The sequence below is a fragment of the Streptomyces sp. NBC_01171 genome (assembly GCF_045039805.1).
In the GTDB taxonomy this organism is placed as follows: domain Bacteria; phylum Actinomycetota; class Actinomycetes; order Streptomycetales; family Streptomycetaceae; genus Streptomyces.
In genome coordinates this window covers 740,247-962,003 of sequence record NZ_CP108609.1, presented here as the reverse complement: position 1 = coordinate 962,003, position 221,757 = coordinate 740,247, and the positions used below count along the sequence as shown (strand labels likewise).

General features: G+C 71.5%; 221 protein-coding genes, 2 tRNA genes and 4 pseudogenes (2 of these 227 running past the window's edge). 124 read left to right on the top strand and 103 right to left on the bottom strand.

Annotated elements, in window-relative coordinates; genetic code table 11:
* Window positions 1-1,536: the 5' portion of a cytochrome c oxidase subunit I gene (gene ctaD / locus OG448_RS04520; RefSeq protein ID WP_405551633.1), read on the bottom strand. It extends 159 nt beyond the left edge of the window; 1,536 of the gene's 1,695 nt are visible here — the first part of the coding sequence; it begins with the start codon at window positions 1,534-1,536; the stop codon falls past the left edge of the window.
* 288 nt (window positions 1,537-1,824) lie between these two features.
* Here ctaD and OG448_RS04515 point away from each other — a divergent pair, with 288 nt between their 5' ends.
* Window positions 1,825-3,456, top strand: a complete 1,632-nt coding sequence (locus OG448_RS04515) for an alkaline phosphatase D family protein (protein WP_405551632.1) — start codon at window positions 1,825-1,827, stop codon at window positions 3,454-3,456.
* On the opposite strand, the gene OG448_RS04510 is transcribed toward OG448_RS04515, so the two are convergent.
* The 8 genes from OG448_RS04510 to OG448_RS04475 form a co-directional block, all read right to left on the bottom strand.
* Complete coding sequence (locus OG448_RS04510; RefSeq protein ID WP_405551631.1) at window positions 3,451-3,774, bottom strand: CU044_2847 family protein; 324 nt, start codon at window positions 3,772-3,774, stop codon at window positions 3,451-3,453. The genes OG448_RS04515 and OG448_RS04510 overlap by 6 nt on opposite strands.
* A 28-nt stretch (window positions 3,775-3,802) precedes the next feature.
* Window positions 3,803-5,017, bottom strand: coding sequence for an ABC transporter substrate-binding protein (locus tag OG448_RS04505; RefSeq protein WP_405551630.1), 1,215 nt, complete (start codon window positions 5,015-5,017; stop codon window positions 3,803-3,805).
* Window positions 5,014-5,841 (bottom strand): hypothetical protein, encoded by an 828-nt coding sequence (locus OG448_RS04500; protein ID WP_405551629.1) that lies wholly within the window; start codon window positions 5,839-5,841, stop codon window positions 5,014-5,016. Before OG448_RS04500 ends, OG448_RS04505 begins: the two co-directional genes overlap by 4 nt.
* 17 nt (window positions 5,842-5,858) lie before the next feature.
* Entirely contained in the window at window positions 5,859-7,259 is a 1,401-nt protein-coding gene (locus tag OG448_RS04495) for a VWA domain-containing protein (RefSeq protein ID WP_405551628.1), read from the bottom strand.
* Window positions 7,260-7,365: 106 nt separating this feature from the next.
* Entirely contained in the window at window positions 7,366-9,480 is a 2,115-nt protein-coding gene (locus OG448_RS04490) for a tetratricopeptide repeat protein (RefSeq protein WP_405551627.1), read from the bottom strand.
* Between the two features lie 3 nt (window positions 9,481-9,483).
* Entirely contained in the window at window positions 9,484-11,184 is a 1,701-nt protein-coding gene (locus OG448_RS04485; RefSeq protein ID WP_405551626.1) for a trypsin-like peptidase domain-containing protein, read from the bottom strand.
* A 61-nt stretch (window positions 11,185-11,245) separates the two neighbouring features.
* Entirely contained in the window at window positions 11,246-11,509 is a 264-nt protein-coding gene (locus OG448_RS04480; protein WP_405551625.1) for a DUF3253 domain-containing protein, read from the bottom strand.
* 18 nt (window positions 11,510-11,527) lie between these two features.
* Window positions 11,528-12,391: a LysR family transcriptional regulator gene (locus OG448_RS04475; protein ID WP_405551624.1), complete on the bottom strand. Its 864-nt coding sequence runs from the start codon at window positions 12,389-12,391 to the stop codon at window positions 11,528-11,530.
* Between the two features lie 93 nt (window positions 12,392-12,484).
* Between OG448_RS04475 and OG448_RS04470 the strand changes: the two genes are divergently transcribed.
* The gene (locus OG448_RS04470; protein ID WP_405551623.1) at window positions 12,485-13,222 is read left to right on the top strand and encodes an SDR family oxidoreductase; all 738 of its coding nucleotides are present in this window, start codon (window positions 12,485-12,487) and stop codon (window positions 13,220-13,222) included.
* Window positions 13,223-13,228: 6 nt separating this feature from the next.
* Here the strand turns inward: OG448_RS04470 and OG448_RS04465 are convergent, their stop codons facing one another.
* Together OG448_RS04465 and OG448_RS04460 are read right to left on the bottom strand one after the other, a co-directional pair.
* Entirely contained in the window at window positions 13,229-13,993 is a 765-nt protein-coding gene (locus tag OG448_RS04465) for an SDR family NAD(P)-dependent oxidoreductase (RefSeq protein ID WP_405551622.1), read from the bottom strand.
* Window positions 13,994-14,100: 107 nt separating this feature from the next.
* Window positions 14,101-14,685, bottom strand: a complete 585-nt coding sequence (locus tag OG448_RS04460; protein ID WP_405551621.1) for a TetR/AcrR family transcriptional regulator — start codon at window positions 14,683-14,685, stop codon at window positions 14,101-14,103.
* A gap of 165 nt (window positions 14,686-14,850) precedes the next feature.
* Here OG448_RS04460 and OG448_RS04455 point away from each other — a divergent pair, with 165 nt between their 5' ends.
* From OG448_RS04455 to OG448_RS04435, 5 genes are all read left to right on the top strand, one after another.
* Entirely contained in the window at window positions 14,851-15,210 is a 360-nt protein-coding gene (locus OG448_RS04455; RefSeq protein WP_405551620.1) for a DMT family transporter, read from the top strand.
* Window positions 15,207-15,530, top strand: coding sequence for a DMT family transporter (locus tag OG448_RS04450; protein ID WP_405551619.1), 324 nt, complete (start codon window positions 15,207-15,209; stop codon window positions 15,528-15,530). The genes OG448_RS04455 and OG448_RS04450 overlap by 4 nt, the downstream gene beginning before the upstream one ends.
* Window positions 15,531-15,870: 340 nt before the next feature.
* The gene (locus OG448_RS04445; protein WP_405551618.1) at window positions 15,871-16,272 is read left to right on the top strand and encodes a hypothetical protein; all 402 of its coding nucleotides are present in this window, start codon (window positions 15,871-15,873) and stop codon (window positions 16,270-16,272) included.
* Window positions 16,273-16,324: 52 nt separating this feature from the next.
* Window positions 16,325-16,615 carry a DUF3040 domain-containing protein gene (locus tag OG448_RS04440; RefSeq protein WP_405558680.1) on the top strand — a complete coding sequence of 97 codons (291 nt, stop codon included), beginning with the start codon at window positions 16,325-16,327 and terminating at the stop codon, window positions 16,613-16,615.
* Between the two features lie 174 nt (window positions 16,616-16,789).
* Window positions 16,790-17,977 (top strand): PP2C family protein-serine/threonine phosphatase, encoded by a 1,188-nt coding sequence (locus tag OG448_RS04435; protein WP_405551617.1) that lies wholly within the window; start codon window positions 16,790-16,792, stop codon window positions 17,975-17,977.
* Window positions 17,978-17,987: 10 nt separating this feature from the next.
* Here the strand turns inward: OG448_RS04435 and OG448_RS04430 are convergent, their stop codons facing one another.
* On the bottom strand, window positions 17,988-18,593 hold the full coding sequence (locus OG448_RS04430; RefSeq protein ID WP_405551616.1) for a flavodoxin family protein: 606 nt from the start codon (window positions 18,591-18,593) through the stop codon (window positions 17,988-17,990).
* Between the two features lie 76 nt (window positions 18,594-18,669).
* Entirely contained in the window at window positions 18,670-19,551 is an 882-nt protein-coding gene (locus OG448_RS04425; protein ID WP_405551615.1) for a helix-turn-helix transcriptional regulator, read from the bottom strand.
* 134 nt (window positions 19,552-19,685) lie between these two features.
* Between OG448_RS04425 and OG448_RS04420 the strand changes: the two genes are divergently transcribed.
* The 5 genes from OG448_RS04420 to OG448_RS04400 all read left to right on the top strand — a co-directional run bounded on the left by OG448_RS04420 (window position 19,686) and on the right by OG448_RS04400 (window position 22,708).
* Window positions 19,686-20,702 carry a zinc-dependent alcohol dehydrogenase family protein gene (locus OG448_RS04420; RefSeq protein ID WP_405551614.1) on the top strand — a complete coding sequence of 339 codons (1,017 nt, stop codon included), beginning with the start codon at window positions 19,686-19,688 and terminating at the stop codon, window positions 20,700-20,702.
* Between the two features lie 19 nt (window positions 20,703-20,721).
* Complete coding sequence (locus OG448_RS04415) at window positions 20,722-21,408, top strand: SDR family NAD(P)-dependent oxidoreductase (RefSeq protein ID WP_405551613.1); 687 nt, start codon at window positions 20,722-20,724, stop codon at window positions 21,406-21,408.
* 8 nt (window positions 21,409-21,416) lie between these two features.
* Window positions 21,417-21,827 carry a cupin domain-containing protein gene (locus OG448_RS04410; RefSeq protein WP_405551612.1) on the top strand — a complete coding sequence of 137 codons (411 nt, stop codon included), beginning with the start codon at window positions 21,417-21,419 and terminating at the stop codon, window positions 21,825-21,827.
* Window positions 21,828-22,076: 249 nt separating this feature from the next.
* A complete protein-coding gene (locus OG448_RS04405; RefSeq protein ID WP_405551611.1) occupies window positions 22,077-22,397 on the top strand; it encodes a hypothetical protein in 321 nt (106 codons plus the stop codon).
* Between the two features lie 23 nt (window positions 22,398-22,420).
* Window positions 22,421-22,708, top strand: coding sequence for a hypothetical protein (locus tag OG448_RS04400; protein WP_389006004.1), 288 nt, complete (start codon window positions 22,421-22,423; stop codon window positions 22,706-22,708).
* Between the two features lie 30 nt (window positions 22,709-22,738).
* Here the strand turns inward: OG448_RS04400 and OG448_RS04395 are convergent, their stop codons facing one another.
* Together OG448_RS04395 and OG448_RS04390 are read right to left on the bottom strand one after the other, a co-directional pair.
* Window positions 22,739-23,500: an IclR family transcriptional regulator gene (locus OG448_RS04395; RefSeq protein ID WP_405551610.1), complete on the bottom strand. Its 762-nt coding sequence runs from the start codon at window positions 23,498-23,500 to the stop codon at window positions 22,739-22,741.
* Between the two features lie 102 nt (window positions 23,501-23,602).
* The gene (locus OG448_RS04390) at window positions 23,603-24,931 is read right to left on the bottom strand and encodes an MFS transporter (protein WP_405551609.1); all 1,329 of its coding nucleotides are present in this window, start codon (window positions 24,929-24,931) and stop codon (window positions 23,603-23,605) included.
* Window positions 24,932-25,005: 74 nt separating this feature from the next.
* Between OG448_RS04390 and OG448_RS04385 the strand changes: the two genes are divergently transcribed.
* The gene (locus OG448_RS04385; RefSeq protein WP_405551608.1) at window positions 25,006-25,956 is read left to right on the top strand and encodes a 2-hydroxyacid dehydrogenase; all 951 of its coding nucleotides are present in this window, start codon (window positions 25,006-25,008) and stop codon (window positions 25,954-25,956) included.
* A 38-nt stretch (window positions 25,957-25,994) separates the two neighbouring features.
* Here OG448_RS04385 and OG448_RS04380 read toward each other — a convergent pair whose 3' ends face one another.
* Together OG448_RS04380 and OG448_RS04375 are read right to left on the bottom strand one after the other, a co-directional pair.
* Entirely contained in the window at window positions 25,995-26,819 is an 825-nt protein-coding gene (locus OG448_RS04380) for a DUF1684 domain-containing protein (protein WP_391293491.1), read from the bottom strand.
* A gap of 35 nt (window positions 26,820-26,854) precedes the next feature.
* Entirely contained in the window at window positions 26,855-27,778 is a 924-nt protein-coding gene (locus OG448_RS04375) for an LLM class F420-dependent oxidoreductase (RefSeq protein ID WP_405551607.1), read from the bottom strand.
* A gap of 136 nt (window positions 27,779-27,914) precedes the next feature.
* Between OG448_RS04375 and OG448_RS04370 the strand changes: the two genes are divergently transcribed.
* Both OG448_RS04370 and OG448_RS04365 read left to right on the top strand, forming a co-directional pair.
* Window positions 27,915-28,388, top strand: coding sequence for a hypothetical protein (locus tag OG448_RS04370; protein WP_405551606.1), 474 nt, complete (start codon window positions 27,915-27,917; stop codon window positions 28,386-28,388).
* 127 nt (window positions 28,389-28,515) lie between these two features.
* A complete protein-coding gene (locus OG448_RS04365; RefSeq protein WP_405551605.1) occupies window positions 28,516-28,782 on the top strand; it encodes a hypothetical protein in 267 nt (88 codons plus the stop codon).
* Window positions 28,783-29,029: 247 nt separating this feature from the next.
* On the opposite strand, the gene OG448_RS04360 is transcribed toward OG448_RS04365, so the two are convergent.
* Complete coding sequence (locus OG448_RS04360) at window positions 29,030-30,097, bottom strand: zinc-dependent alcohol dehydrogenase family protein (RefSeq protein WP_405551604.1); 1,068 nt, start codon at window positions 30,095-30,097, stop codon at window positions 29,030-29,032.
* On the opposite strand from OG448_RS04360, the gene OG448_RS04355 reads away from it, so the two are divergent.
* Window positions 30,096-30,224, top strand: a complete 129-nt coding sequence (locus OG448_RS04355) for a hypothetical protein (RefSeq protein ID WP_405551603.1) — start codon at window positions 30,096-30,098, stop codon at window positions 30,222-30,224. The genes OG448_RS04360 and OG448_RS04355 overlap by 2 nt on opposite strands.
* A 122-nt stretch (window positions 30,225-30,346) precedes the next feature.
* Here OG448_RS04355 and OG448_RS04350 read toward each other — a convergent pair whose 3' ends face one another.
* Together OG448_RS04350 and OG448_RS04345 are read right to left on the bottom strand one after the other, a co-directional pair.
* On the bottom strand, window positions 30,347-31,201 hold the full coding sequence (locus OG448_RS04350) for a universal stress protein (protein ID WP_405551602.1): 855 nt from the start codon (window positions 31,199-31,201) through the stop codon (window positions 30,347-30,349).
* A gap of 17 nt (window positions 31,202-31,218) precedes the next feature.
* Window positions 31,219-32,145: a universal stress protein gene (locus OG448_RS04345; RefSeq protein ID WP_405551601.1), complete on the bottom strand. Its 927-nt coding sequence runs from the start codon at window positions 32,143-32,145 to the stop codon at window positions 31,219-31,221.
* A 231-nt stretch (window positions 32,146-32,376) separates the two neighbouring features.
* Here OG448_RS04345 and OG448_RS04340 point away from each other — a divergent pair.
* Window positions 32,377-32,582 (top strand): annotated as a pseudogene (locus OG448_RS04340) (DNA-binding response regulator); the annotation flags it as partial.
* A 42-nt stretch (window positions 32,583-32,624) separates the two neighbouring features.
* On the opposite strand, the gene OG448_RS04335 reads toward OG448_RS04340, so the two are convergent.
* The gene (locus tag OG448_RS04335) at window positions 32,625-33,152 is read right to left on the bottom strand and encodes an NUDIX hydrolase family protein (RefSeq protein WP_405558678.1); all 528 of its coding nucleotides are present in this window, start codon (window positions 33,150-33,152) and stop codon (window positions 32,625-32,627) included.
* 401 nt (window positions 33,153-33,553) lie between these two features.
* Between OG448_RS04335 and OG448_RS04330 the strand changes: the two genes are divergently transcribed.
* Complete coding sequence (locus tag OG448_RS04330; protein WP_405551600.1) at window positions 33,554-34,414, top strand: Cof-type HAD-IIB family hydrolase; 861 nt, start codon at window positions 33,554-33,556, stop codon at window positions 34,412-34,414.
* On the opposite strand, the gene OG448_RS04325 is transcribed toward OG448_RS04330, so the two are convergent.
* Window positions 34,411-35,217 (bottom strand): alpha/beta hydrolase, encoded by an 807-nt coding sequence (locus OG448_RS04325; RefSeq protein ID WP_405551599.1) that lies wholly within the window; start codon window positions 35,215-35,217, stop codon window positions 34,411-34,413. The two genes, OG448_RS04330 and OG448_RS04325, sit on opposite strands and share 4 nt — an antisense overlap.
* Before the next feature lie 174 nt (window positions 35,218-35,391).
* On the opposite strand from OG448_RS04325, the gene OG448_RS04320 reads away from it, so the two are divergent.
* The 4 genes from OG448_RS04320 (at window position 35,392) to OG448_RS04305 (ending at window position 39,768) form a co-directional block, all read left to right on the top strand.
* The gene (locus OG448_RS04320) at window positions 35,392-36,579 is read left to right on the top strand and encodes a thiolase family protein (protein WP_405551598.1); all 1,188 of its coding nucleotides are present in this window, start codon (window positions 35,392-35,394) and stop codon (window positions 36,577-36,579) included.
* A 74-nt stretch (window positions 36,580-36,653) separates the two neighbouring features.
* On the top strand, window positions 36,654-38,165 hold the full coding sequence (locus OG448_RS04315; protein ID WP_405551597.1) for a long-chain-fatty-acid--CoA ligase: 1,512 nt from the start codon (window positions 36,654-36,656) through the stop codon (window positions 38,163-38,165).
* A 46-nt stretch (window positions 38,166-38,211) separates the two neighbouring features.
* Window positions 38,212-38,973 (top strand): sulfite exporter TauE/SafE family protein, encoded by a 762-nt coding sequence (locus tag OG448_RS04310; RefSeq protein WP_405551596.1) that lies wholly within the window; start codon window positions 38,212-38,214, stop codon window positions 38,971-38,973.
* Window positions 38,974-38,994: 21 nt separating this feature from the next.
* On the top strand, window positions 38,995-39,768 hold the full coding sequence (locus OG448_RS04305; protein ID WP_405551595.1) for a cobalt-precorrin-6A reductase: 774 nt from the start codon (window positions 38,995-38,997) through the stop codon (window positions 39,766-39,768).
* Here OG448_RS04305 and cobF read toward each other — a convergent pair.
* Window positions 39,725-40,498 carry a precorrin-6A synthase (deacetylating) gene (gene cobF / locus OG448_RS04300; protein ID WP_405551594.1) on the bottom strand — a complete coding sequence of 258 codons (774 nt, stop codon included), beginning with the start codon at window positions 40,496-40,498 and terminating at the stop codon, window positions 39,725-39,727. The two genes, OG448_RS04305 and cobF, sit on opposite strands and share 44 nt — an antisense overlap.
* Window positions 40,499-40,624: 126 nt before the next feature.
* On the opposite strand from cobF, the gene OG448_RS04295 reads away from it, so the two are divergent.
* Window positions 40,625-41,506, top strand: coding sequence for an SDR family oxidoreductase (locus tag OG448_RS04295; RefSeq protein ID WP_405551593.1), 882 nt, complete (start codon window positions 40,625-40,627; stop codon window positions 41,504-41,506).
* Here OG448_RS04295 and OG448_RS04290 read toward each other — a convergent pair.
* On the bottom strand, window positions 41,445-42,011 hold the full coding sequence (locus OG448_RS04290; RefSeq protein WP_405551592.1) for a DUF309 domain-containing protein: 567 nt from the start codon (window positions 42,009-42,011) through the stop codon (window positions 41,445-41,447). The two genes, OG448_RS04295 and OG448_RS04290, sit on opposite strands and share 62 nt — an antisense overlap.
* A 106-nt stretch (window positions 42,012-42,117) precedes the next feature.
* Here OG448_RS04290 and OG448_RS04285 point away from each other — a divergent pair.
* Window positions 42,118-42,191: transfer RNA gene (locus OG448_RS04285), tRNA-Pro, on the top strand.
* A gap of 305 nt (window positions 42,192-42,496) precedes the next feature.
* Here the strand turns inward: OG448_RS04285 and OG448_RS04280 are convergent.
* The 7 genes from OG448_RS04280 to OG448_RS04250 all read right to left on the bottom strand — a co-directional run bounded on the left by OG448_RS04280 (window position 42,497) and on the right by OG448_RS04250 (window position 52,238).
* Window positions 42,497-43,843 (bottom strand): NAD(P)/FAD-dependent oxidoreductase, encoded by a 1,347-nt coding sequence (locus OG448_RS04280; protein ID WP_405551591.1) that lies wholly within the window; start codon window positions 43,841-43,843, stop codon window positions 42,497-42,499.
* A gap of 44 nt (window positions 43,844-43,887) precedes the next feature.
* Complete coding sequence (locus OG448_RS04275) at window positions 43,888-45,435, bottom strand: long-chain-fatty-acid--CoA ligase (protein ID WP_405551590.1); 1,548 nt, start codon at window positions 45,433-45,435, stop codon at window positions 43,888-43,890.
* A gap of 118 nt (window positions 45,436-45,553) precedes the next feature.
* Window positions 45,554-47,017 (bottom strand): aldehyde dehydrogenase family protein, encoded by a 1,464-nt coding sequence (locus OG448_RS04270; RefSeq protein ID WP_405551589.1) that lies wholly within the window; start codon window positions 47,015-47,017, stop codon window positions 45,554-45,556.
* A 27-nt stretch (window positions 47,018-47,044) separates the two neighbouring features.
* Window positions 47,045-48,142: a Zn-dependent alcohol dehydrogenase gene (locus OG448_RS04265; protein WP_405551588.1), complete on the bottom strand. Its 1,098-nt coding sequence runs from the start codon at window positions 48,140-48,142 to the stop codon at window positions 47,045-47,047.
* Between the two features lie 54 nt (window positions 48,143-48,196).
* Entirely contained in the window at window positions 48,197-50,530 is a 2,334-nt protein-coding gene (locus OG448_RS04260; protein WP_405551587.1) for an AMP-binding protein, read from the bottom strand.
* 68 nt (window positions 50,531-50,598) lie between these two features.
* Window positions 50,599-51,315: a transporter gene (locus OG448_RS04255; protein WP_405551586.1), complete on the bottom strand. Its 717-nt coding sequence runs from the start codon at window positions 51,313-51,315 to the stop codon at window positions 50,599-50,601.
* Between the two features lie 23 nt (window positions 51,316-51,338).
* The gene (locus OG448_RS04250) at window positions 51,339-52,238 is read right to left on the bottom strand and encodes a phytanoyl-CoA dioxygenase family protein (RefSeq protein ID WP_405551585.1); all 900 of its coding nucleotides are present in this window, start codon (window positions 52,236-52,238) and stop codon (window positions 51,339-51,341) included.
* 200 nt (window positions 52,239-52,438) lie between these two features.
* Between OG448_RS04250 and OG448_RS04245 the strand changes: the two genes are divergently transcribed.
* A complete protein-coding gene (locus OG448_RS04245) occupies window positions 52,439-53,032 on the top strand; it encodes a TetR/AcrR family transcriptional regulator (protein ID WP_405551584.1) in 594 nt (197 codons plus the stop codon).
* An 82-nt stretch (window positions 53,033-53,114) separates the two neighbouring features.
* Here OG448_RS04245 and OG448_RS04240 read toward each other — a convergent pair whose 3' ends face one another.
* The 3 genes from OG448_RS04240 to OG448_RS04230 are packed head-to-tail and all read right to left on the bottom strand — an operon-like array spanning window position 53,115 to window position 55,913.
* Window positions 53,115-53,858, bottom strand: coding sequence for a gamma-glutamyl-gamma-aminobutyrate hydrolase family protein (locus OG448_RS04240; protein ID WP_405551583.1), 744 nt, complete (start codon window positions 53,856-53,858; stop codon window positions 53,115-53,117).
* A 26-nt stretch (window positions 53,859-53,884) separates the two neighbouring features.
* Entirely contained in the window at window positions 53,885-55,255 is a 1,371-nt protein-coding gene (locus OG448_RS04235) for a glutamine synthetase family protein (protein WP_405551582.1), read from the bottom strand.
* Window positions 55,248-55,913, bottom strand: a complete 666-nt coding sequence (locus OG448_RS04230; RefSeq protein WP_405551581.1) for a hypothetical protein — start codon at window positions 55,911-55,913, stop codon at window positions 55,248-55,250. The genes OG448_RS04235 and OG448_RS04230 overlap by 8 nt, the downstream gene beginning before the upstream one ends.
* A gap of 167 nt (window positions 55,914-56,080) precedes the next feature.
* Here OG448_RS04230 and OG448_RS04225 point away from each other — a divergent pair, with 167 nt between their 5' ends.
* From OG448_RS04225 to OG448_RS04160, 14 genes are all read left to right on the top strand, one after another.
* Window positions 56,081-57,043, top strand: coding sequence for an alpha/beta hydrolase (locus OG448_RS04225; protein ID WP_405551580.1), 963 nt, complete (start codon window positions 56,081-56,083; stop codon window positions 57,041-57,043).
* Window positions 57,044-57,241: 198 nt separating this feature from the next.
* Entirely contained in the window at window positions 57,242-58,906 is a 1,665-nt protein-coding gene (locus OG448_RS04220) for a flavin-containing monooxygenase (protein ID WP_405551579.1), read from the top strand.
* Entirely contained in the window at window positions 58,903-59,283 is a 381-nt protein-coding gene (locus OG448_RS04215) for a hotdog fold domain-containing protein (RefSeq protein WP_405551578.1), read from the top strand. Before OG448_RS04220 ends, OG448_RS04215 begins: the two co-directional genes overlap by 4 nt.
* A gap of 249 nt (window positions 59,284-59,532) precedes the next feature.
* Complete coding sequence (locus OG448_RS04210) at window positions 59,533-61,002, top strand: MFS transporter (protein ID WP_405551577.1); 1,470 nt, start codon at window positions 59,533-59,535, stop codon at window positions 61,000-61,002.
* A gap of 306 nt (window positions 61,003-61,308) precedes the next feature.
* Window positions 61,309-62,154 (top strand): RNA polymerase sigma factor SigF, encoded by an 846-nt coding sequence (locus OG448_RS04205; RefSeq protein WP_405551576.1) that lies wholly within the window; start codon window positions 61,309-61,311, stop codon window positions 62,152-62,154.
* A gap of 179 nt (window positions 62,155-62,333) precedes the next feature.
* On the top strand, window positions 62,334-63,137 hold the full coding sequence (locus OG448_RS04200; protein ID WP_405551575.1) for an alpha/beta fold hydrolase: 804 nt from the start codon (window positions 62,334-62,336) through the stop codon (window positions 63,135-63,137).
* A complete protein-coding gene (locus OG448_RS04195; protein ID WP_405551574.1) occupies window positions 63,134-64,408 on the top strand; it encodes a PP2C family protein-serine/threonine phosphatase in 1,275 nt (424 codons plus the stop codon). The genes OG448_RS04200 and OG448_RS04195 overlap by 4 nt, the downstream gene beginning before the upstream one ends.
* Window positions 64,405-64,743 carry an STAS domain-containing protein gene (locus OG448_RS04190; RefSeq protein ID WP_405551573.1) on the top strand — a complete coding sequence of 113 codons (339 nt, stop codon included), beginning with the start codon at window positions 64,405-64,407 and terminating at the stop codon, window positions 64,741-64,743. The genes OG448_RS04195 and OG448_RS04190 overlap by 4 nt, the downstream gene beginning before the upstream one ends.
* A gap of 192 nt (window positions 64,744-64,935) precedes the next feature.
* Window positions 64,936-65,778 carry a hypothetical protein gene (locus tag OG448_RS04185; RefSeq protein ID WP_405551572.1) on the top strand — a complete coding sequence of 281 codons (843 nt, stop codon included), beginning with the start codon at window positions 64,936-64,938 and terminating at the stop codon, window positions 65,776-65,778.
* A gap of 388 nt (window positions 65,779-66,166) precedes the next feature.
* Window positions 66,167-67,531: a glutamate decarboxylase gene (locus tag OG448_RS04180; protein ID WP_405551571.1), complete on the top strand. Its 1,365-nt coding sequence runs from the start codon at window positions 66,167-66,169 to the stop codon at window positions 67,529-67,531.
* A 202-nt stretch (window positions 67,532-67,733) separates the two neighbouring features.
* The gene (locus OG448_RS04175; protein ID WP_405551570.1) at window positions 67,734-68,216 is read left to right on the top strand and encodes a GNAT family N-acetyltransferase; all 483 of its coding nucleotides are present in this window, start codon (window positions 67,734-67,736) and stop codon (window positions 68,214-68,216) included.
* Between the two features lie 31 nt (window positions 68,217-68,247).
* Window positions 68,248-68,568, top strand: a complete 321-nt coding sequence (locus tag OG448_RS04170; RefSeq protein WP_405551569.1) for a hypothetical protein — start codon at window positions 68,248-68,250, stop codon at window positions 68,566-68,568.
* Window positions 68,569-68,658: 90 nt separating this feature from the next.
* The gene (locus tag OG448_RS04165; protein WP_405551568.1) at window positions 68,659-69,258 is read left to right on the top strand and encodes a dihydrofolate reductase family protein; all 600 of its coding nucleotides are present in this window, start codon (window positions 68,659-68,661) and stop codon (window positions 69,256-69,258) included.
* Window positions 69,259-69,344: 86 nt separating this feature from the next.
* Window positions 69,345-70,739 carry a serine hydrolase domain-containing protein gene (locus tag OG448_RS04160; protein ID WP_405551567.1) on the top strand — a complete coding sequence of 465 codons (1,395 nt, stop codon included), beginning with the start codon at window positions 69,345-69,347 and terminating at the stop codon, window positions 70,737-70,739.
* Between the two features lie 171 nt (window positions 70,740-70,910).
* Here OG448_RS04160 and OG448_RS04155 read toward each other — a convergent pair whose 3' ends face one another.
* Entirely contained in the window at window positions 70,911-71,588 is a 678-nt protein-coding gene (locus tag OG448_RS04155) for a GAP family protein (protein ID WP_405551566.1), read from the bottom strand.
* 370 nt (window positions 71,589-71,958) lie between these two features.
* On the opposite strand from OG448_RS04155, the gene OG448_RS04150 reads away from it, so the two are divergent.
* From OG448_RS04150 to OG448_RS04140, 3 genes are all read left to right on the top strand, one after another.
* Window positions 71,959-72,549 (top strand): hypothetical protein, encoded by a 591-nt coding sequence (locus OG448_RS04150; protein ID WP_405551565.1) that lies wholly within the window; start codon window positions 71,959-71,961, stop codon window positions 72,547-72,549.
* A 118-nt stretch (window positions 72,550-72,667) separates the two neighbouring features.
* The gene (locus tag OG448_RS04145) at window positions 72,668-74,020 is read left to right on the top strand and encodes a Dyp-type peroxidase (protein ID WP_405551564.1); all 1,353 of its coding nucleotides are present in this window, start codon (window positions 72,668-72,670) and stop codon (window positions 74,018-74,020) included.
* Between the two features lie 55 nt (window positions 74,021-74,075).
* On the top strand, window positions 74,076-75,200 hold the full coding sequence (locus OG448_RS04140) for a catalase family protein (protein WP_405551563.1): 1,125 nt from the start codon (window positions 74,076-74,078) through the stop codon (window positions 75,198-75,200).
* Between the two features lie 88 nt (window positions 75,201-75,288).
* On the opposite strand, the gene OG448_RS04135 is transcribed toward OG448_RS04140, so the two are convergent.
* Window positions 75,289-76,389: a PP2C family protein-serine/threonine phosphatase gene (locus OG448_RS04135; RefSeq protein WP_405551562.1), complete on the bottom strand. Its 1,101-nt coding sequence runs from the start codon at window positions 76,387-76,389 to the stop codon at window positions 75,289-75,291.
* Window positions 76,390-76,562: 173 nt separating this feature from the next.
* Here OG448_RS04135 and OG448_RS04130 point away from each other — a divergent pair, with 173 nt between their 5' ends.
* Window positions 76,563-76,724 (top strand): DUF2795 domain-containing protein, encoded by a 162-nt coding sequence (locus tag OG448_RS04130; RefSeq protein WP_405558676.1) that lies wholly within the window; start codon window positions 76,563-76,565, stop codon window positions 76,722-76,724.
* Window positions 76,725-76,740: 16 nt separating this feature from the next.
* The gene (locus tag OG448_RS04125; protein ID WP_405551561.1) at window positions 76,741-77,628 is read left to right on the top strand and encodes a polysaccharide pyruvyl transferase family protein; all 888 of its coding nucleotides are present in this window, start codon (window positions 76,741-76,743) and stop codon (window positions 77,626-77,628) included.
* Window positions 77,629-77,650: 22 nt separating this feature from the next.
* Here the strand turns inward: OG448_RS04125 and OG448_RS04120 are convergent, their stop codons facing one another.
* The 5 genes from OG448_RS04120 to OG448_RS04100 are packed head-to-tail and all read right to left on the bottom strand — an operon-like array spanning window position 77,651 to window position 83,462.
* Complete coding sequence (locus tag OG448_RS04120; protein WP_405551560.1) at window positions 77,651-78,319, bottom strand: Type 1 glutamine amidotransferase-like domain-containing protein; 669 nt, start codon at window positions 78,317-78,319, stop codon at window positions 77,651-77,653.
* 27 nt (window positions 78,320-78,346) lie between these two features.
* Window positions 78,347-80,254 carry a glycogen debranching N-terminal domain-containing protein gene (locus tag OG448_RS04115; RefSeq protein ID WP_405551559.1) on the bottom strand — a complete coding sequence of 636 codons (1,908 nt, stop codon included), beginning with the start codon at window positions 80,252-80,254 and terminating at the stop codon, window positions 78,347-78,349.
* Window positions 80,251-81,606 carry an MGH1-like glycoside hydrolase domain-containing protein gene (locus tag OG448_RS04110; RefSeq protein WP_405551558.1) on the bottom strand — a complete coding sequence of 452 codons (1,356 nt, stop codon included), beginning with the start codon at window positions 81,604-81,606 and terminating at the stop codon, window positions 80,251-80,253. The genes OG448_RS04115 and OG448_RS04110 overlap by 4 nt, the downstream gene beginning before the upstream one ends.
* Window positions 81,603-82,403: a sugar phosphate isomerase/epimerase family protein gene (locus OG448_RS04105; RefSeq protein WP_405551557.1), complete on the bottom strand. Its 801-nt coding sequence runs from the start codon at window positions 82,401-82,403 to the stop codon at window positions 81,603-81,605. Before OG448_RS04105 ends, OG448_RS04110 begins: the two co-directional genes overlap by 4 nt.
* Window positions 82,404-82,415: 12 nt before the next feature.
* Window positions 82,416-83,462, bottom strand: a complete 1,047-nt coding sequence (locus tag OG448_RS04100) for a zinc-binding alcohol dehydrogenase (protein WP_405551556.1) — start codon at window positions 83,460-83,462, stop codon at window positions 82,416-82,418.
* Between the two features lie 127 nt (window positions 83,463-83,589).
* Between OG448_RS04100 and OG448_RS04095 the strand changes: the two genes are divergently transcribed.
* The 5 genes from OG448_RS04095 (at window position 83,590) to OG448_RS04075 (ending at window position 89,234) form a co-directional block, all read left to right on the top strand.
* Complete coding sequence (locus tag OG448_RS04095; RefSeq protein ID WP_405551555.1) at window positions 83,590-84,993, top strand: ABC transporter substrate-binding protein; 1,404 nt, start codon at window positions 83,590-83,592, stop codon at window positions 84,991-84,993.
* A 23-nt stretch (window positions 84,994-85,016) separates the two neighbouring features.
* On the top strand, window positions 85,017-86,036 hold the full coding sequence (locus tag OG448_RS04090) for an ABC transporter permease subunit (RefSeq protein WP_391293585.1): 1,020 nt from the start codon (window positions 85,017-85,019) through the stop codon (window positions 86,034-86,036).
* A 14-nt stretch (window positions 86,037-86,050) separates the two neighbouring features.
* Window positions 86,051-86,917 carry a carbohydrate ABC transporter permease gene (locus OG448_RS04085; RefSeq protein WP_405558674.1) on the top strand — a complete coding sequence of 289 codons (867 nt, stop codon included), beginning with the start codon at window positions 86,051-86,053 and terminating at the stop codon, window positions 86,915-86,917.
* Between the two features lie 27 nt (window positions 86,918-86,944).
* Entirely contained in the window at window positions 86,945-88,144 is a 1,200-nt protein-coding gene (locus OG448_RS04080) for an ROK family protein (RefSeq protein WP_405558672.1), read from the top strand.
* Between the two features lie 202 nt (window positions 88,145-88,346).
* Complete coding sequence (locus tag OG448_RS04075) at window positions 88,347-89,234, top strand: Gfo/Idh/MocA family protein (RefSeq protein WP_405558670.1); 888 nt, start codon at window positions 88,347-88,349, stop codon at window positions 89,232-89,234.
* A gap of 14 nt (window positions 89,235-89,248) precedes the next feature.
* Here the strand turns inward: OG448_RS04075 and OG448_RS04070 are convergent, their stop codons facing one another.
* The 3 genes and pseudogenes from OG448_RS04070 to OG448_RS04060 form a co-directional block, all read right to left on the bottom strand.
* Complete coding sequence (locus tag OG448_RS04070; protein WP_405551554.1) at window positions 89,249-89,623, bottom strand: VOC family protein; 375 nt, start codon at window positions 89,621-89,623, stop codon at window positions 89,249-89,251.
* 55 nt (window positions 89,624-89,678) lie between these two features.
* Window positions 89,679-89,966 carry a DUF4190 domain-containing protein gene (locus OG448_RS04065; protein ID WP_405551553.1) on the bottom strand — a complete coding sequence of 96 codons (288 nt, stop codon included), beginning with the start codon at window positions 89,964-89,966 and terminating at the stop codon, window positions 89,679-89,681.
* 116 nt (window positions 89,967-90,082) lie between these two features.
* A pseudogene (locus OG448_RS04060) lies at window positions 90,083-90,262 on the bottom strand (EamA family transporter); the annotation flags it as partial.
* A 92-nt stretch (window positions 90,263-90,354) separates the two neighbouring features.
* On the opposite strand from OG448_RS04060, the gene OG448_RS04055 reads away from it, so the two are divergent.
* Together OG448_RS04055 and OG448_RS04050 are read left to right on the top strand one after the other, a co-directional pair.
* Window positions 90,355-91,224: an alpha/beta fold hydrolase gene (locus tag OG448_RS04055; RefSeq protein WP_405551552.1), complete on the top strand. Its 870-nt coding sequence runs from the start codon at window positions 90,355-90,357 to the stop codon at window positions 91,222-91,224.
* A gap of 136 nt (window positions 91,225-91,360) precedes the next feature.
* A complete protein-coding gene (locus OG448_RS04050) occupies window positions 91,361-93,067 on the top strand; it encodes a RecQ family ATP-dependent DNA helicase (protein ID WP_405558668.1) in 1,707 nt (568 codons plus the stop codon).
* A 128-nt stretch (window positions 93,068-93,195) separates the two neighbouring features.
* Here OG448_RS04050 and OG448_RS04045 read toward each other — a convergent pair whose 3' ends face one another.
* Window positions 93,196-93,756, bottom strand: a complete 561-nt coding sequence (locus OG448_RS04045) for a phosphatase PAP2 family protein (RefSeq protein ID WP_405551551.1) — start codon at window positions 93,754-93,756, stop codon at window positions 93,196-93,198.
* A complete protein-coding gene (locus OG448_RS04040; protein WP_405551550.1) occupies window positions 93,749-95,107 on the bottom strand; it encodes a diacylglycerol/lipid kinase family protein in 1,359 nt (452 codons plus the stop codon). The genes OG448_RS04045 and OG448_RS04040 overlap by 8 nt, the downstream gene beginning before the upstream one ends.
* A gap of 632 nt (window positions 95,108-95,739) precedes the next feature.
* Between OG448_RS04040 and OG448_RS04035 the strand changes: the two genes are divergently transcribed.
* The 16 genes and pseudogenes from OG448_RS04035 to OG448_RS03960 all read left to right on the top strand — a co-directional run bounded on the left by OG448_RS04035 (window position 95,740) and on the right by OG448_RS03960 (window position 111,078).
* Window positions 95,740-96,294, top strand: coding sequence for a DUF3291 domain-containing protein (locus OG448_RS04035; protein ID WP_405551549.1), 555 nt, complete (start codon window positions 95,740-95,742; stop codon window positions 96,292-96,294).
* Window positions 96,295-96,419: 125 nt separating this feature from the next.
* Entirely contained in the window at window positions 96,420-96,845 is a 426-nt protein-coding gene (locus OG448_RS04030) for a GntR family transcriptional regulator (protein ID WP_405551548.1), read from the top strand.
* Window positions 96,820-97,725, top strand: a complete 906-nt coding sequence (locus OG448_RS04025) for an ABC transporter ATP-binding protein (RefSeq protein ID WP_405551547.1) — start codon at window positions 96,820-96,822, stop codon at window positions 97,723-97,725. The genes OG448_RS04030 and OG448_RS04025 overlap by 26 nt, the downstream gene beginning before the upstream one ends.
* Window positions 97,722-98,627, top strand: a complete 906-nt coding sequence (locus tag OG448_RS04020) for a hypothetical protein (RefSeq protein WP_405551546.1) — start codon at window positions 97,722-97,724, stop codon at window positions 98,625-98,627. The genes OG448_RS04025 and OG448_RS04020 overlap by 4 nt, the downstream gene beginning before the upstream one ends.
* Window positions 98,628-98,728: 101 nt before the next feature.
* Window positions 98,729-100,807 carry a SpoIIE family protein phosphatase gene (locus OG448_RS04015; RefSeq protein ID WP_405551545.1) on the top strand — a complete coding sequence of 693 codons (2,079 nt, stop codon included), beginning with the start codon at window positions 98,729-98,731 and terminating at the stop codon, window positions 100,805-100,807.
* Between the two features lie 175 nt (window positions 100,808-100,982).
* A complete protein-coding gene (locus OG448_RS04010) occupies window positions 100,983-101,237 on the top strand; it encodes a DUF6332 family protein (RefSeq protein WP_405551544.1) in 255 nt (84 codons plus the stop codon).
* A gap of 165 nt (window positions 101,238-101,402) precedes the next feature.
* Window positions 101,403-101,762: a PRC-barrel domain containing protein gene (locus tag OG448_RS04005; RefSeq protein ID WP_391293611.1), complete on the top strand. Its 360-nt coding sequence runs from the start codon at window positions 101,403-101,405 to the stop codon at window positions 101,760-101,762.
* A 222-nt stretch (window positions 101,763-101,984) separates the two neighbouring features.
* Window positions 101,985-102,191: a twin-arginine translocase TatA/TatE family subunit gene (locus OG448_RS04000; RefSeq protein ID WP_405551543.1), complete on the top strand. Its 207-nt coding sequence runs from the start codon at window positions 101,985-101,987 to the stop codon at window positions 102,189-102,191.
* A gap of 216 nt (window positions 102,192-102,407) precedes the next feature.
* Window positions 102,408-102,725, top strand: coding sequence for a hypothetical protein (locus tag OG448_RS03995; protein ID WP_405551542.1), 318 nt, complete (start codon window positions 102,408-102,410; stop codon window positions 102,723-102,725).
* 165 nt (window positions 102,726-102,890) lie between these two features.
* The gene (locus OG448_RS03990; RefSeq protein WP_405551541.1) at window positions 102,891-104,678 is read left to right on the top strand and encodes an FAD-binding dehydrogenase; all 1,788 of its coding nucleotides are present in this window, start codon (window positions 102,891-102,893) and stop codon (window positions 104,676-104,678) included.
* Between the two features lie 267 nt (window positions 104,679-104,945).
* The gene (locus tag OG448_RS03985) at window positions 104,946-106,343 is read left to right on the top strand and encodes an amino acid permease (RefSeq protein ID WP_405551540.1); all 1,398 of its coding nucleotides are present in this window, start codon (window positions 104,946-104,948) and stop codon (window positions 106,341-106,343) included.
* A 123-nt stretch (window positions 106,344-106,466) separates the two neighbouring features.
* Complete coding sequence (locus tag OG448_RS03980; RefSeq protein ID WP_405551539.1) at window positions 106,467-107,354, top strand: alpha/beta hydrolase; 888 nt, start codon at window positions 106,467-106,469, stop codon at window positions 107,352-107,354.
* A gap of 147 nt (window positions 107,355-107,501) precedes the next feature.
* The gene (locus OG448_RS03975; protein WP_405551538.1) at window positions 107,502-108,521 is read left to right on the top strand and encodes a sugar ABC transporter substrate-binding protein; all 1,020 of its coding nucleotides are present in this window, start codon (window positions 107,502-107,504) and stop codon (window positions 108,519-108,521) included.
* A complete protein-coding gene (locus OG448_RS03970) occupies window positions 108,521-109,585 on the top strand; it encodes an ABC transporter permease (RefSeq protein WP_405551537.1) in 1,065 nt (354 codons plus the stop codon). Before OG448_RS03975 ends, OG448_RS03970 begins: the two co-directional genes overlap by 1 nt.
* Before the next feature lie 5 nt (window positions 109,586-109,590).
* Window positions 109,591-110,406, top strand: coding sequence for an ATP-binding cassette domain-containing protein (locus OG448_RS03965; protein ID WP_405551536.1), 816 nt, complete (start codon window positions 109,591-109,593; stop codon window positions 110,404-110,406).
* A gap of 95 nt (window positions 110,407-110,501) precedes the next feature.
* A pseudogene (locus tag OG448_RS03960) lies at window positions 110,502-111,078 on the top strand (AAA family ATPase).
* A gap of 4 nt (window positions 111,079-111,082) precedes the next feature.
* On the opposite strand, the gene OG448_RS03955 reads toward OG448_RS03960, so the two are convergent.
* Together OG448_RS03955 and OG448_RS03950 are read right to left on the bottom strand one after the other, a co-directional pair.
* Window positions 111,083-112,087, bottom strand: coding sequence for a Gfo/Idh/MocA family oxidoreductase (locus tag OG448_RS03955; protein WP_405551535.1), 1,005 nt, complete (start codon window positions 112,085-112,087; stop codon window positions 111,083-111,085).
* A gap of 43 nt (window positions 112,088-112,130) precedes the next feature.
* Window positions 112,131-113,291, bottom strand: coding sequence for a Gfo/Idh/MocA family protein (locus OG448_RS03950; RefSeq protein WP_405558666.1), 1,161 nt, complete (start codon window positions 113,289-113,291; stop codon window positions 112,131-112,133).
* 139 nt (window positions 113,292-113,430) lie between these two features.
* Between OG448_RS03950 and OG448_RS03945 the strand changes: the two genes are divergently transcribed.
* The 3 genes from OG448_RS03945 (at window position 113,431) to OG448_RS03935 (ending at window position 115,579) form a co-directional block, all read left to right on the top strand.
* Window positions 113,431-113,949: a hypothetical protein gene (locus OG448_RS03945; RefSeq protein WP_405551534.1), complete on the top strand. Its 519-nt coding sequence runs from the start codon at window positions 113,431-113,433 to the stop codon at window positions 113,947-113,949.
* Between the two features lie 77 nt (window positions 113,950-114,026).
* Window positions 114,027-114,100: transfer RNA gene (locus OG448_RS03940), tRNA-Pro, on the top strand.
* Between the two features lie 408 nt (window positions 114,101-114,508).
* On the top strand, window positions 114,509-115,579 hold the full coding sequence (locus tag OG448_RS03935; RefSeq protein ID WP_405551533.1) for an NADH:flavin oxidoreductase/NADH oxidase: 1,071 nt from the start codon (window positions 114,509-114,511) through the stop codon (window positions 115,577-115,579).
* A gap of 186 nt (window positions 115,580-115,765) precedes the next feature.
* On the opposite strand, the gene OG448_RS03930 is transcribed toward OG448_RS03935, so the two are convergent.
* Window positions 115,766-116,227, bottom strand: a complete 462-nt coding sequence (locus OG448_RS03930) for a GNAT family N-acetyltransferase (RefSeq protein WP_405551532.1) — start codon at window positions 116,225-116,227, stop codon at window positions 115,766-115,768.
* Window positions 116,228-116,282: 55 nt separating this feature from the next.
* Between OG448_RS03930 and OG448_RS03925 the strand changes: the two genes are divergently transcribed.
* Both OG448_RS03925 and OG448_RS03920 read left to right on the top strand, forming a co-directional pair.
* On the top strand, window positions 116,283-116,966 hold the full coding sequence (locus OG448_RS03925; RefSeq protein WP_405551531.1) for a HEAT repeat domain-containing protein: 684 nt from the start codon (window positions 116,283-116,285) through the stop codon (window positions 116,964-116,966).
* 11 nt (window positions 116,967-116,977) lie between these two features.
* Window positions 116,978-118,009 (top strand): HEAT repeat domain-containing protein, encoded by a 1,032-nt coding sequence (locus OG448_RS03920; protein ID WP_405551530.1) that lies wholly within the window; start codon window positions 116,978-116,980, stop codon window positions 118,007-118,009.
* Between the two features lie 21 nt (window positions 118,010-118,030).
* On the opposite strand, the gene OG448_RS03915 is transcribed toward OG448_RS03920, so the two are convergent.
* Window positions 118,031-118,954, bottom strand: coding sequence for a CDP-diacylglycerol diphosphatase (locus tag OG448_RS03915; protein ID WP_405551529.1), 924 nt, complete (start codon window positions 118,952-118,954; stop codon window positions 118,031-118,033).
* A gap of 124 nt (window positions 118,955-119,078) precedes the next feature.
* On the opposite strand from OG448_RS03915, the gene OG448_RS03910 reads away from it, so the two are divergent.
* Window positions 119,079-119,852, top strand: a complete 774-nt coding sequence (locus OG448_RS03910) for an AraC family transcriptional regulator (RefSeq protein WP_405551528.1) — start codon at window positions 119,079-119,081, stop codon at window positions 119,850-119,852.
* Between the two features lie 114 nt (window positions 119,853-119,966).
* Complete coding sequence (locus OG448_RS03905) at window positions 119,967-121,139, top strand: 4-hydroxybenzoate 3-monooxygenase (protein WP_405551527.1); 1,173 nt, start codon at window positions 119,967-119,969, stop codon at window positions 121,137-121,139.
* Here the strand turns inward: OG448_RS03905 and OG448_RS03900 are convergent.
* A complete protein-coding gene (locus OG448_RS03900) occupies window positions 121,136-122,596 on the bottom strand; it encodes an AMP-binding protein (protein ID WP_405551526.1) in 1,461 nt (486 codons plus the stop codon). The two genes, OG448_RS03905 and OG448_RS03900, sit on opposite strands and share 4 nt — an antisense overlap.
* Before the next feature lie 35 nt (window positions 122,597-122,631).
* On the bottom strand, window positions 122,632-124,017 hold the full coding sequence (locus OG448_RS03895; protein ID WP_405551525.1) for an MFS transporter: 1,386 nt from the start codon (window positions 124,015-124,017) through the stop codon (window positions 122,632-122,634).
* Between the two features lie 191 nt (window positions 124,018-124,208).
* On the opposite strand from OG448_RS03895, the gene OG448_RS03890 reads away from it, so the two are divergent.
* Complete coding sequence (locus tag OG448_RS03890; protein ID WP_405551524.1) at window positions 124,209-126,017, top strand: helix-turn-helix domain-containing protein; 1,809 nt, start codon at window positions 124,209-124,211, stop codon at window positions 126,015-126,017.
* Between the two features lies 1 nt (window position 126,018).
* Here the strand turns inward: OG448_RS03890 and OG448_RS03885 are convergent, their stop codons facing one another.
* Window positions 126,019-126,834, bottom strand: coding sequence for a hypothetical protein (locus OG448_RS03885; protein WP_405551523.1), 816 nt, complete (start codon window positions 126,832-126,834; stop codon window positions 126,019-126,021).
* Between the two features lie 197 nt (window positions 126,835-127,031).
* Here OG448_RS03885 and OG448_RS03880 point away from each other — a divergent pair, with 197 nt between their 5' ends.
* Window positions 127,032-128,279, top strand: coding sequence for an MFS transporter (locus OG448_RS03880; RefSeq protein ID WP_405551522.1), 1,248 nt, complete (start codon window positions 127,032-127,034; stop codon window positions 128,277-128,279).
* Between the two features lie 65 nt (window positions 128,280-128,344).
* On the opposite strand, the gene OG448_RS03875 is transcribed toward OG448_RS03880, so the two are convergent.
* The 10 genes from OG448_RS03875 to ltnD all read right to left on the bottom strand — a co-directional run bounded on the left by OG448_RS03875 (window position 128,345) and on the right by ltnD (window position 139,075).
* Entirely contained in the window at window positions 128,345-128,824 is a 480-nt protein-coding gene (locus OG448_RS03875) for a hypothetical protein (protein WP_405551521.1), read from the bottom strand.
* 407 nt (window positions 128,825-129,231) lie between these two features.
* Window positions 129,232-130,554, bottom strand: a complete 1,323-nt coding sequence (locus OG448_RS03870; protein ID WP_405551520.1) for an aldehyde dehydrogenase family protein — start codon at window positions 130,552-130,554, stop codon at window positions 129,232-129,234.
* Between the two features lie 147 nt (window positions 130,555-130,701).
* Window positions 130,702-132,132, bottom strand: a complete 1,431-nt coding sequence (locus OG448_RS03865) for a fascin domain-containing protein (protein ID WP_405551519.1) — start codon at window positions 132,130-132,132, stop codon at window positions 130,702-130,704.
* A 129-nt stretch (window positions 132,133-132,261) separates the two neighbouring features.
* Window positions 132,262-133,014, bottom strand: a complete 753-nt coding sequence (locus OG448_RS03860; protein ID WP_405551518.1) for a FadR/GntR family transcriptional regulator — start codon at window positions 133,012-133,014, stop codon at window positions 132,262-132,264.
* Window positions 133,015-133,024: 10 nt separating this feature from the next.
* A complete protein-coding gene (gene denD, locus OG448_RS03855) occupies window positions 133,025-134,071 on the bottom strand; it encodes a D-erythronate dehydrogenase (RefSeq protein ID WP_405551517.1) in 1,047 nt (348 codons plus the stop codon).
* Window positions 134,068-134,850, bottom strand: coding sequence for a 2-oxo-tetronate isomerase (otnI, locus tag OG448_RS03850; protein ID WP_405551516.1), 783 nt, complete (start codon window positions 134,848-134,850; stop codon window positions 134,068-134,070). The genes denD and otnI overlap by 4 nt, the downstream gene beginning before the upstream one ends.
* A 31-nt stretch (window positions 134,851-134,881) precedes the next feature.
* The gene (locus tag OG448_RS03845) at window positions 134,882-136,186 is read right to left on the bottom strand and encodes an MFS transporter (RefSeq protein WP_405551515.1); all 1,305 of its coding nucleotides are present in this window, start codon (window positions 136,184-136,186) and stop codon (window positions 134,882-134,884) included.
* Between the two features lie 45 nt (window positions 136,187-136,231).
* Window positions 136,232-136,894: an aldolase gene (locus tag OG448_RS03840; RefSeq protein ID WP_405551514.1), complete on the bottom strand. Its 663-nt coding sequence runs from the start codon at window positions 136,892-136,894 to the stop codon at window positions 136,232-136,234.
* Complete coding sequence (gene otnK / locus OG448_RS03835; protein WP_405551513.1) at window positions 136,891-138,168, bottom strand: 3-oxo-tetronate kinase; 1,278 nt, start codon at window positions 138,166-138,168, stop codon at window positions 136,891-136,893. Before otnK ends, OG448_RS03840 begins: the two co-directional genes overlap by 4 nt.
* A gap of 1 nt (window position 138,169) precedes the next feature.
* A complete protein-coding gene (gene ltnD / locus OG448_RS03830) occupies window positions 138,170-139,075 on the bottom strand; it encodes an L-threonate dehydrogenase (protein ID WP_405551512.1) in 906 nt (301 codons plus the stop codon).
* Between the two features lie 225 nt (window positions 139,076-139,300).
* Between ltnD and OG448_RS03825 the strand changes: the two genes are divergently transcribed.
* From OG448_RS03825 to OG448_RS03815, 3 genes are read left to right on the top strand one after another with little or no spacing between them, the layout of a single operon-like run.
* Window positions 139,301-140,509 (top strand): phospholipase D-like domain-containing protein, encoded by a 1,209-nt coding sequence (locus OG448_RS03825; RefSeq protein ID WP_405551511.1) that lies wholly within the window; start codon window positions 139,301-139,303, stop codon window positions 140,507-140,509.
* 50 nt (window positions 140,510-140,559) lie between these two features.
* Window positions 140,560-140,946 (top strand): STAS domain-containing protein, encoded by a 387-nt coding sequence (locus tag OG448_RS03820; protein ID WP_405551510.1) that lies wholly within the window; start codon window positions 140,560-140,562, stop codon window positions 140,944-140,946.
* Window positions 140,943-143,141 carry a SpoIIE family protein phosphatase gene (locus OG448_RS03815; RefSeq protein WP_405551509.1) on the top strand — a complete coding sequence of 733 codons (2,199 nt, stop codon included), beginning with the start codon at window positions 140,943-140,945 and terminating at the stop codon, window positions 143,139-143,141. The genes OG448_RS03820 and OG448_RS03815 overlap by 4 nt, the downstream gene beginning before the upstream one ends.
* A gap of 113 nt (window positions 143,142-143,254) precedes the next feature.
* On the opposite strand, the gene OG448_RS03810 is transcribed toward OG448_RS03815, so the two are convergent.
* The 4 genes from OG448_RS03810 to OG448_RS03795 all read right to left on the bottom strand — a co-directional run bounded on the left by OG448_RS03810 (window position 143,255) and on the right by OG448_RS03795 (window position 147,921).
* On the bottom strand, window positions 143,255-144,658 hold the full coding sequence (locus OG448_RS03810; RefSeq protein WP_405558664.1) for an MFS transporter: 1,404 nt from the start codon (window positions 144,656-144,658) through the stop codon (window positions 143,255-143,257).
* A gap of 32 nt (window positions 144,659-144,690) precedes the next feature.
* Window positions 144,691-145,146 carry a MarR family winged helix-turn-helix transcriptional regulator gene (locus tag OG448_RS03805; protein ID WP_405551508.1) on the bottom strand — a complete coding sequence of 152 codons (456 nt, stop codon included), beginning with the start codon at window positions 145,144-145,146 and terminating at the stop codon, window positions 144,691-144,693.
* A 98-nt stretch (window positions 145,147-145,244) separates the two neighbouring features.
* On the bottom strand, window positions 145,245-146,783 hold the full coding sequence (locus OG448_RS03800; RefSeq protein ID WP_405551507.1) for an AMP-binding protein: 1,539 nt from the start codon (window positions 146,781-146,783) through the stop codon (window positions 145,245-145,247).
* 508 nt (window positions 146,784-147,291) lie between these two features.
* The gene (locus tag OG448_RS03795; protein ID WP_405551506.1) at window positions 147,292-147,921 is read right to left on the bottom strand and encodes an HAD family hydrolase; all 630 of its coding nucleotides are present in this window, start codon (window positions 147,919-147,921) and stop codon (window positions 147,292-147,294) included.
* Window positions 147,922-148,019: 98 nt separating this feature from the next.
* Between OG448_RS03795 and OG448_RS03790 the strand changes: the two are divergent.
* Window positions 148,020-148,559, top strand: a pseudogene (locus OG448_RS03790) (YciI family protein); the annotation flags it as partial.
* Between the two features lie 472 nt (window positions 148,560-149,031).
* On the opposite strand, the gene OG448_RS03785 reads toward OG448_RS03790, so the two are convergent.
* Window positions 149,032-149,718: a response regulator gene (locus OG448_RS03785; RefSeq protein ID WP_405558662.1), complete on the bottom strand. Its 687-nt coding sequence runs from the start codon at window positions 149,716-149,718 to the stop codon at window positions 149,032-149,034.
* Window positions 149,715-150,932: a sensor histidine kinase gene (locus OG448_RS03780; RefSeq protein ID WP_405551505.1), complete on the bottom strand. Its 1,218-nt coding sequence runs from the start codon at window positions 150,930-150,932 to the stop codon at window positions 149,715-149,717. The genes OG448_RS03785 and OG448_RS03780 overlap by 4 nt, the downstream gene beginning before the upstream one ends.
* 177 nt (window positions 150,933-151,109) lie before the next feature.
* Here OG448_RS03780 and OG448_RS03775 point away from each other — a divergent pair, with 177 nt between their 5' ends.
* Window positions 151,110-151,541 carry a hypothetical protein gene (locus OG448_RS03775; RefSeq protein ID WP_405551504.1) on the top strand — a complete coding sequence of 144 codons (432 nt, stop codon included), beginning with the start codon at window positions 151,110-151,112 and terminating at the stop codon, window positions 151,539-151,541.
* Here OG448_RS03775 and OG448_RS03770 read toward each other — a convergent pair.
* A complete protein-coding gene (locus tag OG448_RS03770; RefSeq protein ID WP_405551503.1) occupies window positions 151,510-151,818 on the bottom strand; it encodes a hypothetical protein in 309 nt (102 codons plus the stop codon). The genes OG448_RS03775 and OG448_RS03770 overlap by 32 nt on opposite strands.
* A gap of 14 nt (window positions 151,819-151,832) precedes the next feature.
* Here OG448_RS03770 and OG448_RS03765 point away from each other — a divergent pair, with 14 nt between their 5' ends.
* Complete coding sequence (locus OG448_RS03765; RefSeq protein ID WP_405551502.1) at window positions 151,833-152,513, top strand: Clp protease N-terminal domain-containing protein; 681 nt, start codon at window positions 151,833-151,835, stop codon at window positions 152,511-152,513.
* Between the two features lie 3 nt (window positions 152,514-152,516).
* On the opposite strand, the gene OG448_RS03760 is transcribed toward OG448_RS03765, so the two are convergent.
* The gene (locus tag OG448_RS03760; RefSeq protein ID WP_405551501.1) at window positions 152,517-153,350 is read right to left on the bottom strand and encodes an alpha/beta fold hydrolase; all 834 of its coding nucleotides are present in this window, start codon (window positions 153,348-153,350) and stop codon (window positions 152,517-152,519) included.
* Window positions 153,351-153,460: 110 nt separating this feature from the next.
* Here OG448_RS03760 and OG448_RS03755 point away from each other — a divergent pair, with 110 nt between their 5' ends.
* Both OG448_RS03755 and OG448_RS03750 read left to right on the top strand, forming a co-directional pair.
* Window positions 153,461-153,583 (top strand): putative leader peptide, encoded by a 123-nt coding sequence (locus OG448_RS03755; RefSeq protein WP_267881274.1) that lies wholly within the window; start codon window positions 153,461-153,463, stop codon window positions 153,581-153,583.
* Window positions 153,584-153,694: 111 nt separating this feature from the next.
* On the top strand, window positions 153,695-154,564 hold the full coding sequence (locus tag OG448_RS03750) for a glutathione S-transferase C-terminal domain-containing protein (protein WP_405551500.1): 870 nt from the start codon (window positions 153,695-153,697) through the stop codon (window positions 154,562-154,564).
* Here OG448_RS03750 and OG448_RS03745 read toward each other — a convergent pair.
* The 5 genes from OG448_RS03745 to OG448_RS03725 form a co-directional block, all read right to left on the bottom strand.
* On the bottom strand, window positions 154,561-155,349 hold the full coding sequence (locus OG448_RS03745) for an N-formylglutamate amidohydrolase (protein WP_405551499.1): 789 nt from the start codon (window positions 155,347-155,349) through the stop codon (window positions 154,561-154,563). The genes OG448_RS03750 and OG448_RS03745 overlap by 4 nt on opposite strands.
* 15 nt (window positions 155,350-155,364) lie before the next feature.
* A complete protein-coding gene (locus OG448_RS03740; RefSeq protein ID WP_405558660.1) occupies window positions 155,365-156,513 on the bottom strand; it encodes a homoserine O-acetyltransferase in 1,149 nt (382 codons plus the stop codon).
* Entirely contained in the window at window positions 156,510-157,874 is a 1,365-nt protein-coding gene (locus tag OG448_RS03735) for a bifunctional o-acetylhomoserine/o-acetylserine sulfhydrylase (protein WP_405551498.1), read from the bottom strand. The genes OG448_RS03740 and OG448_RS03735 overlap by 4 nt, the downstream gene beginning before the upstream one ends.
* 219 nt (window positions 157,875-158,093) lie before the next feature.
* Window positions 158,094-160,313, bottom strand: coding sequence for an NADP-dependent isocitrate dehydrogenase (locus tag OG448_RS03730; protein ID WP_405551497.1), 2,220 nt, complete (start codon window positions 160,311-160,313; stop codon window positions 158,094-158,096).
* Window positions 160,314-160,402: 89 nt separating this feature from the next.
* A complete protein-coding gene (locus OG448_RS03725) occupies window positions 160,403-160,816 on the bottom strand; it encodes a DUF4186 domain-containing protein (protein WP_405551496.1) in 414 nt (137 codons plus the stop codon).
* A gap of 59 nt (window positions 160,817-160,875) precedes the next feature.
* On the opposite strand from OG448_RS03725, the gene OG448_RS03720 reads away from it, so the two are divergent.
* Entirely contained in the window at window positions 160,876-161,532 is a 657-nt protein-coding gene (locus OG448_RS03720) for an HD family hydrolase (RefSeq protein WP_405551495.1), read from the top strand.
* Window positions 161,533-161,572: 40 nt separating this feature from the next.
* On the opposite strand, the gene OG448_RS03715 is transcribed toward OG448_RS03720, so the two are convergent.
* Window positions 161,573-162,658, bottom strand: coding sequence for a mechanosensitive ion channel family protein (locus OG448_RS03715; protein WP_405551494.1), 1,086 nt, complete (start codon window positions 162,656-162,658; stop codon window positions 161,573-161,575).
* A gap of 261 nt (window positions 162,659-162,919) precedes the next feature.
* Between OG448_RS03715 and OG448_RS03710 the strand changes: the two genes are divergently transcribed.
* Complete coding sequence (locus tag OG448_RS03710; protein ID WP_405551493.1) at window positions 162,920-163,252, top strand: hypothetical protein; 333 nt, start codon at window positions 162,920-162,922, stop codon at window positions 163,250-163,252.
* 13 nt (window positions 163,253-163,265) lie between these two features.
* Complete coding sequence (locus OG448_RS03705) at window positions 163,266-163,607, top strand: hypothetical protein (RefSeq protein ID WP_405551492.1); 342 nt, start codon at window positions 163,266-163,268, stop codon at window positions 163,605-163,607.
* A gap of 40 nt (window positions 163,608-163,647) precedes the next feature.
* Here the strand turns inward: OG448_RS03705 and OG448_RS03700 are convergent, their stop codons facing one another.
* A complete protein-coding gene (locus tag OG448_RS03700; protein WP_405551491.1) occupies window positions 163,648-164,412 on the bottom strand; it encodes a crotonase/enoyl-CoA hydratase family protein in 765 nt (254 codons plus the stop codon).
* 104 nt (window positions 164,413-164,516) lie between these two features.
* Between OG448_RS03700 and OG448_RS03695 the strand changes: the two genes are divergently transcribed.
* From OG448_RS03695 to OG448_RS03675, 5 genes are all read left to right on the top strand, one after another.
* The gene (locus OG448_RS03695) at window positions 164,517-166,397 is read left to right on the top strand and encodes an ABC transporter ATP-binding protein (RefSeq protein ID WP_405558658.1); all 1,881 of its coding nucleotides are present in this window, start codon (window positions 164,517-164,519) and stop codon (window positions 166,395-166,397) included.
* 97 nt (window positions 166,398-166,494) lie between these two features.
* On the top strand, window positions 166,495-167,325 hold the full coding sequence (locus OG448_RS03690) for a LytR/AlgR family response regulator transcription factor (protein WP_405551490.1): 831 nt from the start codon (window positions 166,495-166,497) through the stop codon (window positions 167,323-167,325).
* A gap of 115 nt (window positions 167,326-167,440) precedes the next feature.
* Entirely contained in the window at window positions 167,441-167,773 is a 333-nt protein-coding gene (locus OG448_RS03685) for a hypothetical protein (RefSeq protein ID WP_405551489.1), read from the top strand.
* On the top strand, window positions 167,770-169,458 hold the full coding sequence (locus tag OG448_RS03680) for a cation acetate symporter (protein WP_405551488.1): 1,689 nt from the start codon (window positions 167,770-167,772) through the stop codon (window positions 169,456-169,458). Before OG448_RS03685 ends, OG448_RS03680 begins: the two co-directional genes overlap by 4 nt.
* A gap of 10 nt (window positions 169,459-169,468) precedes the next feature.
* Window positions 169,469-170,665, top strand: coding sequence for a sensor histidine kinase (locus tag OG448_RS03675; RefSeq protein WP_405551487.1), 1,197 nt, complete (start codon window positions 169,469-169,471; stop codon window positions 170,663-170,665).
* Between the two features lie 4 nt (window positions 170,666-170,669).
* Here the strand turns inward: OG448_RS03675 and OG448_RS03670 are convergent, their stop codons facing one another.
* Complete coding sequence (locus OG448_RS03670; protein ID WP_199809738.1) at window positions 170,670-170,843, bottom strand: hypothetical protein; 174 nt, start codon at window positions 170,841-170,843, stop codon at window positions 170,670-170,672.
* Window positions 170,844-171,028: 185 nt separating this feature from the next.
* Between OG448_RS03670 and OG448_RS03665 the strand changes: the two genes are divergently transcribed.
* Complete coding sequence (locus OG448_RS03665) at window positions 171,029-172,213, top strand: hypothetical protein (RefSeq protein WP_405551486.1); 1,185 nt, start codon at window positions 171,029-171,031, stop codon at window positions 172,211-172,213.
* On the opposite strand, the gene OG448_RS03660 is transcribed toward OG448_RS03665, so the two are convergent.
* Entirely contained in the window at window positions 172,203-173,120 is a 918-nt protein-coding gene (locus OG448_RS03660; RefSeq protein ID WP_405551485.1) for a LysR substrate-binding domain-containing protein, read from the bottom strand. The two genes, OG448_RS03665 and OG448_RS03660, sit on opposite strands and share 11 nt — an antisense overlap.
* A gap of 137 nt (window positions 173,121-173,257) precedes the next feature.
* Between OG448_RS03660 and OG448_RS03655 the strand changes: the two genes are divergently transcribed.
* The 3 genes from OG448_RS03655 to OG448_RS03645 all read left to right on the top strand — a co-directional run bounded on the left by OG448_RS03655 (window position 173,258) and on the right by OG448_RS03645 (window position 175,397).
* The gene (locus OG448_RS03655; protein WP_405551484.1) at window positions 173,258-174,268 is read left to right on the top strand and encodes an aldo/keto reductase; all 1,011 of its coding nucleotides are present in this window, start codon (window positions 173,258-173,260) and stop codon (window positions 174,266-174,268) included.
* A 20-nt stretch (window positions 174,269-174,288) separates the two neighbouring features.
* The gene (locus tag OG448_RS03650; RefSeq protein ID WP_405551483.1) at window positions 174,289-174,711 is read left to right on the top strand and encodes an SRPBCC family protein; all 423 of its coding nucleotides are present in this window, start codon (window positions 174,289-174,291) and stop codon (window positions 174,709-174,711) included.
* A gap of 71 nt (window positions 174,712-174,782) precedes the next feature.
* A complete protein-coding gene (locus OG448_RS03645) occupies window positions 174,783-175,397 on the top strand; it encodes a class I SAM-dependent methyltransferase (protein ID WP_405551482.1) in 615 nt (204 codons plus the stop codon).
* On the opposite strand, the gene OG448_RS03640 is transcribed toward OG448_RS03645, so the two are convergent.
* Window positions 175,384-176,385: an SDR family NAD(P)-dependent oxidoreductase gene (locus OG448_RS03640; protein ID WP_405551481.1), complete on the bottom strand. Its 1,002-nt coding sequence runs from the start codon at window positions 176,383-176,385 to the stop codon at window positions 175,384-175,386. The genes OG448_RS03645 and OG448_RS03640 overlap by 14 nt on opposite strands.
* A gap of 119 nt (window positions 176,386-176,504) precedes the next feature.
* Here OG448_RS03640 and OG448_RS03635 point away from each other — a divergent pair, with 119 nt between their 5' ends.
* Both OG448_RS03635 and OG448_RS03630 read left to right on the top strand, forming a co-directional pair.
* Window positions 176,505-177,023 (top strand): SRPBCC family protein, encoded by a 519-nt coding sequence (locus tag OG448_RS03635; protein ID WP_405551480.1) that lies wholly within the window; start codon window positions 176,505-176,507, stop codon window positions 177,021-177,023.
* A gap of 75 nt (window positions 177,024-177,098) precedes the next feature.
* Window positions 177,099-179,423 carry an FdhF/YdeP family oxidoreductase gene (locus OG448_RS03630; protein WP_405551479.1) on the top strand — a complete coding sequence of 775 codons (2,325 nt, stop codon included), beginning with the start codon at window positions 177,099-177,101 and terminating at the stop codon, window positions 179,421-179,423.
* A gap of 21 nt (window positions 179,424-179,444) precedes the next feature.
* Here the strand turns inward: OG448_RS03630 and OG448_RS03625 are convergent, their stop codons facing one another.
* The 8 genes from OG448_RS03625 to OG448_RS03590 are packed head-to-tail and all read right to left on the bottom strand — an operon-like array spanning window position 179,445 to window position 183,305.
* Window positions 179,445-179,855: a gas vesicle protein K gene (locus OG448_RS03625; RefSeq protein ID WP_405551478.1), complete on the bottom strand. Its 411-nt coding sequence runs from the start codon at window positions 179,853-179,855 to the stop codon at window positions 179,445-179,447.
* Entirely contained in the window at window positions 179,845-180,090 is a 246-nt protein-coding gene (locus OG448_RS03620; protein ID WP_030816349.1) for a gas vesicle protein, read from the bottom strand. The genes OG448_RS03625 and OG448_RS03620 overlap by 11 nt, the downstream gene beginning before the upstream one ends.
* Complete coding sequence (locus OG448_RS03615; protein ID WP_405551477.1) at window positions 180,087-180,893, bottom strand: GvpL/GvpF family gas vesicle protein; 807 nt, start codon at window positions 180,891-180,893, stop codon at window positions 180,087-180,089. The genes OG448_RS03620 and OG448_RS03615 overlap by 4 nt, the downstream gene beginning before the upstream one ends.
* Window positions 180,886-181,434 (bottom strand): gas vesicle protein, encoded by a 549-nt coding sequence (locus OG448_RS03610; protein ID WP_405551476.1) that lies wholly within the window; start codon window positions 181,432-181,434, stop codon window positions 180,886-180,888. Before OG448_RS03610 ends, OG448_RS03615 begins: the two co-directional genes overlap by 8 nt.
* A 34-nt stretch (window positions 181,435-181,468) precedes the next feature.
* Window positions 181,469-181,717: a gas vesicle protein GvpG gene (locus OG448_RS03605; protein WP_391293766.1), complete on the bottom strand. Its 249-nt coding sequence runs from the start codon at window positions 181,715-181,717 to the stop codon at window positions 181,469-181,471.
* A gap of 22 nt (window positions 181,718-181,739) precedes the next feature.
* Window positions 181,740-182,453, bottom strand: a complete 714-nt coding sequence (locus OG448_RS03600; RefSeq protein WP_405551475.1) for a GvpL/GvpF family gas vesicle protein — start codon at window positions 182,451-182,453, stop codon at window positions 181,740-181,742.
* A 3-nt stretch (window positions 182,454-182,456) separates the two neighbouring features.
* Window positions 182,457-182,930 (bottom strand): gas vesicle structural protein GvpA, encoded by a 474-nt coding sequence (locus tag OG448_RS03595; RefSeq protein WP_405551474.1) that lies wholly within the window; start codon window positions 182,928-182,930, stop codon window positions 182,457-182,459.
* 24 nt (window positions 182,931-182,954) lie between these two features.
* Entirely contained in the window at window positions 182,955-183,305 is a 351-nt protein-coding gene (locus OG448_RS03590) for a gas vesicle protein (protein WP_405551473.1), read from the bottom strand.
* A 268-nt stretch (window positions 183,306-183,573) separates the two neighbouring features.
* Here OG448_RS03590 and OG448_RS03585 point away from each other — a divergent pair, with 268 nt between their 5' ends.
* Window positions 183,574-184,488, top strand: coding sequence for a histone protein (locus tag OG448_RS03585; protein WP_405551472.1), 915 nt, complete (start codon window positions 183,574-183,576; stop codon window positions 184,486-184,488).
* 3 nt (window positions 184,489-184,491) lie between these two features.
* Entirely contained in the window at window positions 184,492-185,496 is a 1,005-nt protein-coding gene (locus tag OG448_RS03580; RefSeq protein WP_405551471.1) for an SRPBCC family protein, read from the top strand.
* 63 nt (window positions 185,497-185,559) lie between these two features.
* Here the strand turns inward: OG448_RS03580 and OG448_RS03575 are convergent, their stop codons facing one another.
* Both OG448_RS03575 and OG448_RS03570 read right to left on the bottom strand, forming a co-directional pair.
* Entirely contained in the window at window positions 185,560-186,753 is a 1,194-nt protein-coding gene (locus OG448_RS03575; RefSeq protein WP_405551470.1) for an epoxide hydrolase family protein, read from the bottom strand.
* Between the two features lie 54 nt (window positions 186,754-186,807).
* Window positions 186,808-187,002 carry a DUF6480 family protein gene (locus OG448_RS03570; RefSeq protein ID WP_405551469.1) on the bottom strand — a complete coding sequence of 65 codons (195 nt, stop codon included), beginning with the start codon at window positions 187,000-187,002 and terminating at the stop codon, window positions 186,808-186,810.
* Between the two features lie 116 nt (window positions 187,003-187,118).
* Here OG448_RS03570 and OG448_RS03565 point away from each other — a divergent pair, with 116 nt between their 5' ends.
* A complete protein-coding gene (locus OG448_RS03565; protein ID WP_405551468.1) occupies window positions 187,119-188,417 on the top strand; it encodes a PP2C family protein-serine/threonine phosphatase in 1,299 nt (432 codons plus the stop codon).
* Window positions 188,418-188,638: 221 nt separating this feature from the next.
* Window positions 188,639-189,562, top strand: coding sequence for a non-homologous end-joining DNA ligase (ligD, locus tag OG448_RS03560; RefSeq protein ID WP_405551467.1), 924 nt, complete (start codon window positions 188,639-188,641; stop codon window positions 189,560-189,562).
* Window positions 189,563-189,581: 19 nt separating this feature from the next.
* Here ligD and OG448_RS03555 read toward each other — a convergent pair whose 3' ends face one another.
* Window positions 189,582-191,102 carry an MFS transporter gene (locus tag OG448_RS03555; RefSeq protein WP_405551466.1) on the bottom strand — a complete coding sequence of 507 codons (1,521 nt, stop codon included), beginning with the start codon at window positions 191,100-191,102 and terminating at the stop codon, window positions 189,582-189,584.
* A gap of 195 nt (window positions 191,103-191,297) precedes the next feature.
* On the opposite strand from OG448_RS03555, the gene proP reads away from it, so the two are divergent.
* A complete protein-coding gene (proP, locus tag OG448_RS03550; protein ID WP_405551465.1) occupies window positions 191,298-192,794 on the top strand; it encodes a glycine betaine/L-proline transporter ProP in 1,497 nt (498 codons plus the stop codon).
* A 79-nt stretch (window positions 192,795-192,873) separates the two neighbouring features.
* On the opposite strand, the gene OG448_RS03545 is transcribed toward proP, so the two are convergent.
* From OG448_RS03545 to OG448_RS03535, 3 genes are read right to left on the bottom strand one after another with little or no spacing between them, the layout of a single operon-like run.
* The gene (locus OG448_RS03545; RefSeq protein WP_405551464.1) at window positions 192,874-193,680 is read right to left on the bottom strand and encodes an SAM-dependent methyltransferase; all 807 of its coding nucleotides are present in this window, start codon (window positions 193,678-193,680) and stop codon (window positions 192,874-192,876) included.
* Window positions 193,681-193,715: 35 nt separating this feature from the next.
* Window positions 193,716-193,973, bottom strand: coding sequence for a DUF397 domain-containing protein (locus tag OG448_RS03540; protein ID WP_391293792.1), 258 nt, complete (start codon window positions 193,971-193,973; stop codon window positions 193,716-193,718).
* On the bottom strand, window positions 193,970-194,848 hold the full coding sequence (locus OG448_RS03535; protein ID WP_405551463.1) for a helix-turn-helix domain-containing protein: 879 nt from the start codon (window positions 194,846-194,848) through the stop codon (window positions 193,970-193,972). Before OG448_RS03535 ends, OG448_RS03540 begins: the two co-directional genes overlap by 4 nt.
* A gap of 162 nt (window positions 194,849-195,010) precedes the next feature.
* Here OG448_RS03535 and OG448_RS03530 point away from each other — a divergent pair, with 162 nt between their 5' ends.
* On the top strand, window positions 195,011-195,451 hold the full coding sequence (locus OG448_RS03530) for an ATP-binding protein (protein ID WP_405551462.1): 441 nt from the start codon (window positions 195,011-195,013) through the stop codon (window positions 195,449-195,451).
* Window positions 195,452-195,457: 6 nt separating this feature from the next.
* On the opposite strand, the gene OG448_RS03525 is transcribed toward OG448_RS03530, so the two are convergent.
* Window positions 195,458-196,699, bottom strand: coding sequence for a PP2C family protein-serine/threonine phosphatase (locus OG448_RS03525; RefSeq protein ID WP_405551461.1), 1,242 nt, complete (start codon window positions 196,697-196,699; stop codon window positions 195,458-195,460).
* Between the two features lie 244 nt (window positions 196,700-196,943).
* Here OG448_RS03525 and OG448_RS03520 point away from each other — a divergent pair, with 244 nt between their 5' ends.
* The 8 genes from OG448_RS03520 to OG448_RS03485 all read left to right on the top strand — a co-directional run bounded on the left by OG448_RS03520 (window position 196,944) and on the right by OG448_RS03485 (window position 202,975).
* On the top strand, window positions 196,944-197,759 hold the full coding sequence (locus OG448_RS03520; protein WP_405551460.1) for an SAM-dependent methyltransferase: 816 nt from the start codon (window positions 196,944-196,946) through the stop codon (window positions 197,757-197,759).
* 91 nt (window positions 197,760-197,850) lie between these two features.
* Complete coding sequence (locus tag OG448_RS03515) at window positions 197,851-198,438, top strand: lytic transglycosylase domain-containing protein (protein WP_405551459.1); 588 nt, start codon at window positions 197,851-197,853, stop codon at window positions 198,436-198,438.
* Between the two features lie 155 nt (window positions 198,439-198,593).
* A complete protein-coding gene (locus OG448_RS03510) occupies window positions 198,594-198,977 on the top strand; it encodes a BatC protein (RefSeq protein ID WP_405551458.1) in 384 nt (127 codons plus the stop codon).
* Window positions 198,974-200,179 carry a cupin domain-containing protein gene (locus tag OG448_RS03505; RefSeq protein WP_405551457.1) on the top strand — a complete coding sequence of 402 codons (1,206 nt, stop codon included), beginning with the start codon at window positions 198,974-198,976 and terminating at the stop codon, window positions 200,177-200,179. Before OG448_RS03510 ends, OG448_RS03505 begins: the two co-directional genes overlap by 4 nt.
* A 7-nt stretch (window positions 200,180-200,186) precedes the next feature.
* Entirely contained in the window at window positions 200,187-201,083 is an 897-nt protein-coding gene (locus OG448_RS03500) for a sucrase ferredoxin (protein WP_405551456.1), read from the top strand.
* Window positions 201,084-201,147: 64 nt separating this feature from the next.
* Window positions 201,148-201,831, top strand: coding sequence for an SDR family oxidoreductase (locus OG448_RS03495; protein WP_405551455.1), 684 nt, complete (start codon window positions 201,148-201,150; stop codon window positions 201,829-201,831).
* A complete protein-coding gene (locus OG448_RS03490) occupies window positions 201,828-202,001 on the top strand; it encodes a hypothetical protein (protein WP_405551454.1) in 174 nt (57 codons plus the stop codon). Before OG448_RS03495 ends, OG448_RS03490 begins: the two co-directional genes overlap by 4 nt.
* 35 nt (window positions 202,002-202,036) lie before the next feature.
* The gene (locus tag OG448_RS03485) at window positions 202,037-202,975 is read left to right on the top strand and encodes an SDR family oxidoreductase (protein WP_405551453.1); all 939 of its coding nucleotides are present in this window, start codon (window positions 202,037-202,039) and stop codon (window positions 202,973-202,975) included.
* Here OG448_RS03485 and OG448_RS03480 read toward each other — a convergent pair.
* Together OG448_RS03480 and OG448_RS03475 are read right to left on the bottom strand one after the other, a co-directional pair.
* Complete coding sequence (locus OG448_RS03480) at window positions 202,966-203,967, bottom strand: helix-turn-helix transcriptional regulator (protein ID WP_405551452.1); 1,002 nt, start codon at window positions 203,965-203,967, stop codon at window positions 202,966-202,968. The two genes, OG448_RS03485 and OG448_RS03480, sit on opposite strands and share 10 nt — an antisense overlap.
* Window positions 203,968-204,027: 60 nt before the next feature.
* Window positions 204,028-205,389: a sugar porter family MFS transporter gene (locus OG448_RS03475; protein ID WP_405551451.1), complete on the bottom strand. Its 1,362-nt coding sequence runs from the start codon at window positions 205,387-205,389 to the stop codon at window positions 204,028-204,030.
* Between the two features lie 323 nt (window positions 205,390-205,712).
* Here OG448_RS03475 and OG448_RS03470 point away from each other — a divergent pair, with 323 nt between their 5' ends.
* A complete protein-coding gene (locus OG448_RS03470) occupies window positions 205,713-206,039 on the top strand; it encodes an STAS domain-containing protein (protein ID WP_405551450.1) in 327 nt (108 codons plus the stop codon).
* Here the strand turns inward: OG448_RS03470 and OG448_RS03465 are convergent.
* Window positions 206,023-207,372, bottom strand: a complete 1,350-nt coding sequence (locus tag OG448_RS03465) for an MFS transporter (protein ID WP_405551449.1) — start codon at window positions 207,370-207,372, stop codon at window positions 206,023-206,025. The genes OG448_RS03470 and OG448_RS03465 overlap by 17 nt on opposite strands.
* A 126-nt stretch (window positions 207,373-207,498) precedes the next feature.
* Here OG448_RS03465 and OG448_RS03460 point away from each other — a divergent pair, with 126 nt between their 5' ends.
* The 6 genes from OG448_RS03460 (at window position 207,499) to OG448_RS03435 (ending at window position 212,568) form a co-directional block, all read left to right on the top strand.
* Window positions 207,499-208,407, top strand: coding sequence for a sugar kinase (locus tag OG448_RS03460; RefSeq protein WP_405551448.1), 909 nt, complete (start codon window positions 207,499-207,501; stop codon window positions 208,405-208,407).
* Window positions 208,408-208,410: 3 nt separating this feature from the next.
* Window positions 208,411-209,157: an IclR family transcriptional regulator gene (locus OG448_RS03455; RefSeq protein ID WP_405551447.1), complete on the top strand. Its 747-nt coding sequence runs from the start codon at window positions 208,411-208,413 to the stop codon at window positions 209,155-209,157.
* Window positions 209,145-209,756: a bifunctional 4-hydroxy-2-oxoglutarate aldolase/2-dehydro-3-deoxy-phosphogluconate aldolase gene (locus OG448_RS03450; protein WP_405551446.1), complete on the top strand. Its 612-nt coding sequence runs from the start codon at window positions 209,145-209,147 to the stop codon at window positions 209,754-209,756. Before OG448_RS03455 ends, OG448_RS03450 begins: the two co-directional genes overlap by 13 nt.
* A gap of 33 nt (window positions 209,757-209,789) precedes the next feature.
* Window positions 209,790-210,941 carry a galactonate dehydratase gene (dgoD, locus tag OG448_RS03445; RefSeq protein WP_405551445.1) on the top strand — a complete coding sequence of 384 codons (1,152 nt, stop codon included), beginning with the start codon at window positions 209,790-209,792 and terminating at the stop codon, window positions 210,939-210,941.
* A gap of 80 nt (window positions 210,942-211,021) precedes the next feature.
* Entirely contained in the window at window positions 211,022-211,741 is a 720-nt protein-coding gene (locus tag OG448_RS03440) for a FadR/GntR family transcriptional regulator (RefSeq protein ID WP_405551444.1), read from the top strand.
* On the top strand, window positions 211,738-212,568 hold the full coding sequence (locus OG448_RS03435) for a sterol desaturase family protein (protein WP_405551443.1): 831 nt from the start codon (window positions 211,738-211,740) through the stop codon (window positions 212,566-212,568). Before OG448_RS03440 ends, OG448_RS03435 begins: the two co-directional genes overlap by 4 nt.
* 1 nt (window position 212,569) lies before the next feature.
* On the opposite strand, the gene OG448_RS03430 is transcribed toward OG448_RS03435, so the two are convergent.
* Together OG448_RS03430 and OG448_RS03425 are read right to left on the bottom strand one after the other, a co-directional pair.
* Window positions 212,570-213,760, bottom strand: coding sequence for an FAD-dependent monooxygenase (locus OG448_RS03430; protein ID WP_405551442.1), 1,191 nt, complete (start codon window positions 213,758-213,760; stop codon window positions 212,570-212,572).
* Window positions 213,761-213,941: 181 nt separating this feature from the next.
* Window positions 213,942-214,607 (bottom strand): DUF4232 domain-containing protein, encoded by a 666-nt coding sequence (locus OG448_RS03425; protein ID WP_405551441.1) that lies wholly within the window; start codon window positions 214,605-214,607, stop codon window positions 213,942-213,944.
* 303 nt (window positions 214,608-214,910) lie between these two features.
* Between OG448_RS03425 and panD the strand changes: the two genes are divergently transcribed.
* Together panD and OG448_RS03415 are read left to right on the top strand one after the other, a co-directional pair.
* Window positions 214,911-215,330, top strand: a complete 420-nt coding sequence (gene panD / locus OG448_RS03420) for an aspartate 1-decarboxylase (RefSeq protein WP_405551440.1) — start codon at window positions 214,911-214,913, stop codon at window positions 215,328-215,330.
* A gap of 31 nt (window positions 215,331-215,361) precedes the next feature.
* Entirely contained in the window at window positions 215,362-215,691 is a 330-nt protein-coding gene (locus tag OG448_RS03415) for a GNAT family N-acetyltransferase (protein ID WP_405551439.1), read from the top strand.
* A gap of 548 nt (window positions 215,692-216,239) precedes the next feature.
* Here OG448_RS03415 and gndA read toward each other — a convergent pair.
* Window positions 216,240-217,679 carry an NADP-dependent phosphogluconate dehydrogenase gene (gndA, locus tag OG448_RS03410; protein ID WP_405551438.1) on the bottom strand — a complete coding sequence of 480 codons (1,440 nt, stop codon included), beginning with the start codon at window positions 217,677-217,679 and terminating at the stop codon, window positions 216,240-216,242.
* Between the two features lie 284 nt (window positions 217,680-217,963).
* Here gndA and OG448_RS03405 point away from each other — a divergent pair, with 284 nt between their 5' ends.
* The gene (locus tag OG448_RS03405) at window positions 217,964-219,157 is read left to right on the top strand and encodes a transglycosylase family protein (RefSeq protein ID WP_405551437.1); all 1,194 of its coding nucleotides are present in this window, start codon (window positions 217,964-217,966) and stop codon (window positions 219,155-219,157) included.
* A gap of 3 nt (window positions 219,158-219,160) precedes the next feature.
* On the opposite strand, the gene OG448_RS03400 is transcribed toward OG448_RS03405, so the two are convergent.
* Entirely contained in the window at window positions 219,161-220,195 is a 1,035-nt protein-coding gene (locus OG448_RS03400) for a DMT family transporter (protein ID WP_405551436.1), read from the bottom strand.
* Window positions 220,196-220,409: 214 nt separating this feature from the next.
* Here OG448_RS03400 and OG448_RS03395 point away from each other — a divergent pair, with 214 nt between their 5' ends.
* On the top strand, window positions 220,410-221,147 hold the full coding sequence (locus OG448_RS03395) for a (2Fe-2S)-binding protein (RefSeq protein WP_405558655.1): 738 nt from the start codon (window positions 220,410-220,412) through the stop codon (window positions 221,145-221,147).
* 40 nt (window positions 221,148-221,187) lie between these two features.
* Window positions 221,188-221,757, top strand: partial view of a glycogen synthase gene (glgA, locus tag OG448_RS03390; protein ID WP_405551435.1) — the 5' portion only. It continues 582 nt past the right edge of the window; the window shows 570 of its 1,152 coding nt (coding positions 1-570); the start codon lies at window positions 221,188-221,190; the stop codon falls past the right edge of the window.

Genomic DNA, 221,757 nt, shown 5'->3' with positions numbered 1-221,757 from the left:
CGGGTCGTCCACCTCGACCGGCTTGCCGTACTTCGCCGTCTTCCAGACGTTGTAGAAGAACGGGAGCATCGACAGGCCGAGCAGGAACGAGAAGATCGAGGAGACGGTGTTCAGGGCCGTGAAGCCGTCGGCCGCCAGGTAGTCGGCGTAGCGGCGGGGCATGCCCTCGGCACCCAGCCAGTGCTGGACCAGGAAGGTGCCGTGGAAGCCGATGAACAGCGTCCAGAAGGTGATCTTGCCGAGGCGCTCGTCCAGCATCTTGCCGGTGAACTTCGGCCACCAGAAGTGGAAGCCGGCGAACATCGCGAAGACGACCGTACCGAAGACCACGTAGTGGAAGTGCGCGACCACGAAGTACGAGTCCGAGACGTGGAAGTCCAGCGGCGGCGAGGCCAGGATGACACCGGTCAGACCGCCGAAGAGGAACGTCACGAGGAAGCCGGTCGTCCAGAGCATCGGTGTCTCGAAGGACAGCGAGCCCTTCCACATCGTGCCGATCCAGTTGAAGAACTTCACACCGGTCGGGACCGCGATGAGGAATGTCATGAAGGAGAAGAACGGCAGCAGCACACCGCCGGTGACGTACATGTGGTGCGCCCACACCGTCACCGAGAGACCGGCGATGCCGATCGTGGCCGCGATGAGGCCCATGTAGCCGAAGATCGGCTTACGGGAGAACACCGGGATGATCTCGGTGACGATGCCGAAGAACGGCAGGGCGATGATGTACACCTCTGGATGGCCGAAGAACCAGAAGAGGTGTTGCCACAGCAGGGGTCCGCCGTTGGCCGCTTCGAAGATGTGGGCGCCGAACTTGCGGTCCGCCTCCAGCGCCAGCAGCGCCGCCGCCAGCACGGGGAAGGCGAAGAGGACCAGCACGCTCGTGAGCAGCACGTTCCACACGAAGATCGGCATGCGGAACATCGTCATGCCCGGAGCGCGCATGCAGACGATGGTGGTGATGAAGTTGACCGAGCCGAGGATCGTGCCGAAGCCGGAGAAGGCCAGGCCCATGATCCACAGGTCACCGCCGACACCGGGGGTGCGGACCGCGTCATTCAGCGGTGCGTAGGCGAACCAGCCGAAGTCGGCCGCGCCCTGCGGAGTGATGAAGCCGCTGACCGCGATGAGGGAGCCGAACAGGTACAGCCAGTAGGCCAGCATGTTCAGCCGGGGGAACGCCACGTCGGGCGCGCCGATCTGGAGCGGCATGATCCAGTTGGTGAACCCCGCGAACAGCGGGGTGGCGAACATCAGCAGCATCACGGTGCCGTGCATCGTGAACGCCTGGTTGTACTGCTCGTTGGAGATGATCTGGATTCCGGGGCGCGCCAGCTCCGCCCGAATGAGCAGCGCCATCACGCCGCCGAACAGGAAGAACCCGAACGACGTCGTCAGGTACAGCGTGCCGATGGTCTTGTGGTCGGTGGTCGTGAGCCACTTCACGACGACGTTGCCGGGCTGCCTGCGGTGGATGAGAAGCTCGTTCTCGCTGGAGTCCTCAGCCGCCGGCTCGGGCTGATTGATGATTGTCACAGGTCCCGCTTCTCCTGATGCTCGAGTTCCACCCGCGCCGTGGCGTCAGTGACGGCCATCCTTGCGGCTCGGGCCGCACCCCGGCTTCCTGAGCGGCCGACACGCCGCCGATCGGGGGGTTTTGACACCCGCATGGAGTAGTGGGCGCGCGGGGTGCTGCCGACAGCGGCGCACCGGGGCGCCGGCGATTCCGTCCGGCCGTCGAGGGGGGACTGTCCGCCGCCGTTCCCCGTTGACTACCGTACGGTCCGCCCCGCCCGCACCGGCCGGGGCGGGACGGAGGACATCTTGCCGAGCCTGACCCTGGGCCCCCTGCTGCGTTACGTCGACGGCTCGTCCGCGACCGTCTGGGTCGAGACGAGCGGTCCGTGCACCGCGGAGGTGCGCTGCTCCGACGGCGCCAAGGGCACCGCACGCACCTTCCAGATAGAGGGCCACCATTACGCCCTGATACCGGTGACCGGTCTCACGCCCGGCACCGAGGCGGAGTACGAGGTGCTGCTGGAGAGCGAGTCCGTGTGGCCGCTGCCCGACTCGCCCTTCCCGCCGTCCCGCATCCGCGTGCCCGGCGCCGAGGGCGCTCTGCGGGTCGCCTTCGGCTCCTGCCGCTGGGCCGCACCGCCCGCCGACGGCGGCCACGACCCGGCCGGTCCGGACGCCCTCGACACCCTCGCCACCCGGCTCGCCGCCGGCGGCGAACGCCCCGACGTCCTGCTGCTGCTCGGCGACCAGGTCTACGCCGACGAGACCTCCGAGGAGACCCAGAAGCGGATCGCCGCCCGCCGCGACCTGGACGAACCGCCCGGCTCCCAGGTGGCGGACTACGAGGAGTACAGCGGGCTGTACCGCGAGTCCTGGCTCGACCCGGAGGTGCGCTGGCTGCTGTCCACCGTGCCGAGCTGCATGATCTTCGACGACCACGACGTCATCGACGACTGGAACACCTCCGCCGCCTGGCTGGCAGACATGCGGGCCACTCCGTGGTGGCGCGAGCGGCTGCTGAGCGGCCTGATGTCCTACTGGGTCTACCAGCACATCGGCAACCTCGCCCCGGACGACCTGGCCGCCGACCCGCTGTACACCGCCGTCACCTCCGCCTCCGACGGCACCGACGCGCTGCGCGCCTTCGCCGCCGAGGCCGACGCCGACCCGGCGTCGACCCGCTGGAGCTACCGCCGCGACTTCGGCCGGGTGCGCGTGCTGATCGTGGACTCGCGGGCGGCGCGGGTGCTGGCCGAGGAAGAGCGGGCGATGCTCGACCCGGACGAGGAGCACTGGCTGCGGGAACAGGCGCTCGCGGACCGGGGGACTTTCGACCACCTGCTGATCGGGACCTCGCTGCCCTGGCTGATGCCCCACCTCGTGCACGATGCCGAGGCGTGGGACGCGGCCCTGTGCCGGGGCGAACGCGGCCCGCGCTGGGCCCGGTTCGGGGAGTGGCTGCGCCGGGCGGCCGACCTGGAGCACTGGGCGGCCTTCCCGGCGTCGTTCACCGCGCTGGCGGACCTGATCGCCGAGGCCGGCTCGGGCCCCGGGGCGCCGGCGACCATCAGCGTCCTGTCCGGCGACGTCCACCACGCCTACGTCGCCGAGCCCGTCTGGCGGACCGCGACGGTCGACTCCCGTGTCACGCAGCTCACCTGCTCGCCCGTGCACAACTCGGTACCCCGGTCGATGCGGTTCGGCTTCCGCTTCGGCTGGAGCCGGACGGCACGGGCACTGGGACGCCTGCTCGCCCGGCACGGACGCTGCGCCCGACTCCCCGTCGTCTGGCGGCACACGGGCGGTCCCTGGTTCGGCAACCAGCTCATGACCCTGAATCTGCGGGGCCGCTCGGCCCGGCTGCTGCTGGAACAGGCGCGGTCGGCCGATGGTGAGCGGGCACGCCTGGAGAAGGTGATGGAGCGTCAACTGTCATAGCTCGGGCTCGGTGCCGCTCCAGCGGAGGGTGACGTCGAGGTGCGCGCTGGTGCCCGCGCTCGTCAGGACCGCGCCGAGCTTGGCGTCCAGGGTCACGCCGAACGTGACCTCCACCTCGTCCGGCCGCTGCGCGGCGTCGCGGAACTGGCCGATCACCTCGGAGGCTGCGGCGGTGATCGGCCGCAGTGCCTCCCGGAGGGTCTCGCCCGCGCTCTCCAGCCGGGTTCCCAGGCCCACGGCCCCGGTTCCGGTACGGGTGGGCGGGGCGACGAGGACGCAGGTCCCGTCGTCGAGGGTGAACTGGATGGCGTCCGCCATGGGGTCTCCTGGAAGAACTGGCTGGGGATCAGCGGGGTTTGGGGGTGCTGCACAGCGGTGTGGGCGCGGACTTCCGCGAGGGGTAACCGAGTTGCCGTTGGACCTTGTCGAGCGCCGCCAGCAGGGGGCGCGGTTCCTTGCCGTTCGCGTAGTCCAGCACGGCCCGGTAGAAGGCGGCGGACACGTCGGGGTCCATCGCGTCGGCGGCGCTGAAGCAGAGCGCGAAGTCGGGGGAGCGGAGTATCCCGGCGATCCGGCCCTGGGTCGCGTTGTCGTACTCCGTCACCTTCCGGTTGGCGGAGACCGCGAAGCCGGGTTCGTTCACCCAGGTCCGCTGGGCCTCCGCGCTCGCCAGGTACGTGATGAACGCGTCGGCACCCTCGTTCCGGGTGAACTTGCCGACGAAGTCCGCCGAGACCTCCAGGGCGTTACGCGAGGACGGTACGTAGGTGTACTGGTCGTCGCTCACCTGGGCCGAGCTGAAAGGCATCGCGGAGAGGGAGCCGTGGCTCAGTGCACACCCCTTCGCGTCCTTGCTGTCGGCGGCCTGGCGGAAGTCGCGCGTGGTCGCGCCCTTGAGGCCGGCCCCCACCAGGTTCTCCCACGCGGTCCACGCGTCCCTGACCGGGCCCTCGGCCCACTCCGCGGTGCCCGAGGCCCAGTCGGTGTAGGTGTCGACGCCCGCGTCGGAGAGCACCAGGTCCGCGATCCAGTCGGCCCCCGGCCAGCCGGAGGTCGGACCGGACTCCAGCCCGAGACACCAGCGGTGGCGACCTGACCGCTCCGGTGAAGGCGCTTCGGTGGACCGGGCGTCGTACCAGATGAGGCTCTTGAGATCGGCCTTCACGGGGACCGCGTAGACGTCCCCGCCGTGCATGCCGAGCGCGCGGAAGGGCTGGACGTACGCACTCGTGTCGACGTCGAGTCTCCGGAGCGCCCCCTCTCCCCGGTACTTGGTGATCGCCCCCACGCTGGGCAGTACGGCCAGGTCGGGCTCGGCGTCGGCGCCCACCGCCGCGTCGAGCTGCTGGGTGAGGGCGCGGGTGACCTGGGGTTCGACGTCGATGCCGGGGTGTCCGTGCTCGAAGTCCTTGACCACCGCGTAGAACGCTCGGAACTCGGTGCCGGACCAGGGAACCATGATCGTCACCTTGCTCCGCTCCGGTCCGCCGCACGAGACGGACGCCAGGAGCAGCCCGAGGATCAGGGCGCAGCGCAGGAGGGGAGCCGTGGGCCGTCTCATGGGCGCGGGAATCTGTACTCGGCGAGCCGGGGACGGTAGGCCAGATAGCCGAGCGCACCGGCGGCGGCGAGCACGGGCAGCGCGATCGCCACGTTCGGCGGGTTGATCGTGCACATGGAGATGCTGATCGACGCGGTGGCCAGCGGGGCCAGGACGAGAGCCGGGCCGGGGTAGCGCCGGAAACGGTGGACGATCAGGCGGCCGGTGACGCCGGTCAGCAGCAGCATGACCGCCAAAGGGCCGAGGAACAGGAGCCGGAGGAGTCCGGGGTCCCGCCAGCCCGAGCTGCGCTGATGGTCGCGGGCCTCGGCCTCCAGCGCCTTCAGGTCCATGAGCGACTGCTTGAGGCCGCCCGTGAAGGGGACCGGGTCCTTGCCGTCGTACTCCGGCGCGTCGTCCAGGGCGTCGCGCGCTCGGTCCAGGCCCGGTCTGCCGTCCAGGACCGCCGTGTTGGCCGACTGCACGCAGGTGGTCAACTGGCCCTGTACGAACTGGATATGGCTCAGTCCCTGCTCCCCGGCCGCGTTCCCCTCCGTCGCCGAGGTGAGGTGGGAGCTGACGCGGGCGGTGGCGTTGGCGAAGTCACCGCTGGTGCCGATCAGGTCGATCGCGCCGGTCCGGGAGACGGCCTGCAGCGCGGTGTCGGCCGCCCCCGCCTGCTTGTACGCCGCACCGATGTGCCGGATGGCCGTCGTCGTGCGGTCGGCGGCGGCGATCTGCTCCTCGGCCCCGTTCGCCACCACCAGGTACAGCAGCGCCGTCACCGCCACCATGCCCAGCACGCCCGCCCGCAGCCACCGCAGCACCACGACCGTATGGGGCACACGCAGCCGCCGGCCGGTCACAACGCGTCCACCGGGCCCGCGTCCCCGAACGGGTGGCCGCACTCCTCGCAGAACTTGGCCGTGGGGGAGGTCGCCGTCGTGTGGCACCTGGGGCACACGCGGGGCAAACCGGTGTCCCGCAAAGGGAGTTCGTGCGATACGACCGGTCGGCTCACCGTCTTGGTGGAGTCGACGCCGATCCGGAGCATCTGCCCACGGGAGGCGTCCCGCCGCAGCCGCGGCCGGCCGTCGGGGCCGGTGGTCGCCACCGCACGCAGCAGCCGCAGGCGTGCCGTGTCCCCGAGCGATTCCGCGAGGCCGGTCGCCAGCCGCAGTTCGTGGTCCGCCCGGTCGAGGTCCCCGCGCAACTGGGCGTCCGCGCAGGCGCGCATGGCCATGCCGAGTTCGCGTTCGTTCTCGACGCGCGTCAGGTCGGGGGAGCGGGCGATGCCGAAGCCGGGGGTCGCACGGCGGCGTACGACCACGGCCGCGCTCTCGGAGCAGGGGCGGCGGGTTCCGTCGGGGAACTCGGCGTGCAGGGTGACACGGGCGGCGCGCACCAGCTCGTCGACGGTCAGAGCGTCGGGGTCGAAGCGGAGGGAGACCTGGTACTGGCGGGACTCCGCGGGCCAGGAACCCAGTGGGACATGAGTCTCACCGTCCTTGAGTTGACGTCCCGTCAGGTCTGCCTCGGCCGGCCGGGTCTGCCGCACGAACGCGAGCTGGAAGCGGCTGTTGAGGCGCAGGCCGAGGTACAGCCGGGGGACCACGATCCGTTGCGCCTCCCGCATCAGGCGGGTGAAGTCCTCGGTGAGGTCCGCGATGGTGACGACGGCCTCGGCGGTACCGTGCAACGCCTGCGTGATCCGGAGGAGTTCGGCGTGGTGCCAGTCGTCGCCCAGTCCCCGCGCATGGCAGATGAACCGGTCGGCGCACGATGCGAGGATCTCCCCGAGCTGTTCCGGCGTCTCGTGCTCGTCCTTGCCGTCCGTGTACAGCACAGCGTGGCGCACCGTGCCGGGGGACTCCACCGAGGCGAAGAGGTCGCGCGCACGGTGGAGCCACTGGCCGATCGCTGTTCCGCCCTCGGGGAGTTGGCCGACGACCCGGAGCTTGGCGTCCTCGCGGGACCGTGCGTCCACGACGGCCAGGCCGCCTGTCGGCGGGAAGATCACCTCGGCCTGGTGGTTGCCCGCCACGATCCCCAGCAGAGTGCCGTCGCGCAGGGTGTCGATGGCCGCGCACATCGCGCGCTTCGCCTCGTCCAGTTTGTGCCGGGACATCGACAACGAGCGGTCCATGATCAGGACTTGGGCGCTTCGCACCTGCGGGGCCGGACCGGCGGCGGAGTGTGCGGTGACGGTGATCAATGCGTCCGCGCGCCGCTCGTCGTAGGGCAGGTCCGAGGGCGAGTCCACTTCCAGGGCAAAGCTCAGCCCCAAGGGTGTCCTGTCCCCCACCGGCACCACCCGATCTGTCGCTGCGCTTCGTTGCGGAGCGTGCATCCGTCATCGACGGAACGTCTTACAAGCTTAACTGTCCGGGTGCGGCTCCGGAACGGGTGTGACCCGATCTGCCGCGCTTTCCCCACCATCCCCAACTCAGCCCCGGACGAAGCTTGTTCGCCAGGTCCACCAGCGCGACGTACTCACGTTCGGTGGGCGCGTGCGGGCCGAGGGCACGGACGGCGTCGGACAGCTTCAGCCGGTCGCGGGTGCGCAGGAACTCCGCGTACTGGATCTCGGCTCGGAGCGCGGCAGCCGCCGCGTCGGTCACGTCGAGGCCGGGCAGGGACGCCCTGGCCCGGTCCACGTCGTCCTCGGTGGGAGGCCGGAGGTCCGGGCGGACCATGACACGCAGGCGTACCGCCGCCACGCGCGCCTCGCGCTCGTAGCGGAACTCCTTGGCCAGCTTCTCGGCGACCTCGACCGCCTTGGCGCGCTCCCCGGCCAGCAGCAGTACGCGGGCCAGCCCGAAACCGGCCGCGCCGAGCGCGGGGGAGGTGTCGAAGACGGTGCCGTAGTGCGACCGGGCCGCGGTGCGGTCGCCGCGGAGTTCGGCGCACAGGCCGAGGGCGAGGCCCGGTATCAGCTCACCGGGCAGTGCCCTGCGTACCTCGGTGAACGCGACGGCGGCCCGCCGCGGGTGCCCGTCGGCCAGGGCGATCAGGCCGCAGTACCAGTCGGTGAGCCAGTGCCAGTCGGGCAGGGCCGCAGCCGCGAGCCGCTCCGCCGCCCCTTGGGCGTCCCGTCGGCGCAGGGCGAGCCGGCTCTCGGTGAGCGCTCCACCGGCACCGGCTCCGGGGTCGTCGGGGTCGGACAGGGGAGCCGGGAGGGCGGCCGCCACGTCGCCGGGGTCCGGTGAGCGGAACGGTGGGGCCATCTCCAGCAGCGCGTCCCGGTCCGCCCGCGCCTCGGCCCAGTGGGCGAGGGGGCGGGCCGTGCCCAGCCCGCCGTGCAGCGGCTCCGGTGCCGGGCCGAACAGGGCGGACAGCCGGGTCACTTGGCGGCAGGTGGGAGGGGCCGCCACCACCTGTCGTACGACACCGCTGAGCTGCTCCGCGAACTGCCGGGCCGAGCCGAACCGCCGCCATGGCTCGGGGTGCGTGGCGCGCTCCAGCAGCAGATGGAGCGAGTCGACGCCGGGAGCGGAGCGGTCGGTACCGTAGGAGCGGCAGACCTCGCGGAGGGTCATGCCGAGTCCGTACAGGTCGAAGCCGGGAGTGGGGCGCAGATGCTCCGGGTCGGACTCCGGGGGAGCGTATGCCCTGGTGAACGCCACCACCGGGCCGGTGTCCTTGGTCTGGCTGCGCACCGCGCCGAAGTCGATGAGCCGCACCCGGTCGAGCGCGCCCGCCGGGTTCTCCTCCCGGAAGCGGATGATGTTCAGCGGCTTGACGTCACAGTGCAGCAGGCCGCGGGCGTGCAGGTAGTCGAGCGCCTGGAGGACCCGGACACCGTGCGCGAGCAGGGTTTCGAGACGGTCGCCGGGGCGGGCCGCGAGCGGTTCGCCGGGTACGTACTCGAGGACCAGGTGCGGGCCCTCGTCCTCGTACCCCAGGATGCGGACGATGCTGTCGTGCCGCAGCTCGACCAGGATGTCCCGCTCGTGCAGGGCGGTCTTGGCCACCGACTTGTGCAGCGCCTTGAGGACGACATCGGTCGCCAGGTTGCGGTCGTGGGCGAGGTAGGCGGCGCCGTACGCCCCCGAGCCGAGGGTGCGCCGGACCTCGTAGCGGTCGGCGATGGTGAAACCACCCGGCTGGGTGAAGTCGAAGGCGGTGCCGCACTGCGGGCAGAAGCCGGTGGTACGCCCCGGCCGGCCGTCCTGGTCGCGGCCGACCGGCTGCCCGCACACCGGGTTGGGGCAGAAACGGTGCTGCTCGGCCACCGGCTCCGGGGCCGCGTCCGGGACCTCGAGGGCCTCCGGGGCCTGGACGGGGTCGACCAGGCCGAGGCCGTACCAGGGGTCCGGGCGTACCTGCGCAACACCGGCGCTCGTACCGGTCCGCGCGGGGGGCTCGGGCGCCGTGCCGTCCTGCGGCAGGGGCAGCCGGTCGCACCGGTCGCAGAAGCCCTGTTCGTCGATGGTGCCGCGCCCGCAGTCGGGGCGGTTGCACGGCGGACGGCTCGTCGTCACCCGTCACCTCTCCTCGAACCGGCGGTTCACCTCGTCGATGTAGCGCCGGACCAGCTCGCGGGCGGCCCCCAGGTCGACCGGCTCGGTCTGGAGGGCGCGGGCGGCCGGGGCGTGGCGTTCGGCGAGCGGGCGGTCCTCGTCGCCGAAGTACCGGGCGGCCCGGACGCGGTGCAGTTCCAGCGAGGTCGTGAGGTCCTCGTGGGCCGTGATCAGGCGGCGCAGGCCGTGCTCGAACCGGGTCAGGGCGGCGCGGGCGTCGGCGGCCCGGTCGTGGATCGCGCTGAGTTCGGGGTTGGGCTCGGTCGCGCGGGCCACGGCCAGCCGGACCCGTAGGCGGGGCGCGGCCAGGGGCGGCAGCCGGGGTGCGGCGAAGAACCGCACGCCCCACTCCAGTTGGAGTGCGGACGCGGCCTCCTCCTGTGCGGCGAGCTGTCCGACGGCCGCCTGGACCTCGGTGGCGCCCACACTCCGGGCGGCGTCCCCGCGCAGCGGTTCGGGGTCCAGGGAGACGTCGTAGGCCAGGCCGGGCGGGGGCGCGCCCTCGAAGCCCAGGACGAGACGGAGGCCGCGCGAGCGGGCGCGGGCGGCCAGTTGGCCCAGTAACTCCCGCATGAGGGCCTCGGGGTCCTGGGCCCGGTCGACGCCGCCCACCACCAGGCAGGCAGGCGGTCTGCGGCGCAGCAGTTGCCGCCGCACCTCGTGCGGGTCGCCACCGGGGAGCCCGAACCGGCGGGTGAGGTAGCCGGCGAAGTCGCCGACCGACCTGCCGCGTGCGTCGTAGGCCGCGTCGATGGTGCCGAGCCCGAGGACCGTGTCGCCGGGGGAACCGGTCAGCTCGGCGTCCGTGACCCCGACCCGGGCCGCCGGGTCGGCCGTGCGCACCAGCCGGACGAGCCAGGAGTCGCCCACGGCGGTCGTGCCGCCGGTGCCGACGACGGCGGTGCCGGACCAGCCACTGTCGAGCAGCCGGGTCAGCTCCTGGGTCAGCGCGAGCCGCAGCGGGTCGCCCAGCACGTCCGCGGGCAACTCGCCGCGTGAGGGCCCCAGTTCGTCGTTGCGGTCGCCGCCGGTGAACTCCTCGATCGCCGGCAGGTACCTGAGGATCGTCTCGGTCGGCAGCATCCAGGCCGCCTTCTCGTCGCCGTTGACGTAGTCGGCCACCACGATGCCGATCACATGGCCGCTGAACTCCCCGCCCACCGCCATCGCACCGGCGCCCGAGTACCCCGGCTCGATCCACGGGACGCCCTCGCGCATCCGGTTCAGCAGGCCCCACTCGCCCTGCCGGTGACCGGACCCCGCCAGCCGCGCGTCGGCGCCCATGCCGAACGGCGCGTGCTGCGGGAAGCCGTACACCTGGACCGTGCCGCCGGAGATGGGCGCCTTCCACAGCGTGGTCCGGATGCCGCACCCCGCCGGCTCGTCGAGTTCGAGCAGCGCCACGTCCCCGCGCTGCGTGCCGTGCTCGTGCACCCAGGTGCCCGGCGCCACGTACGCGGTACGGCTCCATTCCGGGCGGCACGCCACGCTGCTGATCCGCATGCGGGACGTGGTGCCTCCGGGTGCCGCCCCCGCGTACCGGACCACATGCGCGCAGGTCAGCACGTGCCGGTCGTCCAGCAGCACTCCGGCGCCACAGGGCGTGCCCTCCTCGTCGTCCACTCGCACACGCCACGGCCGGTCACTGTGGTGATGCAGCGCCATGCGCCAACGGTAGGGCAACCGGCGGCAGTTTGACCCCGGGCTGTCAGGACGAGGAGGCGCGCTACCGGCGTACGCGGCGGATACGGATGGGCCCGCGCGCCTCGGACTCCTCGACCGGCCGCCCTGCCTGGGTCACCTCGACCTCACCGGCCGCGACCAGCCGCCAGGCCGCCCGGCGCGCCGGCTCCATCAGGTCCCGCCAGCCGTCGCCGTCACCCTCGTAGGCCGCGCGGGCGGCGTCGGACGGGCAGATCGAAGAGGTGTCGGCACGGCGCTCCAGCAGGCTCATGATGACCTGCTCAAGCCGCTGATCCGGGTCCGCCACAGGACCAGTGTGGCACCGTCAGAGCCGGGTCGCCGTACGGATCAGACCGGCCAGGGCGACCGAGCGGCTGTGCGCGGGCCAGGCGATGTGGGTGACGACCGGGGGCGCGTCGGTCAGGGGCACGGCGGCGTGCTCGGACCACAGCCAGGCGCGGGCGGAGTCGGGGAAGACGGCCATGGTGCGCCCCAGCGCGATCAGTTGAGCCAACTGGGTCTGGTCGTGGATCTCGGGGCCGGGCCCCGGCGGGTACGTGCCGTCGCGGGGCCAGCGCGCGTGCGGCAGGTCGGGCACGTCGGTGATGTCGGCCAGGGTGAGGGTCTCGCGCGCGGCGAGCGGATGCCCGGCGGGCAGTACGGCGATCTGGCCCTCGCTCATCAGCTCCTCGTGGTCGAACCCGGCGAGGGAGTTGAACGGGGCGTGCATGAGGGCCACGTCGGCGCGGCCGTCGCGCAGCATCTCCCCCTGCTCGCACATGCCGCTGGGCAGCACCTCGATCTCGGCGGCGCCGGGCTCGGCCGCGTAGGCGCCGAGGAGCTTCTGGAGCAGGTCGTGGGAGGCGGCGGCCTTCACCGCCAGCACCAGGCGGTCGCGGGTGCCTCCCGCACCGCCGGCGTCGCCCGCGCGGCGGGTGCGGCGAGCGGCCGCGGTGGCCGCGTCGAGCGCCACGCGGCCCTCGTGCAGCAGCACCTCACCGGCGCCGGTCAGGGAGACGCCCCGGCGGTCGCGGGCCAGCAGGGAGACCCCGAGGCGCCGCTCCAACCGCTGGATCGCCCGTGACAGCGGCGGCTGGGCCATGCCGAGGCGCTCGGCGGCGCGGCCGAAGTGCAGCTCCTCCGCGACGGCCATGAAATACCGCAGCTCACGGGTCTCCAGTGCCTCCATGCCTCCAGCGTAGACCCGGTGATACCCGCCAGGTATCACAGCCCACCGCATCGGTGTTGGCACCACCCCCCGTCCGGGAGCGAGCATCGAAACATGAGCGAAGCGAAGACCGCGCTGGTGACCGGCGCGAACAAGGGAATCGGGTACGAGATCGCGGCCGGGCTCGGCGCCCTCGGCTTCCAGGTGGGCGTCGGAGCCCGCGACGAGGCGCGGCGCGAGGCGGCGGTCGAGAAGCTCCGGGCCGCCGGGGCGGACGCGTTCGGGGTGCCGCTGGACGTGACCGACGACCGGAGTGTGGCCGAGGCGGCGGCGCTGGTCGAGAAGCAGGCGGGAGGCCTGGACGTCCTGGTGAACAACGCGGGCGTCTCCGGTGACATGGGGCCGGACTGGGCGCAGGACCCGACCACGATCGACCTCGACGTGATCCGCACCGTCGTGGACACCAACGTCCTCGGCGTCATCCGGGTCACCAACGCGATGCTGCCCCTGCTGCGCCGCTCGGCCGCGCCGCGCATCGTCAACGTCTCCAGCTCCGTCGGCTCCCTGGCCCGGCAGGCGGACCCGGACATCGAGATCGGGCCGGTCATGGCGGCGTACGCCCCGTCGAAGACGTTCCTCAACGCCATGACCGTGCAGTACGCCCGGCAGCTCACCGGTACCGGCATCCTGATCAACGCCATGTGCCCCGGCCTGGTGGCCACCGACTTCAACGGCTACGCGGGCTCCCGCACCCCCGAGCAGGGCGCGGCCACGGCGATCCGGCTCGCCACCCTGCCCGACGGCGGGCCGTCCGGGGGGTTCTTCGAGGACGCGGGCGTCGTCCCCTGGTGAGCCGCGTCAGGCCGCCGCGCCCCCGTCCACGACCAGGTCGGTGCCGACCACGGAGGCGGCATCCGGCGAGGCCAGGTACAACACCGCCGCCGCGATCTCGGCGGTGGACGACACCCGTCCCAGCGGCGCCACGTCCTTCATCCGGACCGCCCGGTCGGCGTCGGTCTCGCCCGGCCGCAGCGACATGGCGGTGTCGGACGGGCCGGGGCTCACCGCGTTGATGCGCACCCCGTCCGCGATGTGGTCCAGCGCGGCCGCGCGGGTCAGTGCGGAGACGGCCGCCTTGCCGGCGATGTACGCGGCCAGGCCCTTCGCGCGGCGGTGCGCGCCGAGGTTGGAGGCGATGTTGACGATCGCGCCGCCGCCGGGCTGGGTGCGCATCTGGACGACCTCGGCCTGAAGGCTGAACAGGACCCCGGTGACATTGATGTCGAGCATGGTTTGCCAGTCCTCCTCCGGCAGGTCGGCCACGGGGCCGCCGCCCCGGAAGACGCCCGCGTTGTTGACCGCGACATCGAGGCTGCCGAACTGCTCGACGGTGCGGCTGACCAGCGCCCGGACGTCTTGAGCGCGGCTTACATCCGCGGTGATCGCGGCCGCCGTGCCACCCTTCTCCTCGATCAGGGCGACCGTTTCGTCCAGTGGTGCGGCGGTGCGCCCTGCCGCGACCACGGAGGCCCCTTCGGCGGCGAAGGCGAGAGCGACGGCCCGGCCGATGCCGGAACCCGCGCCGGTGACGAGGACGGTCCTGCCGGTGAAGCGTGCGGTCACGGTGACAACTCCCTTGCTGGACATGGGGAAAGCGGCCATGTCAGCCCCCCGCATTCTTGACTGTTCGTTCCATATTCGAGCACCATCACCCGCCCCCGAGCCCCCGCTCAAGCCAGCAGCCTCAGCGCCTGCTCGGCCGCGTCCACAACCCGCCCCGGATCGCTCGACGCCTTGCCGACCACCCGCAAGCCCTGCATCAGCACCAGCAGCATCCGGGCGAGGGCCTGCGGGTCGCGGTCCGGGGGCAGCTCGCCCTGTGCGCGGGCCCGTACCAGTGCCGAGTGCAGCAGGGTCTCCATGTGGTCCCAGCTCGCCCCGACCCGGCCGGCCGCGGCCGGGTCGTCGGCGCCCAGCTCGACCGCCGTGTTGGTGACGAAACACCCTTTGCCGCGCTGGGCTTCACTGCTCGCCTCGGCCGCGAAGCGCCGCACCACCGCCCGTACGACCGGCAGTGCGGGGCCCGGCTGGGACAGCTCGTGCAGGAGGGCCAGGTCGCGGTGCTCGGTGTAGCGGTCCAGCGCCTTCAGGTACAGGTCGTGCTTGTTGCCGAAGGTCGCGTAGATGCTGGCCCGGCCGATGCCGAGGTGCTCCACGAGGTCCGCCATCGAGGTCGCCTCGTAGCCGCGCCGCCAGAACAGTTCGAGGGCTGACCGGAGTGCCGCGTCCGGGTCGAATTCCTTGGTCCTGGCCACGGGGGGACCGTATCGATATCTGACCGAGCGGTCCAGTAAGTCGTCGGCCTTTCCGTGTGGTTGGTAAAGTCCAGCCATGATGCCGGGGGTCATCGGCCGAGTCGCCGACCAGTGGGAGAAGCTCTCGCCCGGACGGCTGGGACAGCCGTCGAAGGACCCCGCGTCATGAGGAAGTGGCTGCTGCTCACCGCGGCGATCCTGCTCGAAGTCACCGCCACCCTCTCCCTGCGCGGCGCCCTCGACCGTCCGGCGCTCTACGTCCTCGTGGTCGTCGGTTACGTCGGCTCCTTCACCGTTCTGGCCCTCGTGCTGCGCGCCGGGCTGGCCCTCGGTGTCGCCTACGGCATCTGGGGCGCCTCCGGTGTCGCCCTCACCGCGATCCTGGCCGCCCTCTTCTTCGGCGACCCGCTCACCGCGGTCATGGGCGTCGGCATCGCCCTGGTGATCGCGGGCGTGCTCTGCGTCGAACTCGGCGCGCAGTCCGCCCGTGCCCGCCAGGCCCGCGAGGAAGGGGCGCGCTCGTGATCTGGGCCTTCCTCACCGGGGCCATCCTCACCGAAGTCGCCGGCACGCTGTGCCTGGGCATGGCCTCCCGAGGCCACGGCAAGAGGTGGCTGGCCGGCACCGTGGCCGGATACCTGGCCGCCTTCACCTTCCTCACCCTGGCCCTGAGCGGCGGCATGGCCCTCGGGGTCGCGTACGGCATCTGGGCCGCCGCCGGTGTCGCCCTCACCGCGGTGGCCTCACGCGCCCTCTTCGGCGAACCCCTCACCAGGGTCATGGGCGCGGGCATCTGCCTCATCGCGGTCGGGGTCCTGTGCATCGAACTCGGCGCCGGGCACTGACCGGTGTCCCGGGCGGCCTGGCCGGCCTGACCGTCTTCGGATTCGGCCATTCCGTATCCGACCCCGCCCGCACCCCGCCTCGTACGACGCCTGCCCGCCCTGAGCCGGTGACGCTTCGCAGGCGTCGGTGAGGGATGCGGACGCACGGGTGGTCAGCAGGCTTGACGCGTGTCACAGGGGCCGGTGCGCCCGGCCGCGTCCCTTCGATCCGAACGAATGGCCGATTTGCTGCGCCGTGCGCCGGACGGGAGTGGTCGCGGGTCATCTCCGGGTACTCGCGCCGCATCCCAAGTCCCGTACATCGCAAGGGACTTGACGTCCTACGAGAGGGAGCCGAACGATGAACCGCAAGCTCTTCAGGACCGCGCTGCCGCTGATGGGCGCCGTCGCGCTCGCCGCCGTCCCGGCGGTGACCGCGCAGGCCGCGCCCGCGCAGGCGGAGCCCTGTGTCCAGAAGGTCGCGGTGGTGAACAACTCGGGGTTCGTGGTCTCCTGGGCCGCGAGCACCCGTACCGGGGAGCAGTCGCCGTCGACGGACGCCTACCCCGTGAACCAGACCCGGACCATCGACCTGACGACCACGTCGTTCCCGGAGGGCACCGACCTGCGCCCGGTCGTCGACGCCGTCGCCGGCACCACGAACTACGGCAACCGGTACGTCTCGTACTGCGACAACGGCCAGACGGCGACGTACTCCGTCACCGGGACCACGCTGGACTACTCGGTCACGCTGCTCGACTAGCGGGAGTGCACCACGAGGGGGCCGCGTCCGACGGGCGCGGCCCCTTCGCCGCATCCGGCGGCGCGCGGACGGCGAAAGCACAGGTGACGGCTCCCAGCAGGAGGGGCTCGCCAGGAAGGACGTCCGCCTGTCTCCGCACGAGAAGCGGGTACTGGCCGAGATGGAGCGGGCGCTCAGCCGTGACCTGGCGCTCGCCCGGCGGCTCCAGGAGATACGGGCCCCGCTCGCCACCCCGGCCGGGCGGCGCCCGCGCGCCCTCACCGTTGCGATGATCGCCTTCCTCGTCGTCTCGCTCACCCTGCTCGCCGTGGCCGTCGCCTACGCGCGCCCCCTCCTGCTCTGAGTCTTCGCGGCCACCTGGCCGCTGACGCCGGCCGGGCTGATCCGGCTGACACTGCGCTGGAGCCGGGGCATGCGGTCGACGCCCCCCGTGATCGAATAAGGGGCGTGACACGGACCACGCTCGTGTGCCGGTCCGGCCGACGGGAAGGAGAATGGTCGAACCAGGGAGGCTCACGTGACGCGCGACAGGATGGGACTGGCCGAGGTGCTGGCAGCGGCGGAGGCCGCGGCGCCGGTGGCCTCGCTCGACGTGGTCGCGCGCAACCTGCGTGACCGGTTCGGCGCGCAGTACGTGTCGTTCCTGTTCGTCGACGTCGTCGGGCGCCGCGTGGTGCGCGTCACCGAGGAGACGTCCACCCAGCAGGGCCGCCGGGCCGACCAGATCCCACTGGCCGGCAGCATCTACGACGAGGTCCTGCGCACCCAGAAACTGGTACAGGTGACGGACGCCGGTCAGGGACAGCGGGTCCTCGCCCCGGTCACCAACCGCGGCGACACCATCGGGGTGCTCGAGCTGTGGCTGCCCGACGTCACCGAGGACGTACTGGAGCAGGTCGAGGAGGCCGCGCACGCGCTGGCGTACATCGTGGTCACCGACCGCCGCTTCACCGACCTCTACCACTGGGGCCAGCGCACGACCCCGGTGAGTCTCGCCGCGGAGATCCAGCGCCAGCTCCTGCCCTCCGCGCCCTCCTGCGAAGCCGCCGAGTTCGCCCTCGCCGCCGCCCTGGTCACGGCCGACAGCAACGCCGGTGACACCTACGACTACAGCCTCGACCGCGACACCCTGCACCTGTCCATCACCGACGCGATGGGCCACGACGTCGACGCCGCCCTCATGGCCACCCTGCTGGTCAACGCCTCGCGCGGCGCCCGCAGAGCCGGGGCCGGCCTCGGGGAACAGGCCCACCGCATCCACCAGGCCCTGCTCGACCACGGCCGGCGCACCTTCGCCACCGGCCAACTGCTGCGCATCGCCCTCGACGGGAGCCGCGCCCAGATCGTCAACGCCGGGCACGTCTGGCCGCTGCGGCTGCGCGACGGCGTGGTCGAACAGATCCCCCTGCACGTCAACCTGCCCTTCGGCGTGACAGGACAGCACGACCCGCCCGAAGTGCAGGATCTCGACCTGCGGCCCGGCGACCGCCTGCTGCTCTGCACCGACGGCATGCAGGAGCGGCGGGCGGAGTCCGTCGACCTCCCCGGGCTCCTCGAGGCCACCGCCGCGGAGCACCCGCGCGAGGTCGTACGCATCCTGGTCGCCGCGGTCATCGCGGCCTGCGGCGACCGCATCGAGGACGACGCCACCGTGCTCTGCCTGGACTGGTACGGCCCCACCCCCGGCGCCGGCGCGGACCTCTGACCCTCCTCGGTCAGGAAGGGGGAGCGGGTAGGGGGTGCGCGGCGAGCGCCTGTGCCGTGTGGAACAGGTTGGACGCCATGGCCCGCCCGGTGGAGGCCGCCCAGTCGTGGCCGCGCTCCTCGTCCAGGTAGTTCGGGCCCGGGCCGGGGCCGAGGTGCCAGTAGGTCCACGCCTGGCCGGGGATCGTGTACCCGATGTCGCCCAGGGCGCCGTCGATCTCGCTGATCACGTGATGGGCGCCGTCCTCGTTGCCGGTCACCACCACACCGGCCACCCGGTTGTACGCGACCGGCCGTCCCTCGTCGTCCGTCTCGCTGATCATGGCGTCCATCCGCTCCAGCACCCGCTGCGCCACCGACGACGGCTTCCCGACCCAGGTCGGCGACGCGACGACGAGGATCTGGGCGGCGAGCAGCTTCTCGTGCACACCGGGCCACTCGTCCCCGTTCCCCATGTCGGTCTCGACGCCGGGCGCGATGTTCAGATCGACGGCCCGTACGACGTCCACCTCCACTCCGTGTCCCTTGAGTGCGGCGATCACGATCCCCGCGAGCGCCTCGGTGTTCGAGGGCTCGGGGGACGGCTTGAGGGTGCAGTTGACGACCAGAGCGCGCATGGGGGTGTGGGTTCCCCGATCGGGGGGTTCGAAAGGTGGTGGCCGGCGGTATTCGCCCGGACGGCCCGCGTGCGGGTCAGCCGGAGGCCGGGCGCGGCGCGGCTTCTTCCGTGGCCGACCACGAGGCCAGCAGCCGTAGCCCCTCCTCGGAGGCGGAGCCCGGTTCGGCCGTGTAGATGGTCAGGGTCAGGGCGGGGTCGGCGGTGAGCTGGAGGCCCTCGTAGGCCAGGGTGAGGGGGCCGACGGTGGGGTGGTGGAAGTGCTTGGTGCCGGTGCCGTGGTGGCGGACGTCGTGGGCGGCCCATCGGGAGCGGAACTCTGCGCTGCGGGTGGAGAGTTCCCCGACGAGGTCGTGCAGGTCCCTGTCGTACGGGTCGCGGCCGGCCTCGGTGCGGAGGATGGCGACGGCGATGTCGGCGAAGGCGTCCCAGTCCGGGTAGAAGCGCCGGGAGGCCGGGTCGAGGAAGTTGAAGCGGGCGAGGTTCGGCGGCTGGGGGCCGGTGAAGAGGTCGCTGTAGAAGGCGCGGGCCAACGAGTTCGCCGCGACCACGTCCATGCGGGCGTTGCGTACGAAGGCCGGGCCCGCCGTGATGGCGTCCAAGGTCCACTGGAGGCTGCGGTGCGGTGCGCCCTGGCCCCCGGCGCGCCGACGGCGTGGCCGGGTGAGGGCGTCGGAGCCGTCGGCGGCCTGGGCCAGGTGCAGCAGGTGGGCGCGCTCGGCGTCGTCGAGCTGGAGGGCGCGGGCGACGGACTCCAGGACGGCCGGTGAGACCCCGGCCAGGTTTCCGCGTTCCAGCTTGGCGTAGTACTCGACGCTGACGTCCGCCAGCGCCGCGACCTCGCTGCGGCGCAGGCCGGGCACGCGGCGCCGGGGCCCGGCGGGCAGCCCGGCCCGCTCGGGGGTGATCTTCGCTCGCCGCGAGGTCAGGAACTCGCGGACCTCTGCACGGTTGTCCACCCCTCGACGGTACGTCCCGCCCGCCGCAGGAGGGGTGTACTGCCGGTACACCCTTCGACGGTGCCTCGCTGCCCACGCGAAACAGCGGTTACCTGGATACCGAGACAACCGCACCAACCCGTAAGGAGCCCGTCATGCGCGGAGCAGTGATCCACGCCCCCGGCGATGTGCGCTTCGAGACGCTCGACGACCCGAAGATCCTCCAGCCGACCGACGCGATCATCCGTACGGTCGTGACCTGCGTCTGCGGGTCGGACCTGTGGCCGTACCGGGGTGTGGAGCCGATCGGGGACCCGCATCCCATGGGCCACGAGTACGTGGGTGTGGTGGAGGAGGTCGGCAGCGAGGTCACGTCCGTACGGCCGGGCCAGCTCGTCGTGGGGTCCTTCGCCACCTCGGACAACACCTGCGCGAACTGCCGCAACGGCTGGCAGTCCAACTGCCTTCACCGCGAGTTCATGAGCACCTGCCAGGCCGACCTGGTACGCATCCCCAACGCCGAGGGCACCCTCGTCGCCACCGGCGAGACGCCCGGCGACGAGTTCCTGCCCGGCCTGCTCGCCGTCTCCGACGTGATGGGCACCGGCTGGTACGCGGCCCTAGCGGCGGAGGTACGGCCCGGCTCCACCGCGGTCGTCGTCGGGGACGGCGCGGTCGGCCTGTGCGGGGTGATCGCGGCGAAGGAGCAGGGCGCGGAGCGGATCATCGCCATGAGCCGCCATGAGCCCCGGCAGAAGCTCGCCCTGGAGTTCGGGGCGACGGAGATCGTCACCGAGCGCGGGGAGGAGGGCGTCGCCCGGATCAAGGACCTCACCGACGGGATCGGCGCCGACTCGGTCCTGGAGTGCGTCGGTACGGCCGAGTCCATGCGGCAGGCGTTGCACTCGGCCCGGCCCGGCGGCAGCGTCGGCTTCGTCGGCGTCCCGCACGACGTCACGATCGACGCCCAGGAACTCTTCTTCTCCCACGTCGGCCTGCGCGGCGGCCCCGCTCCCGTCCGCCGCTACCTCCCCGAACTGATCGACCTCGTCCTCTCCGGCCGCATCGACCCGGGCAAGGTCTTCGACCTCACGCTCCCCCTGGACCAGGTCGCCGAGGGCTACAAGGCGATGGACGAGCGACGCGCGATCAAGACGCTGCTGAAGCCCTGACCCCTCTGGAGGACCCACCGTGACCACCTATGCCGTGGTCGGGGCCGGCCCCGGCCTGGGGCTCGCCGCCGCCCGCCGCTTCGGCGCCGCCGGACACGCCGTCGCCCTGATCGCCCGAGACGCGGACCACCTGGAGAGCCTGGTCGGGGAACTGGCCCGCGACGGCATCGAGGCCCACGGCTACCCCGCCGACGTACTCGACACCGATTCCCTCGGCACAGTCCTGACGGCGGCCGCCGAGGAGCTGGGGCCGATCGAGATCCTGCAGTACAGCCCGGTACCGCGCGCCGACTTCATGAAGCCGGTCCTCGACACCGACGCCCCCGACCTCGACGCCCCGCTGGCGTTCTCCGTGAAAGGACCGGTCACCTGCGTGCGGGCGGTCCTGCCGGGGATGCGGGCGCTGGGCCGGGGCACGCTGCTGTTCGTCAACGGCGGCACCGCGGTCCGCCCGCATCCCGAGCGGGCCGGAACCTCGATCGCCTTCGCCGCCGAGAGCGCCTACGCGCGCATGCTGCACGACACGCTCGCCGCGGAGAACATCCACGCGGCCCAGCTCGTCGTGCCGGGCGCGATCCACCCCGACGCCGAGCACAGCAGCCCCGAGGCCCTGGCCGAGCGCCTGCACACCCTCCACACCGAGCGCACCGGCTTCCGGCACTACGCCGAGCCGATGCCCGACCAGCCACCGGTACAACAGAGTTGAGAGACACGATGGAATTCGTCCAGCAACAGCCCACCAGCAAGGCCCCGGCCGACTGGTTCACCGGTGACGTGTGGTGGGACGTCATCGTCGCCGGCCAGGAACCCTCCCGCCTGCGCGCCAACCTGGTCCGCTTCGCCCCGGCCGCCCGCACCCACTGGCACTCCCACGCCGTCGGCCAGACCCTCCACGTCGTCTCGGGCGTGGCCCTGATCGGCACCCGCGACGGCACCGTCCTGGAGGCCCACCCGGGAGAGACGGTCACCTGCCCGCCGGGGGAGGAGCACTGGCACGGGGCGGCGCCTGAGCGGTTCATGGAGCACATCGCGATGTGGGAGGGGACGGGTGGGGGTGCGGCGGAGACCACCTGGGCGGAGGCGGTGAGTGAGGAGCAGTACGGCGGGGCGCGTACGCGAAGGTAGCTGTCGGGAACCAACCCCCTGCCTCACTCGGGCGATGCGGGCGGCGTCGCCCTCGATCGAAACCGCCCGCACCGCTGAACGGTCGGCATCGTCACCGGAGTCACGTCATCGAGCCGCCGCATGTGCCGCGAATCTGAGCCTCACTGACGTACCGGCCGGCCCCTCCCTGCGCCCTGTTGCGCGCATGTCAATTCGCGCTACGGTCTACCCGCGTCAACCCACACCTCCCCCACGAGGAGTCGATGCGTCGTGCCCCTGCTCAGACGAGCCCTCGCTCTCACCGCCCCCGCGCTGGCCACCGCCGCGCTGCTCCAGATCCCGGCCCCGGCCCACGCCGCCGTCGTCCCGGATCACGCCGTGATCATCTGCCAGAGCGCCAGCTTCTACGCCAACTACGACAGTTCCTCCGGGCCCACCGGCCTGGTCCGGACGCTGTACTACGGCGACAAGGTCGGCCACACCCGAGGAGCGCACCCCGTCTACAACGGCTGGGCCGCCACCTTCGACTTCGGCCCGAACGACTGGGGCTATGTGCGCGACGAATGCATCGGCGGCTACGGCTCATGGTGAGCCGGGACCTGGGAGGCAAGGGCATGTCCGCACCTCGTACCGTCCGCTTCGCGGCGCTCGCGGCCGCCGTCGGCGCCGTCCTGCTGCTGGGCTCCGGCCCCGCGCAGGCCGCCAACGGCACCGTCGGCACCCGCGAGACCGTCTGCGCGCAGGACCTCTTCGTGCGGACCGAGCCGCTGGGCGCCTGGATGGGCACGCTCAGCAAGGGACAGACGTTCCTGGTGGAGAGCAAGCAGTCCGGCTGGGCGTACGGCTTCGCTTATGGCGACATCAACCGCCGGGGCTGGGTCCAGGACGGCTGGTTCTGCTAGAGCCGACGGAGCCTGGGAAGAGCGCCCCGGTCAGGGCGACATCCGTGCCGCGACCTCCTCCGCGCACTCCCGCAACGCGGGCGCGTGTGCGCGGAGTTGGTCCGCGTCCGTCAGGATGACCGTCGCGGCGAGGGAGAGCGCCAGCGGCGGGGTGCCCTCCGGGCTGTCGGGCAGCGCCACCGCGATCGAGCGGACGCCGATCTCGTTCTCCTCGTCGACCTCCGCCCAGCCCCGCTCCCGTACCAGGGTCAACTCCTCCCGCAGCAGTCCGGGATCGGTGATCGTGCGGGGGGTCACCGCCGGGAGCGGGCCGGCCAGCAGGCGTTCGCGGTCCGCCTCCGGCAGCCAGGCGGCCAGCGCCTTGCCGAGGGAGGTGGCGTGCCAGGGGTTGCGGGTGCCCTCGGCGTTGCGCAGTTGGAGGTGCTGGGTGCCCTGCACCGAGAGGACGAGCAGTACCTCGCTGTCGTCAAGGATGCCCGCGATGACGGGCAGTCCGGTACGCGCGCCGAGTCTGCGCATCGGCGCGGCCGCCGCTGAGTAGCCCGCCGGGGAGCGCTGGAAGCCGCGGGACAGTTCCAGCACGCGGGAGCCCAGCGCGTACCGCCGGGCCTCCTCGTCGTAGGTGGCGAACCGTTCCTCGACCAGGCGGCCGAGGATGCGGTGGGCGCTGCTCACGGGCAACCGCGCGGCGCGGGCGGCGGCGCTCACGCCGAGGCCGGCGGGGTGCTCGGCCAGCACGGTGAGCAGCCGCAGCCCCCGGCCCAGCATGTCGTCGCCGGATGGTGTGGTCACCGTGCGCGCCTTTCGTCGTTCACTGCCGCTGTCGTGGCCGGGATGGGGATGGGGTGCGGCGGCCGTTCCGTACGCATGCCGGGGCGGCCGCCGCCTCGACGGTCACCGTACCGGGACCGGGCCGGCGCTCCTCGCGGGCTCGGGTGCCGCGAGGGTCAGCACGGCGGCGACCAGGGTGCACACCGCCATCAGGCCGAAGGCGCCCGCGTCGCCCAGCTCGGTGCCGCGCACCCAGCCGACCAGGTAGGTCCCGGCGAACGAGCCGAGCGCACCGAAGGAGTTGACCAGCGCGACGGCCGCGCCCGCGATCCCCGGCGGGGCGAGGGTGGTGACGAGCGCGAAGTACGGGCCGTACGGGGCGTACAGGCACACGCCGGCCACCACCAGCAGGGTGAGGGCGAGCGGGAAGTCGTCGCCGGCCGCGTACGAGCCGAGCAGGGCGAGACCGGCGCAGGCCAGCCAGGGCCACACGGCCACCCGCCGGCGCCCGCTGCGGTCGGAGAGGCGGGAGTTGACCAGCATGGCCACGGCCGCACAGGCGTACGGGATCGCGGTGAGCAGGCCGGTGGCGCCGATGCCCTCGCCGGAGCCCTGCTTGATGATGGCCGGGAGCCAGAAGACGAAGCCGTACATGCCGAAGGACCAGAAGAAATACTGCGCGGCCATGGTGAGCACGGCGGGGGAGCGCAGCACCCGGCCGTACCGCTCGCGCAGGGTGCCGGTCACCGGCGGTGCGGCCGCCTTCTCCGCCGCCAAGTCCGCCCTTAGCAGCGCGAGTTCGGGCTCGGGGAGATTACGGGCCTGCTCCGGGCGGTCCTTGATGAGCCAGAGGCAGCACACGCCCCACAGCACCGACGGCACGCCCTCGGCGACGAACATCACCCGCCAGTCCGAGACCGACACCAGCCAGCCGGAGACCGCCGACAGCCACATCACCGTGACCGGGTTGCCCAGGATGAGGAAGGTGTTGGCGCGCCCGCGCTCGCCGCGCGTGAACCAGCGGCCGAGCAGCATCACCATCGACGGCAGCACCGCGCCCTCCACCACCCCGAGCGCGAAGCGCACCGCGATGAGCTGGGCCGGGCTGCTGAGCAGGCCCTGGAGTACGGCGAGCAGTCCCCAGGCCACGGTCGACCAGGCCACCAGGCGGCGGGCGCTGCGCTGTTCGGCGTAGATCGTGCCGGGGATCTGGAAGAAGAAGTAGCCGAGGAAGAACGAGGCGGCGATCAGGGAGTCCGCCCCCGCCGACAGTCTCAGGTCCTCGGCCATGCCGCCGGCGGAGGCGATCGCGTAGTTGGACTTGTCGAGATAGGCGAGCGAGTAGGTGACGAACGCGACCGGCATCAGGTACCGGGCGCGGGAGGACCGCCAGAAGCCTGTCTGTGCGGGTGCCGACGCCGCGGTGTCGGTGGCGGGTGACGTCGCTGTCATCCCAGACCCCCTGTTTTCCGTGTGATGGAAAGTGTTTCACTGGACGGAAAGCACGGTACGAGACGGAGGGTCCGATGACCAGAGATCTGCACCACACCGCCACCGGCGTCCTGCTGCCCTGGCCCGGTCTGGACCGGCAGCACGGTCCCTGGCCCGAGGGTGTGGAGGTCCAGGTGTGGGACGGCGTCACCCCCGGCAGCGAACCCGCCGACGACGTACTCGCGCGCGTCGGCCTGTGGGTGATGCCCTATGCAGTGCCGGACGCCGTGCGCCTGCTGCCGAAGCTGACCGGCCTGCGCGCGGTGCAGTCACTCAGCGCCGGGGTCGAGAAGCTTCTCCCGCTCATGCCCGCCGGGGTCACCCTGCACAACGGGCGCGGTCTGCACGACGCCTCCACCGCCGAGCACGCCCTCGGGCTGATCCTCGCCGCCCAGCGGGACCTCCCGCAGTGGGTCGCCGACCAGGGCGCCGGGCGCTGGGAGCCGCACTTCACCCGCTCGCTCGCCGACGCCCGCGTCACGATCGTCGGCTACGGCTCCATCGGCGCGGCACTGGAGCGGAGGCTGCTCGCCTGCGAGGCGGACGTTGTCCGGGTGGCGCGGCGCGCCCGCCCCGAGGAGGGCGTCCACGCGGTGGCCGACCTGCCCGCACTGCTGCCGGAGACGGACATCGTGGTGCTCGTCCTGCCCGAGAACCCGCACACCGTCGGCATGTTCGGCGCCGAGGAGCTGGCCGCGCTGCCCGACGGCGCGCTGGTCGTCAACGTCGGCCGCGGCCGCACGCTGGACACCGACGCCCTGCTCGCCGAGACCCGGTCGGGCAGGCTGCGGGCGGCCCTGGACGTCACCGACCCCGAGCCGCTGCCCGCCGGCCACCCCCTGCGGCACGCCCCCGGCGTGCTCCTCACCCCACATGTCGCGGGCGGCTCGGCCGCGTTCCGCCCCCGCGCGGAACGCCTGATCGTCGAGCAGGTACGCCGGTTCGCCGCCGGGGAGCCGCTGCACCACCTCTTCCCGCGCGACTGAGATCAAGGGCCGTCCTGGCAAAGGCCCTTGACGCTTCGTCAGGCCCCGCCCCGCTCGCGCGGGATCTTCAGCCCCGCCTCGATCGCCACCGGCAGCCGGTTCTCCGCCGGGGGCAGCGGGCAGGTGGCGAGGTCGGTGTAGGCGCAGGGCAGGTTCGCCGCCCGGTTGAAGTCCAGCACCACCGTGCCGTCGGCGGCGGGCGGCGCCAGGGAGAGCACCCGGTTCGCGGCGTACGTGGTGCGGCCGGAGGTCTCGTCGGTGAACAGCACCATCAGCCCGCCGGGGCCCTTGCCGGGGAACGCGGTCAGGGCCAGCGGGCGGCCGTCCAGCTCGAACGTGATCCGGCCCGGCGCGTCGTACACGTGCTGGAGGTCCTCCACGGCCGCGCCCACGGTGGTCGGGCGGGGCTCGGGGAAGGGCTCGTAGCGGCCTGTCACCACCCAGCGCGGGTCCGGCGCGTAGGACGGCGTGCCGGCGAAGGCGGTGCGCAGCGGGGCGTCCGGGTGCCGGGGACGGACGATGTCGTGGCCGCCGCGCTTGGCCACCTCGATCACCGCGTCGCCCCACACCGCCTCGACGCCGCCGCGCTCGGGGAGCACGCCGAAGTGATGCTCGCCGCGCACCGGTTCACCGGCCACGGTGAGTTCCTCGCCCTCGTCCAGGGTCACGGTGACGCCCTCGGGGCCGGTGCGCCAGGTACCGGGGGCGTCGGGGAAGCGCTGCGGCTGCTCGTCCAGCCAGTTCAGGCTGGTCACCGCGAGGAAGCCGTGCGGGTCGGCGAGGTTCTCCTCGTGCGCGCGGTACCAGTCCAGCCAGGACTCGGTGAAGGCGTGGAGGTCCGTCGCGGGGGCGTGGGTGGTCATCGGTGCTCCTTCGTCGTCTGCCTGAGGGGGGCGGGTCATTCCGCCAGTTCGCCGAGGAGGGCGTAGGTGCGCAGCCGGGACGCGTCACCGGCGATCTCCGTGCCGGTCAGGACCACCTCCGTCGCCCCCGCGTCCCGGTAGCGGCGCACCTCGGCGGCGACCGTCTTCTCGTCGCCGATCACCGCCAGGTCGGCGGCCCGGCGGGCGCCGGAGAGTTCGAGGACCCTGGCGTAGGACGGGATCTGCTCGTAGAACGCGAGCTGCTCGGTGGCGGTCTCCCGTACGGCGTCCGCGTCGTCGGTGACCACGCCGGGGACCAGGGCCACGATCCGGGGCGCGGGCCGCCCGGCGGCCTCGGCCGCCGCGTTGACCGCCGGGACGATGTCCCGCTCCAGCGCGCGGGGCCCGGCGAGGTAGGGCAGGATGCCGTCGGCCAGTTCACCGCTGACCTTGAGCGCCTGCGGACCCATCGCGGCGACGAGCACGGGTACGCCGTCCTCGGCGCCCGGGACGCGCGCCGGGACCGGGGTGGCGGCGGTGAGCAGCTCGCCGTGGAAGTCGGCCTCGCCGTGCTCGGTGAGCTGGCGCAGCGCGGTGAGGAACTCGCGCAGCCGGGCGATGGGACGCTCGAAGGGCAGGCCGAAGCCGCCCTCGGTCAGCAGCTTGGTGCCCACGGCCAGACCCAGGTGGTACCGGCCGTGGGTGGCCGCCTGGGCGGTCTGGGCCTGGCTGGAGACGAGCAGGGGGTGGCGGCCGAAGACCGGGATCGCGGAGGTGCCGACCTGGAGACCGGGTACCTCGCGGCCGACGAGGGCGGCGAGCTGGGGCGAGTCCGCGCCGAAGGTCTGCCCGAACCAGGCGGACCGTACTCCCGCCGCGGCGGCCTCGCGGGCCTGGAGCACGGAGGCGTCGACCTGGTTCGCGGCGCCGGGCGTGTTGAGCGCTACTCCAACAGTCATGACAGGAAGAACGGCCACGGCCCGGGGCCGCATTCCGGTCCGTGTGTGACAGGTTCTTTGCGGGTGTGTGGAGGCCCGTCACCCGTACGGCGACCCGGCGCGGTTCGCGGTCGGGGTCCAGGGAACTCGGGGGCGCATGATTCACAGCATCCTGCGAGGCGGCGCGGCAGGCGCCGCCGGGACGACCGCCCTCAACGCCGTCACCTATGCCGACATGGCCCTGCGGGGCAGGTCCGCCAGTGACGTGCCCGCCGAGGCCGCCGACAGGCTCGCCGAGGCCGTGGGCCTCCATGTCGGCGGGACCGGGGAGCAGCGGGACAACCGGCTGTCCGCGCTCGGGGCGCTGAGCGGCATCGGCGTGGGCGTCGCCACCGGCGTGGTCGTCTCCCTGGCGCACCGCGCCGGTGCCCGGGTGCCGTGGTGGCTGGGGACCCTGGCGACCGGCGTCCTCGCCATGGCGGCCATGGACGCCTCCATGACGCGGCTCGGTGTCACCGACCCCCGGACGTGGTCCGTCACGGACTGGGTGTCGGACCTGGTGCCGCACCTGGTCTTCGGTGCCGTCACCTACGGCGGGGTGGCCGGTGCCGTCCCTCGCGCCGCGCCGTAGCCAGTCGTCGCGAACGGCCGTGCGGCAGGCATGACCCGCAACCTCTCCCCAGGGCCTGGCTGTTAGGTGAGGCAGAGGCCCAAGGTTTCGCGACCATGACGCGGCGGCCACCGCGCTCACGGGTGACATGAGAGACGACCGGGACGGCAGGGACGACACGAACGCGCGCGACAACCGCCGCCCGCCCCCGCGCGGGGAGGTCCACTGGCTGCCACCGCACCCGCCTCACGACGAGTGCCCCTGGTGCCGGCTGCTCCTCCAGCCGGCCGACCAGCCCCCCGAGCCCCCGCCCGAACGGGGCCGGCACCTCGCCGCCCGCCTCAGAACCGTGATGGTGGCCTTCTCCGCCCTGGTCACCCTCGTGGCCGCCGCGGTCACGACCTGGCGCACCTGACCCCGCCTCACCCCCCCTCGGGCAGCGGCACCGACCACACCAGCACCGCGCCACCGCCCTCCGCGACGCCCAACTCCAGGCGACCGCCGAGTTGTTCGGCGTCGACTCCACGTATCGGTCCCGCGTACGGCCCGGTACGCGGAACCGGAGGGAGAGGATCACCGGCCCGCCGCCGGGGGCCGATCGTCACCGGCGTCCGCCTCGGCGCCCCGGACGGCATCCTGCGGGACGACTGAGAGGCGCGCCCTCACGACATCGGGAGGGCCACCTCGTGCCGGTCCGCGCCCAGCACCACCTTCAACGCGCCGGTCTCGGCGGCGTGGGCGAACACCTCGTACGCCTCCGCCATGTGGTTCAGCGGGAAGGTGTGCGTGACCAGCTCCGCGGTCGGCAGCCGGCCCGCCGCGGCCATCCGCAGCAGGGTCGGGGTGGAGTACGTGTCCACCAGGCCCGTCGTGATGGTGACGTCCCTGATCCAGAGGTCCTCCAGGTGCAGCATCGCCGGGGAACCGTGGACGCCGACGTTGGCCACGTGCCCGCAGGGCCGCACCACCTGGGTGCACAGCTCGAAGCTCTCCGGCACGCCGACCGCCTCCACGGCCACGTCCGCGCCGAGCCCGCCCGTGAGGTCGTCCACCAGCATCCGCGGGTCCTCCCCGGCGAAGGCGACGACATCCGCACCCAGCCGCCGGGCCGCCTGCAGCCGGGTCCTGGCCAGGTCCACCACGATGATCCGCTCCGGGGCGTACAGCCGGGCCGTGACCACGGCCGCCAGCCCGATCGGACCCGCGCCCACGATCACCACCGTGTCACCCGCACGGACCTGGCCGTTGAGCACGCCCACCTCGTACGCGGTCGGGAAGATGTCCGCCAGCAGCACCGCGGCCTCGCTCGGCACGGCCGCCGGCAGCGGGTGCACGGAGAGGTCGGCGAACGGGACCCGGACGTACTCGGCCTGGGTGCCGTCCACGAGATGGCCGAGTATCCAGCCGCCCCCGCCGAGGCACTGGCCGTACCGGCCCTCCCGGCAGAAGCGGCACCGGCCGCACGACGCGATGCAGGAGACCAGCACCCGGTCGCCCGGCCGGACCGTGCGCACGTCGCTGCCCACGTCGACGATCTCGCCCACCGCCTCGTGGCCCAGCACCGTGCCGGGTGGCACCTCGGGCACGTCGCCCTTGAGGATGTGCAGGTCGGTCCCGCAGATGGACACCATGCCGACCTTCACTATCGCGTCGGTCGGCTCCTTGATGCCGGGGTCCGGGACGTTGTCCCAGGACGCCTGGCCCGGTCCGTGAAAGACGAAGCCCTTCATGACGCTCCTCACCTCGTCGGCCGGCCCGCTGCTGACCCCGCGCCTGCCGTCACGGCCCGGACCGGCCCCTGCTTCCAGCTTCGCCGCCCCGGCCCTCCCGCGCATGGGCCGCCCGGCCCACGCCTGACGGACCGGGCCGCACGGGTACCCAGATCGGGACTCCTGCGGCCGCTGCGGGCCACCGGTCTGCGCAGCGCCTTCGAGGTGCGGAGCGAGCCGGTGCTGTGCGGGGCGGTCTGCCGAGGGCGGCTACGCCGGTTCCGGGACCACCGCGACCGGGCAGGGGGCGCGGTGGAGCACGCCGTGGGCGACCCGGCCGAGCTGGAGGCCGAAGCCGCCGTGCCGGGGGTGGGCCCCGACCACGAGGAGGGTGGCGCCGCGCGCGGCCTCGACGAGGGCGTCCCGGGTGTGGCCCTCGGGGGTACGGACGAGCGTCGCCACCCCGTCCGGCACGTCCCGCAGGGCCTCGGCCACCACCTCCCGCGCGGCCTCCTCCGGGTCGCCCTCGCCCGCGTCGTGGCCGGTGAAGGGGCCCGAGGGCCGCCGCCAGGCGCGTACAGCCTCCAGCGGGAGCCCGCGCAGCTCGGCCTCCTCGGCGGCGAACCGGACGGCGGCCGCGTCCTGCGGCTTGTCGCCGACCGCCAGCACGATCCGCGGGGAACCGCCCCACTCGTCCTCGGGGCCGTCGCGCAGCACGAACACCGGGCAGTGCGCGTGCCCGGCGACCGTCAGGCTGACCGAGCCGAGCAGCGCCTCGGTGACCCCGCTGCGGCCCCGGCTGCCGAGGACCACCGCGCGGGCGGTACCGCTCTCCCGGACGAGCGCGTACTCCGGTTCGCCGGCCAGCACATCCGTGGTGACCTCCACGCCGGGCCGGCGCGACCGGGCCCGCGCCTCGGCGGTGCCGACCACGTCCCTGGCCATGACCTCCTCGACGGGACGGTTCAGCTCCTGGGCGATCAGCTCGCCCTCGTAGCGCTCCCAGAGCGAGGCGTACACCAGGCGCAGCGGCGCCCCGCGCAGGGCGGCCTCCTCGGCACCCCAGTCCACGGCGCGCAGGCTGGGCGCGGAACCGTCCACACCGACCACGATCGGCTCGTCCATGGGGATCTCCACTTCGGTCAGGCGTGCGGGACGACGGCGACGGGGGCGGGGGAGTGGTGCAGCACGGCGTGCGCGACATGCCCGATGCGGGCGCCCAGCCGGGCCTTGCGCACCCTGCGGCCGACCACGACGAGGCAGGCGTCGCGGGAGGCGTCCACCATGACCGACCCGGCGCTTCCCTCGACGGCCGCCTCGGCCACGTCGACGTCAGGGAACGACTCCCGCCAGGGCTCCAGCGCCCGGCCGAGCATGAACGCGTTGCGCGGCTCGAGCGCCTCTTGGAGGACCGGGGGCGCCTCCGCCTCGTAGGCGTAACCGGGGCTGTTGTACGAGGGCGGGGGCTGCGGCACCCAGGCGTACACCACCCGCAGCGGGGCGCCGCGCAGCGCGGCGGTGCCGAAGGCGAACTCCAGCAGGGCCGCGTTGGGCATGGTGATGTCCAGGCCCAGTACGACCGGCCGGAACGGGGTCGCGGCCGACGGGATGCCCGTGGGGTCGGCCCGGTGCTCGTCGGCGGCCTGTTCGCCGGCCCTGACCAGCACCACCGGACAGTCGGCGTGACCGGTGACCGCCAGGCCCACCGAGCCCACGATGAACCCGTGCAGCCCGCCCAGGCCGCGCGAGCCGAGCGCCAGCAGCTCGGACGTCCCGGCGGCCTCGCACAGCACGTCCACCGGGTCCCCGGTGCGCCGCCCGGTGATCACCTCCAGGCCGGGGTGGCGCAGCCGCAGCCCCTCCGCGCTGTCGTCCGGCGCCCGCTCGATCCAGTCCTGCTCGGCCTCGGCACCCAGCAGCGGGGCCTGCGCCAGCGGGTCGGGCAGCGGCTCCCACACCTGGACGAGCCGCAGGGGCAGCCCGCGCAGCACCGCCTCGCGCGCCGCCCACTCGACGGCGGCCCGGCTCTCGGCGGAGCCGTCCAGTCCCGCGGTCACGGTTCGGGGCATCGCCTGCACCTCCCTGGCTCTTCCGGTCCGGCTCTGCCGGGGGCCCGTACGGGGCCCACCCACCAGCCTGACCGCAACGGGCTCTCCGGGCCACGGCCACAGGTCCCTCCGGGGGACCGGGCGTCGCGCCGGGTGGGTCCGGTCGGCCCTGGTGTGGACCTCGTAGAGAGGCGATGATCGTGCCGATGGGCCGTCGTGGCGCCCCTCGGCCCAGGGGAACGAGAGACCGTCATGTCCGAGACACGCACCTTCACGGACCAGGACCCCGTCCGGGTCTTCCTACTGGACGACCACGAGGTCGTCCGCCGGGGCCTCGCCGACCTGCCGACGCCGAACCCGACATCGCCGTGGGCGGCGAGGCCGACACCGCCGCGCACGCCCGCGGGCCCGCGCTGCGCCCGTACGTCGCCGTGCCCGACGTACGCCCGGCCGGGGACCCTTCGGTCCCCGGCCGGACGAGCGCCAGAAGACGGGGAGCGCTAGAAGACGATGCCCACGTGGGCCAGCGCCTGCTTCAGCAGGGCGCCGTGGCCGCCCGGCATCTCGCCGTGCAGCGCCGCCGAGGCGGCTTCCTGCGGGGTGAACCAGACCAGGTCCAGGGCGTCCTGCCGGGGACGGCAGTCACCGGTCACCGGCACGATGTAGGCCAGCGACACCGCGTGCTGACGCGGGTCGTGGTACGGGGTGACACCGGCCGTGGGGAAGTACTCCGCGACCGTGAACGGCTGCGTGGAGGCGGGGACCCGGGGCAGCGCGACCGGGCCGAGGTCCTTCTCCAGGTGCCGCAGCAGCGCGTCGCGCACCCGCTCGTGGTGCAGGACGCGGCCGGAGACCAGGGTGCGGCTGACGGTGCCGTCCGGGCCGATGCGCAACAGCAGCCCGATACTGGTGACTTCACCGCTGTCGTCCACCCGCACGGGCACGGCCTCGACGTACAGGATCGGCAGCCGGGCCCTGGCCATCTCCAGCTCGTCCGTGGTCAGCCAGCCGGGCGTGGTCTCGGTCATGTCAGACATTGCTTGATCATACTTTCCGGGTGGGGACCCGCCGCGGGCGCGGGCGGGCTCGGACACAGGCGGCTCACGTGGGCCGGCGGGCTCACGGTCAGAACTCCATGGCGGCCGCCTTCCCCGCAATCCGCTCGTTGTGCGCCCCGGAGGTGTCCGGTCGCGCCGCCCCGGCCGTGGCGGACCCTTCGTCGCTCACCGTGCCGCCCTTCCGCCGTCCCTTGATCACGCCGTCCCGCGTCATTGTGCCGTCCGGTGATCCCGGTGTCCCGAAAATCGCGCACGGTACGCGAACGGGCACCGAACGGGCATCCCCGGACCGGCCGCCCCGCCCGGCGGAAAGCCCGTCCTTGGCCATGAGGAACACTGGGGGCGTCCCGCGAACCGACCGGAAGCAGCACATGTCAGCGACGCCCGCGCCCCTCCTCGACGTCTCCGGCGAGCCCTCCGGCCCCGCCGACATCCGCCTCGTGGTGACCGACATGGACGGCACCCTGCTGGACGACGACAAGCGGCCGCCCATCACCCTGCGGCCCCTGCTCGCCGAACTCCGGCGCCGGGGCGTGCTGTTCAGCCCCGCGAGCGGCCGCCAGTACGCGACGCTGGCCGAGGAGTTCGCCGACGTGGCCGAGGGCATGGTGTTCATCGCGGAGAACGGCACCTATGTGGTCCGCGACGGCGTCGAACTCAGCTCCGACCCGCTGGACCACGCGACCGCCGCCGAGCTGGCCCGCACCGTACGGGGGCTGGCCGCGCGGGGCGTGGACGCCGGCGCCGTGGTCTGCGGCAAGCGGGCGGCGTACGTGGAGCGGACCGACGAGGCGTTCCTCGCGGAGGTGCGCAAGTACTACGTGGAGCACCGCGTGGTCGAGGACGTGACCGCGGTGGACGACGAGATCATCAAGGTCGCGGTGTACGACTTCGGCTCCGCCGAACAAGGCGCCGCCCCCGCCCTCGCGCCGTTCGCCGACACCCACCAGGTCGTGGTGTCCGGCGAGCACTGGGTGGACGTGATGAACCGCACCGCCAACAAGGGCGCCGCCCTGCGCGGCCTCCAGCGCGAGCTGGGCATCACCCCGGCCCAGACCATGGTCTTCGGCGACTACCTCAACGACCTGGAGATGCTGGACGCCGCCGACTGGTCCTTCGCCATGGCCAACGCCCACCCGGACGTCATCAGCCGCGCCCGCCACCTGGCCCCGTCCAACAACGACCACGGGGTCCCCCGGACGGTCGCCCGGATTCTCGGCATAACGCTCTAGCCGAGCACCGAGTCCAGGAAGCCCGTCAGCTCCGCGAAGACCTTCGCGCGGTCGGTCTCGTGGAAGACCTCATGGCGGGCGCCGGGGAAAATACGCTCGGTGGCGCGGCCGGCGCCGAGGCGCTCCACGCCGGTACGGCTGCCCTCGATCGGGACCAGCCGGTCGTCGTCGCCGTGCAACCAGAGCAGGGGCAGGCCGCCCAGGTCGCCGCCCGCGGCCACGGCCGCCAGCCCTCGCTCGAAGGCCATAAGAGTCGGCCGTTTCATGGGGCCGTGCCACACCAGCGGGTCGGCGGCGTAGGCCGCGCCCACCGCCGGGTCGCGGGAGAGCGCGGCCGGGCTGACCGGCACGTCCGGGATCTCGTCCAGCGCGAGCAGCCGCCCCGGCAGGGCCCACGTACCGACCACCGGCCCCGACAGCACCAGCGCGCTCAGCTCGGACCCGTACCGCTGGGCGTAGCGGGCCGCGATGAGGCCGCCCATGGAGTGGCCCACCATGACCAGCGGCAGACCTGTGTGCTCGGCCCGGGCCAGGTCCGCCGCCGCGTGGAGGTCGGTCACCACGTCCTCGAAGTCCGCGATCACCGCCCGCTCGCCCGCCGACCTGCCGTGCCCGACGTGGTCGGGCGCGTACACCGCCGCCCCGTGCCCGGTGAGCACCCCGGCGACCTCGTCGTACCGGCCCGCGTGCTCGCCGTACCCGTGCACCAGCAGGGCGAGGTAGCGGGGCGCCGGGTGCGGCCAGGCGCGGACGTGCAGCGCGCCGTGGACGCCCTGGCGGGTGTGGGGGTGTACGTCGGTCATGGGGATCTCCTCCGGCGTGGTCGCGTGGGTCACTCCGGGGGGATCTTCCCAGGGGGCCGGTGCGCGGTCTATAGTCCGGTAGAGCCCAAAACTAGCAGTGCTAATTAAGTCGCTCCGTCCCGGCGGGGCGTAGGTTCACGCTGATCCACAACGTCGTCGGTCAGGAGTCCCGAGTTGCGTCCCGTCCATTACGCGGCCGCCCGCCGCACGCCCATCGGCAAGCTGCGCGGCGCCCTGTCCTCCGTGCGGCCCGACGACCTCGCGGCGGCCGTCGTCCGCGACCTGGTGAGCGGCGTGCCCGCCCTCGACCCGGCCCGGATCGACGACGTGTACTGGGGCGCCGCCAACCAGGCCGGCGAGGACAACCGCAACATCGCCCGCATGGCCGTGCTGCTCGCCGGGCTCCCCGACTCCGTGCCCGGCGCCACCGTCAACCGGCTCTGCGCCTCCGGCCTGGAGGCGGTCACCACCGCCGCCCGCACCATCGCGGCCGGTGAGGCGGACATCGTCATCGCGGGCGGCTCCGAGTCCATGAGCCGCGCCCCCTTCGTGCTGCCCCGGCCCGACGAGGCCCTCCCGCACCGCATGGAGACCTACGACACCCGCCTCGGCTGGCGCCTCACCAACCCGGCGATGAAGGACCTGCACGGCGTCCTGGCCATGGGCGAGACCGCCGAGGAGGTCGCCCAGCGGTACGGCATCTCCCGTGAACGGCAGGACGAGTTCGCCCTGCGCAGCCACCGACTCGCCGCCACCGCACGGAAGAACGGCCACTTCGACGCCGAACTCCTGCCCCTGGAGCGCCCGGACGGCATCACCGTCGACCGCGACGAATGCGTACGCGAGGACACCTCCCTGGAGAAACTCGCCCGCCTCAAGCCGGTGTTCCGCAAGGACGGCACGGTCACCGCGGGCAACGCCTCACCCATGAACGACGGCGCAGCCGGACTCCTCCTGGTCAGCGAGGACGCGCTCGAGGAACTCGGCCTCGAATCCCTCGGCCGGTACGTCGCCGGCGCCTCGGCGGGCGTCCACCCCGACGTGATGGGCATCGGACCGGTCCCCGCCACCCGCAAGGCGCTCGCCCGCGTCGGCTGGAGCGTGGAGGACCTCCAGGAGGCCGAGTTCAACGAGGCGTTCGCCGCCCAGGCCCTCGCCTCCGTCGACCAACTGGGCATCGACCCCGGCCTGGTGAACCCCACCGGGGGCGCCATCGCCCTCGGCCACCCCCTCGGCTGCTCCGGCGCCCGCATCCTCACCACCCTGCTGCACCGCATGCGCCGCACCGGCGCCGGACGCGGCCTCGCCACCATGTGCGTCGGGGTCGGGCAGGGCAGCGCGGTCCTGGTGGAGCGCCCCTGAACCACCCCGACGGACCTTCCTGGCAAGGGAGTTCCGCAGTACGAGTCGCACCGCAGGAAACGGAGCCGCACCTCATGGCAACCCTGTCCGTCGCCGCCATCCTGGCCGAGAACGCCCGCCGCCGCCCCGACCGGACGGCCCTCGTCGAGGGCGACCTGCGCCTCACCTTCGCCGAGGCCTGGCGCCGTTCCCTCGCCCAGGCCGGCGCGCTCGCCGCCCTCGGCGTACGGCCGGGTGACCGGGTCGCCCTGATGGCCCCCAACACCGCCGAGTTCCCGCTCGCCTACTACGCGGCCATGGCGGTGGGCGGCGTCGTCGTCCCCGTCCACCTGCTGCTCTCCGCGGCCGAGGTGGAGCACGTCCTCAAGGACAGCGGCGCCACCCTGCTGCTCGCCCACCCCGCCCAGGAGGCCACCGCCCGCGCGGCCGCCGAGCCCCTCGGCATCCGCGTGGTCGTCCTCGGCGAGGAGCTGGAGAAGCTCGCGGTCGACGCCGAGCCCCCGCGCTCGTACGTCACCCGGTCCGCCGACGATCCGGCCGTCGTCTTCTACACCAGCGGCACCACGGGCGTCCCGAAGGGCGCCGTGCTCAGTCACTTCAACATCGTGATGAACGCGACCGTCAACGCCTTCGACGCCAACGACATCCGCCCCGACGACATCGTCCTCGGCGCGCTCCCGCTCTTCCACGCCTTCGGGCAGACGGTCTCCCTCAACTCCACCTGGCGCGCGGGCGCGACGCTCGTCCTGATGCCCCGCTTCGACGCCGCCCGCGCCATCGAGATCATGGTCCAGGAGCGGGTCAACACCTTCCATGGTGTCCCCACCATGTTCGTCTCCCTCGCCGCCGTCGCGGCCGACGCCACCGCCCTGCCCGACCTGCGGCTGTGCATCTCCGGCGGCGCCTCGCTGCCGGTGGCCGTGCTGGAACGGTTCGAGTCGGCGTTCGGCGCCCGGATCTACGAGGGGTACGGCCTGTCGGAGACCTCCCCGGCCGCCACCGTCAACCAGCCCGTCTTCGGCACCCGTGCCGGCACCATCGGCCACCCCCTGTGGGGCGTGGACGCCGAGATCGCCCGGGCGGACGTCGAGGACCGCGTCGAACTCCTCCCGCCCGGCGAGCTGGGCGAGGTCGTCATCCGGGGCCACAACGTCTTCTCCGGCTACCTCGGCCGCCCGGAGGCCACCGCCGAGGCGCTGGTCGACGGCTGGTTCCGCACCGGCGACCTCGGCACCAAGGACGAGGACGGGTTCCTGCGGATCGTCGACCGCAAGAAGGACGTCATCATCCGCGGCGGCTACAACGTCTACCCCCGCGAGGTCGAGGAGGTCCTGGCCCGGCACCCGGAGATCGCCCAGGTCGCCGTCATCGGGCTCCCCGACGAACTGCACGGCGAGGAGATCTGCGCGGTCGTCGTCCCCGCACCGGGCAGCACGCCCGACTCCGCCGCCATCACCGAGTGGTCCAAGGAGCACCTCGGCAAGCACAAGTACCCCCGCCGCGTGGAGTTCACCGGGGAACTCCCGCTCGGCCCCAGCATGAAGGTGCTCAAGCGGGAACTGCGCGCCCAGTACACCGCCCGCTGAGCCACCGGCGCCCGGCTGGACGTGTGCACATAGCATCAGTCTCCGCATGAACACGATGACGCTCTGGCACATATCCGGCTGGGAGTTCGCCGCCCTGGCCCTCGCCGCCCTCCTGGTCGGCTTCTCCAAGACCGCGGTCAGCGGGGCCAACACGGTCAGCCTCGCCGTCTTCGCGGCAGTCCTGCCCGCCCGCGCCTCCACCGGCGTACTCCTCCCGCTCCTCATCGCGGGCGACACGTTCGCCGTCCTCACTTACCGTCGGCACGCCCACTGGCCCACCCTGTGGCGGCTGTTCCCGGCCGTCGCGGCCGGCGTGGTGGCGGGCACGCTCTTCCTCGCCCGGGCCGGTGACGGGATCGTACGGGTCTCCATCGGCGTGATCCTGCTGATGATGACCGGCATCACCCTGTGGCGACGGCGCCAGGAGGCGACGGAGGACGTCAGCACGCGGACCGGCCGCGCGACGGCGGGGGCGTACGGCGTGACGGGGGGCTTCACCACCATGGTCGCCAACGCGGGCGGACCGGTGATGTCGATGTACCTGCTCTCCGCCGGCTTCCGCAAAATGGGCTTCCTCGGCACCTCCGCCTTCTTCTTCCTCATCGTCAACGTCGCCAAGATCCCCTTCAGCGCCGCCCTCGGCCTGATCGACGGCAACTCGCTGCTGCTGGACGCGGCCCTGCTGGTCTTCGTCGTCCCCGGCGCGTTCCTCGGCCGATGGGCCGTCCACAAGATCAACCAGCGGCTCTTCGACCGCATCGTCATCGTGGCGACCGTCGTCGGGGCGCTCGAACTCCTGCTGACCTGACCGGATGCGTACGCTCACCCCATGCCCGCGCACGTCCTGATCCTCGGCGGCACCACCGAGTCCCGCCGCCTCGCCACCGCCCTCGCCACCCGCGCCGGCCTCCGGGTCACCACCTCGCTCGCGGGGCGCGTGAGCCGGCCGGGGGCGGTCGACGGCGAGGTCCGCCTCGGCGGGTTCGGGGGCGCGGCGGGGCTCGCCGACTGGCTGCGCGCCCACCGGGTGGCCGCGCTGGTGGACGCGACCCATCCCTTCGCGGAGCGGATCACGGCGAACGCGGCGGAGGCGGCACGGATGGCCGGAATCCCGCACGCTGTCCTGCGCCGCCCCGGCTGGGACCTGGATGACGGCTGGTATCCGGTGGCCTCTCTGGAGGAGGCGGCGCGAACCGTACCCCGTCTGGGACAACGGGTGTTCCTCAGCACGGGGCGGCTCGGGCTGGCCGCCTTCGCGGGCCTGACGGACACTCGGTTCGTGGTCCGCTCGGTGGAACCACCGGAGCCACCGCTGCCCCCGCAGTGCGAACTGGTCCTGGCGCGAGGCCCGTTCACCCTTGCCGACGAGTTGGACCTGCTCCGGACGCACCGCATCGACGTACTGGTGACGAAGGACAGCGGGGGAGCGGCGACGGCACCGAAACTGGCCGCCGCCCGCTCGCTCTCGTTGCCGGTGGTCGTCGTACGCCGTCCTGAACTCCCTTCCGGCATAAGAGCGTTGCCGGACGTGGACGGCGTGCTGGACTGGCTGGCCGGGGTCATTCCCCCCGAGGGTGCCTGCGCAGCAGATACGTGTCCATGATCCACCCCTTGCGCTCCCGCGCCTCCGCCCGCACCCGCTCGATCCGCGGACCGGCCTCCGCGAGGGGACCGGAGACCAGGATCTCGTCCGGGGTGCCGATGTACGCGCCCCAGTAGATGTCGATGTCGTCCCCGGCGTACTCCCGGAACGCCTGGTGGGCGTCGAGCATCACCACCACGTCGTCCACCCCCTCCGGGAAGCCCTCCGCGAGCCGCCGCCCGGTGGTGATCTGCACCGGCCGCGCCACCCGGTTCAGGCCGGTCCGGTGCCGGGCGACCAGCGCGGAGACACTGCTGATGCCGGGCACCACGTCGTACGTGAACTGCACCGCGCCCCCCGCCAGCACCTCCTCCAGGATGCCGAGCGTGCTGTCGTACAGCGAGGGGTCGCCCCACACCAGGAACGCGCCCGTGCCGTCCTCCGCGACCTCGTCCGCGATGAGCCGCTCGTAGATCCCCGCGCGGGCGGTCCGCCAGTCCTCGACGGCCGGCGAGTAGGCCGCACCGCCCGCCCTCCGGTCCCGCTCCGGGTCCCTGGCCGCCACCACCCGGTAGGACCCCTCGGGCAGATGCGCGTCCAGGATGTCCCGGCGCAGCCGCGTCAGATCACTCTTCACCTCGCCCTTGTCGAGCAGGAAGAACACGTCCGTGCCACGCAGCGCCTTGACCGCCTGCAACGTGAGCTGGTCGGGGTCGCCCGCGCCGATACCGATGACATGAATCTTTCGCACACGCCGAGTCTGCCCCACGGGCTGGAGGGGGCCGGATACGGGGGCGGCGCTTCCCGTCGCAAATGGGTACTCGGCCCCTCCGGTGAGCCCGGACGGGCCGGGACCCGCGGACGGAGGCAGCCCGCCATGTACGACAGCCCCCTCGCAGGCCGTACCGTCGTCGTGACCGGGGCCGCCCGCGGCCTGGGCGCGGCCCTGGCCCACGCCTTCGCCGAGCGCGGCGCGCGACTCGCCTTGCTCGGCCTGGAAGGGCCTCAACTGGAGGGGGTGGCCGCCTCGCTCCCGCCGCCGGTGATCGCCCTGGAGGTCGACATCACCGACTTCCACGCCCTGGAGCGCGCGGCGGTGGAGGTACGGGACCGGCTGGGCCGTCCGTCCGTCGTCGTCGCCAACGCGGGGATCGCCGAGGGCGGCCCCTTCGCCGGGTCCGTCCCCGAGTCGTGGCGGCGGGTGATCGACGTCAACCTGGTCGGCAGCGCCCTGACCGCGCGGGCCTTCCTCGCCGACCTGCTGGCCACGTCCGGCTACTTCCTGCAGGTGGCGTCGCTGGCCGCGTTCGGCGCCTCTCCGATGATGAGCGCCTACTGCGCGTCCAAGGCGGGCGTCGAGGCGTTCGCCCGCGCTCTCCAGGCCGAGGTCGCCCATGAGTCCATCGGCGTGGGCATCGCCTACATCAACTGGACCGACACCGACATGACCCGCGACGCCGACCACTACCCGGTACTCCGCGAACTCCGCGCCCACATGCCGGCCCCGGCCCGCAAGGTGTACCCGGCGGAGGTGGTGGCGGAACGCCTGGTCCGCGCGGTGGAACACCGGCGCACGTCGGTGTACGTACCCGCCTGGCTACGGCTCGCCCAGTGGGGGCGCGCGGTGCTGCCGCCGGTGGTACGGCATGTCTCCGGCAGGGCGCTGCCGCGCTTGCAGGAGGAGCGGTCGTTGCCCCCTACGGGGTTGCTGGGGGCGGGGGGAGTGGCGGACGAGACGTGGCGGGAGGGGCGGGTGTGAGGCGGGGTGACTCGGTGGCGGCGTCGATGGGAGCGGCGGTCCGCTCCAGCCGCCCGGCGAGGTCCACGGCCCAGGCGGCGAGGCCGGGGAGGTCGAGGTCGTAGGGGCGGGGCGGGCGCTGTTCCGCCGACCAAGCCGTCACCGCTGCCGCGCCCCGGCGGAGGAGGCGGGGGCCGCCCGTGGTGTTGCCGCGGGCGGAGTGGGTGAGGCCCACGGCGAGCTGGGCGAGGCCGCGCCACAGCTCGCGCTCGGCGTCGGGGCCGGACTTCCAGGCGTCCTCGAACACCTCGTGCGCGTGGAACGGCTTACCGGCGTCCAGCAGCGCCTGCGCCTCCGTGACCGTCTCGTCCGGGCTTCGCACGACCCCCTCGGGCTGCCGCTCGACCCCGTCGGCCCCGTACGGCAAGGGCCGCCCCAGCCCGTCCCGGGGCCGCGCGTTCCGCGCCCGCCCCTCGGTGTCCCGGTCGCGCCCGCCGATCTCTCCGCCTGCCTCCACGTCTGCCATGCGACCGATTCTCCCCCGCTCCGCCCGCAACTCGCTTCGGAGGAGTCCCGTACGTGGGGTAAAGTGCTGTTCGCGCGATCACGCGGGTCACCGCGAGTGAGCGCATCGGGACGTGGCGCAGCTTGGTAGCGCACTTGACTGGGGGTCAAGGGGTCGCAGGTTCAAATCCTGTCGTCCCGACTTTACGAAGTCGCAGCTGAGGGCCGGTTACGGAGAAATCCGCAACCGGCCCTCGGCCGTTCCTGGGGACCAGTTGGGGACCGGGAGCGTCCGCTCTGGACGGCATCTGACAGGACGCGGAGCCCGGGCACCTGCGTGTGGAAGGCGTGACGCAGCGCGGGGGACAGAGGAGGCGCACGAGACCGCCCCCACCTGCCGCCCACCGCCACAGTCCGTCGGCGATGGACGTGTACCGAGCCGACGGGCTCCGCACATCGGCCGATTCGGTCATGGCGCCGGGAGCCGCTCTTCGCCAACGGGCCTCGTCAGCCCACCGGAACCGCGCCGCGTCGAGCGTTCCGCCGGCTTCCGTTGATCAGGTCGTTGAACCGGTCGACGGCCCAGATCATCCGCAGCCCTGGAGCGCCCATCATCATGGGGCGCCCGAACTTGGGCTTCTTCACCCAGAGTGCCTTCAGGTCCTCGTGCTGTTCGCCGTCCACGATGTGGTCGGCGATGAGAGAACCGAGGTACGGCGCCTGGGCCAAGCCGTGGCCATTGCAGGCGACCGAGTAGAAGATGTCGTCGTCGATGTCGCCGGCGAGCGGAAGCCACGACGTCGTGATCCCGATCCATCCGCCCCAGGCTCGAGCGGCTGCGACGTCGGCCAGCGCGGGGAAGCGGGTTTCGAAGCCGCGTGCGAGGTCGGCGACGACCGCCTCGTCCGGCTTTCTCAGGGGAAGCGGGCAGCTCTTCCCCCGTTGGATCCGACGGACGCCGAACACGATCGTGTTGCGCGAGGTGAGCCGATAGTTCTCCATGAAGTTGTGCTGGGTGACCACCCCCGACCGGCTGGTCCAGCCGAGCGCGGCCAGGCGCGCGGGATCGATGGGCTCGGTCTCCACCTCGGTGACCCAGATGGGCACGGACAGTCGCTTCGGAGTGATCGCCAGCTCGCCGCCGAAGGCGTTCGTCGCGAGCACGAGCTTGTTCGCGCGCACCACGCCCCGGGGTGTCTCGACGGTGACGTGACCGCCGTCCCGCGTGACGTCGGTGACCCTCGTCCGTTCGAAGACCCGGGCACTCGACGAGAGGACGGCGCGGCGGATGCCCAGGCTGAACTTGCCGGGGTTCATCATCCCGCCGACGGACTCGCGAAAACCGCCGAGGAATCCGCGGGGGATGCCCAGCTCCGCACTCGTACCGAGTTCGACCTTCCCGCCGGCCTTCCGCAGGATCTTGGTCACGCGACGCACGCGGCCCATCTGCCCACGGGAAACCGCGGCGCAGACGTTGCCGGTGGCCTCGTAGTCGCAATCGATGTCCAGCTGTTCGATCAGGCGCTCCACGAAGTGCGCGGAGTTCTCGGCGAACCGGACGATGCCGGGGAACTTCCTGGGGTAGAGGATGTTCAGGAACTGGATGTCGCCGCCCGGGGCACCTGCCAGCTGGCCGGCATTGCGCGAGGCGGAGCCGTGGCCGCAGAACTCGGCCTCCAGCAGCACCACGTCCTGGCCACGCTCGGCCAGCCGCAGCGCCGTCGACATCCCGGCCAGGCCGCCGCCCACGACCGCCACCTCACAGGTGATGTCCTCCTCCAGGGCGGACTGGACGTTGCTGGGCGGGTCGACCCATCCACTGAAGGTGGTGTACTCGACGTTGTCCGTCTTCATCTCACGGTTCCTTGCTTCGCGTTGTACGTGGCAGCGGCTCGACTTCAGACCAGCCGGCGCTTGAGGATCTTTCCGCTGCCGGTCATCGGCAGGCTCGACACGATCTCGACGATGCGGGGGTACTTGTAGGAGGCCATCTGCTCCCTGCCCCAGGCGACGAGCTCGTCGGCGGTGAGGACGGCGTCCTTCTCGAGGATCACGAAAGCCTTGACCTCCTCGCCGTGACTGTCGTGCGGGACGCCGACGACCGCCGCGAGGCTCACCGCGGGATGGGTGTGGAGCACCTCCTCGATCTCGCGGGGGTAGACGTTGAAACCGCCGCGGATGATGAGGTCCTTGGCCCGGTCGACGATGTAGTAGAAGCCGTCCTCGTCGCGTCGTGCGAGGTCCCCGGTGCGGAACCATCCCTCACGGATAGCCTCGGCCGTCGCCTCCGGACGGTTGTAGTAGCCCTTCATGACGTTGTGGCCCCGGATCGCGATCTCGCCGACCTCCCCGGCCCCGGTGACCTCCGTCCAGTCCGGTCGGATCAGCTTCACCTCCACACCCCAGATCGGAACGCCGATCGAGCCCGGTCGGGTCTCGAGCCGGGGGTCGCTGAACGTGGCGACGGGCGACGTCTCGGACAGCCCGTACCCTTCGAGCACGGTGACGCCGAGGCGCTGCTCGACCCGGTTGATGATCTCGACCGGCAGGGCCGCCCCGCCGGAGACGCCGATCCGCAGGTTGTCGGCGATCCGACGGACGTCGACGTCGTCGGTGAGGGCGTTGAGCAGCCCCCACCACATGGTCGGAACGCCGGCGAAGAACGTGATGACCTCGCGGCTCATGAGCTCGACCACCTCACGGGCGGCGAAGCGCGGCACGAGGTGCAAGGTCGCCGCGACCGAGAACCCCGCGTGCATCTGCACCGTCGCGCCGAAGGTGTGGAACAGGGGAAGGCACACCACGTGGCTGTCGGTGGCCGGTTCGTTGCGGAACAACCGGTTGCCGGCCAGCACGTTCATCATCGTGTTCGCGTGGGAGAGTTCGGCGCCCTTGGCCTGTCCCGTCGTTCCCGACGTGTAGAGGACGACCGCGGTGTCGGTCGGCTCCCTGACCACCGACTCGAACACGGTGCTCATGCCGGCGAGTGCCTGACCGAGCGTCTCGGTACCGGCGATCGGGCTGGGAGCCTCCTGGTCGGCGGTGATGACGAAGAAGTGCTCGACCGTCCTGGCCTCGCGGTACCCGGCGTGGCCCTCCGCGGCCATGGCGAGCTCCGGAGTTCCCTCGAAGCAGAAGTACGCCGAGACATCCGCGTCGTCCAGGTGGTAGGCGATCTCGCGGCCCTTGAGCAGGACGTTGAGCGGGACCACGACCGCACCCGCCTTGAGCACGCCGTAGTAGACGATGGGGAAGGAGGGCAGGTTGGGGCAGCTGAGGGCGACCTTGTCACCGGGCCTGATGCCCCGGGACACCAGCAGGTTGGCGACCTGGTTCGCCGCCGCGTCGACCTGACGGTAGGTCAGCCGGGTCGGGCCGAGCACGAGTGCGTCCCGGTCCGGGAACGTGCGGGCGGAGTCTTCGAGGAGGATCGAGAGGTTCAGCAAGGTGGTTCTCCAGCGGCTCTGGGTTCGGTCATCGGGTGGTCTCGACGGCTGAGTCGAAGACGTCGGCCCTCAGCCGCTGCGTCCTTCACCCGTGTCCCGGACACGACAGCGGCGCGTTTCACAGCGGAAGGTCCGGCGAGTCGACTCCGACCACCCGGTCACCGCAGAACACGCGCACCGACTCGGCGGGGCCGTGACCGCCGATGCCGGACGGTCCCCAGAAGCTCTGCGCGGAATCGTCACCGAGGTCGGCGAGCTTGGCGCCGTTGACCCGCACCTCGCCGGACAGCACGCGCGAGCCGACCTCGATCGCCCGCTCCGTGTCGCCGCCGAACACGTAGGCGTCGAGTCCCGAGGGGTGGGCGTTCGCGATGCGCAGCGCCTCCTCGTCGGAATCGACGGCGTGCAGGGACACCACGGGACCGAACAGCTCCGCGGTGGCCTTCGCCGGGTCGGCCCCGGCGGCGACGGTCGGCGAGAGGAAGAACCCGTCGAGCCCGGGCAGCCGGGCAGGCCGGTGGACGCTCGCCCCCAGGGCGCGCAGTCCTTCGATCCGGCTCTCCAGCGTCGCGAAGTGCGGTGCGTTGGAGATGGGACCGAGCTCGGCGCTCTCGTCGAGCGAATGACCGATCACGACCTTGGATATGCGCTCGGTCAGCGCTTCGAGCAGCGGCCCCACCAGGCTCCTGTGGGCGAGGACCTTGCCCGGCCCCTCACACCACTGGCCGTTCAGTTTGGTCATGCCCTCGAAGATTCCGTCGGCGGCCACCTCGACGTCGGCGTCGTCCAGGACGAGCGCGGGGTTGTTGCCGCCGAGCTCCAGCTGAAGGACCTTGAAGTCCTCCGCGGCGGCCCGGGCGATCGCCCGGCCGGCGGCCGGACCACCGGTGAACGACAGAACCCTGACGCGCGGGTCACCGGTCAGTGCGGCACCCACGTCGCCCCGGCCGTGCACGAGCTGCAGCGTGCCGCTGGGCAGCCCGGCTTCGACGAAGCACTCGACGATGATCTGCGCGCTGCCCGGTGCGTGCTCCGACGGCTTCAGAATCACCGGACAGCCCGCCGCGACCGCGCTCACCACCTTCGCCGCGGGAATGAAGCTCGGGCCGTTCCACGGCGTGAGGATCGCGGCCGGCCCCCACGGGACCTTGTACAGGCGGACATCGCGGCCGCCCGCCGCCAGAGCTCGTACCCGGGGGATGTCCAGCAGGTCCGCCGCCGTCGCCCGAATCCTGGCGGGCAGGAACGCCGCCACCTTCCGGGTGGCGCCGATCGGCACACCGCTGGTCAGGGAATCCGTGCGGGCGATGTCCTCGACTCGGGTCTCGATGAGTGCGGCGACGCGTTCGAGCACGTCGGCACGCTCCTGGCGGGCCTCGTCGTCCCACCGGCCGACGTCGTACACGCGCTCGGCGTGCCGCAGCGCCCGCTCGACGTCTTCGGATCCGGTCGTGACCACGCGGTGCACCGGTTCCCGGGTGTTGGGGTCGACGTTCCATTCGCCCCGGACCGTCTCGCAGTCGCTCCAGGCGTCCGCGATGTAGTTCACCGGCTGGGGGATCGTCGTCTCGCCGCTCGACATGTGAGTCACCTCTGCGTCCGTTGTCGGTCAGGCCTGGAGGTCGACGACGACACGCGTCACGTCACCGCTGCGCATCGCCTTGAACCCCTCGTTGATCTCGCCGAACGGGATGACCTGCGTGACCATCTCGTCCAGCAGCAGCCGCCCCTGCTGGTAGAGGCGCGCGAGCTGGACGATGTCCTGGCGCACCTGACCCGATCCCATGTACGAGCCGATGAGGCGCTTCTCGCCGAAGAAGAAGTCCGACGCGGGCACCCTGAGCTCGGTGCCCTCCGGGGCGATGCCCACCAGGCACGCGGTGCCGGTCGCCCGCACCACCGAGAGCGCCGTGGCCGCGGTGCGCGCCGAGCCGACGGCCTCGAACGAGTAGTCGACCCCGTCGCCCAGCAACTTCCGGACCTCCGCGGCGACGTCCTCGACGCTCCCGTTCACGACGTGCGTCGCGCCGTAACCGCGCGCGGCCTCGAGTCGTGCCTCGTCCAGGTCGATCGCGACGACGGCCGAGGCCCCCGCCAGTCTGGCTCCCTGGACGATGGCCGACCCGACGCCGCCGCAGCCGATCACCGCCACCGTGCTTCCCGGACGCACCCGGGCGCCGCGGAAGACGGCGCCGACGCCGGTGATGACACAGCACGCCAGGAGACACCCCACGTGCAGCGGCACCGCGTCGTCCAGCTTCACCAGCGCGTTCTCCCGCATGAGGGTGTGCCGCGAGAACGCGCCGACGTCGCCGAGCCGCTCGACCGGCTTGCCGTCTGCCAGCCGGAAGGCGGGACGCGGGCGACGACGGACCTCCGCCACGCGCTGACACTGCGTCGACCGGCCGGCCTCACAGTTGACGCACCGGCCGCACGACGGCGTCAGCGCCCCCACCACGCGGTCGCCGACACGCAGCCCGGTCACCGCGGAGCCGGTCGCCTCGACCACACCGGCCACCTCGTGACCCACCACCATCGGCAGGTCGGTCGGCACCGTGCCGGTCATGTAGTGCAGGTCGCTGTGGCACAGGCCCACGTGCGAGACCGCGACGCGCACCTCGTCGGGCTCGGGATCGTCCACCTGGATCGCGGTCATCTCGAGCGGTTCGTTCACCGCGGTGAGCACCGCGGCCTCCGTGTCGATCACGTCTTCTCCTCTGTCGTTCCTTGCGGAAGGGGCCGTACCGGCCCCTGTCCGGAGCTACTTGCCGGCGCCCTTCGCGGTCCAGAAGCCTTCGACGCCCGCCCTGAACACCCCGCTCTCCCAGGCCTTCCGCGCGGCGGCGTCCTCACGGGCGAAGGCCTGCTCGATCTCGTCGAGCCGCGGCCGCAGGAGCGCGAGGTGGAGCGCCGTCGTGTTGTGCTCCGGCGTCCACTCGGCGACCAGGTCGACGGCACGGTCGACCAGTTCGCCGGGCGCGACGATCTCGTCCAGGAGACCGATCCGCAGGGCCTCCTCGGCCCCGATCCGCGGCGAGCCGAGGACCATGCGCATCGCGTGGCTCCGGACGATCCGGGCCAGCAGCAGGCTCGACGCGTTCGAGATCGTGATGCCCCGGCCGTTCTCCGGCTGGTAGTACTCCGCCGCCGGGCTACCGATCCGTGCGTCGCAGCAGAGGGTGATCTCCGAGGCTCCGCCCACCGCGAGACCGTTCACGGCCGCGATGACGGGGACCCGTGTCTCCACGATGGCGCGGGTGATGTCGTGGAAGGTCTCGAACGCCTCCCGCATCTCGTCGTACGAGGCGGGCGGCGCCTGAAGGTCCTCGCCGGCGGAGAACGCCCGGCCCTCACCGGTGAGCACGATTCCGCGCACGTTCTCGCCGGACCCGAACTTCCTGACGAGGTAAGCGAGTCGCCGACGCGTGGCGACGTCCATGGCGTTCAGCTTCTCCGGCCGGCGCAGGGTCAGCACCGCCACGCCCCGTACGACGTCGACGTCGAGGACGTCCGCGGACGATGCGGCGGGCGAGCCCGCCGAGCCGCGCCGGGCGCCCAGATCGAAGGTGACGCCGGGCTCGGCCGCGGCGCGGGCCTTGAGCGCCGGCTTGGACACGCGCTCGGACGGCGTCCGCGGGAAGCCGGCGACGAACTCCACGTAGCGCGGCACCTTGAAACGGGCGAGCTGTCGGCCGGCCCGGTCGACGAGCCGCGCGGCGGTCGTACGGTCCGCCCGCACCCCGGCGGCGAGTTGGACGAAGGCCTTGACCTCTTCACCGAAGGTCTCGTCGGGCTCGGCGACGACGGCGGCGGCCATGACCTCCTCGTCACGTTCGAGAGCGGCCTCGACCTCGGCGCTCGCGATGTTCTCGCCGCCGCGACGCACCATGTCCTTGATCCGGCCGACCAGATGAACGCCCCCCTCCGGCCGGCGGACGACGACGTCGCCGGTGTGCAGCCAGCCGTCCCGCAGCACGCGGGCGGTGTCCTCCGGACGGTTCCAGTAGCCGAGCATCATCGGCCTGCCCGAGACGATCAGCTCACCGGGCTCGCCGTCGGGCAGGTCGACTCCCTGCGGATCGACCACCCGGACCCGTTTCGTCGGCACCGGAAGCCCCAGGCTCCCGCTCCCCACGGAACTCGCGTCCTCGACGGAACCGAACAGGTCGACGCCGGTCTCGGTCATGCCGTAGATCTCCCGCCACGGCGCGCCCCAGCGTTCCTCCAGCCGCGCGTGGATCCCGACCGGGATGCCCGAACAGAGCACCAGGCGCAGCCGGTTGTCCAGGTCGTCGGGGTGCGGCGGTTGCTTGAAGAGCAGCGTCGGCATGGACCCGAGCACATAGAAGAAGGTGGCGCGGTGACGGCGGACGTCGGCGAAGAAGCCCGACGCGGAGAACCGGGGCAGCACGACCAGCGGGGCCCCGATCGTCAGGGCGAGCGCGGTGTTCCACTGCGGATCCATGTAGGAGAACGGCTGAGCGGTGAGCAGGACGTCGTCGGACCCGAGGCCGGTCACCGCGGCGCAGGTCCAGCCCAGCCGCACCCAGTAGTCGTGGGTGAGCATGCACGCCTTGGGGAAACCGGTGGTGCCCGAGGTGTACTGCAGGTTCGCCAGGGTCCCGGCGGTGGGGCGCACCGCCGGAGCGGTCGCCGGGAAGGACGCGGACCCGTCCGCGGCGACGTCGACGACGCGCAGGCCCGTCAGATCGGTCTCGGCGTCGGCGACTTCCTTCAGAAGACCCGCCCGCTCGTGATCGGTGAACACGACCCGGGCTCCCGAGTCCCGCAGGAGGAAGGCGAGGTCAGCCCGCTTGTACGAGGAGTTGACCGGTACCGCCACAGCGCCGGACTTCAGCGCGGCCAGCCACACGACCGGCCAGTGCACGATGTTCGGGAGCATGATCGCGACACGGTCGCCGGGCTGGACGCCGTCCACCTCGATCAGCCGATGTGCCAGCCTGGAGGTCCAGGCGTCGATCTCGGCAAAGGTCCAGGACGCGTCGCCGAAGCGCAGGAACTCCCGATCGGGTGATCGCCGAGCGCGCTCGGCCAGCAACCCGGTCAGCGTCGCGATGGACGGGTCCTCTCCCATCCGCTCGGGCCTGACGGCCGGCTGCGGACGGCGAGAGGCCGCGTCTCCCTCTCGCTGGGACGTTTCCTTCACGACCACGACTGCTCCCCGGCCCCGGCAGGGCTCTGCTCACGTCGGTTCGGCTTCGCGTCGGCCGACTCGTTGTGGCGGTGCAGGGCGCGGTAGGCGAAGTAGTACGTGAACATCTGGAATCCCCAGGTGCTCAGCGCGCCGATGTAGAAGAGGGTGTGTGCCGCGTCGTCGCCCGGAACGTGCACGAAGTCGTACGTCCAGGCGATGACGCATGCGGCGGCGGTCGCCAGGATCACGCCGAGGGCCGCTCCCTTCGCGCCGATCGCCCAGAGCCGCCTCGCGAAGTAGATCAGGAACAGGGTGGTCAGGACATTGACCACGATGAGGAAGATCGCGGCCCCCACGCCGAGCCGCTCACTGAAGAACAGCAGGAAGACTCCGACCACGGCGGCGAACGCGAACACCCCGACGTCCGTCCCCAGGGACGGCTTGTACCGATGCGTCACCTGCATCAGCCCCATGACGAGGATCAGCGTGATGCCGACCGACCGGGAGAACTGGTCGAAGAAGTACGCGACGGTGTACATGGGACTCTTCTCGTCGGCGCCCACGAGCGCGTAGACGAGGAAGTTCGACCCGGAGGTGGCGACGATGATCCATTCGAGCCCGAGAAGATAGTTCTTGAAGTTCCGAATGAATTTCCACCCGAAGGTGAACCCGACGACGATCATCCAGACGTCGGCGAGAAGGAAAAGCAGGTCTCTGAGTGCCATTTTCCTCGGTTCCTTGATCTTCGTCAGAGCGTGGTGGGCAGGCCGGCGTCGAGGGAGGTGTAGTCGTCGCGCTTGAGCAGGTCCATGGGGTCGGACATCTGGCCGGCGACCTCGGTCCAGCCGAGGTAGTGCTCCGACGACCAGTCGAGGGCTCGCTGGATCTCTTCCGGGAGCCTCCGGATCTGCTCCAGGCTGTACGCGAGGAAGTGGTTCTCCTCCGTGCGCAGGAAGGCGAGGTCCCAGCCCATCGAAAGCCCGAGACGATGGGTGTCCGTGGTCGTGTTCTCGCCGCCGCCGTGATAGGTCGATCCGATCCAGATGAGCGCGGAACCCGCCCTCATCTCGGTGGGGACCGCCTCCTCGCGCCGGGGCGCCCGGTGGTCGTCCCAGAGGTGCGACCCGGGAATCACCAGCGTCCCGCCGTTCTCGGCGGTGAAGTCGCTGACCGCGACCATGATCTGCACCCGGGCTTCGCGCCGGTGGTCCGCATGCCGCCACAACCAGACGGAATCGTCGCGGTGGAGCGGCTGCGCGCCCTGGCCGGGGCCGATCTTGATGGCCATCGTGGCCCCGATGTGCATTCCCGCGGGATGCGGCACCGCGTCCTCTCCGAAGAAGACGTCGATCGGCTTGTCGAGGATGAGCTCGGCGACTCGGTGGTACAGCGGGTTGAGTGCCACGGTGACCATGTGCTCGGTCTTCGCGAACAGGCCGCTCGCCCGGCGCGTGCGGTTGCCGGCGAACACCTCGTCGTACCCCGTCTCCACCGCGTCGAGCACGGGATCCAGGTCGGCCCTGAGGCCCTGGATCGTCGCCTCGTCGAACAGCCCTTCGACGATCACCCCGCCGTCTCGCAGGATGATCTCGACCGCCTCTTCGGGGGGCGTGTCGGCAGCGATGCGGGCGAGTGCTGGGTTCGGCATAGCCATTCCTCCAGTCGATGCCGGCGACAGCATCGGGTCTTCGCGAGGGGATGAGGGTCATGCTGCTTCATCTTGGTCATGCGATCAAGTCATCTGACCAAGTATTTCGGCCGGGGTTGTGAGGCCGGTCGATGTGGACAAACCGCCTGGTAGCCTGGGCGTCGACTTGATCAAACGTCCAACTTCGACAGGGGGCAGATGTGGCACGCGTGCCGGCGGCCGAGCGACGCAACGACCTGGTGAACGCCGCCATCCAAGTGATCGCGAGCCACGGCGTCGACGGTGCGACGACCCGCCGTATCGCCGAGCAGGCGAACGCCCCGCTGGCCACGCTGCACTACTGCTTCCAGACCAAGGAGCTGCTGTTCGCAGCCGTTTTCGAGAGGTTGGCGGAGCGGTACCGCGAGATTCTGATCGAGAACGATGTGCACGGAGACCTCGTCGCGACCGCGCGTGCGATCCTCCGCGGACTCCTGAACTGGTATCTCGAGTCCGATTCGGAATTCGCGTCCGCGAGCTTCGAGCTGATCAGCTGGGCACAGCGTCAGGAAGAACACCCGGCGGTGACCGTGTACAACGAGGCGTTCAACGTCGTGCGGTCGATCCTCGCGCGAGCCGCCGCCGGACAGGACGTCGCGCCCGAGACGATCGACCAGATCGGCTATGTCCTCGGTACCCTTTCGGATGGCTTCGTCGTGAACTGGCTGACCTATGCCGACCGGTCCCGAGCCGCCGGGCAGGCAGAGATCGTCGTCGACGTGTTCGATGCCTGGCTGGCCGCGAAGCTCGCCTGATCACGGACCTCGGACGGCCCCTGACCGGGCCCGAGCGGCGTCTGCCCGCCGGCGACGCGCTGACGCGCTCGGGTCGACCTCGTCACAGGCGCTTGACGGCTTCCTCGACGATCCACGTCATCGTCGGATCGTCGCTCTCCATCCATTCCGGGTGCCACTGGACTCCCAGAACCGGTGCGTCCGGAAGCTCCACCGCCTCGACCACACCGTCGGCCGTCCGGCCCGTGACGAGGAGCCCCGTGCCGCAGCGATCGACGGCCTGGTGGTGCCACGAGTTGGTGACGGCCCGCGCTCCGAACAATCCCGCCACGATCGAGCCGGCCTCGAAGGTCACGACGTGATCGTCCGTACCGTCGGTGAGCGCGGCCTCCTGCGACAGATGCCGCACCTCGCCGGGCGGAAGGTCGGCGACGAGCGTGCCGCCGAGCGCGACGTTGAGGACCTGCATGCCCCGGCACACGGCGAGCACCGGAATCCCCCGGTCGAGCGCGGCACGTACGAGCGCGAGCTCGTACCTGTCCCGCTCGATGTCGTGGACCATCGGGTCCGCACGCGGGTCCACGTCGCGGACCACGGAGGGATCCCCTCCCCAGCACGCAGGATGCAGGTCCTGCCCGCCGGTGACGACGACGCCGCCCAGCCAATGACAGACCGCCTCCGGGTCCGTCTCGTACGAGAGGTGCACGGGGAGGCCGCCGGCCCGCGCGATCCGGATCGCGTAGTCGGACATGTAGCTGTCGGTGCAGCGCTCGCCGTACCGGCGGTCCGCACCCCTGATGAGGTCGAGCCGGATCCGTCGGCCGGTGATGCCGATCAGCGGCCGCACCGCGGTCGGCGTGTCGTCCGTCGCGCTCACGGCAGTTCGAAGTATCGGGCGGACTCCCACGCGGAGAGTTCGGAGAACGGATCCCCGCCCGCGGTGTGGAACTGCATCCACTCCCACCGGCGCGATCCGACCCAGTAGTCCACGAACTCGGCACCGAGGAGGTCGCGAAGGATCGGGTCCGCCTCGAGCGCCGCGGCGGCCTTCGTGATGGTGTCCGGCAGCCGGGTGATCTCCCCGGGCGGCATGCACCACGCCATCTCGGCGACCGGCTCCGGCGGTTCGATCTTGCGCTCCAGGCCCGCGACCACACCGGCCAGCACGCCGGCCAGCGCGAGGTACAGGTTCGCGTCGGCGCCGGGGACCCGGTACTCCAGGCGGGAGTACGTGGGGTGCCCGCACACCGCCCGGATCGCGGTGGTCTTGTTGCTGATGCCCCAGGTGGCGGTGACCGGCGGCCCGCTGAGGTCCACCAGGCGCCGGTACGAGGTGATCTGCGGGAGCACGATCGAGGTGTTGCCCTCGATGGTCGCGAGCAGACCGCCGACGGCATGGCGCATCGCCTCCGACGGAGCCTCCTCCGCGTAGAACGCGTTGACGCCGTCGCGCTGGAGGGACAGGTTGATGTGCGAGGCCTGCCCGTAGCCCGCGGTGGGCTTGGCCATGAAGGTGACCGTGTGGCCGAGGTCGAACGCGACCTCGCGCATGATCTGGCGGGTCCGCGCCCAGGCGTCGCAAACCGTGATCGGGTCGCCGGGCGCCAGGTTGATCTCGATCTGGCCGGCGGCGTCCTCGTCGCTCCAGGCCTCCCACTCGATCCCGACCGCGTCGAGCCGGTCGGCGACGGCGTTCATGTAACCGGTCCAGTCCTTGGACTTCGCCAGGTGGTAGGCCGTACCCGCGCTTCCGCCGAGCGGGGTCAGATCGCGGTATCCGCGGGCGCGTGCCTCGTGGATGGACTCCTCGAAGACGGTCGCCTCGATCTCGACGGCGACGGTCGCGGTGAAGCCGAGCGAGGCGAGCCGGTCGATCATCTTCTTCGTCAGGTTGCGCGGACAGATCGGGACCGGCGTGCCGTCCTTCAGCCAGTAGTCGCCGATCACGGCGTCGAGGCCCGGCTTCCACTCGACCCGGGTCGAGATGTCGGGGCGGAAGTAGACGTCGTCCAGATGTCCGCGCCAGTCGGGATAGGCGAAGCCGAAGGCCGGTGCGTTGCCGAGGTCGAGGCCGAACAGGAGGTCGGCGAAGGCGAAACCCGAGTCCATGCCCGAGGCGAACTTCTTCGGCGCCAGGGTCTTGCCGAGGAACGAGCCCTCGTGGTTCGTCGCCTCGATCCGGACGGCCCGAGTCGTGGCGCCCGGGGCGTCAACTCCCGTGACGGGCTGGGCGAGTTCAGACATCGTAACGAACCTTCCGGGATGCGCCGACCATGACCGACAGCTGGGAGAGGGTGCCCTGGATCCCGAGCGCACCCGTGGAGAGAACGGCGAGGAGGTCGTCGGCTCCGGAGAACACGCCGGCGAGTGTCTCGGGGGCTCCGGCGATGAGGTAATGGGTCGTGCCGTCGCCGAGCACGACCTGCTCCAGGCCTTCGGGGCCTTCGGTGACCGCGATGAGCACGTCCGGAATCCCCGGTACGGACCGTGCGGCGGTCCAGAAGTGTTCGGCGGCCGTCTGCCAGTCCGGCACCGGCGGCGACAGCGCGAGCAGCGCGTCCGCGGCGAGCTCGGCGTCGCCCGACGGGGCGTCGGCGGGTGCGAACCGGGCGTTCAGGTCGACGACGATCGTGGCATCGGGTTCGACGAGGACTCCGCTCGAGACCTCGATGACGCCTCCGGCGAAGGCGATCGTCGCCGCCTGCGGCGTCTCGTGGGACCGGATCGCCACCGTGGCGGCCGGCTTCCGCAGCGCCTGGAGCGCATGGCCCGCGCGGGCGGAATCCCGCAGGGTGCGGCCGATCAGCCGGACGAGGGGAGTGGCATCGTCCTCGATCCTTACGTCGACATCTGTGGCCGTCGCTGCGCCGGACACCGCAGGGGCCGTCGTGGTTTCGGTCATCCTCCAGTCCTTTCGACTTCGGGAGATCACGCGCGCCGCGAATCGGCCGCTTCCGATCTCGGATGGATCGTGATCATCATGGTCAGTTGACTAGATCAGGTGACTAGGATGGTGGGGTACAGGTCGCGACCTGTCAATGACTTCGGGGAGGCCCCACAGTGAATGAAGTGAATCCCTCGCACTGGGACCGACTGGACGCCGATGCGCGGTACGCGGCGCAGGTCATCGCCGCAACCCTCAAGAAGCCCGTACGGGAACTGGGTGCGAAGACGGCACGGAAGCTCCTGGCGACCCCGCCGTCGGAGCAGCCGGTCACCCCTCTCGACCGGGTCGAACGCCTGACCCTGCCGGCCCGCTCCGGTGAGCTCCGCGCACGCCTCTACCACCCGGACGGCACGCCGCCGTCCGCCGGACCGCGCCCGGCGCTGGTCTATCTGCACGGTGGCGGCTTCGTCCTCGGCACCCTCGACGGAGTGGACGAGGTCTGTCGCGCGATCACCGCCCGATCCGGATGGGCGGTGTTCTCCCTGGAGTACCGACTCGCGCCGGAGAACCCCTATCCGGCCGCGCTCGACGACTGTCTCGACGCGTTCACCTGGTTGCGCCGATCGGCATCCGGGTTCGGTGTCGATCCGCACATGATCGCCGTCGGGGGAGATTCCGCCGGCGGCAATCTCGCAGCCGCGCTGTGTCTCAAGCTCCGGGATCTCGGGCTCGCCCGCCCCGTGTCCCAGGTGCTCGTCTACCCCGCCGTCGACGATGCGTTCGCCACCCCGTCCTGGACGGAGTTCGCTGACGCACCCCTGTTGACCAGTGCGGATGCTCGCTGGTTCTGGGAGCAGTACCTGGGCCCGGACCATGGGGGAGCGGCCGATCACTACGCGGCCCCGATGCGTGCCGAATCACTGCGGGATCTCCCTCCGGCGCTCGTTCTCACCGCCGAGGTCGACCCGCTTCGCGACGACGCCGAGGCGTATGCCGAGAGGCTGCGGCGTGACGGAGTGGAGGTCACCGTGACCCGCTGTGCCGGTGTCTTCCACGGCTTCTTCACCGAAGTGGGCGTGTTCGCCAGGACGGACGAGGCGATCTCGCAGGTGGTGCGCCACCTGCGAGGCGTCGCCGGCGCCTGAGCGGGCGCAGCCGGGGCGAACCGACTCGCGTTCGACTGTTGACGGCACCCGGACCCATGGCTAAATTCCGTTGGTCATACGACTAAGTCGTTTGACTGAGACGTGCGCTCCGATGCGCCGAGGGGCGAAAGGCCCCCGCCGAGGCGAAGCCCTGACGGCCAGATGTCATCCGCATTTCGACTACCCGAAGGCATACGCATGACTGGGACTGCTCTACCCCCCACACCCGTCGTCGACCTCCTCTGTGTCGGTGCGGGATTCTCAGGCCTCTACGCGGCCCACAAGGTCGTCGAGAAGGGCTGGACGTTCGCAGGATTCGAGCTCGCGCCCGATGTCGGCGGCACCTGGTTCTGGAACACGTACCCCGGCGCCCGGTGCGACGTCGAGAGCATCTACTACTCCTACTCGTTCAGTCAGGAGCTTCTGCAGGAGTGGACATGGAGCGAGCGCTTCGCTCCGCAGGCCGAGATCCTGAGCTACATCAACCACGTCGCGGACCGCTTCGACCTGCGCAGGCACTTCACCTTCAACACCAAGGTGACTTCCGCGACCTGGCTCCCGGACGAGCGGCTCTGGGAGGTGACCCTCGAATCCGGCGAGACCCGGCGGGGCCGTCACCTGCTCGCCGCCTCGGGCGGCCTCTCGACGCCCAAGGACTTCGACGTGCCGGGCCTGGAGAACTTCACCGGAACCACGGTCTCGACGAGCCGGTGGAACATTCCGCTGAGCGACCTGGCGGGCAAGCGCGTTGCCGTGATCGGCACCGGGTCGTCCGCGGTGCAGTGCATTCCGCTTATCGCCGAGGTCGCCGAGCACCTCACCGTGTTCCAGCGCACCCCCAACTACGTGTTCCCCGCCCGCAACGCCCCGCTGCCGGCGGACTACGTCGACGAGATCAAGAGCAACTACACGGCGATCCGTGAGGAGTGCCGCCACTCGCTCGGTGGCATCCCGGACCGCATCCCGGACGCCGCGGCGTTCGACGTCTCCGACGAGGAACGGCGTGAGCGCTACGAGCGGGCCTATGTGCGCAGCGGATTCAACGGCGTCGGCAGCGAGTTCTCCGATCTGCTGACCGATCCGAGGGCCAACGAGACCGCCGCGGAGTTCGTGCGGGAGAAGATCCGCCAGATCGTCCACGACCCGAAGACCGCCGCCGTCCTGGAACCGCGCTTCCACCCGCTCGGCGCCAAGCGCAGCTGCTTCGGCACCGACTACTACGAGACCTTCAACCGCCCCGATGTCTCGGTGGTCTCCCTGCGCGACGAGCCGATCGACACCATGACGAGCGGCAGCATCGTCACAAGGGGCGGCTCCTACGAGGTCGACGCCATCGTGCTGGCGATCGGGTTCGACGCCTTCACCGGCCCGCTGTTCGCGCTGAACGTCTCCGCCCCGAAGGCCGGCAGGCTGCAGGACGCGTGGAGCGACGGAGTCCGGACGTACCTGGGCGTCATGGCCGCCGGGTTCCCCAACTTCTTCATGATCGCCGGACCGCAGAGCCCCGCGCTCGCGAGCAACGTCGTGGTCACGATCGAGCAGGCCGTCGACTGGATCACCGAGCTGATCGGGCACGCCAAGGCCGTGGGGGCCGACGTCATCGAGCCGACGGCGGAAGCCCAGGAGGACTGGGTGAAGATCACCGAGAGCACGGTGAACCAGACGCTCTACGCGACCGCCGACTCCTGGTACCGGGGTTCGAACGTGGCCGGCAAGCCGACGACCTTCCTCGGTTACGTGGGCGGTGTCGGCAAGTACCGCCGAATGTGTACCGAGCTCGCCAAGCGCGGCTACCCGGGCATCGAGCTCGACGGCGAGACCGTCGGCCGCCGCCTCGGCCGCATCGACAGGGAGATCGCATGAAGGTCGTGCACCAGCGCTACGTCGCCCATTCCGAGGCGCACTACGCGGGGAACCTCGTCGACGGGGCCTTCGGGCTGAAGCTCTTCGGAGACGCCGGAACGCACCTGGCGATCAGCATCGACGGCCACGAGAGCCTGTTCGCCGGATACGCGTCGGTCGAGTTCCTCGCCCCGGTCCGCGGCGGCGACGTGGTCGAGGCCGAGGCGCGCCTGGCGTCGAAGGGGAGGCGCAGCCGGACCGTCGACTTCGAGCTGCGGATCATCTGCAGGTCCGTCGACGACAGCGGCCGGGCCGAGGTGCTGGCGGAACCCATCGTGGCCACTCGGGCGCGAGGGACGGCCGTCGTGCCGACCGACGCCGCGACGACGGCACCGTGACCGTCGGGGGTGGCGTCGGCCGGCGCCGGCGGTCCGAGACGCACCACGACACGTAGCCGGGCACGGCGGCGTGAAGCAGTTCACGGCGGTGGGCCCGAAGGCCTACCGCCGCACCGGTAGAGGCCGTCCGGGTACCGACGGGACCCAGTCCCGACCGGGCGGTTGTCAGATGCGTGCCGCCCGCCGATTCCGGCGGCAGGCCGTAGCGATGCATGGGTGGTCCCGCAAACAACCACTTCGGAGACTGACATGACGGAGATCAACGAATCGGTTGGCCTGGCAAGGGAGTTGACACCGCGCAGCGCGCCGCGGAGGGGGGCACTCATCGCAGTCGGCGCCCTGCTCGTCATCCTGACCAACGCGATCATGTTCATCCTGCCCCCGCTCCTGCCGATCGTCCAGACGCAGTACGGGCTCGCCACCGTGTCCGCCACCATGTGGATCTTCACTCTGCTCACGCTGGGGGGAGGTGCGGGCTACATCCTGCTTCCGCGACTCGCCGACGTGTCCGGCGATCGCAACGCGTCCGTGTTCGCCTCCGGGTGTCTTACCGTCGGAGCGCTCATCCCGGCCGTGGGCGACTCGTACCCGGCCCTGCTCATAGGGTCCACGGTCATGGGCTTCGGCAGTGCGGCCCAACTGCTGCCCCTGGGCTTCCTACGGCGGAACCTGGGGGAGGAGGGGATCGTCACGGCGGTCCGTGTTTTGGTCGTCGCATCGGGAATCGGAATTGTCGTGGGCATGATCGGCGGTGGGCTCATCGTCGAGACCCTGTCGCTGCGCACGTTCTTCTGCATCCTCGCCGCGGCGTGCGGGGCGACGACGATCGCTTCGTTCGCGGTCATCCCCCATTTCCCGCCGGCCGAGTCCGGCGCTCGCATCGGCCTGCTCGGCACGGTGTGGTTGATCACCTGGGTCGGGGCGGTGCTGCTGACTCTGACGCAGGGCCTGGTGTGGGGCGCCGCGGCCGTCATCCCGTTGATCGCCGGTGTCGTCGGTGGAGTCCTGTGGGTGCGTGTCGAGCGCAGGTCCTCGGCGGCGGTGTTCGACGTGGCGCTGCTGAAGTTGCCCCTCGTCACCGTGGCGTGCCTGTCGATGGCGGTGTTCGGTGCCGTGAACGCGGCCTTCCTGCTGCTGCTCAGCACGTACAGCCAGGTCGTTCCCTCCTCCCTCCCGCCCGGGGACGCGTACGGTCTCGGGCGCACCGCGCTGCAGACGGGCTGGCTCATGGTGCCCTTCGCGGTGATGTTCGTGGTGGGCGGCAAGGTGGTCGACCGCCTGGTCGCCAAGGGGCGCGGTGCTTCCGTGCTCGTGATGGGGGCGCTCCTCAGCGCCGTGGGACTCGCCTGGCTCGCGCTGGCCCACGACCGCCCGTGGCACTACCTCGTGGGCGCCGGTGTGATCGGCCTCGGGTGCAGCATGGGATACGCGGCCGGTTTCAGCATCGCCCAGATGGCGGTGCCCGAGGAAAAGGCCGGGATGGCCGCGGGTGCGGCCGGCACCGCCATGGCGATCGGCATCGCATTCGGATCAGCACTGATCACCGGCGTGCTGAGCGCCTCGGTCGTCTCCGTTCCCGGAACGGACGTCGAGGTCGCCGAGCAGAGCCTCTACGGCACGAGCTACTGGATCTCGACCGGCCTGGCCATGCTGATCGTGGTCGCCGTGCTCATCTCGCGAGCGCGCAACGGCCGGCGCGTGCCCGCCGCGGCCTCCTAGGCCGGCCGCGATTCCCGATGGAGGTGTCGGCGTGTCGACGGGCGATCCGTCGGCACCTCCACAAAGTCGGCGTCGAACGCCGGGAGTCGCGCAGCCGGCGCAGGCTTCGCGGAGGCCGGACGGCGGCGGCCGAGCGCTCTGACAGGGAGTCCCACCTGGCACACGTCGCAGAAACCGCCCCAAGGCGTCCAGTGGAACCGACTCGTACGGAACGGGGCATGGGTGCGGGATGAAGGGGTAGGGGACGCGTCGTCGGCCGTTTCGGCAGGCAGCAGCGGTTGGCTCGACTTTTGGGAGGGGAACAATATGGCGCTCATGAGCACCCCGGTGGTGGACACGCGGACGGCCCGGTTGCCGGAGGTCGCCGACCCTTCCCGGGTGGCGCCGAAGGACGCCCGCGAGCTGTCGCGGTTGTTCTTCGATCAGCTCGCGGTGCTGGAGGAGGGAACGCCGGAGTACAGCTACGCTCGTAACACGCTGATCGAGATGAACATGTCCTTGGTCCGGTACGCGGCCGGCCGGTTCCGCAGCCGGGGTGCCGAGGAGATGGAAGACATCGTCCAGGTCGGCATGATCGGCCTGATCAAGGCGATCGACCGGTTCGAGCTCGCCCGGGAGGTGGAGTTCACCTCCTTTGCCATCCCTTACATCGTGGGCGAGATCAAGCGGTTCTTCCGCGACACCACCTGGGCCGTGCACGTGCCGCGTCGGCTGCAGGAAGCCCGCGTCCAGCTCGCCCGCGCCACGGAGGAACTCCGCAGTCGTCTCGGCCGCACGCCGACGACCAGGGAACTGTCGGAGCTGATGAGCCTGCCCGAGGACGAGGTGCGGGAGGCCCGCCTGGCCGCCAACGGCTACAACTCCTCCTCCCTGGACGCCGCCCTCAGCGGCGGCGAGGACGGCGAGAGCGCCCTCCAGGACTTCATCGGCAGCGAAGACCAGGCGCTGGAACTCGTCGAGGACTTCCACGCCCTGGCCCCGCTGATCGCCGAGCTCGGCGAGCGGGACCGGCAGATCATCCACATGCGGTTCGTGGAGGAACTCACCCAGGCCCAGATCGGGGAACACCTCGGCGTCTCCCAGATGCACGTCTCCCGGCTCCTGTCGCGCACACTCGCCCGGCTGCGCGAAGGCATGCTCACCCAGCACTGAGCCCGGCGACCGCCGCCCCGGGAAGCCCGCCGCACACGCGGCGGGCTTCACCGCGCCCGGTCGGAGCCAGGCGGCAGAAGGTGCTTTCTGTCGAAAACCGGCATGTGAAGGCGTCGGACGGAACGTGGAGGAGCAGGGGCCTTTTCGGAAGAACGGGCGGGGCTTGAGAGACTCGAGGGATGGATATCGCTCACAGGAACAACGTCACCGTCACCGGTAACCCGCAGGGGCGGACGGTGATGCTGGCGCACGGGTTCGGCTGCGACCAGAACATGTGGCGGCTCACCTTGCCCGCCTTGACGGAGGACTACCGAGTGGTGCTCTTCGACTACGTCGGCTCCGGCCGCTCGGACGGGTCAGCGTTCTCCGAGGACCGTTATGCCTCCCTGGAGGGCTACGCCCAGGACGTGGTCGAGGTCTGCGAGGCGCTCGACCTGAGAGAGGCGGTGTTCGTAGGTCACTCCGTCAGCGCGATGATCGGCGTGCTGGCCGCCGCCATGGCTCCTGACCGGATCGGGGCACATGTGATGGTCGCTCCGTCCCCGCGGTACATCGATGACGACGGCTACCGCGGCGGGTTCAGCGCCGACGACATCGACGAGCTGCTGGCGTCACTGGAATCCAACTACCTGGGCTGGTCGGCTGCCATGGCACCGGTGATCATGGGGAACGCGGACCGCCCCGAACTCGGCGAGGAACTCAAGAACAGCTTCTGCGCCACCGACCCCGACATGGCTCACGTCTTCGCCCGCACCACCTTCCTCTCGGACTCGCGGAACGACCTCAAGAGCGTCACCGTGCCGACGCTGGTGCTGGAGTGCACGCAGGACGTGATCGCCCCTCGGGAGGTGGGCGCCTTCGTCCACCAGGCGATCCCCGGCTCGAGGCTGGTCACTCTCGATGCGACCGGGCACTGCCCGCACCTGTCCGCGCCCGAAGCCACCAACGCGGCCATACGGAGCTTCCTGGCGGACTTGCGATGATGTGCCGCATCGGGCACGAGGCCGACGGTGAGAAAACCTCCAGCGCGGCGTTCGCCGCACTGCTGGAGGACAGCGCCGAGGAACTGTACGACAACGCGCCATGCGGATATCTGTCCACACTTATGGACGGCACCATCGCGAAAATCAACGCCACGCTGCTGAACTGGCTCGGCCTGCAGCGCGAGGCGGTGGTCGGCCGGATGCGGTTCACCGACCTGCTGACCGTGGGCGGCAAGCTCTACCACGAGACGCACTTCGCACCGCTGCTGCGCATGCAGGGCGAGATCAACGGCATCGCCCTGGAGATCAAGCAGACCGGTGGTGGCCGGATACCGGCACTGGTCTCCTCCGTGATCAAGCGCGGCACTTCTGACGAGCCCCTGCTGATCCGCACCACCGTCTTCGACGCCCGGGACCGCCGCGCCTACGAGGAGGAACTCCTGCGCGGCCGCAGGGCGGCCGAAGAGGCACGCAAGCAGGCGGAGGCCGACCGAGCCCGGCTGCAGGACGCCCTCGCCGTACTCCAGCAGTCACTGCTGCCCGACATCCTGCCGCCGGTCCCCGGAGTAGAGGCGGCCGCCTACTACCACACCGCACATCCCGACCAGCTCGGCGGCGACTTCTACGACATCTTCCCCATCGACGGCAAACGGTTCGGGTTCTTTCTCGGCGATGTGTGCGGCAAGGGACCCCAGGCCGCCACAGTCACCTCACTGACCCGCTACACCCTGCGCGCCGCCGCCCTGTACGACCCCGACCCCGTCTCCGCGCTGACCACACTGAACAAGGTGCTCCACGAGCGTTACGCCAGCAGCGGGGATCCGCGCTACTGCACCGCCGTCTTCGGCATCCTCGAGCCCGACGCCGAGACCGGGCAGGTCGCGGTGCGTCTCGCCTCGGGCGGTCACCCTCCGGTCATCGTCGTACGTGCCGACGGTACGGCTGACTTCCTGCCCACCCCTGGCGGCCTCCTTGTCGGCATCCTGCCCTCCGCACGCTTCGTCACCGCCTCGACCGTCCTCACTGACGGTGACACCCTCCTGCTCTACACCGACGGCATCACCGAGGCCCGCACCGGCGAGGACCGCACCCGCCTGTTCGGGGACGAGGCGCTGCTCGCGTTTGCCGCCGGTCATGCCGGTAAGCCTCCGCCTACCCTGATCGCGGCACTGACCGGTCTGCTGCAGACCTTCGGAGACGGCCTCGACGACGACACCGCCCTGCTCGCCATAGGCGCGACGGCCGACCCACAGACGAGAAGCAGCGAATGAGCCCACTGAAGATCCTCGCCCGAGACGCTGCCGCCGGTCCCGTTCTGAAAATCTTCGGCGAACTCGACTACTTCAGCGCCGGCGAGCTGCGTGAACTGATCCCCACGATCACCCTCCAGCCGGGCCAGCGCCTCGTCCTGGACCTGAGGGGCATGGAATTCTGCGATTCCAGCGGTCTCAGCGCGCTGATAGCCGCTTACCACCATGCTCACGCCGCGCAGGCGGACATCGCACTCGCAGCCGTACCCGCCCACACTCTGCGCACCCTGCGCATCGTCGGCCTCGACCAGATCTTCCACGTCCACCCCGACAGCGAGACCGCCACCCGGACCTGACCCCAGGAGTTCCGACCGGTCGCCCCGTAGGGAGACCGCCACTCCGGACGATCTCCACTCGGCCGTCCGGCAGTAGTGGTGAGCCGCCGCCGGGGCCGGGTACCGTGTCGCACTCCCGCGGGCTGAAGTGACAGTTCGGCAGGACGGCGTTTCGGCCGCCTCCCGATCCTGTCCGACGTCTAGGCTCGCGCCGTGGGGCAGCCTGAGGAGCGCGCCGAGGGCGCGGGACCGTTCACCACCCGGCTCACCTGGCACCTTCCCGGCGGCGGCACCGCCGTGTGGGAGTCCCGGCTCGCGCGGCGGCGCGGAGTGCTTGCCGTCCGTCCCTCCGGGGCGGTGCCCCCTCGGCACACCCGTGCGGACACCGTTGCTCTCAGCCGGCTGCGCAGACTCAACGCCATCGCCGCGATCGCCTTCGTCATCGGCGGGGCCCTCTTCGCGGCCGGCGGGGCCGTCGCCCAGTTCGGCTCCGGTGACGCCACCGAGTCCGCCTCGATCTACTTCGCGGGCGGCCTGTTCTTCAACACCGGCGGGTACGTCTCGCTGCTCCAGGTGATCAACGCGCCCCGCCACGTCGGCGGCGGCGAAGGCCGGCTGGTCACTCGCCGCTGGCGGTGGTGGAGTTACGAGCCGATGCGGGTGGACTGGCTGAGCGCGTTCGCCCTCTTCGCGGGCACCCTCGTCTTCGCCGTCAACCTGCTGGACTCCTTCCTGCACGGCCTGAACGTCCGGCAGGTCAACCGGCTGATCTGGGCGCCCGACGTGATCGGCTGCGTCCTCTTCCTGGTCTCCGGCCATCTGGGCTTCGTCGAGATGTGCCACGGCCGGCCCTGCGCCCGCCCGCACGACCTCGGCTGGTGGATCGTCGTCGTCAACCAGCTCGGCTCCGTCCTGTTCATGGTCTCCGCGCTCGCCGCCTTCACCCGCCCCGCCACCGGCAGCCTGGCCAACGCCGACATCGCCAACTGGGGCACCCTCACCGGAGCCCTGTGCTTCTCCGTCGCTGGCCTCCTCCAACTCGGGGAACATCCATAGGCAGGCATAGCTTCTTCCGGGAGATTGGGTCCAGGCGAGGAAGGCGGCGGCCGTCAGGGCTGAGCTGCATTTTCACGATCTGCGGCATGACAGTCCCGGTCGCCATCACCGCTGGCCCTGCCCCCGGTGCCAGCGCCACCCGCCGGCCGATCAGCCCGTCCTCGGCCGGGCGTCAGTCCAGCGGACGCCTCCGCGACGGCTCACAACGGCCCGTGTCATTGGTTGCCGCGCGAAGTTCTTCCCCTGTTCCTTCACCCGAACGCGGGTTTCCGTGCGGCTGGCAGGCGTCGTCGATCACTCGGGAAGGTACGCCCGTTCGCGTGCATCCCGTGCCCCGTCCACAGGTCCTCGGAACGGCTCCCACTCCGGACGTGGTTGAGTCGCCGGTATGACCAAGAGTGACGCCCCGGCTCTTTTCGGCAACCGTTTCCTGACCGCGCCTGCTCCCTCGGAGAACTTCCCCGAGGAAGGCATGACGGCGACGGACGCCATGAGACTGCTGGATGCGGACCTTGCCATGGAGGGCGACCCGCAGCGCAACCTCGCCACGTTCGTCACCACCTGGATGGAGCCGGAGGCGCAACGGATCATCGCCGAGAACCTCCATCGGAACTTCATCGACCACGCGGAGTACCCCATCTCCGCCGAGATCGAGCAGCGCTGCGTCCGTATGCTCGCCGACCTCTTCCACGCACCGGGCAAGACCACCGGATGCCGGACCCAGGGCTCGTCCGAGGCGATCATGCTCGGCGCGCTGTCGCTGAGGTGGAAGTGGCGGGAGCGCCGCCAGGCGGCCAACCTGTCGGCCGACCGGCCCAACCTGGTCTTCGGCGGGGACGTCCACGTCGTGTGGGAGAAGTTCTGCCGCTACTTCGACGTCGAGCCGCGGATCGTGCCGCTTGCCGAGGACAAGTACACGATCGGCCCGGAGGACGTGGAGCCCCACCTCGACGAGAACACGATCGGCGTCGTCGCCGTCCTCGGCACCACGTTCACCGGCCACAAGGACGACATCGTCGGGATCGACAAGCTCCTGCGGGACGTCCGCAAGGAGCGGGACCTCGACATCCCGATCCACGTCGACGGCGCCAGCGGCGGCTTCGTGTGGCCCTTCCTCTACCCGGACTCGAAATGGGACTTCCGGCTCGAGCAGGTCCGCTCGATCAACGTCTCGGGACACAAGTACGGCCTGGTCTACCCCGGCATCGGCTGGCTGGTCTTCCGCGAGGAGTCCGACCTGGCCAAGGACCTCGTGTTCCACGAGAACTACCTGGGCAAGACCGACGCGACGTTCACACTGAACTTCTCGACCGGCGCGGCGATGGTGCTCGCCCAGTACTACAACTTCGTGCGGCTGGGCCGCCAGGGCTACACCTACGTCATGGAGACGATGCAGAAGAACGCCCACGCGTTGGCGGACAACCTGCGGAGCAGCGGCCGCTTCGAAGTGATCGGCAGCGGACTCGAGCAGTTGCCGCTGGTCGCTTTCCGCCTTGCCGGCAAGCACGCCTACGACGAGTCCGACGTGGCCTGGCAGCTCTCGGCCGAGCGTGGCTGGATGGTGCCGGCGTACACGCTCCCGCCCAACGCGGAGCGGGTGAAGATCCTGCGTGCACTGGTCAAGGAGACCCTGAGCCGCGAGCAGATCGAGCGTCTGACCCAGGACATCGCCGACGCGTGCAGCACCTTGGACCACAAGGGTGCGGCCACCGACATCGAGCGGGCCCAGGTCAAGCGCGGCACCGGCTACTGACGCCCGCGACCGGCCCCTCGGGGACGGGCGATGGAGGCAGCGAAGGTGCGCCCTCAGATCGGGGGCGGACTGTTGCCTGAGGGCTTGGGGTGCGCCTCGCCTGCAGGCAGCCGGCCCTCTGCACCGGTGCGGAGAGGCCGCTGGTGCCGGCCCGCCGGAACCCGCCGCGCGAAGGCACTGCCCAGTGCGAAATACTCTCCTGATGAGTTCACGCAGTTCCTCGGTCAGTCGGCCGATCACGATACGGCGGGCTGTCGCGCGGGATGCCAAACGGCTCACGCGGCTCGTGCGTGGCTCAGGCGCCTACGAGGGGAAGTACACAGCCGCGGTCGCGGGCTACCGGGTCGGTCCTGATTACATCGAGGCCCACCGCGTGTTCGTGGCCGTGGGCGCCGACGAGCAGGGAGGCCGGGTGCTCGGGTTCTACTCCCTCGTCCTCACTCCACCGGAGCTCGACCTGCTGTTCGTCGCCGACGAAGCGCAAGGACGGGGTATTGGACGGCTGCTCGTCGCGCACATGCGATCCGAGGCCCGCGCCGCCGGGCTCGACCGAATCAAGGTCGTGTCGCATCCGCCCGCCGCGGACTTCTACCACCGCGTCGGTGCGGTGCGGACCGGAACCGCCTTCGCCGACCCGCCCGCCGTGCCCTGGGACCGTCCCGTATTCGAGTTTCGTATTCCTTAACGGATCAAGCCGTGGTGGCGAGCTCGACGAGGTGCGCGGCCAGTTCGCCTCCAAGATGCGCTTCCACACGGCCCAGATCGCCGCGTACCTCACCGACGGTCTGTGGCTGCACAACGCCCGCCAGGCCAACGCGATGGCCGCCCGCCTCGGGGACGGCCTCCTTGACGTGCCGGAGGCCGACATCGTTTTCTGCCGCCTGCCCCAGCACATGACCGAAGGACTGCTCGCCGAGGGCTACGCCTTCTACCACGACCGCTGGGAGCCGGGCATCGTCCGGTTCGTCACCGCCTTCTCCCACACCGCCGACGACATCGACCAACTCCTCGACGCGGTCCGCCGGCACTCCTGCTGACCGGGAGCCGTGAGGGATTCCTGCGAGCCGTGACCAGTCCCGCGGCGGTCGGCGGTCGTAATGTCGACCTGTTCCCGAGGAGGGCTTTCGATGCGCAACGTGACCTGCTCGATGGGTGTGTCCCTGGACGGCTATGCCGTCGGGCCGGACGGCGACTTCGGCTGGACGGCGCCCGACGAGGAGGTCTTTCGCTTCGTCACCGACGAGATCCGGGAGGTCGGCGTCCACCTGCTGGGGCGACGGCTGTACGAGACGATGCTGTACTGGGAGACCGCCGACCAGGACCCGTCGCTCGACGACTCGATGCTCGAGTGGGCCGCGCTCTGGAAGCCGCTCCCGAAGGTCGTGTTCTCCACCACGTTGTCGACGCTAGAGGGCAATGCACGCCTGGCCTCCGGCGGTCTGGCGGAGGAGATCGAGCGGTTGCGGGCCGAGCCGGGGGAGGGCGACATCGCGATCGGCGGCCCGACTCTCGCTGCCGAGGCGGCCGCGTCGGGTCTGATCGACGAGTACCGGATCAGGGTCCACCCGGTGCTGGTCGGCGGTGGCATTCCGTTCTTCCCCCGGCGTGAGCGCCGGGTGGACCTCGAACTCGTCGAGACCCGCACCTTCAGCTCAGGAGTCGCCTACCTCCGCTACCGCGTGGCGCGCCAAGCCTTGTTCCAGAAGTCGAAGGGCCGCAGCTCGTAAGGGACTTGGCGCCGACCCCGGGGGCGGGCAAGGATCAGGGCTGGAGAACGGGGGCACCTCTCTCCTTCCTCGATGCGGGAGTTGTCATGAGCGATGAGCGGGACACGCTGTCGGAGTTCGTCGAGGCGACGGCCGCGAAGTGCGGGGTGCCGGGAGTCGCCGTCGGGGTGTGGGTGGACGGGCGGGAGATCTACGGGTGCCACGGTGTGACGAGCGTCGAGAATCCGCTGCCCGTGGATCAGGACACGCTCTTCGTGTTGGGCTCGGTCACGAAGCCCTTCACGGCGACCGCGCTGATGCGACTGGTCGCGGAGGGGCGGGTGGAGCTGACCGCGCCTGTGCGCCGGTATGTTCCCGAACTCGTGCTCCCGGACGAGGGGGCCGCGGCTGAGATCACCGTGTTGCAGTTGCTCAACCACACGGCGGGCCTCGCCTGGAGGATGGGCGTCGACACCGGGGAGGGGGACGATGCCCTGGCCGCCTATGTGGCGAAGATGTCCGAGGTGGAGCTGATCGCGGCACCCGGTACCCGCGCCTCCTACAGCCAGGTGGGATACAACCTGGCCGGGCGGCTCCTGGAAAGAGTCACGGGCCTGCCCTACGAGCAGGCCATCGCCTCGCTCCTGTTCGAGCCGTTGGGTCTCTCGAACACCTTCTTCGCCACCGGCGACGTGATGACACGTCGCTTCGCGGTCGGGCACAACGTCGGCGAGGACGGAACGCCGGCCGTCGCGCGGCAGTGGAAGGACAGCCGGGGCAACAACCCCGGCGGGGGCGGCGTGTCCTCGTCGGCGGACATGCTTCGCTGGGCCCGGTTCCACCTGGGTGACGGCCACGCTCCGGACGGCACCCGGGTGGTGCCCGCCGAGACCCTGCGGAAGATGCGGGAGCAGACGGTCGAGCTGCGGAGTAGCACGCTCGGTGACGCCTTCGGCATCTGCTGGTTCCTGCGCGAAGTGGACGGTGTTCGCACCGTCGGTCACGGCGGCTCGGCCAACGGTCAGTTCGCCGAGCTGCTGATCGTGCCGGAACGCGATTTCGCGGTCGTCGCACTGTCCAACGCGGGCCCGGACGGCGGCCTCGCCTTCAACCAGGCCGCCGTCCGATGGGCGCTGGAGCATTACCTCGGGGTCGTCGACCGGGACCCGGAGCCGCTTCCCCATGACGAGAAGCGGGCCGTGGAGGTCGTCGGGATCTTCGCGAACGACATGATGACGCTCACCATCGCCTCGGAGGGGGCCGGGTTGACGATCGCCTGCGCGATCAAACCGGAGATCCGCGCGGCGGCGGACACCGAACTGCCTCCGGATCTCCCGTCGGCAGGGCTCGGCCTGCTGCCCGGCGACGAGGACGCGTACATCGTCACGGGCGGTGGCCTGAAGGGGCAACGCGGCTTCTTCACGCGCGACGAGAGCGGTGTCATCACCGGGGCGGACCTCGCCGGCCGGCTGTTCCACCGGGTCCCCGTGGCTTCCAGGTAGACAGGCATCTCCCGCGGTCCCGCTTCGGGTGTGGCGACGAGCTCGGACAACGCCTCCCCGGAGAACACGCCGGCGTGAGAACCACCAGCCGCTTCCCGCTGATGTCCGTACCGCGCGGGGAGGGCCGCGCCAGCGGCCGTGATCTTGCGGACGTCAGGGTGCGGGTCAGGCTCAAGAGGTCAGGATGCCTATGCCGTCTCCGAGTAGTTTCAACCCGAGAACGAAGAACAGGACCGCCATCACGGCGACATTGTGCTGAGCTGCCCAGTCCTTCCAGTTGCCGAGTGTGGCCTTGGCCTTCTCGCCTCCGAGCAGGAAGACGCCCAGGGGGACCAGCAGGCCGAGGGTGGCGATCACGACGAAGATCGCCAGTGATCCGATCTGCTGCCCGACCGGCAGTCCGGCCGATCCGATCGCGGCTGCCGCGGCGATGGTCAGCGGGGCGTTCTTGGCGTTGAGCGCGGCCAGGGCCAGTCCGAGTCCGAAGAGCTTGACCGGCGCGAGACGGTCGATCGCGCCCATCCACTTCGGTAGCTGGGCCTGCGAGGGATCCTTCGGTCGCCGGTGCCACTGCCGGGCACCGAAGAGGACGAGGAGCAAGCCCAGAGCGAGCTTGAGGGCGCCCACCCAGGTGGCCGGGTGATTGTGGGTGGAAGCACCTGCGGGGGAGGCGATGGCCAGCATCACCGCGCCAAGTGCCGAGAGTCCCAGGACCCAGCCGACGGTGAAGAGGACTCCGTTGAGACTTCCCCGGGGGGTGGCGAGGACGAGGATGAGGGCGATGATCGGGAGCGGGCTGATCGCGACGGCGGCGGCGAAACCCAGCACATCACCGAGTACTGCGCCCATGGTTGTCTCCGTATGGGGGTCATGGTGGCGATCCGGCGGAGCAGGGTTTGCCGGAAGCGGGTGCCCCGACCGCCTGGGCGGCGCAACGGGTTGTTCTGCGAGGGGCCGCGCCGCTGTCTTCTCCTCTTCTCGGCCGTGCGGAAGCGGCGGCCCGAGACGGACGACGGCGACGTACCGGCACGTCCCGGTTCCATTTTCCTGCGCCTGACCGGATCTGTCCTCGGGAGCTTCTCAGGACGCGAGGGAGCACACGCAGGGGCCGAGGTGCGAGGCAGTACAACCGAAGTGAGGATGAAGAGGTGAGGGCGACGGCGCTTCGTCTCCGGGCGCCCGGCACCCCTCGCGCCGACCCTGGCAGGAGAATCTCACGATGACTGCGACGTCAGGTGCAGCCCAGTCAGCTCACCCCGAGCGGCCAGGCAGGTCGGATGGGGTCTGCAGCGAGTTCACCGTCTTCACCAAGATCAAGCCGGGCGAGGCGGATGCGCTGCGTGAGGATCTCGCAGCGCTCTCCGACGCGGCGGATGACGAGAAGGTCCATGCGGCGGTGCGTCAGATCGGCACCTTGCACGACGCACGGCACGTGATCTTCGACGATGACACCCGGTTCATGTTCGCCAGCGTGTTCGACGGCTCCTGGGACACCTACATCGACGACTTCGCCCAGACGGTGGTCGGAGACCGCTTCGACAAGGTCTTCTCGCACAGCGAAGGGTTCCCCGGCGTCAAGGATCCGGGGGCGAAGGACTGGTTCGTCGCCCACCAGGCGCCCGCGGGGGTCTTCGTCAGCGCCTATCCCGACCTGACCGTCCAGCAGATCTACAAGGACCAGCGTGTGGAGGAGGCGTTCGAAGAGGTGCTGGACACCCCCGAGTTCCGGGCGGCTCTGGAGAACCCGGCCAACGCAAATCTGGTGGCCACGCCGGCCTTTCAAAAGCTGCTGGAGGAAGCCTCGGCGTAGCACTCGGACGCAGCCGCCCTCGGAGCTCACCCGACATCGGTGGACGGAGTCGGCTGGGGTACGAGTCGGCCAGTGCGGGGCTGTCCGGGCAGAGACCGATGCGGAGGCGCAGGCGATCATGAACACAGCGGACAGCGGCAGCGCGACGGGCGTGGTCGTCGAGATCGACGACGTGCAGAGCGGTGCACTACGTCCACGGCCCGTTCCGTACCAGGGAAAGTTCGTCTTCCTGCGCGTCGACGATCGCCATGCCGGGCGCGCCCTGCTGCAGCGGCTGCTCCCGGTGACCTCGGGTGGTCTGCCTGGCGCGGACCGGAGCCAGGATGCCTGGGTGGCCGTGGCCTTCACCTACCAGGGGCTGCGGGCCCTGGGGGTGCCTCAGGAGTCGCTGGACAGCTTTCCGCGGGCGTTTCGTGAGGGCATGGCGGCCCGGGCGGCCTTGATCGGCGACGTGGGCGAGAGTGCCCCGGCCCACTGGGAGGCACCGTTCGGGACGGGCGACATCCACATCGCGGTGAGCGCCCTCTCTTCCGATGGGGCGCAGTTGGACGAAGCGCTGGAGCGGGCCCGCGTCGCCTTGCGGGACACGCCCGGTGTCCAGGTGATCTGGGAGCAGGACGTCCATCAGCTGCCGACCGGGCGCACCACCTTCGGCTTCCGTGACGGCATCAGCCATCCGAACATCGAGGGCATCGGCCTGCCCGGCTCCAACCCGCAGGAAGTCCCCCTCAAGGCCGGGGAGTTCATCCTCGGCTATCCCGATGAAACCGGCAGTCTGCCGCCCATGCCCAGCCCCGATGTGCTGGGCCGCAACGGGACGTACGCGGCCGTTCGCAAGGTCCACACCAACGTGGCGGCCTGGCGCCGTTACCTGCGTGCGAACAGCTCCAGCGCCGAGGAGGAGGAACTCCTGGCGGCGAAGATGGTCGGGCGCTGGCCCAGCGGGGCGCCGTTGGAGCTGGCGCCGGAGCACGATGATCCGGAGCTGGCGGCCGATCCGCACCGCGTCAACGACTTCCTGTACCGGGAGGACGACGACCGGGGCTTCCGGTGCCCCGCCGGCGCCCATATCCGCCGCACCAACCCCCGCGATGCCACCATCGTCGGCGACGCGCGGATGCACCGCCTCATCCGGCGCGGCACGACCTACGGGCCGCCGCTGCCCGAGGGCGTGCTGGAGGACGACGGTGCCGACCGGGGCCTGGTCGGAGTCTTCCTCGGCGCCCATCTCGAGCGGCAGTTCGAGTTCATCAAGGCCGAGTGGGTCAACGACGGCAACTTCATCGGTTACCCCGGCGAGCAGGACCCGGTGGCAGGGCGTCACGACGGAACCGGAAGCGTCACCATCCCGGAGAAACCGGTCCGGCGCCGCCTGCGGAACATGCCCAGCTTCGTGGTCACCCGGGGCGGTGAGTACTGCTTCGTGCCGGGTCTGCGCGCCCTGCGCTGGCTCGCCGAACTGGAGGACTGAGGGCGATTCCCACCCCCTGAGATCCGATCACACTCTCCGAGGAGAGGTCGAAGTCATGGCACCGCAGTTCGTCCCCTACACGCCGGACGTCGAAGCCGACGACCCGCACTTCGACCAGAACCTGAAGACGGTGATCGAGAAGACCGAGAACTACATCGCCGACTCGGTCAGCGCCGGTGGCACCGGCCGAGCCCTGCGAGACGCCCATGCCAAGGGCTACGGGCTGGTACGAGGGGAAGTGGAGATCCTCGACGGGCTTCCCCCCGAGTACGCCCAGGGAATCTACGCGACTCCGGGAACCCACGACGCGCTCATCCGTTTCTCCAACGGCTCGCCCCACGCCGGAGCCGACGCGCGACTGGGCGCCGCCACCGGACTGGCCCTGAAGATCTTCGACATGCCCGGCCCGACCCTGCTGGAAGACGAACCGGACAGCGGCACGTTCGACTACGCCAACATCAACGGACCGGTCTTCTTCTGCAACACGGTCGAGCACTACCTCTTCATCCAGGAACTGTTCCTGAACGCGCCGGCCTACTTCTCCCAGGGCCCACCCGGCGCCCGTCGATTCTTCACCGATTTCGTGACCGGAAAGGGAACCCTCGACCAGGACGACTGGGCGTGGGACGAGTTCCTGGCCTTCCTGCGCCTGTCGAAGATCGCCCCCGTCAACGTGCTGCTGTCCAGCTACTGGACCATGGGCGCGGTCCGGCACGGGGACTACATCGCCAAGGTGCGCATCACCCCCGATCCGGACTCCGCCGCCGCAGTGGTCCGGCGCGACATCGACCCGACCTCGGCACCGGAGGTCTTCCGCCCGGCCCTGGAAGCCGAGCTGCAGGAGCACCCCTACGCCTTCGACATCCAGGTCCAGCTCTGCACCGACCTGGAGCGCATGCCGGTGGAGAACACCACCGTGGAGTGGCCCGAACAGCTCTCGCCGCCCGTCACCGTCGCGAAGCTGCGGCTGCCGCGACAGGACATCTCCAGCCCGGAGAACCTGGAGAAGATGGACACACTGTCCTTCACCCCCTGGCGGGTCACCGCCGAACACGCCCCCCTGGGCAACATCATGCGGGCCCGCAAAGAGGTCTACCGGCACTCCTCCGTCGAGCGTCACAAGCTCAACCAACAGCCGCGCAAAGAACCCCGCAGCGCCGACGAGGTACTCGGTTCCTGACCCGGCCCACCACCGCGACGACGCGTCGGTCTTGGCGGCCGGCCCTCACGGCTCGCCGGATCGGGCCGGCCCGGGCCGCGGGTGCCTTCTAACCGCGCTGTACGACGATCACGGCGGCGTCGTCGTCCAGGTGTCCGCCGACGTAGTGCAGCAGGTCGCTCCGGAAGCGGCGGAGGAAGGCATCGGGGTCGCTCTCGGTCCAGCCGGTGATGCGCTCGGCGAGCGGGTAGAAGGTGCCGGTGGAGTCGCGGGCCTCGGTGACGCCGTCCGTGTAGAGCAACAAGAGGTCTCCCGGCAAGAACGGGAAGCTTTCGACGTGGTAGCTCGGATCCGTCAGTTCGCCCAGTCCCAGCGGGGGCGCGGGGCGGGGGGCGTTCATCGTCCTCGGCCGGCCGTCGCGCAGGACGATGGGCGGAGGGTGCCCGCAGGAGATCATCTGCACCGGGCCGTCCCCGTCGGGGATGTCCAGGACGGTGGCGGTGATGAACGCTTCCCCGTAGTTGCCCGCCTCCCCCGGCTCCATCAGGTCCCAGCACACGCTCCGGTCGAGGTAGGCCACCAGCTGGCCCAGGCTCGCCTCGCGGTGAGCCGCGACGCGGAACGCCCCGAGCAGCAGTGCCGCGTCACTGACCGCGGTCATCCCCTTGCCCCGCACGTCGCCGACGATCAGCCGGGTGCCGGAGGTGGTGCGCGCGGCCGCGTACAGATCTCCGCCGATCCGGGCCTCGGCCTCCGCGGCGAGATAGAAGGAGGAGGCGCGCAGCGGACCGAGCCGGCCGGGCAGCGGAGGCAGGACCACACGCTGGGCGGTCTCGGACACGTACCGCACTTGCGTCAGCTCTTTCGCGCGACGCTCCCGCACCACGCAGAAGACGACCAGGCTCGCCCCCACCAGCACCAGGGCGATCACCTGTGCCTGGTGATTGGCGGACAGCAACCCCCCAGGATCGCGCAGTACCCCGATGACCGTCTGTGCGATCACCGCCAGCGCGGCCACCAGCCCCACCGTCCGGGGACCACCGAACGAGGGGGTGATCGCCGGAGCGGCGACGAGCAACGGCCCCAGGTGAATGTGGGGCGGCGCAAGAACGTCGATCACGGACACCACGACGATCCACGCGATCGGGATGGCGAGCAACGCCCGGCTCCTCCACACCGGCGGGCCGTATCCGTCGGGACCTTGCGACATGCCTTCTCTCTACACCGGCCGCGCCTGATCCGCTCGACCGGCGCGCGGTCGTCCGTCCACGCACCTGAACAGCACGCGCGGGTTCGCACGCCGTGCACCCGTCGCCCTCACGGGGTACCCGGGGATGCGCAGGATGCCCGCGCCGACCCGGACAGGAGGACACCGTGGCCGACATGAGCCCGATCGAACTCCAGACCGCCGGCCGTGACGATCTCGTGTCCGTGGCCCGGGACAACGGGGCCGGCGTCCAGGTCGTCGACAAACTGGAGCACTCCGGGGCGCAGCGGTTCGACGGCCCCGACGACGTGCGGAAGGCGGTCTTCGGCAACGACTGAGACCGGCGCGCGGCGGGTGCTCGTCACCGGATGGTTCAGCTTCCTGCACGGGGAGGCGACCGCCGGCGACCTGCTCGCGCTGGACCGGGTACGGGAGCTGCTGCGCGGCGCTGCCGTACCGCACGACGTCGCCTGGAGCCCCGGCTTCCGGCCGGAGGGGCCGTCCCTGGACGACTCCCGCCCCGAGGACTACTCCCACCTGCTCTTCGTCTGCGGCCCCGCCCACGGCCCCCAGGTCGAGGACCTGCACCGGCGGTACGCCGACTGCGTCCGGATCGCCGTGGGCACCTCCGTCCTCGACGCCGGGGCCCCCGCCGTGCGCGGCTTCCACCACGTCCTCGCGAGGGACGCCCCGGACACCGCCCCCACCCTCGACCTGGCCGCCCGCGCGCCCAGGCCGCCGGCGCACCCCGTGGTGGGCGTCGTGCTCACGCACGGCCAGCACGAGTACGGCCCCCGCAGGCAGCACGAGCGGGTGGCCCGGCTGGTCACGCGGTGGCTGTCGGGCCGGGACTGCGCCTGCCTGGAACTGGAGACCCGGCTCGACCCGCACGACTGGCGGCTGTGCACGACGTCCGGGCAACTCGAGAGCGTGCTCGCGCGCTGCGACCTGGTCGTCACCGACCGGCTGCACGGCATGGTGCTGGCACTGCGCGCCGGGGTGCCCGCCCTCGCCGTCGACCCCGTGGCGGGCGGAGCCAAGGTCACCGCTCAGGCACGCGCCTGCGGCTGGCCCGCCCTGCTGCCCGCCGAACGGCTCGACACCGCCGCGCTGGACCGGTGGTGGGACTGGTGCCTCACCTCCGGTCGCGCCCTCGCCGAGCGCACCGCCGACGGCTTCCGCCGGGACGGAGCGGCGGACAGCGCGGACGGCCTCCTGCGCCTGCTGCGCGCCCCGCGATGAGCGGCGACGGTGGAGCGGCCCGTCACGGATGGAAGCGCCACCGGCCCTCCGAGACGACGTCCACCTTGTCGTCGCGGACGCGAAGGGCGGTGTCGTCGTCGATGAAGTAGATCGGGAAGTCCGCCCGCGCGACGACGCGATCGGCCCAGGCGTCGTCGCGTTCCGGGAAGTCCGGTGAGTACAGATGGGGCTTCAGGTACCAGTCGAGGAGCCCGAAGGGTGGGGCCACGGTGGTCGCGCCGAGCAGGTGGAGGTCCGCGGCGTCCCCGATGACGTCGGCGGAGTGTTCGGTGAGATGCCGGCTGAGGATCATCGATCCGGCGCTCAGCCCCACATAGACTCGGTCCGCCAGTGCTTCCAGGAAGCCGTCGGCCAGGCCGTTGCCGGTGATGCTGCGGGCGAGGTGGTAATGGTTGCCGCCGCCGACGTAGATGACGTCGGCGCGCAGCAGCCGGTCGAGTACCAGCCGACCCGGCAGGCCGTTCAGTTCCAGGATGTCGAACTCACGCCAGCCGAGGCCGTGCAGGCGGGTCATGTCGGAGAGGAGCCATCCGTGGTCCCCGGACTCGGCCATGGAGGCCGTGGGGACGTACACGATGTTCGCCGACCCGAACGGCTTTCCCAGCATGTCCCGCAGGGCACCCTTCAGGGTCTCGTTGCGCAGACCGGCCGACGTCAGCAGAAGCTCCATCGGCCGAGCCAATCATGCGCGGTGGACTCAGGCAACGCCCCCCGTCTGCCGCAGCGCGGTCCGCAGGGCCAGGGGAGTCGCCGCTGCCCACGCCTGGGGGGAGCAGGAGTGGGGGTACGGGACCGGGGTCGGGGTGGTCGTGCGGGCGTAGCCGGCCAGGACTTCCGGGAGGCGGTGGCCGTGGTGGGTCGCTGCCGCTGTCAAACCCTCGGTCACTGTGCGGAGTTCGTCGTGCAGGCCGTGGCGGGCGAGGCCGAGGGCTATGAGGGCGTTGTCGTGGGGCCAGGCGCTTCCGCGGTGGTAGGAGAGGGGGTGGTAGGGGCGCTGGCCGGCGGCCAGGGTGCGGATGGCCCAGCCGGAGAAGAAGTCGGGTTCCAGCAGGCGCCGGCCCACCCGCCGGGCGCGGTCGGCGTCGAGGATGCCGGACCAGAGGAGGTGCCCGGCGTCCGAGGCCAGCGCGTCGACCTGGCGGCCGTCGCGGTCCAGTGCCAGAGCCGGGAAGCCGGGCCCCGGCATCCAGAAGTCGTCGGCGAAGCGCTGCCTCAAGTCCGAGGCTGTCGAGCGGAGTCGAGTCGCGTACTCCGGGTCCCCCCAGACCTTCTCGGACAGTTCCGCCGTCCGGAGCAGTGCGTCGTACGCGTAGCCCTGCGCCTCGCACACCGCGATCGGTCCCTTGGCCTGGGTGCCGTCGGTGAAGCAGATCGCGCCGGCCGAGTCCTTCCAGTTCTGGTTGACCAGGCCGTTCGGGTCGGGGGTGTAGACGAGGTAGCCGTGTTCGCGCAGGCCGCCGTCGGTCAGCATCCAGTCGACGGCGCGCCGGGCGTGCTTTTCCAGGCGCGAAGCGAGTGCCGGGTCGCCGGTGGTCTCGTGGTGGGCGTGGAGCAGGACCAGGAACAGCGGGGTGGCGTCGACGGCGCCGTAGTAGCGGCCGTAGGGGACCTGACGGAAGTGGGCCAGCTCCCCCTGGCGGGTCTCGTGCACGATCCGGCCGGGCTGCTCGCCGCTGAAGTCGTCGTACCGGGCGCCCTGGGTCGCCGCGAGGGCGCTGAGGGTGGCGGCCGCGGTGCCTGGGCGGTAGGGGAGCAGGAAGTACGACGTGAGCAGGGAGTCGCGGCCGAAGAGCGTGAGGAACCACGGGATGCCGGCCGCCGGGACGCGCACCTGCTCGCCGTCCACGCCCTCGACCGTGATGGTGAGGAGGTCGATGTCGGCCAGGCCGCGCTCGCAGGCGCGGGACAGGTCGTCGGTGGCTTCCGGCGGGGTCCGCCGGGCGGCCGGGGGAGAGGGAGGCGGTGACGGCTCGGCGCGTACCGTCAGGTGCAGTTCGGCCTCGCCGTGCTCGGCCAGGTCCAGCTCCCAGGTGAGGGTACGGGCCGTGGTCCCGGCGTGCGGCTCGGCGGCGATGTTGTCCGGCGCGGGCTGACAGGTGAGCGTCGTCCACGCGTGCCAGTCGGCGCGGCGGTAGTCGTGGACCAGGCCCCGGGGCACGGTGCGTACCTCGCGCCTGCCGTCCGGCTTCGGGTAGTCCCGGTCGTCGGCCCGCAGCTCGAACAGGTCGGCGAAGTCGCAGTCCATGGTGAGTTCGAGGCGGGCCGTCACGGCGTCCGGGCGGTTGTTGACCAGCCGCAGATGCTCGGTGAACTCACCCGCCGCGACGCTCTGTCGGCGGAAGACCGTGTAGGCGGGCGGGGCATCGCGCGTGCCCTTCGGGGTCAGTACGCATGACGTCGAGTGGTCGTCCTCGCGCGAGGCCGGTACCAGTACGGTCGGGCGGGCGCCGTCGACCGTGAGCTGCCAGTGGCTCAGGTGGCGGCCGTCGCGCGCGAACACCCCGTCGGGGGCGGTGCCGCGTACGCCGGTGATGCCGCCGGTGGTGTCGAGGCGGGCGAAGGTGGCGTCCCGGACCAGTTGGACGTGGGGCTCGGCCGGGGTCATGGCAGGGGCTCCTCTTCCTGAGCGGTCTCGGTGTGGAGCAGGTCGAGGGTGAGGGCTGCGGTCCAGGAGAAGTTCCGGGCGCCCCGGCCGGCGCCGGTGGTGGGGTCGACGTACTCGGCGAAGCCGGACCGGCCCGCCTCGGACAGGAAGGCCCGGCGCAGCTCATCGGCCCGCTCGTGGTGGCCGTGGGTGCGCAGACCCCGGTGGACGAGCCAGGCGGTGTTGAACCAGGCCGGTCCGCGCCAGTACCGCTGCGGGTCGAAGGCGTGCCCGGTCAGGTCGTAGCTGGGGACCAGCCCGGTGGCGGGGGCCCGGAAATGGGGCCCGGTGACGGTGTCGGCGAGACGGCGGGCGATGTCGGCCGGCAGCCCCGGTACGACGAGCGGGACGAGGCCGGTGACGCCGCGTTCGCCGATCGGCCCGCCCGCCACCAGATCGAGGGCGCGGAAGAGCCCGGCTTCCTCGTCCCACAGCCGGTCCACCAGCCGTTCGGTGAGGGCCTGCGCGCGCTTCTCGTGCTCGGTCCCGCTCCCGCCGAGGTGGCGGGCCATCGCGGCGAGGGCCCGTGAGCTGGCGATGAGCAGCGCGTTGAAGCAGGGGTCCTCGACGGCGAAGGCATGGTCGGTCGCGCGGTCGTCGTAACCGGTGGCGCGGTAGTCGGTGGCGAGGCGGACGTAACGGCCGTAGTCGAGATCGGTGGGGCGGTCGGCGGCCTGGCCGTGGTCCAGGTCGGCGCGCCGGTAGGTGTCGGGGGCGGCCGGGCCGACGGGGCGCAACGGCCCGTCCCAGCAAGGGCTGTTGTCCATGCCCGGCTCCCACGGGTGGACCACCGCGGCCAGGCCGCCGCCCCCGAGGTCGCGCCGGGTCAGCAGATAGTCGTGCCAGGCGGCCAGCCGGGGGTGGACGCGGGCGAGGAAGCCGCGCCGGTCCGACTCGGCCGGGTCGGCCTGGTGGACGAGCCAGGCGGCGAGGGCGTGGACGGGTGGCTGGACGATGCCCGAGGTCTCGGGTGCAGCCGGGGCGCCGGAGGGCCGTCCGGCGCTGGACGACTGCCAGAAGTCAGGGCTCGGGAAGTACGCGTCGTGCGGCTGGGCCGGGTTGAAGACGATGTGCGGGATGCGGCCGTCGGCCCACTGCGCGGTGAGCAGGGACTCCAGTTCGCGCTGGGCGCGCCGGGCGGAGAGGTGGCGCAGCCCGATGGCGATGAAGGCGGAGTCCCAGCTCCACTGGTGGGGGTAGAGCGTGCGGGAGGGGACGGTGGCGGTGCCGGTCCAGTTGTCCAGGAGGACCCGCGCCGCGCCGCGCCGCAGGGTGCGGGCGGCGGGGGAGGGGCGTTCGAGTACGGCCGTCATGCGCCCGACCTCCGCAGGAAGGCCGGCACGGAGCGGACGGCCTCGACGGGGTCGCCGCCGAGCCGGCATTCGGCCGCGAGCACGCCGTCGTAGCCGATGGTGTGCAGGGCGCCGAGCCAGGCGGGCCAGTCGAGGTGGCCGGCGCCGGGCTGGAGACGGTTGGAGTCGGAGACCTGGGCGTGGCCGATGTACTCGGCGTGGGCGAGGATGGCGGCCGACGGGTCGCTCTCCTCGATGTTCATGTGGTAGCTGTCGATGCCGATCCGGACGGAGTCGAGACCGGTCGCGCGGATGAGGTCGGCGGCCTGTTCCAGCCGGTTGACCATGTGGTCCTCGTACCGGTTGAGCGGCTCCAGGTAGAGGGTGACGCCCTCCCCGCGGGCGTGTTCGCCCAGTTCGGTGAGGCCGGCGAGGAGGATCTCGCGGTCCTCCTCCTCGCTGCGCGGGGGTTCGAAGGGCGGCAGGCGACGGGAGAACATGCCGTAGGAGGCGGGCGTCTGGGCGCCGCGGCCGCCGATCTCCGCGATCACGGTGAGCTGGGACTTGAGCTGGGCGACGGCGTCGCGGCGCAGCTCCTCGTCGAAGGCGCCGAGGAAGTGCAGCATGTCGACGCAGACGGTGGGCATGACCACCCCGTCCTTGGCGGCCTGCTTGAGTTCGTCGAGGCGGCCGGCGAAGTGGAGGTCGCCCTTGGCGCGCAGTTCGATGGCGCCGTATCCGGCCTCCTGCGCGAACTCCCACTTGGCCTGGAGGGTGTCACCGGGCAGCAGTTGCTCCTGGGCGGCGATCGTGAGCATGAAGAAGACCTCTCAGAATTCCAGGACGACCTGGAGCGCGTCGGCGGGGCGCTCGTCGAGCAGTACGTAGGCGTCGGCGGCGTCGGCGGCCGGGATGACGTGGCTGACCAGGGAGTTCACGTCGACCTGGCCCTCGGCGACCAGGCGCAGGAAGGCGTGCTGAAGGCGTTCCTGGCTCCAGCGGTGCGACAGCGCCGGGGGCACGCCGCCGATCTGGGAGCACACGAGCTGGACGCGGTTGTGGTGGAACTCGTCGCCGAGGCGGAGCCCGATGCCGTCGCCCTGGTAGAAGCCGGAGGCGACCACACGGCCCCCGACCGCGACCGAGCGCAGGGCCTCCTGCAGCGCGGGGTGCGCGCCGCTGATCTCGATGGCGAGGTCGGCGCCCAGCCCGGCGGTGATCTCGCGGACGCGTTCGGCGACGGCGTCGGTGCGGGCGTTGAGGATGTGCCGGGCACCGTACCGCTTGGCGGCCTCCAGGCGGTCGTCCAGGGCGTCGACGGCGATGACGCGGGCCCCGTTGAGCTGCGCGAGCCGGGTGGTGAGCAGGCCGATCACGCCCTGGCCGAACACGGCGACGTCCTCGCCGAGGTGGATGTCCCCGGCCAGGACCGCGTTGTACGCGATGGCCCCCACCCGGGCGAACGCGCCGGAGAGGTCGTCCAGTCCGGCGGGCAGGGTGTGCCCGATCATGCGTTCCACGGGGACGATGCCCTCGCTGCGGTGTCCCCAGATGCCCCACACCGTGTCGCCGAGGCGCGGTAGGCCCGGCGTACCGGTCAACTCGGGGGAGATCTCGACGACCTCGCCGACCTCGGAGTAGCCCCAGCCGGCCACCGGGTACTCGATGCCGGCCGCGCCGTCGCGGAAGAGGCAGGCTTCGGGGTCCCAGGTGCGGGTGAGGTAGGGGTTGGTGCCCCGGTAGGCGGTCAGCTCGGTGCCGGCGGATATGCCGGAGTAGCGGGTACGGACCCTGAGATGGCCGGGCGGGAGGTCGGCGCGAGACTGCTCGGCCACCTCCACCTGACGCGGACCGGTGAATTGAACGACGCGTTCCACGGATGGCTCCGGAAGGTTGCGGCTGCGGGTTGCGTCGACAATAACCACAACTTATGTCTTGTCAACAAGCAAAAGTGATGCTGAGATGCGTGATCGGTAGACGTAAGTCGACACGAGGACAGACGCAATGCGCACCAAGAGCCGACGGTCGCTGACGACCACGGTGGGCCTCACCTCAGCCCTGGGACTGGCGCTGGTCACCGGCTGCTCCGGCAGCACCGGCCCCGGCAGACCCGACCACGAGATCACCGTGTGGTCGCTGGAGAACCTGCCCGACCGCGTCGGGGCGACGCGGAAGATCATCGATGGCTTCGAGCGGAAGTCGGGCGTGAAAGTGCACCTCGTCGGGGTGGACGAGGGCCAGCTACCGCAGTTGATCATGTCGGCGGCCGCCTCCGGCGACCTGCCCGACGTGATCGGCGCCGCCCCGATGGGCCAGATCTGGCAGATGTACGGCAACGGCCTGCTCAACACGGAGATACCGGGGCGGATCGTCAAGGAACTCGGGCCCGGCACGTTCAACGCGAACGCGCTCAACCTCACCTCCGACGGCCGCACCCACCTCGGCGTCCCCTCCGACGCCTGGCTCCAACTGCTCGTGTACCGCAAGGACGACTTCGCGCGGAAGCATCTCGCCACGCCCGACACCTACGACCGCGCGCTCACCGCGGCGCGGGCGCTGGACGGCGGCGGTCACGACGGGATGTCGGCGGCCACCGACCCCTCCGACGTGTTCACCTCGCAGAGCTTCGAGAGCGTGGCCCTCGCCAACGGCTGCCAGCTCGTCGACGACGACCACGAGGTGGCCCTGCACAGCCCGCGGTGCGAGACCGCCTTCCGCACCTACGACCAGCTCGCCCGCGAGCACGGCGCCCCCGGCACCCAGAGCGTGGACTCCACCCGCGCGGCCTACTTCGCCGGCCGCTCCTCGATGGTCATCTGGTCCTCGTTCCTGCTGGACGAGCTGGCGGGCCTGCGCAAGGACGCCCTGCCGAGCTGCCCGGAGTGCAAGAAGGACCCGGGCCGACTGGCCCGCGACAGCGGCATCGTGACCGCGCTGAAGGGCCCCGAAGCCCGCGAGGGCGCCCAGTTCGGGGAGATCACCTCCTGGGTGACCACCAAGACCGCGGAGACGGCGGCCTCACAGCAGTTCATCGAGTACATGATGAACTCCGGCTACGAGTCCTGGTTCGGCATGTCGCCCGAGGGCAAGATCCCGGTCCGCCACGGCACCGCCGCCCAGCCCCACCGCTATCTCGACGCCTGGCGGCACAGCGACATCGGGGTCGACACCAAGAAGCCCTTCGACCAGGTCTATCCGCCGAGCCTGCTCAACGAACTCGCCGCCGGAGTCGGCAACATGCGCCGCTGGGGTATCGAGCAGGGCGAGGGCGCCCTGGTCGGCGCCACCAACGGCGAGCTGCCCGTACCCAAGGCGATCGGCGCGATGACCAGCGGCCAGCTCTCCCCCGAGGAGGCGGCCCGCGAAGCCGACGACGAAGTCGCCGCCCTGCAGAAGTCCCTCCAGTAGCCGCACGTCACAAAGGCATCCCCATGACCCGAGCCCCTTCCGGCGCAGCGCCGCGCCCGGACACCGAGCCCCGGCCGCCGGCCGTACGGCAGCAGCAGCCCGCCAGGCCCATGACCGCCGAGCGGCGGGCCAACCGCGCCGGTCTCGCCTTCGTCTCTCCCACCCTGATCGTCGTCCTCGTCGTGGTCGTCCTGCCGATCCTGTGGACGCTGCTGCTGGCCTTCCAGCACGCCCGACTGGTCGACATCCAGGGCATGGGCCTCTTCGGCCGCTGGACACTGGACAACTTCGCGGCGGTCTTCGAGTCGGCCGGCTTCTGGTCGAGTCTGCTGACCACCCTGCTCTACACGGTGGGCGGCACCCTCGGCTCCGTCCTCCTCGGCCTGGTGGCCGCGCTCGCCCTGCGGCGGCCGTTCCGCGGCCGGGCCCTGCTGCGCGCGGCCATGCTCCTGCCGTACGTGGCACCCGTTGTCGCCGTGGCCTTCGTGTGGGAGGTGGCGCTCAGCCCGCAGTACGGCATCGTGAACGACTGGGGGCGCCGCCTGTTCGGCTGGGACGACCCCGTAGCCTTCCTCTCCACGCGCAGCTACGAAGTCGGCCTGTTCGGCGCGCACTTCCACATACCGCTGGCGCTGCTGACGGTCATCGCCTTCGAGTGCTGGCGCTACTTCCCGTTCGCCTTCCTGTTCCTGCTCGCCCGGCTCCAGGCGGTCCCGGACGGGCTCGAGGAGGCCGCGGAGGTCGACGGGGCCACCGTGTCGCAACGCTTCCGGCACATCCTGCTCCCGCAGCTCATGCCGGTCATCGCCCTGCTGTGCGTACTGCGCTTCATCATGACGTTCAACAAGTTCGACGACGTCTATCTGCTCACCGGCGGCGGCGCCGGCACCGACGTCGCGGCCGTCCGGGTCTACGACTTCCTGACCGCCCGCTACGACGTGGGGGCCGCGGCCGCCCAGGCGCTGGTCCTCGCGGTCTCGCTGATGATCCTGCTGGGCTGCTACTTCAAGTTCTTCGGCAACAAGGTCCAGGAGGAAGCGTGACCCGCAAGGCCGTCCTGACCAGAGCCCGGTTCGAAGAGCGCTTCTTCGGTGTGGCCCGCTGGTGCGTCATCGCCTTCCTCGCCGTGATCACCGTGCTCCCCTTCTACTACATGCTGCTGCTGTCGCTGAAGCCCATCGACGCGCTGCTGCTCGACCCCGGCTCGCTGTGGGTCTCCGCCCGCGATCTCACCCTCGACACCTACCGCAACGTGCTGAAGTCCTCCGACGACGGCGGGCAGGGCTTCCTCGGCTTCCTGGCCAACTCCGCGCTGGTGTCGCTCGGTACGGTCGCGCTCACGCTGGTGGCCGCGGTGCCGGGCGCCTACGCGGTGAGCCGGCTCAAGTTCTTCGGGCACCGCCAGGTCAGCGCCCTCTTCCTCGCGGTCTACCTCTTCCCCGCGACGCTGCTCGCCGTCCCGCTCTTCGTGATCTTCGCCAGGCTCGGCCTCTCCTCCAGCCTGGTGGGCCTCGCCGTCGTGTACGTCGCGCAGACCGTGCCGGTGTCGATCTACATGCTGAAGAACTACCTGGTCACCATCCCGTACTCGGTCGAGGAGGCCGCCGCCCTGGACGGCTGCACGCGCCTGCAGACCCTCCGCAAGGTGATCCTGCCGCTGGCGCTGCCCTCCCTCATGGCGACCGGCTTGTACGTGTTCATGATCGCCTGGAACGAGTTCCTGTTCGCACTCCTCTTCCTGGCCGCCGACCCCGGCAAGTGGACCGTCTCGCTGGGCCTGGCCCAACTGTCCAACGGCATCGAGGTGCCCAAGACGGTGCTGATGGCCGGTTCGGTGGTGCTGACGGTGCCCGTGGTACTTCTGTTCTTCGCCGCCGAACGGCTGCTCACCGAGGGCCTGACCAGCGGTGCCGACAAGAGCTGAAGCCCAGTGGTCCAAGGGGACATCATGATGACGCCCAGTCAGGTCAGCGCGGGAGGGCTGCTCCAGCTCATCCGCGAGGGACGCGCCAACACCCGCGCCGATCTCCAGCGCGTCACCGGCCTGTCCCGCTCGACCGTGGGCCAGCGGCTGGACCTGCTGAACCGGGCGGGCTGGGTGCGGCACACCACCGGTGCCTCGACCGGGGGCCGCCCCTCCGGCCGGATCGTCTTCGACCCGGCGCACGCGGCCGTCCTCGCCGTGGACCTGGAGACCCGGCACGCGCGGGCCGCCGTCCTGGACCTGGCGGGCACCATCCTGGCCGAGCACACCGGGCCGATGGAGATCGCGGACGGGCCCGAGCAGGTGCTGGACCGGCTCGTCGGCTGGTTCCCGGACCTGCTGGCCGCGGCGGGCGTCTCCCCGGCGCGGGTCTGCGGGCTCGGGGTGTCCGTCCCCGGCCCGGTGGACTTCGCGACGGGCCGGGTCGTGGAGCCGCCCATCATGCCCGGCTGGGACCAGTACCCGATCCGGGAACGCCTCCAGGAGACGTACGCCCGGCGCATCGGCGGCTCCCTGAATGACGGTCCCGTACCGGTGTTCGTCGACAACGACGCCAACCTGATGGCGCTGGCCGAGCAGCGGGCCAACCACGCCGACTGCGACTCCTTCGTCCTGGTGAAGGCGTCGACCGGTATCGGCGCGGGCGTCGTCATCCAAGACTCCGTGTACCGGGGCATCGACGGCGGGGCGGGCGACATCGGGCACATCCGGCTGCACGACCGCCCCGACGCGCTGTGCATGTGCGGTGCGCACGGCTGCCTCGCCGCCGTGGCCAGTGGCGGGGCGCTCGCCCGGGAACTGCGCGCGCTCGGCCTGGACACCGCCTCCGGCCGCGACGTCCGGCGCCTGCTCGCCGAGGGCCACCCCGAGGCCGTACGGCTCGCGCGGGACGCGGGACGGCGTACGGGCGAGGTCCTGGTCACCGTCGTCACCCTGCTCAACCCCGGTGTGCTGATGCTCGCGGGCGAGCTGTCCGGAGTCCCGTACCTCACCGGGGTGCGGGAGCTGATCTACCAGCGTGCCATGCCGCGCACCACCGCCCACCTCCAGATCGTCACGTCCCGGCTGGGCGACCACGCCGGGCTCATCGGCGCGGCGGCCATGGTGGTGCAGTTCCTCTACTCGGCCGACCGCGCGGACGCCCGGCTGGAGCGGCTGGTCCGCTGAACTCGCCTTCCCCTCAACCTCGTTCGGACAGGAAGTCATGACCACACCCGCCCCTGGGCCCTGTCGGCACATTCCCGCCTGCAGGGCGACGCCATGCACGCACTCCGGCCGCACCGGAGTCCAGTACGAGGTCCCGCGCCCGGCACGCCGAGAGCACGCGCCTGACGCCGCCCCGCCCGCCCTTCGGGCGGACGCCGGGAATCTGACGACAGGGCCTTGGCCGCATCGTCCCGTGGAGGTCGGACTGGTCGGTGCCGGTCCGTGGGCCCGCGCCATGCATGCCCGCGTGCTGGCCGCCGGGCCCGAGACCCGGTTGTCCGCCGTCTGGGCCCGCCGCCCCGAGGCCGCCGAGCTGACCGCCGCGCCCTACGCCGCCCATGTCGCCGCCGACTTCGCCGAGTTGCTCGACCGCTGCGAGGCGGTCGCCTTCGCCGTACCGCCGGCCGTGCAGGCCGAACTGGCCCCGCTCGCCGCGAAACGGGGGAAGGCGCTGCTGCTGGAGAAGCCGCTCGGCCCGGATCTGCCCGCAGCCCGACGGGTGGCCGACGCGGTCGCCGAGGCCGGTGTCGTCTCCCAGCTCGTCCTGACCAAGCGCTACCACCCCGCCACCCGCGCCTTCCTGCGGGCCGCGAGCACCCTCGACGTCGTCGGCGCCCGCTCCTGCTATCTCCACGGGGGCTTCCTGGGCGGCGACTTCGCCACGGGCTGGCGGCTGGAACATGGCGCCCTGCTCGACCTGGGCCCGCATCTGCTCGACCTCCTCGACACGGCGATAGCCCCGATCACCACCATCCGGCGCACCGGCGATCCGCGCCGCTGGACCGAGCTGACCTGCGAGCACGCGAACGGTGCCGTCAGCCAGGCCACCCTCTCCGGCAGCGTGGCCGTGCCCCGCGCGCTCACCACGGTCGAACTCTTCGGCCCCGCGGAGCCGTTGCGGTACGACACGGCCGGGATCGATCACGAGGAGTGCTGGCCCCTGCTGCGCCGGGAGTTCGCCACCGCCGTACGCACCAGTACCCCGACCGAGCTGGACGCCGGCCGCGGGCTGAGGCTGCAGAGCCTGTTGGAGCTGGCGGCGCACGGCTGAGCCGTACGCGTCGCTCAGGCGCCGAGGAGGAACAGGCAGAACAGGTGGCCGTGGGGGTCGCGCAGCACGCGGACGTCGTCCTGCGGCTGGTGCTCCTCCACCGTCGCACCCAGGGCGCAGGCGCGCTCGGTCTCCGCGGCCAGGTCGTCGACCTGGATGTCGAGATGGGCCTGCATCTGCTGGTCGCCGGGGCCGGACGGCCAGGCCGGCGGGCGGTGGTCCTTCTCCAACTGAAAGCTGAGGCCGGGGCGTTCGCGCTCCGGGGACTTGATCCGGACCCAGTCGGGCTCCCGGTCGACCTCGTCCCAGCCCAACAGGGCGCGGTAGAAATCGGCCAGGGCGGGCGGGTCAGGAGTACCGAGTACGAAGGCTGCGAGCAGTGTCGTCATGGCCCATTCCTGCCCGCAGCCCATTCTCGTACGCGTCCGGGAATCGATTCCGGCGTCAGCTTCCGACGTACCAGTGGAATCCGCCATTGTTCGCCGCCACGATCATGAGAATGGCGAAGATCACGAGATCGACGATACCGAGAATGGCGCCGGCCCTCGCCATTCCGCGACCGCCCTTGGCGCCTGACTGTCGCGTCGCGACCATACCGAAGATGATCGCCAGGGGGCCGAGAATGACGTTGAGGAAGAAGAATCCGACAATGCCGCACACCAGGCCCGCGATGGCGAGGCCATTGGTCCGAGAACCGGATCGAGCGTCCGGCTGGCCACCGTAACTCGTCATGAGAACTCCCGTTCCATGAAAGGAGGAATGCCGGTACTTTTTGTGTCTGGGCTCCGTGTGCCCAGGGGGAGTTGCGGCATTCCCCAGGAATCCGGGGATCAAGCGGAACCTCGAATTCACGACTCTCGTGCCGGTGCGGAAACCGTGATCGACGCGACGGGCTCCGCCGCGGCCCGCCGCCGAGGGGGGAAGGACGCCAGCGCCACCCCGCCGATCAGCAGGACCGCAGCGCACCAGCGCAGACCGCTCACCGGTTCACCGAGGAACACGGCGGCGGAGGACATGCCGAAGAACGGTGTTGAAGGAGGGGTGGGCGGAGTTGCCCGACGGGCCTGTGTGATCGCCCGTCGGGGTAGGCGGGGGAGACACCCCGAGGGAGGGCCAGGCCATGTTCGAGGGCTTTGAGACCAGCAGGGTTCAGGCCGGTGAGGCATCGATCCTCGTCCGCCACGGAGGGCACGGCCCGCCGGTCGTACTGCTGCACGGCCACCCCCGGACCTCCGCGACCTGGCACCGCGTCGCCCCGCTGCTCGTCCGGCGCGGGTTCACCGTGGTCTGTCCGGACCTCCGGGGATACGGCCGGTCCACCGGGCCGGCGCCCACCGCCGACCACGCCGGGTACGCCAAGCGCGCCGTCGCCGGGGACCTGGTCGAGGTGATGCGCGCCCTCGGGCACGACCGGTTCGCACTCGCGGGGCACGACCGGGGAGGTGCCGTCGCGCTGCGTCTCGTCCTCGATCACCCCGACGCGGTCTCGCGGGTGGCGCTGCTCGACTGTCTGCCCATCACCGAGCATCTGGCCGGCATCAGCACCGAGTTCGCCACCCGGTGGTGGCACTGGTTCTTCTTCGCCCAGCCCGACATCCCCGAGCGGGTCATCAACGCGGACCCGGAGCGCTGGTACCACGGCGACCCCGAGAGCATGGGGCAGGAGAACCACGACGAGTGGCGCTCGGCCACGCGGAATCCCGCCGTGGTGCGCGCCATGCTGGAGGACTACCGGGCGGGTCTCACCATCGACCGGCGGCACGAGGAGGACGACCGTGCCGCCGGGGTGCGTATCCAGTGCCCCGCGTTGGTCCTCTGGTCCCTCAGGGACGACCTCGCGGACCTCCACGGGGACCCGGTACGCATCTGGCGCGAGTGGGCACCCGACGTCCGGGGCCACGGCATCGACGCGGGGCATCACGTGGCCGAGGAGGCCCCGGAGGCACTCGCGTCGTCCCTCGGGGACTTCTTCGGGGGTGAGGCTCCGTAGGACCCCTGGGTGTCCCACGTCCCTGACGCCGATTCCCGAGCCGCCAGGGTGCTACTCCGGCCTCCCCGGGGTACCGGGTGCTCACCCAGGCGCCGATTCCGGTGATCTGAGCAAGGCCCGGAACAGGGGGAGCATGATGACTACCGCGTCGGCGAAGCGGCTGCGGAAGAGCGCGCTGGACGTGTTCGGCTGGGAGGAGCTGCGGCCGGAGCAGTTGGTGGCGATGGAAGCCGTGATGGAGCGGCGGGACACGCTGGTCGTGATGCCCACCGGGGCCGGGAAGTCGGCCGTCTATCAGGTGCCGGGGCTGTTGCTGCCGGGGCCGACCGTGGTGGTGTCGCCGCTCGTCGCTCTCCAACGGGACCAGGTACAGGGACTGTTGAGCCGGGAGGGCACGGAGGCGGCGGCCGTCAACTCCTCCCAGAGCGGCAGCGAGAACGCGGCGGTCTGGGACCGGATCAGCGAGGGCGACGTCGACTACCTCTTCCTGGCGCCCGAGCAGCTCGCCAAGGACGAGGTGGTCGAGCAGCTCGCCGCCGCCGAGCCCGCGCTGTTCGTCGTCGACGAGGCCCAGTGCGTGTCGTCGTGGGGGCACGACTTCCGCCCCGACTACCTGCGGCTCGGCCAGGTCATCGACCGACTCGGCCGTCCTCCCGTACTGGCCCTGACCGCGAGCGCCGCCGCCCCCGTACGGGCCGACATCATCAGCCAGCTCGGCATGCGGGACGTGCACGAGGTCGTCACCGGCTTCGACCGCCCCAACATCCACCTGGAGGTCGTCCCCTTCCGGGACGCCGCCGCCAAGAGGCGTGCCGTCGTCGAACGCGCCGCCGCGGAGGCCAAGCCCGGCCTCGTGTACGCGGGTACGCGCCGGGAGGCCGAGGGGTACGCCGAGGAACTGAGCCTGCTCGGGCTGGACGCGGCCGCGTACCACGCGGGACTGCCCGCACGGGAGCGGGGCGATGTGCACGACCGGTTCATGGCGGGCGAGCTGGACGTGGTCGTGGCGACCTCCGCCTTCGGGATGGGCATCGACAAGCCGGACGTGCGCTTCGTGCTGCACGCCTCCGTCCCCGGCTCCCTGGACGCCTACTACCAGGAGATCGGCCGCGCCGGACGCGACGGCGAGGAGGCCCGCGCGATACTCGCCTACCGGCCCCAGGACCTCGGCATGCAGCGCTTCTTCGCGGCGGGGCGCCCCGACCCGGACACCGTCACCCAGGTCGTGAGCACCCTGGAGGAACACGACGGTCCCGTGCCGCCGACCGAGCTGCGCGACGAGACCAACCTGACGGCCAGCCGCCTGACGGCCGTCGTCAACCTCCTGGAGCAGGTCGACGCCGTGCACACCACCGAGGACGGCGACCTGGAGGCGACCGGTACGGTCGGGCCGGCCGCCGCCGCCCAGCAGGCGATCGAACTGGGCGACGCTCACCAACAGCTGGAGCGCTCCCGCGTCGACATGATGCGGGGCTACGCGGAGGCCACCGGCTGCCGACGCCGGTTCCTGCTGGGCTACTTCGGCCAGGGCGGCGACCAGGACGAGTCCTGCGGCGCCTGCGACCGGTGCGAGGCGGCCGAACTGGCGGAGGACGGCGGTGCGGAAGGCGGCCCCGCCGTGCTGGCCGGTACGGGTGGTCCCATACCGGAGCCGGCCTCTTCGGCGCAGATCGGGGACCAGCACCCCTTCCCGCCCGGCACCCTCGTACGGCACGAGCAATGGGGGCAGGGGTCGGTCATGAGCGAGGAGAACGAGCGTTTGACGGTGCTGTTCGAGACGGTCGGCTATCGCACGCTGTCCCTTGAGGTCATCAACAAGAACCATCTGCTGACTGTGTGCTGAGTGGGTGCCGCGCCCACATGTGGGCCCCCGACATGTGGGCGCGGGACGTGTGGCCCCACCACAGGTGTACCGCCCCCATGTGGCCTCACCACACGTGACTTCCCCACATGTGGGTCATATGTCCGCCCTCAGCCCAGGCCCCGCACCACGGCCAGCGACACCGCGGCCGCCGCGAATCCCAGCACCGCGCCCGCCGCGACATCCCCCGGATAGTGCACCCCGGTATGGACCCGCGAGTACCCGACGGCGACCGCCAGGGAGCCCAGCGGGACCGCCGCCGGAGGCAGCAGGACACCCACGGCGGTGGCGAAGGCGGTGGCCGAGGCCGTGTGGCCGGAGGGGAAGGACGCCGACTCGGGCATGCGCACGTGCCGGGCCACCGCCACCTGGGCCTCCTCCCGGTCGGGCCGGTGGCGGCGCACCATCCGCTTGCCGAAGAGGTTCGCCGCCGCCGACGCCAGCGTGACCGAGGCGACCCCGGCCAGTGCCGCGCGGCGCGGTCGGCCCGGCAGCAGGGCGAGGCCCGCCGCGACGCCGAACGAGATCTTCGAGTGGTCGGCCGCGTGCGACAGCAGCCGCAGCGCCCGGTCCAGCGCGGGCGTCGGCGTGGCGGCCACGGCGGCGTACAGCGCGCCGTCGACCGCGCGCAGGTCGCTGAGGACGGCGGGGACGGTGTTGCGGTCAGGCACGTTTCTCTCCCGGTGCTGTGCGCTCGGCGGGACCGAAGGCGAGGTCGAGCAGTTTCCGCCAGTCGACGGGCGGCGCGGGCGGCGGCACGCCGGGGCGGTCACGCGGCAGCAGCACCCGCAGCGCGCCCGGCCGTACCGAGCACGTGACCGGTGTGCGCAGCCACAGCGCCTCACCGTCCACCGCCACCGGGATCTGCTCCTCCCCGGCCGTCACCTCGACCAGGTGCGCGGTCGTCACGGTGAGCCCCGGTGCCTGCGCGCCCCGAACGGCCAGCTCCGCCGCCTGGGCCGCGTTCTCCACCCTGATCCCGAGCACGCCCAGTTCACCGGTGTCGAGCCGGGGCCGGCGTCCGCCGCCGCTCAGCTCGTCGGGGGAGACGTACGGGTTGTTGCTGACCAGGAGCGCCTGTTGCTCGGCGAGCCGGTTGCCGTCCACCTTCGCGTCGAGCCGTCGTACACCCTCCCTGGCCAGCAGGTCCGGCATCAGATTCAGGGCGGTGCCGGTCTTGTTGTCGCGGTACTCGGGGCTCTGCACGATGTCCGCGTACACGCCGAAGGACACCGTGTTGACGAAGGGGCGGCCGGAGACGTCGCCGAGGTCGACGCGGATCTCCTCGCCGTCGGTCAGGGCGTCGAGGCAGCGGGCAGGGTCGGTGCGGTCGAGGCCGAGATCCATGGCGAAGTGGTTGCGGGTGCCCGCGGAGATCACGAGGAACGGCAGGTGGTGCTCGGCGGCGACCGCGGCGACCAGCGCCTGGGTGCCGTCGCCGCCCGCGACGCCGAGCAGATCGGCCCCCTTGGCCACGGCTTCCTGGGCCAGCGTGGTCACGTCGGCCGGGTCCGAGGGGTCCAGCAGGATCACCCGCGCGCCCAGGTCCTCCGCCCGCTTCACGAGGTCGAAGCGGGCTACCTTGCCGCCGCCGGACTTCGGGTTCATGATCAGAACCGGTCGTTTCGGCCGGCGCGCGCGGGTGGGCTGCTGTGCCCGGTGCGGTCGTGCTTGACGCAGTGCCTCGCGACCAGTGAAGCCCGCGACCGACCAGCACACGGCGGAGATCAGCGCCACCGGCCACAGACCGCTCCGTGCGATGAAGACCAGGAAGCCGACCGGCGCGGCGGCGGCCACGAGCGCGCCGAGCAACCGCACCACGCCCCGCCGGGCCACGAACCACCAGATGCCGACGGCGAAGAGCACCAGCCCGACCACCGCCGCCACGGCCACGAGCAGCCCGCCCCCGCCGACCGCGAGCAGCAGCACCACCGCGGCACCGATCGCCGCCACCACGGCGCACCGCGCGAGCAGCCGGGCGACCAGCCCCGCCCGGAACCGCGCCGTTCGTGCCCCGCCCATGACGTCCTCCCGGTGGATCTCGGCCCGCCCCGCACCACCAGCCTGGCGCAGGGTGTCCGCCGGGGGGTGTCCCGGTCGGCTATATGGGTCCCAGGGTCATCCAAAGGTTGCCAGACTTCGCGGCCGGGGAGTGCTCCGGCACCGTGTGCTCCGGCTCGACACCATCGTCGACGCCGTGCTGGAGGGGGACCTGCTCAGCCCCGTCCCACCGGAGTGGAACCTAGCCGCTCGGAAAGCGGTACGCGCTGACCGCCCACACCCCAGGCCGACTTCGACGCTTGCCTGCGTGAGGCGACCACCTCGGATCTTCCGGTGCCGGCCCGCGCGGCCCGTGCGTGCCTCGATGTGGCGTTCCTCCATCCCTATGTGGACGGCAGCGCCCGCGCCGTTCTGCTGACTTCGGTGCACGTCCTGGCCCGCGAGGACGTGGTTCTGCCGGAGGTGGGACCGCTGCAGGTCACCCGGTACGCGGATGGCGCGGAGGGGGCGGTGGATCTGGCGACCCTGATCGGAGTGCTGACTCGGCGCCGGATCGCCGTGCGCGAGAGGCCACTTGGATGGAGAAAACGCAACTTCGACAGGTCCCGCGGAGGCGGCTACCTTCACCTGGTCTTCGGCCTAGGGAGAGACGCATGTCCCAGCTAGCCCTGTACACATTCGGCGTCCTGAAGTCACCTCTCGCCGATCCCGCACCTCTCACGCGCGAGTTCTACGAGATCGGTGCGGCCGTCTACCGGAAGATCAGCCGGCACCCCGGATACCTCGCTCATGCCGAAGCGGCAGACGGTGACCACGGCGAGCTCTTCGGCGCGGACTGGGGTGCGTGGGGAGAGTTCGCCGTACCGGCCTGGTACGGCAAGGGCCGAACGGTGGAAAACACCGCCCTGGCCGCGACCCTCTCCCTCTGGACCGGCCTGCGCCCCGCCTTCGACGCCATCTACACCGGCCTTCACCGTGAGGCGCTGAACAGGCGTTACGACTGGTTCGAGAGGACAGGGCGCCCGAACTACGTGTTCTGGTGGGTCGCCGACGACGTGATACCCACCTGGCAGGACGGGGTCTCCAGGCTGGAACACCTCCACAACCACGGTCCCGCGCCGCACGCGTTCACCTTCCACCACGCGTTCACCCCGGACGGAACACCGACCAGGATCAAGGGCACCGGGCCGAAGAGCGACCCCTCCTGAAGACTGCTGCCGGCCCGCGCGGTGACATTCGGCGCCGCTCACCCTTCCCCAAGACGGGCCTTGACGTGCCCGGAACACCCAATGCATCATTTCATTAGTTCATTGGTTGAAAGCGGGGTTCACTCGTGACGTTCGCCTTCCGGATCGACCGGTCCAGTGGGGTGCCCAGCTACGTCCAGATCGTCCAGCAGGTCCAGCAGGCCCTTCGACTGGGCCAGTTGGAACCAGGTGACCGTCTGCCGACCGCCCGTGCGGTAGTGGAGGCGACCGCACTCAACCCCAACACCGTGCTCAAGGCGTACCGAGAGCTGGAGTCCCAGGGCCTGGTCGAGACCCGGCGCAGGCACGGGACGTTCATCACCGGCACGCTCGGCGCCGCCTCCGGCGACTCGCCCTGGCGGGCCGAACTGGCGGACGTGGCGGCGCGGGCCCGTACGGCGGGGCTGGAGCGCGAGGACCTCGCCGCGCTGTTCACCGCCGTCCTCGAAGACCTCTACTCGTCGAAGCACTCAGCGAAGGAACCCGATGTCGTTCCCCACCAGCAGTCCTGAAGCGGCGCTCGCCGCGGACGGCGTCACCAGGAGATACCGGCGCAGTGGTCCGGACGCGCTCGGCGGCTGCACCTTCGCCGTCCCCGCCGGGGTCGTCTGCGCGCTCGTCGGACCGAACGGCGCGGGCAAGTCGACTTTGCTGGAACTGGCGGCCGGGCTGCAGCGTCCCACCTCCGGCACCGCCCAGGTCTTCGGCCGGGCCACGCGCGTAGGCAATCCGCGGGTCGCCTACTTGGCGCAGGACCGGCCCCTGTTCCCCCGGTTCACCGTCGCCGAGACGCTGCGCCTGGGCGCGCGGCTCAACGAGGGCAACTGGGACGCGGAACTGGCGGAGCGGTTCGCCGACCCCTCCCGCTTCGACAAGGGCGACCGTATCGGCAACCTGTCCGGCGGCGAGCGCACCCGGATCGCCCTGGCCCTCGCCCTCGGCAAGCGGGCCGACCTGCTGCTGCTCGACGAGCCGATGGCGGACCTGGACGTCCTCGCCCGCCAGGAACTGATGGGCCTGCTCATGGCACACGTCGCCGACACCGGCGCCACGGTGATCATGTCGTCGCACATCCTGTCCGAGCTGACCGACGTCTGCGACCACCTGCTGCTCCTCGACGCGGGTACCAACCGGCTGTGCGGCGACATGGACGAACTGACCGACGCCCACGCCGTGGTGGCCTTCGCGGGCGGCGCCGAGCAGCTCAACGGTCATGCCGTCGTCGAGTCCCGCCCCGCCGGGCGTGGCACCACCGCCCTGATCCGCCGCGCGGGTCCGCTCCCCGCCGACTGGGAGGTGCGGCCGCCCTCGGTGGAGGAGCTGGTGCTCGCCCATCTCACCGGCTCCTCCCTTCCCGCCTCGCTATCGCCTCGCAAGGACACCGCCGCATGAGTGCCGCCATCGCCGCCGCCCCGACGTCCCCCCGCCCTGGCCGCCTCCGGCCCCTCGCGGGGATCGCCCTGCGCCAGTACCGGGTCCCCGGCGTGATCCTCCTGCTGCTGGCCCTGCGCATCGGCGTCCAGATCGTGTACCACTACTACGGCTGGGCCGACGCCGTCGCGCTGCGGAACCACGTCGGCGGCGAGGCGTACCACTTCGGGCGCTACGCGGATGACGCCCACGCCATGACGGCGAAACTCATGGACGACGGCGCCATGCTCGCCTTCCAGCCGGCCCTGTTCGCCGCGCTCCTCACCGGTGTGCTGACCGCACGTGAATGGGAGACCCGGCGTGTGGTCCTCGCCCTCACCCAGACGGTCACCCCACGGCGCTGGTTCGGAGTCCGCTGGGCGACGCTGGCGGCGATCGTCGTGGTGCTGACCGTCCCGCTGGTGGCGCTGTACCGGATGAGCGTCGTGCACGCCTTCGACCTCAACCTGCTCACCTACGGTGCCGAGCGGCAGAACGCGTACTACACGATCGGCCCCGTCACCGTCGCGTACGTCCTCCTCGGAGTCGCGGCCGGCGCTCTGACCGGCACGTTTCTGCGCCGCCTCTGGCCCACCCTCCTCGCCGCCCCGCTGCTGACCTGGCTGGTGGCCGCCGTGCTCGTCCGGTCCCGCGCGATGCTGCTGCTCGACCTCCCGGTCCTCTCCAAGGTGCACGGATTCCACCCCGGCGGCGTATTCGGACTGATGTTCTACGACGCCCTGCCCCAGGACGCCTACCTCACCAACGCCCTCACCCCCGGCGACTACTGGCCGTACCAGCTCGCCTCCAGCGCACTGGTGCTCGCGGCGGCGACCCTGCTGACCCTGACCGCGTTCCGCGTCATCCGCCGCCGCACGGCTTGATCCGGACGTGGTTCCGCCCCGGCGAAGGTGATCGCCGGGGCGGAGTCATACCCCGGAATGCGCCCCGCCAGCGTGTTGCGCATGCTGGTTAGGGAGGTGCCATGGAAGGCGACGCCGGACGCGAGCGGACCCTTGAGACCTGCCCCGAGGCCATGCGCGTGGCCTGCGAGGCGCTGACTGCCTCGCCGCTGGCGATCCTCGTCCTCGACGACGAACTGATCGTCACCGAGTGCAACGAGGCCGCGCATCACCTGCTGTCCGGCACCGATCCGACCGGCAAGGTGATCACCGACGTACTCCCGCTGCGTGACCCCGAAGCCGAGACGGCCGGCGCGCGCGAAGTACGTACCAGCGGCGTGGCCTCGCTGAACCGGCTCGTACGCACCCGCCGGACCCTCCGGCAGGGCCCCCGCACCCTCTGCCTCTCGCTCTTCCCGGTGCCGCCCGGCCAGGAGGGTTCCGGGCTCATCTGCACGATCGCGGACATCACCCCGGACGAGGCGGACTCCGGTGCCGACCCGCTGCGGCGCCTGGCGGCCATCCAGGGCGAGGTGGGGGAGACGCTCGACCACGACATCACCTGCACGGAACTCGCCAAGGCCCTCGTCCCCTCCGCCGCCGACACCATCGTCATCGCACTCGCCGAACACCTGACGCAGGGCGAACCCCCGCCGCTGGCCCCGCACCACCCCGAGCCGCTGTGCCCGATCGCGTGCGGCGGAGCCCCCGAAGGCAGCCACGTCTGGCCGGCCGACCAGAGCCCCTTCGCCCCGCTCCTGGCCGCCCACGCCCCGCGCGCCACCGACATCGAGGCCGACACCCGCTGGCTGGACGCCGAACCCGCGCTGAAACGCCTGCTGCACGCGGCAGGGGCGCACGCACTGCTGGCGGCGCCGATCATGCGTGAGGGGACGGTACTCGGTCTGCTGCTGCTCTACCGGGGGGAGACGCCGACCCCGTTCTCCCGCGAGGACATCGCCCTCGTGGAGAAGGTCTGCGCCCACACCGCGCGGTGCCTGGACCACGCCAGCAGCTTCCACCGCGAGCACTCCATCGCGCTCGCCATCCAGCACTCGCTGCTGCCGCGGCAGCCACCGACCGGGGCCGCGCTCGACATAGCCGACCTGCGGCTGCCCGGTGAGGAGAGCGGGGGCGGCTGGTTCGACGTGATGCCGCTGTCGGGAGCCCGTACCGGCCTCGCCGTCGGACAGGTCACCGGGTTCGGCGTACGGACGGCCACCACGATGGGCGAGCTGCGGACGGCCGGACGTTCCCTCGCCACGCTCGACCTCCAGCCGGGGGAGCTGCTGGCCCGGCTGAGCCGTACGACCGCCACCCTGGCGCGCGACCGGAGCGCGGCCCAGCGGGAGTCCGGCCGCTTGCGGGCCGGGTGCACCTATGCGGAATGGGACCCGCTGTCGTGCGAGGTCACCGTGGCGCGGGCGAGCGGGCCCGAGGTCGTGCTCGTCCGTCCCGACCGCACCATCGAGACCATCGCCACGCCGGAGGGGCCGTCCCTCGGCGGGCCGGCCGAACCGATCCCGTCCGTCACCGCCGCCGTCCCGCCCGAGTCGCTGCTGATCCTGCACACCCCCGGCCTCACCGACGACCCCGGCGACGTACCCGGCCTGCTGCGCCGGGCGCTGGACCAGCTCCCCGACTCCGACGGCGTGGACCCCCGGGCCCTCTGCGACGAACTGTCCGACCTCCTCACTTCCCATCCGCGCGCGATCGAGGCGCAGGTACTCGTCTGCCGGGTCATGGCCTTCCCCCGTGAACGCGTCGCCACCCTCGCCCTCCCCGACGGCCCCCAGGCCGCGGAGGCCGCCCGTGCCTGCTGCGAGCAACACCTGCGCGAATGGGGGCTGGACGAGGACATCCGCTTCAACGGCCAGCTCATCGTCAGCGAGTTCGCCGGCAACGCGGTCCGCCACGGCTCCCCACCGGCCCGCCTCCGCCTCATCTTCGACCAGGCCCTCACCATCGAAGTCACCGACACGGGCGGCAACGCACCACTGCTGCGTCACGCGCAGGAGGGCGACGAAGGGGGGAGGGGGTTGTTCATCGTCTCCCAGCTCGCGGACCGGTGGGGGACTCGGTACGAGAGCGGGGGTGGGAAGACGATCTGGGCGGAGGTGGATACGCCGGGGGAGCAGGACGAGGATGAGGGAGGGGGCTGACGGTGCAACTCGCCGATTCCCGGCAGGGCTTGGGTGGCTCAGCCCAAGGGGAGGGCGCCCGTGCAGCCGTTCGTGGGCGGTGGATCTTCTTCACGGTGCGGGAGTACAGGGCCAGTGGGACGCAACGTTCCCCACCCCGGGGGTCAGGGCTTGACCGCGATGCGAGACTTCCGGCATGGATACGGGGCGGGAGTCGCGGTGGGAGAAGGATGCGATGACGGTGGAGATCGTCTTCGCCCTGGTTACTGCTGTCGCCCTTGCTGCGACGGTCTTTGCTGTCGCTCTGGCCGTCACTCGCCTCTTTGACTTCTCCGGTTCAGCGTCCAAAGGCATGCTGATGGGAGGAGCCTTCGCTGGAGCGGCGGCCGGTCTGTGGCGTCTGGTGCGGGTGCTGTATCGCTTTGACGTGGAGCGCCGTAAAGGCCGCTGACGCCGCGCGAGCGGATGCGGAAGGAGCCGTAGGCCGGTTATTACCCCCTCAGAGGGACGTCGGGTTTGTTCGCCCCCAGGCAGGACACCCGCCCGTAGAGCCCCTGGTGGGAGACGGATGTGGACCGCATCCACCTCCTGGGGCTGGAGTATGGAGGTGTCGTCTATGACCGCCGAGAACATCTGGAGCTATGGCCCGACCGCTGGGCACACGCCGGACGCTGATCTGAGCGGGTACAAGGTCGAGGCGCTCGACGGGCACATCGGCAAGGTGGACAAGCACTCGAACGACGTGGGGGAGCAGTACATCGTCGTGGACACCGGGGTGTGGATCTTCGGTAAGGAGGTGCTGCTGCCGGCCGGGACGATCACCGGGATCGACCACGAGGAGCGGACGCTGCACGTCGCGCGGACCAAGGAGCAGATCAAGGACGCGCCCGAGTTCGACAAGGACAAGCATCTGGGGGACCCGGCGTACCGGGACCAGATCAGCGGTCACTACGGCCGGCACGGCTCGGGGCACTGAGCGGGACGTGCACGGGCGGCGGTGCCGCGGCGATGTGCAGGAGCAGGGCCCGGCGGTCCGGGGGAGCGGCCGCCGGGCCCTGCTCCCGTTTTCACCGGGTCCGTCGGACGCCGGGCATGGAACGATCATGCTCTGTACGACATTTCCACAGCGATGTGGACCATGATGGTGAGCGGGGCCGACCGGTCCCGGCCACCACCCCGCTGGGAGGAACCGCATCCGATGTTCGGCCTGAGTGAAGTCGCCCTGCTGCTCATCGTGTTGATCGCCCTCCTCGGCGTACGGAAGCTGCCCGGACTCGTCCGCTCGGCCGGTCAGGCCACCCGCATCTTCAAGAGCGAGGCCCGCGCCATGCGCACCCAGGACGCCCCGCCCGCCTCCGGAACCGTCATCGAGGGCACCGTCCTGCCCCGCGACGAACGGAGCTGACCCACCGGCGGCCTGCGATCTGCGCCCGGCGGAAAGGACTGGGCGTCCGGCGGCTGGGTGCAGGAAAACCTCGGCCGCGACCTCGCCCAGACCAGGTGCTCCCCCTGACGGCATGGCCGGTCGCCCGGCCGGCCGAACAAGACGCACTGACGTACCACCAGCTCGGATGGGACGATCACGGCATGCCCGAGACAAAGCCCGGCCCCCTGCCGGATCGTGGTGTGCCGGGACTGCTGCTGCGGCAGTCCCAAGGTGACCGGGGTCGACCACGCCGCGCAGACCGCCCGGCTCGCAGAGGGTGCGCCCGTGCGGATCTCCGACTGCCTCGACGTGTGCGACCAGGCCAATGTGATCGTCGTCCAGCCCTCCGCCGCCGGACGCGCGGCCGGGGGCCGCCCGGTCTGGCTCGGCCTCGTCAACGACCCCGACGCCACCGAGGACATCCTCGGCTGGGTGCACGCCGGCGGACCGGGTGTCGCACCGCAGCCCGACATCCTCGATCTGTACGCCTTCAAGCCGCCCCGCAGGCGGTAACTCGCCTACGTCACAACAGAGTTGGAGCATGACTCTGGTCGCCCCGCACCCCCTGGGCTACCGTCGGTAACACCTGCCGACGGCGATCGTCTGCACCTCCTTCCTGCCTCGGCAGCCTTCGTTCGTCACCCCGCACCGCCGGTACCCCTTTGACGAAAGGCAGCCATGGACAAGCCCATCGCACCCGCAGGGATCACCCGTCGCCGCGCCCTCACCGTCACCGGTGGGATGCTCGCCGGGGCCGCGCTGGCCGCCCATGCCGTCCCGGCCTTCGCCGGGGAGACACAGGACGCGGACGCGATCGTGGTCGGGCACGGTCTCGCGGGACTGGTCGCCACGGCCGAACTCGCCGCCGCGGGTCGCAAGGTGCTGCTGCTGGACCAGGAGCCCGAGGCGAGCCTCGGGGGGCAGGCGTTCTGGTCCTTCGGCGGCCTGTTCTTCGTCAACTCCGAGGAACAGCGGCTGATGGGCGTCAAGGACACCCACGACCTGGCCTGGCAGGACTGGCTGGGCAGCGCCGGGTTCGACCGGGGCGTGGACGACCCGGCGGGCCAGGACCACTGGGCCTACAAGTGGGCCGAGGCGTACGTCGACTTCGCGTCCGGGGAGAAGCGGTCCTGGCTCGCCGGGCTGGGCGTGCAGTGGTTCCCGATCGTCGGCTGGGCCGAGCGCGGCGGGGGTCTCGCGGACGGACACGGCAACTCGGTGCCGCGCTTCCACGTCACCTGGGGCACCGGTCCGGCCGTGGTCGAGCCGTTCGAGAAGAAGGTGCGGGCGGCGGTGGCGGCCGGGAAGGTCGGCTTCAGATTCCGGCACCGGGTCGACGGCATCGTCACCACGGGCGGCACGGTCACCGGCGTACGCGGTGCCGTCCTGGAACCCAGCGGTGCGGCCCGCGGCAAGCCCAGCTCTCGTACCGTGATCGGCGAGTTCGAGCTGCGCGCGCCGGTCGTGGTGGTCACCTCGGGCGGCATCGGCGCCAACCACGACCTGGTACGCCAGAACTGGCCCGCCCGGCTCGGTACGCCGCCCAGGACCATGGTCACCGGGGTGCCCGCGCACGTCGACGGGCGGATGCTCGCCATCACCGAGCGGGCGGGCGGCCGCATCGTCAACCCCGACCGGATGTGGCACTACACCGAGGGGCTGCGCAACTACGACCCGATCTGGCCCGGCCACGGCATCCGCATCCTGCCCGGCCCGTCCTCCATGTGGTTCGACGCCACCGGCAAGCGCTTCGGCACCCCCGACATCCCCGGCTACGACACCCTGCACACCCTCGGCTCGATCACGGCGTCCGGCTACGACTACTCGTGGTTCGTGACCACACAGAAGATCATCGCCAAGGAGTTCGCGCTGTCCGGCTCGGAGCAGAACCCGGACCTCACCAACAAGAACGTCTGGCAGCTCCTCTCCCGGATCTGGCAGACACCCGAGCCGATCGAGAAGTTCAAGAAGAACGGCGCCGACTTCGTGGTCGCCACGACGCTCTCCGAGCTGGTGGCCGGGATGAACAAGCTGACCGGCGACAACCTGATCGACCTGGCCCGGCTGAAGGGGCAGATCGAGGCGCGCGACCGCGAGATGGACAACCCGTACACCAAGGACGTGCAGGTCATGGGCATCCGCAACGCCCTCTCCTACATCGGGGACTCGCTCAGCCGGACCGCGCCCGCGCACAAGATCCTCGACCCTTCGGCCGGCCCGCTGATCGCCGTACGGCTCAACGTGCTCACCCGCAAGACCCTCGGCGGCCTCCAGACCGACCTCTCCGGGCGCGTGCTCGGCGCCTCCGGCGAACCGGTTCCGGGGCTGTACGCGGCCGGGGAGGTCGCGGGCTTCGGCGGCGGGGGAGTGCACGGCTACCGCTCGCTGGAGGGCACCTTCCTCGGCGGCTGCCTCTTCTCCGGACGGCAGGCGGGCCGGGCGGCGGCCGCGGCGACGGCGACCTGAGGCGGCCCCTGAGGCGAGCTACGGCGCCCCCGGAATGGGTGAACATCTGTCGGTGTCAAGGCCCCGTAAGCGCGGTTTTTGCGTGATCGCGTGGACGGGACGGGACAAGAAGCGGTGATTTGGCGGCGACTCGGGGCATCACCGACCATTGGGCCTGGCCCGGTGCTCCGGGAGGGTCGTTCACCTGGCCTTTTCTCGTGAGCCAGGTCACCGCCCGTCCCCCTCTGTGCCGGTCACGGCCAGTTCCGCGAGAGGTAGCCCCCACCCATGCAGGTCACCGGGACCGCTCCGCCGCCGGCTCCGGCGACGGGCCCCCTCGGCGCCCCGGCCGAGGAACCGGGCGGCAACGCGACCAAGCACGCCCGCCGCTTCGGGCTGCCCGTCGCCACCGCCCTGGTCATGGGCAACATCATCGGCGGAGGCATCTTCCTGCTCCCCGCCTCCGTCGCCCCCTACGGCACGGTCAGCCTGGTCGCCCTCGGCGTCCTCACGGTCGGCGCCATCGCGCTCGCCCTGGTCTTCGGCCGGCTCGCCCAGCGCGACCCGCGCACCGGCGGGCCGTACGTCTACGCCCGCGAGGCGTTCGGTGACTTCGCCGGGTTCCTCGCGGCCTGGGCGTACTGGATCACCACCTGGGTGTCCAACGCCGCACTCGCCGTCGCCGCCGTGGGCTACCTCGACGTACTGATCCCCGTCAGTCACCACCGCTGGACCGCCTGCCTCGCGGCCCTGGTCATCCAGTGGCTCCCGGCCCTCGCCAACTTCGCCGGCACCCGCTGGGTCGGCGCCGTCCAGCTCGTCTCCACGGTGCTGAAGTTCGTACCGCTGCTGCTCGTGGCGGTCGGCGGGCTGTTCTTCTTCGACCCGGACAAGCTGGGCCCGTTCAACGCGGGCGGGGGCAGCCCGATCGGCGCGATCTCCGCGTCCGCCGCGCTGCTGCTCTACTCCTACCTCGGCGTGGAGTCCGCCGCCGTCAGCGCGGGCGAGGTCCACGACGCCCGCCGCAACGTCGGCCGGGCCACCGTGATCGGCACCGCCGGCGCCGCGCTCGTCTACCTGCTCGGGACGGTCTCCGTCTTCGGCACCGTCGCCCACAACAGCCTGGTCAAGTCGACCGCGCCCTTCTCCGACGCCGTGAACGCCATGTTCGGCGGCACCTGGGGCGGCTGGGCCGTGGCGCTGGCCGCGCTGGTCTCGATGACCGGCTGCCTCAATGGCTGGACCCTGCTCAGCGCGCAGACCCCGTACGCCGCCGCGCGCGACGGGCTCTTCCCGGCCGCCTTCACCCGGCGCCGGCGCGGGGTGCCGACCGTGGGCGTCGGCGTGACGGTCGTCCTCTCCTCGCTGCTGACCGTCTACAACTTCATGGCGGGCTCGGCGCACGTCTTCGAGGTCCTGGTGCTGGTCACCACCTTCACCGCGACCGTGCCGTACCTGCTGGCCACGGCCGCGCAGCTCCACCACCTCACCTCCGGCCGCCGCGACGAGGTCGACGGACGGCGGCTGGTGCGCGATGCGGTGATCGCCGCCGTCGCCGCGGGCTTCTCCATCTGGCTGGTCGCGGGCGCGGGCTACGCGGCGGTCTACCAGGGCGTGCTGTTCCTGTTCGTCGGCATCCTCGTCTACGCCGTGATGGCCGGACGGCGGCGGCGAGCCGAAGGCTGATCACCCCGGAGCCCGGCGGCCTCACCGGAGACCGCCGGGCTTCGGCGTGCCCGCCACCCGCACAAGCGGAGCACCTCCTACCGCTGGTGCCGGTGATCTTCGGCTGCGTACGGTGGCCCACCGATGACGGGTCTCGCGGGCAGGAGTGATCAGACGGTGCAGCCGACCTTCGTACTGGTGCATGGAGCCTTCGCCAACTCCTTCTCCTTCGCACCGCTCCAGGCCGAGCTGGGTCTGCTCGGGCACCGTTCGATCGCCGTCGACCTGCCCGGCCACGGCTTCGGCGCCACCTACACGCACGCCTACCAGGCACCGCAGGACCCCGAGGGGCTCGCCGGCGCGCCCGGCGCGATCAAGGGCGTCACGCTCGCCGACAACGTGGCCCACCTGATCGGGGTGCTGGAGCGGGCCAAGGCGAACGGTCCCGTCGTCCTCGTCGCGCACAGCCGGGGCGGCATCACGGTCACCGCCGCCGCCAACGCCCGGCCGGACCTGATCGACCGGCTGGTGTACGTCTCGGCCTGGGCGCCGGTCGAGCTGGAAGCCGGGCAGTACTACGCCGAGCCGGAGATGGCGACGGCCGACCCCGCCTCGCTCGCCCTCGCCCTGGTCGGCAACCCGGCGGAACTGGGCCTGCTCCGCGTCAACTTCCGCACCGCGGACCCGCAAGCCCTCGCCGCGTTCAAGGCCGCCTTCCTCGCGGACGGCACCGACGACGAGTTCCTCGTCTTCCTCAACACCTTCCAGCCCGACGAGAACCTCGACACGGGCACCGCGGCCGACCGCGCCCAAGCGGAGACCTGGGGCCGCATCCCGAAGACCTACGTCCGCCTCGCCGACGACGTGAGCATGCCGCTCGCCCTCCAGGACCGGCTCATCCGCGAGGGCGACGCGCTGACCCCGGACAACCCCTACGACGTACGCACCCTCCCGGGCAGCCATCTGAAGTGGCTGGTCGACCCGGCACCGGCGGCCCGCGTCCTCGGCGAACTCGCCGCTCTCCCCGGCTGACCGGGGAAATACCCCTTTGTGCTGACGACCTGACCTGCCCCGGCCGTCATGTCTGGACAAACCATTGACAGCGGACCCGGCAGGGACTTGTATCCCGTCCCGACGCAACAGCGCTCACCCTCCCCAGCACAGTGAGGTGCAGGACAGATGGACCGCTCTTCTCGCTCGCGCTCGCGCCGACTGGCCCCCGTCGTCGCGGTGGCCGCCGCCGCGGCCCTCACCCTCGCCGGCTGCTCCAGCGGTTCCGGCGGGAAGAAGGCGGCGGAGGGAGGATCGGGAGCACCGGCCGGCAAGGCCGACACCCCCCGGATGACGGTCGCCCTGGTCACCCACCAGTCGCCCGGCGACACCTTCTGGGACATCGTCCGCAAGGGCGCCGAGGCCGCCGCCGCCAAGGACAACATCAAGCTCGTCTACTCCGCCGACCCCAGCGCGGGCACCCAGGCCAACCTGGTGCAGAACGCCGTCGACCAGAAGGTGGACGGCATCGCGCTCACCCTGGCCAAGCCCGGCGCGATGAAGGACGTCATCGCCAAGGCGAACGTGGCGAAGATACCCGTGGTCGGCCTCAACTCCGGGCTCAGCGACTGGAAGAAGCTCAGACTGCTCCAGTTCTTCGGGCAGGACGAGAGCGTCGCGGGCGAGGCGCTCGGCAAGAAGCTGAACGAGGTCGGCGCCAAGAACATCGTGTGTGTGATCCACGAGCAGGGCAACGTCGGCCTCACGCAGCGCTGCGACGGGGTGAAGAAGACCTTCTCCGGCAAGACCGAGACGCTGTACGTCAACGGCACCGACCGGCCCTCCGTGCAGGCCACCATCACCGCCAAGCTGAAGCAGGACAGCTCCCTCGACCATGTCGTCACCCTCGGCGCCCCCTTCGCGCTGACCGCCGTGCAGTCCGTCGCCGACGCGGGCGGCAAGGCCGAGGTCGCCACCTTCGACCTCAACAAGGACCTCACCGGCGCCATCAAGAAGGGCACCATCGAGTTCGCCGTCGACCAGCAGCCCTACCTCCAGGGTTACCTGGCCGTGGACTCGCTGTGGCTGTACAAGAACAACGGCAACTACAGCGGCGGCGGCGAGCAGCCGGTACTCACCGGTCCGGCCTTCGTGGACAAGTCCAACGTGGACCGGGTCGCCGAGTTCGCGGCGAAGGGCACCCGCTGATGAGCACCGCCCAGCAGACGGAACCGGCCTCCGGGCGGCCACCGGTGTCCGGCCCGGCGCCGGACACCGGACGCCCGCTCGCGCTGCGGCTGGTGGCCCGGCCCGAAGTGGGCGTGTTCCTGGGCGCGTTGGCCGTCATGGTGTTCTTCCTCATCGCGGCGCCGACCCTGCGCCAGGGCGACTCGATGGCCACCGTGCTCTACCAGTGCTCCACCATCGGGCTGATGGCGCTGCCGGTCGCCCTGCTGATGATCGGCGGGGAGTTCGACCTGTCCTCCGGCGTCGCCGTCATCACCTCCGCGCTCACCGCGAGCATGCTCAGCTACCAACTGACGGTGAACGTCTGGACCGGCGTCCTCGTCTCCCTCGTCCTCTCCCTGGCCATCGGCGCCTTCAACGGCTGGATGGTGGTGCGCACCGGGCTGCCCAGCTTCCTGGTCACCCTCGGCACCTTCCTGATCCTCCAGGGCGTCAACCTCGCCGTGACCAAGCTGGTCACCGGCAATGTCGCCACCGACGACATCAGCGACATGGACGGATTCGGGCAGGCCAAGGCGGTCTTCGCGTCTTCGGTCGACATCGGCGGCGTCCAGGTGAAGATCACCGTCTTCTACTGGCTGGTGTTCGCCGCGCTCGCCACCTGGGTGCTGCTGCGCACCAAGTACGGCAACTGGATCTTCGCGGTCGGCGGCAGCAAGGAGAGCGCCCGCGCGGTGGGTGTCCGGGTCGACTTCACCAAGATCACGCTGTTCATGCTGGTGAGCTTCGGCGCGTGGTTCGTCGGCATGCACAACCTGTTCGCGTTCAACACCGTGCAGTCCGGCGAGGGCGTGGGCCAGGAGCTGATCTACATCGCCGCCGCGGTGATCGGCGGCTGTCTGCTCACCGGCGGCTCTGGTTCCGCGATCGGGCCGGTCTTCGGCGCCTTCATGTTCGGCATGGTCAACCAGGGCATCGTCTTCGCGGGCTGGAACCCCGACTGGTTCAAGGCGTTCCTCGGCGTGATGCTGCTCGGCGCCGTCCTGATCAATCTGTGGGTCCAGCGCACGGCGACCCGGAGGTGAGTGAGATGACCGACCAAAGTACCGCCCCGCTGGTGGAGTTGCGCGACACGGGCAAGTCGTACGGCAACGTACGCGCCCTGCACGGCGTCGACCTGACCGTGCACGCGGACCGGGTCACCTGTGTGCTCGGCGACAACGGCGCCGGCAAGTCCACCCTGATCAAGATCATTTCCGGCCTGCACCGGCACACCGAGGGCGAATTCCTCGTGGACGGCGAGCCGGTGCGGTTCGACAGCCCGCGCGACGCCCTCGCCAAGGGCATCGCCGCCGTCTACCAGGACCTCGCCACCATCCCGCTGATGCCGGTCTGGCGGAACTTCTTCCTCGGCTCCGAACTCACCAAGGGCCCCTGGCCGTTGCGCCGCCTGGACATCGCCCGGATGAAGGAGACCGCCGACCGCGAACTCCGCGAGATGGGCATCGCCCTGGACGATCTGGAGCAGCCCATCGGCACCCTGTCCGGCGGCCAGCGCCAGTGCGTGGCCATCGCCCGCGCCGTCCACTTCGGCGCCCGCGTGCTGATCCTGGACGAGCCGACCGCCGCGCTCGGCGTCAAGCAGTCCGGGGTGGTCCTCAAGTACATCGCCGCCGCACGCGACCGGGGTCTCGGCGTCATCTTCATCACCCACAACCCCCACCACGCCTACATGGTCGGCGACCACTTCAGCGTCCTGCGCCTCGGCACGCTCGAACTGAGCGCGGCACGAGGGGACATCACGCTGGAGGACCTGACCAACCACATGGCCGGTGGCGCGGAACTCACGGCACTCAAGCACGAGTTGGCGCAGGTGCGAGGGGTGGACGTGGCGGAGCTGCCGTGACGTCGGCTCATCGGCGGACGAGTGCCGCGAGGACTCGGCATTCGGCCATGGCCCGGTAGGCGTCCGGCGGATCGCCGGCCGGGAAGACTGGTGTCATGGCATCCGGGAGCGCGCACAGCGAGAGCGTCATGACAGTCGGAACCGAAGAGACCCGGCTGATCGTCGTGCGGGGCAACAGCGCCTCGGGCAAGTCCTCGATCGCGGCCGGGCTCCGCGAGCGGTTCGGCCGCAATCTCGCCATCGTCGGGCAGGACAACCTCCGCCGCGATGTACTCCGCGAGCGGGACCGCCCCGGCGCGCCAACATCGGCCTGATCGGGATGACGGCCCGCTACGCGCTGGACGCCGGGTTCCACACCGTCGTCGAGGGCATCCTCTACGCGACCGCTACGCCACGATGCTGGAGGACCTCGTACGCGGGCACCGGGGCGTCTCCCGCTGCTACTACCTGGACGTGCCACTGACCGAGACCCTCGCGCGGCACGCCACGAAGGGCGACGCGACCTACCTGTCCCACGTCACCGACGACCACCTGCGCGACTGGTACCGCGAACGGGACCTGCTCCCCGGCGGCACCGAGACCGTCATCGACGCGAGCAGCGCCCTGGCGGACACGGTGACGCGGATCATGCGGGAGACGGGGCTGGACCGGGTACCGGCCATCGACCGCTGAGCCCTCAGCCGGTGCGGACCTCGGCCAGGGTCACCGGCCGGTGCTCGCGTAGCGAACGCGTGCACGCTTCCGCGATCCACCCGGCCTCCAGCGCCTCCTCGACCGTGCAGGGTGAGGGTCGCGTTCCGGCCACCACCTCGGTGAACGCGGTGAGTTCGGCGCGGTAGGCACCGGCGAAGCGGTCCATGAAGAAGTCGTGCGGGGTGCCCGAGGGGAAGGTGGCCCCGGGCTCGGCCGAGCGGATCGGCAGCCGGTCGTCCAGGCCGACCGCGAGGGAGTCCGCGAACCCGAGCAGCTCCATGCGCACGTCGTGACCCCGCGCGTTGTGGCGGGAGTTGGAGACCACCGCGATCGTGCCGTCGTCCAGCGTGAGGACCGCGCTCGTGGTGTCGGCGTCGCCCGCCTCCCCGATGTACGCGGCACCCCGGTTGCCACCGACCGCGTACACCTCGGTCACCTCCCGGCCGGTCACCCAGCGGATCATGTCGAAGTCGTGCACGGAGCAGTCGCGGAAGATGCCACCGGACGCGGCGACGTACGCGGCGGGCGGCGGCGCCGGGTCCAGGGTGGTGGAGCGCACGGTGTGCAGCTTGCCCAGCTCGCCGGAGCGGACGGCGGCGCGGGCGGCCATGAAACCCGCGTCGAAGCGGCGGTTGAAGCCGATCTGGATCGGCACCCCGCTGTCCCGCACGGCGTCCAGCACCGCCACGCCCTCCGCGATCGTGCGGGCCACCGGCTTCTCGCAGAACACCGGCACGCCCGCCGCGACCCCGGCCCGGATCAGCGCCGGGTGGGCGTCGGTGGCGGCAGCGATCACCAGGCCGTCGACCCCGGCCGCGAGCAGCGCCTCCGGGGAGTCCGCGACCTGGGCCCCGTACCGTTCGGCGGCCGCCTTCGCCGCGTCCGCGACCGGGTCGGCGACCACCAGGGAGGTGACGGCGTCCAGCGCGGACAGGGTCTCGGCGTGGAAGGCGCCGATGCGGCCGAGGCCGAGAATTCCGATACGCATGTGCTCAACTGCTCCTCGCGTGTGCTGTGACAGGGACCGCGCTTCAGCTCACCGGCAGGTCGACCCACCCCCGGCTCTCGGCCGACACCGCCATCGCGTCCAGCACACCGGCCGCGCGCACCGCGTCCGCGAGCGTGGCGCCGTACGGCTTGCCCTCCGCGACCGAGCGCAGGAACCGGTACGCCTCGATGACCTTGAGGTCGTCGTACCCCATCGCGTTGGCCGCGCCGGGCTGGAACGCGGCGAACTCGCCGTCGCCCGGGCCGACGTACACCGTGCTCACCGGCTGGTCCTGGTACGTACCGCCCCGGCTGACGCGCAGTTCGTTCATCCGGCGGAAGTCCCAGGACACCGCGCCCTCGGTGCCGTGCACCTCGAAGCCGTAGTTGTTCTGCTCGCCGACCGACACCCGGCACGCCTCCAGCACGCCACGGGCGCCGGAGGCGAAGCGCAGCAGGCAGTTCACGTAGTCCTCGTTCTCCACCGGGCCGCGCTCGCCGCCCGCCGCGAGGGTGTGTCCGGCGGTGGCGCCGGTGGGGCGGGATCGCTCGGGGACGAACACCGCCGTGTCGGCGGCCAGCGACGCGATGTCCCCGAGCAGGAAGTACGCGAGGTCGGCGCCGTGCGAGGCCAGGTCGCCCAGCACCCCGCTGCCGCCCCGGCCGCGCTCGTACCGCCAGGTCAGGGCACCGTCCGGGTGCGCGGCGTAGTCGCTGAGCAGCCGGACGCGGGCGTGGGTGATCCGGCCGATGCCCCCAGAGGCGATCAGCTCGCGGGCGGCCTCCACGGCGGGCGCGTTGCGGTAGTTGAAGCCGACCGCGGCCTGGACACCCGCCGCGGCGACCGCGTCCGCCACCGCGCGAGCGTCCGCGCCGCTCAGCCCGACCGGCTTCTCGATCCAGAGGTGCTTGCCCGCCGCCGCCATGGCGACGCCGATCTCGCCGTGCAGGAAGTTGGGCGCGGTGATGCTGACGGCGTGCACGCGGGGGTCGGCGGCGACGTCGCGCCAGTCGCGGGTGGCGGTGGCGAAGCCGTACTGCGCGGCCGCCTCCTCCGCGCGCCCCGGCACCTCCTCGGCGACCGTCACCAGCTCGGGGCGCAGGGGGAGCCGGGGGTAGTGGTGCGGGAGGCGGGCGTACGCCCGGGTGTGCACCCGGCCCATCCAGCCGAAACCGACGACGGCGACACCCAGCGCATCCACGATGACAGCCCTTCTCCGGACCAGATCCACATCTGCCGGGCCCACCTTTGTGCGGACAAATACCGGGTGTCAACCCTGGTGCGCGCCCCCGACCGGTGCGACCGGCGTGCGGGGTCGCGGGGACCGGGTGATCGTGGGAGGCATGGCTGCTGACCCGACGGCGGAGACCGGCGCACCCCGGCGGCGACGCGACACCCGTGAGTCCGTCCTGTTCGGCGGGGTGTACGGCGCGGTCCTGGCCAGCTCCATGGTCGCCGCGCTCACCCAGCACGGCCACGGCTCGGCGGCCAGTCGGCGCTATGACGCGCTGTGGGTGCTGGTCACCGCGTTCGCCTCCGCCTTCGCCCACGGCTACGCCCACCACATCGCCGAACGCGGCCCCCGGCGCGGGGGTGAGGCGCTGCGTGCCCTCCGCGGCGAGTGGCCGCTCGTCGCGGCCGTACTGCCGACCGTGTTCCTGCTGGCCGGCGCCGGGTGGGGGTGGTGGCCGCCGGGCGGCGTCGAGTACCCCGCGCTCTACCTCAACATCGCCATCCTCTTCACCCTCGGCGTCCTCACCGCCCGCGGGGCCTCCCGCCGCTGGCCCTCCGCCCTGCTCATCGGCCTCGCCGACGCCCTCCTCGGCTTCGTCGTGGTCATCGCCAACGCGCTCATCAAGTAGCCCGCCGGTACGGGCACCATTGCGGGTGCGGTAGGGTTGACCTGCGTGATCACGCGGAACACTCCGCAGGATCACCTCGGGACGTGGCGCAGCTTGGTAGCGCACTTGACTGGGGGTCAAGGGGTCGCAGGTTCAAATCCTGTCGTCCCGACTTTACGAAGTCGCAGGCGAGGGCCGGTTACGGAGAAATCCGCAACCGGCCCTTAGCCGTTTCCTTAGGCCAGTTGGGGAGCAACGTCCTTGACCCAGCTCAACGGGTCAGGACGCTCGGGCCGGGCAGATCTCAGGCCCCAGACCCTGGCGGTGATGGGCCGAGCCCCGCCGGTAGCCCAGTCGCTGTCCCGCCAGCGGAGAGTGGGTCAGCAGGGTCATGACCAGGAATTCTTCCCGCCCCCTGCCATCACGGGCACTGGATTTCTGAGGGTAGGCGTGTTGCGGAGGTGTGCGAGCGGGGTACTCGGGTGCACTTACCGTGCGGGGCACCCCGCAGGAACCCAGGCCGTCACGGCTCGACGGCTGCGGGGCACCCGGCGTCCCACATCCCTCCTGCGAGGCCCACATGAGCCGTCTCTTCTCGCCGCTCACCCTCCGCGGCACGACCTTCCCGAACCGGTCCTGGGTGGCCCCCATGTGCCAGTACAGCTCGATCGACGGCTATCCGCAGGACTGGCATCTGGTCCATCTCGGCTCCCTGGCACGCGGCGGGTCCGGCCTGGTCATGCAGGAGGCCACCGCAGTGGTACCTGAGGGCCGGATCACCCCTTCCGACGCCGGCATCTGGGATGACGGGCAGGCCGCCGCCTACAAGCGGATCACCGACTTCGTACACGGGCAGGGAGCCGTTGCCGGCATCCAGATCTCCCATGCCGGCCGCAAGGCTTCGACGGCACCGCCCTGGGAAGGCGACGTGTACGTCGAACCGGAGGCCGGAGGATGGCAGACGGTCGCACCGTCACCGGTGCCCTTCGACGACTGGCCGGCCCCGCGGGAGCTCGGCGCGGACGACATCCGCGCTCTGGTCCGGGCCTTCGGTGAGGCCGCCGCGCGGGCGCTGTCCGCCGGCTTCGAGGTCCTGGAGATCCACGCCGCGCACGGCTATCTGCTGCACCAGTTCCTGTCACCGCTGTCCAACCACCGCAGCGACGAGTACGGAGGCGATCTCGACGGGCGCAGCCGTTTCCTGGTCCAGGTCACCGACGCCGTACGGGCGCAGTGGCCGGAGGACCGTCCGCTGTTCGTACGCTTCTCGGCCACGGACTGGGCCGACGGCGGCTGGACCCCGGAGGAGACGGTCGAGCTGTCGCGGCACCTGGTGGCCCACGGCGTCGATCTGGTGGACATCACCAGCGGCGGGCTCGTCCACAACGCCCGTATCGAGGTGGAGCCCGGTTACCAGGTGCCCTTCGCCCGAACCGTCCGCGAGGGCGCGGCCCTGCCCGTCTCCGCGGTCGGCCTGATCACCGCACCGGAGCAGGCCGACCAGATCCTCGTGGACCGCTCGGCCGACGCGATCATGCTCGCGCGTGAACTGCTGCGCAACCCGACCTGGCCGCTCCGCGCGGCCCACGCGCTCGGGGACGACGTCCCGTGGCCGAAGCAGTACCAGCGTGGCCGCCCGCGTCATCGCTGAGGATGTCGTCGCCCGACACCGGCCCGCGTACTCATGTGACCAGACCCCGGCGAGTGGGTGAACCGGACGGACGTTGTCCAGGCTCGCCGCCGCGCGGGACATCCGTGCGACGTCGGCGTCCCGGTCTCGCCTCGTACCTCCATGGCCGCTCCGTGGCACAGCAACTCGTCCTGCGCGGCTGCTCGTTCAGGGCTGTACCGCGTCGAACGGCAGCACCCGGTGGAAGACGACCATCGCCTGGCCGGGCCCGTTGTAGTCGTCGACCGTTTTCACGTCGAAGCCGAGGCGGCGGTGGAAGGCGATGGAGCCGGTGTTTCCGAGGGACGTGATCGCCTTCAGTCGCCGGGCGCCCTGGCGATGGGCGACGTCGGCGAATGCCCTGTACAGGCGGCGGCCGAGGCCGGTGCCGCGGGCGTCGTCGCGGGTGGCGACCAGGTGGACGTAGCCGGTGGCGGCCGGGGTGACGAAGCCGATGATGTACCCGTGGATTCCGTCTTCGGCGCGGGCGATCAGGCAGGTTTCGCCGAACTCCTGCACCAGGGCCAGAAGGTGGAGGGAGCGGAGGTCGCGTTCTCCCCAGTAGCGGTGGTGGTCGGCGAGGACCTGGTGGAGGTCGGTCGTCTTGGCCGGGGTGATCTCTGTGGGCATGGCACGGAGCATGGCAGGTGCTTGACCTTGTCACCGTGACAAGGTGTCCACTGGGGTGCAGGAGGTGGTCCCGATCGACATGACCGCTCAGCACACCCGTTTGATCAATGCCATGGCTGCCGAGGACACTTCGGTTCGGCTTCAGGCGGCCATGGCGGTCGGTTCGCAGTCCGACCCCGTTTTTTTGGAGGTCCTTGTCGAGCGGTGTGCGGTCGAGCCCGACTTCTTCGTACGGGACATGTTGTCCTGGGCGTTGACGCGTCTCTCGCCGGAGATCACCCTGCCTCGGCTCCGCCAGGAGCTGGACTCCGAGTGCGGTCAGGCCCGCAGCCAGGCGTTGCACTCGCTCTCCAAGATCAATGACCGGGGTACGTGGGGCTGGATCACCCGGGATCTCCTGCGCGATGCCGATGACGAAGTGGCACGGACCGCGTGGCGCGTGGCGGTCGTGCTCGTGCCCGAGGGGGCGGGGAGGGGTCTGGCCGACGAACTCGTCCGGCAGCTCGGGCGTGGCGATCGCGACGTGCGGTTGAGTCTGAGCCGGGCACTGGTCGACCTCGGTGAAGAGAGCCGGCCCGCACTGGAGAAGGCCGGCGAGCACCCGGACCCGGACGTCGCGGCGCACGCGCGTGCCACCGAGTTGCTGCGGCGGAACCCGGAGGCCGGTTTCGACGCGGCGGTCGAGGAGGCGAAGCGTACGGTCGTACTCGGCCCGGAACGCAGGGTCGCGGAAGCTTAGGAGGCCGTACGTTGCTCATCGGGGAGGTGGCTCGGCGGTCCGGGGTGAGTGCGCGGATGCTGCGGCACTACGACGCCCTGGGGCTGGTACGGCCGACCGGGCGAACCGTCGGCGGGTATCGCGAGTACGCGGCCGACGATGTGCGCCGGATCTTCCATGTGGAGAGCCTGCGGTCCCTCGGGCTGTCGCTCAAGCAGATCGGGCGCGCCCTGGAGGACCCGGCCTTCACGCCGTCCGCCCTGGTCGGCGACCTCATCCAGTGGACGGAGGACCGCCTGGCGCGCGAGCAGGAGCTGCTCGAACGGCTTCGGGTGATCGACGCGTCGGCGCCCGCCGGCTGGCAGGACGTCCTCCGCGTCGTGGAACTCATGCGGGAACTCGACTCGACCAGCGCCGCCCGCAGACAGCAGGCCGTCCTCACCCGGCCGGAGGGGCTGCCGGTTCCGGCGGAGCTGCTGGCCGGGGCCGTACTGGCCGAATCCGACCCCCATGTCGCGGGCGCGCTGCGCTGGGCGCTGGCCCGGACGGGAGACGACGGTGTGGCGGCGCTGGTGGCCGCCGCACGCTCGGAGGACGTCGACATCCGGCGGCGCGCGGTACTGGCGATCGCCGGGATGGCGGAAGTGCCGGGCGCGATCGCGGTGCTCACGGACCGGCTTGAGGACCCGGACGCCCTCGTGCGCAGACGAGCCGCTCTGGCGCTGGGCGGACAGGGAGTGCCGGCGGCCGTGCCGACTCTCGTCCGCATGATCGTGGAGGGAACCAATGACGTGGACGCGGCGGAAGCGCTGGGGACCCTGTCCCAGGACCCCGCCTGCGCGACCCGGATCACGGCCCTCCTGGCCGAGCAACTGGCCGCCCCCACCGCCGACTCCGCGACCCGAATCCGCTTGCTCCAGGCCCTCGTCGAAGTGGAGGGAACCGCCCCCCTGGAGATCCTGCGCCAAGTCGCCCACGACGACGACCGAACAGTCGCCCTCGTGGCATCGGCCCTGGCAGGAATTCTGGCAAAGCGAGCCGACGACGGCCCGGGCGACCACTAGGGGCCGCCCAGGACATGTGCGTCAGCTATACACGAGCAGGGAGTCGCACGTACTTGTGCCGTCGTGGATCAAGGTGTCGCTGTTGAGGACGTAGAAGGCGTTGGCGAAGCCGGTGGCGGTGATCTTGGGGATCACGAGCATGGTCTGGTCGGCCATGCGCAGGGAGTTGGGCCGGACGACGTTCGTGTACAGCAGGTTGAAGAGGTTGTCCCGCAGGTTGGGGAGGCGGAGAACGCGGTACACGCGGTCGCCCGCCGAGCCTGTGATGGCGGCCTGGTTGGCCGGGTTCGCCCACTGTGAGGGGGACGTGGCCATACGGCCCTGCGACTCGAGTTCCTGGAGGCGCCGCTGGGTGCTCCCCCGGACGCCGGCCATGTGGATGTGGAGCTGGTCGTAGCGCCGGGCGCTTTGCGAGTTGATGCCCAGGCCGATGTTCGGGTACTGCACGGGGACGTCTCCGCCGCTGCGGGCGTTCTCCCACGCCTCGTGCCAGTAGTTCGCCACCCCGCTGGTCTCGAGAAACGGGCATTCGATACCCGTGATGCGGCACGTGGGAAGCAGGAGATAGTTGTGCGTCGTCTCCGGCTTTCCGTGCAGCACGATGTAGTTCGGGGTCATCTTCAGACAGTCCGGCCTGGTCTGTGGCGGCGGGGGGACGATCCCGTTGGTGCAGTACTGGACGTCGTGCCACAGCGGGTCGTTGTCCGTGGGCCGGCCGCAGAGGCCCTGGAGCTGGGCAGGGGGGCACGGGCTCGCACCGCCGGGAGGCGGAGGCGTGGTGGGGCAGGAGTCGGGCGTCGGGCCGGCGTCGACGCCACTCGCCGCCGCGGCCGTACCGCCGCCCATCGCGGCCGCGCCGGTCAGGAGCGTCGCGGCACCGAGGGCACCGGAGAGCGCGACGAATTGACGCCGGGGAACTTCCTTCGCATTCTGCTGGTCATTCATGTGTGGTCTCCGAGGGAGTGAGCGCTGAGGGTTTTCGCAGGGTAAGTGCCGGAAATGGACTTACGGTGATTCCATCCATCGGCTGAATGAGTGAGCGTCGGGAATGGCGGTACGCTTCCGGGTGATGCCGGAGAACCGCCGAACCCTGCCCGAGTCGGTGGACGTGCCGCTGCGCGGGGCCGGCTGGCTGCCGCACGGCTATCACCTCGACGCCCACTCGCACCCCCACGGCCAGCTCGTCTACGCCGCCGCCGGAGTGCTCGCCACCACCACCGAGCGCGGCACCTGGATCGCTCCGGCCAACCGCGTGACCTGGACGCCACCCGGTTTCGCCCACTCCCACCGCTTCTACGGTCGCACCGACGCCCGTATCCTCAGCGTGCCGCCCGAGCTGTGCACCGAACTCGCGGGAGAACCAAGCGTGTTCGCGGTAAGCCCGCTGCTGCGCGAGGCGGTGCTCGTGCTGACCGACCGGGCGGAGAGCCGCCCCGGTGCCCATGGGCGCCTGCTCGCCGTGGTCATGGACGAGCTGTCCGACACCGCCGAACAGTCACTGCACCTGCCCGAACCCCGCGACGACCGGCTGCGCGCCGTCACCGACCTCCTGCGCGCAGACCCCGCCCGCCCCGCCACTCTGGCCGAGCTGGGCCGGGCGGCCGGGGCCAGTGAGCGCACGCTGAGCCGGCTGTTCCACGCCGAGCTGGGCATGAGCTTCCACCGCTGGCGCACCACCCTGCGCATCCATCACGCCCTGGCCCACCTCACAGGCGGCCTGTCGGTCACCGACACCGCGATGACGTGCGGCTGGTCCAACCCCTCCAGCTTCATCGACGCGTTCACCGAGGTGGTCGGGCAGACCCCGGGGCGCTATCAGGCGGAGCTGCGCGGCAGCCAGTAGCTTGGCGGGTTTCCGTTATCCGCTGTCGCTTTACCGGTGGTTCGCAGTCCGGGCCGGGCTCCAGAGTGGTGTCAGTCCCCCCGACACCCCGTGAGCACGGAGGCTCGTACACCCATGACCGAGACACGCGACCACACCGCCGTACTCATCGTCGGAGCCGGCGTCGCCGGGCTGGCGCTCGGCAACTTCCTGCTGCGCAACGGCGTCGACTGCGTCGTACTGGAGAAGCACAGCCGCGCCTACGTCGAGCAGCGCCAACGCGCCGGAACCGTCGACGGGTTCGGCGTGCGCATGCTCCGCGAGTGGGGGCTCGACGGGGTGCTGGAGGGCACCCCGATCCCGGAGAGCGAGGGCGCCTTCTTCATCGACGGGGAGGCGATGCCGATCGACATGGACGACGACGGCAACGAGAGCCTCTACTGCCCGCAGCAGGTTCTCGTCCGCAACCTCACCGACGCCTTCCTGCGTGCGGGCGGCGACCTGCGGTACGAGGCCGCCGAGGTGGTGTTGGAGAACATGGACGGCGCCCACACCCACGTCCGCTACCGGGACGCCGACGGCACGGCCAGGGCTGTCGACTGCGACCTCATCGCCGGGTGCGACGGCTTCCATGGCGTCAGCCGGCGTTCCATCCCCGCCGGGGCCCTCACCGAGTACTCCCACCAGTACGGCTACTCGTGGCTCAGCGCCCTGGCCGCCGTCCCCACGGACCCGTCCGGCATGGCGATCCACTCGCGCGGCCTTGCCGGACTGATCCCGCGGGGCCCGCACGCCACCCGCGTCTACCTTCAGTGCGCCGTCGACGACACCCCCGGGCAGTGGCCGGACGAGCGCGTCTGGAGCGAGCTGGAAGCCCGGTTCGGGACGACGGTGGCGCGCGGCGAGATCGCCGGCAAGCAGGTCGTGCCGCTGCGCAGTGTGGTCTTCGCCCCCATGAGCCACGGCAGGCTCTTCCTCCTCGGGGACGCGGCGCACATCGTCCCGCCGATGAGCGCGAAGGGCATCCACCTCGCCCTGCACGACGCCGAGGTGTTCGCCCGTGCCGTCCTCCGCTGGGCCGAGGACGGCGACACGAGCCTGCTCGACGGCTACTCCGAGACCTGTCTGCCGCACATCTGGAACTACCAGGCGTTCGCCACCTGGATCACCGATGTCATGCACAACGCCGGGGACACCACGCACGCGGGGGAGTTCCGCAAGCTGGTCGCCCGTGCGGAGCTCCAGCGGCAGTTCACCTCGGAGGCCGCGAGCAAACTCTTCGGTGAACTTACCGCCGGGATCAACTAGTTCAGCCGCTCGGCCCGCAACGCCGAGCGCCTCAGCTTCCCGGCCGCGCTGCGCAGCGGTTCCGTCACCAACTCGACCGACCTGGGCCGCTTGTGGGGCGACAGCCGGGTGGCCAGGAAGTCGGTGATCTCCTCGGGGGTGGTCGTACGCCCCTCCTCGACCTGCACGATGGCGTGGACGCGGTTGCCCCGGTCCGGGTCCGGCAGGCCGATGACCGCGCTGGACAGGACGTGCGGGTGCTCGGTGAGGGCGCCCTCGATCTCGGCGGGATATACGTTCACCCCGCCGACCAGCAGCATGTCGGAGCGGCGGTCGTGGAGGTACAGATAGCCCTCCCCGTCGAACTCGCCGATGTCGCCGAGGGTCGACCAGCCGTCGGTCTCCTGGACCTCGGCCCCCAGGTACCGGAAGGCTGGTGGCTTGCCTGCCGCGACCCGCATGAAGATCTCACCGGGGACTCCGGGCTCGGTGACCGGTGTGCCGTCCAGCCCCACGATCTTGATTTCGCCCCAGGTGGGGCGGCCCACCGAGCCCCGGTGCGCCAGCCATTCGGTGCCGGAGATCGTGCAGCCGGCCTGGGCCTCGGTGCCCGCGTACAGCTCCCAGATCCGCTCTGCGCCCAGCCAGTCGATCCATGCCTGTTTGGTCGCGGGCGGGCAGGGTTCGGCGCAGTGCCAGACCGAGACGAGGGAGGAGAGGTCGTAGCGGTCGCGGACCGGTTCCGGGAGGGCCAGGATGCGGCGCATCATGGTCGGCACCAGGTACACCCAGGTGATCGCGTGCCGTTCGACCTCGGCCAGGACCCGTTCGGCGTCGAACCGCTCCAGCAGGGTGACCGTACCGCCGTTGAACAGCGTCGTCATGGCCGTGGAGAAGGGGGCGTTGTGGTGGACGGGGGCGGTGACGAGGGACTGCTCGCCGGGCCGCAGTCCCCACGCCTCCATGTCGAAGGGGTTGAACGCTCCCTGTGCCCCCGACAGGATGACCTTCGGCCTGCCGGTCGAGCCGCCCGAGGTGGGTGCCTTCCACGAGGGGCCGATCTCGGTGGTCAACTCGCCCTCACCGGCGCCCAGTCGGCGCAACTCGGCCACGGTCGTGGACCGGTCGAGGGTGCCCTCCTGGAGGCCGACGACGACCGGCGGTTCGGAGAGCGCGAGGATCGCCCGCTCCTCGGCCGGTGCCAGCCTGGTCGACAACGGCTGGGGCACCGCGCCGAGTTTGAGGCAGGCGAAGGCCGCCACCACGACGTCCACGCCGTTCGGCAGCATGAGGGGCACGATGTGTCCGCGCTCGACGCCGGAGAGTTTCAGGCCGCGCGCGACGGCGTCGCTCGCCCGGTACAGCTCCTCCCAGGTCAGTTCCGCGCCGCCGGAGCGGACCGCGACGGCGTCGGGGCGTCCGGCCGCGTGGGCCGCGGGGATGTCACCGAGTGGGAACCCCGGTTCGGGGGTGAACATGACTGTTTCTCCTCGTGGTTGGGGAATCCGGCCGGTCAGGAGTAGAGCTGCGCTCCGGGCAGCGCGTCGGGGTCGCGGCGGACCCCGGCCGGGTTCGTCTCGGGCAGGAACCATGCACTGGCGAAGGTGATCAGGCCCATCAGCGCGATGTACGCGGCGACCAGCGTGGTCGTTCCGGTCTTCGCGATGACGGCGGTCATCAGGATCGGCGTACCGCCGCTGACCACGATGGCGGAGAGCTGGTAGGCCAAAGAGGCGCTGGAATACCGGACGTTGGGCGCGAAAAGCTCACCGAGGAAGGCTGCCATGGGGCCGTACGTGAGCCCCTGGAAGAGGAAGCCGACGCTGACCGCGACGAAGACCAGGGGTGTCGAGGCCGTACCGACCAGCGCGAAGTACGGGAACGCCCAGGCGGCCACGCCGAGTCCGCCGGCCAGGACCAGTTTGCGGCGGCCGAAGCGGTCCGAGAGATGGCCGGAGTAGGGGAGTATCCCGGCCAACAGGGCCGAGCTGAGGAGCGTGACCGTGAGGAGGGAGTCGCGGTCCATGTGCAGGGTCGTCGTGCCGTAGCTGAGCAGGCCGGTGATGCTCACGTAGAAGAGGCTGTTGGTGGCGGACAGGGTGCCGCAACCGAGCAGGATGGTGCGCCAGTTGCGGCGTACGGCCTCGGTGAGCGGGGCCCGTACCACGCTCGCCTCCGGCCTGCGGGCGGCCGCTTCCCGGAGTTCGCGGAAGTCCGGGGTGTCCTCGACCTTGTTCTGGATGTGCAGGACGACCGGGAACATGACCGCGCTGAGCAGGAACGGGATGCGCCAGCCCCAGTCGAGGAAAGCGTCGCTCGATATGACCGAACCGGTCGTGGTGAAGATGAGGTTCACGATGATGACCGCGACCGGGACGCTCGTCTGTCCGAACGTGCCGGCGAAACCACGGCGTTTGGGGTGCGCCGACTCCGTGAGCAGCAGCGCGATACCGCCCCACTGGCCGCCCGCCGCTGCCCCCTGGACGAAGCGGAGCAGCACCAGCAGCACCGGCGCGAGCACCCCGACCGTCGAGGCGGTCGGCAGACAGCCGATGAGGAACGTCGCGGCGGCCATGCCGATCAGACAGGCCACGACCGTGGGCTTGCGGCCGTGCTTGTCACCGAAGTGACCGGCGAGCAGCCCGCCCAGCGGCCGGGCCACGAACCCGGCCCAGAAGGTGCTGAAGGACAGCAGCGTGCCCATGAACGCGGACGAGTGCGGAAAGAAGACGTGCGGGAAGACCAGCGCCGCCGCCGTGCCATAGAGGAAGAAGTCGTACCACTCGATGGAGCTGCCGATCAGCCCGGCCGCCAGCAGCTTCCAGTTGGCACGGCGTACGGGCGCGGTGGCGGGCTCGGAGCCGTTGCCCTGGACGTGGGCCTGCGCGGATGAGGCCATGAGAGGCATCCCTCCGGTTCTGGTCAGGGGTGTGTGCGGGGACGCCCGCCGGCCGGTCGGGACATGTGTCACAGCTCTGTGTGGGGCGAGAGTAGGGCTGAGCAAGCGCTTTGGGAGATGGGGATTCGCTACACTCCTCGCACCCTGGGGGTGGGTGAATCCACCACCTCCCTTCTTCGTGAAGGCGAGCGATGGCACACAGCGATTCCGAGCCGGCGGGCGAGGGTGGTCAGGGCGAACTCGCCGCCTACCGGCTGCGCCGCGAACGTGAGCTGAGCAGCCTGTACGCGACGGCCCGCTCGCTGACCGTGCTGGGCGAGGTCGACGAGGTGCTGCCGTCGATCGTCCGGGAGGCGCACGAGCTGATCGGCAGCGACTTCGTCTACCTCTCGCTCCGCGACGCGGGCGGCGCTCTCGCCCTCAGCGCGTCGGCCGGCACCATCTCGTCGGAGTTCTCCTCCGCGCACATGCCCGCCGGGGCCGGGCTCGGCGGCTGGGTGATCGAGACCAGGGCGCCCGTCTGGGTCAGCGACTACCGCCATGCCGACGGCTTCCACCGCGACCCCGTCTTCGACCGGCTCGTCTCCGACGAGGGGCTCGTGGCGCTGCTGGGCGTGCCCCTCCTGGTGGGCGACCGCGTGATCGGTGTCCTCTTCGCCGCCGACCGCACCGAGCGCCCCTTCGAGAAGGACGAGGTCGCCCTCCTCAGCGCCTTCGCCGACCATGCGGCGATCGCGCTCAACAACGCCCGGCTGTACGACGAGAGCCGGGTGGCTCTCCAGCGGCTCCAGGACGCCTACCGCGTCATCGAGGACCAGGTCGCCACGATGGAACGGGCCGCCGCCGTGCACGAGGCGCTGACCCATGTGGTGCTGACCGGGGGCGGGCCGGGCGACATCGCGCAGTCGTTGGTCGACCATCTGGAGGGCGTGGTGACCATCCGGAACCGGGACGACGAGGTCGTGGCCACCCGTTCCTCCGGCGCGGCGACTGTGGGCGACGATCCCCGCCTGGAACGGGAGTTGCTGGAGGAAGCGCGCCGGACCGGCCGGTGCGTCCACGGCGAGGGGGCCGACGGCACGGTCCTCAGCGTGGCCGCCATCCAGGCCGGGGGCAGCCACCTCGGCTCCCTGTCCCTCCGGCGCCGGGCGGTCACGGAGTCGGCCGACGTCCGGATGCTGGAGCGCTCCGCCCAGATCACCGGCCTGCTCGCGCTCATGCGGGACGCCCGCGTGGAGGCCGAGGAGCGGGTACGGGGCGAACTGCTCCTGGAGTTGCTGTCCCACCCGCCGCTCCAGCCCGTCCATCCGGCACTCCGCGACCGCGCGCTCGCGCGGGGCGTAGACGTGGACCGGCTCGACGTCCTGGTCACCGCCGACTGCCCCGACCGGCCCACCGGCGACGTCGTCCGTGAACTGCACGCCTCTTCGACGGAGTTGTCCGGCCTCGCCGGCGAGTACCTGGGCCGGGCGACGATGCTGCTCCGCGCCGACGACCCCGAGGCCGCGGTACGCACGCTGCACCAACGGCTGCGCCGCAGGCTCGGCACGCCCGTACTCGTGGTCGCCGACCGGATCACCGGGCATGACCGCGCCCACTCCTTCACGCTGGCCGTACGCTGCCTGGACGTCATGCGCAGCCTCGGTGAGACCGACCGGGGTGCCACGACACGGCGGTACGCGATGTACGGGCTCGTCTTCGACCCCCGGCGCTCGCAGGAGCTGGAAGGGTTCGTCACCGACTCCCTCGGCCCCCTCCTCGACTACGACCGGCGCCGCTCGACCGACCTCGTGAGCACCGTCGCCGCCTACTTCGCCCACTCCGGAAACCTCAGCCGGACCGCCCACGCTCTCCATGTGCACACCAACACCCTCCTGAAGCGCCTGGAACGCATCACGGCCCTCCTCGGCGACGACTGGCGCTCGGCGGACTCCGCGCTACGGCTCCATCTCGCAGTGCGGCTACATCAGTTGAGGGTGGTGCTGGACGGTCCGGGATAGCTCAGGGCGTCGCTGGTCCGCGGCGGTCGCGCAGAGCCAGCAGGGTCCAGCCGTGGCCGGACGGGTCGAGCGGCCTGGTCGCGGCGGTGAAGAGTTCCGCTGCCCGGCGGTAGGAGAGGCGGCCACGGCCGGTCACCGGGCAGCGGTCGGCCGGGGGTGTGGTGGCGGAGGCCCGGCGGGCGGTGACGAAGACCGGGCCCGCGGTACGGCCGGCGAGGAGGAGGGGGAGGAGGCGGGCCGTGCCCTCGCCCCAGCTCAGGCGGGTTGTCGCGCCGGGCCTGGTGCGCCGGGCTGGGAGGTCCAGGTGGTCGATGTCCAGGGCGAGGACGTGTTCCACGGGGGCGCCGGACTCGTGGAGGAAGTACCAGAAGGTCAGCTCCCTGAGGGGGGCTCGTAGGGCCAGGGCGGCTCGGGCGCGGTCCGGTGGCCGGGGTGGGGCTGGTGCGGGTGGCCGGGTCAGGTCGAGAGCTGGGTCCGTGGTGATCCAGCCCTGGGCCAGCCACCATGCCGTGGCTGCTCGGAGGCAGGCCAACTCGCGGACGAGCGTGCTCGGTCGTGCGGAGGGGGAGCGGTCGGTCAGTCCTCGGCGCAGGCGGTCCGGCGTCTCCGGGTCGTCCAGCAGAGCGAGGGGTACAGCCGGGGGGTGGGCGCCTCTGCGGTCGCGGCCGGTGGGGGTGCGCCGGTCGACCAGGGGCCAGGCCCAGCCGAGCAGGGAGATGCGGTAGATGCGGCGGGACGCGGTACCGAGGCCCGCTGCGGCGAGGTAGCGGTCGACGGCGGCGCCGTATTCGACCGGGGCCGCCAGGTCCTTACTCATGTTGCCCACCCGCGGTAAATGAGTTTTACGAGGACTTCTTGGGTTTCGATGACTGACCTTACCATCAGGCATGTTGCAGTAAACGCACTCCATTTACTGCGCCGGTTCGCGCCTGCGGGAGCTCTTTTATAAAGGGGCGGTTTTTATTCGAGGAAACCCTTGCGGCGAATTGTTCGGCGGAGGCAGGGTGCGGATTCATGACACTCGGTACTCACCGGCTGCGTGTGCTGCGGCATGCCCGGTTCCGGCGCTTCCTGCTCGGGCAGACCACCTCGCTGCTCGGCTCAGGGATGAACACGATCGCCACTACTTTCGCCGTGCTGCGGCTTCCCGGTGGCGGGGTCGACGCCGTCGGCGGGGTGATGGCGGCACGGATTCTCGCCGTGCTGGTCGTGCTGCTGCTCGGGGGCGTGTTCACCGACCGGCTTGGCGCTCGTACGGTCATGCTGGCGGCGGATGCGCTCCGGTTCGGCTCTCAAGGTGTGCTGGCCTTGCTGCTGCTCACCGGCGGCGTGCGGATCTGGGAGGTCGTCGTGCTGGCGGTGCTCCTCGGGGTGGGTGAGGGAGGGTTCATGCCGGGGTTGTCGGCGCTGGTTCCCGGTCTCGTTCCGGATGGCGAACTCGCCGACGCCAACGCTCTGTTGGAGATGGCTCGCCCGATGACGTCGATCGCGGGGCCGGGGCTCGCCGGGCTGCTTGTCGGGGCCTTCGACGCGGGGACGGTGGTGGCCGTGGACGCGGTGAGTTACGGCGTGAGTGTCGTGGCGCTGGTGGGGTTGCCGGTGGCGCGGGTCCAGGCTCCCGGGCGGGGGCTGTTCAGTGAACTCGGACGGGGTTGGCGGGAGTTCACCTCGCGTACCTGGCTGTGGGTCACGACTCTCCACATCGGCCTCTTCAACTGCCTGCTCTGGGCGCCGTTCCTGGTGCTCGGGCCGTCCATCGCCGAGCAGCGGCTCGGTGGGGCGAGGGCGTGGGGGTTGGTGCTGGCGTTGGAGGGCATCGGGGCGATCGTCGGCGGGGTGCTGCTGCTCGGCCGGAATCCCCGGCGGGGACTCACCTGGTCCGTGGCCGCGTCCGCCGGGTGGGCGGTGCCCGCGGCCACGCTGGCCATGGGGTCGCCTCTGGCGTGGGTGGCCGGCGCCGCCTTCTTCGCGGGGATCGGTGCGGCCGTGTGCACCACTCTCGCGGCGACCGTCATCCAGCGGGACGTCCCGGCGGAGGTGCGGGGGCGTATCAGCGCGTTCGACAGTCTGGGCGCGTTCGCCCTGGGACCGCTCGGGCTGGCGCTCGCCGGGCCGGTGTCGGGGGTCGTGGGCGCGGAGCGGCTGTTGGGGTTCGGGGTGCTGTGGCAGGTGACGGCGGTGGGTGTGGTGCTGGCGATGCCGTCGGTGCGGAGGCATGAGGCAACTCAGCCGCTCGCGGCGAGGGTTGAGGCTGTCCGCTGACCGCCACCGGCGGACGGCTCAGGAGCCGTCCGCCCGACAGCGCGCCTACTTGCCGGCCCGCACGGTCACGGGCAGGAGCTGGAACTCTGGCCGACGACGTGGGCGTCCGCGTTGTCCGCCGCCTTCACGTAGGCGGCCGACGTGCCCCGGCGGTCGTAGGTCTTGGTGAAGTCCGGGGCGAGGTCGATGATGAACTTGACCTTGTAGCAGTACCCGGCGTCGATGCGCAGGGTGTCCCAGTCCTCCTTGTACGGGGTGTGACCCCCGTTGGGCGAGAGGTAGTACGTGGTCTGCGCCACGCCGTCGCTCGAGCACGTGGGCTGCGTGGCGGTCCACGAGCCGGTGCTGTCGCCGGAGCGGCACCAGTTCTTGAGCGCGGTCGCGCCCAGGGCGGTGTCGTTCACCGACGACGAACATCCCCCGACACCGCAACTCGCCCCGGCACTGGCGGCGGTGGCCGAACCCAGTACCGCGACGACCGTCATCGCCGTCACCGCGGCCGCCGCTCTCCCCAGCCCTGTGGGCAGCACTTTCTTGGAGAACACCGAAGATCCCTCCCCTGTCGGCTCATGCGAAGGCATGAACTCAGTCAGGAAGCTAGCGGCATCCACAGGCGGTGTCAGCGGGTTCGCGCCGCTGTGAAATTGCCGTCCGGCGGTTGAGGGGAAGGGGGTGTCGGGCAGGCAGGTGGTCTGTCTGGCGCCGGCCGGGAGTGCTTGTCCGCCCCCGGCACCGGCATAGGGTCCCGGACTGGCGGGGGCACATGTGGCCGCTTCCCCCCACTGGGGCGTCGTGGTTGTCTGGGGCGGTATCCGGAAGACCGAGCAGTTGTTGCCGGTGTTCGAGCAGATCGTGAACCTCGTCCGCCGCCACGCCCCCCCCAGGCCGCCCTCGCCTTCGACACCAGTGGCGGGGACAGCGTGGAGGCAGCGCGGCGGTGGCTCCCGGCCGGCTAGGCCAGCGGCTTGTTCAGCACCGCCTTGCGATGGCTGAAGGTGTCCAGGGAGTAGCGGCCGTGGTAGCTGCCCATGCCGCTCTCGCCGACGCCGCCGAAGGGGAGGTCGGAGACGGTGAGGTGGGCGAGGGGGAGGCCATGGCCGAGACCGCCGGAGGAGGTCTCGGCGGCGATGCGGTCGCGGGTGGTGTCGGAGTCGGTGAAGACGTACAGCGCGAGGGGCTTGTCGCGGTCGTTGATGAAGTCCACCGCCGCGTCCAGGTCCGGCACGGTGACGATCGGGAGGATGGGTCCGAAGATCTCCTCCTGCATCACCGGTGCCTCGGGCGCCACGTCGGCCAGCACGGTCGGCGCGATGTACTTGTCCGCCCGGTCGCTGTCCCCGCCGACCGCCACCCGGCCGGAGTCGAGCAGACCGGAAAGCCGGTCGAAGTGGCGCTCGTTGACGATGCGCCCGTACTCCGGCGAGGCCGCGGGGTCGGTGCCGTAGATGCCCTCGACCGCGCGGACGAGCGCCGCCTCCAGCGCGGGCGCGGTCTCCGGGTCGGTGAGGACGTAGTCGGGGGCGACGCAGGTCTGCCCGGCGTTGAGGAACTTGCCGCGCGCCAGCCGGTCGGCGACCACGTCGAGATCGGTGTCCCGGTCGACGAACGCCGGTGACTTGCCGCCGAGTTCGAGCGTGACCGGAGTGAGGTGCTCGGCCGCCGCCCGCATGACGACACGGCCCACCGTGCCGTTGCCGGTGTAGAAGATGTGGTCGAACCGCTGGGCCAGCAGGGCCGTCGTCTCCGGGATGCCGCCCTCGACCACGGCGACCGCGTCGGTGTCGAGGTAGGCCGGGATCAGCGCGGCCAGCGCGGCCGAGGTCGCCGGGGCCAGTTCGCTCGGCTTCGCCACGACCGCGTTGCCCGACGCGAGGGCGCCGACCACGGGGGCGAGGAGGAGCTGGGCCGGGTAGTTCCACGGGGCGATGACGAGGACGACGCCGAGCGGGTCGTACTGCGTCCAGGCCGTGGCGTCGTCACCGAGGTGCGCGGGGACCGGGGCCGACTCCGGGCGCAGCCACTCCTCCAGGTGTTCCAGGGTGTGGTCGATCTCGCGGACCGTGAAGCCGATCTCCGTACGGTGCGCCTCGGTGGCGCTCTTGCCCAGGTCGGCGTGGAGGGCCGTGGCGAGGTCGTCCCCGTGCTCGGTCAGCATCGCGCGCAGCCGGCGCAACTGCTCCGTACGCCACTCGACGGACTTGGTCCGTCCGGTACGGAAGGTGCGGCGCAGCCGGGCCACGGTGTCGGCGGCCTGCTCGGTGGGGGAGTGGTTCACGGGTGCCTCGCATCCTCGACGATCAGATGTAAACACCAACCTTTCAGAGGGTCCCCTGAATTCCACGGATCGCCCGGAATGACGTAGATCACGGCGCGTACGCGAAGGGGCCGTCCCGGACTGATCCGGAACGGCCCCACGAGTGGCTCAGGAAGTGGTCAGGTTGATCACGCGGTGGTCGGACAGCGCGCCGTCCACCACCCGGCACGTGTAGGTGGGCCCCTGCGGACCGAAGATGTAGTCGATCTTGTTGTTGCCGTCCGTGGGCGCGCCGGTGTGCGGCGAGGACGGGGTCGGCTGCCCGCACTCCTGGTGGTCGGGGTAGAGGGCGCTGAGGTAACCGACGTCGTTCTGGGTGGTGTTGAGGTCACCGCCGTAGTAGGTGGTGTAGCCCGCCCCCGTCAGCTTGTCGACGGTGGTGCGCATCGCCTGGGCCTGCTGGGGACGGTAGAGGTTGTCGGGGTCGGTGTCGTCGCCCCGCTGTTCGCCGTCGACGACGTACGGACCGCTGCTGAAGTGCGCGTTGCAGTACGCGGAGCCCTCGGCCGGCATGACCGCGCAGAGCATGGGTCGCTGCTCCTTGGTGGACGGCGACGGAAGGACAGTGCCCTGGTACCAGGTGTTGCTGTCGGGGACCGCGAGCGCGATGCCGAAGGAGCCCCGGCTCACACCGTCCGAGGTGTTGTCGCAGTCCTTCTGGGCCTGGATGGAGGTGCCGGCGATGTTGTATTCCGTCGGCATGAAGCGCACGTCCATCGGACCGGCCCAGCTCTCGAGTGCCAGCTCCAGAGGCTTGGCCGCCTTCTCGCAGATCTCCTGGAAGAAGATCGCGTCGGGGCGCCTGGTGCCCATGGCCTGGTGGAGCGCGTTCGACACGCTGGTGGCGACGGTCGCGGGCGGGGCCGCATCGAGGGAGCAGGACTCGTTGTTGTTGGCGCAGACGTTCCACGAGACGACGTCACGCGCGACCGGCGCCTGACCGGTCGGAGCGGGCGCGGTGCTGGTGGAACCGTGCCCACCGACCTTCTCCAGGGTGAAGCGCTCCCAGGAACCGAGGTCATCGGGATCGGCGGGCGGTGCCGTGCGCGCCCGCAGCAGGCCCTTGTCCGGGTAGGTGCCCAGTTCCGCCGCGACGTACTTGCCGTTGGACGCCAGCAGGCCGAACGCGCCTTCGGACAGGGGCTTCAGGGTGAAGCGCTCCCAGGCCCCCGTCGTCGTCGCCCGGGTCCGCAGCAGGGAGGCGCTGGCGTCGTCCTCGGTCGTGACGTAGTTGCCGGTCGCCTCGGAGCGGAAGCTCACCTTGCTGCCGAAGCCGGCGCCCGTGACCCAGTCGGTGTGCAGCGTGAACTGCTCCGGGGTCTGGGGCGTGGTGGCGGTCAGACTGGCCCGGAGTTTGGTGTCACCGTTGGCCCCGGCGGAGACGGTCACGTAGTGATCGGCCACTTTCAGTGCCCATCGTTGGCCCGCCGAGGACGGGGGAACCGGGGAGTCGGCCGCGGCCGACGGTGCGGCCAGTGCCACGACGGTGCTGAGCGCGGTGAGAACCGTCGCCAGCAGGAGCCGTATTCGTTTCAGCATGCGTGATCCCTCGTGAATACCTCCGCGCCTGTGCGTGGAGGTGAACGCGAGTCGAGTCAACCATGATCCGGACCGGCAGGGCATGGACATGCCTTACCGGTCGTTCTTCCGCTCAACGGGCCCTGAGCGTCAGGTGTCCGGCCCCAGTCGCACGTCCAGCCCGTCGTTCTCCGTCCAGAACCGGTCGTCCGCGTCCTGGAGGCGGGCGGCGGCGTGGCGGAGGTGGAGGCGGGCGGCGGATCGGGCGGCTTCGGGGTCGTGGGACTCGATGGCGGCCAGGATGGCGTGGTGCTCCTGGCGGACGGCCTCGATGAAGTCGGTGCGGCGGGCCTCGTTGGCGCGGGTGACGCGAATGCCGCCGCGGGCGACCTCGCCCAGGTAGCGCACCGTCTGGACGAGGACCGCGTTGCCGGTGGACTCCGCGATGGTGCGGTGGAAGGCGAGGTCCTCGTCCACGCCGTCACCGTCGGTGGCGACCGCCGTGTCCAGCGCGGCCAGCGCCAGACGCATCCGGGCGATGTCGTCCGGCGTGGCACGGGTCGCGGCCAGGGCCGCCGCCTCACCCTCCAGGGCCGCGCGGACCTCGACGATCTGGAGCACCTTGGACTTGGTACTCGGCGACTCACCCTCAAGGTCGAGCGGCCGGGTGCGCCGGGGCAGGACGAAGACGCCGAGGCCCTGGCGCGGCTCGACCAGGCCCGCGTTGCGCAGCCGGGACACCGCCTCGCGGACGACCGTACGGCTCACGCCGAGCTGCTTGACCAGCGCGACCTCGGTCGGCAGTTTGTCGCCTTCGGCGAGCCGCCCGGACTCGATCTCCTCCGCGAGTATCGCGGCGACCCGGTCCGCGAGCCGTATCGGACCGCTCACCTTGGAAAACATGCCTTTCAGTCTATCGACCGGCGTCCTGCGGCCCCGCCCCCGGCGCGGTGACGGCGGTCACCGCGCCGGCGTGGTCGGCCAGGTACTCCCGGACGACCGACTCGAAGTCCGGGTCGGCGGCCAGGCCGAGCGTGGCGGCGCGCGCGTTGTCGAAGTCGGCCGGCCAGGACCCCACGATGGCCTCCACGGCGGGCTCGGGCGCCACTGTCACCAGGTCCGCGACCGCGTCCCCGGCCACCCGGCGGAGGGTGCGGAGCATCTCCTCGACCGAGACGGTCAGCGCGGGCAGGTTGACCGGGAGCCGGCCGTCGAGTTGGCCGGGGCCCTCACCGCGCTCCAGCTCCGCGACCCGGAGGATGCCCGCGACCGTCCGCCGGGGCGAGGCCAGGGCCACCCGCAGGCCGGGGTCGACGGGACAGACGGCCGGCAGCCCGGCCAGCGGCTCGCGGACGATGCCGGACAGGAATCCGGAGGCGGCCGCGTTGGGCCTCCCCGGCCGCACCGACACGGTCATCAGCCGGGCCACCCGCCCGTCCACGAAGCCCCGGCGCGTGTACTCGGCGACGAGCTGCTCGCAGACGAACTTCTGCACGCCGTAGCTGGACCGGGGGGTCGGCAGCGTGGCCTCGCTGACCACCTCGGGCAGCGGCAGCGCCGGGTCCGGGCCGTACACCGCGACACTGCTGGAGAACAGCAGTCGTACGACGGGGCCCCCGGCGGCCGCCTGGGCGCGGGCCGCTTCGAGCAGGGCGCGGGTGGTGTCCACGTTGGCGGCCATGCCGAGGTCGAAGTCGGCCTCGCACTCGGCCGACACCGCGGACGCCAGATGGATCACCGCATCCACCCGCTCGGCGAACAACTCGCCCAGCCGCTCGGTGAGGTCACCCCGGACGACCTCGACCAGCGGGTCGGCGGCGAGCGGCGACGTCTCCGGTACGAACAGGTCGGCCAGTACCAGCCGGTCCACGGGCGTGCCCCGGAACGTCCGTGTCTCCAGCAGCCGTTCGGCCACCTGGCGGCCCAGGAAGCCGAAGCCACCGGTGATGACGATCCTCATGCGTGTGCTCCTCGGTAGTCGCGCAGCCAGCCGAGCCCCTCGCTCGTCCCGGCACGGGGGCGGTACTCGCAGCCGATCCACCCCTCGTAGGCCAACTCGTCGATGACACCGAAGAGATGGCCGATGTTCAGTTCACCCGCGTCGGGCTCGTGCCGGTCGGGTACGCCCGCGATCTGGAGATGCCCGACCCGGCCGGTCGGCAGGTCCCGGCGCAGGGCCGTGGTGAGGTCGCCCTCGGTGATCTGGCAGTGATAGAGGTCCAGTTGGACCTTGACGTTGTCCACGTCCAACTCCCGCACGACAGCGTGTGCTTCGGCCTGCCGGTTCAGGAAGTAGCCCGGCATGTCACGGTGGTTGATCGGCTCGATCAGGATGTCCACCCCGGCCGCGCCGGCACGCTCGGCGGCCCAGGCAAGGTTGGCGAGACAGGTGTCACGGGCCGCGCCGGACGGCACCAGCCCGGCCATCACATGCACGCGCGGGCAGTCCAGCGCGGCCGCGTACTCCAGCGCCCGCTCGATGCCGGCCCGCGTCTCCGCCTCCCGGCCGGGCAGCGCGGCCGTACCGCGCTCGCCCGAATCCCAGTCGCCGGGCGGGGCGTTGAACAGCACCTGCCGCAGCCCGTGGTCGTCCAGCAGGCGACGCAGCTCGGCGGGGGTGTACTCGTACGGGAAGAGGTACTCCACGGCCTCGAAGCCGTCCTCGGCGGCCGCGGCGAAGCGGGCAGGGAAGGGGTGTTCGGTGTACATCATGGACAGGTTCGCTGCGAACCTCGGCATGGTCACTCCCATGACGCCGATGGGGCGCCGGTCAGCGGTTGACGACGTCCTTCTTGGTGGTGAGTACGGCGGCGGCGCCCACGACGAGGCTGAACGCCAGCACGTACATCGGTATGGACGCCGAACCGGTGCTGTCCTTCAGTGCGCCGATCATGTACGGGCTGGCGAAACCGGCCAGGTTGCCGACCGAGTTGATCAGGGCGAGCCCGGCCGCGGCCGCCGTACCGCCCAGGAAGGCGGTGGGCAGCGACCAGAACAGCGGGGCGCAGGTCAGCACACCGGCCGCCGCGAAGGACAGCGCGACCAGGGACAGCGCGGTCGAGCCGGACCAGGAAGCGGCCAGTGCGAAGCCGACGGCGCCCATCAGGCTCGGGATCACGAGATGCCAGCGGCGCTCCCGGCGCCGGTCGGCCGAGCGGCCGAAGAGGTTCATCGCGACCAGGGCCGCCAGGAACGGCACCGAACTGAGCACGCCGATGGCCAGGTTGCCCTTGATGCCGGTGGACTCCACGAAGGTCGGCATCCAGAACGTCAGCGCGTACTGGCCCATCACGAAGCAGAAGTAGATCAGGCTCATCAGCCACACCTTGGGATCGCGGAAGCCGTCCCAGACCTTGCCGTGCACGGTCCGGTGCGCCGTGTCCTCGGCGAGCGCCCGCTCCACGACGTCCTTCTCCTCGTCGCTGAGCCACTTCGCGTCCCGCACCCCGTTGTCCAGGTAGAACAGCGTGGCCACACCGACCGCGAGGGCCGGCAGCGCCTCCAGCGCGAACATCCACTGCCACCCCTGCCAGCCGCCCGTGCCGTGGAAGGTGTCCAGAATCCAGCCGGAGAGCGGGTTGCCGAAGATGCCCGCCACGGGGATCGCCGACATGAACATCGCGATGACGCGGGCCCGGCGGTGGGACGGGAACCAGTAGGTGCAGTACAGGATGACACCGGGGTAGAACCCGGCCTCGGCGGCGCCGAGCAGGAAGCGGAGCACATAGAACGTCGTCTCGTTGGTGACGAACACGAACGCCGCCGAGACCACGGCCCAACTGATCATGATCCGGGCTATCCAGGTGCGGGCGCCGACCCGTTGGAGCAGCAGGTTCGACGGGACCTCGAAGAGGAAGTACCCGATGAAGAACAGTCCGGCGCCGAGGCCGTACGACGCCTCGCTGAACCCCAGGTCGGCGGACATCTGGAGCTTGGCGAAGCCCACGTTGACGCGGTCGAGGTAGGAGACGACGTAAGCGAGGACGAGGAAGGGGACGATGCGCCGGACGACCTTGCGGAAGACGGCGTTCTCGCGGGTGAGGTCGACTTCGGCGGCGACCGTGGGGAGGGACATGGCGAATCCTTTGAGCGGCTCAGGGGGATTCTCGGGACGGGGGGTTCACCAACGGGCGCCGAACACGGCGAGCAGTTCGGCGAGTTCGGGTTCAGTGAGCGGTGCGGGCCTGCGCTCGGTGAGCAGCCACAGGCGTGCCGTCTCCTCGAGTTCTTCGAGGACGGCCAGGGCGGAGGCCGCGTCGGGCCCCCAGACGACCGGGCCGAGCCGGTCGAGCAGCACGGCCCTGATCGGCGTACCGCCCGCGGCGCGTTCGGCGATGCGTGCGGTCACGATGTCGGCCACACGCGGGTCGCCGGGCCGGTGGTAGGGGACGAGCGGAACGTGCCCGACCTTCATCACGTAGTACGGGGTGATCGGCGGGAGCACGTCGTCCGCGCGCCACACCCCGGCCAGGGTCAGCCCGACCAGGTGCGTGGAGTGGGTGTGGACGATGAAGCGGGCGGTGGGATCGGCGGCGTAGATACGACGGTGCAGGGTGAGGGTCTTGCTGGCCCGGTCACCTGTGAGCTGCTCGCCCTCGGCGTCGACGAGGGCCAGCCGGTCGGGTTCGAGGAAGCCCAGGGCGGCGTCGGTCGGGGTGATCAGGTGGGAGTCACCGATCCGGGCGCTGATGTTGCCCGCACTGGCGTGGACGTAGCCCCGCGCGAACAGGCTCGTGCCCACCCGGACGATCTCGCGCCGGGCCTCGTGCACCGGGTCGGTCATGCCGACCCCAGCAGGTCGAACGCGGCGGAGAAGAAGTCGGGGCCGCCGAAGTTGCCTGATTTCAGGGTGAGATGGAGCGTCTCTCCCTCAGGCAGGGTCGCCGCGCACCACGGCACGCCGGGGTCGATCTGCGGGCCGATGCGGAGTCCGGTGATGCCGAGCGCCTGCACGACCGCGCCCGAGGTCTCGCCCCCGGCGACGACGAGCTGCCGCACCCCGCGCGCCACGAGCCCCCGCGCCACCTCGGCCAGGGTCCGTTCCACCAGCTCACCGGCCTGGGCGGCACCGAGCCTGCTCTGCACCCCGCGCACCGCGTCGGGGGCCTCTGTTGAGTAGATCAGTACGGGTCCGTCGGTCAGGTGGGCGTCGGCGAAGGCCAGCGCCGCCCCGGCCACGTCCTCACCGGCCGCGATGCGCAGGGGGTCCACGCCGAACGCGGGCCGCCCGGTGTCCCGGAACGCGCGGACCTGGCCGTTCGTGGCCACGGAGACCGAACCGGAGACGATGGCCCGACGCCCGGAGGCGGGCGGCAACTGGGCTGCCGCGGAGGACGGTTCGAGTCCCCAGTTCGCCGGCAGCCCGATGGCCAGCCCCGAACCGGCCGTCACCAGCGGCAGATCCCGCACCGCCTCGCCCAGCCGCAACAGGTCGTCGTTGGAGACGGCGTCCACGACGGCGAACGCGACACCCTGGGAACGGAGTTCGGCGATACGGGTCCGCACGGCGTCCGTACCGCCCGCGAGGACCGTGTGGTCGATGAGCCCGACAGGACGCGTGGTCTGCGCGCCCAGCACCTCGACCAGGTTGGAGTCGGTCATCGGCGTCAGCGGATGGTCCCGCATGCCGCTCTCGCTCAACAGCACGTCACCCACGAAGAGATGGCCCTTGAAGACGGTGCGCCCGTTGTCCGGGAACGCGGGGGCGGCCACCGTGAAGTCGGTGTCCAGCGCGTCCATCAGGGCCTCGGCGACCGGCCCGATGTTCCCGGCCGGAGTGGAGTCGAAGGTCGAGCAGTACTTGAAGTAGATCTGCTCGGCGCCCGCGCCCCGCAGCCACGCCAGCGCGCGGAGCGAGGCGTCCACCGCCTCCGCGGCGGGCACGGTACGGGACTTGAGCGCGATCACCACCGCGTCCGCGTCCCCGGCGAGGCCGTAGCCGCCGTCCGCGGGGACGTCGATGAGCTGGACCACGCGCATCCCGGCGCGCACCAGGTTGTTCGCCAGGTCCGTGGCGCCGGTGAAGTCGTCGGCGATGGCGCCGAGCCGGATTCCCATGTCAGCCATCCTCCGGCTTCGGCAGGTCGATCCCCGGGAAGATCTTGATCACCGCGCTGTCGTCCTCGCCGCCCAGTCCCGAGGCCGCCGCCTGGAGGAACATCTGGTGGGCGGTGGCGGCCAGCGGCAGCGGGAAGCGCTCCGGGCGGGCGGAGTCGAGCACGATCCCGAGGTCCTTGACGAAGATGTCGACGGCGGACAGGGGCGTGTAGTCACCGGCCAGTACGTGCGCCATGCGGTTCTCGAACATCCAGGAGTTGCCCGCGCTGTGGGTGATCACCTCGTACAGCGTCTCGGCCGGGACGCCGGCCTTGATGCCCAGCGCCATCGCCTCGGCGGCCGCGGCGATGTGGACGCCCGCGAGCAACTGGTTGACCACCTTGACCCTGGAGCCGAGTCCGGCCTCGTCGCCCAGCCGGTGCACGGTCGCGCTCATCGCCTCCAGCACCGGCCCGGCGAGCGCGTACGCCTCCGGGGCGCCGGACGTCATCATGGTCAGCTCACCGGCCGCCGCGCGCACGGCACCGCCGGAGACCGGGGCGTCCAGGTAGAGGACGCCCGACTCGGCCAGGCGTGAACCCAGTTCGGCCGACCAGGCGGGATCGACCGTGGAGCACATCACGAACACGGCCCCCGGACGCAGCCGTTCGACGGCACCCTCCGCGCCGAACAGCACCTGCTCGATCTGGGCGGAGTCGACGACCACACCGACCAGGACATCGACGACGGCGGCGAGTTCACCGGGGGAGGGGAAGGCGGTGCCGCCCTCGTGGGCGAAGCCGGCGGCCACTTCGGGCCGCAGGTCGTGGACACCGACGTCGTATCCCGCGGTCCGCAGGCTGCGGGCCATCCCGAGCCCCATGGCCCCGAGTCCCACCACGCCCACGCGGGGCTTCTGGTCCTTCACGCGCAACATCCTTGTCTCGCAGTGGCCGCCCGGACGCCCTTCAGTGCCGTCGGCGGTCGGGTCATATGATGACCTGATGACAGCGGTCGACGCACTGTGATGTCGGTCACCTGTGGGGTGGTTCAGCGGCACGGGATGATGGGGCGAGTGCCGGGCATGAGGGTCCTCGGGGGCCACCGGCCGTCCCGATCCGATCCGCGTAACGGCCCGACTGGAGAATTCGCTGTGACCCTCGACGGCATACCGGTAGCTCTCGCACCCGCCGGCGCCCTGGACGCCGACGCCCGCAAGCAGCGCCTGCGCCGCCGCCTGGAGCGGCTGATCGGGGTGGCCGCGACCGAGGGGAACGAGCTGGTCCCGCTGCGCAACGGCAGCGCCATCTTTCCCGCCATGCTGAAGGCCATCGGCTCGGCCAAGCACACGATCGACATGATGACCTTCGTGTACTGGCGCGGCCAGATCGCCCACGACTTCGCCGCCGCCCTCGCCGACCGGGCGCGGGAGGGCGTGCGGGTACGGCTGCTGCTCGACGGGTTCGGCGCCAAGCAGATAGAGCCGGGGGTGCTGGACCTCATGGACGAAGCCGGGGTCCAGGTCGCCTGGTTCCGCAAGCCCGTCTGGCTCTCGCCCTTCAAGCAGAACCACCGCTGCCACCGCAAGGCCCTGATCGTGGACGAGGACACCGCCTTCACCGGCGGCGTCGGCATCGCGGAGGAGTGGTGCGGCGACGCCCGCAACCCCGGCGAGTGGCGCGACACCCACGTCCAGGTGCGCGGACCGGCGGTCGACGGGATCGCCGCCGCCTTCGCCCAGAACTGGGCGGAGTGCCACGACGAGCTCTTCGACGACCGCGACCGCTTCACCGGGCACGAGCAGATCGGCAGCTCGATCGTCCAGGTCGTGCGCGGCTCGGCCAGCATCGGCTGGCAGGACATGCAGACCCTGATCCGGGTCATGCTCACCTCGGCGGAGGAACGGTTCCGCCTGGCCACGGCCTACTTCGCCCCCGACGACTACTTCATCGACCTGCTGTGCAGCACCGCGCGCCGGGGCGTCAAGGTGGAGATCCTGCTGCCCGGCCCGTACACCGACCAGCGGGCCTGCCAGCTCGCCGGACAGCACCACTACACCCGGCTCCTCCAGGCGGGCGTCGACATCCGCCAGTACCAGCCGACGATGATGCACGCCAAGATCATCACCGTGGACTCGGTGGCGGCCCTGATCGGTTCCACCAACTTCAACCGCCGCTCCATGGACCACGACGAGGAGGTCATGCTCGCCGTGCTGGACGAGGAGTTCACCGCGTCCCTCGACCGCGACTACGACGCCGACCTCGAGCACAGCGTGGCCGTCGACCTCGCCAGATGGCGGCGAAGAGCCGCTTTCCAGCGGCTGAAGGAAGCCGCGGTCACGCCCGTGAGACGCTTCCTGTGACGAAAGGCAGGCGGCGTTAGCCGAGTGGAAGGCAACTGAGGGTGTTCTCGGTGGATGTGAGGCAGCACGCGCTGGGCGTGCTGTTCGTGTTGTGCGGTGAACTGGACTTCGACAGCGTGGTGCAACTGCACGAGGCTTCCGACGACGAACTGAACGGATCGACGGGGACGCTGCCGGTCGTGGTCGACTGCGCCGCCCTGACCTTCTGCGACTCCTCCGGGATCAGCGCGCTGCTCCGCCTCTACCAGCGGCTCACCGCCGAGCAGCGGATGCTGCGCCTGGCGGCCGTACCCGCCTCGGTGTCGCGTCTGTTCACCCTGACAGGTTTGGACCAGCTCTTCTCCGTGCACAAGGACGCTGCTGAGGCGCTTGCCGCAGGCTCGGACGGACGTGGTGTCGTCTCGGCGGTCCAACAGAATGAGGAGCGGAGCGCATGACGCGCGTATCAGGGCTGAATCAGCCCGAGCCCGGCCGGCCGGGAGGCGGCCAGGACGACGATCTGCGCGCGCTCTTCGGGCACTCCACGGCGGTTTTCGCCTCCCTCGCCGGACCGGCGCACATGCTGGAGTCGGCGAACCCGGCGTTCTTCGCCGCGATCGGCGGCGCCGATCGCGCCCGCACCGGCCTGCCGCTCGCGGAACTGATGCCGGAACTCGCCGAACAGGGCTTCGTCGGCCTGCTGGACCGGGTCTACCGCACCGGCCAGTCCGTCACCGGCCGGGACCGCCGGGTGCTGCTCGGCTCAGGCGCCGACGTCCGCGAGGCGTTCTTCGACTTCACCTACGAGCCCCGGCTCGACGCCGGCGGCAATGTGACCGGCGTACGCGTGATCGGCGTCGAGACCACCCAGGTCAGACAGGCCCAGCGGCTCACGACCGAGCAGGTGGCGCTGCTGGAGCAGATCGCCCGCCAGGCCCCGCTGACCGACGTGCTGCACGGCATGGCCCGTGTCATCGAGGAGCTGTCGCCCGACGAGGTGCTGGTCTCGGTACTGCTCGCCGACGCCGACGGCCGCCATCTGCGCCACGGCGCCGCCCCCAGCCTGCCCGACTTCTACAACGAGGCCATCGACGGCATCGCCGCCGGAGACGGCGTGGGCTCCTGCGGTACGGCCGCCCACCGCCGGCAGAGCGTGATCGTCTCCGACATCGCCACGCATGCGTACTGGGACGACTTCCGGGACCTGGCGCAGAAGGCAGGGCTGGCCGCCTGCTGGTCCACCCCCATCCTGGCCCGCGACGGATCGCTGCTCGGCACCTTCGCCATGTACCACCGCACGCCCCGCGCGCCGCAGGACTACGACCTCGCGCTCGCCCGGATCTTTGCGGGCACCGCCGCCCTGGCCATCGAACGCCACCAGGCCGAGCAGGCACGGCAGGCGGCCGAGGCACGCGAGAAGGCCGCCCGCGCCGACCTGGCCTTCCTGCTGGACGCCAGTACCTCCCTGGCCCACGACCTGGACGCCGACCAGACCCTTCAGCGCCTCGCCGACGCGTGCGCGCCCACCCTGGCACCGCTGTGCGCGGTGGACGTCGTGGAGTCCGGCCGCGTACGCCGCATCGCGACAGCCGCGCCGGACGCCGAGCGCGGCGCATTGCTGGCCTCCCACATCCCGGTCTACGACGCCGCCGACGACGCGGTGGCCCGGGTCCTGGCCTCCGGGGTCAGCGAGGTCGCCCGCCGCACGCCCACCGGGCCGGGCCCCTGGCGCGACTTGGACGTCACCGGTTACCTGTGCGTCCCGCTGCTGGACCGGGGCAACACCTTCGGCACCATGACCCTGCTGAGCGTCGGCGACCACACCTTCGACGGGCATACCGTCGCGCTGGCGGAGGAACTCGCCCGCCGGGCCTCCGCCGCCGCCCGCAACGCCCGCCAGTACACCCACCGGGTCACCCTCGCCCGCGACCTCCAGGCCGGTCTGCTGCTGCCGGGCGTCCCCGACGTGCCCGGCGCCGATGTGGCCACGTACTACCACCCCGCCGGCGAGGGACTCGACATCGGCGGCGACTTCTACGACGTCTTCCCGCTGCGGGACGGCCGGTGGGCGTTCATGCTCGGCGACGTCTGCGGCCGCGGCGCGACCGCCGCGACCACCACCGCCCTGGTACGGCACACCGCCCGCGCCGTCGCCCCGCTGCTCCCCGGCCCACAGGCCGTCGTCGAGGCCGTCAACCGGGCGCTGTGCGACCGGCCCGGCAGCCACGGCACCGGCTTCGTCACGCTCGTCTACGGGCAGTTCACCCCGACCCCGGAGGGCCTCGACATCGAGCTGATCCGGGCCGGGCACACCGCGCCCCTCGTCGTCGACGCGGGGCACACCGTGCGCGCGGTGGACGCTTCTGGACTCCTCCTGGGCGTGGCGCCCGACCCGCACGTCAGCCCGCGTCGGCTGCAACTGCGGCCGAACGAGAGCCTGTTGCTCTACACCGACGGTCTCACCGAGGCCCGCGCCTCGGACGGTGAGCAGTTCGGCGACGTGCGCGTGGCCCAAGCCCTCGCCGGATCGCCGCGTCCGCCCGCCGCCGGGCGCCTGATCGACTCGCTGACCGAGGCCGTACGCGTCTTCACCGGCGGCCACGACATCGACGACGACCAGGCGGTGCTCGTCCTCACCGCCACGGGTGAGTAGTCAGGACAGGCCGGAGATCCAGTCGTCCACGCCGGTGACCTCCTGGCGGGGGAAGACCTTCTCGGTGGTGACGGCCTGCTGGACGTCCATCACGAGCAGGGCGGCGGGCTTGGTCACGTCCGGTCCTCACGGGTTCGTGCGGGTCCGGGTTCGTCGCGGGTGACGCCGAGGCCGCGCAGGGAGCGGTCGGCGACGGTCACGGCGAGGAAGAGGGCGCTGACGGCGAGGATCAGCCAGGAGAGGTGGTGCAGTCCGCCGGTGTCGGCGCGCTGCCCGAAGAGGACACCGCTCGCGGCGGAGGCGACGATCGCGCCGAGGTAGCCGAAGGTGCGCAGCAGCCCGGCGGAGGAGCCCATGCGCTCCGGGTCGGCCTGGTGGAAGACGGAGTTCTGCAGGGCCAGGCTGTTCAGGCCCTGTGGCACACCGAGGACGAGCACGACCGCCAGCAGCATCCACACCGGGCTCACGTCGGTCAGCGTCAGCAGCAGCGCGCACGCGGCGAGTTGCCCGGCCGAGCCCACCAGGAGCTTGGCCCGGATCGCCTGCCTGCGTCCGGTGAGCGTCGAGACGACCAACGCGGTCACGAACAGCGGGAGTTGGACCAACCCCGCCTGCGAGGCCGACAGCCCCCGGCCCTCCTCTAGCCACTGGGTGTACCCGTACAGGAAGGCGTAGCTGACGATGTACGCCAGCAGCGAGCGGGTGTAGGTGGCCAGCAGGGGGAGGTTGCCGCTCAGGACGCGCAGGTCGATGAAGGGCTGCGGTGTCCGCAGCTCCCGCCGGGCGAAGGCCGCCGCCGCGAGGAGGGTCAGCACGGGGAGGTACCAGTGGGCGGCGCCGGGCTCCATGAGGAAGAGGAGCAGGCAGACCAGGGCCGCGGCGAAGAGGCCCATGCCGGGCAGGTCCAGTGCGGCGAGCGGGTGCCGGTCCTCGGTGCGGGGCGCCGGTGGCGTCGCGGGGAGGCGGCGGGCGCCGAGGTACAGGCCGACCAGGGCGAGCGGGATGTTGACGGCGAGTGTGGCGCGCCAGCCGCCGACACCGATCAGCAGCCCGCCGAGGCTGGGGCCGACGACGGCGACGGTCTGGGTGGTGACGGCGAGCGCGGTGAGCACGCCCGTCGGGCTCTCCTGGCCGGTGCGCCGGGCCTCGCTTCGGATCAGGTACATGGCGGCCGGATAGCCGGAACAGGTGCCGAAGCCGAGCAGCACACGGGCGGCGATGAGCACACCGAGGTTCGGGGCGAGCATCCCCACGACGCCCGCGACACCGGTCAGCGCCGTCCCCACCAGGAACAGGCGGCGTGGCCCGAAGAGGTCGATCAGCCGTCCCACCACCGGCTGGCCGATGGACGTGGCCAGATACAGGGCGGAGACGAGCCAGGCGGTCTGCGCGGGCGGCGCCCCGAAGGCGGCGCCGATCGGCACCAGGGAGACCGAGAGGACGGAGGAGTTGACCGGGTTGAGTACGGAGCCCAGCATCATGGGGGCGAGCAGGCGGCGGTCGAAGCCGTCGCTCATCCTCGCCCGGCTGGGCAGCAGTTGGCGCAGGGTCACGAGCGGACGACCCGGTCCAGTATGGCCGCGGCCTCCAGCAGGGTCCGTCGCTCGGCCTCCGTGCACCGGTCCTCCAGCGCGCGGGTCAGCCAGCTCTCCCCGGCCCGCCTGCGGTCCTCCAGGAAGGCGTGCCCGCTGTCGGTGACGAACACCAACTGGCGCCGCCCGTCGGAGGGGTCCTGCCGCCGGGACACGAGCGCGCGCTCCTCCAGTACGGCGACGGTCGCGGCCACCGACTGGTGCCGCACCCGCTCGGCGGCGGCCAGGTCGCTGACCGACGCCTCCCCGTCCTTGTCCAGCCGGCTCAGCACGGACGTCTGCGACGGCGTCAGGTCGCCGGGGTCGTAGCTCTCCCGCATCCGACGCCGCAGCCGGCTGAACACCACACGGAACTCGTGTGCGGCACGCACGGCGGATTCGGACACACCGGTGGTGCCGGCGATCTCGGTCATATGTACAGGCTAACTTGCGCAGTCCAGGCTGCGCAATATGCCTCTGGCTGAGCCGAGGGGCCGCCCCCGTTTTCGAAGCGGCCCCTGAGGGGTCGTCGTCAGAGCGTCGCGCGGCGGCGGAGTTCCTTCTTGTCGGGCTTGCCGACGTCCGTCAGGGGGAGGGCGGGCGGGAAGGTGATCCGGGCCGGCTCGTACATGGCGCCGCGCTCCGCCCGTACCAGCGCGCGGAGGTCGTCAGCCGTCGTGGTGGCGCCGGGGGTGAGGAGCACGGCGGCGTGGACGCGCTCCATGCGGTCCTCGTCGCGGACGCCGAAGACCGCGCTCTGAAGGACGTCCGGGTGGCTGTTGAGCAGGTCCTCCAGCTCGGTGGTGTACACATGGCCGCCGACCACGACGATCATGTCCTTGAGGCGGTCCACCACGGTGAGGTAGCCCTCGTCGTCGCGGAAGCCGACGTCACCCGTGTGCAGCCAGCCGTCCTTGAGGACCTCGGCGGTCAGCTCGGGCTGCTTCCAGTAGCCCTGCATGACCATGGCGGAGCGGACGCAGATCTCGCCGTGCTCGCCGTTCGGCAGGACGTCGCCGTCCGCGTCCCGGATCTCCACCTCGACGCTGGGCAGGATCTTCCCGGCGGTGCGCAGCCGCGCGGGGTCGTCCGGGTCGTGGTCCTGTGGGGACAGGACGCTGAAGATACCGCCCTCGTTCTGGCCGTACCCCTGCATCAGCACGGGTCCGAGGCGGCGTACGGCGTCGGCGATCCGCGCGGGGGATGACTGGCAGCCGCCGTAGAGGACCTGGCGCAGACCGGAGGTGTCCGTGTGCGCCATGTCGGGGTGGTCGAGCAACTGGTAGAGCAGCGGCGGCAGCAGCCACATGTGGGAGATGCGCTCGCGCTCGATGGTGCGGAGCACCTCGCCCGGCTCGAAGTCGTCCAGCAGGACCACCGTGCCGCCGGTCTCCAGCACGGCGTCGGCGAGCATCCCGGCCGCGTGGGCGATGGTCGTGGCGACCAACTGCCGCTGTTCCCCGGTCTCTTCGCCCGTGACCGGGCGGGCGGCCCGCGTCTCCTGCACCTGGCGGAAGGTCGTGCAGATGCCCTTGGGGTGACCGGTGGTGCCGCCGGTGTGGCGGATGCCGCAGATGTCGTCCGGCTCCGCCTGGCTCGGGAACGGTATGGCGTCCTCGGTCGCCGCCAGGGCGAGCAGGTCCTCGGCGCTGTCGCAAGGGCCCAGCGTCAGCACCGACTTGACCGGCACCGCCTCGGTGATCTCCGCGGCCCGGTCGGTCAGCCGGGGGTCGACCACGAGGGCCCGCGTCTCCACGTCGGCGACGATCGCGGCCTGCACGTCGGCGGAGAGCTTGCTGTACAGGTGGTTGACCTGAGCGCCGATCAGGTTCGCGGCGTAGCGCACGGCTATCGCCTCGGGCAGGTTGCCGCTGAGCAGGGTGACGGTCTGGCCGCGCTCGATCCCCTGGGCCTGCAGGGCCCACGCCATCCGGTGCACCAGGTCGCGGAACTCCCCTGCGGACAGCCGGTGTTCACCGTGTACGAGGGCCTCGCTTCCGGGGTTCTCCCGCAGGGCGTCGAGGATGTCCTCCACGGGGTTGCGGAAGCGTGGGGCTGCGACGTCGGGCATGGGGGGTCCTCCTGGGCCGGGCGCACACTGCGGTCCGCGGCCGGTTGTTGCTGTTGTTCTGTGGGGGGACGGGAAGGCACCTGACGGGAAGACACCCGAATAAAGGTTGCCTAGACCAACCAAGTCGACTCTAGGACGCCCGCCCGGACAGCGCCAACTTCACGGACGCGAACGTATGACAATCAGCCGATTCGGCTACGTCAATCGGCCAATGTCAGTCCCGTACACCCCCATTGACCAGCGACGACGGACACCTCGGCCGTCACCCCCGGATCAGGTCCGCCGCCAGTCCCGATCCTCGTCCGTCATCAGGTAGTTGTGCGCGGTGGGGCCCCGACCGTCGAACGTGCGGGCGGGCAGCCGATGGGGGGAGGCCCGCCGTACCGCCGCGCTGGACCTGCACCCGGAGCACGGCGACCGCTGCCGACACCACGTGTCCACCTCACCGAATCTCGAACGGTACGGGCTCTACTTACCCTCGCGTCCAGGATCGTGGTCCATGACGTGCTCAACTGCCCAGCATGAAGCCCAGAGGTCCACGGAGATCGGCGGGTTCGCGGTAGTGCACGCCGGTCATCCCGAGCTCCACTGCGGCTTCGACGTTCTCGAGCAGGTCATCCACGAACAAGCAGCGGTGCATGGGGACTCCCGCCTGCCTGGCCGCGATCTCGTAGATCTCCCGATCCGGCTTGGCCACTCCCACTCGGGCGCTGCTGACGACATGGTCCGCGAAGTCCGCCAGACCCAAGGAAGCCAGATCATCCTCCAGCTCCAGGTCCGCATTGGTCACCAGCACCAGGGGCATGTGCGCCCGGACCTGAAGAAGCACGGTCACCGCGACGTCGTCGGCCCAGAACGGGGTTTGCGCGAACGCGGCGCCCAGCGTGCGTGCGTGGCCCTCCGGTACGTGCTCTGCGAGACCGATGACGATGGACTCCACCCACTGCTGCTTGTCGACCGCGCCGACGAGTAGCGGCCGGTCTCTTTCCGGAGAGAACGCCACCCTCGCGGTCGTGCCCTCCGCAAGCCCGGCATCACGCTCCAACTCGGCCAGTAGGGTCGTGTCGTAGAAGCGGATCACATTGTCGAGGTCGCACAGCACCGCGTCGAAGGGCCTGCGGGAGATTTCGGAAGGCATCACGGTCCTAGGGGTAGCGCAGCGACAGGTGACCAGTCGTGGGCCCACCTGACCATATGACCCTGCGCAGGCGCCCCGAGATCGACAGACTGTCCGGTATGGAGTTCTTCTGCTATCACCGTGATCGGTCCGACTCGCTGGCGCTCCGGATGGAGTTGGGCGAACGGCACTGGTCCTACATGGACGGGTACGCCGCGGAGATGATCGCCCGGGGGCCGACGTTCTCGGGCGAGCTGCCCAGCGGCAGTGTGCACATCGTCGACCTGCCCGACGCGGCTGCTGCCCGCGCGTTCGCGTTCGACGAGCCGGGTTACCAGGCGGGCGTGTACCGGGATGTCCTGCTGCGTCGCTGGCGCAACCTGCTGGGACGCACGATGTGGGACTTCCCCGGCGGTCGGACCGGCGGCGACCGCTTCCTGGTACTCGGGCTGGGCCCGGCCGAGCCCGCCGACCTCACCGTCCCACCCGACCGGGACGAACTCATCGCCTACGGCCCCCTGTTGTCCGACGACGGGAACACCCGGCTGGGCACGGCGGCCCTGCTACGAGCGCCGGACGCGGAGACGGCACGCGCGGTCCTCGGCCCGGGCCGCTACGCGGAGATCGAGGTCCACGCATGGCAGTTCGGCGGCCGACCGGAAGACGCTGGTCCCGGCACGGGCCGTCTCCCTGGGATGACGAACCCGATGGCTCCCGTGATCCTGTTCGACGACGACTACTACATGTACGTCTTGAGGGACCAGGCGTTCGCCGAAGCCTGGTGGGAGATGCCCGACGAGTTCACCGACGGATTCGACGCACTGGCCAGGCCACTCTCCATGACGGGCGAGCCCGGTCAGGTCCGGCTGGCCCTGACCGGTGAAGAGCCGGACGAGGCGGAACTGCGCCGCCTGGTCGCCGACCACTATCGACGTCATGTCCGTAGGCAGACGCCGCCGCAGGCAGTTGCGTTGTCGGACTTCGTTGCGGCACTGCCACGTGATTGACGCCGGTCGGACGCGACAGCGCTTCCTGATATTCGCCCGGTGGGCCGGTTCGGGCAGGCGAGGGGCGCAGAACAGCTCCGGAGACGGTGGCCGCGACCACGAAGTCGAGTCCCGCCCCTGAGTCTCATCCGCCGTCGGACCGCGGATCACCCACCCCCAGGAAGTGCAGCACCGCCAGTACCCGGCGGTGGTCGGCGTCGGCTCGGGGGAGGTCCAGTTTCATCAGGATGTTGTTGATGTGTTTGGCGACGGCGCTTTCGCTGATGACGAGTTGGGTGGCGATGCCGGCGTTGGAGCGGCCTTCGGCCATGAGGGCGAGGACTTCGTGTTCGCGGGGGGTCAGGCGGGTCAGCGGGGTGGTGGTGCGGCGGATGAGGAGTTGGGCCACCACCTGGGGGTCCAGGGCGGTGCCGCCGTTCGCCACTCGGCGGAGTGCTTCGATGAACTCCTCGACGTCGGCCACCCGTTGCTTGAGGAGGTAGCCCACGCCGCTGGTGTTGGCGGCGAGGAGGTCGGTGGCGTAGCGCTCCTCGACGTACTGGGAGAGGAGGAGCAGGGCTGTCGAGGGGTGGGTGCGGCGGATGGTCAGTGCGGCACGTACTCCCTCGTCCGAGAAGCCGGGCGGCATGCGGACGTCCACCAGCGCGAGGTCGGGGCGGTGCTCTGCCACCGCGGCCAGCAGCCCCGGGCCGTCGCCCACCTCGGCGGCCACCTCGAAGCCGGCCATCTCCACGATCTTGACCAGGCCCATCCGCAACAGGACGGAGTCCTCGGCGATCACCGCACGTCGCACCGTCGGCTCCTCGTTCATCGTGCCGGGCACGGCAGCTCCACACTCATCAGGGTCGGTCCCCCCACGGGACTGCTCATCCGGAATGTTCCGTCAACGGACCGTACGCGCTGGGCAAGACCGGTGAGACCGGTCCCGTTGGCGGAGTCGGCACCGCCCAGGCCGTCGTCCGTGACCACCACCCGCAGTATCCCCCCCAGCAGGGTGAGCGTCACCTCCGAACGGGTCGCCTCCCGTGCGTGCTTGGCGACGTTCGTCAGCGCCTCGGAGACGACGAAGTAGGCGACCGCCTCCACCGCCGGAGTCGGCCGTCGTGGCAGGTCCACCCGCAGCCGTACGGGCAGCGGGGCGCGGGCCGCGAGGCCCGACAGGGCGGCGTCCAGGCCGAGTTCGTCCAGTACGGCGGGGTGCAGCCCGCGGACCAGACTGTTCAGTTCCTCGATCGCCTCCTTCGCCTCCCGGTGTGCGGTGTCGATGACCTCGCGCGCCTCCGGCGGCAGATCCACCAGCGTGGCCCTGGCCAGACCCAGATTCAGGGCGAGGGAGACGAGGCGTTGCTGTGCGCCGTCGTGCAAGTCCCTTTCGATGCGCCGCCGTTCCGCATCCGCGGCATCCACCATCCCGGCCCGGCTCTCGGTGAGGTCCTCGACCCGTCGGGCCAGATCCTCTTCCCTGCCGCGGCCCAGCCAGGAGGGGCCGACATGGCTCTCCAGGCGGACGAGGGCGGCCGCCGAGGTGGGAACGGTGGCCAGCGCGACCAGGCCCGCCGCGCAGACGTACGCGGCCTGCGTGGAGAGGCCGAGGTGTTCGATCCGCCACTGCCATGGCAGCGCGTAGACCCACACCGGGGTCAGTGCCGCGGCCGCCCCGGCCACCAGCAGCCCCACCACCAGCGCTTCGAGCCCGCCCAACAGAGCCCCGGCCAGGGAGTGGTAGCCGAACTGACGCCCTGGCCGCCGCAATCCCGGCCGGGGTATGTCGAGCCCGAGGAACCGCCGGAAACGCCAGCACTGCGCCACGGTCAGAGCCGGTACGCAGCACACCGTCACCACCAGCGCGCCCCCGAGCGTGACCGGCGCGCCGACGTCCCCTCCCTCGGCGCACTCCCAGACGAGGCCGAAGTCCATGAAGACCAGGAACCCCATGAGGAGGTGAAGCGGTGCCCCCAGGGCGAGGAAGGAGACGTCGCGCGTCAGGCGCGTCAGCGCTCGCCGCGGCCGGGGCGGGATCTTCATGGGGCCAACCGTAGGTCCCGGCCCCGGCGTTCATCCATGCACCTGCCATCCGTGACGGAGGTGCAGCCAGTGCCACCCCAGGACGGACAGCGACGTTACTGACTCCAGGGAACGGAAACCGGAGGGTTGATCACGAGCCCGACGGCCGGGTTCCCGACCCTGGAAGTGGAGCCCGACATGGCCCTCATCTCCCACGCCCCCACGAGCGGTGCCGCCCACGGCCGCGTACTCCTGGGCGCCGGTCTCGCCCTGCTGCCCTGGCTCGGCTATCTGGCGGGCACCCTGCCGCCCGCCGAGGCCGCCCCCTGGGTCATCCTCGACGCGGTGGAGGCCGCCGCTCTGCTCACCGCCGGGAGCCGCCTGCTGCGCCACGACCCCCGGCACCGCGCCCCCGCTGCCGCCGCTGCCGTACTCCTCCTCGCCGATGCCTGCGTCGACGTGGCCACCTCCGCACCCGGCCCGGAGCTGGCCCTCGCCGTGGCCATGGCCGTGTGCGCGGAACTCCCCCTCGCGGCCCTGTGCACGGCACTGGCCGTCTCCGCGCGCCGGAAGCGGTGTCGACCGGTGTGCCGGGGGACTACAGGGGTGCCGTCCGCGCCCTCCCCGTGAACCGGCCGCCCACCCTTCCGGCGAGCCAGCGGACGCGGTCGACATGGTCGCCGTCCCGGTCCCGGACGTGTACGTGGACCGGGTGGTCCGGGAAGGGTTCCTCCTGGTAGAGGTCCAGGGAGTGCACGCTCAGGGTGAGGTAGGCGTACTTCTGGCTGATCTGCTCCAGGCCCGCTTCGGGTACCGCGAGCCAGGACTCCAGGTCACAGCGGATGACGGCCGCCGAGTCCGGTCGGCACCGTGCGTCAATTTCTTCTTGACGCCCGACGAGCGTCAACTTAGTCTTGACGCATGAGTCCACTCGACATCAATCTCGCCGACCTGATCGCCCGACTCGACGAAGAACTCCCCGAGGCCGGTGACCTCGCGCACATCAGTGAAGCGCGGCTGCGGGCGCAGACGTTGTCCGATCTCGGGGATCAGCTCATCGATCACTACGTGAGCAAGGCCAAGCGGTCCGGGGCGTCCTGGACCGAGATCGGGGATGCCATCGGGGTGTCCAAGCAGGCCGCGCAGCAGCGGCACGCGCCGACGCCGTTCGAGCGGTTCACCCATCTGAACCGGCACGGCATCGTGCTGGCGCAGGAGGCCGCGCGGACGCACAAGCACGACTCGATCGGCACCGAACACCTCCTGCTCGGCCTGCTCGGGGAACCGCAGGGCCGGGCGTACGAGGCGCTGGTGGCGAAGGCCGGGTCGGAGCAGCGGGTGCGGGACGCGGTCGCGGAGGTGCTGCCGCCGGCCGGGACGAAGGCGCTGCGGGGGCACATCGCGTTCCGCGAGGAGAGCAAGGCGGCCATCGAGCAGGCGCGGGACGCGGCGACCGAGCTGGGTCACGACTGGGTCGGCACCGAGCACATGCTGCTTGGTCTGATCCGGGCCGAGGGGAGCCCGGCCGCCCAGATCCTGCGCGAACTCGGCTTCACGCCGGAGGAGTTGCGCGAGACGGTCGCCGCGCGGGGCGAGCGGTAGGCATCACGCGTCCCAGAACGACGTCAACGCCTTGATCACCGCCTCCGGTTCGTACACGTTCGGCGAGTGCCCGCCACCCGGGATCTCCGTGTAGCGGGCGCCCAACTCCCGTGCCATGGCGGCCGCTGCACGCTCCGGCCAGGTCTCCTCCGGGGTGCCGAAGACGACCGACAGGGGAATGCCGCAACCGCGCAGCGCCTCGCTGCGGTCCGGCTCGGTGATCATCTGCTCGGCGGCCAGGCGCAGGGCCTCGGGGGCGTTGCGGGCCCAGCGGTCCGAGAGGAAGGAGAGCACCTCCTCGGGGACCCCGCCGTCCTCCGGGCGGAGGAAGGGCCACAGATCCGGGACCGGGGTCGTGCGCAGGGCGTCCAGCAGGAGTCGCAGACGCTCCCGGGTCGACTCCGACACCGCCGCCGGGCCGAAGTTCAGCAGCGTCAGTGAGGCCCAAGTGCTGTCATCGCAAGGGGAGTTCAGCACGGCCAAGCGCGACACCAGCCCCCCGTACGAGTGGCCCACCAGATGCACCGGGCCCAGCATCCCCGCCAGTGCGATCACGTCCGACGCCAGATCCTCGGGCGCGTACGACGGAGCCGTGGACGCCGGGCCCGTCTCGTACTGGCCCCGCTGGTCGATGGCGACGACCCGGTAGCCCGCCTCGGCCAGGCCCGGCAGCAGCGGCAGGAAGTCCTCCTTGCTGCCGTTGAAGCCCGGCACCAGCAGGGCCGTGCCGCGCGGGGCCGGGGGAGCGGCCGTGAACGCGGCGAAGGTTCCCCGGTCGGTGTCCAGGCGCACGCTCCGGACGCTGTCGGGGCGGGCGATCGAGAGGATCTGGCTCATGGGGTGATGGTACGTAGGGCCCTGTCCCAGGGATGGACCCCCTCTTGACGCGGCGTCCGGCGCGGGCCGACACTCCAAGTCGGGGAAGTCCAGCGAACAGGTGGGGACGCATGACGCGCCTGGAGACGGTGACCGGCCGCAGCGGCCGCACGCCGTTGCGCGCCCCCCTCCTCACCTCCCGCCTGCACATCGACCTGCTGCGCGTGTGCAGCGCCATCGGACCGCGCCTCTGACCCGGGCCGCTGCCCGTCCACGCGCCTTCCTCGTAACTCCTCGCCCACCTCGGCCGCCGCTGTTCCCGCAGGCGCGCCCGCGCGCGCCCTCGCCCCTGGGGAGACGTACGTATGCCCATCACCGCGCCGACCGCCCTTCCGACCGTCCGGCACAGCTCCGCCTTCCGGGGGCGGCTCGGCCAGGACGCCCGAAGCGGCCACCACGCCGTGCCGCACCGCTACCGGCTGCACCTCTCCACCGCGGACCCCGACGGACTGCGCCTCGCCATCGCCCACAGCCTGCTCGGTCTCGACGCGAGCTGTCCGGTCACCCTGCTCCCCGCCGTCCCCGACGCCCCGGACGGCAGCCACACCGCGCTCCGCCCGCTCTACGAGGCCAGCGCGCACCGCTACTCCGGCCCGGCGCCCGCCCCCGTGCTCAGCGACGCCTGGTCCGGACGCATCGTCAGCACCCACGCGCCGGACATCCTGCGCGACCTGGACCTCTTCCCGCGCGCCGGCGGCGACCCGCTGCGGCCCTGCGTCTGGGAGTCCACCATCGACGCCGTGGAACGGCTCTGCGCCGAGGGCATCGAACAGGCCGCGCAGCGGGCGGGCCGCGCCGACGAGGACCCGGCCGGGCGGGCCGCCGCGCTCGACGTGCTCCTCGACACCCTGGCCCGGCTGGAGCGGTGGCTGACCGAGGAGGAATACCTGGCCGGGGGCCGGCTCACGGCCGCCGACATCGACCTCTGGGTCTCCCTGGTCCAGCTCGACACCGTGCACCGCTGCCACCTCGACGCCTCCGCCGTGCACCGGATCGCCGGCCTCACCGCGCTGTGGTCGTACGCCCGGCGCCTCGCCGCCCACCCCGCCTTCGGCACCCAGCTCGACCTCGACGGCATCGCCCGCCGCCACCACGGCCACTGCCGGGGCCTCGAAGCGGCGGGAGCCGCCGTGCAGATCCTCGACTGGGCGGCTCACGCCAACAGCAAGAGCTAGCCGACGGCGTCCACCAGTACGGCCAGAGCGGCCGCCAGTTGGTCCAGCCCCGGTCCGGGCGGGCCGCCGGGCTCGGTCATGTACGTGTCCCGGCGGATCTCCACCATCAGCGCACTCACCCGCCGCTCCCGGCCGTAGTGGGCGAGGGGTACGTAGGTCCCGCTGAACGGGCTGTCCAGTCCCGTCTTCCCGTAGGGCGAGAACGCCGACCGGGCCGCCGCCATCAGCCCCGGCGGGGTGTGGAAGGCGTCCGTGCCCAGGCACACCGCCGGGCGCGGGCCCTCACCGTGCAGCTCGTAGGGGAGCGGGCGGGACGGGTAGGAGTGGACGTCGATCACCACCGCCCGCCCGGTCGCGGCCAGCCGCTCCGACACCGCCTCGGTGATCGCGCGGGCGTACGGCTCGAAGTACCGCTCGATCAGCGGCCCTTGCTCGGTGTCCTCGGCCCGCAGCGGCTCCCGGTGCGTGGTGCGGGTGTACACCGCGCCCATGCCCACCGCGCGCATCTCCTCCCGCTCGTCCGGGAACCGCTCCGGGTCCACCACCAGCCGGGACAGCCGGTTCACGAATTGCCACGGCCGCACCCCCGCCAACTTCGCTGCTCGATGGGCCAGTTCGGCGGTGTGCGCATCCGTGATGTGGTCCAGCTCCCGCTCCAGGGCGGCGTCATCGAGCAGCAGCCCCGCCCGCACCTCGGCCGGGATCGCCCGCGCGGAATGCGGTACGTGCAGCAGTACCGGCGACGACGGATCGCCGGCCAGCAGTTCGAACGAAGGCTCGGACACATCGGCTCCCAGGGATCAGCGCAGCAACTCGGCCACCAGTCTGCCAACCTGCTCCGCCTCGATCAGGAACCCGTCGTGCCCGTACGGCGATTCCACCACCCGCACCCCGTCCGCCGACGGGATCAGCGCGGCCAACTCCCGCTGCTGGGCCAGCGGATAGAGCCGGTCGGAGTCCACCCCGGCCACCAGTGTCGGCGCCCGCACCCCCGCCAGCGCCGAGCGCGCACCGCCCCTCCCACGCCCCACGTCATGCGCGTTCATCGCCTCGGTCAGCACCACGTAACTCCCCGCGTCGAAGCGGCGGACGAGCTTCTCGGCATGGTGGTCCAGGTACGAGCCAACCTGGTAACGGCCCCCGTGCCACGGGTCCTCCCCGCCCTGCGGAGCCCGGCCGAACCGGGTCTGCAGCTCCGCCTCCGCGCGGTAGGTCACGTGGGCCAGCCGGCGGGCCAGACCGAGTCCGTCCACCGGGCCGTGCCCGGTGCCGTGGTAGTCGCCGCCCCGCCAGTGCGGGTCGGCGCGGATGGCCCGCAACTGGATGTCCGCCCAGGCGATCTGCCCGGCGCTCGCCGAGGCGGCCGTGGCGAGCAGCAGGAGCGCGCCGACCCGGTCCGGGTACGACACCGCCCACTCCACCGCCCGCATCCCGCCCATCGAACCGCCGACGACCAGCGCCCACCGGCCGATCCCGAGGGCGTCCGCGAGCCCCGCCTCCGCCGCCACCTGGTCCCGCTGGGTCAGGAACGGGAACGCCCCGCCCCAGGCCCGGTCGGTGCCCGGCCGGGGAGAGGCCGGGCCGGTGCTGCCCTGGCAGCCGCCAAGCGCGTTCGGCGCGACCACGAACCAGCGGTCGGTGTCCAGCGCCCGGCCCGGCCCGACCAGCGCGTCCCACCAGCCGGGCGTGGGATGCCCCGGCCCGGCCGGACCCGCCACATGGCTGTCGCCGGTCAGCGCGTGCAGCACCAGCACCGCGTTGGACCGGTCCGCCGCGAGCCGCCCCCAGGTCTCGAACGCCAGCCGGACGCCCGGCAGTTCACCGCCCGCTTCCAGCCGCAGCGGCGTACCCGCCGCGTGCCACCGGCGGCGCCCGGCGGGGTCCCCGTCCCGCCAGGCACCGGTGACCGCCGGGAGCGGGGCGGGGCGGGCGCGCGGAACGGTGCTCAGGAGGCGCCCTTGGCCGCGCGGAACCCGGCCTCCAGGTCGGCCTTCAGATCGGCCAGGTTCTCGATGCCCACCGACAGCCGGACCAGCCCTGGCGCGGTACCGGTCGCCGTCAACTGCTCCTCGTCGAGCTGGCTGTGCGTGGTGGACGCGGGGTGGATGATCAGGCTGCGTACGTCACCGATGTTGGCGAGGTGGCTGAACAGCTCCACCGCGTCCACGAACCGCTTGCCCGCCTCCACCCCGTCCCGCAGCTCGAAGGAGACGATGGCGCCGGAACCGCGCGGCAGGTACTTCCGCCCGGCCTCGTACCACTTGCTGGACTCCAGCCCCGGATAGTGGACGGCGGCCACCTCGTCGCGGCCCTCCAGCCACTCGGCCAGGGCCAGCGCGTTGCCGGAGTGCCGTTCCAGGCGCAGGCTCAGCGTCTCCACGCCCTGGAGCAGCAGGAACGCCGAGTGCGGGGAGAGCGCCGGGCCCAGGTCGCGCAGCAACTGCACCCGCAGCTTGACCGCGAAGGCGCCCGGACCGAGTGCCGGCCAGTACCGCAGGCCGTGGTAGCTCGGGTCGGGCTCGGAGAAGTCCGGGAACCGCTCGGGGTGGGCGCCGAAGTCGAAGGTGCCGCCGTCCACCACCACCCCGGCGATGGCGGTGCCGTGCCCGCCGAGGAACTTGGTCGCGGAGTGCACCACGATGTCCGCGCCGTGCTCGATGGGCCGGAGCAGATACGGGGTCGGTACCGTGTTGTCCACGATCAGGGGCACGCCCGCCTCGTGCGCCACGTCCGCGACCGCCCGTACGTCGAGCACGTTGCCGCGCGGATTGCCCAGGGTCTCCGCGAACAGCGCCTTGGTGTTCGGGCGGATCGCGGCCCGCCAGGCGTCCACGTCGTCCGGGTCGTCCACGAACGACACCTCGATGCCCAGCCTCGGCAGGGTGTGCCGGAACAGGTTGTACGTGCCGCCGTACAGGGAGGCGCTGGAGACGATGTGGTCGCCCGCGCCCGCCAGGGTCAGCAGGGCGAGCGTCTCGGCGGCCTGCCCGGACGCCAGCGCGACGGCGGCGACCCCGCCCTCCAGCGCGGCGATCCGCTGCTCGAACACGTCCTGCGTCGGGTTGTGGATACGGGTGTAGATGTTGCCGGGCTCGGCGAGCGAGAACAGGTCGGCGGCGTGCTGGGTGTCCTGGAAGACGAAGGACGTGGTCTGGTAGATCGGTGTGGCCCGCGCCCCGGTCGTCGGGTCGGGCACCGCGCCGGCGTGGATCTGCCGGGTCTCGAAGGACCAGGCCGAGGCGTCGGGTCCGGCGGGCGGCTCGTCCGGGGTGTGACCGGCGGTGACCGAGTCGATGGGCTGGCTGCTCATGGTGCTCCTCGTGCGGTGCGGGCGCGGGTTCCGGCACGAGAAAAGCACCGGGCGGCTGCCGCCGTAAGGGCGGACACGGGCCCCGACACGAGGAGTTCATGCCCGGCACATGCCCGCAACACGGGGCAACACGGTCGCATCGTCGCCGCCACGTTCGCCGGGTACGACCGTGCCCCGGCCGGAAGACACCGGCCGGGGCACGTACCACCGCAGGAAGCGTCAGCTCAGCGAGCCGAGCGCCGCGTTCCAGGTGGCCGACGGGCGCATGACCGCGTCCGCCTTGGCCTTCTCCGGCTGGTAGTAGCCGCCGATGTCGGCCGGGGAGCCCTGCACGGCGAGCAGCTCCTCCACGATCTTCTGCTCGTCGGCCGCGAGGGCCTCGGCGAACGGGGCGAACGCCTTCGCGAGGTCGGCGTCGTCGGTCTGCTTGGCCAGCTCCTGCGCCCAGTACAGGGAGAGGAAGAAGTGGCTGCCGCGGTTGTCGATGCCGCCGACGCGACGGGTCGGGGACTTGTCCTCGTTGAGGAAGGTCGCCGTGGCGCGGTCCAGGGTGTCGGCGAGGACCTTGGCGCGGGTGTTGCCGGTGGCCTCGGCGTACTGCTCGAAGGCGGGGACCAGGGCGAAGAACTCACCGAGGGAGTCCCAGCGCAGGTAGTTCTCCTTGACGAGCTGCTGGACGTGCTTCGGGGCGGAGCCGCCGGCGCCGGTCTCGAACAGGCCGCCGCCCGCCATCAGCGGGACGACCGACAGCATCTTGGCGCTGGTGCCCAGCTCCAGGATCGGGAAGAGGTCGGTCAGGTAGTCGCGCAGCACGTTGCCGGTCACCGAGATGGTGTTCTCGCCGCGGCGGATGCGCTCCACCGACAGCTTGGCGGCCTCGACCGGCGGCAGGATGCGGATGTCCAGGCCCTCGGTGTCGTGCTCCGGGAGGTACTGGTTGACCTTGGCGATCAGGTTGGCGTCGTGCGCGCGGGTCTCGTCCAGCCAGAACACGGCCGGGTCGCCGGTGGCGCGGGCGCGGGTGACGGCCAGCTTGACCCAGTCGCGGATCGGGTCGTCCTTGGTCTGGCACGCGCGGAAGATGTCGCCCTCGGCGACCGGCTGCTCGATGAGCACGTTGCCGTCCGCGTCGACCAAGCGGACCGTGCCCGCGGCGCTGACCTCGAAGGTCTTGTCGTGCGAGCCGTACTCCTCGGCCTTCTGCGCCATCAGGCCGACGTTGGGGACCGTGCCCATGGTGGACGGGTCGTAGGCGCCGTTGGCGCGGCAGTCCTCGATCACGGCCTGGTAGACACCGGCGTAGGAGGAGTCCGGGATCACCGCGAGGGTGTCGTGCTCCTCGCCGTCCGGGCCCCACATGTGGCCGGAGGTGCGGATCATGGCGGGCATGGACGCGTCCACGATGACGTCCGAGGGGACGTGCAGGTTGGAGATGCCCTTGTCGGAGTCGACCATGGCGAGCGCCGGGCCCTCGGCCAGCTCGGCGTCGAAGGACGCCTTGATCTCGGCGCCCTCGGGCAGGCTCTCCAGGCCCTTGTAGATGCCGCCGAGGCCGTCGTTGGGGGACAGGCCGGCCGACTTCAGGGTCTGGCCGTACTTGGCGAACGTCTTCGGGAAGAAGGCGCGCACCACGTGGCCGAAGACGATCGGGTCGGAGACCTTCATCATCGTGGCCTTCAGGTGCACGGAGAACAGGACGCCCTCCTCCTTCGCGCGGGCGACCTGCGCGGCGAGGAACTGCTCCAGCTCGGCGACGTGCATGACGGAGGCGTCGACGACCTCGTCCTTGCGGACCGGTACCGACTCCCGCAGCACGGTGGTGGTGCCGTCCTCGGCGACCAGCTCGATACGGAGCGTGCCGTCCTCGGTGATCACCGTGGACTTCTCGGTGGAGCGGAAGTCGTTCTCACCCATGGTGGCCACGTTGGTCTTGGACTCGGGGGTCCAGGCGCCCATGCGGTGCGGGTGGGTCTTGGCGTAGTTCTTCACCGAGGCGGGGGCGCGGCGGTCGGAGTTGCCCTCACGCAGGACCGGGTTCACGGCGGAACCCTTGATCTTGTCGTAGCGGGCGCGGACCTCGCGCTCCTCGTCGGTCTTCGGGTCCTCGGGGTAGTCCGGCAGCGCGTAGCCCTTGGCCTGCAGCTCGGCGACGGCGGCCTTGAGCTGCGGGATCGAGGCCGAGATGTTCGGCAGCTTGACGATGTTCGCGGCCGGCGTCTTGGCCAGGTCGCCCAGCTCGGCGAGCGCGTCCGGGATGCGCTGGTCCTCGGTCAGGTACTCCGGGAAGACGGCGATGATGCGCCCGGCCAGCGAGATGTCGCGGGTCTCCACGGGGACCCCGGCCTGCGCGGCGTACGCCTGGATCACCGGCAGGAACGAATGGGTCGCCAGGGCCGGCGCTTCGTCCGTGTAGGTGTAGATGATGGTCGAGTCAGTCACCGGGTGCTCCGCTCCACGTCTGCAACATTGCTCGACATCAAGATATCTCGTGACCGGGTCCGGTTCGACAGGGGTCCGGGGCCGGCCGCTCAGCGCGCGCCGCCGGTCATCTCCCGCTCGATCCAGCGGCAGATCACCTCCACGACGTACACATGCTCGGCGCGGGTCAGGTTCCGGCCCTTGGGGATGCCGTGGCAGCGCAGCAGACAGGTACGGCAGCAGGTGCCGGTGGCGTGCTGGGCGACGAAGACCGGGTGGCCCCGGTACGGGGTCTGCTTGCCGTCCTTGTACGGTTGGGCCGGGGCGAGCCGCCCGGCGATCAGGTCGTACGCGTGCCAGCGGATCGTGGCCGGGCCCTTCAGCTCGGCGGTGACCCGGTCCCGTCCGCGCAGGTGGAACTTGGCCCGGAACGGCTGCCGGGTGATCGAGTCGAGCCGGGCGTCCAGCGCGGCGGGGGAGGGCGGGGTGAAGGGCTCGGGCTCGGGCTTGTCGGAGGAAGTCATGCTATTTCGAGCTTAGCCCGGTGGCGTGAGCCCCCGGCCGTGCGTGCCACGATGAGCCGGTGAGTGAAGAACGCCGGAACCTGCTCGTGGACAAGACGCCTCTGCCCGACGGCATCGAGGAGCGGCTGCGGGCCCAGCTCACCTTCCTGGTGGAGGTGGACCAGCTCAAGACCGTGCTGCGCCAGTCGCCGCTCGCCGCGGCGGACCGCCGGGAGAACGACGCCGAGCACTCCTGGCACCTGGCCATGATGGTCGTGGTCCTCGCCGAGCACTCCGACGAGCCCATCGATGTCGGCCACACCGTCGAGCTGGTGCTGCTGCACGACCTGGTGGAGATCTACGCCGGTGACACCCCGCTGTACGACAGCGCGGGCGGCGCCGGCCAGCAGGAGCGGGAGGCGGTCGCGGCCGACGACCTCTTCCGGCTGCTCCCGGACGACCAGGCCCGGCGGATGCGGGCGCTGTGGGACGAGTTCGAGGAGCGGACCACCCCCGAGGCCCGGTTCGCCAAGGCCATGGACCGGCTCCAGCCGCTGCTCCTCAACTGGATGGCGCGCGGCGGCACCTGGCGCACCCCCGGCGTCACCGCCGACGACGTCCGGGCCCGCAAGGCGGTGATCGGGGACGCCTCCGCCTCCCTGTGGACGGCCGGTCGGCGCCTCATCGACGAGGGCGAGCGGCGGGGCTGGTCGCGGGGCGCGGCGTCCGAGGGCTGACGGCCGGCGGCGCCCTGCTGAGAGGGCGCCGCCACCGCGCTCACTGCTCGGACGGTGCCGTCACGTCGTCGGCCGTGCGCTGGTGCGGTATCAGCATCGAGCCCTGCTGGAGCGCGACCGTACGGGTCGGGGCCGGGATGCGGATGCCCTCCTCGCGGTAGCGGCGGTGCAGGCGCTTGATGAACTCGTGCTTGATCCGGAACTGGTCGCTGAACTCGCCGACGCCCAGGATGATCGTGAACCCGATCCGCGAGTCGCCGAAGGTGTGGAAGCGGATCGCGGCCTCGTGCTCGGGGACGGCACCGGTGATCTCGGTCATCACCTCGTTGACCACCTCGGCCGTCACCCGCTCCACGTGCTCCAGGTCCGAGTCGTAGCTCACCCCTGCCTGCACCAGCACCGTCAGCTCCTGCTCGGGGCGGGTGAAGTTGGTCATGTTGGTCTTGGCGAGCTGGCCGTTGGGGATGACCACCAGGTTGTTGGAGAGCTGGCGCACGGTCGTCTGACGCCAGTTGATGTCGACGACGTACCCCTCCTCGCCGCTGCTCAGCCGGATGTAATCGCCGGGCTGCACGGTCTTGGAGGCGAGGATGTGGATGCCGGCGAACAGATTGGCCAGCGTGTCCTGGAGCGCCAGCGCGACCGCCAGACCGCCGACGCCCAGAGCGGTGAGCAGCGGGGCGATCGAGATGCCGAGAGTCTGGAGGACCACCAGGAAACCGATGGCCAGCACCAGGACGCGGGTGATGTTGACGAAGATGGTCGCCGAGCCCGCCACGCCCGAGCGTGACTGTGTGACGCTCTGCACCAGGCCCGCGATCACCCGCGCCGCCGACAGGGTCACCACGAAGATCAGCCAGACCTGGAGTGACTGGTTGACGTGGTGCTGCACGGTACGGGTCAGCGGCAGCACGGCCGCGCCCACCGCGATACCGCCCGCTATCGCGGCCCACGGCACGACCGAACGCAGCGCGTCCACCATGACGTCGTCCCCGCTCCAGCGGGTCCGCTTGGCGTGCTTGGCCAGCCAGCGCAGCACCGTGCGGGACAGGAAGGCCAGCACCAGGCCAGCGGCCAGCGCGATACCGGCGAGGACCAGATCGTCCAGGGTCGGCGTGCGGTTCATCGGTCACCTCCACCGGGACGTGCGGCGGCGCCCGAGGACGCCATGGTCGGCCGGATGTGAAGTTGCGTCACGCTGTCACCTGTTCGCTGTCCGGGGTGTGCGAACGTGCCCGCGGTACGAAGGTTCGATGAAGGGCACGTGCCGTCATCCTGCCGCATGCGCAAGGCGTTGAAATGCCGCGCGGACACTCGGTGTGGAAGTTCGCTTTTCCTGACATATCGTCACTTACACTTGCGCTCGTCACTCAGCGTGAGGATAAACATGAGAAGTGTGACTCAAGTGCTGCGCAGCCCGCGGCGTCCCTTCGTGCTCGGTGCCGCGCTGACCATCGCGCTCGTCGTGCAGTCGGCCGTCATCGTCGAACAGCACCTCCAGATCCAGGGGTTGCAGACGCAGTCCGTCGATTTCCAGGAGAGCCTGGAACCCGGACCGCCCGGTCCGTCCGGTCCGCCCGGACCCACCGGCCCGGCCGGTCCGATCGGCCCGCAAGGCAAGGACGGGACCGACGGCGCGGACGGGGCGGCGGGACCCCCCGGAAAGGACGGCAAGGACGGGAAGGACGGCAAGGACGCCGTCGCCCCACCCGCGAGCTAGCGTGAGGATCGATGTGAGAAGCGTGAAAGAGGTGTTGCGCGGTTCGCCGCGCCGCATGGCGGCCGTCGCGGCGGTGACCGTCGTGGTGGTCGCGCAGGCGGTCCTGCTCGTCGCCCACCAGCAGCAGCTCGACGCGATGCAGATGGAGCGCGTCGGTCTCGAGGACGGCGGCAGCGGCACGCACCAGGGTCCGCCCGGTCCGCCCGGCCCCTCGGGTCCGTCCGGCGACCCCGGCCCCACCGGGCCGACGGGCCGGCCGGGGGAGGACGGGGACGATGGCGACGACGGCCGGCGAGGCCCCTGGGGGCGGCGGGGTCACGACGGCAGGGACGGACGGGTCATCATCTACAAGTGACGGCCGCGTCGGCGGCGACAGGCGTGCGCTCCCCGTGAGTTCACGCCTCGCCGAACGTCCCGTGCCGCCCCGCACCCCCGGCGAACCGGGCCGCCCCCTCCCTCGCCTGCGTCAACACGGCGGCGCCGTGCTTGAGTTCACGGCGCATCGCCTCCCCCTCGGACAACCCCTCCCGGTCGAGCACCGAGGCGCGGTCGGAGCGCAGGCAGTCCTGGGGGAAGCGGGCGATGGCCGCCGCCAGTTCCTCGGCCTCGGCGCGGGCGCGGCCCCGGGGGACGACGCGGTCCGCGAGGCCGATGGCGTGCGCCTCGGCGGCCGGGACCGGGCGGCCGGTGAGGATCATGTCCATGGCCCGGCCGGTGCCGATCAGCCGGGGGAGCCGTACCGTGCCGCCGTCGATCAGGGGGACGCCCCAGCGGCGGCAGAAGACGCCGAACACCGCGTCCTCCTCCGCCACCCGGAGATCGCACCACAGAGCCAGCTCCAGACCGCCCGCCACGGCATGGCCGGCCACGGCCGCGATCACCGGCTTGGACAGCCGCATCCGGGTCGGGCCCATCGGGCCGTCACCGTCCGGGGTGACCTGGTTGCCGCGGGCGGTGCCGATCGCCTTCAGGTCGGCGCCCGCGCAGAACGTGCCGCCCTCGCCCCACAGCACCGCCACGCGCGCATGCTCGTCCGCCTCGAACGCCCGGAAGGCGGCGGCCAGTTCGGCCGCCGTCGGGCCGTCGACCGCGTTGCGCGCCTCCGGGCGCGACAGGACGACCGTCGTCACATGACCCTGCGTCTCCACCCGAACCGGCACCGGGACTCCTCCTCGCCGAGCTGCTGGAAGGGCCACTGTGCCGCACCCGGACCCCGAACGGTTGACCTCAAGCAAACTTGAGGTCCTAGGTTGGACCCATGAGCATGGAAACCACCGCCTGGACGCAACTGCACAGCGTGATGACCGCGCAGCAGCAGCGCCGGCCCCTCGCCCGCGCCACGCTGCGCCGCATCGCCGCCTTCGCCCGACCGCACCGCGCGGGCATCACCCGGTTCGTCCTGCTCGGCATCGTCACCGCCCTGCTCGCGGTCGCCACCCCGGTGCTCGCCGGACGCGTGGTCGACGCCATCGTGGCGGGCCACGACTCCGGCCGGGTGGTCCGGCTCTCGCTGCTCATCGCGGTGGTCGCGCTCGCCGAGGCCGGCCTCGGCATCCTGGTGCGGCGGCTGTCGGCGAGGCTGGGGGAGGGGCTCATCCTCGACCTGCGCACCGCCGTCTTCGACCACGTCCAGCGGATGCCGGTCGCCTTCTTCACCCGCACCCGCACCGGCGCCCTGGTCAGCCGCCTCAACAACGACGTGATCGGTGCCCAGCGGGCCTTCGCCTCCACCCTGTCCGGCGTGGTCACCAACGTGGTCACCCTGCTGCTCACCCTCGCCGTCATGCTCACCCTGTCCTGGCAGATCACCCTCCTCGCCCTGGTCCTGCTGCCGGTGTTCGTCCTGCCCGCCCGCCGGATGGGCAGCCGCATGGCCCGGATGCAGCGGGAGGCGGCCGAGCTGAACGCGGCCATGGGGACCCGGATGACGGAACGCTTCTCCGCGCCCGGCGCCACCCTCGTCAAGCTGTTCGGCCGCCCCGAGGAGGAGTCGGCCCAGTTCGCCGCCCGCGCCGGCCAGGTCCGGGACATCGGCGTACGCACCGCCACCGCCCAGTCGGTGTTCATCACCGCCCTCACCCTGGTCTCCGCCCTCGCGCTCGCCCTCGTCTACGGCCTCGGCGGCTGGTTCGCGCTGCGCGGCACCCTGGAGGCGGGCGCCGTCGTCTCCCTCGCCCTGCTGCTCACCCGGCTCTACGCCCCGCTCACCTCGCTCGCCGGGGCCCGGGTGGAGGTGATGAGCGCCCTGGTCAGCTTCGAGCGGGTCTTCGAGGTGCTGGACCTGGAGCCGCTCATCGCCGAGAAACCCGACGCGGTCGCGGTGCCGGACGGCCCGGTCGCCATCGAGTTCGACGACGTCCGCTTCGCCTACCCGGCCGCCGACCGGGTCTCCCTGGCCTCGCTGGAGGAGGTCGCCGCACTCGACGTACGCGGCGGCGCGGAGGTGCTGCACGGCGTCTCCTTCCGCGCCGCCCCCGGCGAGACCGTCGCCCTGGTCGGCTCCTCCGGCGCCGGGAAGTCCACCATCGCCCAGCTCCTGCCCCGGCTGTACGACACCGACAGCGGGGCTGTACGGGTCGGCGGAGTCGACGTACGGGACCTGAGCGCCGGCTCGCTGCGGGCCACCGTCGGCATGGTCACCCAGGACGGACACCTCTTCCACGACACCGTCCGCGCCAACCTGCTCCTCGCCCGCCCCGACGCCGGTGACGACGAACTCATGGACGCGCTCGGCCGGGCCCGGCTGGACGGGGTCGTACGGTCCCTGCCGGACGGGCTCGACACGGTCGTCGGCGAGCGCGGCTACCGGCTCTCCGGCGGCGAACGCCAGCGCATGACCATCGCCCGGCTGCTGCTGGCCCGCCAGCGCGTCGTCATCCTGGACGAGGCCACCGCCCACCTCGACAACACCTCCGAGGCGGCCGTGCAGGAGGCCCTCACCGAGGCGCTCCAGGGCCGCACCGCCGTCGTCATCGCCCACCGGCTCTCCACCGTCCGCGCCGCCGACCAGATCCTCGTGGTGGAGGACGGCCGGATCGTGGAACGCGGCACCCACGACCAGCTCCTCGCGGCCGGGGGCCGGTACGCCGAGCTGTACCGCACCCAGTTCGCCGGCAACGACGACGAGACGGTGACGGTGGCCTGACCGGCCCCGGCGAATCGACCGCGTCGCCGTGCTGGACGCCGCCCGCGCGAGGGCCCACCATTCCTCCCACGGACACGGGAGAGAGGGATCGGCGGGGATGAGCGGGACGGGGCGGACGCGGCAGACCGAGGCACAAGGCGGCTGTGGCGAGGGCCTGTTGCGGGTCCTCGCCGTGGACGACGAGGAACCCGCGCTCTCGGAGCTGCTGTACCTGCTCGACCAGGACCCCAGGGTCGGCAGCGTGCTGCCCGCGCTGGAGGCCACCGAGGCGCTGCGCACCCTCAGCCGGGCCGTCCAGGGCGGCGCGGACGCGGTCGACGTCGTCTTCCTCGACATCAACATGCCCGGCCTCAACGGCCTCGAACTGGCGCGTCTGCTGGGCGGGTTCGCCGCACCGCCGCTCATCGTCTTCGTCACCGCGCACGAGGACTTCGCCGTCCGCGCCTTCGACCTCAAGGCCGTCGACTACCTCCTCAAGCCGCTGCGCAAGGAGCGGTTCGCCGAGGCCGTGCGCCGGGTGTCCGAGCTGACCCACGCCGGCCGGGGTCCCCGCACCCAGCCGGCCGCACCGCCCCCCGGTGGCCAAGTCCCGGTGGAGCTGGGTGGGGTGACCCGGTTCGTGCCCGTCGCCGACATCGCCTACGCCGAGGCGCACGGCGACTACGCCCGGCTGCACACCCGGCGCGGCAGCCACCTCGTCCGCGTACCGCTGTCCGCGCTGGAGGAGCAGTGGCGCACGCACGGGTTCGTGCGCATCCACCGCAGCCATCTGGTCGCGCTCGCCCGGATCGAGGAACTGCGGCTGGACGGGGGTAACTTGACCGTCCGGGTCGGTGACCGTGTCCTCCCCGTCAGCCGTCGTAACGCCCGTGAACTGCGCGATCTGCTGGCCCGCCGAGCCACCGGCACCGCGGCCCGTGTCCGCTGAGCCCGGTGCGCTGTGGCGACCCTGTGCCGAACCCGCCAGGGCCCTGTCTCACCACGGACGCGCTGCGTACACTCGCGGCAAACAAGGTGATCACCGGGGTCTCGGGGGGTGCGTCATGGGTGCGGAACCCACCCCGCGCCGGGAGGTGGTCACCGGGGTCCCCACCGGGCGCACGCGGGCCGCGTACCCGGACTCCTCCGCACACGACGACGCCGCTGTCCGAAAGTTGATGCGCCGTCAGGTGCGCGTTGGTCTCGTCGCGTGCTCCCTGCTCGCCCTGCCGCTGGGGTTGTTCCCCGTGGTGTTCCGGCTCCTGCCGACCGGTGGCACCGGTCAGGGCGCCGTCTGGCTGCTGCTGGGCGTCGCGCCGTACCCCGTCCTGCTCGCCACCGGCGCCTGGTACGTCCGCCGTGCCGAGCGCAACGAGGGTGACGTGAGCGGGCGTTGAACCAGACCTACGGAATCGCTGGGGTGTCCGCCGTGGTGCTCGCCACGGCACTCGTCGGCGCGCTCGGCCTGCGGATCTCCCGGACCACCTCCGACTTCTACGTGGCCTCCCGCACCGTCGCCCCCCGGCTCAACGCCTTCGCGGTGAGCGGCGAGTACCTGTCCGCCGCCTCCTTCCTCGGCATCGCCGGGCTGCTGCTCGCCCAGGGCGTCGACATGCTCTGGTTCCCCATCGGCTACACCGCCGGATTCCTCGTCCTGCTGGCCTTCGTCGCCGCCCCGCTGCGCCGGTCCGGCGCCTACACGCTGCCCGACTTCGCCGAGGCCCGGCTGGAGTCGCGGGCGGTGCGGCGGATCGCCGGAGTGTTCGTGGTGGGCGTCGGCTGGCTGTACCTGCTGCCCCAACTGCGGGGCGCCGGGCTCACGCTGCGGTTGCTCACCGGCGCGCCCGGCTGGCTCGGCGGGCTGGTCGTCGCCGCCGTGGTGACCGCCGCCGTCGCCGCCGGGGGGATGCGCAGCATCACCTTCGTCCAGGCGTTCCAGTACTGGCTCAAGCTCACCGCCCTGCTGGTGCCCGTGGTGTTCCTGCTCGCCGCCTGGCACGCCGACCGCGCCCCGCTGCCCGCCTGGGACGAGCGGCCCCTCTTCCACCGGTCCACCGAGGTCCGTGTCGACCGTCCGGTGACCGTCACCGTCCAGGAACCTGTACGGGTCACCGCCACCGGCAGCGTCGACGGGCACCCGCTGCGCGAGGCCGCGCTCACCCTCACCGGGGGCCGCCACCACATCGGCGCGCACACCGACCTCCGCTTTCCCCCCGGCGCCCAAGTGCCGCTGCCCGACCGGGCGACGGGCTCCGCCTCGCTCGCCCCGAGCGGCGCGGAACACGGCCTGTACGCCACCTACGGGCTGATCCTCGCCACCTTCCTCGGCACCATGGGCCTGCCCCACGTCGTCGTCCGCTTCTACACCAACCCCGACGGCCGTGCCGCCCGCCGCACCACCGTCATCGTGCTCGGCCTGCTCGGCGCCTTCTACCTGCTGATGCCGCTGTACGGCTCGCTCGCCCGGCTGTACGCCCCCGACCTGCTCCTCACCGGCGACACCGACGCCGCCGTACTCGTGCTGCCGCAGCGGCTGATCGGCGGGGTGGGCGGTGATCTGCTCGGCGCGCTGGTCGCGGGCGGTGCCTGCGCGGCCTTCCTGTCCACTGCCTCCGGGCTCACCATGTCCGTCGCGGGGGTGCTCGCGCAGGACGTGCTCCCGGCGCTGGGGCTCCGGCACTTCCGGCTCGCCGTCGTCCCCGCCATCGCCGTGCCCACCGCCGCCGGGACGATGGTCGGCGGCCTGCCGGTGGCCGACGCGGTCGGGCTGGCGTTCGCCGTCTCCGCGTCGTCCTTCTGCCCGCTGCTCATCCTCGGGATCTGGTGGCGCGGCCTCACCCCGCCCGGCGCCATCGCCGGCCTGCTCCTCGGCGGCGGCTCGGCCCTCACCGCCGTCACCACGACCATCACGGGCGGCACCCGGTCCGGCTGGTCGCACACCCTGCTGGCCTGGCCCGCCGTCTGGTCGGTACCGGTGGGCTTCACCGCGATGATCCTGGTCTCCCTGGCCACCAGGCGCCGGGTCCCCGCCGGGACGGCGGCCACCATGGCACGGCTGCATCTGCCGGAGGGGCGGGTGTGAGGTGGCGGACTTGAGTGTGCTCGGGGTGTTGCTGCTGGCTGTCGCGGGACTCGCGTTGTTCGTGTTGGGGGCCGCGCTGGGGCATGTCGCGCTTCGGCGGCAGCAGGCGAATCCGGCGGGCCCCGGTACCCCCGTCGAGCAGGCCACCTTCCACACCCTGCACACCGCCTCGCTGGCCGCGCCCCCGCTGCGGGCCGGGCTCACGCCGGACACCGCCCGGAAGGCGGCCCGGCGGTTGCGGCCGTTGCTCGGCAGCGGGGCGCTGGCGCTCGCCGACGAGGAGGCCGTGCTCGCGTGGGACGGGGCGGGGGAGCACCACCGCGCCCAGGTCACCGAGCGGCTGGCCGCCGTGGTGCGGGCGGGGCGTACCCAGAGGGTGGAACTGGACTGTGCGCACGCCGACTGCGCCGTACGTCAGGGGGTGCTCGCGCCGTTGACCGTGGACGGCCGGGTCGCCGGGGTGCTCGCCGCCTTCGGTGACGGGGAGTCCGGGGGGCTGCTCCGGGCCGCCGAGGAGGTCGCCCGCTGGGTCTCCGTCCAGCTCGAACTCGTCGACCTGGACCGGGCCCGCTCCAGTGTGATCGAGGCCGAGATCCGCGCCCTGCGCGCCCAGATCTCCCCCCACTTCATCTACAACTCCCTGGCCAGTATCGCCTCGTTCGTCCGCACCGACCCCGAGCGGGCCCGCGAACTCCTGCTGGAGTTCGCGGACTTCACCCGCTACTCGTTCCGCCGGGGCGGCGACTTCACCACGCTCGCCGAGGAGTTGCGCTCCATCGAGCAGTACCTCGAACTCGCCCGCGCCCGCTTCGGCCGCCGCCTCGCGGTCACCCTGCGGATCGCGCCCGAGGTGCTGCCGGTGACCCTGCCGTTCCTGTGCCTGCAGCCGCTCGTGGAGAACGCGCTCAAACACGGTCTCGAGGAATCCGCCGAGCGCGGCCGCATCACGATCATCGCGGAGGACGAGGGCACCGAGGCCCGCGTGGTCATCGAGGACAACGGCGTGGGGATGGAACCGGACCGCCTGCGCGCCCTGCTGCGGGGCACCGCCGGCCCCGACACGGGCATCGGCCTGAGCAACGTCGACCGCCGGCTGCGCCAGGTGTACGGAGACCCGTACGGTCTGGTCATCGAGACCGGCGTGGGTGCCGGCACGAAGATCACCGTACGGGTCCCGAAGTTCCGCCCCGGCTCGCGCCAGGGGTGAACGGTCAGGTCCAGCGGCCGTTGGACTGCTTGCGCTCCTGCTGCTGGCGCTGGTAGTGCTGCTGGTCCTTCGCCTGGCGGGCGGCGGCCTCGGGGATCTGCGTGTGGTAGTAGAGCTCCTTGCCCTGACCCCGTGCGCCCAGGCCGTGATGCCCCTTCACCGGAGAGTTCTTACGCATGACTCGGCTCCTTGCTCGCATCAGGTCTGCGTGTCCAGGGAGATGTGTCCAGGGAGATCCGGTCACCGGCGTACGACGGCGCCCGTTTCGTTAGGGTTCATGGTATTCCCGCTCCGCCATTCGGGCGACCGGGCCGGGCCCCGTTTCGAGGTGCGGGCGCGGGGGCGCGATGCGACGCTGACTTGGTGCATACCTCTGAGCTGACTCCTGAGATCCGTGCCGCTCTGAGCGAGCAGAGGCCGTACCCCGCCATCACCCTGGTGATGCCGACCGATCCGGACTTCCCCTTCAGCGAGAAGGACCGCATCCTGCTGCGCGACCTCGTCACCGAGGCCAAGCGCCGGCTTGCGGAGGACCCGGACGTCACGCGGGAGACCCGGCTGGAACTTCGGGACCACATGCTGGACACCACGGTGATCGAGCAGGTGGCCGACCCCTTCCACCCCGACGACGCCATGGTGGTCTACGTGGCCGCCGACGAGCCGGTCCAGGTCTGGCAGATGACCTCCCTCGCGCCGGTGCGCCCGCGCGTGGAGTTCGCCGACCAGTTCCTGACGCGGTATCTGGAGGCCGCCGAGCAGCGGTCCCGGCCGTTCCTGGTGCTCGTGCTCGACCAGGAGATGTGCCGCCTGTACCACGGCTCGGTGAAACGCCTGGACGAGGTCGAGCATCACGGCTTCCCGTGCGCCCCCGAGATCCCGTCGCCGGAGGATGCGCTGCCCGGCCCGATCCCGCACTCCGCGCCGTACGAGGGGCACAGGGAGCGGGTCGAGCAGTACCTCCGCAGGGTCGACAAGCGGCTCGGCGACGCGATCGAGGAGCACGAGGGCGATCTGCCACTGTTCGTCATCGGCGGCGACAAGACCCTCTCGGCGTTCAGGGACGTCACCACGCACGGCGACATGATCGCGGGCACGCTGCCGCTGACCGGGATGGACAAGGACCGGGCCGCGGACCTGATGAAGCGGCTGGAGCCGGTCCTCGCCGAGTTCCGCGAGAAGCAGGTCGCGGAGGCCGTCGACGCGCTGGGCGAGGCGCGCGGGCTCGGCAAGTACGCGGGCGGGCCGCAGGAGGTCTGGACGGCCGTAGCGGACAAGCGGGTGGCGCGGCTGATCGTCGAGGAGGGGCTCGACCTCGCGGGCCGGATCACCGAGGACGGCCGGGCGCTGGAGCTGGCCGAGGTGCCCGAGCCGGTCACGCTGCCCGAACCCAAGCCGGACGTCGAGCCGCCGCCGCACACCATGGGCGTGGCCACCGACATCATCGAGCAGTTGGTCGACCGCGCCGTCGACGCCGACTCCCAGGTCCTGTTCGTCCCCGACGGCACCCTCGCCGAGGCCGGGGGAGTGGCGGCGCTGCTCAGGTACTGACCTGCTGTTCGGTCTCCTCGCGGGCGTCGAGCACGGTCGTACGGAACGCCGTGACCACGGGCCGCAGATCGACCTGATGCCAGGCCGCCCACAGCCGAACGGACATGTCCAGCCAGGGCAGTTCGCGTACCGTCACCCCCGCGACCGGGCCGCGCAGCATGCTCCGCTGGATCAGCGCAACCCCGAGGCCGGAGGCGACGAGGCCGAGCGCGGTCAGCGGCTCGGACGCCTCCAGCCGGATGTCGGGCGTGAACCCGGCGGCCGCGCAGGCGGCGACGAACTCGTCGCGCCAGGCCGGGCGCCGGCTGTTCTCCACCGCGATCCACGGCTGCTGCTCCAGGTCGGCCGGGGCCACCTCGGCCGACTCCGCGAGCGGGTGTCGGGTGGGCACAGCCAGCAGCAGCGGGTCGTCCAGCAGCAGCGCGGCCCGCAGGTCCGGGTCGTCCTCGGCGGGCGGCTCCGGCACCAGGGCGATGTCGAGGCTGCGCCTGCGCAGGCCCTCGAACTGCTCGGCGGCGGGGACGTTGTAGAGGGCGACGTGGATGCCGGGCCGTTCGTCGTGGAGTTCCCGGAGTGCGCGCGGCAGCACCCCGGTGTGCATGGCGTCGACCGTGTACCCGATGCACAGCCCGCCCTCCTCGCCCCGGCCGAGCCGGCGGCCCAGGTTCTCCAGCCGGTCGGCGTGCCGCAGCAGGGCCTTCGCCTCGGAAAGGAAGACCCGCCCGTCGGCGGTGAGCCGGATACGCTGCTGGCCGCGCTCGAACAGGGTCAGGCCGAGGTTCTTCTCCAGTTGGGCGATCTGGCGGCTGAGCGGTGACTGCGAGATGTGCAGGCGCTCGGCCGCGCGGCCCACGTGCTCCTCCTCGGCGACGACCACGAAATAGCGGAGCTGGCGCAGATCCAGCATGTGAGACCTCCAGGGACTCAAGTATGTCCAAGCAAGTCTTGGACAGTCTCAAGCATCGATCCTAGCCTCGACAGAGCAAGCAACGCGGACCATCGCAAAGCCCGCGAAACTCCCGTAAAGACAAGGATCACGCTCACATGGGTATCAAGTCCCTCCTCCCCGGTTCCCTGGGCTTCGGCACCGCCCCGCTCGGCAACATGTTCCGGGCCATCCCCGAGGAAGAGGCCGCCGCGACCGTCGCCGCCGCCTGGGACCAGGGCATCCGCTACTTCGACACCGCGCCCTTCTACGGCGCCGGCCTGTCGGAGATACGCCTCGGCGAGGCGCTCGCCGGGCGCCCGCGCGACGAGTACGTGCTCAGCACCAAGGTCGGCCGCGTCATCCACGACGACGTCGAGGACCCGGCCGCCCGTGAGCTGGGCGAGAAGGGCGGGCTCTTCGAGCACGGCCGCCCCAACCGGATGACCGACGACTACACCGCCGACGCCACCCTGCGCTCCATCGAGGACAGCCTGAAGCGGCTGGGCACCGACCGGCTGGACATCGTCTGGGTCCACGACATCGCCCAGGACTTCCACGGCGACCAGTGGCTCGCCCGCTACGAGAGTGCCCGCACCGGCGCCTTCCGGGTGCTGCAGAAGCTGCGCGAGGAGGGCGTCATCAAGGCGTGGGGCCTCGGCGTGAACAAGGTCGAGCCGATCGAGCTGACCCTCGACCTCGACGAGCCCCGCCCGGACGCGTTTCTGCTGGCCGGCCGCTACACCCTGCTCGACCACGACCGCGCGCTCCAGCGGCTGCTTCCGGCCGCCGCCGAGCAGGGGGTCGACATGGTCGTCGGCGGCCCCTACAGCTCGGGTGTGCTCGCGGGCGGCCGGCACTTCGAGTACCAGGAGGCCCCGCGGGCCATCCTCGACAAGGTCGACCGGATCAAGGCCCTGGCCGAGCGGCACGGCGTCTCCATCAAGGCTGCGGCCCTCCAGTTCGCCCTGGCCCACCCCGCTACCGCCGCCGTCGTCCCCGGCGCGACGAAGCCCAGCCGCATCGCCGAGGACGTGGCCGCGCTGCACGAGACCGTCCCGGCCGCGTTCTGGGCGGACCTGCGCGCGGCGAACCTGATCTCCGCCGCCGCTCCCGTCCCCACTGTCTGACCCCTGCTTGGAGAAGCACCATGGCAAGCACCAGCACGTACATCGACGTCCCCCGCACCCCCGAGCAGGTCTGGCAGCTCATCGGCGGCTTCGGCTCCCTGCCCGACTGGCTCCCCTACATCCCGGGCAGCACGCTGAGCGAGGGCGGCCGGGTCCGCACCCTCACGAACGCCGAGGGCGAGACCATCGTGGAACGCCTGACCGCTTTCGACGAGGGCTCGCGCACCTACACGTACACCATCCTGAAGGCCCCCTTCCCGGTGACGGACTACCTCTCCACCCTGACCGTCCACCCCCTCCCGGACGCGGGCACCGCCCGAGTCGAGTGGTCGGGCACCTTCACCCCGGCAGGCGTCCCGGAAGAGGAGGCGACCACCCTGTTTCACGGCATCTACACCGAGGGCCTGGCCGCACTGGAGCGCACGCTGCACGAGCAGGCGTAGTTTCCGGCCGCGCCGACGCGTGATCCTTGGACCCGCACCGGCGCGGCCGCTGCCGTCCCTACGATGCCGACATGCGCACCCCGGACCCGTACTGGAACACCAACGTCGCCCGTCACCCCGGCATCCTGCGTCGGGTGCCCCCGGGCTGCGGGGACGCGCTGGACGTCGGCTGCGGGGACCGGCTGTTGGCGCGCAAGCTCGCGGCCCGCGTGTCGCGTGTCACCGGTGTCGACGTGTCACCGGAGATGATCGCCCGCGCCCGCGACCTCTCGGGCGAGCGGCCGGGCCTGCGGTTCCTCCAGGGCGACTTCCTGACCGCCGACCTGCCTGCCGAGGGGTACGACTTCATCTGCTCGGTGACCACCGTCCACCACATGGACTTCACCGGCGCCCTGCTCCGGATGCGGGAACTGCTGCGCCCTGGCGGCACCCTGGTGATCGTGGGGCTCGCGCGGGAGAAGAGCGTCGGCGAGTGGGCGGCGTTCCTCGCGGCGGCTCCCGTCATGCGGGTCACCAAGGCCGTGCGGCGGGCAACGACGCCCGAGGGGATGCCGGTGGCCGAGGCGGAGATGAGCTACGGGGAAGTGCGCCGCATCGCGCGGCGGCTGTTGCCCGGGGTGCGGTATCGGCGGCATGTGCTGCGTCGGTACTCGCTCACCTGGCGGAAACCCCTCACGCGCTCGTAGGCGGGCCCGGGGTTCGTTGGTTGTAGCGGTGGGAGGCTCGGTCGTTCAGGGCTCGGCCGGCTTTGTTGAGGGCTCGGCGCCAGGGGGTGCGGGGGGACTGGAGGGAGTGGCCCTGGCGCAGGGGGTGGGGGTTGTCGTCCCTCGGCGGGTGGGGGAGGGCACGGGCGGCGAGGCCGGTGGCTCGGGTCGTCGCCGCGGGGGCCACACCGTGGGCCATCGAGGCCAGGCGGGCCGCCGGGGTGAGGACCGCGCGGGTGCGGCGGCGCTCCACCGCCTGGACGACCTTCTCCGCCGCGCGCTCGGCGTCCATGGACAGCACCGGCGTGCCCGAGAGAGTGGAGAACCAGGCGTACTCCTCCTCCGCCTGGCCGCCGAACTCCGCCTGGAGATGCGAGCCGGTGCGCATCAGGCCCGGATGGACCGTCGTCACGCTCACCGCGCTGCCGGCCGTCTCCGCCTGGAGCCCCTCGCCCAGCGCCCGTACCGCCGCCTTCGCGCAGGAGTAGGGGACCAGATGCGGCGGGGAGACCAGCGCGCCGACCGAGCCGATGAGGCCGAGGCGGCCGCCGTGCGGGCTGCGGCGCAGATGGGGGAGGGCCGCCAGACAGGTGTACAGGGTGCCGTCGAAGATCGTCGCCATGGCGTCGTGGAAGGCGCGGCTGCCCGCCGTCTCGGCCGGGGCGACCTGGATGACACCCGCGTTGGCGATCACCACATCCAGCCCGCCGCGCGCCGCCGCGGCCTCGTCGACCGCCGCCGTCACCGCGCCCTCGTCCCGTACGTCGCACACCACCGCGCGGACCGTACGGCCGGTGCGGCGGCGTATCCAGCCCATCGCCCGGCCCAATTCCTCCGAATCCCTCGCGAGTATCGTCACCTCGCATCCGCGACCCGCCAGTTGCCCGGCGATCAGTAGACCGAGCCCCCGGGAACCCCCGGTGACCAGCGCGGACATCCCGTCGGACAGAGTGTCTTCGCTACGCGCCATGTCCTTACCTCTCTCTGGAAAGCTCGCAGATGCGGCTCCGGGGGTGACCTTCCCCGCTGTGGCGACGTGTGCGCGGTCGGGCAAGACTGAATGCATCCGTGCCTGGAAGCAGGTGGACCATGAGCAGCATCGAAGTGTCGGTCGAGGTCCGAGTACCCGTCCGCACCGCGTACGACCAGTGGACCCAGTTCAAGAGCTTTCCCCGGATCATGAACGCCGTGCGGCGGGTGGACCAGGTCGGCCCCGCGATGACCCGGTGGAAGGTGAAGACAGGACTCTTCACCAAGGAGTTCATGGCCGAGATCGTGGAGCAGGAGCCGGATTCGCACATCGCCTGGCGCACTGTGGGGCGCAACCCCTGGCTGTGGGGCGAGGTGTCCTTCCGCGCGGCCGCGCCGGACCGCACCGTCATCACGGTGAACATGCACATCGAGCCGCGCGGGCTCAGCGGCCGGCTGCCGGACTCGGCGGGCCGGGCGCGCAAGCTCGTCCGCGAGTCGCTGGAGAACTTCAAGGAGTTCATCGAGGGCCTCGGTGACGCCAGCGGCGCCTGGCGGGGCTCCATCCACAACGGCCGGGTCACGCCCTCCGAGCCGGACCCGCCCAGGAGCCGCGTCCCCAAGTGGCCCGTCGGCTGACCCCGGACCGACCCGCCACACCGGACGACCGAGCGGCCTTCTGCGTGCCGCAGGACAGAGCGAGAGGCATTTCCCATGAAGAAGGCGCCCAAGCACGAGCCGGACGAACCGCTGACCGTCAGCCCGCCCAAGAAATGGGCGGCGGGCGTCCCGGCGGTGACGCACGCCCTGGAGTACTCCCTCGACGAGGCATCGCTGCGCACCACGGCGACGACGCTGCTGACCATGAACCAGGTCGGTGGCATCGACTGTCCCGGCTGCGCCTGGGCCGACCCGGCACCGGGCCACCGGCACATGAACGAGTACTGCGAGAACGGTGCCAAGCACATCAACGACGAGGCCACCGGGCGCCGCATCACCCGCGAGTTCTTCCGCGCCCACCCCGTCTCCTGGCTCAACCAGCAGTCCGACCTGTGGCTCAACCAGCAGGGCCGCCTCACCGAGCCCATGATCAAGCGGGCCGACTCGGACTACTACGAGCCCATCAGCTGGGCCGACGCGCTGGACCTGCTCGCCGACGAGCTGAAGTCCCTGGACTCGCCGGACGAAGCCTGCTTCTACACCTCGGGCCGGGCCAGCAACGAGTCGGCGTTCGTGCTCCAGCTCTTCGCCCGCGCCTTCGGCACCAACAACCTGCCCGACTGCAGCAACCTGTGCCACGAGACCAGCGGCTTCGGCCTGCACGAAACGCTCGGCACCGGCAAGGGCACCGTCTCGCTGGACGACATCTACCAGTCCGACCTGATCTTCCTCGTCGGCCAGAACCCGGCGACGAACCACCCGCGCCAGTTGTCCGCGCTCGAGGAGTGCAAGGACAACGGCGGCAAGATCATCGCGGTGAACACGCTGCCCGAAGCCGGCCTGATGCGGTTCAAGAACCCCCAGCAGGTCCGGGGCGTGATCGGCGACGGCGTCAAGATCTCCGACCTCTTCCTGCACATCCGCAGCGGCGGCGACCTGGCCCTGTTCCAGGGCCTCAACAAACTGCTGCTGGAGGCCGAGGACGCCGCGCCCGGCACCGTGCTCGACCACGACTTCATCGCCGACCACACCTCCGGCTTCGAGGAGTTCGCCCAGCACGCCCGCAGCGTCTCCTGGGACGACATCCTCACCGCCACCCAGCTCACCAGGGAGCAGATCGAGGAGGCCCACGACTACGTCATGCACGCCAAGAGCGTCATCGTCTGCTGGGCCATGGGCGTCACCCAGCAGCGGCACGGCGTGCCGACCGTCCGCGAGATCGTCAACTTCCTGATGCTGCGCGGCAACCTGGGCCGGGTCGGCTGCGGCGCCAGCCCCGTGCGCGGACACAGCAACGTCCAGGGCGACCGCACCATGGGCGTGTGGGAGCAGATGCCCGACTCGTTCCTGGACGCGCTCAAGTCCGAGTTCCGCTTCGAGCCGCCCCGCCACCACGGCTACGACGCCGTGAAGGCCGTCAAGGCGATGGCCGAGGGCAAGGTCAAGGTGTTCCTGTCGCTGGCGGGCAACTTCGTACGCGCCGCCCCCGACACCAACGTCACCGACGCCGCCATGCGCCGCTGCAAGGTCACGGCGCAGATCACCACCAAGCTCAGCAAGGCGCACACCGTCACCGGCGAGACCGCGCTGATCCTGCCGTGCCTGGGCCGCACCGAGATCGACATCCAGGCCGGCGGCGTCCAGTTCGTCACCGTGGAGAACACCTCCAGCGAGGTGCACACCTCCTACGGCAAGCTCCGCCCCGCCTCCCGGCTGCTGCTCAGCGAGGTCGCCATCCTGTGCCGGCTGGCCCAGCGCACCCTCGGCGACCGGGTCGACATCCCGTGGCTGGAGTTCGAGGCCGACTACGGCAACATCCGCGACCGGGTGGCCCAGATCATCCCCGGCTTCTACGACTTCAACCGGCGGGTCTCCCGGCCGGGCGGCATCAAGCTCCCGAACCCGGTCAACGAGGGCGTCTACGCCACCGCCACCGGCAAGGCCATGTTCACCGTCAACCAGTGGGACATGTCCGCCGCGCCCCCCGGCCACCTGGTCCTGCAGAGCACGCGCTCGCACGACCAGTGGAACACCATCCCGTACACCAACAACGACCGGTACCGCGGTATCCACGGAAGCCGCAACATCATCATGGTCAACCCCGAGGACATGGTCGATCTCGGGCTGGTCAGGGGGCAGTTCGTCGACATCATCGGCGTCTGGCACGACGACGTCGACCGCCGGGTGGAGGGCTTCGAGGTCATCCCCTATCCCACCAGCCGGGGGTGCGCGGCCGCCTACTACCCGGAGGTGCAGCCGCTGATCCCGCTCGACAGCGTCGCCGAGATCAGCAACCAGCCCACCTCCAAGGGGTTCGTGGTCCGGCTCGAACCGGGCAACCCGCCTCCCGGCACCAAGCCCACCCGTTGGCACGAGTGACCCCCGCCGCCGCTGCCGCCCTCACTCCGGGGGCGGCAGCAGCGTGCCCAGGGGGCCCAGGTCGAGGTTGAGGTCCTCCATCGTCAGGCCGTAGCGCGCGCACAGCCCGGTCATGCGGTCGTGCAGGAGCATCAGCGTCGCGCCCAGGCGCTCCTCCTCCTCCTCGGTCAGATCGCCCTCGTCCACACGGTTGAGCGCCTGGCGCTCCATGAGCTGACGCAGCAGCTCGACCAGGGTGAGGACCAGCTTCATCAAGTCCCGCTCCACCGTGTCGGGATCGGCGGTGATCCGGCGCGCCGGTACGGACGCCCGCTCGCCGGAGGCGGGCAGGTCGGCGGGCGCCGCGGGGAGCAGCCGGAACGCCCGCTCGGCCGCCGCCGCGACCTCCGCCCTGCGCCGGTCCGGGCCGCCGCGCTCCTCGTCAGCCGTCATGTTCGCCCCGCTCCGTGATCGGCCTCGGCTCCGCGAACGGGGAAGGCACCTCCGAGCTGATGGACACGATCAGCGCCCGCAGCGACACCCGTACCAGATCGATACCGGCGATGGAGAGCACCACGTCGCCGGTGAGGACCACCCCGCCGCTCAGCAGACGGTCCAGCAGGTCGATGAGCGCGACCTGTCGCTGCGCCAGCGGCTCGGTCGCGGCTTGCCGGTCGGGCGTGGTCACGGCCCGGCCCCCGCCCCTTCGCCGGTCTTCTCGGGCGCCATGGCGAACGAGTACGGTGCCCACGGCCCGGTGATCTCCACCCGCACACCCGCGAGCCCGTCCGCCGCCCGCGCCACCTCCGCCCGGAACGCCTCCCCCTGTTCCAGCGGCACCAGATACGCGTCGTTGACCACGTTCTCGCCCGCCGCCTCGGCGAGTGCCCCCTGCTGCACCCGGTGCCGGGCCCGCTCGCTGGCGTACGCACGCCCCGCCGCCTCGATGCCCTCCGCCGCCCGCTGGGCCGCCTGGTGGGCGGTGTCCCGATGGCGCTGCTGCTGCCGGCGGCCGCGCAGATACGAGCGTCCGGGGCTCAACTCCGCGTCCGGCTGGGCGGCGGGCGTCTCGGGAGCGGCCGAGGGGTCCACGTAGACCTTCACGCCCCACTCGACGTGCCCCGCCAGCCGCGCCAGCCGGTCCGTGAACAACTCGCGTCCGCTGTCCAGTACTTCGCGCGCCCGCGTGTCATCGAGATACACGGTGGCCAGTCGCAGCGGGAGGACCGTGGTGTGCGCCGCCACTGCCTCCACGACCCCGTGGTGGGCGCGGGCCACCGCCGTCAGCCAGTCCATGTCCTCCAGCCGCCGACGCAGCGCCTCCTCCCGGAAATCCTCCGCCGGCACCCGGCTCGCCACCAGTGCCAGGCCGTCGCCGCCGGGCACCAGGTGCACAGGGGCGCCGACCACGCCCTCCAGCGCTGCCAGCCGCTCCGCCAGGGTGTCGTCGGCGCGGGTCACGCCGTAGACGTAGGTCATGGGGTCACTCATGGCGGGCCCGCTTCCGGCGGCGGGCGGGGCGTGGCTCGGGCTCCGGTTCCGGTTCCTCTTCCTCCACCTCGACCTCTTCCTCCTCTTCCTCCGCCTCGGGCTCCTCGGGTTCCTCTTCCTCCCACTCGGCCTCTTCCACTTCCTCCTCGGGCTCGTCCTCCTCCCCCTCGTCGAGCACCTCCGCTTCGTCCGCGAGAAGCTCCTCCGGCTGTCTGAGCGCGTTCAGTTCGGCCCGCAGGCGGCGGTTCTCCTCGGCGAGCGAGTGCTCATCACCTCTGGCCCGCGAGGACAGCGAGGGATCGTGCTCCCACCAGTCGATGCCCATCTCCTTCGCCTTGTCGACGGAGGCGACCAGCAGCCGGAGTTTGATGGTCAGCAGTTCGATGTCGAGCAGGTTGATCTGGATGTCGCCCGCGATCACGATGCCCTTGTCGAGGACGCGTTCGAGGATGTCGGCGAGGTTGGCGGACGAGCCCTGCCCGTACGGCTGCGCCGCCCGCGAAGGGGAGGAGCCGAGCCGGTTGCCCAGTGGTTCACTCACGATGGTGGCCTCGTGTTCCCTATTGCGTGCTGGATCAGGGCTGCTGGTTCCGGAAGTTCCGTATCTCCTCCAGCCGGTCGAGCAGTTCGTCCTCACGCCGGTCGAACGTCTCCTCGTCGATCTCACCGGCGAGCAACTGCTTCTCCAGCGCCGCGAGTTCGCTCTGGACGGGAGCGGGGTCGTAGTACTCGTCCTCGGCCGCCTCCAGGACGCGTTCCATCACCCAGCCGACACCGCGCACCGGCGCCAGGGGGAGGGTGACGATCTGGGTGAACAGGCCCATGATGTCTCTCGGTTCTCGGTTCTCAGACGAAGCTGTAGGGCGGAAGCGGGCCGTTCAGCCGGAAGTCGAGGCCCTCACCCAGTTGATGGGCGACGCTCAACTCCGTGGTGAGGAAAGCCTCTTCCTGATCGTCGGCCACCAGGAAGGACACACTCAGGAAGTCCGAGCCGGTCGGCTGCGAGGAATCCACGTCACGCGCGAACGGGCGCAGTGCCTCCACCACGCCTGCGGCCAGCGCCTCCTGACGGGCCTGTACCTCCTGGGCCACCAGCTCACCGAGCCGCACCGGTGCGGAAGGGTCGTCCGACCCGTTCCGGATCTCGTCGTTGAGCTGCCGCGCGGCAGCCGACTCGGTGAGGATCTGACGCAGCAGGGAGTCCTCGTCCTGCGCCACCTTCAGGTGGTACTCGGTACAGCCCTCCAGCTCCCGGAGCCGGTCCGCGTACTCCTCGGCCCGCTCCTCCAGCGCGGCCCGTACCTCGTCGTCGCTCGCCGCCACCAGACCGAACCGCAGGGGCAGCACGGTGCCGTCGGCCATCAGCCGCTCCTGCACCTCCTGGTGCGCGCCGACATCGCGGCGCTTGGGGCGCAGGTCCTCGGGCGCGTCGCTGACCACCGCGCACAGCGAGCCGGCGGTCACCGCCCGCAGGGGGCCGGGGGATTCACCGACGCCGCGCAGGTCGTCGAGGCGCAGCGGGTGCTGCTTGCCGGTGACGGAGTAGACGTAGACGCCCATCGCTCATTCCCTCTCACGGGTCGAGGTCCGCTTGGAGGCGCGCTTGGCCGGCCGCCGTTTCCGTGCGGGCTCCCGCTCCTCTGCCGTGTCTTCTTCGGTCTCCTCGTCGCTGTCACCGCCGGTGACGGCCTTGAGAGAGTCGGTGACCGCCTCGGCGGCCCCGCTCAGCGCGCCCTTGGACTTGCCCTTGGCGCCGCTCTCCACGGAGTCGCCGACGATGTCGGTGAGCTGGGCCGGCGCCTTGCGCCCGGCCTCCAGGTCCAGCCGGTTGCAAGCCTCCGCGAAGCGCAGGTACGTGTCGACGCTGGCCACGACGACGCGAGCGTCGATCTTCAGTATCTCGATGCCCACCAGTGATACGCGGACGAAGATGTCGATCACCAGTCCGCGGTCGAGGATGAGTTCCAGGACGTCGTAGAGGCTGCCGCTGCCACCGCCTCGGGTGACATTGCCTCCGCCTTGCGGCACCACGGTCATGGTGCCTCCCTTCACCGGCGGGTCTCAGCCGCGCCGGTCGATCTGCCCCCGGGTGTAGCGTCGCGTGCGCTCGTAGGACACGAGGTCGCCCTCCTTGTCGAGGGTGACGCGGTAGGTCGCCATCACGCTGGTCGTGTCGGGCACTCGTTCCAGTTCGAGCACCTCTACGTCGGCCTCCCAACCGTCGTTCGTCGGTTTCAGCGCCGAGATCGAATCCGGGGCCCGGCCGATCAGTTCCGTCAACTGCTCGGCGGCGATCCGCATCGCCCAGGCAGGGCCTTTGGCGGGGCGGCGACGCGGCTCACCGGCCGGACGTCGGCCCGAGGCGCGACTGCTGCCCGCCCGCCGCTTGGCGGGCTCTTCTGCTGCGGCCATGGTCTCTCCGGTGGTCGAAGCGGTCTCTCCGGTGTCGGAGCGGGCGCCAGATTCCACGCATGAACATACAATTTCAGCATATAGGGTTATACGTCGCCTCAGCGTCGGTCGGCTCCCCAGTGGGCTCGCCGGAACTGCGTGTGCGGCTCCCGCGGAGCCTCGGCATGGCACAGGGTGCGTGCGATCCCTTCTTCCTCGATCGCGGGCCGGATCGGGGTGCGGGCCGTAACCCGGTTGTCTCCCGACCTTTTCCGAAGGGAACCGGTTCATGAATGACAGCACCAAAGTCGCTCTCGCCACCGCCGTCGCGGGTGGCTACGTACTCGGACGCACGAAGAAGGGACGCCTCGCCTTCGCCCTGGCGACCTATCTGGCCGGACGGCGCACCGGGCTCAATCCCCAGGCACTTCTCACCGAGGGTCTCGGCAAGCTGGGCGAGATACCGGGCGTCGCGGAGCTGAACGAGCAGGTGCGAGGCGAACTCCTGAACGCGGGACGCAAGGCGCTCACCGCCACCGCCGACCGCCGCCTGGGCGACCTGGCCGAGTCCCTCCGCGAGCGCACGCAGCGCATCGGCCAGAAGCCGGAGAAGCCGGAGGAAGCAGAGGAAGAGGAGTCCGAGGAGCCGGAGGAGCCGGAGGAGCCCGAGGAGCAAGAGGAGGAGGAAGGCGAGTACGAGGACGAGGTGGAGGAGCCGGAGGAGTCCGAGGAGCCCGAGGAGGAAGAGGAGTTCGAGGAGGAGGGCGAAGAAGTAGAGGAACCGCAAGCGGAGGAGGAGGAACCCGAGGAGGAAGAGGAGGAGGAACCCGAGGAGGAAGAGGAAGAGGAAGAAGAAGGCGAGGAAGGCGAAGAGGAGCCCGAGGAGGAGCCTGAAGAGGAGGAGGAGCCGGAGGAGGAGCCCGAGAAGCCGTCACCGCGCCGTCGGTCCCCCGAGAAGAAGGCCCCCGCCAAGAAGTCGGCTCCGGCGAAGAAGGCTCCCGCCAAGAAGGCCCCGGCCAAGAAGGCTCCCGCCAAGAAGTCGGCCCCGGCCAAGAAGGCTCCCGCCAAGAAGTCGGCCCCGGCCAAGAAGTCGGCCCCCGCCAAGAAGACGGCGGCCAAGAAGACGGCCGCGAAGAAGGCCCCCGCCAAGAAGGCTCCGGCGAAGAAGTCGGCCGCCAAGAAGACCGCTGGGCGTCGGAGGTAGGCCATGGCAGGCAAGGAAGACGTCAAGGACGGTGCCGGCTCCGGCCTGGAGATGCTGCGGAGCGAAGTCGGCGACTACCTGGGTGCCCAGGCGGAACACCTCGTGGGCAAGACGGGGGAGAAGCTGACGGGCCTGACCCAGAAACTCCTCGAATCGGCCAGTGGTGACGGCGGCGGTGGCGGCGGCTTCATCCAGGGTGTCGGCAGCCGCCTTCTCCAGGGCGAATCGCCGTTCAAGGCGATAGTCGCCGAGAAGGCCGGGGACGTCAAAGACAAGGTGGTGGACAAGGCGAAGGGCCTGTTCGGCGGCAAGAGCAAGGGGAAGTCCGGCAGCGCCAAGGTGATGAACATCATCGAGGTGCTGGACATCGGACGGCCGCTGCGCACCACCTACGACCAGTGGACCCAGTACGACGAGTTCAGCGGCTTCACCAAGGGCGTGCTGAGCGTCGCCCAGGGCGACGAGGTCACCAGCGACTGGAAGCTGAAGGTCGGCCCCTCCAAGCGCAGTTACAAGGCGACCGTCCAGGAGCAGATCCCGGACCAGCGGATCGTCTGGACCTCCGAGGGCGCCAAGGGCACCACCCACGGCTGTGTGACCTTCCACGAACTCGCCCCCGAACTGACCCGCATCGTCCTCGTCGTGGAGTACTCCCCGGTCGGCTTCTTCGAGAAGACCGGCAACATCTGGCGCGCCCAGGGCCGCCGTCTGCGACTGGACTTCAAGAACTTCCAGCGCTACGTCAGCTTCGCCGACCCGGACGACGTGGAGGGCTGGCGCGGCGAGATCCGCGACGGCGAGGTGGTCCGCACCCACGAGGAGGTCGTGGAGGAGGAGGAACAGGAAGCGGGCGAAGAAGGCGAAGAAGGCGAAGAGGGCGAGGGTGACGAGGAGGAGTACGAGGACGAGTACGAAGACGAGGAAGAGGACGACGAAGCCCCCGACGAGGAGGACGACTACGAGGACGAAGAGGAAGAAGAGGACGAGGAGGGCGAGGAAGAGAGGTGACTCCCGCGCACCGTTCGCCGGGCGCGCCCGCCCCACCACGGCGGACGCGTCCGGCGAGCATGGTCAGCGCCGGTCCAACTCCCTGAAGAACGCCCGGACATCCCCCACCAGCAGCTCCGGTTGCTCCATCGCCGCGAAGTGCCCGCCCCGGTCGAACTCCGTCCAGCGCACGATGTCGTCGTGCCGCTCCGCGAGGTGCCGCAGCACGATGAAGTTCTCGCGCGGGAACGCGGCGAACCCGGTCGGGGTACGGGACGGCTCGGGCGGCCGGCCCCAATAATCCGCGTGGGCACGCTCGTAGTAGATGCGCGCGGACGAACCCGCCGTTCCCGTCAGCCAGTACAGCATCACGTCGGTGAGCAGATGGTCGCGGTCGACGGCGTCCTCGGGGCGGTCCACCGAGTCCGTCCACTCCTTGAACTTCTCCACGATCCAGGCCAGTTGCCCCACGGGGGAGTCGGTGAGGGCGTAGGAGAGGGTCTGCGGGCGGGTGGACTGGATGTCGGCGTACCCCTGCTTCTCGCGGCTCCACACCTTCATCCGCTCCCAGGAGGCGAGGGTGCGCGCGCGTTCGGCCGGGCTCAGCGCGGCGAGTTCCTCCCCGGTCGGCTCCGCGGTCGCACCGGCGCCGGGGATGAGGTTCAGGTGGACGCCGACAACGTGCTCGGGGCGGATACGGCCCAGCTCGCGGGAGACGGCCGCGCCCCAGTCGCCGCCCTGGGCGCCGTACCGCTCGTAGCCCAGGCGGTCCATCAGCTCCGCGAAGGCCGCCGCCGTCCTGCGGTACTCCCAGCCGGGCTCGCGGGTGGGGCCGGAGAAACCGAAGCCGGGGATGCTCGGCAGCACCAGATGGAAGGCGTCGGCCGGATCGCCGCCGTGCGCGCGGGGGTCTGTCAGCGGGCCCACGATCCGCTCGAACTCGGCGAAGGAACCGGGCCAGCCGTGCGTGACGATCAGCGGGGTGGCGTCCGGCTCGGGGGAGCGGATGTGCGCGAAATGGATGTCCGCGCCGTCGATCGTCGTCATGAACTGCGGCCACTCGTTCAGCCGGGCCTCCGCCGCCCGCCAGTCGTACCCGTGCCGCCAGTACTCCGCCAGCTCGCGCAGATAGTCGCGCGGAACGCCGTAGTCCCAGCCCACCCCCGGCAGTTCGTCCGGCCAGCGGGTGCGGTCGAGGCGGTGGCGCAGGTCCGCCAGCTCACTTTCCGGGACGTCGATGCGGAACGGTCGGATACCGGGCTCCGGTGCGATGGTCATGTCGGCGCAGCCTAGGCGCCCTGATCCACGCGGGCAGGATCATTTAGGCGGATCTCAGATCATCAGCGCCACCGCCATCGCGAGCAGGCCGACCGCCACCAGGGCCACCACCAGCATGATCAGGGTGAGCGGTACCGGCCCCCACGCCCGGCGCGGCTCGGCATGGGAAATGCCGGCCGAGGTGCTGCTCTCGCCGGGCGGGGTCTCGTTGGGCGGCACCCGGGGCCGCTCGGGTTCGGGGCTCGTCATGACGGCCACTCCTCTCCTGGGCCGGGCCGTGTCGGTGACCGAGTACCCCTGGGCCGAACGGCTCTCGCCGGGCCCGGCCCGTTGTTCCGGCCGGGCGGGCCGGGTACGAGCCCTGCATGGACGGCTTCGACGTGGACCCGGCGTTGCGGGAAGCACTGGACCGGCTCACCCTGCTGGACCAGACCGCCGCCGTACTGGCGAGCACGCTCGACGCGGTGGAGGGGATCAGCCGCGTGTGCCGGGTGCTGGTGCCCGCACTGGCCGACTGGAGCGTGGGCGACCTGATGGACGAGGCGGGCCGGCTGGAGCGCGTCAGCGTCACCCGCCGGGAACCGGGCGCCCCGATGGTCGGCATGACCGGTGTACTGCCCGGCGTGGGGGAGGACTCCGACGACCCGTGGTCGCGGGTGCTGCGCGGGGCGGGCGCGCTGCTGTTGTCCGCCGAGCAGTTCGAGCCGGACCCGGAGACGTCCGACCCGCTCCACGCGCTGAACAGCGAGCTGTTCGGGCGGCTGGGCGGCGGCTCGGGCATCGTCGCGCCGCTGCGCGCCCGGCGACGGGTGCTCGGCGCGCTGACCCTGGTGCGCGAACCCGGCCGGGCCCCGTTCGGGGAGGGGGACCTGGCGCTGGTGGAGGGGCTGGCGCACCGGGTGGCCCTCGCGGTGGACAACGCCCGGCTGCACACCGAGGTGCAGACCATCGCCGAGCGCATGCAGCGCTCGCTGCTGCCCCGCCTGCCCGTCATCGACGGCCTGCGCATCGCCGCCCGCTACGTCCCCGCCACCTCGTCCGCGCAGGTGGGCGGCGACTGGTACGACAGCTTCGTGCTTCCGCAGGGCGACATCTCGCTGATCATCGGCGACGTCACCGGTCACGACCTCCAGGCGGCGGTCGCCATGAGCCAGATCCGCAACATGCTGCGCGGCATCGCCTGCGACCGCCAGGAGCCGCCCGGAAGCATCCTGCGCCGGCTGGACCTGGCGATGGCCGTCCTCTACCCGCACCAGACCGCCACCTGCGTCTACGCCCTCCTCAAGGGCGAGGGGAACGGCCGGTACCGGCTGAACTGGGCGTCCGCCGGCCATCTGCCGCCGATACTGGTCACCCCGGCCGGGGACACCACGTACCTGGACGCCGCCCGTGGCATGGTGCTCGGCGTCGACCCCGAGGTGGAGCGGGCCGGCGCCAGTACCGCGCTCCCGCCCGGCGGCACCGTGCTGCTCTACACGGACGGCCTGGTCGAACGGCGGGGCGAGTCCCTCGACCACGGCCTCATCCGGCTGCGCCAGCACGCGGCCACCCTGGTCGACCAGGACCTGGACGTGATGTGCGAGGAGCTGCTCACCGGCCTCGCCCCGCACGCCGAGGACGACGTGGCCCTGATCGCCCTGCGCCTGTCCAGCTCCACCCTCTGAGGCGGGGCGGGGCGTGGGAAGCGGGTCCGCGTGGCGCCCGCCCTGTGTGCGAGGGATACCCACGGCACGGCAAGGACTGACGGCGGACCTTGGCGCAGTGTCCCGAGCGTCTCGCGCTGCCGGCCAACTGGTGTCGTCCGCCGGATGACCCGGTTACGGACCGCCGCCCCTCGGGTACCCGGCGGGACACGAGGGCCGCGCCGGGTGAGGGAGGGCGACGTATGACCGCCGAGGGCCACACGGTGCGCGCCGGGCGCCGTACCGTCGAGCTGCACCGGCCGGACAAGGTGCTCTTCCCGGCCGACGGTGACCACCCGGCGTACACCAAGGCGGACCTCGTGGCGTACTACCGCGAGGTGGCCCCCTTCATGCTGCCGGGGCTGCGGGGGCGGCCGCTGATGCTGGAGCGGTATCCCGACGGGATCGACGGGCCCCGGTTCATGCAGAAGAACACCCCCGAGTACTACCCGGAGTGGATCACGCGGGCCGAGGTGCCCAAGGAGGGCGGCACGGTCTGCCACACCGTGTGCGACAGCGCCGCCACCCTGCTCCACCTCGCCGACCAGGCATGCCTGACCCCGCACCGCTGGCTGTCCCGCGTGGACCACCTGGACGAGCCCGATCTGCTGGTCTTCGACCTCGACCCGGCCGAGGGCGCCGACGACTTCGGGCGGGTGCGCGAGGCGGCCCACTGGCTCGGCGAGGTGCTGGAGGAGCTGAAGCTGCCCTCGGTGCTGATGACCACCGGCTCGCGCGGCCTGCACGTCACCGTGCCGCTGCTGGCGAGGCAGGACTTCGACGAGGTGCGCGGCTTCGCCCGTGACGTGGCCGACCTCCTCGTCGCCAGGCACCCCGACCGGCTGACCACGGCCGCCCGCAAACGGGACCGCGGCGACCGCCTGTACCTCGACGTGCAGCGCAACGGCTACGCCCAGACCGCCGTCGCCCCGTACGGCGTGCGCGCCCGCCCCGGCGCCCCCGTCGCCACCCCGCTCGCCTGGGACCAGCTCGACGACCCGGACCTCGGCCCCCGCCGCTGGACCATCGCCGACGCCGTCGACCAGGCCCGCACCCACCCCTGGCCCGCCCTGCGCGGCCACGCCCTGGCCCCGGCCCGGCGCCGGCTGGCGGAGCTGCGTTCCTAGTTCCCCTGAGGGTGGCGGCTCAGTTCTGGCGGGCGTGCACCGGGCTGTTGGCCACCTCGTCCGGGCACTTCTTGTGCGAGCGCCGGCCCGGCCGGTCGCGGCGCCAGTCGAAGGCGGCGAGCGCCAGGGACGCGGCCATGCCGATCAGCGCGGCGGCCAGGGCCGTCACCAGGGCGGTGCGGTAGTCGCCGCCGGTGCCGCTGAGCACCACGTAGAACAGGCCGGGCAGCGCGGCCGTGCCCACCGCGGCGCCGAGCCGCTGCCCGGTCTGGAGCGCGCCCCCGGCCGCGCCCGCCATGCGGACGGGGACGTCGCGCAGGGTCATGGTGATGTTGGGGGACACCACGAAGCCGGAGCCGATACCGCCGACGAACAGCACCGGCGCGGCCACCCAGGGCGCGATGTCGAGCGGCGCGAGACGCAGCAGCAGCGCGGTGCCGCCGAGCCCCACGATCACCCCCACCAGGCCACACACCGTCAGCACCCGGCCGAAGCGCTCCACCAGCCGCCCCGCGAGCACGGCCGCGCTCGCCGAACCGAGCGCGAACGCCGTCACGGCGAGGCCCGACTTGAGCGGGGAGTAGCCGAGCCCGTGCTGGTAGAACAGCGCGAACACCAGCCAGACCCCGCTGAAGCCCACGAAGTACAGCGTGCCCACCCCGGCGCCGACCGCGTAGCCACGCACCATGCTGAACAGCCGCGGATCGAGCAGTGGCTGCTTCTCGCGGGCGACCAGGCGCCGCTGCCACAGCACGAAGGCGGCGAGCAGCACCACCGCGACCGGGAACAGCCACCACAGCCGCGCGAGGCCGCCCGAGTCCGCCTGGACCAGCGGATACATCAGCGCCAGCACCCCGGAGCCGAGCAGCAGGATGCCCGGCACGTCCACGCTCCCGCGCCCCTTGCGCTCGACGCGGGGCAGCAGCCGACGGCCCAGCAGGACCGCGAGCAGCCCGATGGGGACGTTGACGTAGAAGATCCACCGCCAGCCCTGCTCGCCGGAGGCCAGGGCGAGGATGGCGCCGCCGGTGATCGGGCCGACGGCGGAGGAGATGCCCACGGTCGCGCCGAAGAAGCCGAAGGCCCGACCGCGCTCGGCGCCCCGGAACATCTGCTGGATCAGTGCCGAGTTCTGCGGTGCCATGAACCCCGCCGCCAGCCCCTGGCAGAGCCGGGCCAGCACCAGCAGCGTGATGTCCGGAGCCGCGCCGCACGCCGCGCTGAAGATCACGAACCCGCTGAGCGCCAGCAGGAAGATGCGGCGCCGGTCCAGCGCGTCGCCCAGCCGCCCGGCGGTGACCAGCGCGAGCGCGAAGGTCAGGGCGTACCCGGAGACCACCCACTGCACCTCGGCCGGGGTGGCGTGCAGGTCCCGCTGGATGGTGGGCAGCGCGACCGCGACGATCGTCACGTCCAGCAGGCTCATGAAACCGGCGACCAGGGTCACCCACAGGGCCCGCCACCGGCGGGGGTCCGGCTCGTACCCGTCCTCGGACGCGGACGGCCGGCCGTCGCCCGCCGTCGATGCCGACGCAGTCACCAGGGCTCCTCTCACCGGGGACGAACACCGGGCATCCGAGTTCCCCCGGAGGCTCCTGGCACGCACCGGCACTCGTACGGCCCCTTTTCGATCACCCTCGGTAGCAGGCCGGACGCGCAGTGAAGAGGATCGTTTGAGCGCGCGCTGACTGCGCAGGTGTTCTGCTTGAAAACGTGTACGGCGAAAGGAACACCCATGGCGGCCCTCGACAACGAAGATCCGGTGGACCCCGGCGCGGTCAGACGCCATCGTGTGCTGTTCCGCGCGATCGAGCGGCGGCGCAACCCCAAGCTGCGCCGCAGCGACATCACCGTGACGGACCAGGCCGCCGTGAAGCGCGCCACCAAGGCGGCCGCGCTCGGCAACGCCATGGAGTGGTACGACTTCGGCATCTACAGCTATCTCGCCGCGACCCTCGGCAAGGTGTTCTTCCCCTCGGGGAGCGACACGGTGCAGTTGCTCAGCTCCTTCGCCACCTTCGCCGTCGCCTTCCTGGTGCGTCCGCTCGGCGGCATGGTCTTCGGGCCGCTCGGGGACAAGATCGGCCGTAAGCGCGTCCTGTCCATGACCATGATCATGATGGCGGTGGGCACCTTCGCCATCGGGCTGATCCCCTCGCACGCCGCCATCGGCCTGTGGGCCCCGGCCCTGCTGATCCTCTTCCGGCTGATCCAGGGCTTCTCGACCGGCGGCGAGTACGGCGGCGCCTCCACCTTCATCGCGGAGTACGCCCCCGACAAGCGGCGCGGTTTCTTCGGCAGCTTCCTGGAGTTCGGCACGCTCGCCGGATACGTCGGCGCCTCCGGCCTGGTCGTCGTCCTGAGCACCGTGTTCAGCGAGGACCAGATGCTTCACTGGGGCTGGCGCATCCCGTTCCTGGTCGCGGCGCCGCTCGGCTTCATCGGCCTGTACCTGCGGCTCAAGCTCGACGAGACCCCCGCCTTCCAGAAGCTGGAGGGCGGCAACGTCCGGGCGACCGAGGCCGCCGACGCCGTGGAGAGCTCGGCCACCGCCGACCTCGGCAAGATCTTCACCCGGTACTGGCGTCCACTGGTGCTGTGCCTCGCGCTCGTCGCGGCGTACAACATCACCGACTACATGCTGCTGTCGTACATGCCGACCTATCTCTCGGACGAGCTGGGCTATCCCACCAACCACGGGCTGCTGATCCTGCTGCTGGTGATGGTGCTCCAGATGTGCGTCATCAACCAGGTCGGCCGGCTCTCGGACCGCTTCGGGCGCAAGCCGCTGCTGATGGCCGGGATGCTCGGGTTCGTCTTCCTGTCCGTGCCGGCCTTCCTGCTCATCCGGCAGGGCAGTGTCGTCCTCATCGCGGTGGGCCTGCTCCTGATGGGCCTCTCCCTCGTGGCGATGCTCGGCACGATGTCGGCGGCGCTCCCGGCGATCTTCCCGACCCAGGTGCGCTACGGCTCCCTGTCGGTGGCCTACAACCTCGCCACCTCCATCTTCGGCGGCACGACCCCGCTGGTGATCACCTACCTGATCAGCGTCTTCCACACCAACCTCATGCCCGCCTACTACGCCACCGCGGCCGCGGTCGTCGGTGTGATCGCGGTGCTGTGCATGAAGGAGACGGCCAACAAGCCGCTCGCGGGCTCGCCCCCGGCCGTGGAGACGGAGCAGGAGGCCGCGGAGATCGTCGAGGCCCAGGCCCCGGCGCCCAAGTTCTGACCCGCATCGGACCCCGGTACGACGGAACGCTCCCAGCCATCGCGGCATGGGGGCGTTCCGTCGTCTCCGGCCGAAGCGCCTACGGCTTGATGCCCACCGCGGTCCACAGGCTGACCTCCGCGTCCGTGGCGGTCGGCTCGGCGTCCGGGCGCCAGCGGTGGCCGACCTGGACGCCGGGCTCCAGCAGCTCCAGCCCGTCGAAGAAGCGCGCCACGTCCGCGCGGGAGCGGAACTGCACCGGCGTCCCGGCACCGTTGTAGATGTCGGTGACCTTCTGCCAGGTCGGCGCGTCGAAGTCGGGCGTGCAGTGGCTCAGGGCCAGCGCGCTGCCCGGGGGGAGCACGTCCAGCAGCCGGCTGACGATCCCGTACGGGTCCCGGTCGTCCGGCACGAAGTGCATCAGGGCGTTCAGGGACAGCGCTACCGGCTGCTTCATGTCCAGCACGTCGGTCAGCTCGGGGGCGTCCAGCAGCGACTGCGGGTCGTTGACGTCCGCCTCTATGTACGCGGTGCGCCCCTCGGCGGTGCTGCGCATCAGACGCTCGGCGTACTTGAGGACCAGCGGGTCGTTGTCGGCGTACACCACGCGCGCGTCGGCCACCACGGTCTGGGCGACCTGGTGCAGGTTGGGCTCGGTGGGGATGCCGGTGCCGATGTCCAGCCACTGCCGGATGCCGTGCTCCCGGGCGAGGACGCGGGTGGCGCGGTGCATGAAGGCACGGTTCTCGCGGGCGCACACGAAGATGCCGGGATAGGCCGACGCCACCGCCTCGGCGGCGTGCTTGTCCACTTCGAAGTGGTCCTTGCCGCCCAGGTAGTAGTCGTACATCCGGGCGGAGTGGGGCCTGCTGGTGTCGATGTCCCGCGCCGCGTGTGAGTCGGTCATCCTGTCCCTTTTCGGTGTGTGCGTGGGGGGAGAAGTCAGCCGTTGGTCAGATGGTCCGCGAGGCCCCGCTTGACCCCCGCGACGAACGCGGTGATCTCCTCCGGGGTGTAGATCAGCGCGGGTCCGGCGGGGTCGGTCGACTGGCGCAGCGCCACCCGGCCGTCGGCGAGCTGCTTGGTCTGCACGCACTGGCCGCCGTTGGGGCCGCTCCACGGCGACTCCCAGCCCTGCTCGCCGAGTTCGGAGGCGGGCATCCCGTTGTAGGCGTGGCCGCGGCCGTCGATGGTGGTCATGAGTACTCCTTGCGCATGCGGTTCAGGAGTGCCCTGCTCTGCGCGTCGGAGGACAGCAGGGACATGCGGTTGTGCGCCTCCAGATGGGCGACGACGTCGGAGCGCTGGTCCAGGTACATCGCGCCGGAGAGGATCTCGCTGTAGACGATGTCCGGCAGCTCCGGCTCCTCGAACCGGAAGTACGTGAACGGCGCGCACGCCCCCACGTGGGCGCCGGCCGCGAACGGCACCACGTCGACGCTGACGTGCGGCAGCTCGGAGAACTCCAGCAGCCGGTCGATCTGCTCCCGCATCACCTCGGGCCCGCCCACCACCCGGTGCAGCACGGCCTCCTCCATCACGACCCACAGCGTCGGCGAGTCGGCGCGCTCCAGCAGGGCGCTGCGGCGCAGCCGCAGGTCCACCCGGCGCGCCAGGTCCTCGTCACCGTCGTTCGGGAAGCCGCCGCTCAGCACGGCGCGCGCGTACGCGGGGGTCTGGAGCAGGCCCGTCACATAGTGCGGCTCGTAGGTGCGCAGGGTCTGCGCGCCCGTCTCCAGGCTCACGTACGCGCTGAACCAGCCCGGCACCACGTCGCGGTAGGCGTGCCACCAGCCGGGCTCGTTGGCCCGCTCGGCGAAGGCGACGAACTCGTCCCGCTCCTGCCCGTCGGCGCCGTACGTCTCCAGCAGCTTCTCCACATAGAGGGGCTTGAGCGCCACCTCCGCCTTCTCCAGCCGGCGGATGGTCAGGGTCGTGACCCTGAGCGCCCGCGCCGCGTCCTCAAGCGAGACGCCCGCCTCCTGGCGCCGCTCCTGAAGTCTGCGGCCCAGGACCATGCGCAGCACGGTGGGCGCACTTCCGGCGCTGCCCGCGCTCGAACGGCCTTCACTCACGCCCTACCTCCTGATGGGCTGTCACTCGTAAGAGTGTGACAGGGAGTTGGTGAATCAACCAGACGGATAGCGGCTCTCTGTAATTATCAGGGAGTCGGTTGCAGCCTGAACTCGGTTGCGAGCATAGTTACTTGAGTGACCGCCTCACGGAAGGCAATCATCGTGACCCCCACCACGACCTCGTCACCGGACCTGTTAGACGTAGCGGACCCGGACCAGACGCACTGGATCACTTTGCGCTCGCACCATTCCAGCGTCCGGATCGCGCGCCGCTCCATGCGGGACCGGCTGACCGGCTGGCACCTGCCCGCAGAGCTGCGCGCGGACGCCGTGCTGCTCGTCTCCGAGCTGGCGACCAACGCCGTCCTGCACACGTCCAGCGTGCGCATCCTCTGCGGCATCGGTCTCATCGCCCCCGGCCGGCTGCGCATCGAGGTGCATGACCACGACTACTCCGGCCAGGGCCTCACCCGGCGCGAACCGGGCCCCGACGACGAGGGCGGCCGGGGCCTGGTGCTCGTCGAGCAGCTCGCCGACTCCTGGGGCGTCGACCGCTCCCGGCTCACCAGCGGCAACGCGGTCTGGGCGACGCTGAGTCCCTGAGCCGGATCAGCCTTCGGCGGGCGTCAGTTCGGCCAGCAGCAGGGTGCGGTCGTCCGCGCCGCCCGTGCCGGAGGGCGCGTGCAGCAGGTGCTCGCACAGGGCGGGCAGATCGGTGCCCGACTCCGGGACGGCCGCGTCCAGGGAGTCGGCCAGGCGGGCTATCTGGTGGTCGATGTCGGCGTCGCGGGACTCCACCAGGCCGTCGCTGTAGAGCACCAGCAGCGCGGGCTCCGGGACGCTGAACACGGTCGCCTCGTAGTGGCCCGTGCCGAGCCCCAGGGGCAGGCCGGGCTCGGTCAGGGGGACCGGGGCGGTCCTGCCGTCCGGGCCGCGCAGCAGCGGGGGAGGATGGCCGGCGCTCACCAGGGTGCAGGTGCGCTCCTCCGGTGCCCACTCCGCGTAGACACAGGTGGCGAAGGAAGCGCCGGGCGTGTCACTGGCCAGCGCGTCCAGCCGTCGCACGAGATCCACCGCCGGTATGTCGAACCCGGCGAACGCCCGTACCGCCGTGCGGAGTTGCAACATGGCGACGGCGGACTCCGGGCCGTGGCCCATCGCGTCGCCCACGATCAGGCCGACCCGCCCGTCCGGCCGCCGCAGCACGTCGTACCAGTCGCCGCCTATCACCGTGTCCTGGCTGGCGGGCAGCGAGCCGTGGCTCACCCGGCACCCCTCGAACCGCTGGAGCGCGCCCGACGTCAGGCTGTCCCGGATGGCCAGCGTGGTGCGCCGCTCGTGCTCGTAGCGGCGGGCGTTGTCCAGGGCGACCGAGGCCCGCGCCGCCAGCGCCTCCACGGCCGTCACCTCGGTGGACCCGAACGGCGCCCGGTCCGGACCGCGCGTGCACGCGACGAAGCCGATCGTGACCTCCCGCAGCCGCAGCGGCACGACCAGGAAGGACGCCGTCCGCAGCAGCTCGTCCATCCGCGCGTCCCCGTTGCCGGATGCGGCCAGCCGCGCGGAGGTGTGCGGGTCCACCGCGTCGAGCAACTGGGCCTGCCCGGAGGACAGCGCGCGGGCGTACGGCGTCTCGCGGGGGAAGACGATCACCTCGCCGACCGGCAGCAGCTTCTCCCAGTCCTCCCGCGCGTCCGCCCCCACCCGCAGCGCCAGCCGGTGCGCCTCGATGCGCGGCGGGTCCGGGTGCGCGCCCGCGTTCTCCCCCCGGCGCCACCGCTCCAGCAGGTACACCGAGGCCGCGTCAGCGAAGGCGGGGGCCAGCGCGTGCGTGAACTGGCCACCGGTCAACGGCAGATCGAGCGCGGAGCCGATCGCGTCGGTGGCGGGGGAGAGGAGCGGCCGGCGCGGCGAGGTCCGGGCGGCGGGCGGTTCGTCGATGCGGCTGCGCGGGTCGTTCCGCAGAGTCGTGCCTTTCCGGGGGTGAGCGCGACAGCCGCGCGACAGGCCGGAAGAGGCGGGGCGGGGCGTCGCTCGTCGTTCCGGGCAACTATATGATGCGTCGTCAAGTCGCGTGCGAGGGAAGGAAGTTGCGATGTCCGACAGCACGATTGCGGGTTCCGGGGCAGAGCCCGACAAGGCGAGCGTCGCCCGGATGTACGACGCGATGCTGGGCGGACAGCACAACTTCGCCATCGACCGGGAGGCGGTGGCCGCGTTCACCGCCATCGATCCCCAGGTGCGTACTCTCGCGCGGGCCAACCGGGACTTCCTCGGCCGGGCCGTGCGCTTCCTGATCGACTCCGGGATACGGCAGTTCATCGACCTCGGCTCCGGCATCCCCACCCAGGGCAACGTCCACGAGGTGGCCCAGGCGGCCGACCCGGACGCCCGTGTGGTGTACGTCGACAACGATCCCGTCGCCGTGGCGCACAGCGCGTCACTGCTCGCGGACAACCCGCACGCGGACATCGTCGACGGCGACATCCGCAGGCCGGCCGACATCCTCCAGTCGCCGCAGCTCCGCAAGCTGATCGACTTCGACGAACCCGTCGCCGTACTGATGATCACGATCCTGCACTTCATCACGCCCGAGGAGGACCCGCGCGCTCTCGTGGGCGCCTTCCGGGACGCGCTGCCCGAGGGGAGCTGGCTGGCGATGTCCCACGCGACCAACCAGGACCGCCCCGACACCGCCGCCGCCGTGGGACAGCTCTACCGGTCCCGCGCCACCTCCCCGGTGACCGCCCGCTCGTACGACGAGATCCTCGGCCTCTTCGACGGCTTCGACCTCGCCGAGCCCGGCCTGGTCCACGTCCCGCTGTGGCGCCCCGACCCGGCCGGGGCCCTCCCGGACAACCCGACCGAGTACTGGGTGTACGCCGGGGTCGGACGGACCACCCGCCGGTAGGGGATTGAGGCCGGGGCGCTCGGGCACTTGGTGGCCAGAAGGACGACGGGAGTTCCGCCGTCCGGCTGGTGGCAGGGGAAAGGCCGTGCTCATGGACAGAAGACCGACGCAGGCAGCGCACGATCCCGGCCGCGCCCCGACCCCGCCCCTGCTGCCCGGCGGCTACGACCCGGCCGACTACGCGGGGACCGTCGCCCGCAGCGCCGAGACGGCCGGGGTGTCGCCGGTGCTGCTGATGACCGTGCTGCACAACGAGGCGTACAAACCGCACCACCCGCTCCTCGAACGCCTCTGGCAGTGGTGGAAGCCCGGCGCGTCCTTCGGCGTGGCCAACATGCACAAAGGGGCCTTCGAGTCGGTCCGGCGCGCGCACGGCCTGTCGGGGAGCTGGGAGGACCTGCGGGACGACCCCGCGTTCGCCGTCCGTGTCGCGGCCCTGCATCTGAGGGACCTCGACCGGGCCCTTCCGGGTGCCCACGTGCGCCGTTACAGCCGCGACGAGCTGCTCGCCCTCGGCTACAACGCGGGCGAGCGCAACATGCGGGCCTTCGCCCGTGGCGTCCCGCCGGGGCCCATGGCGCGGTCGTACCTGCGGCGCTACCGCGAGTACCGGGGCCGGGCCGCCGACGCGCTGGCCGAGGGCGGCAGGCCGCGGGACCCAGACGCGGTGGCGGGCTGAGCGCCGACCGCCTCGGCCCACCGGATGCAGGCGGCCGGTTTCTGGGTGACGGTAGTCGGAGAGGCCCAGCCGGCGTGCCTCGGCACCGCCGGAGAGTCCGTCCGGCCTCGTTGACCGGGCGGCGGGTCCACCCAGGGCGACGGCGAGGAGGAACTGTGGCTACTTCCGATCACCAGCACGAGGGCCCCGCGGACGGCGGGGCGGCCGGCGAGCCCGGCGTGCACGACGGCGGTGCGGACGGCAGCGCCGAAGGTCCCGCGGACGGCGGCGCGGCGGGCGTTCCCGGTGTGCACGACGGCGGTGCGGACGGCAGCGCCGAGGGCCCCGCGGACGGCGGCGCGGCCGGTGTCCCCGGTGTCCACGACGGTGGCGCCGACGAGGGTGCCGAGGGTCCCGCCGACGGTGGGGCGGCCGGTGTTCCCGGTGTGCACGACGGTGGCGCCGACGGTGGCGCGGACGACGGCGCCGAGGGCCCGGCCGACGGCGGTGCCGCCGGTCAGCCCGGTGTCCACGACGGCGGCGCGGACGGCGGCGCTTGACCGGCCCGGCCGGCGACTCCCGTGATCCCGGCACCCCCAGGGGTGCCGGGATTCTGGGGCGCCGTCTGACCGACCTCGACCCCGACGTCTTCGCGCGGGACGTCTGGTCGCGCACCGCGCTGCTCACTCGCCACGCGAGCGACTTCTCCGACGTGTTCGACGCCGGCGCGGTGGACGAACTCCTCGCGCGCCGGGGCCTGCGCACCCCCTTCCTCCGCGTCGCCAAGAACGGCACCGTGCTCCCCGAGTCGTCCTACACCTCGCCCGGCGGCGTCGGTGCCACCATCGCCGACCAGCTCGACGACACCGCGCTGTGGCGGCTGTTCGCCGACGGCGCCACCCTCGTCCTCCAGGCCCTCCAGCGCACCTGGGAGCCGGTCGGGGAGCTGTGCGCCGGGCTGTGCGCCGAGCTGGGCCACCCGGTGCAGGCCAACGCCTACATCACCCCGCCGCAGAGCCAGGGCTTCGACGACCACTACGACGTCCATGACGTGTTCGTCGTCCAGATCCAGGGCAGCAAGCGCTGGCTGGTCCACGAGCCCGTCCACCGTGATCCGCTCAGGGACCAGCCCTGGACCGACCACCGGGCCGCCGTCGCCGAGGCGGCGGAGGGGCCCGCGTACATCGACACCGTGCTGGAGCCCGGGGACGTCCTCTATCTGCCGCGCGGCTGGCTGCACGCCGCCCGCGCCAAGGGCGAGGTCTCCATCCACCTGACCCTCGGCGTCCACGTCTGGACCCGCTACGCGCTCGCCGAACAGCTCGCCGAGGCCGCCCTCGCCGCGCTCCGCGACGATCCCTGGAGCCGCGCCACGCTGCCGCTCGGCGCCGATGCCACGGCGGAGGTGCTCGACGGCGTCCGCGAGCGCCTCACCGCGGCCGTCGCCGACGCCGACCCCGCCCCGCTGTTCCACCGCACCCGGCGCGGCCAGGGCCGCCCGGCGCCGCTCGGCCCGCTGGCCCAGCTCGCCGCCGTCGACGCCCTCGTTCCCGAGTCGCCCGTACGCCTGCGCGACGCGCTGGAGGCCCGGCTGGAAGGGAGCCGCCTGATGACACGCGTCGGCTGGCTCGACTTTCCCGAGACCGACCTCCCCGCGGTGACGCGCCTGCTCGACGGCGACGTGCGTAGGGCCGGTGACCTCGGGCTCCCCCTCGCCGGACGGCTGCTCCGCGCGGGCGTGCTGGTGCCGGGCGGACAGTAGCGGCCCGGTGACCACCACAGACCGGTTCTTCTGCGCCGACGCCGCCCGGATGCGCGGCGACGCGATCGCGGGCACCGCGCCGCGCGGTACGGTCTGGGTGCTGATCGAGTACCGGGGCGCATGGCCGACCAACGGCTACGACGGCCTCGACCTCGACCCGGTGGTCAAGGCCCACGTCTGGGCCGCCGCGCACGCGGTCCGGGCCCGCATCTTCCTCATCAGGCGGCTCACCCGTCCCAGACCCGAGGGGCCCGGCCGCTGGGCCGTGCTGCACTACGAGCGGTCGGGCGCCTACCGCCAGCGCTGGGGCACCTGGAACAGCGACCAAGACCTCGTGGAGATCGCCGAGGCGCTCCGGACACCGGGCCCCCTCGACGAGCCGCCCGTCGTCCTGGTCTGCGTGCACGGGCAGCACGACATCTGCTGCGCCGTACGCGGCCGGCCCGTGGCGCGGGCGCTCAGCGAGCACTGGCCCAACCTCGTCTGGGAGTGCACCCACGTGGGCGGGGACCGGTTCGCCGCCAACGTCGTCATGGTGCCCGACGGGACGTACTACGGCTGTCTCGACCCCACTTCGGCCGTGGGGGTGGTCGAGGAACACCTCGCCGGACGCATCCACCCCGACTTCCTGCGCGGGTACACCGACCTGGCCCCGCCTCAGCAGGTCGCAGTCGCCGCCCTGCTCGCCCGCTTCGGCCCGGCCGGGCGGCACGACTACACGGTCACCGGCACCGCCCGCGACGGCGACGACTGGCGCGTCCGCGTCGAACTCCACGCCCCCCGCCCGACCGCGTTCGACATCGAGGTGCACGCCCACCGCACGGCCCCCTACCGGCTCACCTGCCGGGGTCCCGTACCGAGCCCCGCGGTCGGCTACGAGGTGCGGTCCATCCACCCGGCCTGACCGGTTGCCTTCGAGTCCACGCGAAGTCCTAGCGTCGTAAGGGGACTTCACCGGAAGGAACACCATGACCAGCACCTGGTTCATCACGGGCACCTCGTCCGGGTTCGGCCGCCTCCTCACCGAGCGGCTGCTCGCACGCGGCGACCGGGTGGCGGCCACCCTGCGCCGCCCCGAGGCCCTGGACGACCTGCGCGCCGAGTACGGCGATCGGCTCTGGACCGCCCGCCTCGACGTCACCGACACCGACCAGGTGGAGAAGGTCGTCGCCGACGCCTTCGCGGACCTAGGCGAGATCGACGTGGTCGTCAACAACGCGGGGTACGGCGTCTTCGCCTCCGTGGAGGAGGCCACCGAGGAACAGATCCGGCGGGTGATCGACACCAACCTGCTCGGCTCCATCCACGTCATCCGCGCCGCGCTGCCCCACCTGCGCGCCCAGGGCCAGGGCCGCATCCTCCAGGTCTCCACCGCGGGCGGCCAGACCACCTACCCCGGCTTCGGCTACTACCACGCCTCCAAGTGGGGCATCGAGGGCTTCTGCGAGACGGTCGCCCGGGAGATCGCCCCCTTCGGCATCACCCTCACCATCGTGGAACCCGGCGCCACCCCGACCGGCTTCGGCACCGCCTGGACACCGCCCCACCCATGCCGGAGTACGCCACCACCCCGGCCGGCGAGACCCGCCAGGCCCTCGCCGACGGCGCCTTCGTCCTGCCCAACGCCCCCGAGAAGATCGCCCAGGCCATGATCGACCTGGTCGACACCGGCGCGGCCCCGCTCCGCCTGCCCCTCGGCTCGGACACCTACGACGACATCCGCGCCTCCCTGACCGCCCGCCTGGCGGAACACGACGCGCACCGGGACACCGCGTACTCGGTGGTCAGCGAGGAAATCGAAGCCACGCAAGAACAAAGGTGACGGGATCTGTCACCTTTGGCGTGCACCGTAGAAGCATGACCAAAGACCTCACCACACCGCTCGCCGGCCGCATCGCACTCGTCGCCGGGGCCACCCGTGGCGCCGGGCGGGCGATGGCCGTCGAGCTGGGCAGCGCCGGAGCCACCGTCTACGTCACCGGCCGCACCACCCGCGAGCGGGCCAGCGAAGTCGGGCGGCCCACCGAGACCATCGAGGAGACGGCGGAGCTGGTCACGGCGGCCGGGGGCACCGGTATCGCCGTACCCACCGACCATCTGGACCCCGAGCAGGTGCGGGCGCTCGTCGGGCGGATCGACCGCGAGCAGGGTCGGCTCGACATCCTCGTCAACGACCTCTGGGGCGGTGAACACCTGCTCGTCAACTCCGTCTTCGGCAAGAAGAGCTGGGAGACCCCGCTCGACGACGGCCTGCGCATCCTGGAACTCGGCGTGCGCTCGCACGTGATCACCGCCGCGCTCGCCCTCCCGCTGCTGATCCGCTCCGACGCCCCGCTGCACGTGGAGGTCACCGACGGCACGGCGGTCTACAACCGCCGGTACCGGGAGAACCTCTACTACGACCTCGCCAAGAACGCCCCCATCCGCATCGCCTTCGGCCTGGGCGAGGAACTCGCGGAGTACGGCGGCACGGCCGTCGCCGTCACGCCCGGCTTCCTGCGCTCGGAGCAGATGCTCGGCCACTTCGGCGTGACCGAGGAGAACTGGCGCGACGCCACCGCCCAGGAACCCGACTTCGCCACGGCCGAGTCGCCCGCCTACCTCGCCCGCGGAATCGCCGCCCTCGCCGCCGACCCCGAGCGCGCCGCCCGCTGGAACGGCAAGTCCACCTCCAGCGCGGAACTCGCCCGGACCTACGACCTGACGGACGCCGACGGCAGCCGGCCGGACGCCTGGGCCTACTTCGAGGAGGTCAAGTTCGGCGGCAAGGAGGGCACCCCCGACGACTACCGCTGACCGGCCACGCCGTACAGCGCGGCGAGGTCCCGCGCATGGGCGCGGAAGCGTTCGCGCAGGCCCTCCGGGGCCAGCACCTCCACGTCCGCGCCCAACTCGCTGAGCTGCGCGAACGCGACCTCCTCCGACTCCACCGGCAGCTCGACCCTGACCCGGCCGTCGGCGTCCGGCCCGCTCGCGGACGCCAGCGCCTCGGCGACCCCGGCCGGGTCCGCGACGGCGGGCAGGCGGCCGAGCCCGCGCCCGGTCAGGCGCAGGGTGGCCGTCGTCCGCAGCAGCGTGCGGGCGAAGGCCTCCGCGTTCGCCCGCCAGTGCTCGGTCAGGTCGAAGCCGGGGTCGCGGACGAAGGGTTCGTCGTCGGTGGGGGAGAGGGCCGTGACCCGGTCGACGCGGTACGTGCGCCAGGCGCCGTCCCGCCCGGCCGGGACCCGGCCCACGACGTACCAGACGCCCGCCTTCAGGACGAGCCCGTACGGCTGCAGCAGGCGGGTCACCGCGTCGACCCGGCCCGGCCGCGCGTAGGTGATCCGGACGGTGCGGTCGGACCACACCGCGCGGGCCAGCTCCGGCAGCAGCTCGGGTGTCGACGGCTCGCGGAACCAGGCCGGGGCGTCCAGGTGGAAGCGGCGCACCGAGGACTCGGCCGCCGCGCGGAGCGAGGGGAGCAGGGTGGCGGAGAGCTTCAGCCGGGCGGTGTCCGCCGCGTCGGACAGGCCGAGGTCGCGCAGGGCGGTGGGCAGGCCGGAGAGGTAGAGGGTCTCGGCCTCGGTGGGGTGGAGGGTGGTCAGCCGGGTGCGGTGGCCCGGCGCCAGGTGGTAGCCGCCCGCGCGGCCGCGTTCGGCGCGGATGGGGACGCCCGCCTCCTGGAGCGCCTGGGCGTCGCGGATCACCGTACGCCGGGAGACGTCCAGTTCACGGGCGAGGGCGTCGGCGGTCAGGCCGGGACTGGACTGGACGAGAAGCGCCATGCGGATCAGACGGGCGGCACGCATGGGTCAAGCATCGTGCACCGGGGAGGCGGGGGCGTCCCGCGCCTCCCCGGCCGGGGGCGTTCAGGACCGGGCGAAGTCGCGCGGCCGGAACTTCCGCTCCTTCAGATGCCGTTCGATGTCCTCCAGGCTGCGCCCGGTGAGTTCCGGCATCCTCCGCCACACGAACAGCCAGGCGGCGACGTTGAAGAGGGCGTAGATCCAGAACACCTGGCCCACACCGAAGGCGCTGATCATGGTCAGCAGGGTGAGGGTGATCAGCAGGTTGGTGCTCCACAGGGTGGCCGACTGCACGCTGGTGGCGGCCGACCGCACCGACAGCGGGTGGATCTCCGAGCCGGTGAGCCAGCCCATGAGCTGGAGACCGCCGGCGTTGAAGAACATGAAGGCCAGCAGGCAGCCCACGATCGCCGGGACGTAGGCACGGGTGCCGTGGCCGGTGACGTACAGGGCGCCGAGGGCGAACAGGCTGAGCGCGGCGCCGGGCACCATGATCAGAGTGAGCCTGCGACGGCCGACCTTGTCGACGATCCACAGGCCGACGATCATCATCACCAGGTAGACCACGCCGAGGGCCACGCTGATCCGCAGCGCGTCGGCCTGCGGGAAGCCGTTGTCGGTGAGGATGGTCGGGGCGTAGTAGATGATCATCTCGATGCCGGAGAGCTGGGTGAAGGCCGCGATGCCGCAGCCGACGATCAGCGCCGGGCGCACCCACGGCTGCCGTAGCCCGCGCCAGCCCCGCCGGGCACGGTCGGTGTCCTCCTGCTGCCTGGCCAGGCCGGTGATCTCGTCCAGCTCGGCCTCCACGTCGTAGCCCTCGGGACGCAGCTCCTCGAGCACCTCGCGCGCCCGGTCCGCACGCCCGTGGCGCAGGATCAGCCAGCGGGGACTCTCCGGCAGCCGCAACTGGCCCAGCAGCATCAGCAGGGCCGGTACGGCGGCCGCGCCGATCGCCACCCGCCAGGACACGGCCTCGCTCGCGCCGACGATGGTGGCGATGACGATGCCCGCGCCGATGGCGAGCTGGAAGCAGAGCACCAGCCGCCCGCGGATCGCCATGGGCGCCAGCTCGGCCACGTACATCGGCACGGTCTGGGTGGCGCCGCCGACGGCGAAACCGAGCAGGACGCGGGCGAGGGCGAGCCCCACCGCGTTGGGGGCGAAGGCGCAGGTCAGGCTGCCCGCGATGAAGATCCCGCAGATCAGCAGGATGGTGCGGTGCCGCCCGAAGCGCTCGCACAGCCGGCTGCACACCAGGGAGCCGATCACGGCGCCGAGCAGGATGCCGGCCGCGATGGTCTCCTTCATGGTGCTGCCGATGTGGAACTCCTCGGAGATCTGGAGCAGCGCGCCGGAGATGATGCCGGTGTCGTAGCCGTAGAGCAGTCCGCTGATCGCCGACACGACGGCCGCCATCAGCATGTGCCCGTTCAGGCCGCCCGCTCCGGAGCCGTCCGTCCGGCGGGTCTCCCCTGTTGTCCTTCTTTCGTGTGAGCCGCTCGGGCGGCGGTCATCCACGCTCTGCACTGACACCGTGATCCATTCCTTCGTATCCGGGTCTCTCGGCGCCCGGACTCGGGAACGTCTGCCCTGACGAGAGCGGGTGATGCACCCGAAAGGGGCGGACCGTCCCAGTTGATGACGTGGCGTGTTCGCGTGGACACGCAATGTTGTCATGGGTCAAGCGATGCGGAATGCTCGTGCGCATGTGTTTCCAGCAACAACACGAGGGGGGCGGAACGGGAGTGTCCGCCTCCGCGCAGCGAGGCTCGGTATGGGTGATGGAGCTGCGCGGGGAACTCGACGTGGCGTTCATCGACCGTGTCGAGCGCGCCACCGCCGACGTCCTGCGGCTCTTCCCCGGCCCGCTCGTGTACGACCTCCGGCACCTGAGCTTCGCGGACTCCCTGCTCGTCAACCACCTTCTCGCCATCCGGCGGCAGCGCCCGGTCGGGCTGGTGGGCACCAACCGGTTCATGGACCGCATGCTGCAAGTGACCGGCACCGCCGAGGTGTTGCCCACCTTCCCCAGCCCGGAGGCCGCCGAGGCCGGGCTCACGCGCGCACGGTAGCGCCCTGGGTGCGCGCCGGCGCGGTCTCCGGCAGGCGCCAGGTGCACAGCGCGCTGGCCAGGCCGGCCGCCGCCATGTACCCGGCCAGGTACCAGGGCCGGTCGCCGCCCGCGCCGACCAGCAGGGTGGCGATGAAGGGCGAAGTCCCCGCGAAGATCACGCCGTTGATCTCGCGCACGAACACCAGCCCGCTGTAACGGACCTCGGTGGGCAGCGACTCGGCGTAGAAGGTGCCCGCGACCGCGAAGATCGAGTTGAGGAAGAGGGCGAACGCGACGGTGATCGCCGTGTAGATCAGCCAGGGTTCCCGCGTGTCCACCATCAGGAAGAACGGGTACGCGAACAGTGTGATCGCCACGGCCCCGCCGATCATCACCGGCTTGCGCCCGACCCGGTCGGACAGCGCGCCCGCCAGCGGGATGGTGAGGATCGAGACGGCCGAGGCGATGGTGATGCCGAGCACGGCCGTGCCGGACGACAGGCCGAGCTGGTTGGTGAGGTAACTCGGCAGATAGCCCTGGATCGCGTACGAGGCGATGGCCGTGGCGCAGCCGGAGCCGATGAGCAGCGCGATCGCCTTGGGCCGGGCCTTGATCGCGGCGAGCACGGGCAGCTTCTCGCGCCTGCCGCTGTCGCGGGCCGCCTCGAACTGCTCCGTCTCCGGCGCCGCGTTACGGGTCAGCAGCGCGATCACCACGACCAGGGCACTGGCCAGGAAGGGGATGCGCCAGCCCCAGCTCAGGAAGTCGTCCTCGGGCAGCGTGGAGACGGCGGCGACCGCGCCGGACGCGATGACCACGCCGATGAACTCGCCCGCGCCGGGCAGTGATCCGTAGAAGCCGCGCCTGTGCTCCTGGGCGGCCTCCGTCGACATGACGTACGCGCCGCCGAGTTCGGCGCCGACGCCGAAGCCCTGCATCATCCGGCACAGCACGAGCAGTACCGGGGCCCAGACGCCGATCTGGTGGTACGTGGGCAGCGCGCCGATGGCCAGCGTGCCCGCGCCCATCAGGACCACGGTGAGGATCAGCACCGGGCGGCGGCCCACCCGGTCCCCGAGGTGGGCGAGGAGCAGCCCGCCGACCGGGCGTACCGCGAAGCCGAGTCCGAAGGTGGCGAAGGACGCCAGGGTGGCCGCGAAGGGGGAGATCGACGGGAAGAAGATCTTGTTGAAGACGATCGCGGCGCAGGCGCCGAAGAGGAAGAAGTCGTACCACTCCAGGATCGACCCGACGACACTCGCGGCGGCCGTTCTGCGCTGACGTGCTCGTGCGCTCAGCGGCGCGCGCGGGGCGGATTCCTGGCGGGCGGATGCGCTCGTCGTCGGGCTCATCGCACTCCCTTTCACCATCGGTCGGGGACTCGTGCGCCCTGCATGTTGCAACATGTGCACGCCTGTTGCGCAAGGGCTGCTAATGTTCTTCACGGCCACAGCCGCATGTCAATGGAGGGGATGGCGATGACCGGTACGACGGTCTGCCTCGGCGAGACGATGGCGCAGGTCACCCCGGCCGACGGCGAAGGACTGGAACGCAGCCGGGAGTTGCGGCTCGCCGTTGCGGGGGCCGAGTCGACGGTGGCGCAGTACCTGGCCGACCTGGGGCACCGGTCGGCGTGGGTGAGCCGGGTCGGGGACGACCCGCTCGGGCGGCGGATCGTCGCGGTGGTCGCCGGGTGTGGGGTGGACGTCGGTGGAGTCCGGGTCGACCCGGACGCGCCAACCGGCCTCTACCTGAAGGACCCTGGGCCGGACGGCACCCGGGTGCACTACTACCGGCGCGGCTCGGCCGCCTCCCGGATGGGGCCCACGGATGCCGAGCGCGTCGACCTGGCCGGGGCCAGGCTGCTGCATCTGACGGGAATCACGCCCGCGTTGTCGGAGGGATGCGCGGAGCTGGTGGAGCTGCTCATGGAACGGGCTTCGCAGGCGGGGGTGTTGGTGTCCTTCGACGTGAACCATCGATCGGCGCTGTGGAGTTCGCTGGAGCACGCGGCGACGGCATTGCGCGACCTGGCCCGCCGGGCCGACCTCGTGTTCGTCGGCCGGGACGAGGGTGAGCGGCTGTGGGGAGCCGCCACGGCGGAGGAGATCCATGCCCACCTCGCGCCTCGCGGCACGCTGGTCGTGAAGGACGGCGAGGTCGGAGCCACCGAATTCGCGGGGACTGGGCGGAAGTTCGTCCCCGCCCCCGCCATCGAGGTCATCGAGGCGGTCGGCGCCGGAGACGCCTTCGCCGCCGGTTACCTGAGCGGATTCCTGCACGGTTCGGGCTCCGCCGAGCGGCTCGCCCTCGGTCACCGCCTGGCCGGGCGCACCCTGCGCAGCATCGAGGACTATGTGCCCGCCGACACCTTGGAAGGGACCTGAGCCATGTCACAGACGGTGAGACGGGCCATCGACATCCTGGAGTTCATCGCCCGAGGACCCCGTACCCAGACCGAGGTGGGCGACCATCTCGGCGTGCACCGGTCGACCGCGCTGCGCATCCTGGAGTCGCTGACCGACGGCGGACTGGCGCGGCGGCTGCCCGACGGGCGGTACGCGGTGGGGCACCGGCTCGCCGGACTCGCCCAACTCGCCCTGGAGCAGTTCGGGCTCAAGGAGATCGCGGCCGGCCACCTGCGCACGCTGGGCGAACACTGCGGGCACACCGTGCACCTGGCCGCGCTGGAGGGCGGGCAGATCGTCTACGTCGACAAGGTCGACCCGGTGGACGGAGTACGCCTGTACTCCCAGATCGGCCGCCCCGTGACCTTGCACACCGCCGGTGTCGCCAAGGCGATCCTCGCCCACGTACCGCGCCCCACCGCCGAAGCCCTGCTCGCCACCTGCGACTTCGCCCCGCACACCGGCACCACGATCACCGACCCGGCCGCCTACCGGAAGGCGCTGGACGAGACCCGCGCGCGCGGCTTCGCCGTGGACGACGGCGAGTACGAGGACTACGTGAACTGTGTCGCCGTACCCGTACGGGACAGCGGCGGCGACGTGATCGCGGCGGTCTCCGTGACCGCGCTCAAGGCGAAGGCGGACCTGACCGCGCTGGAGCGGGACGTGCTGCCCGAGCTGACGACCACCGCAGAGACGATCTCCAGGGAGCTGGGATGGCGACCGTGAACCCCCTGTCCTTCGACCGGATCTTCGCGAAGGCGCCCGTGATGGCGATCCTGCGCGGGATGCCGCTCGAAAAGTCCGTCCAACTGGCCACCCGCGCCTGGGACCTGGGCATCGAGTGCGTCGAGGTGCCGGTGCAGAGCCGGGAGGCCGCGGAGGTCCTCGCCGCCGTGGTGGCCGCGGGCGCCGAGCGCGGCAAGCCGGTCGGCGCGGGCACCGTCACCACGGCGGAGCGGCTGGCGTGGGCGGTGTCGGCCGGAGCGGCCTTCACCGTGGCGCCGGGGTTCGACGCCGAGGTGGCGCGGGCCAGCCTCGACGCCGGGCTGCCACATCTGCCCGGCGTGGCGACGGCCACCGATGTGCAGGCGGCGCGGGCACTGGGCCTGGACTGGCTGAAGGCGTTCCCGGCGAGCGTGCTCGGCCCCGACTGGTTCCGCGCCATGCGCGGGCCCTTCCCCGAGGTGCCGTTCGTGGCCACCGGTGGCATCGACGCGTCGAACGCGGCCGCGTACCTGGCGGCGGGTGCCAAGGTCGTCGCCGTCGGCTCGGCACTCGAAGATCCCGAGCAACTCCACTCCCTGGCCGCCCTCTTGAAGCCCTGAACCAACCGCACTCAGACAGGAGCCGCCGCACCCATGAAGATCACCACACTCACGACCTACCTCGTCGCCCCCCGCTGGCTCTTCCTGAAGATCGAGACGGACGAGGGGATAACCGGCTGGGGCGAGCCCGTGGTCGAGGGCCGCGCCCACACTGTCGCCGCCGCCGTCGACGAACTCGCCGATCACCTCATCGGCCAGGACCCGCTGCGCATCGAGGACCACTGGCAGGTCATGACCAAGGGCGGCTTCTACCGGGGCGGGCCCGTCCTGTCGTCCGCCGTGTCCGGCATCGACCAGGCACTGTGGGACATCAAGGGCAAGTACCACGGTGTCCCGGTGCACGACCTGCTCGGTGGCGCCGTCCGGGACCGGATGCGGATGTACTCCTGGATCGGCGGCGACGACCCGAGCGAGGCCGCTGAGCACGCGGCCCAGCGCCTCGAACAGGGCTACCGTGCCGTGAAGATGAACGTCGGCGGTCGGCTCAAGCACCTGGAGACCTCCCGCGAGATCGACGCCGTCCTCGCCCGCGTCGCCTCCGTGCGCGAGGTGATGGGCGAGGACGGGGACGTCGCCATCGACTTCCACGGCCGCACCTCGCCCGCCCTCGCCAAGCAGCTCGCCCGCGCCCTGGAGCCGCTCCGGCCGATGTTCATCGAGGAGCCGCTGCTGCCCGAACTCACCTCTCAGTACGCCGAGTTCACCGCCGCCACCAGCATCCCGGTCGCCACCGGCGAACGCCTCTACTCCCGCTGGGACTTCGACCCGGTACTGCGCTCCGGCGTCGCGCTCGCCCAGCCCGACCTCTCGCACGCCGGCGGCATCTCCGAGGTGCGCCGGATCGCGGCCCAGGCCGAGGTGCACGGCGTGGGACTCGCCCCGCACTGCCCGCTGGGCCCCATCGCCCTCGCGGCCTGCCTCCAGGTGGACTTCGCCAGCCCGAACGCCTTCATCCAGGAGACCAGCCTCGGCATCCACTACAACGTCGGCTCCGATCTCGGCGACTACCTCGTCGACACCTCCGTCTTCGACTTCGACACCACCGACGGCCACATGGCCCGGCTGACCGCGCCCGGCCTCGGCATCGAGATCGACGAGGACGCCGTCGCCAAGGCCGCGGAGAAGGGCCACCGTTGGCACAACCCGGTGTGGCGGCACACGGACGGCTCCTTCGCGGAGTGGTGAGCCCGGCATGACGAAGGGGGTGACGGCCCATCTGGTCCAACCAGTTGACCAGCCCCCGGCCGTCACCCACTCTGTTCGCCATGACTCCCTTACCCGTGCGGCGTGAGGCGGTCTCCGACCAGCTCTACGCCGTACTCCGCGACCGGATTCTCGGCGGCACGCCCCCGCCCGGCGCCCCGCTCACCGCCGAACGCGACCTCGCGGCCGAGTTCGGGGTGAACCGGCACGCGGTCCGCGAGGCCGTGAAGCGGCTCCAGCAGGCCCGGCTGATCGAGGTCAGCCACGGCGGCCGCACCCTTGTCCTGGACTGGCGGCGCACCGCCGGACTCGACCTCGCCCTGGGCATCGCGGCGGCCGACAGCGGCCCCACGATCGCCGAACTCACCCGTGACGCACTGGAGATGCGCGCCTGCATCGGGGCCGACGCCGCCCGGCTGTGCGCGCTGCGCTGCTCCGACCGGGCCGCCTCGCACATCGTGGAGAGCGCGAGCCGGTACGCCGTACAGGGCCCGGATCTGGATGAGTTGGCCGAGGCGGACGTCGCGTGGTGGCGGCTGATCGTGGAGGGCTCCGGGAACATCGCCTACCTGCTGGCCTTCAACAGCCTGGTCACCGGCGCGCTCCCGGTCGCGGAAGTACCGGACGCCCTGCGTGCCGACGAACTCCTGGATGTGGAGGCCCACTTGCGGCTCGGCACGCTGATCGCCGCCCGTGAGTCCCACGCCGCCGAACGGCTCGCCCGCGAGCTGCTGTCCCGCAGCGTCCCCACCGAAGCCCCGGAAGCGGTGAAACCGACATGATCCCGGCCGTCGTCTACGCGATACCCGCGTTCGTGCTCCTGGTCCTCGTGGAGGCGCTGTCGTACCGCTTCCTCCCCGACGACGACGAACGCGGCTACGAGCTGCGCGACACCGTCACCAGCATGTCCATGGGCGCCGGGAGCCAGGTGATCGGGCTGCCGTGGAAGGCGGTGACGGTCGTGGTGTTCGCCGCCGCCTTCACCGCCGCCCCCTGGCACCTCTCCCCGGCCTCCCCGTGGACCTGGCTGCTGCTGTTCTTCGCCGACGACCTGGCGTACTACGTCTTCCACCGCGCCCACCACCGGGTGCGGGTGCTGTGGGCGAGCCATGTGGTGCACCACTCCAGTCTGCGCTTCAACCTGTCGACCGCGCTCCGGCAGAGCTGGACGCCGATGACGACGCTGCCGTTCTGGCTGCCGCTCGCGCTGCTCGGCGTACCGCCGTGGATGATCCTGCTCCAGCAGTCGGTCAGCCTGATCTACCAGTTCTTCCTGCACACCGAGCGGGTGGACAAGCTATGGCGCCCGGTGGAGTGGGTCTTCAACACCCCGTCCCACCACCGCGCGCACCACGGCTCCAACCACGTCTACCTGGACCGCAATTACGGCGGCATCCTCATCGTCTGGGACCGCCTGCTGGGCACCTTCGAGGCCGAGGGCGAGCGTGTGGTCTACGGCCTGACCAAGAACATCGAGACCCACCACCCGCTCCGCGTCGCCTTCCACGAGTACGCGGCCACCTGGCGCGACGTCCGCGCGGCCCGCACCTGGCGCGACCGCGCCGGGTATCTGCTGGGCCCGCCCGGCTGGGCACCGGCGCCGCGCTGACTCAGGCGATCGGCGGCAACGGGCGGTCCGTGTCCGCGACACGGGTGAGCCGGGCGGTGACCGGTGCGAGGAGCGGGGAGGTGAGGGCCCGCATGACCAGCGTCCGCAGGGCGAGCCCGAGCCGGGTCCGGGGGTAGGCGAGCCGTACGACGCCGGGCGGGAGCTTCTGCACGGAGTCGACCAGCGGCCGCATCCAGCTCTCGTACGCGGTGAGGGCGGCCTCGGTGTCCGCGGCGGAGAGACAGGCGGCCAGGACGTAGCCGCTGGTCAGCGCGAGTGACGCGCCGCCTCCTCCCATGGGGGTGACACACCAGGCGGCGTCGCCCACGAGGCAGACCCGGCCACGGTGCCAGGTGGGCATGCGGATCTGGGTGAGACCGTCGATGTACACGTCCTCGGAGGCGTCGAACCCGTCCAGCACACGCTCCGCCTCCCAGCCCGCGCCGGCATACCGGGTGCGGACGCGGGCCAGCGCCTGGTCGCGGTCGAGCGAGGCGAGGTCCTCGTCACGGGGGTAGGAGAGGATGGCGCGGGTGGTGCCGTGGTTGTCGGGCCGCAGATGGACCTGCCGGCCGCCGACCGTGCTGTACCAGCGCCAGCGGTCGTCGTCGGCTTCGGTGCGCGGGATGGTGCCGAACACCATGTCGACCCCGAGCGCGCGGCGGTCCACCAGCCCGTCGAAGAGCCGGTCCCGGGTGGCCGAGCGGACGCCCTCGGCGATCACGAGGAGGTCCGCGCGGAGGACGCGGCCGGCTGCGGTGGTGACGGTGACCGAGTCGTCGTCCTCGTCCTCGGCGGTGTCACTGATCGTGTCGCCGTAGACGATCTCGACGCCGTCGGGCAGGTGGTCGAGGATGGCGCGGGCGAAGTCGCCGCGCAGGACCTCCAGTTCGGCCGTGGCGCCGTCCGGCCCGTCGGAGGGCAGTTCGGCGGTCACCCTGCCCCGCCCGTCCACGAACACCGCACCGGTCTCGGTGGTGTTCAGCGCCTTCACCGCGTCGAAGAGCCCCATCCGGTCCAGCACCTCGCGCGCGACGCCCCGCACGTCCACGTTCTGCCCACCGTCGCGGAAGGCGGGCGCGCGCTCGACCACGGTGACCTCCCAGCCGGTGCGGCGCAGCCAGTAGGCGGCGGAGAGACCGGCGATGCTGGCACCGGAGACGAGGGCATGGGGAGTGACGTGGTTCCTCATGGCTACCCCTTCGCCTGTCGTGGCCCGAGCGGATGCGGCCCGTTTTCCGCGTCTTCCAGGCTGTCGCCGGTGGACAGCATGATCGACCGCGACGACTTCGCGGCCCGGCATGACCCCGGCCACGTACGCCGCCCCCCTCGCGGACACCGCCCGCAAGGGGGTTTCGTTGGCAGAGGTGGCGTCAGAAGTCGTAAGGCTTCTCGGTGTTCCAGTTCAGCACGTCGGCCTCGTTCCAGGTGAACTTCGGCTTCTCGCCCTTGGTGTCGACGGAGTAGAAGGGCCCGGTGTGGCCGTCCGAGCCGCGCAGCGCGATGGCGAACGACTGCGCCGTGTGGTTCTTCGAGCCGTAGTCGAAGAGGTTCACCGCGCTGTACGCCTTGCCTCCGGGCGGGAGCGTGATGTGCTTGTCGCCGCCCGGATTGTCCTTCTTCGAGTGCGGCAGCGTGGCAGCGTCGACGTCCCCGCCGAGCTTCACGGCCGGGTACGAGGTGACCCAGCAGGGCGTGTTGCCCTCGTTCGACGCGGTGACGAGCAGGTGGTCGCCCTGCTCACCCGCGAACCGGTGCACCGCGGTGACCAGCATCTCGTCTCCGCGGCACTGCCGAGCGGCGGCCGTGGTGTCCTTGTTCGAGACGGTCGCCGAGCGCGCCCCCTCCCCGCGGCCACCCGTGCTGCCGGCGCCTTCCCCGCTGCCCTTGCTCAGCGAGGTACCGGCGGTGTGGTCGTCGCCTGCCGCCTTCGAACCGTCGTCGGAGCCGCCGCAGGCGGTCAGGCCGAGCGCCAGCGCGGCGGTGGCGGCGGCCAGGGCGGCGGAACGGGTGGTACGGCGGGCACGTTGCGTGGTCATGATGAAAACTCCCCCATGGTCTGTCGGTACACGGCACCCTCCTGCGGGAGCAGGAGGGTGCCGCCTCGGCTGTTTCGCTGCACCCCGTGAGATGACGCCGGGGTGGGCGTCGTTCACCGAGGTATGTCCGTATTCGGTAACGAGGCGGTCGGGCCGCGGGCACGCCGGTTTTCCTCGCCGCCCCTCTGCGGCGACGGCGAAACCTGAAGACGGCCGCCTTTTCATGCGACTCGTTGTAAAGTGTGGAGATAGCACTTGACCTGCAAAAACGCAGGCAGGGAGCCTACATCTCGGAGTGTTTCGATGCTGCGCACCATGTTCAAGTCCAAGATCCACCGTGCCACCGTCACCCAGGCCGACCTGCACTACGTGGGATCGGTGACGATCGACGCCGAGCTGCTGGAGGCGGCCGATCTGCTGCCCGGCGAGCTGGTGCACATCGTGGACATCACCAACGGCGCCCGCCTGGAGACATACGTCATCGAGGGCGAGCGCGGGTCCGGGGTGATCGGGATCAACGGAGCCGCCGCGCACCTCGTACAGCCCGGCGACCTGGTGATCATCATCAGCTACGCTCAGGTCTCCGACGCCGAGGCGCGGGATCTGAAGCCCAGGGTCGTGCATGTCGACGGGGACAACCGGATCGTGTCCCTCGGCGCCGACCCGTCCGAGCCCGTACCCGGCTCCGACCAGCAGCGCAGTCCGCAGGCCGTTTCGGCCTGAGCGTGGACGACGAACAGGAGCGTGCGTGCCCATGAGTGGTGTCGAGATCCGTGACGACCGGGCGGCGGGCCGCCTCGAGGCCGTCGCCGGAGGCGAAGTCGTCGGGCGCATCGAGTACTTCGTGCTGGAATCGCCCGCGCGCGCTCTGGTTCCCGTTCACACCATCGTGGAGCCCGCCCACGAGGGCAAGGGCATCGCGGGGTCGCTCGCCCGTGAGCTGTACGCGCTCGCGGGGCGGGAGGGAGTGCCCGTCGCTCCGCTGTGCCCCTACGTCGTCTCCTGGGCCGAGCGGCATCCCGACGAGGCTCCCGCCGCCGATCCCGCGCTGGTCGCTGCCGCGAAGGAGCAGGTGCGTCGCTGACCGCGGGGGAGTGGGGTGGTGTGCGGCGGGTAGTCGGGAGGTGGTCACCATGAAGTCCGGCGACCGCACGGAGGCAGTCATGACCCAGCCGAACCCCGACCCAGTCCCCCCGGCACCCGGCCCTGGCCCCGGCCCCACCCCGCCGGACCCGTACCCCACCCCGGTGCCGCCGCCCGAGCCCGGCCCCGAGCCGACGCCTCCGGTCCCCGGCCCGGGGCCCACTCCTCCGGCGCCGGGCCCGGTGCCTCCCGGCCCCGCCCCGTCGCCCGTCCCGCCGGGTCCGGAGCCCGTACCGAACCCGGAGCCCGGCCCGCCCCTGAGTCGATGAGCGGGATGTACGGGCCGGCTCCTCGGTACCCGTGGGTGCCGTCGCGACCGAGCAGCCCCTCGAAAGGCCCCCAGCACGGGCAAGGGCGCCGCCAGGGTCATCCCTGGCGGCGCCCTTGCCCGTCATCGCGTCCACGCCGGGCCGACGTGCTGCGGGAGCGAGCGCGCACCCGCACTCCGGGCGTCAGCCCGAGACTCGCACCCGCCGATCCGCCGGAGGCTTACGCCTCGACCTCCTCCCGGCCCCCACCCCACAGCGTGTGGAAGGCCCCCTCCTTGTCCACCCGCCGATACGTGTGCGCACCGAAGTAGTCCCGCTGGCCCTGGGTCAGCGCCGCCGGCAGGCGGTCCGCGCGCAGGGCGTCGTAATAGGCGAGGGCGGCCGAGAAGCCGGGGGCCGGTACGCCCTGGCGGGTCGCCGCGACGAGGACCTCCCGCCAGTCGTCCTGCGCGTCCGCGATCTCCCGGGCGAAGGTCTCGTCGGAGAGGAGGCTCGGCAGGTCGGCGCGGGCGTCGTACGCGGCGCGGATGCGGTCGAGGAAGGCGGCGCGGATGATGCAGCCCCCGCGCCAGATCGCGGCGACCTCACCGAGGTCGATGTCCCAGTCGTACTCCGCGCTGCCGGCGGCGATCTCGTGGAAACCCTGGGTGTACGAGACGATCTTGGAGGCGTACAGCGCCTGCTCCACCTTGTCCGCGAAGGCGGCGGCCTCCTCCCTGCTCAGCGGCGTCGGCTTCGGTCCCACGAGGTCCCGCGAAGCCTCCCGCAGCGCCGCGTGCCCGGAGAGGGAGCGGGCGAAGACGGCCTCGGCGATGCCCGACACCGGCACGCCCAGGTCGAGCGCGATCTGCACCGTCCAGCGCCCGGTGCCCTTCTGCTCGGCCTGGTCGACCACCACGTCCACGAACGGCTTGCCGGTCTCCGCGTCCACGTGGGACAGCACCTCGGCGGTGATCTCGATCAGGTAGGAGTCCAGCCGTCCCTGGTTCCAGGTACGGAAGATGTCCGCGATCTCGGCGGGCGAGTACCCGGCGACATCGCGCAGCAACTGGTACGCCTCGCCGATGAGTTGCATGTCGGCGTACTCGATGCCGTTGTGCACCATCTTCACGAAGTGGCCGGCGCCGTCGGGACCCACGTGCGTCACGCAGGGGGCGCCGTCGTCCGCCTTCGCGGAGATCTTCTCCAGCATCGGGCCCAGCGAGTCGTACGACTCCACCGAGCCGCCCGGCATGATGCTCGGCCCGTGGAGCGCGCCCTCCTCGCCGCCGGAGATACCGGTGCCCACGAAGTGGATGCCCTGCTCGCGCAGCTCCCGCTCCCGGCGCCGGGTGTCCGCGAAGTGCGCGTTGCCCCCGTCGATGATCATGTCGCCGGGCTCCAGCAGCGGCGCGAACTCCTCGATCACCGCGTCCGTCGGCTCACCGGCCTTCACCATGATCACGAGTCGGCGCGGCCGCTCCAGCGCCTCCACGAACTCCTTGGCGGTCTCGGCGGGGACGAACTCGCCCTCGCCCCCGAACTCCTCGACCAGCTCGCGCGTCTTCGACGCCGTGCGGTTGTGGACGGCGACCGTATAGCCGTTGCGCGCGAAGTTCCGGGCGAGATTGCGGCCCATGACCGCCAGGCCCGTGACGCCGATCTGCGCGTGTGTGCTCATACCGCCTGCTCCCTAGCTGCGTCGTTGCTGCGGCTCCGTCGGTGGGGGCCCTGCGGCCCATCCTGTCGCGCCGCCCCGGCGAGCGCACATCCGGCTCGCCAGGCATCAGTACGGACGTGGCACCCGTCTCGGCTCACTTCACGGGGTGCCGGACAGCTCCGACCTCAACCAAAGCCCGTCTCCGGCCACTTGAACCCAGGACAGGCCGGATTCCGCTCTTGTCCTGGCCTGTTCCCGGCGCTTACTTTTGCCCCTCCTGACGCATGTCGAGGGGATTTCGGACCATGGCCGTACGCGGCCGGCATCGCCGGTACCAGCCGAGCAGGATCAACCGCGCCTCACTCACCGTCACCGCCGGCGGCGCCGGACTCGCCATCCCGCTGGTCGCGGCGGGTACCGCGGACGCGGCGGACGCCTCCACCTGGAACAAGGTCGCGGCCTGCGAGTCCAGCGGCAACTGGAGCATCAACACCGGCAACGGCTACTTCGGCGGCCTCCAGTTCACCCGCTCCACCTGGGAGGCGTACGGCGGCACCCGGTACGCGCCCCGCGCCGACCAGGCCACCCGGGCGCAGCAGATCGCCGTCGCCGAGAAGGTCCTCGACGGCCAGGGTCCCGGCGCCTGGCCCGCCTGCGGCCCGCGCGCCGGACTCGCCCGCGGGGGGAACGCGCCCCGCACCGAGAGCGCGCCGAGCCGTCCGGCCAGGTCGGCCACGCAACAGGCGAGACCCGCCGCCGCCCAGGACGTACGGCCGCAGACCACCCCGCAGTCCCGTGCCGGCCGCGCCGAGATGTACACCGTGGTACGCGGCGACACGCTGTCCGGCATCGCCGGGGAACACCGGGTGCGGGAAGGCTGGCGCGGCCTCTACGAGGACAACCGCACCGTCATCGGCGCCGATCCCGACCTGATCGTCCCCGGCCAGCGGCTCAGCCTGCACGGCGCCGCCAAGGCACCCGTCACGGCCGCGCCGAAACACCGGACGCACCCGCAGAAGACCGAGAAGAAGGCCGCGCCGAAGCCGCAGCGCAAGGCCGCCACCGAGCACAAGACGTCTTCGAGCCACTCGGGGCACACCGTCGTCGCCCCCGTGCACGCCTCCATCGGCACCAGCTACCGCACGGCCGGCTCGCACTGGTCGAAGGGCTACCACACCGGCGTCGACTTCCTGGTGCCCACCGGCACCTCGGTCCATGCCATCTCCAACGGCCTGGTGGTCTCGGCCGGCTGGGGTGGTTCGTACGGCTATCAGGTCGTCGTACGGCACAACGACGGCCGCTACTCGCAGTACGCCCACCTCTCCGCGATCTCCGTACGGTCCGGTCAGAGCGTGAGCGCCGGCCAGCGCCTCGGCCGGTCCGGTGCGACCGGCAACGTCACCGGTCCCCACCTGCACTTCGAGGTGCGCACCGGGCCCGGCTTCGGCAGCGACGTCGACCCGGTCGCCTACCTCCGGGCACACGGCGCCCAGCTCTGACGGTCAGGCGCACAGGGGAACGTCGGGCAGGGAACGAGGGCCGGCGGGGGTGCCCCCGTCGTCGTCGTCCCGGTCGCGCCCGGCGTCCTCGGCCTCCACGGAGGCGAGCACCGGGGCGGCCGGGTCCACCGGCCACCTCGACCCCGGCACGGCCGGCCCGCGCGCGGCGTCCGAGTGGACAGCGGGCGCCGACGCCTCCCGGCCCGCCGGGCCGCTCAGCCGCTCCGTCGTCAGCAGGATCAGCCCGCCGCCCGTCACCACCGCGCAGCCCAGCGCCAGGACCGTGCCCGTGGTGCCGTGCCGGAAGGTCTCGCCGAACAGGACGATGCCGACGACGGCGGCCAGCACCGGGTTGACCACGGTCAGCGTGGCCAGGGGCGCGGCGAGGCCGCCGTCCCGGTAGGCCGACTGGGAGAGGAAAACCCCGGCCGCCGAGAGGACGCCGATCACGCCGAGGGACGGCAGCCCGGCGAGACCGGCGCCCGCGCTCCAGTCGACGGCGACCGTCTTGGTGAACACCGACGACATGCCGAACGCCGCACCCGCGCCGGTCGCCAGCAGCACGCTGCGCACCGCCGGATGCCGGTGCGCGGCCCGCGCCGCCGCCATCAGCGCGACGATCGCACCGCCCGTCACCAGCGCCAGCGCCGTCCGCTGCGCCGGCCCCAGGGAGCCCGCGCCGGAGGCACCGATCAATGAGAGCAGGCCCGCGAGACCGGCCGTCGCCATCACCGCGCCCCGCCAGGCCGTCGCCCCGGCGCCGCGGCCGACGAACAGCGCCGCCATGGGCAGTGCGAAGACGATGGTCAGCGCGCCCAGCGGCTGGACCAGGCTCAGCGGGCCGAAGGCCAGCGCCACGACATGCAGCACCCCGCCCAGGCCGTTCAGCCCCAGCGCCGCCCACCACCCCGGCCTGCGCAGCGGCGCGAACCGCTCACCGGAGCAGGAGTCCGCGACGCGCTCCTGCACGACGGCACCGCCCGCGTACGCGACGGCGGAGACGAAGGACAGCAGCACGGACAACGCGAGGGCGCTCATCTGCGGCTCCCCGCGTCGTGTCCCAGCGGCAGGCGGGCCCGGCTCAGGGCACGGTCGGCTTCCATGCCGACACTCTGCCCGCTCGTGCCCGATCAGTCGTCGTCCCTGAGCACGCGATGAGTCCTACTGCCGATGGAGTACGAAGGCGCCCCGCTCATCCCCAAGGGGGGTGACCGGACGCCCGCCCACTTGGGGACTGGTACAAGTGCTGACCGTGGAACTCGACCCCGGCCTCACCGCGTTGCGCCCGCTCGGCGGCTTCTTCGTCCTGCGCACCGGCGGTCCCGCAGACCTGAGCGCGCCTCCTCTCGACCAGACATACGCGGGACGGTTGACGGGCGTTCAGACCGACGCCCTCGCGGAGAGGGTGGCCGTCGTCGCGGACCGGCTGGGCGTGCGTGAGCCCCGCGTCTGCGCCTCCCTGGCCCAGCAGGGCCTCGCCGCCCGCCTCTGGTCGGCCGCGCTCGCCTGCGCCGCGCTGTACGGCCAGGTGCCCGACCTGGACCCACGCCTGCTGCGCTGGGACGCCGCCGTCACCGCCCCCGACGACCTGTGGCTGACCGAGGTCCGCCCGCTGCCCGGCGACCCCGGCACCCTCGCCGACACCGTGCTGCACGCCCACCTGGAGCCCCTAGGGGAAGCCCTGACCCGCCGGTACGGGGTCGCCCCCGGCCTGCTGTGGGGCAACGCCGCCTCCGCCCTCGCCGGAGCGGCACGGCAACTGGACCAGTGGGCCCGCCTCAACACCCGTACGGACATCGCCGAAAGGGCGGCCGACCTCACCAACGCCCTCTTCGCGCACCCCCTGTTGCGCGACACCGGAGTCCGCTCGGGCAACGGGTTCCGCCGCCGAAGCTGCTGCCTCTACTACCGGGTTCCCGGCGGAGGCGTCTGCGGGGACTGCTGCTTCAGCCGCCCGCCGGGCTCTTCCCCGCGCGCCGCTTCTGGGTGACCATGAAGGGAACTGCCGCCGAAACCCAGGGGGTCACCGGGTGCGAGTGGGACTGCTGACGCGTGAGTACCCCCCGGATGTCTACGGCGGTGCGGGCGTCCATGTGGAGTTCCTGGCCCGCGAGCTGGCCGAACTCGTGGACCTGGAGGTGCACTGCTGGGGCGAGGGCAGAGGCGTCGGCGTCGTACGGCACCGCCCGTGGCCCGTGCTCGACGGCTCCAACGACGCCCTGCGCACCTTCTCCGTGGACCTCTCCATGGCCGCCGCCCTTCAGGGCAGCGACCTCGTCCACTCCCACACCTGGTACGCGGGCCTCGCCGGCCACCTCGCCAAGCTGCTCTATGGCATCCCGCACGTGACGACCGCGCACTCGCTGGAGCCGCTGCGCCCCTGGAAGGCCGAGCAACTGGGCGGCGGCTACGCCCTGTCGAGCTGGGCCGAGCGCACCGCGATCGAGTCGGCGGACGCCGTGATCGCCGTGTCCGGCGCCATGCGCGACGACATCCTCGCCTGCTACCCGGCGCTGGACGCGGACCGCGTGCACGTCGTGCACAACGGCATCGACACCCGCCTGTACCGCCCCGACCCCGGCACCGACGCCCTGCGCAGG

Coding starts and splice junctions, on each gene's coding strand:
- OG448_RS04510 (WP_405551631.1), bottom strand. CDS start 3,774: ATGGCGGACGCCATCCAGTTCACCCTCGACGACGGGACCTGCGTCCTC.
- OG448_RS04505 (WP_405551630.1), bottom strand. CDS start 5,017: ATGAGACGGCCCACGGCTCCCCTCCTGCGCTGCGCCCTGATCCTCGGG.
- OG448_RS04485 (WP_405551626.1), bottom strand. CDS start 11,184: ATGGCGCTGCATCACCACAGTGACCGGCCGTGGCGTGTGCGAGTGGAC.
- OG448_RS04475 (WP_405551624.1), bottom strand. CDS start 12,391: ATGGAGGCACTGGAGACCCGTGAGCTGCGGTATTTCATGGCCGTCGCG.
- OG448_RS04470 (WP_405551623.1), top strand. CDS start 12,485: ATGAGCGAAGCGAAGACCGCGCTGGTGACCGGCGCGAACAAGGGAATC.
- OG448_RS04455 (WP_405551620.1), top strand. CDS start 14,851: ATGAGGAAGTGGCTGCTGCTCACCGCGGCGATCCTGCTCGAAGTCACC.
- OG448_RS04445 (WP_405551618.1), top strand. CDS start 15,871: ATGAACCGCAAGCTCTTCAGGACCGCGCTGCCGCTGATGGGCGCCGTC.
- OG448_RS04430 (WP_405551616.1), bottom strand. CDS start 18,593: ATGCGCGCTCTGGTCGTCAACTGCACCCTCAAGCCGTCCCCCGAGCCC.
- OG448_RS04420 (WP_405551614.1), top strand. CDS start 19,686: ATGCGCGGAGCAGTGATCCACGCCCCCGGCGATGTGCGCTTCGAGACG.
- OG448_RS04410 (WP_405551612.1), top strand. CDS start 21,417: ATGGAATTCGTCCAGCAACAGCCCACCAGCAAGGCCCCGGCCGACTGG.
- OG448_RS04400 (WP_389006004.1), top strand. CDS start 22,421: ATGTCCGCACCTCGTACCGTCCGCTTCGCGGCGCTCGCGGCCGCCGTC.
- OG448_RS04390 (WP_405551609.1), bottom strand. CDS start 24,931: ATGACAGCGACGTCACCCGCCACCGACACCGCGGCGTCGGCACCCGCA.
- OG448_RS04385 (WP_405551608.1), top strand. CDS start 25,006: ATGACCAGAGATCTGCACCACACCGCCACCGGCGTCCTGCTGCCCTGG.
- OG448_RS04380 (WP_391293491.1), bottom strand. CDS start 26,819: ATGACCACCCACGCCCCCGCGACGGACCTCCACGCCTTCACCGAGTCC.
- OG448_RS04375 (WP_405551607.1), bottom strand. CDS start 27,778: ATGACTGTTGGAGTAGCGCTCAACACGCCCGGCGCCGCGAACCAGGTC.
- OG448_RS04370 (WP_405551606.1), top strand. CDS start 27,915: ATGATTCACAGCATCCTGCGAGGCGGCGCGGCAGGCGCCGCCGGGACG.
- OG448_RS04365 (WP_405551605.1), top strand. CDS start 28,516: ATGAGAGACGACCGGGACGGCAGGGACGACACGAACGCGCGCGACAAC.
- OG448_RS04355 (WP_405551603.1), top strand. CDS start 30,096: ATGACGCTCCTCACCTCGTCGGCCGGCCCGCTGCTGACCCCGCGCCTG.
- OG448_RS04360 (WP_405551604.1), bottom strand. CDS start 30,097: ATGAAGGGCTTCGTCTTTCACGGACCGGGCCAGGCGTCCTGGGACAAC.
- OG448_RS04350 (WP_405551602.1), bottom strand. CDS start 31,201: ATGGACGAGCCGATCGTGGTCGGTGTGGACGGTTCCGCGCCCAGCCTG.
- OG448_RS04345 (WP_405551601.1), bottom strand. CDS start 32,145: ATGCCCCGAACCGTGACCGCGGGACTGGACGGCTCCGCCGAGAGCCGG.
- OG448_RS04335 (WP_405558678.1), bottom strand. CDS start 33,152: ATGACCGAGACCACGCCCGGCTGGCTGACCACGGACGAGCTGGAGATG.
- OG448_RS04330 (WP_405551600.1), top strand. CDS start 33,554: ATGTCAGCGACGCCCGCGCCCCTCCTCGACGTCTCCGGCGAGCCCTCC.
- OG448_RS04325 (WP_405551599.1), bottom strand. CDS start 35,217: ATGACCGACGTACACCCCCACACCCGCCAGGGCGTCCACGGCGCGCTG.
- OG448_RS04315 (WP_405551597.1), top strand. CDS start 36,654: ATGGCAACCCTGTCCGTCGCCGCCATCCTGGCCGAGAACGCCCGCCGC.
- OG448_RS04310 (WP_405551596.1), top strand. CDS start 38,212: ATGAACACGATGACGCTCTGGCACATATCCGGCTGGGAGTTCGCCGCC.
- OG448_RS04305 (WP_405551595.1), top strand. CDS start 38,995: ATGCCCGCGCACGTCCTGATCCTCGGCGGCACCACCGAGTCCCGCCGC.
- OG448_RS04295 (WP_405551593.1), top strand. CDS start 40,625: ATGTACGACAGCCCCCTCGCAGGCCGTACCGTCGTCGTGACCGGGGCC.
- OG448_RS04290 (WP_405551592.1), bottom strand. CDS start 42,011: ATGGCAGACGTGGAGGCAGGCGGAGAGATCGGCGGGCGCGACCGGGAC.
- OG448_RS04280 (WP_405551591.1), bottom strand. CDS start 43,843: ATGAAGACGGACAACGTCGAGTACACCACCTTCAGTGGATGGGTCGAC.
- OG448_RS04270 (WP_405551589.1), bottom strand. CDS start 47,017: ATGTCGAGCGGCGAGACGACGATCCCCCAGCCGGTGAACTACATCGCG.
- OG448_RS04260 (WP_405551587.1), bottom strand. CDS start 50,530: ATGGGAGAGGACCCGTCCATCGCGACGCTGACCGGGTTGCTGGCCGAG.
- OG448_RS04255 (WP_405551586.1), bottom strand. CDS start 51,315: ATGGCACTCAGAGACCTGCTTTTCCTTCTCGCCGACGTCTGGATGATC.
- OG448_RS04250 (WP_405551585.1), bottom strand. CDS start 52,238: ATGCCGAACCCAGCACTCGCCCGCATCGCTGCCGACACGCCCCCCGAA.
- OG448_RS04235 (WP_405551582.1), bottom strand. CDS start 55,255: ATGTCTGAACTCGCCCAGCCCGTCACGGGAGTTGACGCCCCGGGCGCC.
- OG448_RS04230 (WP_405551581.1), bottom strand. CDS start 55,913: ATGACCGAAACCACGACGGCCCCTGCGGTGTCCGGCGCAGCGACGGCC.
- OG448_RS04220 (WP_405551579.1), top strand. CDS start 57,242: ATGACTGGGACTGCTCTACCCCCCACACCCGTCGTCGACCTCCTCTGT.
- OG448_RS04215 (WP_405551578.1), top strand. CDS start 58,903: ATGAAGGTCGTGCACCAGCGCTACGTCGCCCATTCCGAGGCGCACTAC.
- OG448_RS04210 (WP_405551577.1), top strand. CDS start 59,533: ATGACGGAGATCAACGAATCGGTTGGCCTGGCAAGGGAGTTGACACCG.
- OG448_RS04205 (WP_405551576.1), top strand. CDS start 61,309: ATGGCGCTCATGAGCACCCCGGTGGTGGACACGCGGACGGCCCGGTTG.
- OG448_RS04200 (WP_405551575.1), top strand. CDS start 62,334: ATGGATATCGCTCACAGGAACAACGTCACCGTCACCGGTAACCCGCAG.
- OG448_RS04195 (WP_405551574.1), top strand. CDS start 63,134: ATGATGTGCCGCATCGGGCACGAGGCCGACGGTGAGAAAACCTCCAGC.
- OG448_RS04190 (WP_405551573.1), top strand. CDS start 64,405: ATGAGCCCACTGAAGATCCTCGCCCGAGACGCTGCCGCCGGTCCCGTT.
- OG448_RS04180 (WP_405551571.1), top strand. CDS start 66,167: ATGACCAAGAGTGACGCCCCGGCTCTTTTCGGCAACCGTTTCCTGACC.
- OG448_RS04175 (WP_405551570.1), top strand. CDS start 67,734: ATGAGTTCACGCAGTTCCTCGGTCAGTCGGCCGATCACGATACGGCGG.
- OG448_RS04165 (WP_405551568.1), top strand. CDS start 68,659: ATGCGCAACGTGACCTGCTCGATGGGTGTGTCCCTGGACGGCTATGCC.
- OG448_RS04160 (WP_405551567.1), top strand. CDS start 69,345: ATGAGCGATGAGCGGGACACGCTGTCGGAGTTCGTCGAGGCGACGGCC.
- OG448_RS04155 (WP_405551566.1), bottom strand. CDS start 71,588: ATGGGCGCAGTACTCGGTGATGTGCTGGGTTTCGCCGCCGCCGTCGCG.
- OG448_RS04150 (WP_405551565.1), top strand. CDS start 71,959: ATGACTGCGACGTCAGGTGCAGCCCAGTCAGCTCACCCCGAGCGGCCA.
- OG448_RS04145 (WP_405551564.1), top strand. CDS start 72,668: ATGAACACAGCGGACAGCGGCAGCGCGACGGGCGTGGTCGTCGAGATC.
- OG448_RS04140 (WP_405551563.1), top strand. CDS start 74,076: ATGGCACCGCAGTTCGTCCCCTACACGCCGGACGTCGAAGCCGACGAC.
- OG448_RS04135 (WP_405551562.1), bottom strand. CDS start 76,389: ATGTCGCAAGGTCCCGACGGATACGGCCCGCCGGTGTGGAGGAGCCGG.
- OG448_RS04130 (WP_405558676.1), top strand. CDS start 76,563: ATGAGCCCGATCGAACTCCAGACCGCCGGCCGTGACGATCTCGTGTCC.
- OG448_RS04120 (WP_405551560.1), bottom strand. CDS start 78,319: ATGGAGCTTCTGCTGACGTCGGCCGGTCTGCGCAACGAGACCCTGAAG.
- OG448_RS04115 (WP_405551559.1), bottom strand. CDS start 80,254: ATGACCCCGGCCGAGCCCCACGTCCAACTGGTCCGGGACGCCACCTTC.
- OG448_RS04110 (WP_405551558.1), bottom strand. CDS start 81,606: ATGACGGCCGTACTCGAACGCCCCTCCCCCGCCGCCCGCACCCTGCGG.
- OG448_RS04105 (WP_405551557.1), bottom strand. CDS start 82,403: ATGCTCACGATCGCCGCCCAGGAGCAACTGCTGCCCGGTGACACCCTC.
- OG448_RS04095 (WP_405551555.1), top strand. CDS start 83,590: ATGCGCACCAAGAGCCGACGGTCGCTGACGACCACGGTGGGCCTCACC.
- OG448_RS04090 (WP_391293585.1), top strand. CDS start 85,017: ATGACCCGAGCCCCTTCCGGCGCAGCGCCGCGCCCGGACACCGAGCCC.
- OG448_RS04080 (WP_405558672.1), top strand. CDS start 86,945: ATGACGCCCAGTCAGGTCAGCGCGGGAGGGCTGCTCCAGCTCATCCGC.
- OG448_RS04070 (WP_405551554.1), bottom strand. CDS start 89,623: ATGACGACACTGCTCGCAGCCTTCGTACTCGGTACTCCTGACCCGCCC.
- OG448_RS04065 (WP_405551553.1), bottom strand. CDS start 89,966: ATGACGAGTTACGGTGGCCAGCCGGACGCTCGATCCGGTTCTCGGACC.
- OG448_RS04055 (WP_405551552.1), top strand. CDS start 90,355: ATGTTCGAGGGCTTTGAGACCAGCAGGGTTCAGGCCGGTGAGGCATCG.
- OG448_RS04050 (WP_405558668.1), top strand. CDS start 91,361: ATGACTACCGCGTCGGCGAAGCGGCTGCGGAAGAGCGCGCTGGACGTG.
- OG448_RS04040 (WP_405551550.1), bottom strand. CDS start 95,107: ATGGGCGGGGCACGAACGGCGCGGTTCCGGGCGGGGCTGGTCGCCCGG.
- OG448_RS04035 (WP_405551549.1), top strand. CDS start 95,740: ATGTCCCAGCTAGCCCTGTACACATTCGGCGTCCTGAAGTCACCTCTC.
- OG448_RS04025 (WP_405551547.1), top strand. CDS start 96,820: ATGTCGTTCCCCACCAGCAGTCCTGAAGCGGCGCTCGCCGCGGACGGC.
- OG448_RS04020 (WP_405551546.1), top strand. CDS start 97,722: ATGAGTGCCGCCATCGCCGCCGCCCCGACGTCCCCCCGCCCTGGCCGC.
- OG448_RS04015 (WP_405551545.1), top strand. CDS start 98,729: ATGGAAGGCGACGCCGGACGCGAGCGGACCCTTGAGACCTGCCCCGAG.
- OG448_RS04010 (WP_405551544.1), top strand. CDS start 100,983: ATGGATACGGGGCGGGAGTCGCGGTGGGAGAAGGATGCGATGACGGTG.
- OG448_RS04005 (WP_391293611.1), top strand. CDS start 101,403: ATGACCGCCGAGAACATCTGGAGCTATGGCCCGACCGCTGGGCACACG.
- OG448_RS04000 (WP_405551543.1), top strand. CDS start 101,985: ATGTTCGGCCTGAGTGAAGTCGCCCTGCTGCTCATCGTGTTGATCGCC.
- OG448_RS03990 (WP_405551541.1), top strand. CDS start 102,891: ATGGACAAGCCCATCGCACCCGCAGGGATCACCCGTCGCCGCGCCCTC.
- OG448_RS03985 (WP_405551540.1), top strand. CDS start 104,946: ATGCAGGTCACCGGGACCGCTCCGCCGCCGGCTCCGGCGACGGGCCCC.
- OG448_RS03980 (WP_405551539.1), top strand. CDS start 106,467: ATGACGGGTCTCGCGGGCAGGAGTGATCAGACGGTGCAGCCGACCTTC.
- OG448_RS03975 (WP_405551538.1), top strand. CDS start 107,502: ATGGACCGCTCTTCTCGCTCGCGCTCGCGCCGACTGGCCCCCGTCGTC.
- OG448_RS03970 (WP_405551537.1), top strand. CDS start 108,521: ATGAGCACCGCCCAGCAGACGGAACCGGCCTCCGGGCGGCCACCGGTG.
- OG448_RS03965 (WP_405551536.1), top strand. CDS start 109,591: ATGACCGACCAAAGTACCGCCCCGCTGGTGGAGTTGCGCGACACGGGC.
- OG448_RS03955 (WP_405551535.1), bottom strand. CDS start 112,087: ATGCGTATCGGAATTCTCGGCCTCGGCCGCATCGGCGCCTTCCACGCC.
- OG448_RS03945 (WP_405551534.1), top strand. CDS start 113,431: ATGGCTGCTGACCCGACGGCGGAGACCGGCGCACCCCGGCGGCGACGC.
- OG448_RS03935 (WP_405551533.1), top strand. CDS start 114,509: ATGAGCCGTCTCTTCTCGCCGCTCACCCTCCGCGGCACGACCTTCCCG.
- OG448_RS03930 (WP_405551532.1), bottom strand. CDS start 116,227: ATGCCCACAGAGATCACCCCGGCCAAGACGACCGACCTCCACCAGGTC.
- OG448_RS03915 (WP_405551529.1), bottom strand. CDS start 118,954: ATGAATGACCAGCAGAATGCGAAGGAAGTTCCCCGGCGTCAATTCGTC.
- OG448_RS03910 (WP_405551528.1), top strand. CDS start 119,079: ATGCCGGAGAACCGCCGAACCCTGCCCGAGTCGGTGGACGTGCCGCTG.
- OG448_RS03905 (WP_405551527.1), top strand. CDS start 119,967: ATGACCGAGACACGCGACCACACCGCCGTACTCATCGTCGGAGCCGGC.
- OG448_RS03900 (WP_405551526.1), bottom strand. CDS start 122,596: ATGTTCACCCCCGAACCGGGGTTCCCACTCGGTGACATCCCCGCGGCC.
- OG448_RS03895 (WP_405551525.1), bottom strand. CDS start 124,017: ATGGCCTCATCCGCGCAGGCCCACGTCCAGGGCAACGGCTCCGAGCCC.
- OG448_RS03890 (WP_405551524.1), top strand. CDS start 124,209: ATGGCACACAGCGATTCCGAGCCGGCGGGCGAGGGTGGTCAGGGCGAA.
- OG448_RS03885 (WP_405551523.1), bottom strand. CDS start 126,834: ATGAGTAAGGACCTGGCGGCCCCGGTCGAATACGGCGCCGCCGTCGAC.
- OG448_RS03880 (WP_405551522.1), top strand. CDS start 127,032: ATGACACTCGGTACTCACCGGCTGCGTGTGCTGCGGCATGCCCGGTTC.
- OG448_RS03865 (WP_405551519.1), bottom strand. CDS start 132,132: ATGCTGAAACGAATACGGCTCCTGCTGGCGACGGTTCTCACCGCGCTC.
- OG448_RS03860 (WP_405551518.1), bottom strand. CDS start 133,014: ATGTTTTCCAAGGTGAGCGGTCCGATACGGCTCGCGGACCGGGTCGCC.
- denD (WP_405551517.1), bottom strand. CDS start 134,071: ATGAGGATCGTCATCACCGGTGGCTTCGGCTTCCTGGGCCGCCAGGTG.
- otnI (WP_405551516.1), bottom strand. CDS start 134,850: ATGCCGAGGTTCGCAGCGAACCTGTCCATGATGTACACCGAACACCCC.
- OG448_RS03845 (WP_405551515.1), bottom strand. CDS start 136,186: ATGTCCCTCCCCACGGTCGCCGCCGAAGTCGACCTCACCCGCGAGAAC.
- OG448_RS03840 (WP_405551514.1), bottom strand. CDS start 136,894: ATGACCGACCCGGTGCACGAGGCCCGGCGCGAGATCGTCCGGGTGGGC.
- otnK (WP_405551513.1), bottom strand. CDS start 138,168: ATGGGAATCCGGCTCGGCGCCATCGCCGACGACTTCACCGGCGCCACG.
- OG448_RS03815 (WP_405551509.1), top strand. CDS start 140,943: ATGACGCGCGTATCAGGGCTGAATCAGCCCGAGCCCGGCCGGCCGGGA.
- OG448_RS03810 (WP_405558664.1), bottom strand. CDS start 144,658: ATGAGCGACGGCTTCGACCGCCGCCTGCTCGCCCCCATGATGCTGGGC.
- OG448_RS03805 (WP_405551508.1), bottom strand. CDS start 145,146: ATGACCGAGATCGCCGGCACCACCGGTGTGTCCGAATCCGCCGTGCGT.
- OG448_RS03800 (WP_405551507.1), bottom strand. CDS start 146,783: ATGCCCGACGTCGCAGCCCCACGCTTCCGCAACCCCGTGGAGGACATC.
- OG448_RS03795 (WP_405551506.1), bottom strand. CDS start 147,921: ATGCCTTCCGAAATCTCCCGCAGGCCCTTCGACGCGGTGCTGTGCGAC.
- OG448_RS03785 (WP_405558662.1), bottom strand. CDS start 149,718: ATGAACGAGGAGCCGACGGTGCGACGTGCGGTGATCGCCGAGGACTCC.
- OG448_RS03780 (WP_405551505.1), bottom strand. CDS start 150,932: ATGAAGATCCCGCCCCGGCCGCGGCGAGCGCTGACGCGCCTGACGCGC.
- OG448_RS03775 (WP_405551504.1), top strand. CDS start 151,110: ATGGCCCTCATCTCCCACGCCCCCACGAGCGGTGCCGCCCACGGCCGC.
- OG448_RS03765 (WP_405551502.1), top strand. CDS start 151,833: ATGAGTCCACTCGACATCAATCTCGCCGACCTGATCGCCCGACTCGAC.
- OG448_RS03760 (WP_405551501.1), bottom strand. CDS start 153,350: ATGAGCCAGATCCTCTCGATCGCCCGCCCCGACAGCGTCCGGAGCGTG.
- OG448_RS03755 (WP_267881274.1), top strand. CDS start 153,461: ATGACGCGCCTGGAGACGGTGACCGGCCGCAGCGGCCGCACGCCGTTG.
- OG448_RS03750 (WP_405551500.1), top strand. CDS start 153,695: ATGCCCATCACCGCGCCGACCGCCCTTCCGACCGTCCGGCACAGCTCC.
- OG448_RS03735 (WP_405551498.1), bottom strand. CDS start 157,874: ATGAGCAGCCAGCCCATCGACTCGGTCACCGCCGGTCACACCCCGGAC.
- OG448_RS03725 (WP_405551496.1), bottom strand. CDS start 160,816: ATGACTTCCTCCGACAAGCCCGAGCCCGAGCCCTTCACCCCGCCCTCC.
- OG448_RS03715 (WP_405551494.1), bottom strand. CDS start 162,658: ATGAACCGCACGCCGACCCTGGACGATCTGGTCCTCGCCGGTATCGCG.
- OG448_RS03710 (WP_405551493.1), top strand. CDS start 162,920: ATGAGAAGTGTGACTCAAGTGCTGCGCAGCCCGCGGCGTCCCTTCGTG.
- OG448_RS03695 (WP_405558658.1), top strand. CDS start 164,517: ATGGAAACCACCGCCTGGACGCAACTGCACAGCGTGATGACCGCGCAG.
- OG448_RS03690 (WP_405551490.1), top strand. CDS start 166,495: ATGAGCGGGACGGGGCGGACGCGGCAGACCGAGGCACAAGGCGGCTGT.
- OG448_RS03685 (WP_405551489.1), top strand. CDS start 167,441: ATGGGTGCGGAACCCACCCCGCGCCGGGAGGTGGTCACCGGGGTCCCC.
- OG448_RS03670 (WP_199809738.1), bottom strand. CDS start 170,843: ATGCGTAAGAACTCTCCGGTGAAGGGGCATCACGGCCTGGGCGCACGG.
- OG448_RS03660 (WP_405551485.1), bottom strand. CDS start 173,120: ATGCTGGATCTGCGCCAGCTCCGCTATTTCGTGGTCGTCGCCGAGGAG.
- OG448_RS03655 (WP_405551484.1), top strand. CDS start 173,258: ATGGGTATCAAGTCCCTCCTCCCCGGTTCCCTGGGCTTCGGCACCGCC.
- OG448_RS03650 (WP_405551483.1), top strand. CDS start 174,289: ATGGCAAGCACCAGCACGTACATCGACGTCCCCCGCACCCCCGAGCAG.
- OG448_RS03645 (WP_405551482.1), top strand. CDS start 174,783: ATGCGCACCCCGGACCCGTACTGGAACACCAACGTCGCCCGTCACCCC.
- OG448_RS03640 (WP_405551481.1), bottom strand. CDS start 176,385: ATGGCGCGTAGCGAAGACACTCTGTCCGACGGGATGTCCGCGCTGGTC.
- OG448_RS03635 (WP_405551480.1), top strand. CDS start 176,505: ATGAGCAGCATCGAAGTGTCGGTCGAGGTCCGAGTACCCGTCCGCACC.
- OG448_RS03630 (WP_405551479.1), top strand. CDS start 177,099: ATGAAGAAGGCGCCCAAGCACGAGCCGGACGAACCGCTGACCGTCAGC.
- OG448_RS03625 (WP_405551478.1), bottom strand. CDS start 179,855: ATGACGGCTGACGAGGAGCGCGGCGGCCCGGACCGGCGCAGGGCGGAG.
- OG448_RS03615 (WP_405551477.1), bottom strand. CDS start 180,893: ATGAGTGACCCCATGACCTACGTCTACGGCGTGACCCGCGCCGACGAC.
- OG448_RS03605 (WP_391293766.1), bottom strand. CDS start 181,717: ATGGGCCTGTTCACCCAGATCGTCACCCTCCCCCTGGCGCCGGTGCGC.
- OG448_RS03600 (WP_405551475.1), bottom strand. CDS start 182,453: ATGGGCGTCTACGTCTACTCCGTCACCGGCAAGCAGCACCCGCTGCGC.
- OG448_RS03595 (WP_405551474.1), bottom strand. CDS start 182,930: ATGACCGTGGTGCCGCAAGGCGGAGGCAATGTCACCCGAGGCGGTGGC.
- OG448_RS03590 (WP_405551473.1), bottom strand. CDS start 183,305: ATGGCCGCAGCAGAAGAGCCCGCCAAGCGGCGGGCGGGCAGCAGTCGC.
- OG448_RS03585 (WP_405551472.1), top strand. CDS start 183,574: ATGAATGACAGCACCAAAGTCGCTCTCGCCACCGCCGTCGCGGGTGGC.
- OG448_RS03580 (WP_405551471.1), top strand. CDS start 184,492: ATGGCAGGCAAGGAAGACGTCAAGGACGGTGCCGGCTCCGGCCTGGAG.
- OG448_RS03575 (WP_405551470.1), bottom strand. CDS start 186,753: ATGACCATCGCACCGGAGCCCGGTATCCGACCGTTCCGCATCGACGTC.
- OG448_RS03570 (WP_405551469.1), bottom strand. CDS start 187,002: ATGACGAGCCCCGAACCCGAGCGGCCCCGGGTGCCGCCCAACGAGACC.
- OG448_RS03565 (WP_405551468.1), top strand. CDS start 187,119: ATGGACGGCTTCGACGTGGACCCGGCGTTGCGGGAAGCACTGGACCGG.
- ligD (WP_405551467.1), top strand. CDS start 188,639: ATGACCGCCGAGGGCCACACGGTGCGCGCCGGGCGCCGTACCGTCGAG.
- proP (WP_405551465.1), top strand. CDS start 191,298: ATGGCGGCCCTCGACAACGAAGATCCGGTGGACCCCGGCGCGGTCAGA.
- OG448_RS03545 (WP_405551464.1), bottom strand. CDS start 193,680: ATGACCGACTCACACGCGGCGCGGGACATCGACACCAGCAGGCCCCAC.
- OG448_RS03540 (WP_391293792.1), bottom strand. CDS start 193,973: ATGACCACCATCGACGGCCGCGGCCACGCCTACAACGGGATGCCCGCC.
- OG448_RS03520 (WP_405551460.1), top strand. CDS start 196,944: ATGTCCGACAGCACGATTGCGGGTTCCGGGGCAGAGCCCGACAAGGCG.
- OG448_RS03515 (WP_405551459.1), top strand. CDS start 197,851: ATGGACAGAAGACCGACGCAGGCAGCGCACGATCCCGGCCGCGCCCCG.
- OG448_RS03495 (WP_405551455.1), top strand. CDS start 201,148: ATGACCAGCACCTGGTTCATCACGGGCACCTCGTCCGGGTTCGGCCGC.
- OG448_RS03490 (WP_405551454.1), top strand. CDS start 201,828: ATGATCGACCTGGTCGACACCGGCGCGGCCCCGCTCCGCCTGCCCCTC.
- OG448_RS03485 (WP_405551453.1), top strand. CDS start 202,037: ATGACCAAAGACCTCACCACACCGCTCGCCGGCCGCATCGCACTCGTC.
- OG448_RS03480 (WP_405551452.1), bottom strand. CDS start 203,967: ATGCGTGCCGCCCGTCTGATCCGCATGGCGCTTCTCGTCCAGTCCAGT.
- OG448_RS03475 (WP_405551451.1), bottom strand. CDS start 205,389: ATGCTGATGGCGGCCGTCGTGTCGGCGATCAGCGGACTGCTCTACGGC.
- OG448_RS03465 (WP_405551449.1), bottom strand. CDS start 207,372: ATGAGCCCGACGACGAGCGCATCCGCCCGCCAGGAATCCGCCCCGCGC.
- OG448_RS03460 (WP_405551448.1), top strand. CDS start 207,499: ATGACCGGTACGACGGTCTGCCTCGGCGAGACGATGGCGCAGGTCACC.
- OG448_RS03455 (WP_405551447.1), top strand. CDS start 208,411: ATGTCACAGACGGTGAGACGGGCCATCGACATCCTGGAGTTCATCGCC.
- OG448_RS03450 (WP_405551446.1), top strand. CDS start 209,145: ATGGCGACCGTGAACCCCCTGTCCTTCGACCGGATCTTCGCGAAGGCG.
- dgoD (WP_405551445.1), top strand. CDS start 209,790: ATGAAGATCACCACACTCACGACCTACCTCGTCGCCCCCCGCTGGCTC.
- OG448_RS03440 (WP_405551444.1), top strand. CDS start 211,022: ATGACTCCCTTACCCGTGCGGCGTGAGGCGGTCTCCGACCAGCTCTAC.
- OG448_RS03435 (WP_405551443.1), top strand. CDS start 211,738: ATGATCCCGGCCGTCGTCTACGCGATACCCGCGTTCGTGCTCCTGGTC.
- OG448_RS03430 (WP_405551442.1), bottom strand. CDS start 213,760: ATGAGGAACCACGTCACTCCCCATGCCCTCGTCTCCGGTGCCAGCATC.
- OG448_RS03425 (WP_405551441.1), bottom strand. CDS start 214,607: ATGACCACGCAACGTGCCCGCCGTACCACCCGTTCCGCCGCCCTGGCC.
- panD (WP_405551440.1), top strand. CDS start 214,911: ATGCTGCGCACCATGTTCAAGTCCAAGATCCACCGTGCCACCGTCACC.
- OG448_RS03415 (WP_405551439.1), top strand. CDS start 215,362: ATGAGTGGTGTCGAGATCCGTGACGACCGGGCGGCGGGCCGCCTCGAG.
- gndA (WP_405551438.1), bottom strand. CDS start 217,679: ATGAGCACACACGCGCAGATCGGCGTCACGGGCCTGGCGGTCATGGGC.
- OG448_RS03405 (WP_405551437.1), top strand. CDS start 217,964: ATGGCCGTACGCGGCCGGCATCGCCGGTACCAGCCGAGCAGGATCAAC.
- OG448_RS03400 (WP_405551436.1), bottom strand. CDS start 220,195: ATGAGCGCCCTCGCGTTGTCCGTGCTGCTGTCCTTCGTCTCCGCCGTC.